Source organism: Mesorhizobium sp. B4-1-4 (assembly GCF_006439395.2).
Classification (GTDB): domain Bacteria; phylum Pseudomonadota; class Alphaproteobacteria; order Rhizobiales; family Rhizobiaceae; genus Mesorhizobium.
The window spans coordinates 6,073,312-6,273,176 of sequence record NZ_CP083950.1 but is presented as its reverse complement, the minus strand read 5'-3'; the positions used below and the strand labels follow the sequence as shown (position 1 = coordinate 6,273,176).

At 58.7% G+C, this 199,865-nt stretch carries 173 protein-coding genes, 15 pseudogenes and 1 riboswitch (1 of these 189 running past the window's edge); of the genes and pseudogenes, 81 read left to right on the top strand and 107 right to left on the bottom strand.

The genetic code is table 11. The annotated features are described in order from the left end of the window. Positions 1-176 precede the first annotated feature (176 nt). From FJW03_RS29980 to FJW03_RS29960, 5 genes are all read right to left on the bottom strand, one after another. Positions 177-1,343, bottom strand: a complete 1,167-nt coding sequence (locus FJW03_RS29980) for an acyl-CoA dehydrogenase family protein (protein ID WP_140767211.1) — start codon at positions 1,341-1,343, stop codon at positions 177-179. 5 nt (positions 1,344-1,348) lie between these two features. Next, positions 1,349-2,545 (bottom strand): acyl-CoA dehydrogenase family protein, encoded by a 1,197-nt coding sequence (locus FJW03_RS29975; RefSeq protein ID WP_140767212.1) that lies wholly within the window; start codon positions 2,543-2,545, stop codon positions 1,349-1,351. Positions 2,546-2,558: 13 nt separating this feature from the next. Continuing rightward, positions 2,559-4,241, bottom strand: coding sequence for an AMP-binding protein (locus tag FJW03_RS29970; RefSeq protein ID WP_140767213.1), 1,683 nt, complete (start codon positions 4,239-4,241; stop codon positions 2,559-2,561). Between the two features lie 55 nt (positions 4,242-4,296). Beyond that, positions 4,297-5,145 carry an enoyl-CoA hydratase gene (locus FJW03_RS29965; protein ID WP_226890526.1) on the bottom strand — a complete coding sequence of 283 codons (849 nt, stop codon included), beginning with the start codon at positions 5,143-5,145 and terminating at the stop codon, positions 4,297-4,299. A gap of 551 nt (positions 5,146-5,696) precedes the next feature. Continuing rightward, positions 5,697-6,632, bottom strand: coding sequence for a MurR/RpiR family transcriptional regulator (locus FJW03_RS29960; protein WP_140767096.1), 936 nt, complete (start codon positions 6,630-6,632; stop codon positions 5,697-5,699). Positions 6,633-6,862: 230 nt separating this feature from the next. Between FJW03_RS29960 and FJW03_RS29955 the strand changes: the two genes are divergently transcribed. Beyond that, positions 6,863-7,024: a hypothetical protein gene (locus tag FJW03_RS29955; protein WP_181173365.1), complete on the top strand. Its 162-nt coding sequence runs from the start codon at positions 6,863-6,865 to the stop codon at positions 7,022-7,024. Positions 7,025-7,229: 205 nt separating this feature from the next. On the opposite strand, the gene FJW03_RS29950 is transcribed toward FJW03_RS29955, so the two are convergent. After that, on the bottom strand, positions 7,230-7,559 hold the full coding sequence (locus FJW03_RS29950; RefSeq protein WP_140767097.1) for a hypothetical protein: 330 nt from the start codon (positions 7,557-7,559) through the stop codon (positions 7,230-7,232). Between the two features lie 322 nt (positions 7,560-7,881). Between FJW03_RS29950 and FJW03_RS29945 the strand changes: the two genes are divergently transcribed. The 4 genes from FJW03_RS29945 (at position 7,882) to FJW03_RS29930 (ending at position 12,579) form a co-directional block, all read left to right on the top strand. Then, positions 7,882-9,237 carry an aspartate aminotransferase family protein gene (locus FJW03_RS29945; protein WP_140767098.1) on the top strand — a complete coding sequence of 452 codons (1,356 nt, stop codon included), beginning with the start codon at positions 7,882-7,884 and terminating at the stop codon, positions 9,235-9,237. Then, entirely contained in the window at positions 9,228-10,277 is a 1,050-nt protein-coding gene (locus FJW03_RS29940; protein ID WP_140767099.1) for a transporter substrate-binding domain-containing protein, read from the top strand. The genes FJW03_RS29945 and FJW03_RS29940 overlap by 10 nt, the downstream gene beginning before the upstream one ends. Positions 10,278-10,366: 89 nt before the next feature. After that, a complete protein-coding gene (locus FJW03_RS29935) occupies positions 10,367-11,497 on the top strand; it encodes an amino acid ABC transporter permease (RefSeq protein WP_210240620.1) in 1,131 nt (376 codons plus the stop codon). Beyond that, on the top strand, positions 11,494-12,579 hold the full coding sequence (locus FJW03_RS29930) for an amino acid ABC transporter permease (RefSeq protein ID WP_140767101.1): 1,086 nt from the start codon (positions 11,494-11,496) through the stop codon (positions 12,577-12,579). The genes FJW03_RS29935 and FJW03_RS29930 overlap by 4 nt, the downstream gene beginning before the upstream one ends. A gap of 415 nt (positions 12,580-12,994) precedes the next feature. On the opposite strand, the gene FJW03_RS29925 is transcribed toward FJW03_RS29930, so the two are convergent. From FJW03_RS29925 to FJW03_RS29915, 3 genes are all read right to left on the bottom strand, one after another. Further along, positions 12,995-13,774: an SDR family NAD(P)-dependent oxidoreductase gene (locus FJW03_RS29925; protein ID WP_140767102.1), complete on the bottom strand. Its 780-nt coding sequence runs from the start codon at positions 13,772-13,774 to the stop codon at positions 12,995-12,997. A gap of 127 nt (positions 13,775-13,901) precedes the next feature. Further along, entirely contained in the window at positions 13,902-16,130 is a 2,229-nt protein-coding gene (locus FJW03_RS29920; protein WP_140767103.1) for a N,N-dimethylformamidase beta subunit family domain-containing protein, read from the bottom strand. Further along, entirely contained in the window at positions 16,127-16,453 is a 327-nt protein-coding gene (locus FJW03_RS29915; protein ID WP_140767104.1) for a hypothetical protein, read from the bottom strand. Before FJW03_RS29915 ends, FJW03_RS29920 begins: the two co-directional genes overlap by 4 nt. A 475-nt stretch (positions 16,454-16,928) precedes the next feature. Between FJW03_RS29915 and FJW03_RS29910 the strand changes: the two genes are divergently transcribed. After that, entirely contained in the window at positions 16,929-18,170 is a 1,242-nt protein-coding gene (locus FJW03_RS29910; RefSeq protein WP_226890525.1) for a M24 family metallopeptidase, read from the top strand. Between the two features lie 162 nt (positions 18,171-18,332). Here the strand turns inward: FJW03_RS29910 and FJW03_RS29905 are convergent, their stop codons facing one another. From FJW03_RS29905 to FJW03_RS29895, 3 genes are all read right to left on the bottom strand, one after another. Then, positions 18,333-19,523, bottom strand: a complete 1,191-nt coding sequence (locus FJW03_RS29905) for a glycine C-acetyltransferase (RefSeq protein ID WP_140767105.1) — start codon at positions 19,521-19,523, stop codon at positions 18,333-18,335. Positions 19,524-19,605: 82 nt separating this feature from the next. Then, positions 19,606-20,739 (bottom strand): M24 family metallopeptidase, encoded by a 1,134-nt coding sequence (locus tag FJW03_RS29900; RefSeq protein WP_140767106.1) that lies wholly within the window; start codon positions 20,737-20,739, stop codon positions 19,606-19,608. A 38-nt stretch (positions 20,740-20,777) separates the two neighbouring features. After that, the gene (locus tag FJW03_RS29895) at positions 20,778-21,725 is read right to left on the bottom strand and encodes an aminotransferase class IV (RefSeq protein ID WP_140767107.1); all 948 of its coding nucleotides are present in this window, start codon (positions 21,723-21,725) and stop codon (positions 20,778-20,780) included. Between the two features lie 416 nt (positions 21,726-22,141). On the opposite strand from FJW03_RS29895, the gene FJW03_RS29890 reads away from it, so the two are divergent. From FJW03_RS29890 to FJW03_RS29875, 4 genes are all read left to right on the top strand, one after another. Then, positions 22,142-23,329 carry a M20 aminoacylase family protein gene (locus FJW03_RS29890; protein ID WP_140767108.1) on the top strand — a complete coding sequence of 396 codons (1,188 nt, stop codon included), beginning with the start codon at positions 22,142-22,144 and terminating at the stop codon, positions 23,327-23,329. Between the two features lie 248 nt (positions 23,330-23,577). After that, the gene (locus FJW03_RS29885; RefSeq protein WP_140767109.1) at positions 23,578-24,675 is read left to right on the top strand and encodes an ABC transporter substrate-binding protein; all 1,098 of its coding nucleotides are present in this window, start codon (positions 23,578-23,580) and stop codon (positions 24,673-24,675) included. 169 nt (positions 24,676-24,844) lie between these two features. Next, positions 24,845-25,894 carry an ABC transporter ATP-binding protein gene (locus FJW03_RS29880; RefSeq protein ID WP_413466523.1) on the top strand — a complete coding sequence of 350 codons (1,050 nt, stop codon included), beginning with the start codon at positions 24,845-24,847 and terminating at the stop codon, positions 25,892-25,894. Positions 25,895-25,910: 16 nt separating this feature from the next. Continuing rightward, positions 25,911-27,662: an ABC transporter permease subunit gene (locus FJW03_RS29875; protein ID WP_140767111.1), complete on the top strand. Its 1,752-nt coding sequence runs from the start codon at positions 25,911-25,913 to the stop codon at positions 27,660-27,662. A 98-nt stretch (positions 27,663-27,760) separates the two neighbouring features. Here FJW03_RS29875 and FJW03_RS30170 read toward each other — a convergent pair whose 3' ends face one another. Both FJW03_RS30170 and FJW03_RS29870 read right to left on the bottom strand, forming a co-directional pair. Then, positions 27,761-27,895 (bottom strand): hypothetical protein, encoded by a 135-nt coding sequence (locus FJW03_RS30170; protein WP_264296506.1) that lies wholly within the window; start codon positions 27,893-27,895, stop codon positions 27,761-27,763. A gap of 235 nt (positions 27,896-28,130) precedes the next feature. Next, positions 28,131-29,073: pseudogene (locus tag FJW03_RS29870) on the bottom strand (IS630 family transposase). A gap of 89 nt (positions 29,074-29,162) precedes the next feature. Here FJW03_RS29870 and FJW03_RS29865 point away from each other — a divergent pair. From FJW03_RS29865 to FJW03_RS29855, 3 genes and pseudogenes are all read left to right on the top strand, one after another. Further along, positions 29,163-29,543, top strand: a pseudogene (locus FJW03_RS29865) (ATP-binding protein); the annotation flags it as partial. A gap of 204 nt (positions 29,544-29,747) precedes the next feature. After that, a riboswitch (glycine riboswitch) is annotated at positions 29,748-29,837 on the top strand. A gap of 139 nt (positions 29,838-29,976) precedes the next feature. Beyond that, positions 29,977-31,230 carry a D-amino acid dehydrogenase gene (locus FJW03_RS29860; RefSeq protein ID WP_140767112.1) on the top strand — a complete coding sequence of 418 codons (1,254 nt, stop codon included), beginning with the start codon at positions 29,977-29,979 and terminating at the stop codon, positions 31,228-31,230. A 19-nt stretch (positions 31,231-31,249) separates the two neighbouring features. Then, positions 31,250-31,426 (top strand): hypothetical protein, encoded by a 177-nt coding sequence (locus FJW03_RS29855; protein ID WP_181173368.1) that lies wholly within the window; start codon positions 31,250-31,252, stop codon positions 31,424-31,426. A gap of 348 nt (positions 31,427-31,774) precedes the next feature. Here the strand turns inward: FJW03_RS29855 and FJW03_RS29850 are convergent. After that, a pseudogene (locus tag FJW03_RS29850) lies at positions 31,775-31,867 on the bottom strand (IS5/IS1182 family transposase); the annotation flags it as partial. 24 nt (positions 31,868-31,891) lie between these two features. Between FJW03_RS29850 and tnpA (FJW03_RS29845) the strand changes: the two are divergent. The 3 genes and pseudogenes from tnpA (FJW03_RS29845) to tnpC (FJW03_RS29835) all read left to right on the top strand — a co-directional run bounded on the left by tnpA (FJW03_RS29845) (position 31,892) and on the right by tnpC (FJW03_RS29835) (position 34,351). Continuing rightward, positions 31,892-32,380 carry an IS66-like element accessory protein TnpA gene (gene tnpA, locus FJW03_RS29845; protein ID WP_319022896.1) on the top strand — a complete coding sequence of 163 codons (489 nt, stop codon included), beginning with the start codon at positions 31,892-31,894 and terminating at the stop codon, positions 32,378-32,380. Further along, positions 32,377-32,733: an IS66 family insertion sequence element accessory protein TnpB gene (gene tnpB / locus FJW03_RS29840; RefSeq protein WP_127242249.1), complete on the top strand. Its 357-nt coding sequence runs from the start codon at positions 32,377-32,379 to the stop codon at positions 32,731-32,733. The genes tnpA (FJW03_RS29845) and tnpB (FJW03_RS29840) overlap by 4 nt, the downstream gene beginning before the upstream one ends. A gap of 69 nt (positions 32,734-32,802) precedes the next feature. Beyond that, positions 32,803-34,351, top strand: a pseudogene (tnpC, locus tag FJW03_RS29835) (IS66 family transposase). Positions 34,352-34,408: 57 nt separating this feature from the next. Here the strand turns inward: tnpC (FJW03_RS29835) and FJW03_RS29830 are convergent. The 8 genes and pseudogenes from FJW03_RS29830 to FJW03_RS30165 form a co-directional block, all read right to left on the bottom strand. Then, a complete protein-coding gene (locus FJW03_RS29830) occupies positions 34,409-34,771 on the bottom strand; it encodes a hypothetical protein (RefSeq protein WP_140767521.1) in 363 nt (120 codons plus the stop codon). A 113-nt stretch (positions 34,772-34,884) separates the two neighbouring features. Then, positions 34,885-35,230 (bottom strand): annotated as a pseudogene (locus FJW03_RS29825) (IS5 family transposase); the annotation flags it as partial. Positions 35,231-35,533: 303 nt separating this feature from the next. Then, the gene (locus FJW03_RS29820; RefSeq protein ID WP_140767472.1) at positions 35,534-36,694 is read right to left on the bottom strand and encodes a M24 family metallopeptidase; all 1,161 of its coding nucleotides are present in this window, start codon (positions 36,692-36,694) and stop codon (positions 35,534-35,536) included. Positions 36,695-36,917: 223 nt separating this feature from the next. After that, positions 36,918-37,958 (bottom strand): GntG family PLP-dependent aldolase, encoded by a 1,041-nt coding sequence (locus tag FJW03_RS29815; RefSeq protein WP_140767471.1) that lies wholly within the window; start codon positions 37,956-37,958, stop codon positions 36,918-36,920. Positions 37,959-38,096: 138 nt separating this feature from the next. Further along, a complete protein-coding gene (locus FJW03_RS29810) occupies positions 38,097-38,804 on the bottom strand; it encodes a hypothetical protein (protein WP_181173407.1) in 708 nt (235 codons plus the stop codon). A gap of 1,050 nt (positions 38,805-39,854) precedes the next feature. Then, positions 39,855-40,946, bottom strand: a complete 1,092-nt coding sequence (locus FJW03_RS29800; protein WP_140767470.1) for an acyl-CoA dehydrogenase family protein — start codon at positions 40,944-40,946, stop codon at positions 39,855-39,857. A 6-nt stretch (positions 40,947-40,952) separates the two neighbouring features. Then, positions 40,953-42,137 (bottom strand): acyl-CoA dehydrogenase family protein, encoded by a 1,185-nt coding sequence (locus FJW03_RS29795; RefSeq protein ID WP_140767469.1) that lies wholly within the window; start codon positions 42,135-42,137, stop codon positions 40,953-40,955. 5 nt (positions 42,138-42,142) lie between these two features. After that, on the bottom strand, positions 42,143-42,274 hold the full coding sequence (locus FJW03_RS30165; protein WP_264296505.1) for a hypothetical protein: 132 nt from the start codon (positions 42,272-42,274) through the stop codon (positions 42,143-42,145). Between the two features lie 59 nt (positions 42,275-42,333). Between FJW03_RS30165 and FJW03_RS29790 the strand changes: the two are divergent. Then, positions 42,334-43,532: pseudogene (locus FJW03_RS29790) on the top strand (IS256 family transposase). Positions 43,533-43,753: 221 nt separating this feature from the next. Here FJW03_RS29790 and FJW03_RS29785 read toward each other — a convergent pair. The 7 genes from FJW03_RS29785 to FJW03_RS29755 all read right to left on the bottom strand — a co-directional run bounded on the left by FJW03_RS29785 (position 43,754) and on the right by FJW03_RS29755 (position 51,234). Next, positions 43,754-45,241, bottom strand: a complete 1,488-nt coding sequence (locus FJW03_RS29785) for a class I adenylate-forming enzyme family protein (RefSeq protein WP_140767514.1) — start codon at positions 45,239-45,241, stop codon at positions 43,754-43,756. A gap of 436 nt (positions 45,242-45,677) precedes the next feature. Further along, positions 45,678-46,823 carry an acetyl-CoA acetyltransferase gene (locus FJW03_RS29780; RefSeq protein WP_140767525.1) on the bottom strand — a complete coding sequence of 382 codons (1,146 nt, stop codon included), beginning with the start codon at positions 46,821-46,823 and terminating at the stop codon, positions 45,678-45,680. Next, the gene (locus FJW03_RS29775; RefSeq protein ID WP_226890524.1) at positions 46,823-47,218 is read right to left on the bottom strand and encodes a Zn-ribbon domain-containing OB-fold protein; all 396 of its coding nucleotides are present in this window, start codon (positions 47,216-47,218) and stop codon (positions 46,823-46,825) included. Before FJW03_RS29775 ends, FJW03_RS29780 begins: the two co-directional genes overlap by 1 nt. A gap of 105 nt (positions 47,219-47,323) precedes the next feature. Further along, positions 47,324-48,409, bottom strand: coding sequence for an ABC transporter ATP-binding protein (locus tag FJW03_RS29770; RefSeq protein WP_181173379.1), 1,086 nt, complete (start codon positions 48,407-48,409; stop codon positions 47,324-47,326). A gap of 4 nt (positions 48,410-48,413) precedes the next feature. Then, on the bottom strand, positions 48,414-49,241 hold the full coding sequence (locus tag FJW03_RS29765; RefSeq protein ID WP_140767221.1) for an ABC transporter permease: 828 nt from the start codon (positions 49,239-49,241) through the stop codon (positions 48,414-48,416). Between the two features lie 3 nt (positions 49,242-49,244). Continuing rightward, positions 49,245-50,072: an ABC transporter permease gene (locus FJW03_RS29760; protein ID WP_226890523.1), complete on the bottom strand. Its 828-nt coding sequence runs from the start codon at positions 50,070-50,072 to the stop codon at positions 49,245-49,247. Between the two features lie 76 nt (positions 50,073-50,148). After that, a complete protein-coding gene (locus FJW03_RS29755) occupies positions 50,149-51,234 on the bottom strand; it encodes an ABC transporter substrate-binding protein (RefSeq protein WP_226890522.1) in 1,086 nt (361 codons plus the stop codon). Between the two features lie 194 nt (positions 51,235-51,428). On the opposite strand from FJW03_RS29755, the gene FJW03_RS29750 reads away from it, so the two are divergent. Further along, positions 51,429-51,605 (top strand): hypothetical protein, encoded by a 177-nt coding sequence (locus FJW03_RS29750; protein WP_181173410.1) that lies wholly within the window; start codon positions 51,429-51,431, stop codon positions 51,603-51,605. 668 nt (positions 51,606-52,273) lie between these two features. Here the strand turns inward: FJW03_RS29750 and FJW03_RS29745 are convergent. The 4 genes from FJW03_RS29745 to FJW03_RS29730 all read right to left on the bottom strand — a co-directional run bounded on the left by FJW03_RS29745 (position 52,274) and on the right by FJW03_RS29730 (position 56,198). Beyond that, the gene (locus FJW03_RS29745) at positions 52,274-53,632 is read right to left on the bottom strand and encodes an aspartate aminotransferase family protein (RefSeq protein ID WP_140767494.1); all 1,359 of its coding nucleotides are present in this window, start codon (positions 53,630-53,632) and stop codon (positions 52,274-52,276) included. Between the two features lie 94 nt (positions 53,633-53,726). After that, positions 53,727-55,133 (bottom strand): amidase family protein, encoded by a 1,407-nt coding sequence (locus FJW03_RS29740; protein WP_140767493.1) that lies wholly within the window; start codon positions 55,131-55,133, stop codon positions 53,727-53,729. Between the two features lie 22 nt (positions 55,134-55,155). Further along, on the bottom strand, positions 55,156-55,338 hold the full coding sequence (locus FJW03_RS29735; RefSeq protein ID WP_226890521.1) for a hypothetical protein: 183 nt from the start codon (positions 55,336-55,338) through the stop codon (positions 55,156-55,158). Continuing rightward, positions 55,335-56,198, bottom strand: a complete 864-nt coding sequence (locus tag FJW03_RS29730) for an enoyl-CoA hydratase (protein ID WP_226890520.1) — start codon at positions 56,196-56,198, stop codon at positions 55,335-55,337. Before FJW03_RS29730 ends, FJW03_RS29735 begins: the two co-directional genes overlap by 4 nt. Positions 56,199-56,665: 467 nt before the next feature. On the opposite strand from FJW03_RS29730, the pseudogene FJW03_RS29725 reads away from it, so the two are divergent. Further along, a pseudogene (locus FJW03_RS29725) lies at positions 56,666-56,977 on the top strand (IS481 family transposase); the annotation flags it as partial. Between the two features lie 103 nt (positions 56,978-57,080). On the opposite strand, the gene FJW03_RS29720 reads toward FJW03_RS29725, so the two are convergent. Next, on the bottom strand, positions 57,081-57,533 hold the full coding sequence (locus FJW03_RS29720) for an Lrp/AsnC family transcriptional regulator (protein WP_140767343.1): 453 nt from the start codon (positions 57,531-57,533) through the stop codon (positions 57,081-57,083). Between the two features lie 621 nt (positions 57,534-58,154). Between FJW03_RS29720 and FJW03_RS30485 the strand changes: the two are divergent. Then, positions 58,155-58,553: pseudogene (locus FJW03_RS30485) on the top strand (IS3 family transposase); the annotation flags it as partial. A 204-nt stretch (positions 58,554-58,757) separates the two neighbouring features. Here the strand turns inward: FJW03_RS30485 and FJW03_RS30480 are convergent. Together FJW03_RS30480 and FJW03_RS30475 are read right to left on the bottom strand one after the other, a co-directional pair. Continuing rightward, positions 58,758-60,197: an amidase gene (locus FJW03_RS30480; RefSeq protein WP_140767341.1), complete on the bottom strand. Its 1,440-nt coding sequence runs from the start codon at positions 60,195-60,197 to the stop codon at positions 58,758-58,760. 579 nt (positions 60,198-60,776) lie between these two features. After that, positions 60,777-61,049 (bottom strand): hypothetical protein, encoded by a 273-nt coding sequence (locus tag FJW03_RS30475; RefSeq protein WP_413466448.1) that lies wholly within the window; start codon positions 61,047-61,049, stop codon positions 60,777-60,779. 79 nt (positions 61,050-61,128) lie between these two features. Here FJW03_RS30475 and FJW03_RS30470 point away from each other — a divergent pair, with 79 nt between their 5' ends. From FJW03_RS30470 to FJW03_RS30455, 4 genes and pseudogenes are all read left to right on the top strand, one after another. Further along, complete coding sequence (locus FJW03_RS30470; protein ID WP_413466522.1) at positions 61,129-61,251, top strand: hypothetical protein; 123 nt, start codon at positions 61,129-61,131, stop codon at positions 61,249-61,251. 13 nt (positions 61,252-61,264) lie between these two features. After that, positions 61,265-61,633, top strand: a pseudogene (locus tag FJW03_RS30465) (IS66 family transposase); the annotation flags it as partial. Positions 61,634-61,697: 64 nt separating this feature from the next. Then, positions 61,698-61,880 carry an IS66 family transposase gene (locus FJW03_RS30460; protein WP_413466521.1) on the top strand — a complete coding sequence of 61 codons (183 nt, stop codon included), beginning with the start codon at positions 61,698-61,700 and terminating at the stop codon, positions 61,878-61,880. Continuing rightward, entirely contained in the window at positions 61,859-61,987 is a 129-nt protein-coding gene (locus tag FJW03_RS30455; protein ID WP_413466520.1) for a transposase domain-containing protein, read from the top strand. Before FJW03_RS30460 ends, FJW03_RS30455 begins: the two co-directional genes overlap by 22 nt. Positions 61,988-62,324: 337 nt before the next feature. Here FJW03_RS30455 and FJW03_RS29695 read toward each other — a convergent pair whose 3' ends face one another. Then, positions 62,325-63,191: a MurR/RpiR family transcriptional regulator gene (locus FJW03_RS29695; RefSeq protein WP_181173396.1), complete on the bottom strand. Its 867-nt coding sequence runs from the start codon at positions 63,189-63,191 to the stop codon at positions 62,325-62,327. Between the two features lie 477 nt (positions 63,192-63,668). Here FJW03_RS29695 and FJW03_RS29690 point away from each other — a divergent pair, with 477 nt between their 5' ends. Next, entirely contained in the window at positions 63,669-64,424 is a 756-nt protein-coding gene (locus FJW03_RS29690; RefSeq protein ID WP_181173395.1) for an N-formylglutamate amidohydrolase, read from the top strand. Between the two features lie 203 nt (positions 64,425-64,627). Here the strand turns inward: FJW03_RS29690 and FJW03_RS29685 are convergent, their stop codons facing one another. The 5 genes from FJW03_RS29685 to FJW03_RS29665 form a co-directional block, all read right to left on the bottom strand. After that, positions 64,628-65,689 carry a GlxA family transcriptional regulator gene (locus FJW03_RS29685; protein ID WP_226890519.1) on the bottom strand — a complete coding sequence of 354 codons (1,062 nt, stop codon included), beginning with the start codon at positions 65,687-65,689 and terminating at the stop codon, positions 64,628-64,630. Positions 65,690-65,967: 278 nt separating this feature from the next. Then, on the bottom strand, positions 65,968-67,404 hold the full coding sequence (locus FJW03_RS29680) for an amidase (RefSeq protein WP_181173394.1): 1,437 nt from the start codon (positions 67,402-67,404) through the stop codon (positions 65,968-65,970). Between the two features lie 48 nt (positions 67,405-67,452). Further along, the gene (locus tag FJW03_RS29675; RefSeq protein WP_140767337.1) at positions 67,453-68,589 is read right to left on the bottom strand and encodes an amidohydrolase family protein; all 1,137 of its coding nucleotides are present in this window, start codon (positions 68,587-68,589) and stop codon (positions 67,453-67,455) included. 38 nt (positions 68,590-68,627) lie between these two features. Next, entirely contained in the window at positions 68,628-69,944 is a 1,317-nt protein-coding gene (locus tag FJW03_RS29670; RefSeq protein WP_140767336.1) for a glutamine synthetase family protein, read from the bottom strand. A gap of 32 nt (positions 69,945-69,976) precedes the next feature. Beyond that, positions 69,977-70,819: a MurR/RpiR family transcriptional regulator gene (locus FJW03_RS29665; protein ID WP_226890518.1), complete on the bottom strand. Its 843-nt coding sequence runs from the start codon at positions 70,817-70,819 to the stop codon at positions 69,977-69,979. A gap of 352 nt (positions 70,820-71,171) precedes the next feature. On the opposite strand from FJW03_RS29665, the gene FJW03_RS29660 reads away from it, so the two are divergent. The 6 genes from FJW03_RS29660 to FJW03_RS29635 all read left to right on the top strand — a co-directional run bounded on the left by FJW03_RS29660 (position 71,172) and on the right by FJW03_RS29635 (position 77,209). Beyond that, entirely contained in the window at positions 71,172-72,509 is a 1,338-nt protein-coding gene (locus FJW03_RS29660) for a M20 family metallopeptidase (protein WP_226890517.1), read from the top strand. 89 nt (positions 72,510-72,598) lie between these two features. Next, a complete protein-coding gene (locus tag FJW03_RS29655; RefSeq protein ID WP_226890516.1) occupies positions 72,599-73,771 on the top strand; it encodes an ABC transporter substrate-binding protein in 1,173 nt (390 codons plus the stop codon). Positions 73,772-73,846: 75 nt separating this feature from the next. Continuing rightward, complete coding sequence (locus tag FJW03_RS29650) at positions 73,847-74,602, top strand: ABC transporter ATP-binding protein (protein ID WP_140767490.1); 756 nt, start codon at positions 73,847-73,849, stop codon at positions 74,600-74,602. Beyond that, the gene (locus FJW03_RS29645) at positions 74,599-75,333 is read left to right on the top strand and encodes an ABC transporter ATP-binding protein (RefSeq protein WP_140767489.1); all 735 of its coding nucleotides are present in this window, start codon (positions 74,599-74,601) and stop codon (positions 75,331-75,333) included. Before FJW03_RS29650 ends, FJW03_RS29645 begins: the two co-directional genes overlap by 4 nt. After that, positions 75,330-76,211 carry a branched-chain amino acid ABC transporter permease gene (locus tag FJW03_RS29640; RefSeq protein ID WP_140767488.1) on the top strand — a complete coding sequence of 294 codons (882 nt, stop codon included), beginning with the start codon at positions 75,330-75,332 and terminating at the stop codon, positions 76,209-76,211. The genes FJW03_RS29645 and FJW03_RS29640 overlap by 4 nt, the downstream gene beginning before the upstream one ends. Before the next feature lie 44 nt (positions 76,212-76,255). Beyond that, positions 76,256-77,209 (top strand): branched-chain amino acid ABC transporter permease, encoded by a 954-nt coding sequence (locus tag FJW03_RS29635; protein ID WP_226890515.1) that lies wholly within the window; start codon positions 76,256-76,258, stop codon positions 77,207-77,209. Between the two features lie 78 nt (positions 77,210-77,287). On the opposite strand, the gene FJW03_RS29630 is transcribed toward FJW03_RS29635, so the two are convergent. Beyond that, positions 77,288-77,740: an Lrp/AsnC family transcriptional regulator gene (locus tag FJW03_RS29630; protein WP_140767090.1), complete on the bottom strand. Its 453-nt coding sequence runs from the start codon at positions 77,738-77,740 to the stop codon at positions 77,288-77,290. 154 nt (positions 77,741-77,894) lie between these two features. Between FJW03_RS29630 and FJW03_RS29625 the strand changes: the two genes are divergently transcribed. Further along, the gene (locus FJW03_RS29625) at positions 77,895-80,369 is read left to right on the top strand and encodes a GcvT family protein (RefSeq protein ID WP_140767089.1); all 2,475 of its coding nucleotides are present in this window, start codon (positions 77,895-77,897) and stop codon (positions 80,367-80,369) included. Positions 80,370-80,815: 446 nt separating this feature from the next. On the opposite strand, the gene FJW03_RS29620 is transcribed toward FJW03_RS29625, so the two are convergent. The 5 genes from FJW03_RS29620 to FJW03_RS29600 form a co-directional block, all read right to left on the bottom strand. Continuing rightward, positions 80,816-82,138: an aspartate aminotransferase family protein gene (locus tag FJW03_RS29620; RefSeq protein WP_181173364.1), complete on the bottom strand. Its 1,323-nt coding sequence runs from the start codon at positions 82,136-82,138 to the stop codon at positions 80,816-80,818. Positions 82,139-82,275: 137 nt separating this feature from the next. Further along, the gene (locus tag FJW03_RS29615) at positions 82,276-83,157 is read right to left on the bottom strand and encodes a branched-chain amino acid ABC transporter permease (RefSeq protein WP_140767088.1); all 882 of its coding nucleotides are present in this window, start codon (positions 83,155-83,157) and stop codon (positions 82,276-82,278) included. Between the two features lie 2 nt (positions 83,158-83,159). After that, complete coding sequence (locus FJW03_RS29610; protein WP_140767087.1) at positions 83,160-83,867, bottom strand: ABC transporter ATP-binding protein; 708 nt, start codon at positions 83,865-83,867, stop codon at positions 83,160-83,162. Between the two features lie 32 nt (positions 83,868-83,899). Further along, the gene (locus tag FJW03_RS29605; RefSeq protein ID WP_140767086.1) at positions 83,900-85,069 is read right to left on the bottom strand and encodes an ABC transporter substrate-binding protein; all 1,170 of its coding nucleotides are present in this window, start codon (positions 85,067-85,069) and stop codon (positions 83,900-83,902) included. Then, positions 85,057-86,868, bottom strand: a complete 1,812-nt coding sequence (locus tag FJW03_RS29600) for an ATP-binding cassette domain-containing protein (protein WP_226890514.1) — start codon at positions 86,866-86,868, stop codon at positions 85,057-85,059. Before FJW03_RS29600 ends, FJW03_RS29605 begins: the two co-directional genes overlap by 13 nt. Positions 86,869-88,755: 1,887 nt before the next feature. On the opposite strand from FJW03_RS29600, the gene FJW03_RS29595 reads away from it, so the two are divergent. The 10 genes from FJW03_RS29595 (at position 88,756) to FJW03_RS29550 (ending at position 98,711) form a co-directional block, all read left to right on the top strand. After that, positions 88,756-89,724 (top strand): NUDIX hydrolase, encoded by a 969-nt coding sequence (locus FJW03_RS29595; RefSeq protein WP_140767093.1) that lies wholly within the window; start codon positions 88,756-88,758, stop codon positions 89,722-89,724. Positions 89,725-89,788: 64 nt separating this feature from the next. Further along, a complete protein-coding gene (gene nadA, locus FJW03_RS29590; RefSeq protein WP_140767092.1) occupies positions 89,789-90,763 on the top strand; it encodes a quinolinate synthase NadA in 975 nt (324 codons plus the stop codon). Then, positions 90,760-92,301 carry an L-aspartate oxidase gene (locus FJW03_RS29585; protein WP_140767085.1) on the top strand — a complete coding sequence of 514 codons (1,542 nt, stop codon included), beginning with the start codon at positions 90,760-90,762 and terminating at the stop codon, positions 92,299-92,301. The genes nadA and FJW03_RS29585 overlap by 4 nt, the downstream gene beginning before the upstream one ends. A gap of 1 nt (position 92,302) precedes the next feature. Continuing rightward, positions 92,303-93,184, top strand: a complete 882-nt coding sequence (gene nadC / locus FJW03_RS29580) for a carboxylating nicotinate-nucleotide diphosphorylase (protein WP_140767084.1) — start codon at positions 92,303-92,305, stop codon at positions 93,182-93,184. 138 nt (positions 93,185-93,322) lie between these two features. Further along, entirely contained in the window at positions 93,323-93,529 is a 207-nt protein-coding gene (locus FJW03_RS29575) for a hypothetical protein (RefSeq protein WP_140767083.1), read from the top strand. A gap of 167 nt (positions 93,530-93,696) precedes the next feature. After that, positions 93,697-94,695 carry a biotin synthase BioB gene (gene bioB, locus FJW03_RS29570; RefSeq protein WP_140767091.1) on the top strand — a complete coding sequence of 333 codons (999 nt, stop codon included), beginning with the start codon at positions 93,697-93,699 and terminating at the stop codon, positions 94,693-94,695. Further along, entirely contained in the window at positions 94,692-95,852 is a 1,161-nt protein-coding gene (locus FJW03_RS29565) for an 8-amino-7-oxononanoate synthase (RefSeq protein ID WP_140767082.1), read from the top strand. The genes bioB and FJW03_RS29565 overlap by 4 nt, the downstream gene beginning before the upstream one ends. Next, the gene (gene bioD / locus FJW03_RS29560) at positions 95,831-96,469 is read left to right on the top strand and encodes a dethiobiotin synthase (protein ID WP_140767081.1); all 639 of its coding nucleotides are present in this window, start codon (positions 95,831-95,833) and stop codon (positions 96,467-96,469) included. The genes FJW03_RS29565 and bioD overlap by 22 nt, the downstream gene beginning before the upstream one ends. After that, positions 96,466-97,731 carry an adenosylmethionine--8-amino-7-oxononanoate transaminase gene (locus FJW03_RS29555; protein ID WP_140767080.1) on the top strand — a complete coding sequence of 422 codons (1,266 nt, stop codon included), beginning with the start codon at positions 96,466-96,468 and terminating at the stop codon, positions 97,729-97,731. The genes bioD and FJW03_RS29555 overlap by 4 nt, the downstream gene beginning before the upstream one ends. Beyond that, positions 97,728-98,711 carry a beta-ketoacyl-ACP synthase III gene (locus tag FJW03_RS29550; protein ID WP_140767079.1) on the top strand — a complete coding sequence of 328 codons (984 nt, stop codon included), beginning with the start codon at positions 97,728-97,730 and terminating at the stop codon, positions 98,709-98,711. The genes FJW03_RS29555 and FJW03_RS29550 overlap by 4 nt, the downstream gene beginning before the upstream one ends. 84 nt (positions 98,712-98,795) lie before the next feature. On the opposite strand, the gene FJW03_RS29545 is transcribed toward FJW03_RS29550, so the two are convergent. After that, complete coding sequence (locus tag FJW03_RS29545) at positions 98,796-99,068, bottom strand: DUF982 domain-containing protein (protein ID WP_140767078.1); 273 nt, start codon at positions 99,066-99,068, stop codon at positions 98,796-98,798. 555 nt (positions 99,069-99,623) lie between these two features. Here FJW03_RS29545 and FJW03_RS29540 point away from each other — a divergent pair. The 7 genes from FJW03_RS29540 to tnpC (FJW03_RS29510) all read left to right on the top strand — a co-directional run bounded on the left by FJW03_RS29540 (position 99,624) and on the right by tnpC (FJW03_RS29510) (position 107,864). Beyond that, complete coding sequence (locus FJW03_RS29540) at positions 99,624-101,255, top strand: MFS transporter (RefSeq protein ID WP_226890513.1); 1,632 nt, start codon at positions 99,624-99,626, stop codon at positions 101,253-101,255. Positions 101,256-101,794: 539 nt separating this feature from the next. Continuing rightward, positions 101,795-103,510 (top strand): acetolactate synthase catalytic subunit, encoded by a 1,716-nt coding sequence (locus FJW03_RS29535; protein ID WP_140767076.1) that lies wholly within the window; start codon positions 101,795-101,797, stop codon positions 103,508-103,510. A gap of 44 nt (positions 103,511-103,554) precedes the next feature. Further along, positions 103,555-104,313, top strand: a complete 759-nt coding sequence (locus FJW03_RS29530) for an SDR family oxidoreductase (protein WP_140767075.1) — start codon at positions 103,555-103,557, stop codon at positions 104,311-104,313. Positions 104,314-104,417: 104 nt separating this feature from the next. Next, positions 104,418-105,104, top strand: coding sequence for a GntR family transcriptional regulator (locus FJW03_RS29525; RefSeq protein ID WP_140767074.1), 687 nt, complete (start codon positions 104,418-104,420; stop codon positions 105,102-105,104). Between the two features lie 301 nt (positions 105,105-105,405). Then, positions 105,406-105,894, top strand: coding sequence for an IS66-like element accessory protein TnpA (gene tnpA / locus FJW03_RS29520; protein WP_319022896.1), 489 nt, complete (start codon positions 105,406-105,408; stop codon positions 105,892-105,894). Beyond that, complete coding sequence (gene tnpB / locus FJW03_RS29515; protein ID WP_127242249.1) at positions 105,891-106,247, top strand: IS66 family insertion sequence element accessory protein TnpB; 357 nt, start codon at positions 105,891-105,893, stop codon at positions 106,245-106,247. Before tnpA (FJW03_RS29520) ends, tnpB (FJW03_RS29515) begins: the two co-directional genes overlap by 4 nt. A gap of 69 nt (positions 106,248-106,316) precedes the next feature. Then, positions 106,317-107,864: an IS66 family transposase gene (gene tnpC / locus FJW03_RS29510; RefSeq protein ID WP_226890512.1), complete on the top strand. Its 1,548-nt coding sequence runs from the start codon at positions 106,317-106,319 to the stop codon at positions 107,862-107,864. Between the two features lie 57 nt (positions 107,865-107,921). Here tnpC (FJW03_RS29510) and FJW03_RS29505 read toward each other — a convergent pair whose 3' ends face one another. The 4 genes from FJW03_RS29505 to FJW03_RS29495 form a co-directional block, all read right to left on the bottom strand. Further along, positions 107,922-108,284 (bottom strand): hypothetical protein, encoded by a 363-nt coding sequence (locus FJW03_RS29505; protein WP_140767521.1) that lies wholly within the window; start codon positions 108,282-108,284, stop codon positions 107,922-107,924. A 251-nt stretch (positions 108,285-108,535) separates the two neighbouring features. After that, positions 108,536-108,589 carry a hypothetical protein gene (locus FJW03_RS29500; RefSeq protein WP_226890723.1) on the bottom strand — a complete coding sequence of 18 codons (54 nt, stop codon included), beginning with the start codon at positions 108,587-108,589 and terminating at the stop codon, positions 108,536-108,538. Between the two features lie 11 nt (positions 108,590-108,600). Continuing rightward, on the bottom strand, positions 108,601-108,735 hold the full coding sequence (locus FJW03_RS30155; RefSeq protein ID WP_264296503.1) for a hypothetical protein: 135 nt from the start codon (positions 108,733-108,735) through the stop codon (positions 108,601-108,603). 2 nt (positions 108,736-108,737) lie between these two features. Beyond that, complete coding sequence (locus FJW03_RS29495; protein WP_226890511.1) at positions 108,738-108,875, bottom strand: AsnC family transcriptional regulator; 138 nt, start codon at positions 108,873-108,875, stop codon at positions 108,738-108,740. A gap of 435 nt (positions 108,876-109,310) precedes the next feature. On the opposite strand from FJW03_RS29495, the gene FJW03_RS29490 reads away from it, so the two are divergent. The 3 genes from FJW03_RS29490 (at position 109,311) to FJW03_RS29480 (ending at position 112,386) form a co-directional block, all read left to right on the top strand. Beyond that, complete coding sequence (locus FJW03_RS29490) at positions 109,311-110,480, top strand: M24 family metallopeptidase (RefSeq protein ID WP_140767421.1); 1,170 nt, start codon at positions 109,311-109,313, stop codon at positions 110,478-110,480. A 280-nt stretch (positions 110,481-110,760) separates the two neighbouring features. Continuing rightward, the gene (locus FJW03_RS29485; RefSeq protein WP_140767420.1) at positions 110,761-111,570 is read left to right on the top strand and encodes an acetoacetate decarboxylase family protein; all 810 of its coding nucleotides are present in this window, start codon (positions 110,761-110,763) and stop codon (positions 111,568-111,570) included. Positions 111,571-111,591: 21 nt separating this feature from the next. Then, positions 111,592-112,386: a 3-hydroxybutyrate dehydrogenase gene (locus FJW03_RS29480; protein ID WP_140767419.1), complete on the top strand. Its 795-nt coding sequence runs from the start codon at positions 111,592-111,594 to the stop codon at positions 112,384-112,386. Between the two features lie 204 nt (positions 112,387-112,590). Here the strand turns inward: FJW03_RS29480 and FJW03_RS29475 are convergent, their stop codons facing one another. Both FJW03_RS29475 and FJW03_RS29470 read right to left on the bottom strand, forming a co-directional pair. Beyond that, positions 112,591-113,781 (bottom strand): LysR family transcriptional regulator, encoded by a 1,191-nt coding sequence (locus tag FJW03_RS29475; RefSeq protein WP_226890510.1) that lies wholly within the window; start codon positions 113,779-113,781, stop codon positions 112,591-112,593. 368 nt (positions 113,782-114,149) lie between these two features. Then, positions 114,150-115,172 (bottom strand): cyclase family protein, encoded by a 1,023-nt coding sequence (locus tag FJW03_RS29470; protein WP_140767418.1) that lies wholly within the window; start codon positions 115,170-115,172, stop codon positions 114,150-114,152. 189 nt (positions 115,173-115,361) lie between these two features. On the opposite strand from FJW03_RS29470, the gene FJW03_RS29465 reads away from it, so the two are divergent. Then, on the top strand, positions 115,362-116,093 hold the full coding sequence (locus FJW03_RS29465) for a GntR family transcriptional regulator (RefSeq protein ID WP_140767417.1): 732 nt from the start codon (positions 115,362-115,364) through the stop codon (positions 116,091-116,093). 60 nt (positions 116,094-116,153) lie between these two features. On the opposite strand, the gene FJW03_RS29460 is transcribed toward FJW03_RS29465, so the two are convergent. The 9 genes and pseudogenes from FJW03_RS29460 to FJW03_RS29420 all read right to left on the bottom strand — a co-directional run bounded on the left by FJW03_RS29460 (position 116,154) and on the right by FJW03_RS29420 (position 124,588). Next, a complete protein-coding gene (locus FJW03_RS29460) occupies positions 116,154-117,560 on the bottom strand; it encodes an aminotransferase (protein ID WP_140767416.1) in 1,407 nt (468 codons plus the stop codon). A 159-nt stretch (positions 117,561-117,719) separates the two neighbouring features. Continuing rightward, positions 117,720-118,217, bottom strand: a complete 498-nt coding sequence (locus tag FJW03_RS29455; protein WP_140767415.1) for an Lrp/AsnC family transcriptional regulator — start codon at positions 118,215-118,217, stop codon at positions 117,720-117,722. 328 nt (positions 118,218-118,545) lie between these two features. After that, positions 118,546-118,788: pseudogene (locus FJW03_RS29450) on the bottom strand (fumarate hydratase C-terminal domain-containing protein); the annotation flags it as partial. A 49-nt stretch (positions 118,789-118,837) separates the two neighbouring features. Next, positions 118,838-119,374, bottom strand: a complete 537-nt coding sequence (locus tag FJW03_RS29445; RefSeq protein ID WP_226890509.1) for a TOBE domain-containing protein — start codon at positions 119,372-119,374, stop codon at positions 118,838-118,840. Further along, entirely contained in the window at positions 119,350-119,931 is a 582-nt protein-coding gene (locus FJW03_RS29440; protein ID WP_226890508.1) for an ABC transporter ATP-binding protein, read from the bottom strand. Before FJW03_RS29440 ends, FJW03_RS29445 begins: the two co-directional genes overlap by 25 nt. Positions 119,932-119,960: 29 nt before the next feature. Further along, the gene (locus tag FJW03_RS29435) at positions 119,961-120,392 is read right to left on the bottom strand and encodes an ABC transporter permease (RefSeq protein ID WP_226890507.1); all 432 of its coding nucleotides are present in this window, start codon (positions 120,390-120,392) and stop codon (positions 119,961-119,963) included. A gap of 399 nt (positions 120,393-120,791) precedes the next feature. Further along, complete coding sequence (locus FJW03_RS29430) at positions 120,792-121,751, bottom strand: ABC transporter permease (protein WP_140767506.1); 960 nt, start codon at positions 121,749-121,751, stop codon at positions 120,792-120,794. 29 nt (positions 121,752-121,780) lie between these two features. After that, positions 121,781-122,887, bottom strand: a complete 1,107-nt coding sequence (locus tag FJW03_RS29425; protein WP_226890506.1) for an ABC transporter substrate-binding protein — start codon at positions 122,885-122,887, stop codon at positions 121,781-121,783. A gap of 309 nt (positions 122,888-123,196) precedes the next feature. Then, entirely contained in the window at positions 123,197-124,588 is a 1,392-nt protein-coding gene (locus FJW03_RS29420; RefSeq protein ID WP_140766168.1) for an aspartate aminotransferase family protein, read from the bottom strand. Between the two features lie 507 nt (positions 124,589-125,095). Here FJW03_RS29420 and FJW03_RS30450 point away from each other — a divergent pair. Further along, positions 125,096-125,391 (top strand): annotated as a pseudogene (locus FJW03_RS30450) (MFS transporter). Between the two features lie 751 nt (positions 125,392-126,142). Here FJW03_RS30450 and FJW03_RS29410 read toward each other — a convergent pair. The 3 genes from FJW03_RS29410 to FJW03_RS29400 form a co-directional block, all read right to left on the bottom strand. Continuing rightward, positions 126,143-126,589, bottom strand: a complete 447-nt coding sequence (locus FJW03_RS29410) for an enoyl-CoA hydratase-related protein (RefSeq protein WP_140766171.1) — start codon at positions 126,587-126,589, stop codon at positions 126,143-126,145. A 204-nt stretch (positions 126,590-126,793) separates the two neighbouring features. After that, complete coding sequence (locus FJW03_RS29405; protein ID WP_140766220.1) at positions 126,794-127,957, bottom strand: M20 aminoacylase family protein; 1,164 nt, start codon at positions 127,955-127,957, stop codon at positions 126,794-126,796. Between the two features lie 331 nt (positions 127,958-128,288). Continuing rightward, the gene (locus FJW03_RS29400; RefSeq protein ID WP_140766172.1) at positions 128,289-128,516 is read right to left on the bottom strand and encodes a hypothetical protein; all 228 of its coding nucleotides are present in this window, start codon (positions 128,514-128,516) and stop codon (positions 128,289-128,291) included. A gap of 290 nt (positions 128,517-128,806) precedes the next feature. Between FJW03_RS29400 and FJW03_RS29395 the strand changes: the two genes are divergently transcribed. The 4 genes from FJW03_RS29395 to FJW03_RS29380 are packed head-to-tail and all read left to right on the top strand — an operon-like array spanning position 128,807 to position 130,200. Continuing rightward, positions 128,807-128,989: a hypothetical protein gene (locus tag FJW03_RS29395; protein WP_140766173.1), complete on the top strand. Its 183-nt coding sequence runs from the start codon at positions 128,807-128,809 to the stop codon at positions 128,987-128,989. Continuing rightward, complete coding sequence (locus FJW03_RS29390) at positions 128,979-129,599, top strand: recombinase family protein (RefSeq protein ID WP_226890505.1); 621 nt, start codon at positions 128,979-128,981, stop codon at positions 129,597-129,599. The genes FJW03_RS29395 and FJW03_RS29390 overlap by 11 nt, the downstream gene beginning before the upstream one ends. Beyond that, entirely contained in the window at positions 129,554-129,817 is a 264-nt protein-coding gene (locus FJW03_RS29385; protein ID WP_264296502.1) for a recombinase family protein, read from the top strand. The genes FJW03_RS29390 and FJW03_RS29385 overlap by 46 nt, the downstream gene beginning before the upstream one ends. A gap of 56 nt (positions 129,818-129,873) precedes the next feature. Next, positions 129,874-130,200 (top strand): zinc ribbon domain-containing protein, encoded by a 327-nt coding sequence (locus tag FJW03_RS29380; RefSeq protein WP_226890503.1) that lies wholly within the window; start codon positions 129,874-129,876, stop codon positions 130,198-130,200. Here the strand turns inward: FJW03_RS29380 and FJW03_RS29375 are convergent. Continuing rightward, positions 130,197-130,565: a hypothetical protein gene (locus tag FJW03_RS29375; protein ID WP_226890502.1), complete on the bottom strand. Its 369-nt coding sequence runs from the start codon at positions 130,563-130,565 to the stop codon at positions 130,197-130,199. The genes FJW03_RS29380 and FJW03_RS29375 overlap by 4 nt on opposite strands. Positions 130,566-130,758: 193 nt before the next feature. Here FJW03_RS29375 and FJW03_RS29370 point away from each other — a divergent pair. Beyond that, a pseudogene (locus FJW03_RS29370) lies at positions 130,759-131,190 on the top strand (transposase); the annotation flags it as partial. Positions 131,191-131,253: 63 nt separating this feature from the next. On the opposite strand, the gene FJW03_RS29365 reads toward FJW03_RS29370, so the two are convergent. From FJW03_RS29365 to FJW03_RS29345, 5 genes and pseudogenes are all read right to left on the bottom strand, one after another. Then, positions 131,254-131,958 carry a hypothetical protein gene (locus FJW03_RS29365; RefSeq protein ID WP_226890501.1) on the bottom strand — a complete coding sequence of 235 codons (705 nt, stop codon included), beginning with the start codon at positions 131,956-131,958 and terminating at the stop codon, positions 131,254-131,256. Positions 131,959-132,094: 136 nt separating this feature from the next. Then, on the bottom strand, positions 132,095-133,255 hold the full coding sequence (locus FJW03_RS29360) for a M24 family metallopeptidase (RefSeq protein ID WP_140766174.1): 1,161 nt from the start codon (positions 133,253-133,255) through the stop codon (positions 132,095-132,097). A 243-nt stretch (positions 133,256-133,498) separates the two neighbouring features. Continuing rightward, positions 133,499-133,975, bottom strand: a pseudogene (locus FJW03_RS29355) (IS66 family transposase zinc-finger binding domain-containing protein); the annotation flags it as partial. 163 nt (positions 133,976-134,138) lie between these two features. Next, positions 134,139-134,649 (bottom strand): annotated as a pseudogene (locus FJW03_RS30445) (ISNCY family transposase); the annotation flags it as partial. Further along, positions 134,640-135,060, bottom strand: a pseudogene (locus FJW03_RS29345) (transposase); the annotation flags it as partial. The pseudogenes FJW03_RS30445 and FJW03_RS29345, both read right to left, overlap by 10 nt. A gap of 260 nt (positions 135,061-135,320) precedes the next feature. Between FJW03_RS29345 and FJW03_RS29340 the strand changes: the two are divergent. Further along, positions 135,321-136,406 (top strand): DUF2817 domain-containing protein, encoded by a 1,086-nt coding sequence (locus FJW03_RS29340; protein WP_140766176.1) that lies wholly within the window; start codon positions 135,321-135,323, stop codon positions 136,404-136,406. Positions 136,407-136,638: 232 nt separating this feature from the next. On the opposite strand, the gene FJW03_RS29335 is transcribed toward FJW03_RS29340, so the two are convergent. The 14 genes from FJW03_RS29335 to FJW03_RS29270 all read right to left on the bottom strand — a co-directional run bounded on the left by FJW03_RS29335 (position 136,639) and on the right by FJW03_RS29270 (position 152,984). Next, positions 136,639-138,189, bottom strand: coding sequence for a fumarate hydratase (locus FJW03_RS29335; RefSeq protein WP_140766177.1), 1,551 nt, complete (start codon positions 138,187-138,189; stop codon positions 136,639-136,641). Beyond that, positions 138,186-139,619: an NAD-dependent succinate-semialdehyde dehydrogenase gene (locus tag FJW03_RS29330; protein WP_140766178.1), complete on the bottom strand. Its 1,434-nt coding sequence runs from the start codon at positions 139,617-139,619 to the stop codon at positions 138,186-138,188. Before FJW03_RS29330 ends, FJW03_RS29335 begins: the two co-directional genes overlap by 4 nt. 175 nt (positions 139,620-139,794) lie before the next feature. Then, entirely contained in the window at positions 139,795-140,724 is a 930-nt protein-coding gene (locus FJW03_RS29325; RefSeq protein WP_140766222.1) for a LysR family transcriptional regulator, read from the bottom strand. Between the two features lie 105 nt (positions 140,725-140,829). Further along, positions 140,830-141,732: an HpcH/HpaI aldolase/citrate lyase family protein gene (locus FJW03_RS29320; RefSeq protein ID WP_140766179.1), complete on the bottom strand. Its 903-nt coding sequence runs from the start codon at positions 141,730-141,732 to the stop codon at positions 140,830-140,832. A gap of 131 nt (positions 141,733-141,863) precedes the next feature. Beyond that, positions 141,864-143,000 carry a CaiB/BaiF CoA transferase family protein gene (locus tag FJW03_RS29315; RefSeq protein ID WP_140766180.1) on the bottom strand — a complete coding sequence of 379 codons (1,137 nt, stop codon included), beginning with the start codon at positions 142,998-143,000 and terminating at the stop codon, positions 141,864-141,866. Positions 143,001-143,015: 15 nt separating this feature from the next. Further along, positions 143,016-144,269, bottom strand: coding sequence for a methylaspartate ammonia-lyase (locus tag FJW03_RS29310; RefSeq protein WP_140766181.1), 1,254 nt, complete (start codon positions 144,267-144,269; stop codon positions 143,016-143,018). Positions 144,270-144,470: 201 nt separating this feature from the next. Beyond that, positions 144,471-144,857: a PaaI family thioesterase gene (locus FJW03_RS29305; RefSeq protein WP_181173309.1), complete on the bottom strand. Its 387-nt coding sequence runs from the start codon at positions 144,855-144,857 to the stop codon at positions 144,471-144,473. 38 nt (positions 144,858-144,895) lie between these two features. Further along, positions 144,896-145,987, bottom strand: coding sequence for an acyl-CoA dehydrogenase family protein (locus FJW03_RS29300; RefSeq protein WP_140766183.1), 1,092 nt, complete (start codon positions 145,985-145,987; stop codon positions 144,896-144,898). Between the two features lie 5 nt (positions 145,988-145,992). Further along, positions 145,993-147,177 carry an acyl-CoA dehydrogenase family protein gene (locus tag FJW03_RS29295; RefSeq protein ID WP_140766184.1) on the bottom strand — a complete coding sequence of 395 codons (1,185 nt, stop codon included), beginning with the start codon at positions 147,175-147,177 and terminating at the stop codon, positions 145,993-145,995. Positions 147,178-147,180: 3 nt separating this feature from the next. Beyond that, the gene (locus FJW03_RS29290; protein ID WP_140766185.1) at positions 147,181-149,271 is read right to left on the bottom strand and encodes a 3-hydroxyacyl-CoA dehydrogenase NAD-binding domain-containing protein; all 2,091 of its coding nucleotides are present in this window, start codon (positions 149,269-149,271) and stop codon (positions 147,181-147,183) included. Between the two features lie 12 nt (positions 149,272-149,283). Then, complete coding sequence (locus FJW03_RS29285) at positions 149,284-150,474, bottom strand: acetyl-CoA C-acyltransferase (protein ID WP_140766186.1); 1,191 nt, start codon at positions 150,472-150,474, stop codon at positions 149,284-149,286. A 220-nt stretch (positions 150,475-150,694) separates the two neighbouring features. Next, positions 150,695-151,363, bottom strand: coding sequence for a 3-oxoacid CoA-transferase subunit B (locus tag FJW03_RS29280; RefSeq protein WP_140766187.1), 669 nt, complete (start codon positions 151,361-151,363; stop codon positions 150,695-150,697). Continuing rightward, a complete protein-coding gene (locus FJW03_RS29275) occupies positions 151,360-152,082 on the bottom strand; it encodes a 3-oxoacid CoA-transferase subunit A (RefSeq protein WP_140766188.1) in 723 nt (240 codons plus the stop codon). Before FJW03_RS29275 ends, FJW03_RS29280 begins: the two co-directional genes overlap by 4 nt. A 188-nt stretch (positions 152,083-152,270) precedes the next feature. Then, complete coding sequence (locus tag FJW03_RS29270) at positions 152,271-152,984, bottom strand: hypothetical protein (RefSeq protein ID WP_181173310.1); 714 nt, start codon at positions 152,982-152,984, stop codon at positions 152,271-152,273. A gap of 572 nt (positions 152,985-153,556) precedes the next feature. Here FJW03_RS29270 and FJW03_RS29265 point away from each other — a divergent pair. The 6 genes from FJW03_RS29265 (at position 153,557) to FJW03_RS29240 (ending at position 159,116) form a co-directional block, all read left to right on the top strand. Beyond that, the gene (locus tag FJW03_RS29265; RefSeq protein WP_140766189.1) at positions 153,557-154,720 is read left to right on the top strand and encodes a M20 aminoacylase family protein; all 1,164 of its coding nucleotides are present in this window, start codon (positions 153,557-153,559) and stop codon (positions 154,718-154,720) included. A gap of 318 nt (positions 154,721-155,038) precedes the next feature. Continuing rightward, complete coding sequence (locus FJW03_RS29260; protein ID WP_140766190.1) at positions 155,039-155,878, top strand: transporter substrate-binding domain-containing protein; 840 nt, start codon at positions 155,039-155,041, stop codon at positions 155,876-155,878. A 69-nt stretch (positions 155,879-155,947) separates the two neighbouring features. Then, on the top strand, positions 155,948-156,613 hold the full coding sequence (gene ehuC, locus FJW03_RS29255) for an ectoine/hydroxyectoine ABC transporter permease subunit EhuC (protein ID WP_140766191.1): 666 nt from the start codon (positions 155,948-155,950) through the stop codon (positions 156,611-156,613). A 1-nt stretch (position 156,614) separates the two neighbouring features. Then, positions 156,615-157,286 (top strand): ectoine/hydroxyectoine ABC transporter permease subunit EhuD, encoded by a 672-nt coding sequence (gene ehuD, locus FJW03_RS29250; RefSeq protein ID WP_140766192.1) that lies wholly within the window; start codon positions 156,615-156,617, stop codon positions 157,284-157,286. Beyond that, positions 157,286-158,101 (top strand): ectoine/hydroxyectoine ABC transporter ATP-binding protein EhuA, encoded by an 816-nt coding sequence (gene ehuA, locus FJW03_RS29245; RefSeq protein ID WP_140766193.1) that lies wholly within the window; start codon positions 157,286-157,288, stop codon positions 158,099-158,101. Before ehuD ends, ehuA begins: the two co-directional genes overlap by 1 nt. Before the next feature lie 223 nt (positions 158,102-158,324). Then, positions 158,325-159,116, top strand: coding sequence for an SDR family oxidoreductase (locus FJW03_RS29240; RefSeq protein ID WP_140766194.1), 792 nt, complete (start codon positions 158,325-158,327; stop codon positions 159,114-159,116). Positions 159,117-159,294: 178 nt separating this feature from the next. Here FJW03_RS29240 and FJW03_RS29235 read toward each other — a convergent pair whose 3' ends face one another. Together FJW03_RS29235 and FJW03_RS29230 are read right to left on the bottom strand one after the other, a co-directional pair. Continuing rightward, on the bottom strand, positions 159,295-160,008 hold the full coding sequence (locus tag FJW03_RS29235) for an SDR family oxidoreductase (RefSeq protein WP_140766195.1): 714 nt from the start codon (positions 160,006-160,008) through the stop codon (positions 159,295-159,297). Positions 160,009-160,211: 203 nt separating this feature from the next. Then, positions 160,212-160,982 (bottom strand): hypothetical protein, encoded by a 771-nt coding sequence (locus FJW03_RS29230; protein WP_140766196.1) that lies wholly within the window; start codon positions 160,980-160,982, stop codon positions 160,212-160,214. 498 nt (positions 160,983-161,480) lie between these two features. Between FJW03_RS29230 and FJW03_RS29225 the strand changes: the two genes are divergently transcribed. Further along, positions 161,481-161,690, top strand: a complete 210-nt coding sequence (locus tag FJW03_RS29225) for a cold-shock protein (protein ID WP_140766197.1) — start codon at positions 161,481-161,483, stop codon at positions 161,688-161,690. 393 nt (positions 161,691-162,083) lie between these two features. On the opposite strand, the gene panC is transcribed toward FJW03_RS29225, so the two are convergent. Together panC and panB are read right to left on the bottom strand one after the other, a co-directional pair. After that, a complete protein-coding gene (gene panC / locus FJW03_RS29215) occupies positions 162,084-162,983 on the bottom strand; it encodes a pantoate--beta-alanine ligase (RefSeq protein ID WP_140766198.1) in 900 nt (299 codons plus the stop codon). Then, positions 162,980-163,825 carry a 3-methyl-2-oxobutanoate hydroxymethyltransferase gene (gene panB / locus FJW03_RS29210; RefSeq protein WP_140766199.1) on the bottom strand — a complete coding sequence of 282 codons (846 nt, stop codon included), beginning with the start codon at positions 163,823-163,825 and terminating at the stop codon, positions 162,980-162,982. The genes panC and panB overlap by 4 nt, the downstream gene beginning before the upstream one ends. Positions 163,826-164,185: 360 nt before the next feature. On the opposite strand from panB, the gene FJW03_RS29205 reads away from it, so the two are divergent. Continuing rightward, complete coding sequence (locus FJW03_RS29205) at positions 164,186-165,643, top strand: NAD-dependent succinate-semialdehyde dehydrogenase (protein ID WP_413466519.1); 1,458 nt, start codon at positions 164,186-164,188, stop codon at positions 165,641-165,643. A 436-nt stretch (positions 165,644-166,079) separates the two neighbouring features. Here the strand turns inward: FJW03_RS29205 and FJW03_RS29200 are convergent, their stop codons facing one another. From FJW03_RS29200 to FJW03_RS29165, 8 genes are all read right to left on the bottom strand, one after another. Beyond that, the gene (locus tag FJW03_RS29200; protein WP_181173312.1) at positions 166,080-167,048 is read right to left on the bottom strand and encodes a dipeptidase; all 969 of its coding nucleotides are present in this window, start codon (positions 167,046-167,048) and stop codon (positions 166,080-166,082) included. Further along, entirely contained in the window at positions 167,035-168,090 is a 1,056-nt protein-coding gene (locus FJW03_RS29195; protein ID WP_140766202.1) for an ABC transporter ATP-binding protein, read from the bottom strand. The genes FJW03_RS29200 and FJW03_RS29195 overlap by 14 nt, the downstream gene beginning before the upstream one ends. A gap of 5 nt (positions 168,091-168,095) precedes the next feature. Continuing rightward, complete coding sequence (locus FJW03_RS29190; RefSeq protein WP_140766203.1) at positions 168,096-169,124, bottom strand: ABC transporter ATP-binding protein; 1,029 nt, start codon at positions 169,122-169,124, stop codon at positions 168,096-168,098. After that, positions 169,124-170,086 carry an ABC transporter permease gene (locus tag FJW03_RS29185; RefSeq protein ID WP_140766204.1) on the bottom strand — a complete coding sequence of 321 codons (963 nt, stop codon included), beginning with the start codon at positions 170,084-170,086 and terminating at the stop codon, positions 169,124-169,126. Before FJW03_RS29185 ends, FJW03_RS29190 begins: the two co-directional genes overlap by 1 nt. Continuing rightward, entirely contained in the window at positions 170,083-171,021 is a 939-nt protein-coding gene (locus FJW03_RS29180; RefSeq protein WP_140766205.1) for an ABC transporter permease, read from the bottom strand. The genes FJW03_RS29185 and FJW03_RS29180 overlap by 4 nt, the downstream gene beginning before the upstream one ends. A gap of 24 nt (positions 171,022-171,045) precedes the next feature. Next, positions 171,046-172,638, bottom strand: coding sequence for a peptide ABC transporter substrate-binding protein (locus FJW03_RS29175; protein ID WP_140766206.1), 1,593 nt, complete (start codon positions 172,636-172,638; stop codon positions 171,046-171,048). A 153-nt stretch (positions 172,639-172,791) separates the two neighbouring features. Continuing rightward, positions 172,792-173,679, bottom strand: a complete 888-nt coding sequence (locus FJW03_RS29170) for a LysR family transcriptional regulator (protein WP_140766207.1) — start codon at positions 173,677-173,679, stop codon at positions 172,792-172,794. Between the two features lie 332 nt (positions 173,680-174,011). Continuing rightward, complete coding sequence (locus FJW03_RS29165) at positions 174,012-176,897, bottom strand: peptidoglycan-binding domain-containing protein (protein ID WP_140766208.1); 2,886 nt, start codon at positions 176,895-176,897, stop codon at positions 174,012-174,014. 315 nt (positions 176,898-177,212) lie between these two features. Between FJW03_RS29165 and FJW03_RS29160 the strand changes: the two genes are divergently transcribed. Then, entirely contained in the window at positions 177,213-177,719 is a 507-nt protein-coding gene (locus FJW03_RS29160) for a MucR family transcriptional regulator (protein ID WP_140766209.1), read from the top strand. A 242-nt stretch (positions 177,720-177,961) separates the two neighbouring features. Here the strand turns inward: FJW03_RS29160 and phnF are convergent, their stop codons facing one another. Further along, positions 177,962-178,696, bottom strand: a complete 735-nt coding sequence (gene phnF / locus FJW03_RS29155) for a phosphonate metabolism transcriptional regulator PhnF (RefSeq protein ID WP_140766210.1) — start codon at positions 178,694-178,696, stop codon at positions 177,962-177,964. 213 nt (positions 178,697-178,909) lie between these two features. Beyond that, positions 178,910-179,071 (bottom strand): hypothetical protein, encoded by a 162-nt coding sequence (locus tag FJW03_RS29150; RefSeq protein ID WP_181173313.1) that lies wholly within the window; start codon positions 179,069-179,071, stop codon positions 178,910-178,912. A gap of 206 nt (positions 179,072-179,277) precedes the next feature. Between FJW03_RS29150 and FJW03_RS29145 the strand changes: the two genes are divergently transcribed. From FJW03_RS29145 to FJW03_RS29120, 6 genes are all read left to right on the top strand, one after another. Next, on the top strand, positions 179,278-180,444 hold the full coding sequence (locus FJW03_RS29145) for a PLP-dependent aminotransferase family protein (RefSeq protein WP_140766211.1): 1,167 nt from the start codon (positions 179,278-179,280) through the stop codon (positions 180,442-180,444). 74 nt (positions 180,445-180,518) lie between these two features. Continuing rightward, entirely contained in the window at positions 180,519-181,769 is a 1,251-nt protein-coding gene (locus tag FJW03_RS29140; protein ID WP_140766212.1) for an extracellular solute-binding protein, read from the top strand. A gap of 132 nt (positions 181,770-181,901) precedes the next feature. Beyond that, the gene (locus FJW03_RS29135; RefSeq protein WP_140766213.1) at positions 181,902-182,993 is read left to right on the top strand and encodes a hypothetical protein; all 1,092 of its coding nucleotides are present in this window, start codon (positions 181,902-181,904) and stop codon (positions 182,991-182,993) included. Positions 182,994-183,008: 15 nt separating this feature from the next. After that, positions 183,009-184,016, top strand: coding sequence for a succinylglutamate desuccinylase/aspartoacylase family protein (locus tag FJW03_RS29130; RefSeq protein ID WP_140766214.1), 1,008 nt, complete (start codon positions 183,009-183,011; stop codon positions 184,014-184,016). A gap of 385 nt (positions 184,017-184,401) precedes the next feature. Next, a complete protein-coding gene (locus FJW03_RS29125) occupies positions 184,402-185,160 on the top strand; it encodes a hypothetical protein (RefSeq protein WP_140766215.1) in 759 nt (252 codons plus the stop codon). Next, positions 185,157-185,786, top strand: a complete 630-nt coding sequence (locus FJW03_RS29120; protein ID WP_181173314.1) for an RES family NAD+ phosphorylase — start codon at positions 185,157-185,159, stop codon at positions 185,784-185,786. Before FJW03_RS29125 ends, FJW03_RS29120 begins: the two co-directional genes overlap by 4 nt. A gap of 995 nt (positions 185,787-186,781) precedes the next feature. On the opposite strand, the gene FJW03_RS29115 is transcribed toward FJW03_RS29120, so the two are convergent. From FJW03_RS29115 to FJW03_RS29100, 4 genes are all read right to left on the bottom strand, one after another. Further along, entirely contained in the window at positions 186,782-187,501 is a 720-nt protein-coding gene (locus FJW03_RS29115) for a hypothetical protein (protein ID WP_140766217.1), read from the bottom strand. Between the two features lie 903 nt (positions 187,502-188,404). Beyond that, complete coding sequence (locus FJW03_RS29110; protein ID WP_140766218.1) at positions 188,405-189,277, bottom strand: isocitrate lyase/phosphoenolpyruvate mutase family protein; 873 nt, start codon at positions 189,275-189,277, stop codon at positions 188,405-188,407. Then, a complete protein-coding gene (locus tag FJW03_RS29105) occupies positions 189,252-190,436 on the bottom strand; it encodes a pyridoxal phosphate-dependent aminotransferase (protein ID WP_140766225.1) in 1,185 nt (394 codons plus the stop codon). The genes FJW03_RS29110 and FJW03_RS29105 overlap by 26 nt, the downstream gene beginning before the upstream one ends. 181 nt (positions 190,437-190,617) lie before the next feature. Beyond that, the gene (locus FJW03_RS29100; protein WP_140766219.1) at positions 190,618-191,529 is read right to left on the bottom strand and encodes a LysR family transcriptional regulator; all 912 of its coding nucleotides are present in this window, start codon (positions 191,527-191,529) and stop codon (positions 190,618-190,620) included. 168 nt (positions 191,530-191,697) lie between these two features. Between FJW03_RS29100 and FJW03_RS29095 the strand changes: the two genes are divergently transcribed. The 6 genes from FJW03_RS29095 (at position 191,698) to FJW03_RS29070 (ending at position 199,218) form a co-directional block, all read left to right on the top strand. Continuing rightward, on the top strand, positions 191,698-192,873 hold the full coding sequence (locus tag FJW03_RS29095; protein WP_226890500.1) for an ABC transporter ATP-binding protein: 1,176 nt from the start codon (positions 191,698-191,700) through the stop codon (positions 192,871-192,873). After that, positions 192,870-193,838: a carbohydrate ABC transporter permease gene (locus FJW03_RS29090; protein ID WP_226890496.1), complete on the top strand. Its 969-nt coding sequence runs from the start codon at positions 192,870-192,872 to the stop codon at positions 193,836-193,838. The genes FJW03_RS29095 and FJW03_RS29090 overlap by 4 nt, the downstream gene beginning before the upstream one ends. Further along, a complete protein-coding gene (locus tag FJW03_RS29085) occupies positions 193,835-194,683 on the top strand; it encodes a carbohydrate ABC transporter permease (protein ID WP_226890497.1) in 849 nt (282 codons plus the stop codon). Before FJW03_RS29090 ends, FJW03_RS29085 begins: the two co-directional genes overlap by 4 nt. Positions 194,684-194,973: 290 nt before the next feature. Continuing rightward, on the top strand, positions 194,974-195,987 hold the full coding sequence (locus tag FJW03_RS29080; RefSeq protein WP_140767429.1) for a succinylglutamate desuccinylase/aspartoacylase family protein: 1,014 nt from the start codon (positions 194,974-194,976) through the stop codon (positions 195,985-195,987). A 130-nt stretch (positions 195,988-196,117) separates the two neighbouring features. After that, positions 196,118-197,374 (top strand): ABC transporter substrate-binding protein, encoded by a 1,257-nt coding sequence (locus FJW03_RS29075; RefSeq protein ID WP_140767430.1) that lies wholly within the window; start codon positions 196,118-196,120, stop codon positions 197,372-197,374. Positions 197,375-197,400: 26 nt separating this feature from the next. After that, the gene (locus FJW03_RS29070; RefSeq protein ID WP_140767431.1) at positions 197,401-199,218 is read left to right on the top strand and encodes a M28 family peptidase; all 1,818 of its coding nucleotides are present in this window, start codon (positions 197,401-197,403) and stop codon (positions 199,216-199,218) included. Positions 199,219-199,846: 628 nt separating this feature from the next. On the opposite strand, the gene FJW03_RS29065 is transcribed toward FJW03_RS29070, so the two are convergent. Further along, positions 199,847-199,865: the 3' end of an amidohydrolase family protein gene (locus FJW03_RS29065; RefSeq protein WP_226890499.1), read on the bottom strand. It continues 788 nt past the right edge of the window; 19 of the gene's 807 nt are visible here — the last part of the coding sequence; the start codon falls outside the window, past its right edge; the stop codon is at positions 199,847-199,849.

Below are 199,865 nucleotides of genomic sequence, written 5' to 3'. Positions count from 1 at the left end.
GTCAGTTCCTTCCAGGGGATAAGAACGTTGTGCGAGATAGATTGATCGAGCAGCGAAAGGTCCGAATTTACGACGCTGAACACACACGACTCTGCGTTAGGTTTTTGCAGGCATGGTACTGCTATCAAGAATGAAGTAAGCCATGGAAAACATTCCATCTGAGCTCAAGGAATGGCTTAGTCAAAGCGCGCCGTGGGCGAACGGAAAACGCTTCCCGCGCGAGCAAGCAGCCCCAGATGATAATCTGCATCGCCAAACATGGTTTCGATACTTGCGAGGCGGCGAAAGAAGTGGCTGCCGAGGTACTCCATCGTCATGCCGATTCCTCCGTGCAATTGCACCACTTCCTGACCGATCTTACGAGCGCTTCTTCCGACTTCGATCTTAACAGCGCTCATGATGCGTCTGCGTTCATCGACGTTCTGCTCATCGACGGTCATGGCAGCCAGCATCGCCATGGAACGCGCCTGTTCAAGCGAGATGATCATTTCCGCAGCCCGATGTTGTAACACCTGAAATGAGCCAATCATTCGGCCAAACTGCTTTCTGGTCTTGAGATATTCGACCGTCAGCTCGTTCGCCGCCTGCATGCAGCCGACTGCTTCGGCCGCCAAGGCGGCGATCGCCTCATCGACCACGCGCTCGACGAGTTCGATGCCGTTCTCCGGAGTTCCCAACAGGGCCTCGGGGTCGATTACAACGTTATCAAATACAATATCTGCAGCGCGGAGGCCATCCGACGAGGGATACGACCGACGGCTCACACCCGCTGCCGAAGTCGGAACGAGAAAGACGCCGATCCCGCTGCGTTCCTGCTGACCGCCTGAGATGCGTGCCGTGACGACCAGGTCGTCCGCGGTATCTCCATGCAGGACAACGCATTTACGACCATCGATGCGCCAGGCCTTCCCCTCTTTGCGCGCAGACGTCGCCACATCATCGAGCCGGTACCGCGATTGCGGTTCGGTAGAGGCGAAGGCTAAGATCTTATGTCCGCACGCTACCTTGGAAATATAGTCGGAGCGTATCGATGCCTCAGCGCCGTGACGCAGGACCCCCCCGCCGATCACCACGGTCGCGAGCCAGGGCTCAAGCGCAAGAACCCGGCCCAGTTGCTCGGCGACCAACATCGTTTCGACGGGCCCAGCACCGAAACCACCGTCGCTCTCGGCAAAAGGCAGTCCGAGAACCCCGATCTCTGCAAGCGCCGCCCAAACGTCACGCGACCAACCTTCCGATCCCTTGAGATAGGTTGTCCTCCGCTCGAAGCTGTAAGCACGACCTAACAGCTTGGCGAGGCTGTCCTGCAGCAAGGTCTGTTCTTCTGAAAGATCGAAATCCATTGCCTTCAGAGTCCCAGGAATGCTTTGGCCATGATGGTCTTTTGGATCTCGTTCGATCCACCGTAAATGCTGAGCTTCCGCATATTGAAAAAGGTGGGATAGGCAAGTGTCGCCCACTCTGGACCCATCGCCTCAGGGCCGTCTTCACCGATCGAACTGGCAAGACCGTATGGACCAGCAGCCATCACGTATAGCTCGGTGATGGCCTGATGAATCTCCGAGCCGCGAATCTTCAAGACGGAGGACGCAGGATTAGGCCTCTTTTGGCTTAGCACGCGGTTCTCCTCAGCGAGCACGCGAAGCGTTGTCATTTCCAGCGCCTTCAGTTGGACCTCGACATCGGTCAAGCGCGCAGCGAACAGCGGATCCTCAATCAATGGGGCTGCGCCATTGATCGGCTGGCACGCAATGGTCCTAAGACGGCGGATGCGCTCCTTGGACGGCCCCACTTTCGCGTGCCCTGTTCGTTCGTTGGAGAGCAGCAGTTTGGCGCAGTCCCATCCCCTGTTTTCTTCCCCGACCAGTTGGCCGGCCGGCACCGTGACATCATCGAAGAACACCTCGTTGACCTCATGCACGCCGTCGATGGTGATGGTGGGGTGAACCGTGATGCCGGGCGAATTCATCTCGACGAGCAGGAAGGAAATCCCTTCTTGAGGCTTGGCCGCCGATGGGTCGGTGCGCACGAGCATGAACATCCAGTTCGCGTATTGGGCATAGGTGGTCCAAGCTTTTTGCCCATTAACGACATAGAGTTCACCTTCGCGCCGTGCGGAGCATTTTAGGCTCGCAAGATCGGATCCAGCGCCAGGTTCCGAAAAACCCTGACACCACCAGTCGTCCAGATTTGCCATTCGCGGTAGAAATCGCCTCTTTTGCTCCTCGGTGCCAAAGGCAAGCAAGATCGGGCCGCACATGTCCACGTTGAACGCGAGTAGGCTCGGCGCCGGCGTCTGCTCCATCTCTTCCTTAAGGATATAGCGCTTGACCGCGGACCAGTCTCGACCGCCCCATTCCATGGGCCAGTGCGGTACGGCCCAGCCTTTGGTATTAAGCCTCCGCTGCCAGTCGATGATCATCTCCGGTGTCGGTCTGCGACCGGCAGCCATGTGCTCGCGCGTTGTGCTGGGCAAATTCGCCTCGATGAAGTCGCGGACTTCCCAACGAAATGCGCGTTCTTTTTCGGTGAAGCGAAGGTCCATAGTCTTCCAATCCTTATTCTTGAGGCTTGGTCGCCGCAGCATGCGCGCCCTCGCCTTCGAGAATCATCTTTTTCGAGAGCTTGCCGAGGTTGGTCTTTGGAAGTCGGTCGCGGATTTCGAGCGCAGCTGGCATTTCGTGTTTGCCAAGCCGTCCCGACAGGAATGCCCTGAGTTCGTCGAGTGTGAAGGGCTGAGCGCCGGACTTCAGCGACACGAAAGCCTTGGCAGATTGGCCGCGATAGGAATCCGGGACGCCGACGACGATGCACTCAGCCACGCCAGGATGGCTATAGACGGCCTCCTCGATCACACGTGGATAGACGTTAAACCCGCTCGATAGGATCATGTCCTTCTTGCGATCCGTCAGGAATACATAGCCGTCAATGTCTATGTACCCGACATCGCCAGTCAGAAAGAAGCCGTCGACGAAAGCGCGGCGGGTTTCATTGGCATTGTTCCAGTAGCCCTTAAACACGTTCGGTCCACGTATGCGGATCTCGCCCGTCTCGCCTGGTGGCAGGAGGCGGGTCGGATCTTCAAGATCAACGATCTCGACCTCAAAATTTGGCTGTGGCAAGCCAATCGATCCATCGCGAATTTCGCCGATTGGAGAATGTTGCGTTCCGATAGCGGCAGCCTCCGTCATACCCCATCCCGGAAAGATGCGTAGACCTGTAAGCCGCTCGAAAGTGCGGGCAACTTCAACTGGTAAGGGCGCCCCGCCAGAGGTCGGCAACGTCAGCGAGGAGAGGTCATAATCCTTTAGACGGGTATGATTGGACAGTGCGATCCACATCGTTGGCACGCCGTTGAAGCTTGTGACGCCGAGCCTGCTGACGTCTTCAAGCCACTGATCCGGATCGAACCGCTGACGGATGATCAGCATGTTCCCTTGTCCAATATGTCGAATCAGAACTGTGAGGGCGAAGGCGTGAAACAGGGGAAGGACGAGGAGCACGCGGTCGGGATTATCTTCAGGACGCCCGCGAACCGACTGCAGATACGCCGACATCTCGGCGGCAGCCGTGAGGTTGGCGTGCGTGAGCATGGCGCCTTTGGGCAGGCCAGTGGTCCCTCCAGTATACTGTAGCAGTGCAATTTCGCTCGCATCGACGGCGACGGGCGTGGCTAGAGGCACTGTGTCAAAAAGGGCAGTGAACGGCTCCGCGTCCACAGAGATGGCAGTCAACTCAGACGCAGTCCCCCAGTACGCGTCGTCAGCGACGAACAGCCGGTCGACCAGCCCTTCGGCCTTCAGCGCAAGGGCCTTTTCGATAAGCTCCGGCAGAGCGATTGTGACGAGCACACGTGCGCCGGAATCATGCAACTTGTGAGCAAGCTCTGTTGGCGCATCAAGCGGACTGAGCTGAACGATTCGTCGTCCAGCCGAGGCCGCGCCAAAAAACGCAATTGGATGAAAAGGGGTGTTCGGCAGATAAAGGGCGATGCCGGTCTCCGCCTCTGTCATCGCCGTGAAGGCGGCAGCGACCGACAGGACGTACACACCAAACTGGTTGTAGCTTATCTTGCTGTCGCGGTAGATGAAGGCGGTGCGGTCGCGATATCGCGCCACGCTGCGGGCCAGGTAATTGCCGAGTGAGAAGCATTGGATCGACGCGTCCCAACGAATGGCGGGCGGATAGGACTTCACCCACGGGTAAGAATGTTCGACTGCTCCAGATCCGACGGTGCTCATGCGCTGCTCGACTTTGTGAAGACTCTTCTGCTCTCACACGATGGTGCGAACGCGTTCAGCCCGCGGTTTGATTCCTGCCGCGCGAAATGGCAGCCGCAATGCCCTGCTCGCGCATGCGACGGTACTCGTCGCTTACGTGCGAGAGCTGGTGCGTATCGAAATGGCTCTGGAGCGCATTCCTGAAGCCCTGCATATCGGCCGTCCGGTTGAGTGAGCGCTTGGTCAGCATCGTGGCAAAAGGCGGGGCAACGGCTATCTTTTCGGCAAGCTCCGTCGTGGCAGCTTCGAGTTCAGCACGTTGCACGACGCGGTTTACCATGCCGACCCGTTGCGCCTCCTCCGCGCTCATGCGGCGGCCGGTAAAAAGGAACTCCTTTGCGGTCCGCAAACCCATGACCCAAGGATGACACAACACTTCGACGGCGGCGCTGGCCAGCGTGTTACAGACTGGATCGGCGAAGAAAGCATCGTCAGAGGCCACGATCATGTCGCACATGTTGGCAACCATGAAACCACCAGCGACACAAGCTCCCTGCACGCTGGCAATCGTAGGCTTGGGACAATCCCAGATTCGCATTGCGTAGCCGAGATAACGGCGCTCTTCGTACGCGAAGCGCTCTTCAACAGTAAATTCTGCACGCTTGGCCTGTGCCTCCTTGAGATCGTGGCCAGCTGAAAAGTGATCGCCTTTGCCACCGACCACGATCACGCGCACGTCCTCAGCATCGATCGCTGACTGCAAAGCATGATCAAGCTCGTCAAGAAGCTGCATGCTTTCGGCGTTGCGTGCACCGGGACGGTCGTGAAAGAGCCAGGCCACGTTACCGCGGCGTTCCACGGCGATCTGAGTGTATTCCATAGGTCCGTCACTTTTTGCGATGAGTGCGAGCTTGGCCTGGTTCAATTTTCCGATATTGAACCACGCGATGATTCATTATGCAAGTGGACCATATGGTTCATGTGGTCTCTTGTGAGGAGACCGTCATGCTCCGTCACCTTTTTGCGAACTGAAGACGCGCCATCTTAAACAGCCAAAGACACGGGGAAGCTGGGCGACTCTGGACCCACCGCTTCAACAGTCATTTTGCCGCTACAAGGCAAAAGCCAATCGACAGGAAGGAATTCAGTGCTCCATCGCTTCGATGCGACGCTCGCCATCCGACGTGGCCACGGAGCTTGCAACTTTTTTGGACACAGAATTGAAAGTGCCGGTCGCACGACCAGAAAACGGAATAGCATTGAAGGCTTCAAAGTCAGCACCGCAGAGGCAGCGTTCGGCTCATTCGAGGGTCAAGCCAATACGCACTCACGCCCCTCGCCTGCGTACGTGCGCAGTCCAACCTTTCGCTACGCGTGGGCTGGGTTTTCAGCGTATGAACAACCGGGCCGTCGAAGTACCGACGATCTGCCTATACCTGCGTTCATGCATCGCCACAGTTGTTCTGACAGCGGACGTTAACGGCCCCGGGTGCTAGTTTTTTGGCGAGTACGAACGCGAGCGCGAAGATATTCTCCGGACCCTACTAAGAACTCCTCATTGTTTCTAATGCGCTCGTGCGCTACCCCGCCGAGTTTAGCTACTGTCAGTGCCGCAAACAAATTCGCCAGAGCCGTCGCACCGGCTGCGGACTCAGGAAATGCACGGCTAATGGTGGGCGTGAGAAATAACAGTCCTTCCGTCAGATTTTGCAGAGGCGCCGCAGCGGAATCTGACACCGCAATCAAAATTGCCCCGCTTTTTACAGCCTTCCTTACCAGCATGTCAGTAACACGGCTGAAAGGAGCAAACGTGAATGCCAGCAAAACGTCGCCGGCAGCAACATCATCCAGTTGCGCTTCCGGCGCACCGGAGAAATCGTCCAAGAGGATGACGTTCGGACGGGCTTTACGAAGAGCGTAAGCCAAAGTTACAGCTGGCGGAAAGCATGTGCGGCGACCGACAACGAACGCTTTTGGGGCGTTGGCCAGAAGCTCGGCAACGCGCGATAGCTTTTCTGCGGAGAGATCCGCGCTCGCCCGTTGCAGCAGTACGCTCTCGGCCTTAAAGAAGGCAGCGGCGAAATCAGCCACGCCGTGCTCGCCTTTGGTTGAAGCGACAATTGCTCTTGCGCTTTCCACGTTCCTTCTCGCGGCGTGGCTCCCCTGACCGGTTTCTTCCAAGATGGCGTCAATGTAGCGCTGACGTAGCTCTCCATATCCCTGCAAGCCGAGTCGTTGCGCTAGCCTTACCAGCGTTACCGGCGGGACATCGGCATACTTTGCGATATCACGCATGGAATGCACCGCGACATCGTCCGGACGGGCTACGAGATAATTAGCTGCCACCGCCATGTGCCCGCCGACCTCAGAAGCCAATGATAACAGAGCGCTATGGATATCAGCCTTGTCCATTAAAGATAACACATGTTCTTGCAGCTCTTAACCTTGGAATCTTTCTAAGCGAACCGTATCGCACGGAAAATACAGTGCTTTCAAGCCCTTGTCGTTTGAGAGGGATATTGCGTCTGTTAGCGTCGCCTCAATTATTTAGTTGCTAGCCACCTGACTCTGTAGTTCGCCTCATTGTCCATGGGGAAAAGCGCTTGACTGACGCGAAGATTTAGTTAGCGGATTTGACCCGCTTGAATGCGGTGGCGTTCTTATTGTGGATTTTGATGAAAGCGCCGATGCCGGCTTTCAGTTTCTGCGGTGGTACGACATGCGCCTCGCTGGAACGCTTTCTCGTCAGCGCTCTGCAAACCACGGCTCGACCTGATTTGATCCAGGATGCCGAAGTGGCGTGAAGTGGAAGGTGAAACGGCGATGGCTGTCGAGCCAAGCGTGCTACTTATGGACGGCGTGGTTGTCGAAGACGTGGATGGCCTTGTTGGCCGGGTTGGATGAACTCCTGATGGCGGTGCCTCGCATGTTCTTACCAATAACGCTGCCGTCGAGCCCGCTGAGGGCTGCAAACAGGGTGGTCGTGCCATTACGCTTGCAGTCGTGGAATCATGTGCCGAGTCCTCCTTTTTTATGCGCTGGCGGGGCTGGGCGCGGTTGAGCGTCTGAATTTGGCTCTTCCGTGGGCCGAAACAGCACGATGGCGTGAGCAGGCGGATCGACGTAGAGGCCGACGACGTCGCGCAGTTTGGCAACGAACTTCAGATCGTTGGAGAGCTTGAACTGGCTCCAGCGACTGGGTTGCAGCCGTGCCCTTGTAGATGCGGCATACGGCGCTTGCGCTAAATCGGCAAGTCCAAGACCTGCGTGTGGTGATGGCAGGAGCGCTTCACCGCCCGAAAGCTTCGAAGGACTGCTGCGCGACAAGTCGCGGCGCATTCCGCCTCTCGGGCCTGCAGTCGCCGAGCGCGTGGTGGCGCTGACGTTGCAGGACCTGTCGGCGGAGACGACGCAGCGGAGGACCCGTCGAGATCATGTGGCACGCCAAACTAGCATGCTCACTCGCGAAAGAGAATTCTAAGCCGGGCTCCTTGTCAGGCGACAACCACTTGAGCAGCGGATGATTGCAATCTCTCCTACCGCTCCCGGCAAGCATGGTGACACGCAATCAAGATTCGGATCAAATGGTTCATCTTGACGTAACTAGAAACAGACGGTACTAGGCTCGGGTCAATAAGGCTTTCATCAGCGAGATCCCCGAATGCAATCGATCACCAATGCAGGACACAACAGCGGTGAGGTTCTCGGACCGAAATCCCGGGCAGAGTTTGAGCGTTCCGGGCGCATCACGCCGGGCGGCAGTATGCGGGCGGCGCCATTCTTTCCGCCGCACCCACCCTACGCCGCTTCCGGTAGCGGGTGCTGGATCACCGATGTGGATGGGCGACGGATCTTCGACTGCGCCAACAACTTCTTCTCGCTAGTGCACGGTCACGCTTTTCCTCCCGTGATCGAGGCGCTGCATAGGACACTGGATGCCGGAACCGCATTCAGCCTGCCGACGCCCTCAGAAACTGCGCTGGCGCAAGCGATCAGCAGGCGGTCGCCAAGGCTGGAACAGGTGCGTTTTGCCAACTCAGGCACTGAGGCGGTCATGTTTGCCGTCAAAGCGGCACGTGCCATCACAGGCCGTCCGATGATCGCCAAGTTCGAAGGCGCGTATCACGGCGCCTATGATTATGTGGAGGTGAGCCTCGACTCCTCCGCGCAGAACTGGGGCGACACGGTCCCCAACAGCGTGCTCTACGCCAAAGGCACGCCGACTTCGGTCGCAGCGGAAGTGCTGGTCTTGCCGTTCGACGATCCACAGACCTGCGTCGAATTGATCGGCCGACATCGCGATCGTCTGGCTGCAGTCTTGGTGGATCCTCTTTCCTCGCGTGTGGCCATGGTACCTATGCGTAAAGACGTCCGGGACGCCGTTCAGGATGCGTGCCGCGAATATGGAATCCTGCTCGTTCTCGACGAAGTCGTTTCCTACAGGCTTGGCTACCACGGCGCTCACGAACTCTACGGCTTCGAACCTGATCTGGTTGCCTTGGGCAAGATCATCGGAGGTGGACTGCCGGTAGGCGCGATCGCAGGACCGGCTAAGCATATGGCGGTCTTCGACCACACTAAGAGCAAGCCGGCGGTTTCACACGGCGGTACGTTCACCGCCAATCCTCTCACCATGGCGGCAGGGCTGGCCGCCCTCGACCACTATGACGAGGCTGCGGTGGCGCGGCTGAACAGGTTGGGCGAGCGCCTGCGCGGTCTTCTAGCCGACGGTCTCGCCGCGAAGGGGCTTCGCGCGCAGGTGAGCGGAACGGGCTCCTTCTTCAGATTTCACCTGAAAACCGACCCCATAAGCAACTTCCGGACGGCCTTGGCCACCTCTTCGCAGAAGGTCGCACTGGCCAAGATTCATCTCGCCTTGCTCAAGCAGGGCTTCCTCGTTGTACCGAATTGCTCAGGCGCCCTGTCGACCCCAATGAGCGATACCGACATCGAGGTTCTGGCCCACGCCTTCGTGGATGCCGTCCAGCATGTTTGGGAAAATTCGCCATGGGAGTGATGAAGACAACAATGAAAAGGACCTTCTTACCGATATTGGCCTCGGCCCTGCTAGTCGCAGGCTTCGCAACGACAGCGCATGCGGGCGCCACTCTCGACAAAGTGCGCTCACAGGGAACCCTTCGATGCGGCGTCGGTGGATCGATCCCCACCTTTTCTAAGCTCGATAGCCAAGGCCATTGGGGCGGGCTGGACGTCGATTATTGCAAGGCCGTTGCCGCGGCCGTTCTCGGCGATCCGGAAAAGGTCACCTTCGTGCAGCTTACTCTCCAGCAGCGCTTTGCAGCTCTTCAGGGCGGCGAGGTCGACATGTTGGCGCGCGATAGTGTCGTCAATCTGACGCGCGACGCATCGCTCGGCGTGATCTCCGTCGTTACCAATTTCTATACCGGCGCCGGTTTCATTGTGCGGCGGGATTCCGGCATCAAGTCCAGCGATGACATGAACAACGCCACGTTCTGTATAAGCCAAGGGAATTCCGCGCTGGGCAGCCTCGCCGATCTAATGAAAGCGAAGGGCTTCCAGTACAAGCTGGTGCAACTGGAGAAATTTCAAGACACGTTCCAAGCGTTCCTCGCCGGACGTTGCGACGCGGCCATTGCCGGCGCAGCCGATCTTGCCGGTGTGCAGGTGACGATGTCGCCGAACCCCGCCGATTATATCGTGCTCGACGAACTGATGTCAGCAGATCCTTATTCGGTCTACGTTGCTCGCAATGACTGGGAGTGGTTCACGATCGTGCGCTGGGTTCACTACGGGCTTGTGGAAGCAGAAAGGCGAGGTATTACACAGGCTAATGTGAAAGAACTCGCCGCCAGCAGTCAGGATCTGACGATCAGACGCATGCTCGGCGCCCAGGATGAACTCGGCAAGCTGCTCGGGCTGGACAAGGACTGGCTTGTCAAGGTCATCGCGGCGGTCGGCAACTATCGCGAGATATTCGATCGCCATTTCGGCAAGAACTCGCCTGTCAATATGGCGCGAGGCCAAAACGCGCTCGCCAGCGACGGCGGGTTAATGTACTCGGCGCCGTTCAACTGACGGCCAGCGGCGCGGAACCGAAAATTCTCCGCCGCTGCTCACCGCGTCATCTTTGATGCCCTATGGATTGTAATGGACGCGGCGTGCCGATGAACCGGTTTTCCTTACAGGATCCCCACAATCGCCGCATCGCCTGGCAGATGCTTGCGGTGGGCACCGTCGCCACTCTGGCCGGTTGGTTCTTTTGGAATGCGATCGGTAATTTCGATGCGCGCCGTGCCGGTTTCGGTCTAGACTTCCTGTTGCGTCCCGCCAACATTCCGATCGGAGAAACCCTGATCGATTATGCGCCCGGAGACGCCAACTACCGGGCGCTTCTGGTCGGGCTCCTCAACACGGTTCTGGTGGCGGCGTTCGGCATTCTTCTGGCCACGATCCTCGGCACCGTTCTCGGCGTTGCCCGGCTGTCCGGCAACTATGTCGCGTCCCGCCTCGCCGCCGCCTATGTCGAGTTCGTGCGCAACGTCCCTCTGCTTGCGCATCTGTTTGTGATCTATCTCGTCCTGCAACGCCTGCCCTCGCTGCGCACAGCGCTTTCAGTCGGCAACCTAGCGTTCCTCTCCAATCGAGGGCTTGTGATCCCAGCAATTAATCTCGGCTTCAGTTCAATGACGCTCTTCGCGGGTGCAGCCGCGCTCCTGGTGACCGGAATGACAATGCGCCCCTTCACATCCGGCCCCGTATCGCGTGCCGGCGTGAAGGGATGCCTCGCCGTGGCGTTTGTTTGCACGATGGTCGGCCTGGCTTCTATGACAATCACGCTGCCGGTATTGGAAGGACGCGCCTTCGTCGGTGGCCGCACCATCTCGCCGGAGCTGACGGCGCTTGTTCTCGGCTTGACCATCTACTATGCGTCATTCATCGCCGAGATCGTTCGGAGCGGCATTCTCTCCGTACCGAAAGGGCAATGGGAGGCCGCCGCAGCGCTCGGCCTACGGCGCAGCTGGACTTTACGCCTTGTGGTCCTCCCGCAGGCGCTGCGCTTGATGATTCCGCCCGTTACCAACCAGTATCTCGACCTCGCCAAGATGACGTCGCTTGCCATAGCCATCGGCTATCCAGATCTGGTCGCGGTCGCCAACAGCATCATCACCGACACCGGTCGCGCGATCGAATGCGTCGCGATCATTATGGGCGCGTTCCTACTGGTCAACCTTTCAATTTCGACCTTTATGAACTGGCTGAACCTACGCGTGGCGGTCGTGGGAGGGGCAAAATGACGCTGGTGCTGTACAAAAGCCGAGACCAAGGCAGGCTCGGCCGCATGTCGGGCTGGGTACGAGCGAATTTCTTCGCCGGGGTTGCAAGCGGCCTGACCACGATCTTACTTTCGCTGGTCGCTCTCGCCGTGCTCACCCGCTTCCTCGACTGGTCGGTACTCAATGCCGTGTGGACGGCTCCCCCGGGCGATTCGAGTCCCTGCCGTGCCGTTCATGACGGCGCCTGCTGGGCGCTGGTCGGCGAGAAGTACCGTTTCATGCTCTTCGCCACCTACCCTTACGAGGCGCAATGGCGACCAGCAACGGCATGTGTGCTCCTCATCGGCCTCTATGTCATCAGCGCCATCCCCGCATGCTGGAGGCGCGGTCTCCTGCTCGTCTGGGTAGCTGGACTCGTCGCCGTAGCGGTTCTGATGTGGGGCGGCGTCGCCGGCCTTTCCTTCGTGCCGCAGGACAAATGGGGCGGCCTTCCGGTTACGCTGCTTTTGTCGACTTTCGGTATTCTCGCAGCCTTTCCGGCCGGCATCCTTGTCGCCCTGGGCCGTCAGGCAACCGCCTTGCCGGCGATCCGGATCATGTGTATCGGCTATATTGAGCTCATCCGTGGAGTGCCCTTGGTCAGCCTTCTGTTCATGGCGAGCTTTGTGTTCCCCCTCTTCCTTCCCCAAGGCATCGACATCGACAAGCTGTTGCGTGCGCAACTGGCGCTGATTCTGTTTTCCGCCGCCTATATCGCGGAAGTGGTACGCGGCGGCCTGCAGAGCGTGCCGTCTGGCCAGGTTGAAGGGGCAATGGCACTCGGGCTGCGCTACTGGCGGATCCAGATGCTTATCATTCTTCCCCAGGCATTGCGAAACGCACTTCCGCCGCTGGTCAGTACTGCAATCTCCATCTTCAAGAGCACGTCGCTGGTCCTGGTCGTCGGCATCTTCGACCTCCTATCCTCCGGGAAAGCGTCGATCGTCGACCCCGCGTGGCAAGGTTTTGGCCTGGAGATGTTCATAACGATCTCGCTGATCTACTTTATATTTTGCTTCTCAATGTCGAGATACAGCAAGTACATAGAAAGAAGACTCGTGTAGCATTTTTCACGGGCGTAATGCCTCGGGTTTTCAATAATTTTGCACATCAGTTTAGACGCCGCCTTTTATCACGACGTTTGTCGCATTAACTCCTTTGGCATCGACGGCAACGCCAAAGCCAGTATCTCTGTCCGCCTCATTCTTCTGATCCCCATAACGGCGACGAGCGCCGATCCCGCGGGGAAGCATACCCCGAGAAAAACGTCACGCCCCGGCGAGGCGGAAAGCTTGACAAGCGCATGAGACTTCAACTGACGAATAGAGAGTCAGCCCTGGGAGCAGGGTGAGCCATTTCAGCCACGGAGGAGGACACACGGACTATTCCTGCCGACAACCCCGGCCCGGTGAAATGGCGTTGCAGAATGTCCGTTGGCCTGGCTCTGCAGTTAACGAGGCAATATGTCCCTCACCAGCCTCAGGGGCAGATATATTCGCCGCCGGTAACGTCTATGGTGGCGCCATTTATGAACTCTGCTTCGGGTGAGCAGAGCAAAGCTACTAGTCCAGATAGGTCATCGGGCAGCCCGATGCGTCCCGCTGGAATGGTAAGGGCAGCGGCGACGTTTTGTGGCGATCCTACGTCTCCAGTCATCCCTGTCGCGATGTTGCCTGGACACAGGGTGTTAGTCACAATGCCGAATGCCGCATATTCAGAAGTCAAGCCACGGGCAAGGCCAGCCAAGCCCGCTTTCGAGGCGACGTAGGCGGTTCCGGCGAAACGAGGCAGAGCTCTCGCGGCGATCGAACCCATCATCACAATACGCCCGTAGCGGGCCGCTATCATTGATGGTAATACCTTCTGTGTGCATGTTAACGAAGAAGTGAGGTTAACTTCAATCACATCGCGCCATTCTGACAGCAATGTTTCATGCAGCGGGATCTTCTTGCCGTCTCTTTTTGGGGAAATACCCGCGTTATTTACCAACGCACCAATAACACCAAAACGAGCGACAACCATATCGAAGAACTCGTCAATTTTCTCTTCGTGACGTAGGTCGACGGGGCATGCAACGAAATTCTCCTTGTCTATACCGGCTCCCAGCAGTTCCGATCGGGCGCTTTGCACCTTCTCGGCGGAAGATCCGAAAAAGCCAACCCTGAAACCTTCCTTCAGAAGTCGCCTGACCACGGCGAAACCGATACCTGACGTGCCACCGGAAACAACCGCGACTTTTTCCAATGCTTTATTAATCATCTACTATTCTCGGCCTATAATTGTCTTACTTTCTGGAGAGTTCTGGCATCAACGATTTGGGCCTTGCCTGGATGCCTGGGGCTATCCTGAATGAAATTATGATCTCTGAAGATTTGGATCCCGTTCATCAAGGTAGATCGAATTTTTCCGGCTTGAGGAAGCGTTTGAGAACATTGGTCGTGATGGTTGCGACGTCGTTGTCAAAGCCATTGATAGGAAGCGCGGACGGCCAGCAGATCGAGGATGTCGAGAACACCGCACCACCGAACCCCGTCTCGAAGAACACCATATCAGCCCGGACCTTGGCATTCATCGTCCCGCCTGCTGCTAATGTAGTGTTTACAAAGTCCTCCAACACACCGAGCATATTGTCGGAATGGCCTTTGGATGATGCCAAGACGAGCGCATGCTTTGGCGAGCCGAGATCTGGATCCCATCGATCGATCTCTTGACCAGCCGCGCCTCCAAATCCTATTCCGAAGTCGCCAATGACCTCCCCCTTCACGCCTTCGAAAATGAAGTTCGCCCTGCCATCGTAGGAGGCCGGATTGCGATAGAAGGGTGTAGCAAAATCAAAGCCCATCGCGGTTGTACCCACACCGAGCAGACGATAACACGCTGCCCCGTTGTTACGCCAAATCCCGCCCGTTTCGCCGGTAAAAGCCAAGCAATCTTCGCCAGGCTCGCTCTTCCAGGCCCCGGAACCGCCTTGGGATCGACGCACCTCTATTGCATTGGGCCATTCTTCGCTAAACGCGATGCGCCAATACATCCCATTTGCGCCTAGGTACATAAGACTGCCGCCTGATTCCTGAAAAGCCTGCAAGGCCGCAACCATGGGAGTCGACCAATATTCTGGATGGCAACCGGTGATCAGCACCTTGCATCCGTCAAGAGCGTGAGCACCTCGCTGATGCAAGTCGTGGTCGGTTACAACGTCGTGAGCCTGCCCGATTGCATCTAGCCAGGACAGCACAAAGCTATCTCCTGAAAAACTGGAGAGCCGAGTGTCAGGCCGCAGATTAAATATTGGGCGCCGCCATGAAGAGTATCTAATTCCAGACCGATCCTTATGGTAATCGTAGGCAGACTTCTGGAACCGCGGGTTGCAGTACAGTGCGACATCCTCGGGCCCAGCGCAGGTCAATCGTCCCCGTGCCGGCTCAAAGTATTCCAGCCGATCGAACAGCCCCCAGTTCGCGTAGGCAAGATAGTTGGCCGTCGACGCTAGGTAAACGACGTCTTGACATCTTTCACCTTCAGATGGCGACACGAAGAAAACGATATACTCAGGAACGCTCGCATTCTCGAGCTTTATGGCATAGACGGAACTTGGGCAGTCTTCCGGGATCTCTATTTCGAATGAGACATCCCAGCCGCAATCGAACTGATCGTCAGAATGAAATTTAATCGCTGCGTACTGTTCGGGGTGAAGTTCCCAAGAGTGGCAAGTTCCCGTCCACCGCGCCCCCGTGACCGCACGAGCGGGTAGCTGCATACACCGCCCTGGGTGTCCGTTACCCGATATATCCGTCACTATTGAAGTCTTCATTCCAATCGAGAAATCCCAGCATGCGGCGGCATCTGCGGGAGGTTGCCCCTGTTCCCACTTCAACCATTCAACAACGGTCAATCTGCGGTAGAAAATGGCGGGAGCTTCTAACTTTCCGTCGAAGCAGTTTGTTCCATCCTCTGAAGGTCCGGAGGCGCAATGGTCGGCGGCAATACGCAAATCAGTGCCGAAAAATTCAAACCGTTCTGCACCCATGTTGGTAACGCGCATATCCGCCGGCCGCGACCTTGTCGAGTTGACACCAGCGCGAGATGTGCGGAGCGTAATAGTATCCGCCGCCACGTCGATCTCGGCCGCGGCGAGTTGCCATTCTCCGACCTCCACGAACGGCCCTTGATGGTCGATAACGACGGCATCTGTAGCGATGCGGAGGCACAGATATCCGTCTTCATTGAGGTACAGGCTAAGACCAGTTCCATCATCGGCGCGCAGGGTGGACAGGAGCGCCTGGCGCCGGTTCATTGGCTTTGAAGGCTTCATAATCGCCCCAAGCGAATAAAACGAGACATCCGGCGAGGGCGTGAAGCTTGTCTGAATGAAGGAGCCGGTGAGCGTAGCTTGCTGCGTTGCCACCTTAGGCTGCAGCATTGCGAAGCTTGTTTCTCGCTCCTGCAAACCAGGACCTTTGATGTCAGAGCTGGCGCAGACAAGCTCAACGACCTTCGGTCGATATGCGACATCGCGACCCAAGGCACTGACGTAAACGGATATCTGATCTCCAGCGTGATAGTTAGGACGATCCGTATATCCCACCACTCTGAGTTCAGGCACATTGTCGCTCATTGATTCGCTCCGCGTTCAAACGAAAGAGGAAGCTCACGACCCGTGATCCTCTTCCATCGAAGACGAAAAATCTCCCACTCAGCCTCTTCTGGCGAATCGAAGAGTTTGTCCTCGTAGAAACTGAAGCCGGTCGCGCTATGGCTGTCAGTTCTTGCCAGCATCCACTTCCTTCCAGGGTCGACCAGAAGGAGAAAGTGGCGATTCGCCGGATCTTCGCGACGCAGCTCTCTCATCAATGCTGCGAGTGCTGGGCTGTGAATGGAGAAGGGGTTTTGCCAAAATTCTCTAGCAAGACCGAGGTCTCGCTCATGATCAATAGCCATAGCTTCTAGGTTCCATGGGTCGCGGGTTTCGTTGGTGATGAGGCTTAAGACCGGGCGCGGGCCATGTCAGCAAACTCAATTTGGTTCGGATACGACGTTTCCAATGGGCATTTCTGCAAGCTTCACCCATACATCAGAGATGCATGTGATACAATGTCATGTTGATGAATCATTTGCTCCCATGACACGCGACGATGTCAAGCGACGAGCCATTGGCCAGGGCACGCTGTTGGGCGCGGTGGGCATAAGTGGCAATACGTCTGACAGCGACGGGGCTCGGCAATGCTCGCGATCGAGAAGGCCGGTTTCTCGTCCCCCGGCTGGGAAGCAACACCGAGCCGGCGGGGCACCTATCGGTTAGGCGCTACGGTGGGGCGCGAGTTTGCAGCAATTGAGAGGGTTCAGCCGCTGGGTTGAAAGGTTTGCATCATTCCAGGAGCGGTTTTGACCTCAAACCTTGCCGAGCGCATATATCATGACGACCGCCGTCACGCGCAGTCGGCTAGCAATCAACACGCGGCAGTCGGTACGCACGCCGCAACAATGGTGTTCCATGATGTCATCCCGCAGTTTCGAGCATTCTGAGTTCCAAGCCAGGGTTACGCGCGCGCAGGCCCTCATGGCCAAGGACCGCCTGGACGGACTGCTGGTCACCTCAGTGGATAACTACCGTTACTTTGCCGGCATCGAATCCAACTTCGGCGAGAGCCTGACTCGGCCCTGGTTCCTCCTCATACCGGCATCCGGGGAGCCACTGGCCATCATACCAGCCATCGCGGAAGCCCTCATACGGGACACGTGGGTATCTTCCGTCCGATCCTGGCCATCGCCGCGGCCGGAAGACGAAGGGACGACTATCGTCGCCGAAGCTATAAGGGCTCTGCCGCGGCGCTACGGGCGTGTGGCGGCGGAGTTCGGTCATGAGACTCGCCTCGGGATCCCGGTGAATCAGCTCAATGACATCTCGCAAAAGGTGTCCGGCGTCGAGTTGGTGGACGGTGCGAGGCTCATATGGACGTTAAGGATGATCAAGAGTGATGCTGAGGTGGGCAAAATCCAACAGGCAATCGACATTGCAGGCGCGGTGTTCACTGCGGTCACAGATTTCGTCAGCATCGGGGACAGCGAGCGGATCATCCAACGGAAGTTCCGGGTGCGCCTGCTGGAGGAAGGAGCCGATCAGCTTCCAATTACGATCTGCCGGTCAGGGCGGGGCGGGCCAGATGGCATCACCGGCGCAGTACGCGATCGCCAGCTCACAGAAGGTGACCTGCTGTTCATCGACACCGGCACTGTTTTCGACAGCTACTTCTGTGATTATGACCGCAACTACCGGGTCGGCCGGGTCAGCGACGCGTTGCTGGCCGCCCACGAGCGTGTCTGGGAAGCCAACGAGGTCGGACTACGCGCAGCCGTGCCAGGCGCGACTGCCGGCTCGATCTTCGAACAAATGGCGAAGGCGCTGTCATCCGACGACCGCGAGCTTAATAGCAACGGCCGGATGGGCCACGGTCTCGGTTTGCGGGTCACGGAACCACCCTCAGTCAGGCTCGGGGATGACACAGTGCTCGCCCCGGGAATGGTGCTATGCATCGAGCCTGCGCTGGAGTACGAGCCCGGCAAGATTGTGCTACACGAGGAAACCGTACTGATTACAGCGGATGGCGCTAAATTGCTGACTGTGCGTGCCCCCAGGGAGCTCCCCACGATCCGCTGATCTGGGATTGCGCAGCTTTTAGCGCATCGAGCACAAGGCGACGTTGCCCGTAGCCCGCGAAGTTGGCGCATATGCGCCGCCTTTACCAACCGTTTGCGCATATGGTGGGCATCCATATGCCATGTACAGCCGATTTGGTTACATGATCTTAATCGCAGCTATTTAAGGCGCGACAACACCCACTTCCCTGCCAACTTCGGCAAAGGCCTCGACACACTGGTCGACGTCCCTCAAAGAATGCGCGGCGGACATTTGCGTGCGAATCCGCGCCTGGCCCTTCGGTACGACGGGAAACCCGAAGCCGACGACGTAGATGCCGCGCTTCAGCATGCGCGCCGCCATCTCCTGCGCCAATGTCGCGTCGCCCAGCATCACCGGGATGATCGGATGGTCGGCGCCGGCCAGCGTGAAGCCGAGCTTGCCCATCTCGGACCTGAAACGCGCCGCGTTGGAATAGAGGTGTTCGCGCAACGCGTGACCATTGCGGATCAAGTCGAACACCTTGATCGAGGCGCCGGCGATCGCCGGCATCAGCGTGTTGGAAAAGAGATAGGGCCGCGAGCGCTGGCGCAGCCAGTCGACCACCTGTTTCTTCCCCGATGTGTAGCCGCCGGAAGCGCCACCGAGCGCCTTGCCAAGCGTGCCGGTGATGATGTCCACTCTGCCCTCGACGCCGCAATGCTCGGCCGAGCCGCGGCCATTTTTGCCGACGAAGCCAACCGCATGGCTATCGTCGACCATCACCATCGCATCATATTTGTCGGCGAGATCGCAGACGCCTTTCAGGTTGGCGATGATGCCATCCATGGAAAACACGCCGTCCGTGGCGATCAGCCGGAAGCGGCAATCCTTCGCTTCCTTCAGCCGCGCTTCCAAGTCGGCCATGTCGTTGTTGGCGTAACGAAAGCGCTTGGCCTTGGATAGCCTGACGCCGTCGATGATCGAGGCGTGATTCAGCGCGTCGGAGATGATGGCGTCTTCCTCGCCGAGCAGCGCCTCGAACAAGCCGCCATTGGCGTCGAAGCACGAGCCGTAAAGGATCGTGTCCTCCATGCCGAGGAAAGACGAGATCGTCGCCTCGAGTTGCTTGTGCTCCTCCTGCGTGCCGCAGATGAACCGCACCGAGGCCATGCCGTAGCCATAGCGGTCGAGCGCCTGCTTCGCCGCCTCGCGCAGGTCAGGACTGTCGGCCAGGCCGAGATAGTTGTTGGCGCAAAAATTCAAGACCGTGGTTCCATTCTCGACCGTGACCTGTGACGACTGCAAGGAGGTGATGACGCGCTCGGACTTGTAGAGGCCGGCCGACTTGAGGTCGTTCAACTCCTCTGAAATGTGCGCGATGAAAGCGTTCATTGAAGGATCCATGGCGGGGGTTGGGAATGCCCCCTGAACTCCCAAATGGCGCGAGTATGGCCATGCAGTCGCTTGCAGTTGTTCAGAGCACGAACAGTTTCCGAGGGGTGTTGGTTAACTCCTCGACGCCACCTTCCGTAACGCGGATAGTCTCGCTGATCATGTAGCCGAAATCTTCGTCGAACCAGTTGCCCAGCATCAGGTGGAACGTCATGTTCGGCTTAAGCACAGTCATGTCGCCTTCTTGGAAGCTCGCGGTGGGCTCGAGCCACCCGATGCCCTGTTTCTCATAGGTGCGGTGGAAAGCGTTCGCCACATCGCCGCAGGTCGCGCCGGGGCGGATCGTGGCCAATGCCGCGTCCATGCCAGCCATGTGCGCGTCGTGGACCCTCAGAAGGCGCTCGCATGGAGCTCCGACTGAGAAGGTGCGCATCAGTGGGGCGGCATAAGCATGGCGCACACCGGCGAGTTCGAGGTTGACCTGGGAGCCCTGGCGGAAGACATCATCGCTCCACGGAATATGTGCAGTGCCGGTCCGCGGGGAGGAACAGAGGGCGATGTCGGGGATTCTGCCCCCGGGCTTGCCGTCAACGCCGCGAACCAACGTCCGGCAGATTTCCGCAACGGCATTCGCCTCATGCGCACCGGGCCGGATGACCTCAGAGGCGCACGTCATGGCTGCGTCAGTAATGGCAGCAGCTTCCCGCAGCACCTCGACCTCGAGATCAGACTTCACAATCCGGAGCCAAGTCACGACATCCGTGAAGTCCCTGACCCTGGCCTCGGAGAGCGCACTGCGAAATCTGTCCGCCGCCTGAGCTGAGAGGTTGCTAAGCTCGAGTCCAATGCCACCCGTCACAACTCCAAGGTCGCGAAGGGTCTGCACGACAACGTCGCAGCCGCTCCTGTCCGTTCTTCCGATCAAAGATTCCGGGTACGCGATTACCTTATCGCGGTCCATGAAACTCTGGTGTACCCCGGCCGGCGCGTCCATGGCTCGCAGGACAAGAGTGGGCTCCTCGTCGGCCATGGTAACTACAAGTCCCTGCGGGACATAGCCCGAAGGCGTGGTGTAGCCGGTCAGGTACGTGATGTTGGAAGGATCGGATATGAACAGAGCTATGAGGTCTCGGTGGGCCATTTCGACCTTAACCGCAGCGTGGCGGCGCAGGAATTCTGAACGTGGGAAGGCCTGCGGACCTCTAGGTATGGGCACAGAACGACTCCGTTGGTAAAGGCTGAAGCGCCACTGGATTAGGGGGAGACCACGGGGGTCGACCAGGCAGGGTCCGCATGTTTCTGCCAGTAGATATCCATGAGCTGGCGCGTGACCTTGCCCACCTTACCGTCGGCGATCTGCGTTTTATCAACACATGTCACGGGCATGATCCCGCCCGCAGTGGAGGTGATGAAGATCTCGTCGGCGTCCCTGAGTTCTTCGCGGCTGACGTCGGAAGCGCGAGCTTGAAGCCCAAGCTCGCCGCACAGGTCGAACACCGTTTGTCGCGTGATACCTGGGAGGACACCGTATTCCGGCGTATTGAGCCTTCCGCCCTTTACTATGAATACGTTGAAGCCCGGGCCCTCCGCCACATTGCCATTGGAATCGAGGACCAGCGCCGTTTCCGCGCCGGAGTCATATGCATCGAAGAGTCCCTTTACCAAGTCAAGCCAATGATAATTCTTGATCCGGGGATCGATCGACTTGGGGGGGATTCGTACGGTTTCACTTACGGCGACATGAAGACCGCGTTCAAGTTGTTCCTTATTCGCAACCGAACCAAAAGGCACAGCGAAAGCAATGAAACGATTCTCGGCTTGGCGCGGGTCCCTGCTAAACGTCGGGGAGGTTCCGCGGGTACAGATCATCTCGACGTAAGCCGACTTGTGGCCGGAGAGCGCCACACAGTTCTTGAGCACCTCCTCAATCTCCGCCCGGCTGAGAGTTAGCTTCATCCGAAGGCGCTCCATTCCTGAGAAGAAGCGGTCAAGGTGAAGATCCAGCCTGAAAAATCGCCCCTCCCACACATGCACGGTGTCATAGGTGGCATCGGAATGCAGCAACCCCCAATCAAGGACGGATACCTTGGCCTCCGACATCGGTAAGTATTGGTTGTCCATGTAGGCGACGCCATCCGGATAGCTCCGGCCGTCGCAGTAACGGACCCCAATGGTCGGCAGGACAGTTGAAGATTTATGCATTTCCTCGCTCCGGGCTACTGTCTTTGGCGTGACGCACCGACGGCATCTGCGATGCAACACCGCCCATTTAGATCGCACAGGAGACCGCTCGAGAAACTTCATTCCCTTACAGAATCTGCAACGGTCATTTCAAAATCCGCTTCGATTGATGGGCACGGCCCCGATCCGCCGATAATTACAACGCACGCACGAATTTAACTCGCGTCGGGCGTGATCATGCTCTGGAACTTGCGGCCTTTGTGTGCAGCTTCGTCTTCACAAAGCTAGGGGCTCGACGTCTTGACTGTGGCAATGAGCGATGATGTCGCCATTTTACCAAGAGTGCGCCATCTGTTTCAATCTCGCGCCCATTTTGCAACACAACTCGCGACCACTTGCCGCATTCTGCGAACATCCCGCCCCATCGGAGAACCCTGATGTCCGAAGTTGAGGAATACCGCTATCTCCAGGAGGAAGTGACAGAATGGCGGCGACACATCCATCGCTATCCTGAGCTGGGTTTCTCGGTGTACGACACCGCCGCCTTCGTGGCCGAAAAACTCGCCTCCTTCGGCATCAACCACATCGAGACCGGCATCGCCGAGACCGGTATTGTCGCGGTCATCCAAGGTGAAGGCGGCGAAGGACCTACGATAGGCCTGCGTGCCGACATGGACGCGCTCCCGATTGTCGAAGCCTCCGGAAAGCCATGGGCTTCGGACGTTCCCGGCAGGATGCATGCCTGCGGCCATGACGGTCATACCGCCATGCTGTTAGGGGCCGCCAAGCACCTCGCGCGCACCCGCACGTTCAAGGGATCGGTCGCGCTGATTTTCCAGCCCGCGGAAGAGGTCGAGCTTCCATCGGGCGGCTTCAAGATGGTACGGGAGGGTTTTCTCGACCGTTACGACATCTCCCAGGTCTTCGGTATGCACAACGCCCCGGGGCTAGCCATCGGCGAATTCGCGCTGCGCAATGGCTGCCTCCTGGCCTCCCAGGATGATTTCGACATCACCGTCATTGGCAAGGGCGGCCATGCCGCCGCGCCGCACCGGACGGTGGATCCGGTGGTGATTGCGGCGCAGATCATCCTGGGGTTACAGTCCCTCGTCTCGCGCAATACCGATCCCTTGAGTTCCCTAGTGATCTCCGTCACGAAGCTGAGCGCCTCCCAAGCGTACAATGTGATTGCCGATCGGGTCGAGCTGGCCGGAACCGTCAGGACCCTTGCGGCTGAGCTCCGCGATTTCGCCGAACGGCAAATACGCGAGTGCGCAGAGGGTATCGCGCGGGCGTTTGGTGCCGAAATCGCGTTCAGTTACCGTCGCTCGGTACCGGTCACTTTCAACCATACCAGCGGCTTCGAAGTCGCAGTGGAAGCAGCTGAGCGCCTGGTGAGCGCAAACGCTGTCAACCGGGAAGCCAAGGCATCGATGGGCGCCGAGGACTTTGCGTATATGCTAGAGGCACGGCCAGGCGCCCTCATCAACATAGGGAATGGCCCGAGCGCCCCTCTCCACAATGCCGCCTACGACTTCGAAGACGAGGCGATCCCATACGGAATCGGCTACTGGGTCAACGTCGTTGAGACCGTCTTGTCCAGCGATCGCAACCCGCTTTCCTGATGGCTCGCGGGCGGCGGAAGATGGCCTGCGCACCGCAGGCGTGCATTATTTTTCAGACGGCGTCGCTCGGTGTCGCTCGCGTTTCAAGGGGGCGCGGATTTTGACGCATAGTAGACGTTCTGATGCCTCATAGTCATTGAGTTACAGAAAGCTGCGCGCAGAGCGGGAGCGGACCCAGGACGAATATCCGGCCGCGTGCGCAAAACGAAAAGCGGCCCAAAAGACACCGGACAAGAGGGAGAAAAATCATGAGTATCACAATCAACCGCAGACGTCTGATCCAGGCCGGCACGTCGGTACTCGCCCTGGGCGCCATCGCCTCGGCCACCCGCGACGCGTATGCGCAAACCAAAGAACTGACCGTGCTCATCAACGGCGGCGACCTCGGCAAGGCGAATATCGAGACGCACGTCAAGCCCTTCGAAGCCGAAACGGGTATCAAGGTCAATGCGATCACCGACCAGATAGACTTTGCCAAGCTCGAACTGATGGAAACGACCAACAGCGTCTCGATCGACGTGGCGTGCGCAGGGCCTTCCACCATACTATCGGGTGTCAAGAAAGGATATCTTGAGAAGATCGACTATTCGCTCTTTAAGAGAGAGGATCATGATGCGATTGTCGGTTTTGCCAAGGAAGACTACGCAGTCGGGATGTACGTTTTCGCCTACAACATGGCCTACAGTTCGGAAAAATTTCCGGATAGTCCGCCAAAAACTTGGGCCGATTTCTGGAACGTCGAGAAGTTCCCGGGAGTCCGGGCGCTCCAGACGGGCCAGACCGGCGAGGAAGGACCATGGGAGGAAGCGCTCCTTGCGGATGGCGTGTCTCCTGATGCCATCTATCCGATGGATTTCGATCGGATCTTTAAAAGTTTGGACAAGATAAAACCTCACATCCGCAAGTGGTGGGGGACCGGCTCAGAGGTCCAGCAGCTGATGCAGGAAAAAGCGGTCGACCTCACCAATACTTATGACGGCCGAGCGACACTACTTATTGACAGGGGAGCTCCGATAATCCTCAACCGTAACCAGCAGAAGGTGAGCTGGGAAAGCTGGGTTATTCCTAAAGGCGCACCGAACCTAGCAAACGCCCATAAGTTTATCGCGTTTGCGACCCGCAGCGACCGACAGGCCGCGCTAGCCAAGCTAATCCCTTACGGCCCCACCAACCAAAACGCCTTCAAACTTCTACCAGCTGAATTCGGCAAAAAGCTTGCCAGCCATCCTGACTACGCATCCACTAGCATTCCAATTCAGTCGAAGTGGTACAGCGAGATAGGTTCTGATGGCTTGAGTAACATCGACAGACTCGCCCAGCGGTGGAATGAGTGGGTTCTGCAATAATCTGTCGCAAAGGGCCAGCCCGCCGGAAAAGCTCTTAGGTGTCTCTCCGTGTCCTATCGTTTGCCAGCGCGACGTTGCGCCTGTTGCGTTCCTGCCTAGCTGGATAATCTTTTTGGAGCCTGTTGTGAACGTCTATGCGAATCCGCTTCCAGCGACAGAGGACCGACGATTGGAAAGCAAGAATAGCCGGGCCCAGATTGAATTCCGCAGTGTGACGAAACTCTACGGGAGCCTCGCTGCCGTCCAGAACCTGTCTCTTACAGTCGAACGCGGCGAATTCCTGACGATCCTCGGGCCTAGCGGCTCGGGAAAGACCACCACACTCATGCTGCTGGCCGGGTTCGAGGCGCCCAACTCCGGCGACATGTTGATCGGCGGGAAGTCGGTGGCCGCAGTCCCGGCCTATCGTCGCGACCAAGGCATCGTGTTCCAAAGCTATGCATTGTTCCCTCACCTCAATGTACGACGGAATCTCGAATTTCCGCTGGAGATGCGCGGCGTCAAGGCAGCCGAACGGGCGGCCCGCGTCGACAGGATTCTCGAGCGCGTCCACCTGAATGAATACGGCGCCCGCATGCCTTCGCAGCTCAGCGGCGGCCAGCAGCAACGCGTCGCCCTGGCGCGCGCCCTGATTGCCGATCCGCCGATCCTGCTCCTTGATGAACCCTTGGGCGCGCTTGACCGAAACCTGCGCGAGCGGATGCAGAGCGAGATCAAGAGCCTTCACCGTGAATTCGGCATCACCACCGTTTGCGTGACCCATGACCAGGAAGAAGCGCTGACGCTGTCCGACCGCATCGTAGTGATGCGGGGCGGACAAATCGAGCAGACTGACACGCCTGAGGCACTTTACGACCGGCCGGCGACGCAGTTCGTCGCCAGCTTCCTCGGCGAGGCCAATATTCTGGACGATCCAGCCTGTTTCGGCGCGGCGGACGGCACGCCGCCCTTTGGCTGTGTGGGAATGATCCGCCCAGAACGCGTGACGATCGCAGCACCGGCGGCGCGGGCGCCGCCGGATGCCGACCGCAGACAGAACGTGACGGGAGTGGTGAGGGACATGATTTACGCTGGTCCACTCCGTAAGTACGAGGTCCAGGCAGGAACGCTCACGATTATCGTGCGACAGCATGTTGCAGCAGGCCAGCAAACCTTCGAGGCGGGCCAGAACGTCCGCCTCGACTGGTTGCGGTCCGATGTGCGCTTCGTAGCTGTTTGAGCTGCCGGAGAATGATATGCAGAAATTTCTCAGGTTGGGCCAGCGGCCGGTGTTGCTGTCGGCACCCAGCATAGCAATTTTGCTCGTGGTTTTCGGGGTACCGCTCGTGGTTCTATTCGTCACGAGCCTCAACGCGCCCGCCTATTCCGTCCAGAACTATCTCAACTTCTTCGCGCAGCCCGCCAACATCCGCGTGCTTATCCAGACCGTTGAGATGAGCGGTGTGACGACCGCGATCTGCATTCTGGTCGGTTACCCGACTGCCTACCTGATTGTGTCGGCATCACCCCAGGCGCGGACGGCAATGATCGTTCTGATTGTCATTCCATACCTGACCAGCCTACTCGCGCGGACCTATGCTTGGATCATGATCCTTGGGGACCGCGGATTGATCAACAATCTTCTGCTGCACTACGGACTCATCTCGTCGCCGCTTCCACTGATTTACAACCGGACCGCAGTGTATGTGGGCATGGTCCACATCATGCTGCCCACAATGATTCTGCCGCTCGTCAGTGTAATGTTGGGCATCAACAAATCCCTCGTCTCAGCCGCCCGAAGCATGGGAGCTCGCCCGCTCACGGCATTCTGGCGGGTGTTCTTCCCCCTGAGTCTACCCGGCTTGCGCAGTGGCGCGCTGCTGGTCTTCGTGCTGAGCCTCGGGTTTTATATCACGCCGGCAGCGCTTGGCGGGGTGCGCGACGTCATGCTTTCGACGTTCATTGCGGCACAGGTCGCGGGTTCGTTCAACATGGCAAGAGTGGCAACGGCAAGTTTCGTGCTGCTGGCGGTAACCCTACTGGTACTTTCTATCTTCGGGCTTGATTTTGCCGGTGGCGAGACCACCACATACCGCACCCGTCGTTGGGGCTTTAAGCCGCTAATTCTTGGCTGCCTGCGGTTTCTCAGGGAATTCGCAGTTCCCTACCGCGCCCACAACTGGGCCGCTCAGCTCCATCGCGCCGGCAGCGGCGCACGACTCGGGAAGGTCGCGGGGACCACGTTCCTGATCCTGATGATGGTGTTTCTCCTGTTCCCCGGCGCGGTCGTCGTCATCATGTCGTTCAGCCCGGGTGCGACTCTGGAGTTTCCACCGACGGGGCTGTCCCTGCAGTGGTACCGCTCGTTCTTCAATGACCCCTCGTGGAACGGTGCACTGATCACGAGCATCGAAATCGGCATTGCGGTGACGATACTGTCTACCGCGGCCGGCACCCTGGCCGCCTACGGGCTGAGCCGCACATCTGCACGGCTCCGGTCATGGTTTACGACGCTACTGCTCATGCCGATAACGGTTCCGGTGATCGTCGTGGCCATAGCCGCTTACCTTGGGCTGGTTAGGATCGGCCTGCTCGGAACAACCACTGGACTGGTGCTGGCCCACAGCCTTGGCGGTATCGCCTACGTCGTCGTGATCGTCTCGGCAACACTTGTGAATTTCGACCGGCGACTCGAACAGGCTGCGCAGAGCATGAAAGCCGGACCCCTCCGGACGTTTCGTCGCGTCACGCTCCCGCTGATCTTGCCGGGTGTTATCGGCGGGGCGGTATTCGCCTTCATCAGCTCGTTCGATGAGCTTGTGATCTCCTCTCTGGTCAGCGGCCTTTCGATCCGCACGCTTCCGCTGAAGATGTGGGAGAACATCCGCCATGAGATCGATCCCACGATCGCCGCGGTCGCGTCGCTGCTCATGCTCCTGCCAATTCTCTGGCTTGGCGCGATCTACCTCACCTGGTGGCGGTCGCGCACTCCAGCGAAGGTGGCTTGACTTCCCGCGTGAATACAAGGTCTGGAAAACAAAGTTATAGTAACTAGCGTGCGACAGGTGTGGCTCGAGTGTGCCGAAGTGCGCTCAAAGACAACACGTCAGCAATGGAACTCCACGATACTGTCGGCGTAGGTGTTGCACAAATACCACGCCGAAGCGACGCCTCGGCCGCTCAATTCTTCGAGCGTCAGCGCGTCGATCTCGGTGTTCTTGTCGCCGCGATCAAGTTGCAATGGTCTGCCACCACCCAGGACTGCGAACTCGGGTTAACGGACTTTCGGATTGCTGATTGGCTGATTCCATGGGTGCTTGCTTGATTCGGAGCACAGCCATGTCGCTCATCCTCGTCGAAGGTTAGGAGAAATTCCGCATGAGTCGCTTCTCGGCCCCTTTGGCGACGTTGATGACGCACGCGAGCCGTGGCGCGTAGCCCATCCGCTGCGTGAAGTGCTCTAGAGCACGTCCTGTTTAATCCGGTTCATATCCTGCGGCTTTGAAGTAGTTGGCACATTCGGCTGGGGTGAAAAGATCGACAACGGCGCCGACTGTGTTCCACAGGGCGGCGATGGTCCGCTCGGCCTTGGCGCGCAACAGCGCTTTGAACTTGGCAAAGGCGTTCTCGATGGGGTTGAAGTCGGGGCTGTAGGGCGGAAGGAACATCAGCCTCGCACCGGCGGTCTCAATTGCGTCCCGTACGCCAGCGGCTTTGTGGGCGGGCAAGTTGTCCATGATGACGACGTCGCCAGGCGACAATGTCGGGACCAGCACTTGCTCGACATAGGCAAGGAACCATTGCCGTTCATGGCGCCGTCGTAGACGAATGGCGCGGTCATGCCGGTCAGCCGCAGCGCGCCCGTGAAGGTCGTGGTTTTCCAATGACCATGCGGCACGCCGGCCCGGCAGCGTTCGCCGCACAGTGCTCTTCCACGCAGGCGGGCCATCTTTGTGGAGAGGCCGGTCTCATCGATGAACACGAGCTTCGCCGGATCGAGATCGAGTTGGCCGTCGAACCAGTCCCGGCGCCGCTTCAGGATGTCGGGGCGATCCTGCTCCAGTGCGTGCGCGGACTTTTTTTGAACGTCCAGCCGTGGCCGCGAAGCCAAGCGCTCAAGGCACTGCGGCTGATCCGCACCGACTGCTCGGCGACGAGCAGCTCCACCATCTCGTTCAGCGTGATGTCCTTGCGCTCCCCGATCAGCCCGACGATGAAGGCTTCATGCGCGTTGAGGCTGGAGGCACGGCGGCGGCCCTGCGGGCGTGGCGCCAGTTCGCCGATCTTGGCCCGCGCAATCCAGCGGATCGCGCTGGATACTCCCACGCCGAACCGCGCCGCCGCTTGCCGCGCCGACATGCCCTCGTCCGAACCCTTCAAGACCCGCGACCGAAGATCCACGCTCAATGCTCTTCCCATCGTCCACCTCCATCGAGGTGGATGTTGAATCAGCACAAAACGCAGCTGTCACATCACAATCGATTCATCGATCTCAGGACGTGCTCTAGCTGCAGCTGGTATCCGCCATCAACAAGCTCAACGGTTCGATCTGCTTATCCTCGACGATCTCGCCTACGTGGCAAAGGACCAGGCAGAGACCAGCGTTCTCTTCGAACGCATTTCAGCACGCTACAAACGGCGTTCAATCCTGCTGACCGCAAATAGCCTTTTTTGGAATGGAATCGAGTTTTTGCAGATCCCGCCATGCCATGCCGCTCGCAGCGGTAGACCGCCTCGTTCATCACGCCACAATCTTCGGAATGAAGGTCGAGAGCTATCGTCGCCGCTCCGCTATGGAAGCAAAACGACAGGGCGGACGGCCTCCGGTCTACGCGACAATTAACGAGGGGACCCAGATTAACGCGCCGCGTCGATTAGAAGAGCAATGACCGCTTGGCAGCGTGTCCCATCCAGATTGTCGCGCAAGTTCCTCCGAGATCGCCGCGTATAATAAGCGGCCGGTGCGCATCTGCTAAGTGCCGCCGTCGTAGGCTTCATTTCATCTGTCCCAACAATGTGTGACAGTTGTTTCAGAAATAGATTCCGTTTGCCGATGACTTACGCAGCGCGCCGCATTAGCATGGTGAGGTTCAGCAAGCGGAACGGGAGAGACTGGCGAATGCTGGCGCCGACGGAGCAACCCCCCAAGGAAACTCTCAGGCAAAAGTGACCGGACCGCCGAACGATCTGGAGAGAGGCACCCGAGTGCCCACCGAAGGGGAACGCCGGAGCCTTCCGGTCAAGCTCTCAGGTATAGAGACAGATTTGGGGACCAGCCGCGGGCGTGACCGTCTGTGCCCACTGTTCTGTATGGAGAGTGAAATGCCCAAGATTGTCGTGATCGGCGCCGGTATCACCGGTGTGTCGACGGCTTATGCCCTTTTGGACCACGGCTATGATGTCACCGTGGTGGAACGCCAGCGCTATGCGGCGATGGAGACCTCCTTTGCCAATGGCGGTCAGCTATCCGCGAGCAATGCGGAAGTTTGGAACCACTGGTCGACAATCTTCAAGGGCATCAAATGGATGCTCCTTCGGGATGCACCGCTCCTTATGAATCCATCCCCGAACTGGCACAAGTACAGCTGGCTCGCGGAGTTCGTATCCAATATCCCCGGCTACCGTGAGAATACTGTCGCCACCACGAAGCTGGCAATCGCCGCTCGCAAGCACATGTTCGAGATCGCCGAACGCGAAGGCATTGAGTTCGACCACGTCCGCCGCGGCATTCTCCATGTCCATTGGGACAAGGCCGGTTTCGAGCATGCCGCAAGAGTCAACAAGATGCTCGTCGAGGGCGGACTCGACCGCCATCCGGTCTCAGGGGAAGAGATTACATCCATAGAACCGGCGCTGCACGGGCGGTTCTACGGCGGGTTCTATACTCCGTCGGATTCGACCGGTGACATCCACAAATACACGACCGCTCTAGCCCGAGCCTGCGAAAGGCGCGGCGGTAAGTTCATCTATGACGCGACGGTCACGCGTATCGCTCGCGGCAGCCGCTTCCGGCTGAGCTACACGACGCGTAGGGTCGATGGCCAGACGCTCGGGCTAGACCTCGAAACCGACGCGGTCGTGGTATGCGCGGGCTCCAATAGCCGCGACTTCGCCGCGATGCTAGGCGACCGTCTTAACATTTATCCTGTCAAGGGCTACTCGGTCACCGTCCAATTGGACGACGAGACAGCCCAGAATGCCGCCCCGTGGGTCAGCATCCTGGACGACCGCGCGAAGATCGTCACTAGCCGGCTCGGCACCAGCCGCTTCCGCGTTGCGGGAACTGCGGAGTTCAACGGGTTGAACAGGGACATCCGGGATGATCGCGTACGGCCCTTAGTGGACTGGACGCGCACGCTATTCCCGGGAGTGAACACCAATAGCGTGGTGCCCTGGGCCGGCTTGCGCCCCATGATGCCCAACATGCTGCCGCGTGTCGGCGCGGGCCGTTCACCGGGCGTGTTCTATAACACGGGCCACGGCCACCTTGGCTGGACGCTGTCCTCTGCGACATCGGCCGCCTTAGTACAGACCGTGGCCGCAGAGTTCCCCGTTGAAGCCCGTTCGGCGGCGTAGGCGAGAAGGCCCAGACCACATGCCCAAAACAAGGTCGCCGCGCGTCGAAATCGCCAGACTGGAGATCGAGCGGGAACTCCACGACTTCATGCGCGACGAGGCGCAGCCGTATACGGGCATTGGCACTTCGGCCTCCTGGTCATCTTTCTCCGCGACAGTGGACGATCTCAGCCCTCGCAACCACGAATTCCATTAAGAACCGCCAGAATATCCAGGAGAAAATAGACGATTGGCAACCTGGACGTGGACCCCGGACGACATGCCTGACCGTGATCGGTTATCTCGTGCCGGAGGGTCTCGACTTCAGCATCGGGATGAAGACCGTCAATCCGGAGATCGAGATGATTGCAGGCCCGCAGCTCGTCGTGCCGGTGATGAATGCGCGGTATGCTCGCCAAGGCTGGACGACATCCTGTCGGTACTGGTCGTCTCGGAACAAAACTGGACGCCTGAGGACATCAAGAAGAAGCTCGATAACAATTGCCGGGCATCCCAGATTACCTCATCCGATGGGTCTACTAGGAAGTGTGAACAGTTATCTGAGTCATAGAATTGTAGCGGCGATGGTTATGACGGCGGGATAGTGCCTTGCGGTCTTTTCGAAACGCGTTGCGACGTGGCGGAACCAGGGTAAGCGGTGTTCTGACAGCACCTTTCGCACATGACCGGAAGGAACGATGTTCGAAGGCCTCGAGGGCTTCGACACATGACGATTTCAGAGCTTACGCTTAAGTCCAGGGATGAAGAGCCGGTTCGTCGGCTTGAGATCTTCACTGGCGCCGGTCGGCGGCGAGAATGGCTGCCGGATGAGAAGGCGCGGATCGTGGCGGAAAGCTACGAGGTTGGCGAGACCGTGAGCGCGGTGGCCAGGCGCTATGCCTTGTCTCCGCAGCAACTGTTCGCGTGGCGTCGGGCCGCTCGTCAGCCGTTGACGGCGTCGGCACCTGAACCGCTCTTTGTTCCGGCGGTGGTGACGGCGCCGGCTCCGGAACCCGCGCCGACGCGTCCAGCGCAGCCGCGGAAGCGGAAGGCGACCCGAGATGCTGGCGTGATCGAGCTTGAGATTGACGGCATCGCCATGCGGGTCGGCCGGGGAGCCGACGCCAAGACGGTTGCGGCGGTGATCCGTGCACTGAAGGCAACCTCGTGATCGGGCCGACGGGCGCCGTCAAGGTCATGGTGGCAACGAAGCCGGTAGACTTCCGCAAGGGTGCGGAGGGGCTGGCTGCGTTGGTGCGCGAGACGATGGGCGCCGATCCGTTCAGCGGTGCAGTCTACGTGTTCCGGGCGAAACGAACGGATCGGATCAAGCTGATCTTCTGGGACGGCACCGGCGTCTGCCTCTATGCGAAGCGGCTGGAGGATGGCGAGTTCCGTTGGCCGAAAGTGCAGGATGGCGTGATGCGGCTGACGGCCGCTCAGTTGTCGGCGCTGCTTGAAGGGCTTGATTGGCGGCGGGTTCATGAAGCCCGCCGGACGCGCGCTCCGGCGCAGGCGGGTTGATCCGCGACCAAGTGAATCAGCCTGGATTCCGCTGTCGCCCGGAACTGGCGAATATGGTCTGATCCGATCATGGCGATGACAGCGGACCAGCTTCCCGACGATCCGGATGTGCTGAAGGCGATGGTCCTGGCGCGCGATGTCGAGAATGCTCGCCTGACCCAGATCATCAAGGAATTGCAGCGTCACCGCTTCGGCCGCCGGGCCGAGAGCCTGCCCGAAGATCAACTGCTGCTTGGCCTTGAGGAGGCCGAACAGATCGAGGCGGCAGGCGAGGAAGAGGCCGAGCGTGCCGATCCTGCCACGCGCAGGGAGCGCACCGCAAAGCGGCGGGCGAACCGGGGTGCGCTGCCGGCGCATCTGCCTCGCATCGAGATGGTCGTCGACATCGAGGACCATGCCTGCCCATGCTGCCGCGACGGACTTCATCGGATCGGCGAAGACGTTAGCGAACGGCTCGACATCGTGCCGGCGCAACTGCGCGTGATCGTCGTACGGCGGCCCAAATATGCCTGTCGTGCCTGCGAGGACGTGGGTCGTGCAGGCTCCGGCGCCCGCCCGGCTGATCGAAGGCGGTCTGCCGACCGAGGCCACCGTCGCGCAGGTTCTGGTCTCCAAATATGCCGATCACCTGCCGCTCTATCGCCAGGCGCAGATCTACGCCCGGCAGGGCATCAATCTGGATCGCTCCACCCTCGGCGACTGGGTCGGCCGCGCCGCCTGGCATCTGCGTCCGGTCCACGAGCGGCTGCTGGAGAAGCTGAAAGCCTCGCCGAAGCTCTTTGCCGACGAGACCACGGCGCCGGTGCTGGATCCCGGCCGCGGCAAGACCAAGACCGGGCAGCTCTGGGCCTACGCTCGCGACGATCGGCCATGGCAGGGGAGCGACCCACCTGGCGTCGCTTATGTCTATGCGCCGGACCGCAAGGCCGAGCGACCGATCGCCCATCTGGCGGGCTTCACCGGAATCCTGCAGGTCGACGGCTATGGCGGCTATCGCGTGCTCGCCGACAAGAGCGGCGCAACGCTCGCCTTCTGCTGGGCACACGTGCGCCGGCGCTTCTACGAACTCGCCGCAGCCGGCCCAGCGCCGATCGCCAGCGAGGCGCTCCGGCGCATCGCAGAGCTCTATCGCGTGGAGGACGACATCCGCCGCCAGCCAGCAGACGCCCGTCGTGCTGTGCGCCAGGAAAGGAGCCGGCCGATCCTGGTCGAGTTCGAGCCGTGGCTGCGCGAGAAGCTCGGCCTGATCAGCCAGAAGACCAAGCTCGCCGAGGCAATCCGCTATACGCTGTCACGCTGGGAGGGACTCACCCGCTTCCTCGACGACGGACGCATCGAGATCGACTCTAATACCGTCGAGCGGTCGATCCGCCCGATCGCGCTCAACCGAAAGAACGCCCTCTTCGCCGGATCGGACGGTGGTGCCGAGCACTGGGCCGTCGTCGCCTCGCTCATCGAAACGTGCAAGCTCAATAGAGTCGAGCCACTTGCCTACCTCGCGGACGTGCTCGCCAGGATCGTCAGCGGACATCCCAACAGCCAGATCGACGAACTTCTGCCCTGGGCCTATTCCAACCGCGCCCTCGCACCGAGAGCTTTGCACAGCAAGGTTCAGTGAAAGTACGACGCGATCCTAAGTAAACGGCTATGCCCAAGCAATTTTGAAAGGGCGCAGTTAGTCATTGCTACCTGTGGCTTCGCGGACATCATCCCTGAGAGCGGACATGAACTCGTCTGCCTTCCGCACAGCAAGCCCCGCTGCCATTCGCTGCCCATCGGCCCAGATAGCTTGAAGCGCCGGATCCTTAAAGACATCGGCAGTGTCTGCCTGCTTCAGTATCTGGGCGCTCCGGCTATGGACGATTGCGACAGCGCGCTCAGCGTCCTCCATCCCAAAGTCATTGCCTCTTATCCGACCAAAGGGCTTCTGGTCCGCTTCCGGAAGCTCATGCCCGGTAACCAGGTTGAATGCCTCGTCCAGCCTGTCGGCTACGCACACGTCGCCTCGTTCAATTCTGAGTTTCGTTTCGACTTTCATAGAGCTCTCCTCGTTGTCTGGTCCCATTATACCCTTCGGCACTCATGATGTTGAACGACGCGTTGAGCTTTTTTAGACGCGGGTGCGTTCCAGACGACGCTTACGAACCAGGTGGCGCTGGGCGTGAAGCGGACCAGGCATCCCAGCCCACGCACGGCCATGTGGATCTTGGTGCTCAGGCCGCCACGAGAACGGCCAAGGGCCTGATCTTCAGCCCCCTTTTTGCGCCCGAGGCGTGCTGGTGGGCGCGGATGATGATGGAATTGACGATCAGGCATTCAAAGTCCGGATCATCCGCAATCGCGGCGAAGATGCGCCAGATGCCCTTGTGGCTCCAGCGACTGAACTGCGAAAGACACTGTTCCAATCGCCGAACACCTCAGGCAGGTTGCGCCAAGGCAAGCCCGTTCGCACGATCCACCAAACCGCTTCAACGAACATGCGGTTTCCGCTCCCTGATCATCCCGAAGGATCAGACAGTCCAGAACTCCCATGGCTGCCTCCAAAAGTCAGCCTTGAATTTGATTTCATCACTCTTGGTAATCCCAAGAGTCCACACTTCCTCGGGCGTCGGCTGCTCCAAGGTCCCGGATCTCAACATTGTCGGGCTGACGGAGGACCGCGCGACCTGCCGGATCTCCTCGCAGCGCACACCGGCTGCACCACGTCTGTTCGCGCGACCATGTATGGAGACGCTTCAGCGCAGTTGCTCGGCCGGAAATCCAGAAGATTCAACGCCGTGTTTATGCAACGGGCTCATGATCAGACGCGATAGAGCGTGCGTGGCGCGCCGCTAAGGCTTTCTGCGCCCCGTTCCGTTACCAATATGTGATCGCTGCACCCAATGATGTGTCCTTTCTCGCCGAATAGCATGATGGGCATGTGCAAGGTCATACCCGCCTTGAGAACGTCTTTTACGCCTGGCACCATGTCCATGTTGCCGCGCTCCGACCAGTTAATACCAGTTTGGTAGCCTGCCTTGTTGCGAAAGGCTCGTGGGCGCCCGGATCGCTCGATCACCTTCCGTACAGTTGCATCCACCTCTTCTGCGGTAACTCCTGGCTTGATCACGTCAATCGCTGTATCGAGGGCCTCATTTGACAGGGCGAGCAAAGTTTCGGCCTCAGGATGCCTACCAACCACCGCGGTACGAACAAGCCCAGCAGCATATCCGAACTTCACACCACCTATTTCCGTCACGGCGGGCTCGTTGCTGTTGATCGCGTGGTCCGACGGCAGACCGTGCGCCAGCTTCGTGCGCTCGCCGAACACCAAGGATACTAACCTAAGTTCTTCGCCGCCAGTCTTCTTGACTGCCCCTTGCATGGCGGCCCACGTTTCAGATTCGGTGACACCGTTCCGCAACGTTTCCTGGAACGAGCGCACGGCCACTTCGGTCATGGCCATCGCATTGCGCATCGCGTCGAGTTCCAGCTCGCTTTTTACCGCCGCAACAGATCCGACCAATTCCGTTGCATCGACGACTGTCATCTCAGGAAGTTCCGCCTCAAGTTTATATACATCGGATGGTGTGAGGTTCCAGCAGCGGAGTTCAAGTCCAATCCGCTTGTTTTCCAGCCCATATCGCCGAAGGACATCACCGCATACCTTCGCGAAGTCGCGTTCTTGGGTGTAGGAAACAATTTCGTTAATGCAGCTATACGCCCGGACCGACTCCACCTCATACTCTCGGACGATGTAAGTCGGAGCATGCCCCGGTGCCAAGATCAATGGGAAGGGCCCGAAGTAACTTCCGCCCCCGTAATACCCCGTCAAATATCGAGCGTGCCCTAGAGCGGTTACCAAGAGTGCATCGAGGCCGGCACCCGCCACCACGCCAAGCACCTCCTGCTGACGTCGCTCGTACTCTGCTCTCGGAAAGGGAACACCGGCTAGCGGAATCACTGAAAATGTTTGATCCATATGTCATCTCCATTGGATTTCGCGAGTTGATCTGCTCTCGCGTTCATCTCAAGTCACTACTGATCGTCGCCGGCTTGCCAATGGCACCAGCGCGATCGCACTAATGTGGCCAGCCAAGCGATTCCCCCATCTCGATTTTGCAAACTCCCCGCAATCCGAATTCGTCCACCCACCGCGGTCAAGACAGTCTGCGTAGATCTTGATGACGCCCTTGTACCTGTCATCATGGCGCAATCTGCAAGACGGACCGAACAGCCTTTGCGGTGGCATCGACATCTTCGTCACTAATAAGATAGTGGAGAACCGCGCGAATGACTCCTTCTCGGAGGGTACCCATCCGAACACCCCGCTGGGACAGAGCGTCCAAGAAATTTGGGGTCGACAGACTGACGCCTTCGAGACGGAAAAACACCATGTTAGTCTCGACGAGCGAGAATTCGAGGCGGATGCCGGGAATTGTGCGTATCCCCTCCGCCAGTAACTGGGCGCGTCGGTGATCGTCTTTCAGTCGGTCCACCATACTTTCAAGCGCCACGATACCTGCGCTTGCCATAATGCCCGCTTGGCGGAGGCCGCCTCCGAGAAGCTTCCTGTAACGCCTGACCCGATCAACGAAGGGTCGACTTCCGCACACTATAGAGCCGAATGGTGCGGCAAGTCCTTTGGTCAGGCTGAACATGATCGAGTCAAAGTCCCCGGCTATTTCCGCCGGTCTTTTCTCCGAAGCGATTGCCGCGTTGAAGATTCGGGCGCCGTCCAGATGCAGTGGCAGACTGTGCTCATCCGCAAACGCACGCACCTCCTTGATATAAGACGGAGGCAGTACGCGTCCGCCGCGTTGGCAATGCGGATTTTCCAGCACAATTACACCGGGCGGCGCGCATTGGTAATCGCCTTTGTCGCGGACAGCCAACCGCAGGTTATTAAGCGATAGGCGTCCGTCAAGCTCCGTCAGGACCGGATGCAGGACAAGACCACCGACTACAGAAACACTGCCGGCTTCAAAGTCGTAAAGATCCGAACGATCGCCAAGAATCACCTCTTGACCACGGGGACAATGTGCGAGCAAGGCAGCAAGATTTCCTTGGCATCCGCTCGACATGAATGCGGCATCTTCCTTGCCGAGCATTTCAGCCGCTAACGCTTCGAGGCGATTTAGTGTCGGATCTTCACCGTATCCGGCATCACCAACTTGCGCGTCGAACATCGCCTGCCGCATCTCCATGGTCGGAGGTGTTACGGTATCGCTAAGCAAATCAATCATTCTCCCCTCCAAAAGTAAGTTTGGGAATTTATAGGAGGTAAATACGTCTACTGGCGCTGCAAAATCCGCGCAAAGGATACCCGGATATTAATAGGGTCTACCTCTCTTGCCCTTGGGTCGCTAAATGGTTGGGCGCACTCACTTGACCGACGCTACTGTCGCCCCGCTTAACGTTGTGATGTCATACACAGGTAGGCCTACAGCGCGCCGGATCGCCGGCGCAATAAGGGGGAAGCCGGTGCATTCAAATAGGATCAACGCAATTTCCGGATGCGCAGAGCACAGTCGCTTGATACAGGCGGTGACATCTGCCTCGATGTCGGAAAGATCTGTCGGCGGCGGTGGACGCATCATTTCATTTTTCCAGAATGTCCCATTCTCGATCCCGCCAATCACAATTCTCTCCAGATCCGCCGGATTATCGACTGCAAACAGATCTTTGCTGCAATTCGTCGAGTCAATGGTCAGCACTGCAAGCTTCGCGAGTGGTGGCAGTTGGCGAAGCAACAATGGGATAAGCAGCAGGCTCGACAACGCCACAGGTACATTGACAGACCCCGCCACCGCTGCCTGATGTCGAATGAAGAAGCCGCAATTCGAGCTTATCGCGACAGCGCCTCGCTCGACTAAGCGTCGAGCGGCTACGATGCAGGCTGACTCGAGCGTCGGATCGCCGCGGACGACTCTATCCGCCCAAGCCCCCTCGACAGTTTCAACAATAACGGGGAAGTCGAAGGTAGCTGGATTCAACAAGGAACCCGGCCTTGGCTTTGGCGGCGTGGCGCCGGGCAGAACTCCCCGTTCGAGGTTCAGAATTCCAAGAGATCGTAAAGCCTGCGTTGCCATCCAATTCTCCGAGCAATTTCGTTGCGGTACGGGTGCGATCCCCAACGTCTTTTATTATTTCTGGAGAAATAGGGCTTCGCCGAGGGGGATTTACGCCAAAATGCGTCCCATACTGAAACGACCGCACCAAAAGACGCGTGATTTGATGCCAGCAAGCTAAGACTAAGGCCGCCCCGGTGCGGGCGGGAGCGTTACTTCCAAGCTCCACGCTCGGCAGTTCCGCCGGATGTGTCGCGAGGTCAAGAAACCGCGCACCTATCTCAGCCAGTTTCCCCGACAACGGCCGTAGGAATCGCTGGCAATGCCGAACCCAAGGTCCGCCCGACTGCTCGGCCTCGTCGAACGGCCGTTCGGACGGTTGCCGAAGGACAAGAATAAGCTCTATTCGCTGCACGTGCCGACGTGGTTTGCATCTCGAAAGGCAAAGCCTGCACCCCTTACCAATTCGGCTGCAGGGTCGGAATCGCGGCAACCAACGGGAAGTGCTGGTGCTGACCGCCAGCGCTGGTTCGGGATCGGTGATAATCGCCGGCCGTAAACCCGGGCTGACCGCCACCATGGCCGGGACTGAAACGACAATTGGCCAGCGGAAAACACCATCACATCAAGACGGGCGGCCGACGGGGCCGGAATTTTTCCTTCGGCCATTCTGGCAACGCGATCAACGCGCTGCTGGGGCCGGGGCCACAATCTGCGCCCGATCCTCACGGTTCTGGCCCTCCGGCTTGCTTGGTTCCTGCCCCCAACTCCAGCCGAAAACCGACACGTTCTGGTGGGACTTCAACGAGTAGCCGTTATCAGAACTTCAGAATCAATTGATTTTTGCCAATAAAGTCACGCACTGCTTCACCGCAGCCGTTATCCAGCAACATCGAGACGAAGTCGACCTGCAGGCCTGCAGGAACTCCAGCCGGTTGAGGTGCTGGGACCGGTCGAGCGAACACGATCGGTCCCCTCGTCGACCAGGCATGAACGCGACCCTACGAGATCGCGCGCCGGAGTAGCTGGCCGCAGGGTGCCACCTACCGTGATTGGAAAGGTGTTCAGTCGTTACACCACTTCTGCCTGCGAGGTCGCGCTGTTCAGGCCCATCAGGCGAAGCAGATGGTCGTTGCGGTCGCCGAGCTGATGATCGATCATCACCAGTCGTTTGGCATAGTGCGATCCGGGGTACTCCCAAGTCATGCCGATACCGCCATGCAGCTGAATCGCCTCCTCAGCGATTTTGGTGCCCATGCGTCCGATGAGGTTTTTGGCCATCGACGCGAGGCGAGCCTGATCTGGCGCGCCATAGGATGCAACCGCCGCTATCGTTATCGAACGGCATTGCTCCAGTTCGACGGTCATATCGACAACACGGTGCTGGAGCGCCTGGAAGCTGGAGAGCACACGCCCGAACTGCTTTCGCTGCTTGAGATAGTCGATGGTGAGGTCGATGAGACGTCCCGCCGCGCCGACAGCCTCGGCACAAAGCGCGATGCGGCCAAGATCCAGCGCGTCCCCGATCGCCGATGCACAATTGCAAGAGAGCAATTCCGCTGGCAGATCGTCCATGACGATATCCGCGATCCCGCCGCCATCGACCATCGCCGCAGCAATGAGTGCGGGCTTCTCGACCAGGAAGAGACCGATGCTTCGTTCAATCCGCGCAGCGACCAGCACGTGGTCGGCGCCGGGGGCTCCATAGACAGCCGATTTACGCCCGCGCAGATGCCATGTCTCGCCGACACGATTGGCACTCGCCTCTATACTGTTAAGATCGCAGACGACATGCGGCTCATAAACAGCGAGCGCGACGCGCGCATTACCGGCAATCACCGCCTCGCTCAGGTCGCTGCGCCCGCAGGCGGCGAGCAGCCGTAGACCCAATAAGGCCCCTAACACTGGCTCGGCACAAAGACCTCGCCCCAGTTCCTCGAAGATCACCGCCACGTCCTCGGCGCCGCCGCCAAACCCGCCCTGATCCTCCGGAAGAAAGGCGCCGATCAAGCCTATCTTCACCAGCCCAGACCAAGCCTCGGGCGAATGGTAGGGGACCTCGTAGGCGCAGCCGTTGCGTGTGTCGACATGATAATTGTCAGCCAGATAACGACGCAGCGAACTTGATAGCAACTGATGTTCTACGGAAAGATTGAAGTCCATAGTTTGTTACTCCCGAAACAAATCTTTAGCAACGATGTTACGCTGGATCTCGTTAGAGCCGCCAAAGATCGAGAGCTTACGGTGATTGAAGTAGACGGCTGCGGCGCGCGCGGATTCGGCCGGGATGGTCAACCCTTTTTCCGTTCGATTCTGGGCGAGCGGCGCCGCTTGCGGGCCAAGCGCCGAACGATAGAGGTCCTGCAACGCTTGGCGGATTTGCGTGCCCTTTAACTTCAAAAGCGAGCTTTCCACGCCGCCCGCCGCTCCGTCCCGAGCATCCGCAAGCATCCGCAAATTGGTGATACGCAGCGCTTCCAGATCTACCTCGATTTCGGCCGCCCGCGCGGCGTAGACAGGGTGATCGGCTAGCTTCAGGCCGTCGCGGGCAATCTGCCGCGACAGACTGCGAAAGCGCGCCAGATCCATCGTAGAGAAGCCCACCCCAGCGATATTCGTACGCTCGTGGGTCAACAGGTATTTCGCGATGGTCCAGCCCCGGTTTTCCTCGCCGACCAAGTTAGTGACGGGCACGCGCGCATTGGTGAAGAATACCTGGTTGACTTCATACCCGCCGTCGATGAGCCGGATCGGACGCATCTCGACACCCGGCGTATCGAGATCGACAAGCAGGAAGGTGATGCCTTCCTGCGGCTTGCCTTCGCTCGATGTACGCACAAGGCAAAAAATCCTGTTTGCATATTGACCAAGCGTCGTCCAAGTCTTCTGGCCATCGAGGACATAGTCGTCGCCGTCACGCGCGGCCCTTGTCCTAAGGCTGGCGAGATCCGAGCCGGCGCCTGGTTCGGAGAAGCCTTGGCACCACCAATCGCGACCGTCCAGGATCCGGGGTAGGATGTCTCGCTTTTGTTGCTCAGTCCCAAACTTCATGACCACCGGACCCAGCATATTCAGACCGAACCCTGCTACCCGCGGCGCGCCGTGCATAGCACATTCTTCGTCCATGATATGCCGTTCGACAACCGTCCACCCGGGTCCTCCGTAGGCCTTCGGCCAATTCGCGGCAAGCCAGCCTCTTTCGTTAAGTATTGCCTGCCATCGCTGGAAATCGTACTTCTCAAGTTCTTCGCCGGCCACCACCTTTCGGGAAATATCTGCCGGCAAGCGATCTTTCAAGAATTGGCGCACCTCCTCGCGGAAGGCGCGTTCCTCATCAGTGAATTCAAGATCCATGCTTTTCATCCTTGACGCGGGCCCGAACCGCTGTATTGGTCGTGTCCCTTGAGGTGGTGTAGCTCGGCGGCAGCGAAGCCGCTCGCGAGCGCGCCCTCAACAGCGTCGTAGCGAGCGAGCGGCACAGCGGTGGTCATCGATGTTCTTCCGTTAGGGTCGGGTTGCTGAACACCAACCTGATTCGAAGGAACGATCGATGACCGACGACATGATGAACCTGCGCGCGCTCGTGGAGAAGACCCCCGATGCCGATCTCCTGCGCGACATGATCGGCTTTGCCGCCGAGCGGCTGATGGAGATGGAGGTCGGCGCCGCCACTGGCGCCGGCTATGGCGAGAAGACCCCGCTGCGGACGGCGCAGCGCAACGGCTATCGCGACAGGGATTGGGAGACGCGGGCCGGCACGGTCGAGCTGCGCATCCCCAAGCTCAGGAAGGGCTCCTACTTCCCGAGCTTCCTGGAGCCGCGCCGCATGGCCGAGAAGGCACTCACCGCGGTCATCCAGGAGGCCTACGTGCAGGGCATCTCGACGCGCTCGGTCGACGACCTGGTCAAGGCCATGGGCATGAGCGGTATTTCCAAGAGCCAGGTCAGCCGGCTGTGCGAGGAGATCGACGGCAAGGTGAAGGCCTTCCTCGAGCGGCCGATTGAGGGCGATTGGCCCTACATCTGGATCGATGCCACTACCTGAAGGTGCGCCGCGGCGGCCGCATCGTCTCGGTCGCCGTCATCATCGCCGTCGGCGTCAACGCAGACGGCCGCCGCGAAGTTCTCGGCATGGAGGTCGGCACCTCGGAGGCCGAGCCGATCTGGACGGAGTTCCTGCGCAAGCTGACGCGCCGCGGGCTGCGCGGGGTCAAGCTGGTCGTCTCCGATGCCCATGAGGGTCTGAAGGCCGCCGTGACCAAGGTGCTCTCAGCCACATGGCAGCGCTGCCGGGTCCACTTCATGAGGAACGTGCTGGCGCACGCCGGCAAGAGCGGCCGCCGCGTCGTCTCGGCCTTCATCGCCACCGCCTTTGCCCAGGAGACGCCGGAGGCCGCAAGCACGCAATGGCGCGCCGTCGCCGATCAGATCCGGCCGAAGGTGCCCAAGCTCGCCACCATCATGGACGACGCCGAACCTGACGTGCTGGCCTACATGACCTTCCCCAAGGAGCATCGGGCCAAGCTTCACAGCACGAATCCGATCGAGCGTCTCAACGGCGAGATCAAGCGCCGAACCGACGTGGTCGGCATCTTCCCGAACGACAACGCCATCGTCCGCCTCGTCGGCGCGCTGCTGCTCGAGCAGAACGATGAATGGGCGGTGCAGCGGGCCCGATACATGACCCTTGAGACCATCAGCCAGATGAGCGATGATCCCCTCATCAGCCTGCCAGCCGTGGCGCGCTGATCAACCCGGCTTCCTGCCGGAGAGCGCGGCGACCAGCGCCGTCAGCTACACCACCTCCTGAGACGCGATCGCTGTATTTTCGGGATCCTTCATTGTGTTGACCCTTAACCCTTGCTTTTGCTATCGGCAGCATTGGCGTACGGTGTCGGCAGCCCTGGCGGGCGTTAGTTGCGAATTGTGAAGGCGTTTGCTAATTACTTTTCTTACCGATGAGTACGGTTTTACTGACCGACATCTAATTCCTCCCGAAAGATCTCAATGAGTTTGCTCTTCAAGATCTTTCCAGAAGCGGTCTGTGGGAACGCATCGGTTATGATCAAACGTTTCGGTATCTTGTAAGGCGCCAATCTTTCGCGCATCCAACTGAGCAATTCGGCCTCCGCCGCTTGGCCCTGCATCTTCACGAATGCGACTATCTCTTCGTCGCCATCTCGCTTCAAACCGACTACGGCGCTATATGCAACCAAGTGGTGCTTGTTTAGAACTGCTTCAATCTCCAACGGATACACGTTAAAGCCGGACTTTATGATCATTTCTTTCATCCTACCCACGATGTGGATCGCCCCATCGGCGTCTTGTCTGGCAAGATCGCCGGTGCGCAGGTATCCATCTTCTGTGAGGGCCGCCCTGGTTGCTTCGGGATTGCGATAGTAGCCCTTCATAACGTTCGGGCCTCGGGCCCAAAGCTCGCCCACGCCGTGTTCATTGGGCGCATGGATACATACCTCCACCCCGGGATAAGCTAGCCCCACTGAAGCGTCTCTCCTCGGGCTATCCATCCGTGTACCAGCAATGCCAGGAGAGGCCTCGGTTTGTCCGTAGCCGTTGTGTAATGGGAGCCCAAAAACTAGCTCCACTTGCCGCTTGAGCTCCAGGTCCAACGGTGCACCACCGGCACTCATCCACCGCAGACTATGGGTGACCCGATCGATTCCTAGCTCTTTGAGCCGGCTCAGCAGTGCCGAAAAGACCTGGGGGACCCCAGGAAGGAGCGTTACATCTTTGACAATGTGACGCAGCACTTTGTCGACATCGAAACGAGGCATGGCAATCACAGACGAGCCGCTGGCCAAAGCTGGCAGGAAGACTGAACCAAAACCGGCAATATGCGTTCCCGGGAAAAGCGCCAGTTGCGTATCCTCCGGTGTTATTCTGCGTAACCGAGCAGAATTTTGGCACATAAACAGTAAATTCTCATGAGTAAGCATAACACCTTTGGGCTCGCCGGCAGTTCCACTTGTATATATTAATACGGCGACCTGACCGGGGCCAGTTTCCATTGGTTCCGGGTTTGCCTGCCGCAAAGGGGAAAGCAATAGATCTCCGCAAGCCAACCGCCCCAATGACCGCGTCCCCATTCGACCGGCGTGATTGCGCGCGTCTAGGGACGCCTCCGGCGTGAAGACAACACACCGGATTTCCGCGGTTTCTGAGAGACGTTGAACCTCCGGCTCAGTCAGGCGGGCATTCACAAGTAATGCCCACGCATCTAGTCGGCTCAATGCTAACACCGCAACTAGAAATGTTACAGAATTCTCGCTGATGACCATTACACGATCACCCGCCCGAATACCGTAGTCAGCCAACTTAGCTGAAACTTCGGCGACAAGCGCTGTCAACTTCCCATAGGTGTATGGCGTGCCATCGTGGTCGTATATCGCTGCACGTTCTGACTTACCAATCGAAAGAAGTTCGTGGATTCTGTTCAAGGTACTTGCCTCATCTCAACGGTGCTGCGCGAATCTCAGCTTCGATAATTGGAACGCAAATCTTCCGTCATCGATCACGATAACCAACTTGAGCGTTGAGGAGGTGCTCGTGGCGCGATCACAACACCGGCCCGAACTGCTCGCAAGAAGATCGCCGCATATTCGATCGAGCTTAAGACCCCCACTGCAATAGGATAGGTGAGCCGCCGCTCCCCCGTGAACGAGAGCCACTTGGTCCGGCCGGGCCTGGGCTTGCATGCCGATCGGTGGCGGCATGATACTGAAGGGTTGGACAAAGAGGTCGGCTACCTCCCGACAAAGACTTAGCCAGTACCCAAGCGACTCCAAAGTGGCAAGTCGCCCTCACAAATCGGCCTGAGTGCCGATTAGCTAAGCCGCCCGGTTCTCGCGGTGAGTTGCACATTGGCGTTGTGGGTCAATCTTGTGTTAAAACAGTGATTGCCTGGCTGGAGAGCACACCGCCATTGCCCTGGGCAATCGCGGTGCGCGCGTCGGTTACCTGGCGGTCACCGCACTCGCCGCGCAATTGGCGCACCGCCTCGACGATGGTGAAGAGCCCGTACATGCCTGGATGCACACACGAAAGGCCGCCGCCATTGGTGTTCACCGGCAGGCTGCCCCCTGGAGCGATCGCTCCACCAGCCACGAAGCGCCCCCCTTCGCCCTTGGGGCAAAAGCCGAGATCCTCCAGGAACAGGATCGTGTTGATGGTGAAGGCGTCATAGAGTTCCACGACGTCAATCTCGCGTGGGCTCAAGCCAGCCTGCGCGAGGGCGCGTGGACCGCATTCGGCCAGCGCAGTCGTCAACAGGTCCGGCATCGCCGATATGTGCGAGTGTGTGGTCATGCTGGCGGCTCCCCGGACCCAGACAGGGACCTTGGGGCGATCGCGGGCGCGGTCGGCGCGTGTCATGACCACGGCCGCCGCGCCGTCGGTGACGAGACAGCAATCAAGCTTGGCGAAGGGGTCACTGATCATACGCGATCCGAGGTACTCGTCCATCGTCAAAGGATCACGCATGGCCGCAGCCGGATTGAGCTGCGCCCACGCCCGCGCCGCGATGGCGACCTCCCCCAGTTGTTCCTTTGTGGTGCCGAACTCGTGCATATGGCGAGCGGCGGCCATCGCATACGCCGAGATTGGCATGAGCGGACCGTAGGGCGCCTCATACGGGAAGGGCTGCGAAGTCTTGGCGAGCTTGCCAGTAGTCGAGCCCTGATTGCTGCCATAGGCGATCAGGGCGCAATCGATCAGCCCAGCATCAAGCAGCCAAGCCGCACGTTCGACGTAGCTCTCAAAGACATTTCCTCCAGTGCGGCTGTTGTCGGCGACTTTAGGCTGAATGCCGCAGTATTGAGCGAAGGTCGTGCCGCCGCCGAAGGTGTCAGTCGAGGTGGTGACGAAAACGCCATCCACGTCGGCAAAGCTCAGACCTGCCTCAGCCAGAGCATCGCGCGCCGCGATGGCCGCCATGTCATAGGGCGTGTAGCCTGGGCAGTGGCCCTCACCGAACGTCGCCGCGCCGACGATCGCGGTCCGTGCAGTAGGAAAGGCGCTCATCAGGCTTTCTCCTGCTGAGGGGCGAAAACCACCAGGTGCCCCTCTTCGTGCGGAACGATCCGGGCCTCGACGGCCATACCGATCCGAACGGAATGGGCATCGATGCCTTCGACGCGGCTCATCATGCGGACGCCTTCTTCCAAATCTATAAGCGCGACATTGACGTCGGATTCGGGCGGGCGCTTGCGAACCACAGTCGTGGAATAGACGACACCACGCCCGCTGGCCCCAACCCATTCCAACTCTTCGCCGGTGACCGGTGCGACGGCACGAGGGAAAAAGACCATCTTACCGGTGCTTACACCCCGCTGGATCATGAAGCGGCCGGCCGCAAGGTGGTTCTGGTACTCTATGTCCGGTCCAGCCATTACACCTGACTTCATGTCGTTCATCATTTGATTTGACGCTCCGCTGCTGAGACTGAAACCGGGTTACGGCCAATAGTGTTCCTGGAAGCCTTGCCGGCGCTCAGCTCGTGTGCACCTCATCAGCCTGTCATCCTAGAAGACGAGGACATCGGATGCTGCAAAGCGCAGTCTGACGGGTTGTCCGGGCATGACTGCCGGTGTCCTGCCGACGTTCTTGTGGATCACCAGCAAGCGATTTTCGTTCGGCAGTTCGACGACGACGTGCACATCCGAACCAAGGGGGGCAACGTCGAGTACGGTACCGGCCAGAACATTCTGGCTTGGATCCTCACGAACGTCGCTGGATCCATCATCCAGGAGCTCGATGTGCTCGGGTCTCACACAAAGATCGGCACCAGCACGCTTGTCCGACTGATCCTGGCTGGTGCGGATCTCAATGTCATCGCTTGCGACATAAGTGCTGAAGCCCCCTCGCGATTGGCCACGTCTTGTTCCATGGAACCAGTTGGATCTGCCCACGAACTCTGCCACGAACTTATCCGCTGGGGCCTTATAGATCTCGGTCGGCGAGCCGCGCTGGATCATCCTGCCGGCGTGCATGACAACGACTTCATCGCCCAGGCTGAGGGCTTCCTCCTGATCGTGGGTAACCACGATAGTGGTTGCGCCGACCGATCTGAGGATCTCCTTGAGCTCAATGCGCAACTCCAGCCGAAGCTTTGCGTCCAGTGCCGACAAGGGCTCGTCCAGCAGAACGATTTGGGGGTCAGTTGCAAGCGCCCGTGCCAGCGCGACACGCTGTTGTTGCCCACCGCTCAGCTGACCGGGATATCTGGCATCCATCCCCACCATGCGCACGAGCGACAGCATCTGTTGGACACGAGAAGGTATCGCCGAAGCCGGCGTGCCGCGGTAGCGCATGCCGTAGGCAACGTTCTGGGCGATCGTCATATGGGGGAAGAGCGCGTAGTCCTGAAACAGAAGTCCGACATTGCGTTCAAAGGGTTTCAAATGGCCAACGTCCTTGCCTGCGATCTCCACGGTTCCGCTGTTCGGCGAGGTAAAACCGGCAATGATGCGGAGCGTCGTTGTTTTGCCGCAGCCGCTCGGCCCCAGAAGAGAAAGCACCTTCCCTTTTTCTATCTCCAGACAGACGTCATCAACGGCGACGAATTCGCCATATTTCTTGGTAACGTTTTTCAGTTCGAGAACATTCATCCGGTCAAGCCCCATAGACGCCGTGGCCAATGGCCCGCTCGAGACCGAGCACGCGATCAAACACGAACAAAATAACGGCAGTCAGCCCCATCAGGAAGACGGCGGCGGCGGCGAGTGTGAGATCGAAATTCGACCTCATCAGACTCACGAGAGCGACGGGAAACGGATAGGTGTTGAAGTCACTCAAAAAGAGGCTGATTGTCAAATCATCCATCGAGAACGCAAAGGCAAAGATTGCGCCGGCCGCAATGCTGTTCCTGGCCAGTGGCAAGGAGACCGTGAAGAACGCTTGGCGCTCATTTGCGCCGAGGGTCAGCGCTGCCTCGCGCAGGGTAGCGCTTATGCCGGTCAGCCCGATCAATGTCATTCTGATCGTAAAGGGAATTGTGATGATGAGGTGCCCGGCGAGCAGCTTCAGAAAGGTCGGCACCATGTTCACTGTCGAAAACACCATCAGCAAGGCAAACCCAATGATAACTCCTGGCAGCACCAAGGGCGACAGGAACGCCGTTGTGACAGGATCCCGCCATTGCGCAGACATGCGACTGATCGCCAGCGCGGCCAAGGCACCAATCACGGTCGCGACAGCGGTCGTCGCAGTCGCGAGCAACAGGCTGGTATAAAATCCCGACCAAAGATAGCCGTTGTTGACAAACTGACTGAACCATTTTGTCGACAGGCCGGGAGGCGGGAACGGGCCCAGGTAGTCACGCGAATCAAACGACATTATTATGGTCATGATCACGGGAAGCGCTAGAAACACTGCGGTCAGCGCGATTAACAGTTTCAGCAGTTTCGCAAAACCGGCGTCGACATTTCGTTTGCTAAACATGCCTTACGTCCTGTCAAGTAGCGTCGTGAGCCTGGATAAGATGAAAATCATCAGTAAGGACAGCACTATCATGACAATTGAAATTGCTGCGCCGCTGGAATAGTTCGCGACCTCGCTGAAGCGGCTGTAAATTAGGTTTGAAATGAACAGCACACGCCCGCGCCCGAGGATCCAGGGTATGGCGAAGGCGCTTACGCCGAGCGTCATTGAAACCAGGAACGCAGAGACCAGCCCCTTTATGCACAAGGGGATCGTCACTGTAAGATGAGATGCCAATGCCGATGCGCCAAGAGACTGGGCCGCCTCGGTCAAGCGGGGGTTGAGATTCAGTATCGCGCCAATCACGATCAGGATCGACATGGGTATTTCGTAGTGAAGCAGTCCGATGATGATAACGAAGTTTATATACGGTCCGCCATTCATATTCACGCCGAAGAAGGCCATGATCGGGGCAAGTATCCCGACGGAGCCAAAGGTTAGCTGAATCGCATAGATTCGAACCAGAGAGCTTAAGAACATCAGCCCCACGAGAGCGGAAATCCAGATTTTTCGGATCCCCGCGGATGCATTCCTCGCGATGTAGTACGCGATCGGAAAGGCAATGATAATGGCGATAACGGATGCAATGAACGCCAGGACATAGGTTTGCAGGAAGTACCGGCCGTAGACCGGGACGAAGAGCTCCGTGTAGTTCTCGGTGGTAAGCGGAGCCCCCGCTACGGCCCCAATTCGACCTGGGGTGAATGTCCGAAAGCTCTCTTCAACCACAGTTAGCAGTGGAAGCACAAGGAAGAGGACAAATACCGCTGCCGCCGGGAGCAGCAGCAGCATCTGGGATCGTGTACGATTCATTCAATCTCTCCAGCCAACGACTTGGGGCCCGGCGCAAGATCGGAACGGTCCACGGCTAAAGGAGAGGCGCGATCTCCTGTTCCCAACGCTTCATCCAGGCATCGCTCTGCTTGGACAGATAAGGCCAGTCGGGAATATAGGCGTACTTGTCCATTTCTTCGTTATTGAACGCCAGGGGCTTGGCATCCTCGGATAGCTCCGCCTTCACATTGGCAGGGATGGCTCCGATGAGCCGATTGAATTCGCCGTCACTTTCCGGACTGATGGCAAAGTTCGCGAATTTGAATGCGGCGTCCGTGTTCCCGCCTTTCAGGACGCACCATCCCTCCTGATAGAAGAAGGTCACGAAGCCGGTCGCCTTTGGGTCCATCTTGTTGAGATACCGGGTATGGAAGTTCTTGACCAGATCGTGCCCCCCGCCATTGCCCTGGAAGCTGATGCTGGTTTCGCCGGAAGTAATGGAATTCCTGATCTCGACGTCGGAGTTGGCGACGCGACCGATATTTCCACTGCGCGCCAGCTTTTTCATGAAATCCCAGGCAGGCTCCATGTTCTTCTCGTCGCCGCCCTTGTACAGCGCCATCGAGACCATCTGGAGATTGGAGGTCAGTGTCGGAATCGGGAAACAAATCTTGCCCTTGAGCCTTGGGTCCAAAAAGTCGTCGATCTTCGTGATCGGGAAAGGGGTGGTGTCTTCACGATAAAACCATAAGGTCGACGACAAGGTGCGAGGGATGTTTATGACATTCCCGGCGCTGTCCTTGACCAGAAGCTTTTTCGGAATATCCGCAATATTAGGAACTTTTTCCGCCGTAACCGGCTCCGCCCAACCCTCACTGGCGATAACTTGCCACGTCACATCCCAGCCGGTCAGAAGATCTATGCCGGGGTGCGGCCACATCGCCTTGATCTTGGGCAGAATCGCCGCAGCGCCACCAGTGTGCAGCTGCCAGTTGATGTTCACAAAAGATTGCTTCGCCGCGATCTTCTTGATCGATTCAAAGTAATCCCCACCCCATTCAACCGCAGTGATCGTTTCAGCTGCACGCGCACTGGGAATTTGGAGGTTCCTGATTCCGGCGCCAAAGGCTGCAGCCGACGCTGCCGTTTTAAAAATGCCGCGACGTGAAAGCGTGATCATGGTCTATGTTCCCCTATTTATTGTTGTTGCAGAGCGCCGCAAAATCGCGGCCCCGCTCAAGTTCAAGCGGCGGCCGCAAACGCGAGCCGGCATAAAGTAGTGATGTCGTACACGGGGAGACCCGTCTCGCGTCGAATCGCGGGGGCAATCAGCGGGAATGCCGTGCATTCAAACACTAACGCGGCTATCTCCGGATGTTCGGCAAGAAGACGCGCAACACACGTGGAGACTTCCGCCTGGATATCGGCGATATCAGTGGGCGGCGGTGGGCGCTGCATTTCGTTTCTCCACAACGTTCCACCTTCGATCCCTCCTATGATTACGCGCCGCCGTTGCAAGGAATCATCAATCCCAAGCAAATCGTCTTGTAGACAGGTGGCGTCAGCCGCTATTACTGCGACTTTGGCAGAGCTTGGCAATTGGCGAAGCAGCGAGGGCAGCACAACAAGGCTCGATACCACTACGGGCACACGAACTGCCGCAGCCACGGCGGCTTGGTGCCTAATAGAGTAGCCGCAATTTGCCGTGATTGCTACAGCGCCGCGCTCAACTAGGCGCTGCGCAGCAGCCACATACGCTGACTCAAGGCTCGGGTCGCCACGTATCACGTTGTCGGCCCACGCGCCAGCTACGGTTTCTGCGATTAGGGGCAAGTCTAGGCAACGTCGGAAGGTGCCGATGGCCTCCTCTGCAGAAGAGTCCCCGGCTTTCGCACCTCTTTCGAGATTCAGTACACCGAGTGAGCGCGCCGTTTGCGATGACATTGAACATACTCTCGATTTTGGGCAAATGGAGACTTTCGTGTACTCCACTCACCAGTTATTTTACGACATTATGGACCACACGATGACAATGGCTGCGCCAAAACAGGGTCCCTTCTGAAACAGATCCGGCATTGGCTGACCACAAATGAAACGCCAGCCCGTTCTCACTGCCCCTACTGCAACCCTCGGGGCCGATTCACTTAGGGCGTGCCTTCGTCTCAAACCATCGCGCTTGCACGTACAATTGTTTAGCTGCGACTGCGGGTTTGCGGCATTCATCGTGGCAAGCGTTCGATGAGATCGCCACGTGTGGCAAGGAAATGTTCGAAAACCGTTGACACTAGGTCTGTGTCCGCGGTCGTCATCGGCGTCGACAGGCAAGCGCCCGCCCCATTCGGTATGATGATGCCGTGCTCGGCGAACGTTCGAGTGAGTTCTAGCATGGCGTGCGCCTCCGGCCCCATCAGAACGGCTTCGCGGGTTTCCCGCGGAAGGACTGCCTTCGGATGGATCCGGAAGAGAGACGCGGCCCCCGAGATGGAGAAGGGAGCTCCATGTCGTGCGACCGCAGCGTCCAATTGACTGCGAAGCCTGTCGCCGAGCGACTCCAGATGAGCGAACGCCGCATGGTCAAGAGCCTGCATCGATGCGAAGCCGGCAACCATTGACAGAGGATTGGCCGAGAAAGTTCCGCCCTGGGGAACGCCTGGCTTGCCCTCTGAGGCGTCGAAGACACGCATCACGTCGCGCCGACCGGCGATGGCGCCGATCGGCAGCCCCCCACCGATGATCTTGCCGAAGGTGAAGAGATCTGGCTTCAGGCCGTACCGGGCTGACGCTCCTTCGTAGCCCTGTCGAAAATTCAGCACCTCATCGCCGATGATCAGGATTCCATGCTTCCTGGCGACCTGCTGAACCGCCGCGACGAACTCCGGTGTCGGGGGGATGAGGCCAGCTCTGCCGGGCATCGGATCGATCACGATGGCTGCCAACCTGGAAGCATTAGCCTCAATTAGCTGCTCGGCCAGTACAGCATCGTTGAAGCGGAGCGTGATGACCTCGCTTAGTACCGAGTCGGGCATGCCGCGGTAGGATGGAACGGCGGCAGGAGCTTCGGGGGCACCCCAATTTGCGGGCCCGCTTGCCTGGCTCACTTCTACCCAGTCATAAGTTCCATGATAGGCGCCTTCGATCTTGGCGATCGCCGAGCGACCGGTGAAGGCGCGCGCCGCCTTCACCGCGAACATCACGGCTTCTGTCCCAGTATTGACGAAGCGGATTGTCTCAACGCCAGGAACGCGCTCACAGATCAACTCGGCCAAGTCGATTTCTGCCAAGGTTGGATTAGCGAAGCAGGTGCCCGACTGGAGCTGGCGTATCACCGCCTCCACGACCGGGGGGAATCCATGGCCATGGATGAGCACTGTGAAGTTGCCGTTTAAGTCGAGAAAGCGGCGCCCATCCAGATCGATGAGATAGGCCCCTTCGCCCCGCCCCATGTAGCGTGGAATCGGGTCCCGCTCGATCGTGACCCGCGTCGTACCGTCAGGGAACACCCCGCGCGCACGCGCGAATGCCTCTCGTGAGTGGTGACCTACAGAGTTGTGGCCTTCGGCAATTGGCGATGTTGGCATGCTGTTCGAAGTCCTTTGTTTGATCCTGGACATTATCCCGGTCTTTAATCCCGTCCGTAGTCGATGCGCTTTCGTTGGAGCAGCTATCTGGGTGTCAAAGGCGTGGGCGATTGCTCGCCCATGGCTGCAGACGTTCGAATGCGGCCGAGGCCTGCAGCACGCCAAGATCGTCGAAGCGTTTGCCGACAATCTGCAGACCGACCGGCAGCCCATCAGAGGTGAAGCCGCATGGCACGCTTGCGGCTGGGTTCCAAGACATGTTGAACGGGTGCGAGAACTCAGCCCACATTAGCCAATCCCAAGGATGTGTCGGCCAATGGTCGGGCATCAACTTTTCGGCCGGAAAAGCGGCGACCGATACGGACGGCGTCAACAAAAAGTCCCAATCTTGAAACCAGCGGTGGATGTTTGCGACGTAAGCCATCTTCCGCTCGCGCATTTCTAGGTAACGCGCAACGGAGATGTTCTGCCCTTGCTTGATGCAGGCGACGAGCCCGGGGTCCATCTCCGCCTCCCATTTCGGCAAGTGTCGTGCATGACGGCTCATATGGGCAGACCAGAAGAAGCGTATCAGCTCCGGTCCGTCCTTCGCCCAAGAAGTGGACACCTCCTCGACGACGGCGCCAAGTTCCGCAAAACGTGCTGCCGCGGTCCTCACCAGCTTTGCGACTTGCGGGTCAACGCGAGCAATGCCAAGATCTGGGCTGTACGCGATCCGCCTTCCTTTTACCCCGTAGTCCAGTCGGGCGAGATAGTTGGCGGGCCCCGCCTCAAGCGAGGTGTAGTCGAGGAAATGCGGCCCCGCCATGACGTCGAGCATTAACGCGCTGTCGGCAACAGTGCGTGTCATCGGCCCAATATGGGCCGTCAAGTCGCCCACGCCAACCGGATAGTACGGCACGCGCCCGAAGCTCGGCTTCAGTCCGAACACACCACAGAAATGCGCAGGCATACGAATCGATCCCGCCCCATCACCTCCCTGATGCAGCGGGCCATAGCCTGCGGCTGCCGCGGCGCCGGCGCCGGCCGAGGACGCACCAGCGTTATAGCCAAGCTTCCAAGGGTTGCTGGTGATGCCTGTGAGGGGGCTGCGTGAGATACCGCTCCAGCCGAACTCTGACACGGTCGTCTTGCCTAGGACAATCGCCCCCTCGTCCTGCAGGCGCGACACGAATGGGGAATCCTCGATCGAACGATCGCCGACAAAGATCTTGCTGCCGCGCTGTGCCGGCATGTCCTTAACCGCCACAAAGTCTTTGATGGTGACGGGCACGCCACACAACCGGCCAATTCGCCCGCCGCTCGCCAGCACCGCTTCCGCTTTTTTCGCCCTATCCATCGCCCGACCCGCATCGAGATAAGCGAAGGCGTTCACCTTTGGCTCCAGCTCCGCAATACGGGCGAGCAGGACACCCATGTACTCGACCGGCGAAACCTTTTTGGTGCGGATCAGCTCAGCCAGCTCGATGGCTGGCATAAAGCCTGCGGTGGCAGAGTCCATGCGGCAGGTCTTCCTCTCTGAATTATGCGGATTTCTGGCTGTCGCGGTAGATGAAGGCGGTGCGGCCGGGATATCGCGCCGCGCTGCGGGCCAGGTAATTGCCGAGTGAGAAGCATTGGATCGGCGCGTCCCAACGAATGGCGGGCGGATAGGACTTCATCCACGGGTAAGAACGTTCGACTGCTACAGATCCGACGGTGCTCATGCGCTGCTCGACTTTGTGAAGACTCTTCTGCTCTCGCACGATGGTGCGAACGCGTTCAGCCCGCAGTTTGATTCCTGCCGCGCGAAATGGCAGCCGCAATGCCCTGCTCGCGCATGCGACGGTACTCGTCGCTTACGTGCGAGAGCTGGTGCGTATCGAAATGGCTCTGGAGCGCATTCCTGAAGCCCCTGCATATCGGCCGTCCGGTTGAGTGAGCGCTTGGTCAGCATCGTGGCAAAAGGCGGGGCAGCGGCTATCTTTTCGGCAAGCTCCGTCGTGGCAGCTTCGAGTTCAGCACGTTGCACGACGCGGTTTACCATGCCGACCCGTTGCGCCTCCTCCGCGCTCATGCGGCGGCCGGTAAAAAGGAACTCCTTTGCGGTCCGCAAACCCATGACCCAAGGATGACACAACACTTCGACGGCGGCGCTGGCCAGCGTGTTACAGACTGGATCGGCGAAGAAAGCATCGTCAGAGGCCACGATCATGTCGCACATGTTGGCAACCATGAAACCACCAGCGACACAAGCTCCCTGCACGCTGGCAATCGTAGGCTTGGGACAATCCCAGATTCGCATTGCGTAGCCGAGATAACGGCGCTCTTCGTACGCGAAGCGCTCTTCAACAGTAAATTCTGCACGCTTGGCCTGTGCCTCCTTGAGATCGTGGCCAGCTGAAAAGTGATCGCCTTTGCCACCGACCACGATCACGCGCACGTCCTCAGCATCGATCGCTGACTGCAAAGCATGATCAAGCTCGTCAAGAAGCTGCATGCTTTCGGCGTTGCGTGCACCGGGACGGTCGTGAAAGAGCCAGGCCACGTTACCGCGGCGTTCCACGGCGATCTGAGTGTATTCCATAGGTCCGTCACTTTTTGCGATGAGTTGCGAGCTTGGCCTGGTTCAATTTTCCGATATTGAACCACGCGATGATTCATTATGCAAGTGGACCATATGGTTCATGTGGTCTCTTGTGAGGAGACCGTCATGCTCCGTCACCTTTTTGCGAACTGAAGACGCGCCATCTTAAACAGCCAAAGACACGGGGAAGCTGGGCGACTCTGGACCCACCGCTTCAACAGTCATTTTGCCGCTACAAGGCAAAAGCCAATCGACAGGAAGGAATTCAGTGCTCCATCGCTTCGATGCGACGCTCGCCATCCGACGTGGCCACGGAGCTTGCAACTTTTTTGGACACAGAATTGAAAGTGCCGGTCGCACGACCAGAAAACGGAATAGCATTGAAGGCTTCAAAGTCAGCACCGCAGAGGCAGCGTTCGGCTCATTCGAGGGTCAAGCCAATACGCACTCAAGCCCCTCGCCTGGGTATCTTCGATCGCGTCTGCATCGAGAACGGCATCATGCACAAGCTGACTGAACTATCATCCCTGGACAATGGCAGGCAGAGCGCATCAACAACACCATCATGGACGCGACGGTCATGGCCTTCCACTACCCCGACCGGGAAGGCCTCAAGGCCGCCCATGTCCTCACCTTCGTCGCCGCCTTCAATTTCGCTAAGCATCTGAGGCGCTGAGATGGAAATACCCTTCGAGGCAATCTGCCATCACTCGGCGGAAGACCCGTTAAGCTTTAAGATCGATCCGCGTTACCTCATACGGGACCAACACCTAGTCTAGAGCGTAGAGTTCCTGCGACGAAATAGACGATCCCCAATATTGTAAGTGGAATAGGCACCATGAAGTGCCGACGGACTTATTGCATGAGAGCAGCTTACGGAAACTACACAATGATCCGAGGCTCAAACTTGACCCGATCGAGCGCGATCATGCTTCGGAATTTTCGGACATTGGGGTTGGTATAGAGTTTTGTCTTGACGAAGATATCGAAGGCCTCGACGTCCTCGACGGCCACAATCAGGACGAAATCGGCGTCCCCCGTAACCATATAGCACTGGGTAACCTCCTTAGCCACGCGCATCGCACGCTTGAAATCGTCGACGAGGTCCAGTCGTTCTCGGTCGAGCTCTACCGTGACAACGACGGTAAGTGATTTGCCAACAGCATTCGGATCAACCAGTGAGATGTCCGCAATGATCACGCCATCCGAGCGCAGCTTGTTTACCCGACGCATGCACGACGCGGCTGATGAACCGGCGAGGTCTGCGAGCTCGGCAAAAGAGAGCCGATTGTTCTTTTGTAGTGCCGCGAGGATCCTTCGATCTAGGTCATCCATTGAACGATTCCAACCATGCTTGGAGTGTTCAGTATCACCTGGTTTTGAGAAACAATTATAGCAATTCGCTATCCTGATGAAATAAATAAAGCACTATTGGCATACAAATGATCAAAAGTGCATCGGCTATACGCGTGCGGTAGGCTCCGTCCGGCCGGTATGCGAAGCGGGAAAACTGAAAAGGATGCCATTCGGCTTTCGCGCTGACAGATCCGGCGTGCGGCTTTCCCGCCCGGCTCTTCTCAAGAGTAACCCGCAGCATATCCGTGCTTGTGCCCAAGTTCGAGCGATGCGCGGGGCTGGCGGGGGAAGCGCGCCGTCGGGTCTCGAACGCTGACCAGCCCATGCGCCGGCTCTTCTCTCTGCGCCGTCTCAGACACGCTAGCAATATCCGGCGCATTTGCCGATTGAATCCGGTGAGCGCCGGGTAGTTGTGCGGCCTGCCGCAGTAGCCGTAATGTCCACGCAGAATGGCGGCGTAGTCAGCGGTCGCCTGCCACTTTTGTCACCGAAAGACGTGTTGGGAGTACGTCATGCTAGGCTGATGATTGCTTGTGGAAGAAAGTTGTGAATCGGCGTGCAATATTGACCCCATAAGCCGGGGAGTGCGCCCCTCACGAGTTGCCAATCTTCCCGAACCTGGCGAAGAACGTGACACCCGACGGCCCGAACCAGCTCTGGGTGAGCGACATAACCTACGTGACGATTGCGGCGGGCTTCGTCTACGTCGCAGTCATTTTGGATGCCTGGTCACGCAAGGTCGTTGGTTACGCCATCGGCCGGTCGATCGACGCGCGCTTGACCGTTGCAGCATTGAAGGCGGCAATCGAACGACGAAAGCCACCGCCGGGCTGCGTCCATCACTCGGACCGAGGGTCGCAATATGCCGCACTTGTCTACCGCAATCTTCTCGCCAAGCACGATCTTGTTGGATCGATGGGCCGGCGCGGCAATCCCTACGATAATGCGAAAGCGGAAAACTTCATGAAAACGATGAAGGTCGAAGCCGTCTATCCGATGGCCTACGAAACTTCGCCGATGTCGCTGAGGACCTTCCCCGCTTCATCGATGAGGTTTACAACACCCGCCGATTGCACTCAGCGCTCGGCTATCTCAGCCCGCAACGTTCGAGGACCAACACGCCCGGCAGATGGTCAAAACTGCGGCCTGATCTGTCCGGCCCGAGGGGCGCACTCCACACTGGGTGCGGCGACCAGATTGCTCCTAAGCTGCGAACCAAAATTTCGGCTTTCGGGAAATCCAGGGCCGTTCAGCCTCTATAGCGGTTGCCAGCTTAAGAACCGTGGCGTCATCTCCCCATTTACCCACGATTTGAATGGCAACTGGCAACCCATTGTCATCAAAGCCTGCGGGGACCGAGCACGCTGGTTGTCCAGTGACATTGAAAAGTGACGCGAACCATGACACCTGTTTCCTATTCTCGATGCCATAAGCTCCCAGTTCAGTTCTCTCTTGCGTATTCTGACCGATCGCCGGCGGAGGCCGGACCGACATAGGAGTAATAATCACATCGTATGGTGCCATCATCAGCTCAACGCGGCGGGTCGTCTGTCGAAGACTCTCAACGGCATCCGCGTACTCTACACCCGTTATCGCGGCGCCTGCTCGTGCCGAGTCGAACATCACCCTCGTAAAATCCTGTCCGCATGGCTCTGCGCCCTTCATTGCGCGCGCATTGCGGAAAATGCGATAGTGGTCGACCCGGAAAATAGTACCCGTATTCGCCAGCGCTTTCACGTAATCATACTCGCCCAATGAAAGTTCCTCGACACAATGTCCCATAGACTCACACAACGTGGCAATTGATTGCACCGCCAGAACACCCGGAGCGTAGGTCGCCTCTTCAATGTGACTGTTCACCGTGAACCCGATCCTCAACGGCTCAGGTCGAAGCTCAATCGCCGACATGAAGGTTGCGCCCGGCGCAGGTGGTCGATCACGGTCACCTGGGATATTACCCTGCATGAGATCGAGATAGGCAGCCTGATCTCGGACGGTACGAGAAACACATCCCTCCGTAGCCAAACCCCCGACGACATCTAAAACGTCGGGTCCCCAAGGGATTCGGCCGCGGGAGGGCTTGTGCCCCACCAAACCGCAGTAAGCAGCCGGAATCCGGATGGACCCTCCAGCGTCGCTGGCGTTAGCGAGTGGCACAACGCCAGCTGCAACTGCGGCGGCACCTCCGCCGGTCGATCCACCCGGTGTGTGTTCCAGTGACCATGGGTTAAGTGTGGCCCCGTGGAGCGGGGTTTCCGTAGTAATTCCTGCGGCAAATTCCGGTGTCGTTGACTTGGCGTACATGACTAAGCCACCATCCCGAGCACGGCGGGAAGTTTCGGAATCTGAAGGAGACATGTAATTTCGGTATAGGTAAGATCCGTTTGTGGTGACAGTATCACGCCAGCTGGTAAAGCTATCTTTCAGGAGGTAGGGAACACCGCTCAGAGGACTGCCCGGCAGGGATTGCCGGGCAGTCTTTCGTCCCTCGCCATAGCAGCGCACAGCAACGAAATTCAACGCTTCATTAGCCTGTTCCGTAAGCGCGATTGCGGTTTCCAAAACCTCGGTGGCACTCACCTCTCTTTTATGGATTGCGTCCGCTAACCCGACGCCATCCAGATCGCTATATCCTGACAACATTCTTCAACCCCTTCCAAAGCGTCCTTACTCGGGACTGCGCTGACTATAGGTTCGAGGGGCGGAGTGAAGCCATCGCGCCCACCTGCCAATTCGTGAAGACTCCGCCACCCCTATCAAACCGGATCTGGGGCACAACACACTGCTGGATATTTGACGCACGTTTTGGATCGAACCCCAGCGGTAAACCTACGTCTGAGTATGTCAAAAAGATTGGGATGCGCATGCGCCATTGCCGGCGCCAATGCCAAAAAAGTTCTACAATTCTAAATTCCGCAACCCACTTTTTCCCACACGAAAACCCCTTTGTCGAACGGGTGTATACGTGACCATATTGATGGCCGACATAATTTTGAAGGTAACAGCTAATGAGTGCACTAATTCGGCGTTTTTGGTATGTATGTGCGGGAGGTTGCGTTGAACGGTGGCCTATAGGCGGTGGAAATATGCGACGCAGACAGAGCAGGGCCAGTTGGATCATTATCCGTGTGCCAGCAAGGCGGCTACCTGCGATCTGGCGCGAAAGCAGGAGGCTGAACTTGCTCTACCGCGTCTCCGGGCCACATGACGACGCCCGGCGCGCTAGACGAAAAGTTCAGGACGCCGTGCCGCCGACCCGAGGTTCACCGCCGGAGGCCCGATAAGGGCTGGTTTGGCGCTGCAGTGTTCGCTGTTTTTTGCAAGCTTCTGGTCGTCGGGCCGGGTCGCGTGCCACTCTTTGAGCGGGCTCATTTTGTGATCCTTCACGGCGCGCAGCGCCGCCGCCTCACCGCGAAGACTGCGCTTGCCGGCCACAACCCGCGGCTCATCCTCTACCGAGATGTTGATCGCGCCATCCTGCAACTGGACCTTCACGTGCGGGAATCTATGCCCGCGACAAGGTTGAGCTCGACCGCAAGCTGATGGCGCAACGGATGGGCAAGCTGGGTTCGAGCTGGAGATTCTCGCCGACTACCTCTTTGATGAGATCAAGAAAGGAGAGCGGATCATCGCCGACGAGACCACTTTGCCGACGCTGGCGCCGGGATCCGGATCGACAAAGATAGCCTGGCTCTGAGCTTACGCCAGGGATGATCATCCCTTTGGCAGCAGGTCCGCCGATGGTGGCCTATCGCTTCGAGGATAGCCGGGCTGATGAAGGTGTCGCGCGACACCTGAACGGCTACCGCGGTATCGCCCAGGTCGATGGCTATGCCGCCTATAACAAGCTGACCCGCTCCGATCACGGCAATGACGGCGTCACATTGGCGGGCTGCTGGTCACACAGTCGACGAAAGTTCTATGAACTGCATGTCGCGGAAAGCTCGAAAGTCGCAACGGAGACAGTCGAGCGGATGGTCTGGCATGTCGAGGAACCCGTGCGCGGGCAAAGCCTTGACGCCCGTGTCGCGGTGCGTCAGCAAACCTCCGCCATGATCGTCACCGAGCTCTTCGCCCCTCTGGCAGAAGACCCTGCCGCGGATCTCCGGCAAATCGAAACTTGCCGAGGCGATCCGCTACGCCATGTCGCGTCGCGCCATCTTCGAGCGCTTCCTGACCGACGGCCGCATCGAACTCGACTCCAACATTGTCGAGCGCGCCATCAGGCCCCAGGCAATCACGAGACAGAACTCGATCTTCGCCGGCAGCGACGGCGCGGAAGGAACTGGGCGACCGTTGCGACACTGCTGCAGACGGCAAAAATGAACAACGTCGATCCGCTCGCCTTGCTCACTCGGACGCTCGAGCGCATTTCCAATGGCTGGCCGAGCAGCAAAATCGACGCACTCATGCCGTGGAATTACGCCGCCTGAACGGCTTCAGCTTGTCGCTTACGCCAAGAATGTGGAGGACTATGGACAATTCACGCGGCGCTTCTTCTATGAGAACCATGACATCAAGGGCTTCAAAACGATGGTCGTCGTGTAAAGGTGGGCTTTGCCTTCCCCGGGAACAGCAGGCGATGGACTAGCGAAGGGTTCAGCCACAGTCATGGGATGGAGTCCGCGGTCAGAAGCTCACGCGCAATTGGCGTCGCATCGTAAGCTCGCCAACTATCTCGTTCTGTTCTATCGGGACAGTCTGGAGCCAGGTTCGATGTAAGCGCGTTCTCGCTTTGGCCGTTGGTTGACCAACCGGGCGTTTAGTGACCTAAGAAGTATGATCCGTGCCTTCCTCTCCCACCAAGCCACGAGGATACTTCTCGCAAAGGCGTATTCTTTTTCGCACTTCATCGAAATTAGAGTTCGCCAGCACGGCCTCCTGAAGAGTGTCTAGCAAGGCCATGCAGGGAGTTAGAAAATCATAGGGACCATCGGTCTCGGAATCAATGACCAGGACCTGACTGGCAAAATCTGCAATTGGCGAGAGCCACATATCTGTCATCAAAATCACAGTTGCATCCTGTTCGGCGGCAATCTGACAGAATTCGATGGTCGACTTTTGGTACCGGCGAAAATCGAACGCAAACAAGACGTCCCGGTTTCCAATGAAAGGAAGGAGATCCTCTCTGCAAAATCCCATCGAATGCGAACGAATTGACTGTACAGACGGTCGCACTTGGAAAAGCCTGGCAGCCAACAGGTCAGCGAAAAAGACGGTTGACTGTCCTCCAAGGGTATAAAGGTTGCGGCGCCTATCGCCGAGGATCCTCGCGATCTTGTCGAACTCCTCGATATCAATCATCTCAAGCGTAGACTTGGTACGACTTAGGACACTGCTTATTACGTCCCCGGTTGTTGGCCGAGCTGGGCTCTGAGTTACACGTTCATACAGCGTTGCCGGCGACTCGATGCTTTCATCGTGCTGGCGCGCTGCCGAATTTTGAAAATCCTTGTAGCTGGAATAGCCGAGCGTGGTTGTGAAACGGATGACGGTCGGACCGCTCACATTCGCGAGGGCAGCCAGATTGGCGACCGACATCAGACCAGCTTCAAAATTGCTTAGGAAAAGTGCCCGCGCGATTCGCCGCTCGGCCCGGGACATGACCTTAACATTGCGGCGCAACTCTTGCGCCAAGTTTCTCCCGCCTGAGCTCTCCGGCACTGTCAATGACGCCCCCATGAAAGAAACTTTGGACTGACAGCTATTCGAAATTGTCGAAGCGCTCAACGGAAAAGGTTCTGGCTGAGGCTACTGGCAGGCTGGCGCAACAGCGACGCGCTCAGGATTGCGCATCCATCCTGCGCACGTCAACTCCATTCCATACATTCGGCAAATATCCTATCTTTGGAATACTAAGCTCTCCGTTTGGAGATCGAGACATCGGTTTCGCTTGTTCAACTTGCGGCTATCTTTCGGGCGTTTTCCCAAGCATGCTGTCGCCCGGCTTATCATCTCGGCAACGCCCTATCGTTACAACCATGCGATATTGACATATGAAATGTAATGATTTTTACTCCGCTGCAAGGGCGGACCCGAGCAAAATTCGAAAGCAAGGAATGAGCCCCGCCGAAGGTGGATGCATTCCGTTAGCCGTTGAAAGGAAGAAGCAGAGTGGTGAGTCTTTTGGGGTCAGGCGACCCACAGGCCGTAGAAACGCTTGGCAATGTTGATGGTGCGCCATTGCTGGTGCTATGCGACCACGCGAGCAATCGCGTTCCAGAAGCTCTTGGGGACATGGGGCTCGAACAGAGACACTTGGAGGCGCATATCGCGTGGGATATCGGTGCCCGGCAAGTCACACAGCATCTGATAGACATGATAGGGGGCCATGCGATACTGGGATGCTATTCCCGACTGGTCATCGACTGCAATCGACCCTTGTCGAATTCGAGTTTGGTCCCGGAGATTAGCGATGGGGTTAGCATACCGGCAAACAAGGGACTTTCGAGCAGCGAAATCGGGCGGCGCGTCGAGGAAATCTATCTCCCCTATCACTACGCAGTGGTTCGTGCCCTCACCCAATTCAAAGCGCGCGGAGTGCGTCCATTCGTTCTGGGGCTTCATTCCTGCACGCCCGTCATGAAGGGGGTATGCAGGCCTTGGTCGATCGGCATCGCTCACTCCACCGTGCGCGACGTGTCGGACAAATTTGTACGACAAATGAAGGCGTATGGTGGATTCCAGGTTGGGGACAACGAGCCCTATGCCATCGATGACGACGACTATACTTTTCCCGCTCATATAGTGCGTGCAAACCTAAAACACGTCTTCATCGAACTGAGGCAAGACTTGATTGCCGACGATGCGGGGGCAGCTGAATGGGCAAATATCCTGCGTCGTGGGATCAAAGACCTTTCGTTGGTGTGAAACTGCCGGAAGAGTCTTTTTATCGTTCAGTTTGACTGCCCTCTCCCAAAGATACCTGTTGACGGTGTCCTTCCGTGGAGCAGCGAGGGGGTGTCTCGGAGATCCACTCGGTGCTGATGACTGCCTGGCCACAGCCTTCTTCACAGGCGGTGCCCATTCGATCGGCTTCGGCAAGTCGGCGGACAAGCAGAGCGTTCGTTGTTTCATGCTGCCGAACCACCGGGACGATCCCTTTTTAGGACATAGTTGCGACCTCTTCGTGCTTGCTGGGGCGACATACCGTTGGCGTCGCGATAGCATTTCGAGAAATGCGATGCCGATACGAATCCACAAGACATGGCTATATCAATGATCGGTATCGTTGATTGTGTGATTAGCAATTTGGCACGTTCGAGACGCAACTTGAGATAGTAACGAACAGGTGAGCAACCGAGATGACTGCGAAACAGCCGCTCCACCTGGCGACGAGATAACCTTACCTGCAATGCGAGATCATCTATCTGTAACGGCTCTGCCAGATTCATCTCCATCTGCTCGACCAAGGTTATGATCGTTTCGTTGACCTTGCCCGGCCTGCTGGCGAGTGGCACCCTCTGGCGTTCAGTTGACTCGCGCACGCGATCAACAAGGGCGTGGTCGCAAACGCGAGTGACGATGTCCTTGCCAAAGTCGGCACCCACGATCTGCAACATCATATGAAGGGCTGCCATTCCGCCGGGGCAGGTCCAAATATCGCCGTCCTCCTGGAAGATTGTATGGCTGGGGGAGGTTGTTGAGAACCGCTCGCTAAAGCCGGGGAGCTTCTCCCAATGAATGGCGCATCTTCTTTTCTCCAGCAAACCGGCCGTTGCCAGCATATAGCTGCCTGATCCGAGCGCTCCCACCGCCACTCTTCGTAGCCGGCACTCGCGCAGCCAAGCTTGCAACGCGCGATCGGAGGAGCCTTCCAGAGTTCGACCGGCGCATAAGATGACCATCTTTGGTCGCTCAGAACTGATGATATTCCTCCGCTCAGACGCTAGGTCGCTGACTACCGACACAGGGACGCCAGAACTCGATCGAACGGAAGTGCCGCCACGAGAAGCGAGACGCCATTCATACGCGCCATATCCCAGCACGGTGTTGGCAAGCCGAAGGACTTCGATCGCGGAGGAAAAGGCGATCAAAGGGAAGTCCTCTGTGAGATAGAAAACATAGGAGGTGGTTTTTGCGGTAGCTTCAACGTGGCCAGGACGGGGAGCCACGGATCCTCGTTTGTCATGCAACAGCCCGTCTCCAAGTCGAGGTGAAAGCGTCCGCCGATCGCCATCATGGGTCGCAGGAGACGCAGATAACATCGAGGGCATCGGCCAGGTTTCTCTTCTTAGACCACCACGAAACCGACAAGTGCTCTGCAGAGTGATGCTGTTGTCGAATCCCTTCGACGACAGCACACGGGCTCGGTCGGCCCGCGAAGTTGCTTGCTATGGTGACCATAGCGTCGTTGTTGAGACGACAGTGGAAACTTGGCGATCCACTCGGCTGGCCATGGTCCTCATCCGTATCAAGGCCGACGTTGATGCCATGGTAAGATGCGTTCAAAATCTGCCGCGAGCGAGATAAGCGTGGCCTCGTCACCCTCATTGGCAACGATTTGCACACCTATCGGCAGACCTACAGGGGTCTCGGATAACGGCAAGGTTATTGCGGGCTGGCCCGAGATGTTGAAGGGTCCCAGATACGCATTGTCTTCCCCTAGGGGACCGTCGTTATACGCGACGATGTCGAGGCTCATGTTGTAGGTGCCCAATGGCCGCGTACCCTGCGGAAGCACCGGCAGAATGATTGCGTCAAATGGGGCGGCCAATTTTGCAATTGCCTTTGCACCCAACTGCATGGTGTCGATGCAACTATGGTATTCCACGGCGGTTGTCGACCTTCCGCGCTCAATACCGGTCCAGGTCGCCGTCGCGAAATCCTCTGCCCTCAACGGCTTTGCAAGTTCCCGTTCCATAAAGCCGAAGAACGCCGCCGTCTGCACGGAAATCACTTGGGTGTAGGCCTTCCAGAACGTTGGGAAGTCGAAATCGAACTGGAACTCCTCGACATTGTGGCCGAGGTCTTCGGCAAGCCGTGCTGCGTGGAGGACCGATTGGTTGACGGGAGGCGCATTGACGTCTCCACGAGGGTTATGCGTGGAGAAGCCAACACGAAGTGGACGTCGCGCGCCGCGCAGGGCTTCCAGCGCGTAGGGGCGCTCGGGGATCGCCTTGGCATACGGCTCGCCAGGCAGCGCTCCTGCCAGGGCGTCCAACATTGCGGCGCTGTCGCGCACACTCCGCGACAGCGCAAAGAAGAGAGCTCCTCCGAACCAGAAGTCGGCAGCATCCGGCGCGAACGTAATGCGACCGCGAGAAGGTTTAAGCCCCACTAGGCCGTTGATAGCTGCCGGCGCGCGGATTGAGCCGGCGCCGTCCGACGCCTCGGCCATCGGAAGCATGCCTGAAGCCACGGCCACTGCAGCGCCTCCGCTGGATCCCCCGGGTACCTTGGTTGCGTCCCACGGGTTGATGGTCGGCCCCCACATGTCGGATTCCGTGCTGAGGCACCACCCATTCTCCGGAACGTTTGTCTTTCCAAGATTAATGAACCCCGCACGCTTTGTCCGGCGAACCAATTCGCTGTCGTGGTGTGACCGGACTTCGGACAGCCATCGGCAGCTGTTGGTCGACGGCACCCCTTCCCAGGAACTAGCAAGATCCTTGGCCAGATACGGAACGCCATCGAAGGGAGACCCCGACAGCGGACGCTGCGCAGCCTGTTTCGCAGTCTCATAGGTCTTGATCGTGACTGCGTTGAGGCGGGGGTTCAGAGCCTCGATCCGCTCAATGGCGGCGTCAATGAGTTCGAGCGGCGTGACCTCTCGTTTTCTGACAAGCTCTGCAAGTCCTACGGCATCGTATTTCTCATAGTCGGGAAAGGAATAGCAACTCGTGGGCACGCAATGGTCCTCCAGGACTTTTGGATGCGGTTCTGATAGGGCTAGGTTTCAAGCCTCAAGATTGTAGATTCTCCGGGCGTTCCCATAAGCGACAGACTGAATGATTTCATCGGCGTCTTGGAGCGTAATGAAGTCATCGGAAAGCCACTGATCCAGGGCGATCTTGAGGCCGCGCCGGAAAAGGACCGAGCCGAGGTAATATAACTCGCTCAAACCAATCGCATCAGTACTGAAAAGAAGCTTGGAGAATTTGGCGGTCTCCAGCGATTCCTGAATAATCCTTGCGGAGGATGGTCCAGTATAATTCTGGACGACGCCCGTATCCAAGTAGACATTCCGGTAGATCTCAGACAACCAGCCAGCCTCACGAATGAATGGATAGTTGTGGAGGAGAGTGATGGGAACCTCCCAATCCTGCATCGACTTGATGAAGTCAGTAAAGTGCGAGGGATCGCAGGCATGGATGTAGACATCGTCGCCCAGCCCAGAATGGACCTGAAGCGGGAATTTTCGTTGACGACAAATATCACCTGCCGTCCATAGGGCAGCGCGCACGAGCACAGGATGCGTAAGTCTCACCTTGCCGGTTGTCTCGATCTCCTTCATCCATTCGCCCGCCGCGGCCGCCAGATCGTTTTCGGCCGGCCTGGATTGATCAACCTTGAAAGTGGTGCGATACGCGACGATGGTCTTCAGACCGATGGCATCGCGGCTGCGACTGAGAAGCCTTTCCCGGAAACTGTCGGCAAACCCAGCTGCATCCACCCCCGATCGCACAACGTCCTCGGCGACGGCTTCAATGCGGACCACTTCATTTGCCGGGACCGCTGCAATTTCGGCCATCTGTTCCACATTGAGGATGGAGTCACTCTTGAAGCCCGTATCGATGATAAGACGCTCGAAACCTCCGGCCCGGAGGAATCGTCGATTGACCTCTGTCGCACCGAGTTCAAGCCGCCTTTCGACGTAACGCTCGCCACTGACATGCGGCTCGAGATCCAGGATCGGCGGACAAAATCGGCGAATGGCAAGCCCAAGCGGCTTTTGGAACTCCGTTGCACCGTCAGGTGGAGGGAGATAGCTTTCACTGAAAGCCTGCTGAAATTGCTTGTAATCCAAGTCCTTCGGAATCACGCCGTGCGTGTGGTGGTCAATCAGCGGCAAGTCTATTGTCGGGATAGTCATTTCGAATCCTCAGCAACGTTGCTTATAAGATCAGGAAATTAGTAAATCTTCGCATATTGCGTACAGATAGCGTCGGGATCTAAATCCTTGAATTGGCTAATCTCCCGGCGGCGCAACGCCATGACCATATCAACGAGTATCCGAGGAAGAGCGGCCTTGAGCGCGTCGTCGGCGTCGAGATCCTTCAGTGCCTCCTCCAGAGAGGAGGGGACCGGGACCAGTTGCAACGCGTCCAGCTCTGGTTGTGACAACTTCGATGGGTCGGCATCCATGGCGGGTGGAAGCGGCAGCTTGTTCTGGATGCCTTGCATCCCGGCAATCAGGATTGCAGCAAGCGCTAGATATGGGTTGCAAAGCCCATCGGCTGCGCGAAACTCGATGTTGAAGCTTTTTGCCTTGCGTTCCTGATCATCAGTTGGCAGCGAGCAGATGCGCAGCATCGCTTCGCGATTTGACGTGCCGTAGGCGACGTAGCCTGTGCTCCATTTTTTGGGGCCCAGGCGGTAGTATGATGCGACCCCAGGGGCCACGAAGGGAAGCAGCGCCCTCCCGTGGCGCAACACCCCTGAGACAAAGCCCTGACCGAGGGAACTGAGCCTGCTTTTGCCGTTCGCGTCATACAGGATTGGCCGACCGTTCTGGTCGGTGAAGCTGATGTGAATATGCAATCCCGAACCGCCCTTGTCGATGCTGGTCTTAGGAGCGAAGGTAGCGTGATAGCCGGCCCTGCGAGCGGCGTCACGGACAGTCTCGCGGATGATTACAGCTTCGTCAGCCGCCCGTACCGCGTCCTTCGGCGCAACTGATAATTCATATTGGGAAGGGACGAACTCTGGTTCAAAGGCTTCGATCTGGATTCCAGCGGCCTCAAGCCGGCGCACGATGACCGCATCAAGCGGCGCTATCTGTTGCCAGGCTTCGACAGTCATGGAGAGCGCCGGCTCTTTGTCGCCAAGCAGCTTGAACTCCTGCTCGAAAGTTGCGTGTACTTTGACGCCAAGCTCGTTTTCGTACTTGTTGACGATCCCCCGCAGCAGAGTGCGCGCGCAAAGGTCCCATGGCTTGCCGTCCGATCCCATCGCTTCCGACAGGACGAGGCCAAAGCCTTCGTCCCCGGGCCTCACCAAAGTTGACATGACCGGAATCTGACGCACGTCACCGACGCCACCCCACGGATTGTCGATGATATCCCCGAACATCGTCATGGCCTGTCCGCAGGACGGGAAGCTGAGGCCGTAGTCCGCTTTCGACCCGAGGTATTTTACCGGAACCCCTCGGACGCGCGCGATTCCACACAAATCTACCCAGACAAGCCCTACCAGCGAGACGTCCTCGCCGTTCGATGTCTTTTGCATTTCAACTCCCTCGTCGTTCAATTTTGAAATGATCAGTCCAGCATCCCGCGCTGATGTCCTTCTAAAACCCTCATTCGGGAGAAGGCATCGTCATCGCATTCGCTTAGAACGCGACCGAACAGAAGCTCGATCAGCATGGCCCCATTAGCAAAGCTGTCCTGTCCCCATGGGGCTTCAATGTGGACGGGCAAGACTACTGATGCGAAGTCCACCATCGGCGACATCCAGGTGTCGGTGATGACAATAAGAAGGGCACCTTGTTCCACCGCGGTGCGCGCAAACTCGATGACATCCGTTTGATACCTACGAAAATCGAACGCAACAAGAATCGTGGAGCGACCGATCTCTGGAAGCTCTTCTTCCTTTGTGAGAACGAGCGACGTCGCTCCGGCCGAACGCACATCAATTCTCAGTTGGTAGAGCCGCCACGTCAGGTATTCGGCGAACAATCGGCTAAATCGACCTCCGAGGATGTAGATGTTGCGTTTTGGATTACGCAAGAGCCCCGCGGCGCGATCGAAATCCTTGGCGCTTATCGCCTCGAATGTCGCGTCGATGCTCGCCACCACCTGGCGATGCGCTTCGGAAAGAAAAGCACTGGCGTCCATTCCAGTCATCGTTCGGCTGCTTAGCTGCATTGCCGGTGAGCTGATCCGCTGGGCGAATTCGTTTTCGACAGCCTGCTGAAACGCCGAGAACCCCTCGAAGCCCAGTCGAGAGATGAAGCGCAGCACCGAGGGGGCACTTACATCTGCTTCACCGGCGAGCGTGGCCAGAGTCCCACGAGCAGCTCGAAGGTTTGTCCGAAGCAGGGTTCGGGCGACCCTTCGCTCAGAACGTGTCATCCCCGCCGCATCTTGCCGCAGCCGCCACATTAGGGTGTCTTGAGGAGAGGCCATGTTGTTCCTTTTAGCGAGTTATATGGACTAAATATGTCTATCATTCAATAGCGAAATGTAACGACTGCGACGGTATGATCGCGTCGAATTTAGCGGAATTCAGCAGATTGAGGGATTTACAACGGCGTTTGCTCGATACATATAAGGGTGATATGAACAAAAAATGTAACGCGAAGAACGTGCCTTCAGCTTACCGGCCGCTCCTAAGCGAGCCGGAGTAGCCGCAGGCTTCGACCCGACAGAAACAGGTGGCTCAGCACCCGCTGCCTCATCGCCGACTTGTGCGGGTCTGACCGTCAACGAATTCAACGAAGAAGGGAGCACCGTCATGAAATCTTCAAGCGAAATGGCCAATGTTGAAGCTGCGGTGAAAGCTGCATGGAAGGCGATCGATGATGAGGGGGGATATGCAACCAACCTCACGCAAAGGCTCGTTCGCATTCCCTCGGTCAACCCGAAATTCATTACAGACCCGCTCCAGAACCGAGAGGATGCGCTGCAGGACCTAGTCGAAGCGGAGCTGACTTCGATCGGCATGACAGTCGACCGGTGGGATGTATTTCCTGACAGGCCGAACGTGGTCGGCCAGCTTGCGGGCTCGGAAGAGCGCAGTCTGTTGCTGTGCGGCCATATCGACACCGTGCCGATAGGCGAGCGGGAAGCCTGGACGGTCGATCCCTTCGGCGGCGAGATCAAGGACGGCAAGCTCTACGGGCGTGGCGCCGTGGACATGAAAAGCGGCGTGGCCGCGGCAATCGCTGCGGTTCGCGGCATCCGCAAAGCCGGAATAGAGCTTGACGGGCGCGTTGCCATTCATGCGGTGGTGGACGAGGAGACCGGCGGGTTCGGCGCGATCGATGCCCTCAAGCGCGGACATCTAGCCAAGGCCGCGATCATCACGGAGCCAAGCTGGGGTGATATCCAGCCCTGCGAGGGCGGCGTGGAGTGGATCCGGGTAACGATCACTGGCCGACAGGGCCATGCGGCCTGGCGCTACAACGAGATTTGGCCGCAGCGTGACGGGCCAGATCGGCTGCGGCCGGCGGTGAATGCGATCGACATCGCAGGTCGTTTTCTGGACGCTCTGAGGAATTTTGAAAGCTCGCGCTGCCGGCATCGCCAGCACCCGCTGCTGCCGCCCGGATGGAATACGATCAATGTCGGCGTCATACGCGGCGGCGCGGGGCTCGGCCCTGACGGGCTGCCGCTGGTCATGACCAATCCATGCATCATCCCGGACGTGGCTGTGCTCGACCTCGACTATAACTTCCTTCCCTTTCAGACGAAGGAGGAGATCCGCTCTGAATTCGAGGAGTTCGTGCATCATTTCTGCCAACAGGATCTTTGGCTGCAGGAGAATCCCATCAAGGTCGCGTGGGAGCTTGGCGGGCTGCATTTCCCGCCCATGGACACCTCGCCCGATCACCCGATCGTGCAGTCGCTCGTCAAACGTCGAGCTGAGCTCGGGGGCGAGCATAAGATAAGCGGCGTCATTTTTGTCAGCGACGCTGCCCATTACGCTGGCGCAGGGGTCGATGCGGTCGTCTGCGGAGCGTCTGGCGATGGCTTCCACGGCCTGGACGAGTACGTGGACGTCGCCTCGCTGGAAGAGACGACCAAAACGCTCGCGGCCTCGATCATCGATTGGTGTGGTGTGAAGCAATAACTCAAACAAAAAAGGGAACACGAACATGGGATACGTAAAATTCTGGACCACCGCTGCCTTCGCAGCCCTGATGATGGCGCTACCCGCGCGTGCCGAAAGACAAGGTCGCCAAGATAGGCGTCCTGGCACCTTTGACAGGAGGGACCGCGGCCGACGGCAACGAAATGGTCAACGGTGCCAAGCTAGCCGTCGAGGAGATCAACGCAGCAGGTGGGGTGGCCGGCTACAAGTTTGAGGTCGTGGTTGGCGACACGCAGAACCAGTCAGCCGACGCCGTGACGAGTGCCGTCGAGCGGCTGGTTGGCGATCCTGATCTGAATGCCGTCATCACCGGTTACGCCAGCGGCAGCAACTTCGAAATCCAGACCATGGCGGAGCAGGAGATGCCGTACCTGATTGCGGCGAGTTCCTCCCAGACGCGCGACATCATAGCGCCCGAGCCGGACAAGTTCCCGACTGTCTGGTCGCTCACCCCTTCCTATGATGCCTACAACACGGCCATGGTGCCCGTTCTGAAGGGCCTTCAGACCAGTGGGAAACTGAAGCTGTCGAATACGAAGGTGGCGCTCATTTCCTCCGACAATCCCTATTCGAAGAGCATCATGGAGGGTTTGCAGAAGAGCTTCCAGGATGCGGGCTGGACCGTCACGTCAGCCGACCTTCTGCCGTTCGGCGAAATCTCCGATTGGCGAACCTTCCTGGCCAAGGTCCGCCAGGAAAATCCGGCGCTCATCATCAACACCGATTACCAACCTGGCAATGCGGCGAAGTTCCTGACCCAGTTCCTCGAGCAGCCGACCGACAGCCTGGTCTTCATTCAATATGCGCCCTCGGTGCCGGAGTTTCTCAACCTGTCGGGAAAGAAGGCGACCGGAATTGTCTATGATCTGCTTGGCGGTTCGCTGATTACGCCCAAAAATCCTCGCGCCGCCGAGGTCATTGCCAAATACAAGGGCAAGTATGGCAACGAGCCAGGCACCTACGGACCGCTGCTGTACGAGGAAGTCTATGCCTATGCGGATGCACTGAAGAAGGTCGGCGATCCCACCAAGAGGCTCGAAATCGGCAAGGCGCTCGGCGAGACCAACAAGAAGATCGTCAGCGGCGTGCTGTCCTTCGATCCAAAGACGCATCTTGCCGTTCAGGGCGACGAGGCGCTGCCTATTCAATTCTTCCAGATCTGGGACGGACAACGGGTCTTGTTCTACCCGGGTCAGTATGCGGACGGTGAATTCCGCACGCCCCCTTGGATGAAGCAGTAGCACTCCCAAGCCTGGTGGCCATGCGTTTGACGGCGTGTGGCCACCCTTTTTCTCTCGATGTGCAGAGACAGCATTATGGCTGAACGAACTGAATACCCGCCGCTGCTCGAGGTCCGCGAGGTGACCCGACGCTTCGGTGCGCTGGTTGCCGTCGATAACGTATCGTTCGACGTTGGGAAGGGTGAGATCTTTGGGATCGCCGGCCCCAACGGCAGCGGCAAGAGCACACTCTTCAACATCATCACCGGCATTCCCTTTTCGCCGAGCGCGGGCGAGGTCCTCCTGGAAGGAAAACCCATCCACCGCCTAAAGCCACATCAAATCAGCCGTGCCGGCGTGGTTCGCACGTTCCAGAAGGACGCCGAGTTCGCCACGCTCAGCGCGCGCGACAATGTCTACGCCAGCGCCGTCTATTGCGCGCAGATGACGTCGAAGGAGGCGTCAGATGCCACCGAGCAAGCGCTTGACGATGTGTCGCTGGCGCCAGACCGGCGCGAGAGAGCGGCCTGCGACCTGTCGGTGTTCGAGCGCAAGCAGCTGATGATTGCTTCGGCAATTGCCGGCCGACCCAAGGTCCTGCTCTTGGATGAACCGGCCGCCGGCTTGACCAAGCCTGAGGTAACCGACCTTTCCGCTCTCATCCGCACAGTGCATGAGCGGGGCATCACCGTCGTTCTCATCGAACACGTCTTGCCTCTACTTCTCAAGGTTTCCGATCACCTGATGATCCTCAACCACGGCGCCATCATCGCTTCCGGCAAGCCGCAGGAGGTGGTGCGCAATCCGCAAGTCGTCGAAGCCTATCTTGGAAAACGGGAGGCGCGGCTATGAACGACGCTGCAAACGCCCTGGACATCGTCGATCTGCATGCCGGCTATGATGCGTCTGATGTGCTTGTCGGCATGAGTCTTCACGTCGGAGCGAAGGAACGCGTCGGGCTGTTCGGGCCGAACGGCCACGGCAAGACCACGCTGCTCAACGCTGCCTCACGCGTGATCCGTCCACGCTCAGGCAGCGTGCGTTTCATGGGTGAGGCGATTGAAGGTCTGGCACCCCACAGGATCGTGGAGCGCGGCCTCATCCACGTACCGCAGGCAAACTGGCTTTTCCCCGATATGCTGATCATGGAAACGCTTGAGCTTGCCGCCTTCACCGAGCGCGCCAGACATGAGCAGAAGACCAACCTCGACTACGTCCTCCACCTCTTCCCCAGGCTTGCCGAACGCCGGCAGCAGCAGTGCAAGACCCTTTCTGGCGGCGAGCGCCAGATGCTCGCGATCGGTGTTGGGCTGATGTGCGCACCGCGCATGTTGATGCTCGACGAACCAACGCTGGGGTTGTCGCCCAAGCTCAAGGACGAGCTCGCTGAAGCCATTGCGGAAATATCCGGGCGCGGCATACCGCTTCTGCTGGTCGAGCAGGACATCGCTTTCATCCTGTCGCTCGTGGATCGCATGTATCTCGTCGACCACGGTGAGATCAGCCGCGAGGTCAGTCGGGGTGCGGAAGTCGACCATCAGGAAATCATGGACATGTATTTCGGTTCGGAGGGCGTATCATGACCGCCGACACGCTGAGCGCCATCCTTGTAAGTGGGATCGTGCTGGGTTCGGGTTACGCATTGATGGCGAGTGGACTGTCACTCGTCTGGACAACACTCGGCATCTTCAATTTTGCGCATGGCGTGCTGATGACGCTGGGGGCCTATGTAGCATGGACGGTGTCGGACTCAGCCGGGCTGAATCTGGGCCTGGCTGCCGGTATTGCCGTCACCGTCGCTGCTCTGATCGGCGTCGGTATCCTGATCGAGCGCGTCATCGTTCGTCCCTTCTACAGCAACCGCGACATCCTGCTTATCACCGTGATGACCACGCTTGCAGCGATGATCTTCCTGCAAAAAGGGATTCAACTCCTTTGGGGGGCAAGGCTCAAGCAGCTTCAACCGCTCGTGGCAGGCAATGTGCGCATCCTGAACACCACGATCTCGGCTCAGGAAACGCTGGTTATCGTCGTGGCGCCGCTGTTGCTGGGTGCGCTATGGCTGTTTCTTAGCCGCACGCGCATTGGGCGCGGCATAAGGGCGGTCGGACAAAATCCTGACGCTGCTCGGCTCATCGGGATCAATGTCTCGCAGCTCTTCATCGTCACCTTCGCGCTGTCAGCCGTGCTTGCCGGATTGACAGGTGTGCTGCTTGGCTCGGTTCGCTTGCTGACACCAGAGTTCGGATCCGATCCTTTGGTGAAGGCTTTGATCATCGTCATCTTTGGCGGGCTCGGCTCATTGGCGGGAACGATCGCCGCGGCTTATCTGATGGGGCTGGTCGAGGCAGCGCTCACCTTCTTCATCGGCATCTACTGGACGCCCTCCATGATCTTCCTGATGTTGATCATCGTCCTTCTGGTGCGGCCGCAAGGCCTTCTTGGAAAGGTAGTTCGCTGATGCCGAACCTTCAAAACGGCAGGGCATGGTTTCTGGTTGCCCTGGTGATCGCCGCGCTTCTCGTGCCCATGGTCGTCCACGACACCTACATTCGGCATCTGTTCATCATCGCGTTCATCTATGGTGTCGTCGCGGCGAGCTGGGATGTCACTTTGGGGTATGGAGGCATCTTCAACTTCGCCCACGTGTCATTCTTCGGCATCGGCGTCTATGCAACCGGGCTGACGGCAAAGCTTCTTGGCCTCGATCCGTGGCTGGCCATGCTGTTCGGAGGAGTCGCCGCGTCCGCCGCCGCGGTCATAGTTGCTGTTCCGGTCGTCCGGCTCCAGGGCGTCTATGTGGTTCTGGTCACCTTCGCCTTCAGCCAGCTCGTGCTCCAGCTGGTGATCAGCCAGTCGCAAGTCACCGGGGGAACCCAAGGCATGGTCAGAGTTCCGACGCTCTGGCTTCCCGGCTATAACTTCCTGCGCGACTACAAGTTTGGCTACTACTACGTTGCCCTTGGCCTTCTGGTGATCACGACCATCTGTTTGCGTTGGCTGGTTCGCTCCAATTTCGGGCTTTCGATCAAGGCCCTGCGCGATAGCGAGGATTACGCCGTATCGCGTGGAATCCCAATCGCCTGGCAGAGACTGAAAGCCTTGGTCGCCAGCGCTTTCTTCCCTGGGGTGGCCGGGGGATTGTACGCAGTCTACCTGCGCGTGGCCTCGCCCGAAATCTTCGACTTCTCGACCTCATCGCTGATTTTGAGCATGGTGCTGGTCGGAGGCATCTCCAGCATCTATGGCCCCATAGTTGCGGCTTTCTTGCTGACCTTCCTTTCGGAAGGCCTCGCAAACATCAACAACTTCGCCGAGGGCCGTTTCATGGTGGTTGCGGCCGCCATGGTCATCGTTCTCCTGTTCTTTCCCAAAGGCCTGGCCTCGGCCTTGCCCACACATTTCGCCAAGAAGGCCGCACAAAGGGCGTCCACCCTCGCAAAGCCTAAAGGGGCTTGACGCCACGGCCTCTTGGCGCGGCACTGTGCGACCCAGCGGCGTGTGTCGCACGCAACTCTAACCCTGCCCTGGCCGGCCTCATTTCTGTCTGCCAATATCCGCCTTTCGATCCGCAAGAGCGATCAGAGAAGACGTCTTACCCATGCCGGGGATATTTGCGAGCTCGTCGTAGTTGAAGTTTTGATAGTCCTTAATATCGGCTACGGCCACTCTCAAAACAAAGTCATATTCGCCAGCGACGTGATAGATCTCTTTTATCATTGGCAATCTTGAGACCGCAGCTTCAAACGCTCGAACGCCATCCCTGCTGTGGCGTTCGAGCGAAACAAGAACGAACACGGTCAGACCCTCGCGAAGGTAAGCCGGGTCAATGACAGCCTTGTATCCTGATATGACACCGCTCTGCTCCAGAAGCTTGATCCGCCGCTGGCCTGCCGAGAGCGAGACGCCGACGCGATCGGAAATCTCTTGTTGCGTAAGCTTAGAGTTCTGCGCCAACAGATGAATAATTTCTTCGTCGATCCGATCCATGGCGGGTAAAATACGTACATTTCCGCTCGTCAGGAAGGTACTTCGGGAAATATTTTCGTCCTTTTCCGCCTAAGATGTCTCACAGACCCAGTGCCGAGACCCCCTGGGCCGACATTTGAATCTGTCGAGTTTTCTTTCTCACCGAGGCAATTCCATGATCATCAATGCGTCCACTCGCCCGCGCGAGATCCCAGTCCGGGCCCATGAAGTCGTCATCATCGGGGGCGGCATTGCCGGGGCAAGCCTTGCCTACCACCTGACAAAACTTGGCAAGCGAGATGTGGTTATTCTCGAACGCAATACGTTGACATCAGGCACGACGTGGCACGCCGCCGGCCTCATAATGCAGACCCGCGGTACCCATTCGCTGACCGAGCTAGCCAAGTACAACGCGGAACTCTACTCGTCCCTGGAGGCCGAAACTGGCCAGGCGACGGGCTTCAAGCGAAACGGCACGCTCGGTGTTGCCAGGACGAAGGATCGTCTTTTTGAGACCGCGCGAAACGCGTCGGTTGCCAAAACCTTTGGGCTGGAAGCGCATATGATCTCGCCGCGTGAGGCGAGGGAACTATATCCCGCCATCGACGCGTCCATCATTGAGGGTGCCGTCTTTATCCCGAAGGATGGCCAGACCAACCCCATCGACACCTGCATGGCATTGGCCGCCGGCGCCAAAAAGTATGGCGCAAAAATTCTTGAGAATATGGAGGTCACCGATCTTTGGCGAACTCCGAGCGGCGCGTATCAGCTCCGCACCAGGGATGGCGTTGTCGAAGCTGAAGTCCTGGTTCTCGCATGCGGTTTATGGACCAGAGACCTTGCCGCGAAGCTGGGCGCGCGCGTCCCACTGTATGCAGCTGAGCACTTCTATGTCGTCACGGAAAGTTTGGATTTCGTACGTCCGACCCTTCCGGTTCTGCGCGACACGGACGGCCATGTCTACATCAAGGAGGATGCCGGAAAGTTGCTCGTCGGAGCCTTCGAGCCTTGGGGCAAAGCGCTGCCGATGCAGCGCCTCCCCAGGGACGCGGCGTTCATCGAGCTCGAGGAGGATTGGGATCATTTTGCGTTGCCCATGACAAAGGCAATGGAGATCATCCCCGCGCTACAAAACGCCGGAATTGCCAAATTCTTTAATGGTCCGGAGAGCTTTACTCCCGACTTGCTTTTCATGATCGGCGAAGTTCCCGGCATGAGAAATCTTTTCGTTTCATCGGGCTACAACTCGGAAGGGATCGAATTTGGAGCGGGGGCTGGCCGCGCCTTGGCGGAGTGGATTGTCGCCGGCGCGCCACAGATGGATATCAGCTTTGTCGATGTTGCCCGCTTTCACCCGTTTCAGATAAACAAGAGGTATCTGCACGATCGGACGCCAGAAGTTCTGGGCCTGCACTACAAGATGCATTGGCCGTCGCATCAGCCAGAGACATCTCGTGGCGTGCGAAAGAGCCCTCTTCACGATCGATGGGCTAAACTGGGTGCCAGTTTCGGCGAAGGTATGGGTTGGGAACGGCCTATGTGGTTCGCTGGCGAGGGGCAGCCTACCCATAACGAGTACTCCTATAGCGAACCCAACTGGTTCAAACACACTGCCCAAGAATGCCAAGCTGCACGCACGGATGCCATTCTCCTCGACCAAAGTTCGTTCGGCAAACATCTGATTCAGGGCCGCGATGCTTGCCGGTTCCTTCAATGGCTCTGCGCGGGCAATGTGGACGTTCCAGTCGGCAAGCTTGTGTATACGCACATGCTCAACGAGAAAGGCGGGATCGAAACGGATATAACTGTAAACCGTTTGTCCGAAACGCAATTTCTGATTATCTCCTCGGCGACTGTCCACCCGCGCGACAAGGCGTGGATCACGAAACACATTACTGACAGCTGGAATGTCACCCTAACCGACGTGACGTCCGCCTACGCAGTTCTATCTTTGCAAGGACCAACGTCGCGCGACATCCTGGCGAAGGTCACGGACGCCGACCTATCGAACGAGGCTTTCCCCTTTGCAACCAGCCGAGAAATCGATGTCGGTTATGCCCGCGTCATTGCAAACCGGCTGACCTACATCGGCGAGCTTGGCTGGGAGCTTCATGTCCCGGCGGAAATGGCGCAACATGTGTTTGATGTCATCTGGGAGGCCGGTCGAGCGCACAATCTGGCGCCAGCCGGTTATCATGCGCTCGAACATTTGCGTTCCGAGCGCGCCTATAGGGAATATGAACTGGATTTGACCCCAGTTGACACGTTGCTCGAAGCGGGGTTGGGCTTTACCATCGATTGGGAGAAGCCGGACGGCTTCATTGGCAAGGGTGCAACAGCGGAGCAGAAGAGATCCGGACCTCTCAAGAAGCGATTGATTTCCTTCAAGCTACGCGATCCAAAGCCGGTCCTGTTTCGCGAGGAGCTCGTGAGGCGTGACGGAAGAATCGTAGGGTTCATTTCGTCAGGAGTAAAAAGCTTCACTCTCGGCAGTTCGATTGGACTCGGCTACGTGAACGACAACGTCGGCGTCACGAAGGAGTTTATCCAAAGTGGGCACTGGCAAATCGAGATTGCGGGCGAGCTGTACGATGCGGACGCCTCGCTTCAAGCCTTCTTCGATCCGTCAGGTGAACGCCTGCGGCGTTAATATCGGCGCTGCGGAATCGATCCTCGGGCCTCCGCGCCTCCGCTTGGATGGGGCCAAAGGAAGCAAAGCCGAACAAGTCGGCTCTAGCGGCGTCAGATCAGATCATCGACTGAGCGGGTTGAAATGCTGTGGATGCAGGCTTCCTGGATAGACCCAGCAAGGCGTTGCAACGCGCGTCACCCATATAGAACTTGCGGGGACCCCAACCTTGCACGAGAGTGTCCGGCCTGTCGCCGGCCTGTCCCATCGACCACGGCGCGGTACATGTAATGGATACCGAGGCCATTGATGCGCACCGAACGGTCTTGCCCGTGGTGCGCCAGTCGATGTCATTGAGCGCCTGGCGCCGAGGCTTGCAGGACGTTCGCCTCCAAGAACCCTCGTCATAAAAGATACGGACGATTGCGCCCGTATTTTGGAAAGGTACCTGGGCGCGTTCGAGGCGACTACCACATCATAAAGGGCAGAACGTCGGCATCGGAAACCTTCCCGGCAAACACGTCCTCTATTGACTGACCTATGATCGCGACACCCTCATCGACTTCGCTTTCTGTGAGAATAAGCGGAGGGACGAGCTCCAAAACGTTAGCTCGGAGCCCGACATAGTATAAAGCAGCACCGAGTTGATAGGCTCGATAGATAATCTTGGCGGTAGTCGTGACCGGGACCGCTTCACGGGTGCCTCTGTCCTTGACCAGGTCTATCCCGATAGAAAGACCGCGGCCGCGGACGTCACCGATGATCGCATGCTTGGCGGCGAGATCGCTCACTCTATCCAAAAGTCGTTTTCCCATTCGCTGAGAACGCTCAACGAGGTTGTCCTCTTCAATCACCTTCAGTACAGCCCCGCCGGCGGCGGTTGAGATCGGATTGCCCGCAGTGGTCTGGAGAACAAAAGCTGGCGCGTGATCCATGATTGATGCCGGCCCTACTACTGCGGACAAAGGCAGGCCACCGCCAAAACCCTTTCCGAATACGACAAGGTCAGGTTCCAGGCATTCATGCTGGAAACAATGCATGAGGCCGGTGCGTGCAAGGCCCACTTTGACCTCGTCAACCACGATCAGTATCCCGTGTTGCCGACAACGTTGCTGCAACTGAGCAAGAAAACCCGTAGGGGGGACGATCAATCCACCATCTGACAACAAGGGTTCAATAAATACTGCCGCGACCTGCTCGGGCGGACAGGTGGTCCGGAATTGGTAGTCCAAAAGCTCCAGAACGGAGTTCGCCGAGAACTCAGGTCGGAAAGGATCCGGATACGGCAACAGCAGTGTACCCGCTCGCGGGAGCGTGTGGGTCATCGCCGTGTGACCGCTGATCCCCATCGATCCGGTCAGATTGCCGTGATAGGAACCGATGAACGAAATTATGCGCTGACGTTCTGTTGCGGCGGTGACAACCCTCAATGCACAGTCATTTGCATCGGAACCGGAGTGGCCAAACCAAACACGACGCTGGCCGCTGCCCGGAATCGTACCAAGAAGACGTTCAGCCAGGGCCACCGCGGGCTCGTTTGGATAGAGCAGCAGGCTGGCCCCAGCAGCATCTCTGACAGACTTTTCTACCGCCTCGACTATCGCGGGATGACCATATCCCAGCGACGCCGCGCCGCCAGACGCCGAAAGGTCGAGAATTTGCCGTCCGCCTTCCTCTGTCAGGCGACTACCACGGCCGCCGATTAAGCTGAGTGGAGAGAACCTCAATCGCCCGATATCGGCGATAACCGAAGCGTCCCGATCCTTGAGTGATCCAGCGATTATTGTCATGGTCGGCCCTCTCAACTGCTACTCACAGACTGGGTTTATGAGAAGAAATGGGGCCGTGCCTTGCGGCGGTTACAACAAGGCACGGCCGTTGCGTCCGCGGGGGAGGATGCTGTGGAGCAGCGGACGCTGGAATGTTGTTAGCTTCTTTGGCCGCTGGCGGCGGGAATAAGCCCTTCCGGGCGGATCAGAAGAACAATGATAACGCCAGACAGCACGATCGCATCTCGATACGGAGCAAGGTCCGGGGGAAGCGCAGCCTGCAACAGTACTTCGATCGCGCCGAGCAAAAATCCGCCGGCGACCGCTCCTCTCAGACTACCCAATCCTCCGATGACTGTTGCAATGAACGCTTTCAGGACGGGCGTAAATCCCATGAGAGGATCAACCGACGCGCGCTGGGCAATCCAGAGCATCGACGCAAGGCCCGCCAAGAGTCCTGACAGCAAGAACGCCGTGGCTATGATCCTGCTTGCTGGAATCCCCATGAGCCGCACGACGTCAAAGTCTTTGGCCGCCGCGCGCATTGCCGTGCCCGTAACGGTCCGCGCCAGAAAAACCTCTAGGGAAACGAGCGCGAGCGCAGAAATAGTGATAGAGATAGTAGGGCCAACACCGATGGTCATGGTCCCTACGTTGAATGCCCCGCTCATCCAATCTGGCATTGCGACGGGTTGCGCGCGTGCCGAGACAGCGTCTTGCAGTATCACCTTCAAAAGGCTGGACACTGCAAAGCTGGTGAGCAGCAGACTTGTCACGCTGGCTCCTCTCATCGGGCGGAACGCCAAGCGTTCCATAACAAAAGCTGCAACAGCGCCGCACAAAATCGCACAGGCAACCGCAACTGGAAATGGAAGTCCCGCCACTATTGCGGCCAGAAGCGCGTAACCAGAGACAGTCATCAGTTCGCCGTGAGCGAAATTAATCAGGCCGACGATCGAAAAGACGATCGCCAGCCCTAAGGCGAGGAGTGCATAGATTCCGCCAAGACTAATTGCATTTATGATTTGCTGTAAGATCATCTTTAGTTCACTCCCAGATAAGCTTGGCGCACCAGGTCAGAATCGGCGAGTTCGGCCGCTGCACCCGCCAATACGACCTCGCCATTTGCCAGCACGGTTGCCTTGTCGGCAATCTCCAGGGCCAAGGCAACATTCTGCTCGATGAGCAGAACGGTCAGGCCTGCCGCTCTCAAGTTCAAGACCAGGTCAAAAACCGTGTCTATCATTTGAGGTGCCAAGCCCAATGAAGGCTCGTCCAGCATCAAGATTTCGGGTTTCGCCATCATGGCGCGGGCGATGGCCAACATCTGTTGCTCGCCCCCTGAAAGGTTGCCACCCCGAACGCGATAGTATTTTCGCAAGATCGGAAAAAGCTGCAGCATTTCCTCTTCACGCGCTCTGGCTTCCGAAGCCGACAAGTGCATCGCGCCGCCTAACCGAAGGTTGTCGGCTACCGTGAGACTCGAGAAGACCCTCCTGCCTTCCGGTACCAGTCCTATTCCCTTCATTGCGATCTGCTCTGGAGCGAGACCCTGAAGGACCTCGCCGTTGAAAGTCACGCTTCCCGACGTCGGTCGGACAAGGCCGGAGATTGCTGCGAGGGTGGAGCTTTTGCCGGCTCCGTTCGCCCCCACCAGGGCAATTATCTCGCCTTGGTCAACGGAGAGGTCAATCCGTTTAACAGCGGTAACCTCTCCATACTTGATTTGTAAGGCTTCTACATTCAGCATTCTGACAAGCCCGTTTTGCGGCGCGCAAACAGCTACGGCGCCGGTACTTCTTGCGGTGCAGGCGTGACTGTCGAGATGTAGTTCGCCTTTCCACCCTGATATTGCATGAGGACCACCGCCCTCACCGGCATTCCGGTTGTGCCGGCGTAGGTGATCTTCCCGGTGATGCCGTCGAAGTTCTTGAGACTGGCAATTGCGGCCCGAATTGCCTCTGGATCATCCGAAGCGGCATTTTTGACGGCCTGGTCGATGATCATGCCGATTTCGTAGCCGTTCACCTCGTAGGTCGTTTCCGGGTCGTGACCGACAGCCTTTTTGAATGCCGCGTTGAAGGCTTCAAGTTTGCTCCCAGGCAAAGGGAACCCGGCAGAGGTGAACACAAGACCGTCCACGAGAGACCCCAGCCCCCTGATGGTTGGCGTGTTCATTGCGTCGGCGCCGTAGATAGGAATTTCAACACCCGCCGCTCGAAGCTGCCGGATAAAGGCAGGGAAATCCGGTTCCATGGCCGATGTTACAATGATGTCCGGCTTTTCCTGCAGGTTCTTGATCTTTGTAACTTCGGCGGAAAAGTCGGGCTGGCCCATGGTGAACGAACCACGGCCCATGACCTTGCCGCCCTTGCCCTCGAAGACCTTGCCGAAATACTCCGGCAAGTTGGCTGTGTAGGTAGAGTCCGGCGAGACAAGGAGATAGGCGCTGCGTTTGCCCTGCGAGATCGCGAAATCTGCGATGGCAGTGGCCTGCAGATTATCGGCAGGGAAACTGCCAAACATCGCGTCGCCAACCGCTTGCGTCAGGATCGGCGCGGTGCCGCACAGTGTGATCGTCGGAATATGGCGCGGTTGCGTGAGTTGACCGATCGCGATGGAAGGATCCGCATCGCAGGGCGAAATCATGACCTTGGCGCCTTCGTCGACCAACTCCTGGCCAACCGTCGCGGTCTGTGCTGTATCCGAACGGGTATCCTTGATCGACAGGCGAACTTTATACTTCCCACCAAGTCCACCTTTGGCATTGATGTCGTCGATGGCAAGCTTGAACCCGGCCAAAGCGGGTTGATCGTACGGAGCCAGTTGACCGGTCTGCGCTGTCGCGACACCAATCAAGAAATCATCACTTCGCGCGGTTCCGGTTCCAAGAACGACAGCGGACGCAGTAAGGATAATATTCGCAGACGCTGATAGGTTCAATTTTGGCATGTCTGAATTCCCCTTGTTTGTTGTGAGGTAAGTTTGTTTTCAGCTGCTATATTCCTGGCGGTCCGGCTGCCGAGATAGGCAGCGATCACGGCGGGGTCCCGCTGGACCTCAATCGGCTGTCCGTCGGCGATCACCTTGCCTCGGTCGATCACAACGACGCGGTGACATAGGCTCATCACCAGACGCATGTCGTGTTCAATGAGGATAATTCCGATCCCCCGATCGGCCTGGGCCTGAACCAGTATTTCTGTCAGGGCCGCGGTCTCGACGGCGTTCATTCCCGCGGCCGGCTCGTCGAGCAACAAAAATCGCGGCTTGAGAACGAGGGCTCGGGCTATCTCAAGTCTTCGGCGCATGCCGTAAGCGAGCCCCTCAGCCAACCGATCTGCAAGATCAGACAACCCCAAGCGATCTAGTTCGCGCCACGCAGCCGCCTCGGCCAATGAAAGGCTCGGCTCAACCTGACGCGCAGCGACCACTACGTTTTCCAAAACCGTCATACGTCCGAATACGCGTATGTTCTGGAACGTCCTTGCCACCCCTGCCCGAGCAAACTCGAACGCTGAGTGCGCTCCAACGGGCACACCGACGGAGATCTCTCCGGCACTTGGTGTGACGTCGCCCGAAATCATGTTGATGAACGTCGTCTTGCCTGCGCCGTTTGGTCCAATGATGCCGGTGATCGAATCTGGCCGGAAGGTAAGGGATATGTCATCCACCGCGACAATTCCTGCATAGCGGCGGGACACGCCCTTGGCCTCGAGACAGCCTTCTTGCGAATGTCGCGGCGGACTAGACAATTCAACTGGCGCCTGCGCTTTGGCACCTCGAAGTCTGTTCAGGAGATTCAGTTCGCCTTTACCCAGCAATCCCTCTGGGCGCCTCCAAATAATACCGATCATGGCAACGGCCAACGTCGCCTGGGTCAGGCCGAACAGAGGGGGAATGGTGGTGCCGAGCACGGTGCCGCCACCTTCCGCCCGGCGAACAACTTCGATCAAAACCGTTGTGACAACCACGCCCCCAAGAGCGCCAATCGAAGAGTTCATCCCCCCGAGGATGAGCATGGCCAGCATCGTGAAGCCAAGTTCGAAATAGAAATCCTTTGGAGAGAAAGCTCCAAGAAACTGAGCCAGCATCGCCCCTGCGGCGAACGCTACGACAACACCGACGACCCACGACACAAGACGCGCCGCGCCACGATCGACGCCCACTGCGCTTGCACCTCGCTCGTCGTCCGCTGCGGCCCTCGCACCCAGGCCAAAGGACGTTTCACGAAACAACCTGGCAATTAGGATTGAAGCCGCCCCGACGGTCCCAGCGGTCCAGAGCCCCACATCCTGTGGTACGCCATAAAACGGTTGGCTGCCGCGCGTGATGCCACGACTGGCCGCAAGCAGCGTGTATATGATTATCAGCAGTGCTAGCGTCGCTATGGAGGCGCTTGAGCCCGATAGTCTCAACAGCGGCATCCCTGTCAGTATCCCAACGAGAACGCCCACCATTAGCGCTACGGCAAACGCCTCGAAGAAGGGCAGCTGGTAGCCGGCCAGAAAGTATGGGAGCTCCTTCAGACTGGTTGCCTGAAGCGCTGCTGGCATCGTCAATATTCCGACGATGTAAGCAGCCAAGCCCAGGAATCCCGCGTGTCCGAACGACACGATCCCCGTATTTCCAGAAAAAATCTGCAGACCCAGAACGGCTGTCAGAAGTATTGCGGAATGGACCACCACACGCTGCATCGACAATCCGCCGAAGAGAACGGCGGCCACGCAGACGATGGCGAGAATCGCAATCATGACCAATGCATCTACGACAGCTATGCGCAGAGATAGCGGAAGACCGGTGCGTTTTCGAATTGTAGCGTCAGACATCATGGCAACAACAGAAGTCAGTTGGCGGGATCATTGCGGTAAGTACACAGACAGCTGCACCCGAATATGCAAGCGCCCTGCGGAACGTACTCAGCTTGGCAACCTTGCTCGTGCCGATCCTGCGACCGGGCGAGACGCAATAGGCAAGGACTGACACCGACCCGTGGCGTGCCCGATGCCGATTTCGCAAAGCGAATTGGAGCGATCCGCTAGTTGATCGCACAGGATGAGAAAAACGCCGTCGCCGCGCGTTTTGCTCACTCTCTTTTTGGACCCGAAACTTTCCATGCCTGCTCCACATTTCGCCATTGTAGCGCATTACATTTTCAATCCGTTCAAATGGATCATGAAACGTCATTTCGTGCAACAGGAATTTTAAATTCCAGATAAAAGCCCAGAAATGCGGGGGTTCATGTCCTGTCTGGCCAAGGGTCTTCTGTGCTCTGTGATACATTTCATGTTCTTTATAGCCTAACGTGTAATGACGCTTGGACCGATCAACGACAATTTTTGCAGAATCGGTTGGGCTACGCCCGCTCGTCCAAGTTGCACGATCACAGGGCCCGAGTTGGTGGGGTGAAGGGTTGCGGACAGCGTGATCAAGTTGTTTCCGTGGCATGAGCTTTACGAATAAGGCGTTGGACTAGAAGGTGTAGGCTGCGCTTGATCGTAGCCATTCTCTACGGCGGAATACGGCCGGGCTGACACTTCCGTGCCTTGCGAAATGGCGAGCGACTGCATCGTGCGAAACGCCGCGACCGGTGATATCATTGCTAATGGTGATGCCGAGTGGGGAATGAACCGTAAATGGTGCGAAACGCCGCTGGATCGATGTTTCGAGACGGCGTGCCGGGGCAGTCGCCCCGGGAGTTCAAAAATGGTGATGCTGGGCGATTGCCGCCCCGCTGCACAGAAAGATCATATTTGATGCCCTTGCTGGCATTTCGCCAGCTACGCGAACGAATTGCAGGTTGGGCGAAGCCAACAGCAAGACGCTCGGATTGACCTGCCAGGATTAGGCTGCCCCCCCGCCATGTTCCTGGCGAGCCTGACCGATCGAAGGACAGCGTGCTTCGGATTCAATTCAAATCGCCCAGCTCTGATCGGACAGACACTGTTTGGGCGACCAAGGGACTGCCATACTGCGGAGTCGATGGCGGCGGTCATGGCATAACTTTTTCTCCGGCCAAGGCGACGCCTGCCCGAGTTGCACTTTGAAGATGACCGTCGCTGGTTCGCTCGGCAGATCTGAACCGCCGGACCACCATCTGCCGTCCAAGCTCGGCTGGCCCAGGATCGATTGAAGCGCGACCGAACTCTATCGGGCTCAGGCCGCTGTTGTTGGGCACATACATGCGGCCCAAGCACTATCGTGCCTTGGAGCACGGACAGACCGGCGGCCAGATCAACCGTCTCAAGACCCTCAAGCGCGCAATGTATGGCAGGGCAGGCCCCGAACTACTCAGGGCACGAATGCTGCCATCATGCCATATAAATTGAGGAAGACCCTTTGCTGTGAGAGACATCAGCCCATGACCGACCCATTGACGTCCAGGCCGTCATGCAGTGCGGCTTCCGCCTTCGCGTGAACGAATGTGAGGCGGTGTGATCAGCCTTGTGTCACCGACCGCACTCAATAAAGGCTCCTTCCCCTGCGTTACCACGTGCGGGCGTCGCGTTTGGCACAACCGGTGTAGCTGGGAAGAGTAAAAACGCCACGACGCGTGGTGTTCGACGCCCCGGCAGGCGTGATAAAGGTTATTAAATCGATTGAGCCGCTTCGTGCCGGAGCGGGTCAACATGTTTGGGAACATGAACGATCAGTCAAAAGACACCAGGAGAGGCCGAGCCGGACGCAAGATCGACGATCTCAAGGCCGACCTGATCGCGGTCGTGGTCGCCGTCAATGAGGGTGAACCTTGCGTTCTCACGATCGGCCAAGCGAAGGCGCTGCCGTCAGGTCCTTTCGAGTTCGACCACCGCTCTCTGCAATCAGGTCTTCGGGAATGGGTCGAACAGCAGACCGATCAGCCGCTAGGTTACATCGAGCAGCTCTATACCTTCGCCGACCGTGACAGGATCGTTGCCGAGCACCAGCAGCGCGTGATTTCAATCAGCTATCTCGCACTCACTCGGGAAGAATATGCCAGCGCCTCGGCCAAGCGGTGCTGGGGAAGCTGGTACGACTACTTTCCGTGGGAAGACCATCGCTCCGGTACGCCGCCGGTGTTGCTGGAAGTTCTGCGCACGCGCCTAATGGAATGGGCGGAAGGCGCGCCAGACGCCGAGACCTGTCGGGAGCGGCGGCGGCGGGCAGCAGTGGCTTTCGGCTTCGATGATCGGCCATGGAACGAGGAACTCGTACTCCACCGCTATGAGCTGCTCTATGAGGCAGCGCTGGTTCAAGAGGCGGCTCGCGCCGGGGATTCGGGCGTCCTCATCCCTGTGCCCGGCACGTCGATGGTCGCCGATCATCGCCGCATCTTGGCAACCGGTATTGCGCGATTGCGCTCCAAAATCAAATACCGTCCCGTGGTGTTCGAGCTGATGCCGCCAGTTTTCACGCTTCTACAGCTGCAGCGAACTGTGGAGGCGTTGGCCGGCAGGCTCGTTAACAAGCCGAACTTCCGTCGACTGATCGAGCAGCAAGAGCTGGTCGAAGAGACTGGCGAAACTACTGCAGAAACCGGCGGCCGGCCCGCGAAACTATATCGCTTCCGCCATGCCGTCCTTGACGAAACGGTCATGGCTGGAACAAAATTGCCTCTGGCACGGTCTTGACATCCTTATAGTCAGGATAGACATATACCCCTTATAGCCATATGGACTATAAGTGGAGGCGCCGATGACCGCGGCATTACCTACGGCTGCGGCCCTGTATGAGCGTGTCCAAGGCGTCATTCCGCCGATTGAATGGCCGGCATTCGCCGACGACATCGACGCCATTCTGACGCTAAAGCGCGAGCGCAACGCCGTGATCCTCGCGCACAACTATCAGACGCCCGAAATCTTCCATTGCGTGGCCGACATCGTCGGCGACAGCCTGGCGCTCGCCCGCAAGGCAATAACCGTCGATGCGGACGTGATCGTGCTCGCCGGCGTGCATTTCATGGCGGAGACGGCCAAGCTCCTCAATCCCGACAAGACCGTGCTCATTCCGGACCCCAAGGCCGGTTGTTCACTGGCCGACTCGATCACGCCCCAGGACGTGCGCCTGATGCGGCAGCGCTATCCTTCCGTTCCAATCGTCACCTACGTCAATACCTCCGCCGCCGTGAAGGCCGAGTCCGACATCTGCTGCACCTCGGGGAATGCGCTCGCAGTGGTGAAGTCGCTCGGGGTGCCGCGCGTGATCATGCTGCCCGACGAATACTTGGCGAGAAACATCGCGGCGCAGACCAAGGTCGAGATCATCGCCTGGAAGGGGCACTGCGAAGTGCATGAGCGCTTCAGCCCCGCCGACATACACGAGCTGCGCGAGGCGCATCCCGGGATCACCGTGCTTGCCCATCCCGAATGCCCGCCGGAGGTTGTCGCGGAAGCGGATTTCGCGGGCTCGACCGCCGCGATGTCGGACTATGTCCGGCAGCACAAGCCGGCGCGTGTGGTGCTGATGACGGAGTGCTCGATGAGCGACAACGTCGCGGTCGAACATCCGGAAATCGAGTTCGTGCGCCCGTGCAACCTCTGCCCGCACATGAAGCGCATTACGCTCGCCAACATCCGTAGCGCGCTCGAGGAGAACCGTCACGTCGTCACAATCGATCTACGTGTCGCTGAGCGGGCTCGTTGGGCAGTCGAGCGCATGCTCTTTGTATGACGCCAGACATCCAGGACATTGACGGGGCTCCGGTCATCATCGGCGCGGGCGTTGCCGGCCTGATGACGGCGCTTCATCTGGCGCCGCAACCAGTCGTCGTTCTCTCCAGTACCCCGCTTGGAACGGATGCCTCGAGCACGCTCGCTCAGGGTGGGCTCGCAGCGAGCCTCGGCGAAGACGATAGCCCCGAACTGCACCTCACCGACACGCTTGCCGCCGGCGACGGGCTTTGCGACGAAGCGATGGTTAAGCGGGTGGTCGAAGCCGTACCCTACGCAATCGACCATCTCATTCGTCTGGGTGCTCCTTTTGACCGCGCGTCGGATGGAAAACTGCGGCTCGGCCTGGAGGCGGCGCATTCGCGCCGCCGGATCGTGCACGCAGCCGGCGACGCCACCGGCCGCGAGTTGTTCCGCACGCTCGTCGCCGCGGTGCGGCGGACACGTTCGATCACGATCCTGGAAGGCGTGACAGCCCTTCGCCTCGTGGTAGCGGAGGGCGGCATTGTGGGTGTGTTGGCGGTCCGATATACCGGCGCCTTCGCATTGCCGACGCGCCGCGTGGTGCTTGCGAGCGGCGGCATCGGCGGCCTCTTTAGTGATACGACGAACCCGCTTGGCTCCTTCGGGCACGGGCTGGCGCTGGCCGCCTGCGCCGGCGCTGAGCTTGCCGATCTCGAATTCGTGCAGTTCCATCCAACCGCACTCGACAGCCCCCGCCGTCCAATGCCGCTCGTGAGCGAAGCCGTGCGCGGCGAAGGCGCAGTGCTCATCGACGAACACGGCCAGCGCTTCCTTGGCGATACGCCCGGTGCCGAGCTAGCATCGCGTGACGTGGTCGCGCGGGCGATCTCCTATCAGCTCACCGCGGGCCACCGTGTATTTCTCGACGCCCGGCAATGCCTCGGACCGAAATTCGCAAAACGCTTTCCGGCGATCGAGGCGGCTTGCCGGCAATCCGGAATCGACCCGGCCGTCGAACCCATACCGGTACGCCCGGCCGCGCACTATCACATGGGTGGCGTGGCCGTGGATGCCGAGGGCCGCAGTTCCGTTAGCGGCCTGTGGGCATGCGGCGAGGTTGCATGCACCGGCCTGCACGGCGCCAACCGGCTGGCCAGCAACTCGCTGGCTGAGGCGGTCGCAACAGCGGCCTGGGTGGCGGCAAGCATCGCTGGCACTTGCGCCGGCTGGCAGTGGCCCCGTCTTCCCGCAATCATTCCACTGCAACCGGACCCTTCATCTATTCGCAATGTAGTCTCCAATACGCTTGGCATTGTCCGCAACGGCAAGGGACTGCGGCAAGCCGTGGCGGCTCTGCTGCCGATCGCCATTGGCGAGACGACGGCGGCAGACCCTGGACTGGTGGCGCTGTTAATCGCGATTGCGGCGCTTAGACGTGAGGAGAGCCGCGGCTCGCACCACCGATCCGATTTCCCCGGGCGCGATCCTGCCCCCCTCCGCTCGCGACTGACGTTATGCTCGGCATTCGAGAGCGCCGTCGCACTTAGCTGGCAAACGTCCCAACGGAGCTGTTAAAATGCCTTCACTTGCACCGCTTCCCCAGGTCGTTATCGAGCCGATCGTGCGCAGCGCCCTTCTGGAAGATTTCGGTCGAGCCGGCGACATCACGAGCGATGCAATCATCCCCGCCGAGCGCAAGGCGACGCTTGCGCTGAACGCGCGGCAGACTGGCGTCATTGCCGGGCTTGATCTGGCGATGTTTGCCTTCCTGCTCGTCGATCCTGCCACCGACATGCAGTTGCGCTGTCGGGACGGCGGGAAGGTTTCGGCCGGGGAAACCATCGCGATCGTCAGCGGACCGGCGCGAAGCCTGCTGACGGCCGAGCGGACTGCGCTCAATTTCCTTTGCAAACTGAGCGGCATTGCCACCGCGACAGCTGCGCTCGTCGATGCGGTGCACGGTCATAGCGCGAAGATCGTGTGCACGCGAAAGACGACGCCCGGCCTGCGGGCCCTAGAAAAATACGCCGTGCGCGCCGGAGGCGGCGCCAACCACCGTTTTGCACTAGACGACGCCGTGCTCATCAAGGACAACCACATCGCCATTGCGGGTGACATCCGCACCGCAATCGAACGGGCGCGCAGCGCCATAGGCCACATGGTCAAGATCGAGGTCGAGGTCGACACGCTGGAACAGCTTGAGTTGGCGCTGCAAGTGGGCGTCGACGCCGTGCTCCTCGACAATATGTCAGTCGAGGAGCTTTCACAGGCTGTCGCGATGGTCGGCGGCCGCGCGATCACGGAAGCGTCAGGTCGGATAACCCGAGCGAGTGCTGCGGCAATCGCGGCGACCGGTGTCGACCTTATCTCAGTTGGCTGGCTGACCCACAGCGCGCCGATCCTCGACATCGGCCTGGATGTGCCGGTGGATGCCAACTGCAGCAGGCGTCTGAACTGATGGAACGGACATGAACCGGCCTTGCCGAGAATGCGCGAGTCGTATGCTCGCCGGCGCCATTCCTGCCACTCATAGAGGCGCCTGGAAGCAAGGCTGCGCCGTCAGGCGATACGGTTCAGATTGGCGAGGGGCGGAGAGATGACGGATGAATTAACAAAGGCCCGCTGCGAAGCACTCGGCTTTATCGTCTGCCGGCTCGACGAACTGCGCGAGATGGCTGCTTCTCACGGGCTGGAATCTCTCGGTTATCTGCTGGCCGTCGCCTTCACCGACTCCTGCGACGCGATCAGAAGGGAGTGTTACTGCGTTCAAGGCGAAACAATGGATGCCAGCGGTCTGCGCTGACGAGCTGAGCCATTGCCGGCGGCAGCTGGGGCTTTTTGCTTTGAAAACGGTAATCGCCTTCCATATGAGTACTTCTCGCTGGGCCATTGGGATAGGCTTGTCAATCAGCCGCCCCCGCAACGCTCCCTGCTCAAGAATAGATGATGGTTTTGGAGGTTAAGGTGGATATGAACCCCGAACTCAGCCCGGACCGGACCTCCGATCCAATCGGCTGGGCGCTTCCGCCCTGGACGCGAGAGGAAGCCCAGACAGTTTACGACCTGCCCTTCAACGATCTGCTCTTCCAGGCCCAGACCACCCACCGGGAGAATTTCGATCCCAACCGGGTGCAGCTGTCTCGGCTGCTTTCGATCAAGACCGGCGGCTGCCCCGAGGATTGCGGCTATTGCAGCCAGTCCTCGCATCACCAGTCGGGCCTCAAGGCCTCGAAGCTGATGGAGGTTCAGCGCGTCATCGCTGAGGCTACGAAGGCGCGCGACGCTGGCGCCACTCGCTATTGCATGGGGGCCGCCTGGCGCAGTCCCAAGGAGCGGGACATGGACGCGGTGATCGCCATGGTCGAGGGCGTGAAAGCGCTCGGCATGGAGACCTGCATGACGCTCGGCATGCTCGAGCTCGGCCAGGCGCAGCGGCTGAAGCAGGCCGGCCTCGACTATTACAACCACAACATCGACACGTCCGAGCGCTACTACAGCGAGGTCATCTCGACGCGAACCTTTGCCGACCGGCTGGACACGCTGGCGAATGTCCGCGACAGCGGTATCAAGGTGTGCTGCGGCGGCATCGTCGGCATGGGCGAGGAGAAGGCCGACCGCATCGACATGCTGGTGACGCTCGCCAACCTGCCGGAGCCGCCCGACAGCGTGCCGATCAACATGCTGATTCCGATCGAGGGCACGCCGCTCGCCGAAGCTGACCCCATCGAACCGATCGAATTCGTGCGCACCATCGCCCTTGCCCGCATCATGATGCCGAAGTCGCATGTGCGGCTCTCGGCCGGCCGCACGGCGATGAGCGACGAGATGCAGGCGCTTTGCTTCTTCGCCGGTGCCAACTCGGTCTTCGTCGGCGACACGTTGCTGACCGCCGAAAACCCCGGAGAGGACAAGGACAGCGCCCTGTTCCGCCGCCTGGGCATCAAGCCTTTTGCGCGCGAAGCCCAGTGAACGGCCGAGCCTTGCTCGAGCGCTACGAGACCAGCCTGCGCGGGTTGGCCCGCAAGAACCGGTTGCGCACCTTGAGCGGCCGCGCCGGCCTCGACTTCGCCTCCAACGACTATCTCGGTCTCGCGCGCTCGAAGCGGATGGCGGAGGCGGTCGCAGCGGCGCTCGCCGCAGGCACGCCCGTCGGGGCGACCGGCTCGCGCCTCTTGCGCGGCAACGCGCCTGAGCACGAGGCACTCGAAGCCAAAGCGGCCGGCTTCTTCGGCGCCGAGCGCGCGCTGTTCTTCGGCGGCGGCTATGTCGCCAATTTCGCGGTGCTCACGACCTTGCCTCAGAAAGGCGATCTGATCGTGCTGGACGAACTCATCCATGCCAGCGCGCATGAGGGAGCGCGAGCCGGCCGCGCCGAAGTGATGGAAGCGGCGCACAACGACACGGACACCGTGGACGATGCGATCCGGACCTGGCGCGCGAGAGGTGGCGCTGGCCACGCCTGGATCGTGGTTGAGAGCCTCTACAGCATGGACGGCGACCGGGCTCCGCTCTGTGAACTGATCGAGGTCGCGGACCGCTACGGTGCGTTCCTGTTCGTCGACGAGGCCCACGCCACCGGCGTTTACGGCCCGGATGGGCGCGGTTTGGCGCACGACCTCGAAGGCCGCGACAATGTCGTGGTGCTGCACACCTGTGGTAAGGCGCTGGGCGCATCCGGCGCGCTGGTCACCGCGCCTAAAGTGCTATGCGATTATCTGGTCAATCGCTGCCGGCCTTTTATTTACGCCACCGCGCCCTCGCCGCTGATGGCGGTCGCGGCGGCAACAGCCCTCGACATCGTCGCCCAGGAGCCGGAGCGCCGGGAGCGATTGACCAAGCTGGTCTCGCTTGCAGGCAGACGAGCCAAGGAGCTGGGCCTGGCCGCGAGCGGCTCGCAGATCCTGCCGATCGTCGTCGGCGACAATGCCCGCGCCATGGCGTTGGCGCAGGCCTTGCAGGCGCGTGGATTCGACGTGCGCGGCATCCGCCCGCCCACCGTGCCCGAGGGGACGGCAAGGCTGCGTATCTCGCTGACACTAAATGTTGGCGAGGCCGACGTTTCGGCTCTATTCGATGCTCTGGCCGAGGAATGGGGGCGCTCCCAATGTCCACACGCTTCGTCGTGACCGGCACCGATACCGGAATCGGCAAGACTGTGTTTGCGGCCGGTCTCGCGGGGCTGCTCGACGGCTTCTATTGGAAACCGGTGCAATCGGGCCTCGACGAGGAGACCGACAGCGAGATTGTTGCCCGCCTCTCGGCCCTGCCGGCAGGGCGCGTCCTGCCGGAAGTCTATCGTCTGAGCAAGCCACTGTCGCCGCATCGGTCGGCCGAAATCGACGGCGTCGCGATCGAGGCGGCAAAACTTTCGCTGCCAGAGCTGCCGGGCCCGCTCATCATTGAGGGTGCCGGCGGGCTGATGGTGCCGCTCAATCGGAAAACGAAGTTCATCGATATTTTTCGGGAATGGCAACTGCCGGTCATTCTCTGCGCGCGCACGGCGCTCGGCACGATCAACCACACCCTGCTCTCGATCGAGGCTTTGCGTGCCCGCTCAATACCTCTGCTCGGCATCGCCTTTATCGGCGAGGAGATGGCCGATACGCAAAGGACCATCGCCGAAATGGGCAAGGTGCGCATTCTCGGTCGCCTGCCGCTCCTCGACCCGCTGACGCCCGAGGCGCTTGCAGCGGCCATGCGCGCCCTGTTCAGCGCCGCCGACTTCATGGAGATCCCACATTGAGCCGCTCCGCCGTCTGGCATCCCTTTACCCAGCATGCCACCGAGCCGGTGCCGACGACGATTGTGCGCACCGAGGGCGCCTATGTCGATACGCGCGAAGGTAAGCGCGTACTCGACGCGATCTCCTCTTGGTGGGTCATCACGCACGGTCACCGCCAGCCGAAGATCATGGAGGCGATCCGGAACGCGACCGAGACGCTCGACCAGGTGATCTTTGCCGGCCTCAGCCACGAGCCGGCCGAGCGATTGGCAGTAGCGCTGGTCGAACTGGCGCCGACGGGTCTCGACTGGGTGTTCTATTCCGACAGCGGCTCGACCAGCGTCGAGGTGGCACTGAAGATGGCGCTGGGCTTTCATCGCAACAATGGGGCGCCGCGGTCACGCATCGTCGTCATGGAGCACAGCTATCACGGCGACACCATCGGCACGATGAGTGTGGGCGCGCGTGGCGTCTTCAACGCCGCATACGAGCCCCTGCTGTTTCAGGTCGACAAAATCCCCTTCCCTGCCGCGGGCCGGCAGCAGGAAACGCTCGATTCCTTCGAACGGCTCGCGCGTGGCCGCGAGGTTGCCGCATTGATCGTCGAGCCGCTAGTGCTCGGCGCAGGCGGCATGCTCATGTATCCGGCTTCAGTTCTCGCCGAACTCAAGCGCATTGCCGAACGCTCCGGAACGCTTTTCATCGCCGACGAAGTCATGACCGGCTGGGGCCGCACCGGCACAATGTTCGCCTGCGAGCAGGCAGCGATCACGCCAGACATATTGTGCACGTCCAAGGGGCTGACTGGCGGCTCGTTGCCGCTCGCGGCGACACTTGCCACCGATGCGATCTTCCGCGCCCACTATTCCAGCGATCGGACCAAGACCTTCTTCCATTCCAGCTCCTACACCGCGAACCCGATCGCCTGCGCGGCGGCGCTGGCGAATGTCGGTATCTGGAACGATGAGCCTGCGGCCGAGCGCGTAACTGCGTTGTCGCGGATGCAGGCGGAGAAGATTGCTCGGTTCAAGGGGGACGCGCGTTTCGAGAATGTTCGCACGACCGGCACCATCGCCGCGCTCGACCTCAGCGTCGGCAACGCCGGCTACCTCGCAGAGGTCGGCCCCAAACTGCGCACCTTCTTCCTCCAGCGCGGATTGCTGGTCCGCCCCCTCGGCAACGTCATTTACCTGCTGCCGCCCTATTGCGTGACATCGCTCGAACTCGACCGCCTCTATGCGGCAATAGACGAGGCGGCCGCGCTTGCGGGCACCGGCAGATGAACCGCACGGCGCGCATCATTGGCCTTGGCCATCACGTGCCGGCTCGCAAGGTCGGCAATGCCGAGATCGAGGAAAGTCTTGGGCTGGAAGCAGGCTGGATCGAAGGACGAACCGGCATCCGTTCACGTTTCTGGGCGGAGCCAGGCGACACGCTTTCCGGGCTGGCGGCCAAAGCAGGCGAGATGGCCCTTGAGGCCGCCGGCATCGATCGCAAGGTGGTCGGCCTGCTTTTGCTGGCGACTTCGACGCCGGATCATCTCCTTCCGCCGAGCGCGCCGCTGGTTGCGCACAGGCTCGGCCTCGAAAATGCCGGCGGGATTGACCTCGCGGGAGCCTGCGCGGGTTTCATCTATGCCTTGACCTTCGCCGACGGCTTCGTGCGCTTGCACAACAAGCCGGCCATCGTCATCGCCGCAAACATATTGAGCCGCCGCATTAACCCGGCCGAGCGCGCGAGCGCCGTGCTGTTCGCCGATGCTGCGGGCGCGGTGGTGCTTGCTCCTTCCGGCGATCCTTGCCACGGCATACTCGGCACCGCACTTGCCTCTGACGGGTCCGCCTATGGCCTGATCCAAATCCCCGCCGGCGGCAGCAACCGTCCCTTCAAGCAAGACATGGACATCGTCGACACCCGCATGACGATCGCGGATGGGCGCGAAGTCTTCGCCAAGGCGGTCGAGATGATGAGCCGCTGCTCGACTGAGGCGCTGGCAGCGGCCGGCCTGTCGGCGCCGGACGTCACCCGTTTCGTGCCCCACCAGGCAAACGCCCGCATCCTCAACGCGGTCGGCAAGTCGCTTGGCATCGAGGCTGAGCGCATCGTCAAAACCATTGCCGAGTATGGGAACTCGTCGGCGGCAACGATTTCCCTGTCGCTGTCTGTTGCCCACAGCGCCAATCCCTTTCGACCGGGCGAGAATTTGCTGCTTGCAGCGGCCGGTGCCGGCTTGACCGGCGGGGCATTGGTGGTTGGTTTCTGACCAGCAGGCCGTCTACAGGTCCGCAGGTGAAAGTAAAAAGATGATCGGTCGCCCGGTTTTCTCGAATGTGGTACCTGCGCGAATTTAATCACCACGAAGCATCTTTGCTTCGAGCGCGGCAGTTACGAAAGCACGTCGAGCCGAGGGTGGATGAGCCTCACCCCGCAGCACCCGCAGACAGGCGTTCATCGCGTTCTTTCGCTTCTCGGTCTGGTGCTGAATATCGCGGAGCAAGATATCTGCTGCGTCATTGACATCGAACACAATATGCTCTGCGCCATGGCGGCCCACCTGGACGACAACTGGCCTTTCAAACCTGCTCAGGGCGCCCCTCCCTCGCTTCTTCGGCACTGCCATACTGCAATAGACCTCAGGGCCGGGTTCACTTGCGCAGCCGTCCAGTATTCGTGGCCGCATTCTCTTCTTCGCAGAGTGTTGGTCTGGCCCAAACTCACGCAGAGTCAAGGCCCCCGGCTGCCTGGACCAGCGAATAGCCCCGAGTGGCAAGATTGCACATCGATCGTGATCAGGGTCAGGATCAAGCGAGGATGAGGCATTCGGCTGGCGAATTATGTCGCTGCGGCGTCTTCAAGAATGGAACCAGGCTGAAAGGGAGTGGGTGGTGGCTGCAAGTAGGCGCCGTTCGGCGCCGCGAAGGCTCTTGTCGGTGGCGTCCAGATCAGCAGTACCGTCGCCGCCCGCTGATTTTGGAATCCGGCCTTGTCCAATAAACGCGATCAGGTGGTTTACACATCACATCGAAGCCACCATCTGCCTCGTTGCTCGACAATTCATCGGCCCATTCGGCCCATACGATCAGCACTGGTCAAATACGAACTTCCCGAATGGCGGCCGTGCGGCTCCGCCCATGGGTCGGTAGCTCCTGAACAAAGCACTCAATAGATGACAAGCATGGCGATGGAACACAGCGGCCTATTGGCGCCTTTAGAGAACCGCACCTTTCGAACGATCTGGCTCGCCAGCCAGGTCTCGAGCCTCGGCTGGTTGATGCAAACCGTCGCGCTCAGCTGGCTAATGACCACGATCTCAACCTCCGACGTGATGGTCGCACTGGTTCAAGCATCATCCACGTTGCCGACTTTCTTCCTCGCTATCTTTGTTGGAGCCATCGCCGACAACTACAGCCGACGCACCGTCATGATCATCGGCCGCGGCCTGATGATGACGGCATCCGCGATGCTGACGGTGCTTATGATCCTTGGCGTCGTTGATCCATGGATCATCCTAGCCTTCAGTTTCCTGGACGGATGCGGCATCGCACTGGCCGATCCAGCCTGGCAAGCTTCCGTCGGTGATATTGTGGAGCGGCGCAAGCTACCGGCGGCCATCACCTTGATTTCCGTGGGTTTCAATACGGTCCGAAGTGTCGGCCCGGCGCTTGGAGGCATTGTGGTGGCCGCCTTCGGACCGCTCTTTACCTTCGCCCTGACGACCATTGGTTTCACTGCTCCACTCACCGCACTGTGGCGCAACAAATGGAAGGTGCATTCATCATCACTTCCCCGCGAAAGAATGACGACTGCCATCCATGACGGTCTGCGCTTCACCGCCATGTCCTCGGAAATCAAGACGATAATCATGCGCGGGATGTTGTTCGGACTTGCAGGCATAGCCACATTGGCTCTCCTGCCCTTGGTTGTGCGCGACCATCTGCATAGCGGTCCAGTCTCCTATGGAATCCTGATGGGCGGTTTTGGCGTCGGTGCGTTCCTGGGTGGGCTATCAAATACCATTCTTCGACGCCGGCTAACGCAGGAACGCTTGATCACGCTGGCGTGCGTCGCATGCGCGGCTTGCACCTTGTCCCTTGCCCTGACCGCTTCAGTCTTGATCGCAACAATCTCGCTTGCGGTAGGCGGCGCCGGCTGGGTAACCGCGTGGTCGGGACTGGGCGTGACCGTTCAACTTGCGAGCCCAAGATGGATCACAGGACGCACGATTTCGATCTATAACGCCTTCGCCTATGGCGGGATTGCGGGTGGCAGTTGGCTGTGGGGCGCTGTAACTGAGAATTACTCGCTGACCACCGCATTGGCCTGCTCCGCTATCGCTACATTCCTGGTTGCCTGCATTGGGCTTAAATTTCCGATCAGCAACCGATCAGAATCGGAACTCGAGCCCTTAGGGGAAGTCATTCATCCCGCGATAGCGCTTGATCTGAGGCCCAGAAGCGGTCCCATTCTGGTCACGATCGAATATTCCATACCGGATCAAAATCTCGATCCTTTTCTGGATCTGATGCGCGAACGGCGGCACGTCCAAAGCCGTGTGGGTGCGCGCAATTGGACGCTGACGCGCGATGTGCAGCACCCAGCGCGTTGGCTGGAAACGTATCGAACACCAACATGGACGGATTACCTTCGCCTGCAACACCGCCTTACCACAGCGGACAAGAGCCTGGACGGAGAGTTTTTGAAGCTGAATGCGCAGACAGGGCGGCCCCAGACATCCATCTTGATTGAGCGTCCGACAGGCGCGTTTAGAAAATCACCGCCGACGGTTCCGTATGTGTCACGAAAATAGACCAAGAACGCTGGGGACCATAGCCGAGGCGGGGTGGCCTCGAAGTAGGCGCGCGAGTAATCCACTACCGCATCATCCTGCCCACACGCGAAAACTGACGGTTCGCGGTAAGCGGCCAAAACACGATAACACCAAGTTTCGACAGATCGCTTATCCACGCACGTCAACAACACAGTCCGACCCCACAGCGCGATCGGCAACAAGCCGCCGATATCGCTCATGAAAGGCTCATCGGCGGCTTCCGCCACCTGAGCCGGACACCCCGGAAGTTCCGGCCCGGGGCGATCCAAAGACGGGAGCACGTCACCGGTGGCCCACATTTCGGATACCGCCACTAGGCGGTACATCCGGCATGACGGCGATCTCTACCACTCCGCTACTGTTCCGTGCGGCACTCCGTGAGAACGCTACTTGACTTTCGGGTTGCCGTGCCTGGTCCGGCGAGCCAAGCACTTGCAACTCGCCCCGGAGGGCGTGCCCATTGACGTCGGCGATAGTATATGCTGTTTGATATAGCAAATAGCAAATGGAGCTGCCGCATGCCCGCTTCCGCATCTAATTCGACAGTCGCTTTGCGCTTAGGCGAAGCACTGGTTCGGCACGGGGTCGTTACCACCTTTGGGCAGAGCTTACCCTCCGCCTTTCACTTGGCTGCACCGCATCTCGGCATTTCTCAAACCGTGTACCGCCAAGAGAACATGGGGGGCACCATGGCGGACGGTTACGCCCGGATTTCCCGAAAAGTCGGCATCGTGACAGCGCAGAATGGACCCGCCGCGACGCTCTTGGTTCCCCCGCTCGCCGAGGCACTTAAGGCTTCCGTACCTGTGGTCGCGCTTGTCCAAGAGGTTACGCGGGAAACGGTCGATAAGAATGCTTTTCAGGAACTCGATCATGTGAAACTGTTCGAAGGCGTTTCGAAGTTCGTCAGACGTATCGACCGGGCGGAGCGTTTGGACGACTACGTCGACATGGCGTTCACGGCAGCTACGTCAGGGCGCCCCGGGCCTGCCGTGTTGCTCTTGCCGGCAGATTTACTGATCGAGAAAGCTGAGGCGGGCTCCAAACGACGTATATCACTGGGAACTTTCCCGCTCGATCGCTGTCTGGCTGACCCGTCGCGAATTGAAGCTGCCGCCAGGCTTCTGGCTGATGCGGATCGACCGGTCGTGATCGCAGGCGGGGGGATTCACATTTCCGACGCCTCAGGGGAGCTGGCCCGACTGCAGGAGGACGCGCATTTGCCCGTCGCCACCACTTTCATGGGAAAGGGAAGCGTCGACGAAACACACCCGCTGTCGATCGGCGTCGTCGGCAACACAATGGGTATGGGTGCCCGGACTCGAGAACTCAAGTCAACGATCAATGAGGCTGATGTTGTCCTGCTGGTAGGCAACCGTACCAACCAGAACGGCACGGATTCGTGGACGCTGTACCCCAAATCCGCCCGGTTCATCCATATTGACGCCGACCCTACTGAGGTCGGGCGCAATTACGAAGCCTTGCGGCTTGTCGGGGACGCCAAGCTCACCCTCGCGGCATTGCGGACGGCAATTCTGAAGCTCGACCTTATGAAGCGGAGCGCCAGCCGCGCCGCCGTCGAAGGGCGGATCGCCGAGGCAGTAACCCGATGGACCGGGCTTATAAAAGCCGTCACCGAACGCGACGGCAAGAATGTGCGTCCCGAAAGAGTAGCTGCAGAAATCGACAGGCGCTTGGGCGCAAGCGACATCATTACCGCCGACGCGTCTTACTCATCGAACTGGATAAACACCTACATGACTGCAAAGGCGGCGGGCCAACGGTTCCTTGCGCCCCGAGGGCTCGCGGGCCTGGGCTGGGGAGTTCCGCTCGCCATCGGGGCTCAGGTTGCGGCGCCTCAGGCACGCGTCGTTGCGCTGGTCGGCGATGGCGGCTTTGGGCACTCCTGGGCCGAACTGGAGACGCTGCGAAGGCTCCAACTGCCGGTGATAATCGTGGTCTTGAACAACGGCATTCTCGGATTTCAGACGCATGCCGAAGATGTTAAGTTCGGCGAGCACACGATCGCCTGTGACTTCGCAGACGTCGATCATGCGGCCATAGCGAGGGCTTGCGGAATTGACGCCGAGCGGGTCGAGGTCGGTGAGGCGGTCGGCCCAGCCCTTGACCGGGCCTTTGCTTCGGGAAAGCCATATCTGCTTGAAATCAAGACCGACCCCACAGCCAAACCCCCGCTGACCCTGTTTTCAGGGCATTTTCCCGAACCGTTCTAGTCTCGCCGGCTCAACTTTGCGTCTCACGGAAGGAGGGCATTTGGATGGATAATCGTGACAGGGTTGCGCTGGTTACCGGAGCCGCGCGAGGGATCGGGGCCTCGATCGCACGGAAATTGGCATCCGTGGGCCACCCGGTGGTGCTTGCGGACGTGCTTGCCAGCGTCGAGGACACCGCGGCTGCCATTAGGGCAGAGGGTTATCAAGCCCAAGCAGTGCAACTGGATGTTTCGGACGAAGCATCCGTTGCAGATCTGCCACAAAGGCTTGGCGGGTGGTGGTCGGATCTTGGCGTGATCGTCAACAACGCCGGAATATCGCCAAAGGTCGAGGGTCGGAAGCGGCTTGTCGAGGATATCCCTTTGGACGAGTGGCAACGGGTTATCAGCGTTAACTTGACCGGGCCATTTCTCCTATCACGCCGGGCCATCCCGGCGCTCAAGCGCCGCCGCTGGGGACGTATTGTCATGATGACAAGCCAAGCCGCGCATACGCCCAGCAGCATCACTGGCGCCTACTATGGCGCGTCCAAAAGCGGACTGATGGGTTTTGCACGCACGTTGGCGCTTGAGCTTGGGCCGTTTGGCGTCACGGTGAACAGTGTGGCGCCCGGCCGCATAAAGAGCGAAATGGTAGCCGGTTCAACCCAAGCTGCAAACGAAGCTTTCGTCGCCAGCATTCCTGTGGGGCGGATGGGTGAGCCTAACGAGGTCGCCGAAGTCGTTAGTTTTCTTGCCAGCGACGCTGCGGCCTACCTGACAGGCGCAACCTTAGACGTCACAGGCGGTAGCTACATGCCGTAAGCAGCATCGACAGGCCTGTCTGCCTGTGCTGCGACGAACAACGATAACGGGCGGACAACAGTGCTATAGGCTCATTGCGATGAATCTCTCTAATCGGTCCAGCCATGGAACTTCGTGAACCACTCGGTCCGGTCGAAAAGGAAGAGACGCTTACCGAGAAGGTTTACCGTCGTGTTCGCACAGCACTGGTTTCGGGCCAGTTGGTGCCAGGTCAGAAGCTCGTCCATCGAAACCTGTCTGTTGAATTGGAGGTCAGTCCAACGCCTGTGCGGGAAGCCTTGCTGCGGCTTGTTTCAGAAGGCGCGCTTGACCTAGATGCCCGCGGCGTGGCCTGGGTCCCCCACTTGCCTCTCGCCACCTATGAGGAAATCATAGAGCTTAGGGTCGACCTCGAGGGCCGAGCGGCGGCACGAGCCGCCCAGCTTGCCACTGCACAAGACGTGGCATCGCTAAAGGCTATCCACGATCGACTGGCAGAGGCCCGCCGCAGAAATGATACCTCCAAGGCCCTTGAGGAAAATGAACGCTTTCATTTTGGTGTCATCGAGATCGCTCGCATGCCGGTGCTGCGCAGGATTGTCGAAAACCTCTGGACACAGGTGGGCCCCACCATCCGCCTCTTCATAGCCGCACCGCGTCCTATCTCACGCGGCTTGCATCCTCATGAAGAACTCTTGCGAGCGCTCGCTCGGCATGACCAGGAAGCGGCCCGAGCTGCTGTGGAGCGCGACCTTCGAGACGGCGCCAAAGTCCTTGCACCTTTGCTGTCCAGCGTTTCGGAAACGCGCTAGCGGTCCGATCTGCTAGCAAGGGTAAGAAGCCTGGCGATTGATGTGGAAAATCGCCTTGTCTCAAATAATCAGCCGCACGAGCGGTGATCTACGCGCTCCTCCCCCCGGGGGTCAGCGTGGTCGTCGGTAGCTGGTCCAACTGATTGCCGGCGTATTGCGAGTACCTAGCGGAATTGGCCTCGCCCGCGCGTCTTTGCCGCGAGAAGCCTTCGATCGGCGGCCAACGAACCTTACGTCTCCATCTGGAGCGCTTTCACGTTCACCTTTAGCGTAAGCGGTGTTCTGACAGCACCTTTCGCACATGACCGGAAGGAACGATGTTCGAAGGCCTCGAGGGCTTCGACACATGACGATTTCAGAGCTTACGCTTAAGTCCAGGGATGAAGAGCCGGTTCGTCGGCTTGAGATCTTCACTGGCGCCGGTCGGCGGCGAGAATGGCTGCCGGATGAGAAGGCGCGGATCGTGGCGGAAAGCTACGAGGTTGGCGAGACCGTGAGCGCGGTGGCCAGGCGCTATGCCTTGTCTCCGCAGCAACTGTTCGCGTGGCGTCGGGCCGCTCGTCAGCCGTTGACGGCGTCGGCACCTGAACCGCTCTTTGTTCCGGCGGTGGTGACGGCGCCGGCTCCGGAACCCGCGCCGACGCGTCCAGCGCAGCCGCGGAAGCGGAAGGCGACCCGAGATGCTGGCGTGATCGAGCTTGAGATTGACGGCATCGCCATGCGGGTCGGCCGGGGAGCCGACGCCAAGACGGTTGCGGCGGTGATCCGTGCACTGAAGGCAACCTCGTGATCGGGCCGACGGGCGCCGTCAAGGTCATGGTGGCAACGAAGCCGGTAGACTTCCGCAAGGGTGCGGAGGGGCTGGCTGCGTTGGTGCGCGAGACGATGGGCGCCGATCCGTTCAGCGGTGCAGTCTACGTGTTCCGGGCGAAACGAACGGATCGGATCAAGCTGATCTTCTGGGACGGCACCGGCGTCTGCCTCTATGCGAAGCGGCTGGAGGATGGCGAGTTCCGTTGGCCGAAAGTGCAGGATGGCGTGATGCGGCTGACGGCCGCTCAGTTGTCGGCGCTGCTTGAAGGGCTTGATTGGCGGCGGGTTCATGAAGCCCGCCGGACGCGCGCTCCGGCGCAGGCGGGTTGATCCGCGACCAAGTGAATCAGCCTGGATTCCGCTGTCGCCCGGAACTGGCGAATATGGTCTGATCCGATCATGGCGATGACAGCGGACCAGCTTCCCGACGATCCGGATGTGCTGAAGGCGATGGTCCTGGCGCGCGATGTCGAGAATGCTCGCCTGACCCAGATCATCAAGGAATTGCAGCGTCACCGCTTCGGCCGCCGGGCCGAGAGCCTGCCCGAAGATCAACTGCTGCTTGGCCTTGAGGAGGCCGAACAGATCGAGGCGGCAGGCGAGGAAGAGGCCGAGCGTGCCGATCCTGCCACGCGCAGGGAGCGCACCGCAAAGCGGCGGGCGAACCGGGGTGCGCTGCCGGCGCATCTGCCTCGCATCGAGATGGTCGTCGACATCGAGGACCATGCCTGCCCATGCTGCCGCGACGGACTTCATCGGATCGGCGAAGACGTTAGCGAACGGCTCGACATCGTGCCGGCGCAACTGCGCGTGATCGTCGTACGGCGGCCCAAATATGCCTGTCGTGCCTGCGAGGACGTGGTCGTGCAGGCTCCGGCGCCCGCCCGGCTGATCGAAGGCGGTCTGCCGACCGAGGCCACCGTCGCGCAGGTTCTGGTCTCCAAATATGCCGATCACCTGCCGCTCTATCGCCAGGCGCAGATCTACGCCCGGCAGGGCATCAATCTGGATCGCTCCACCCTCGGCGACTGGGTCGGCCGCGCCGCCTGGCATCTGCGTCCGGTCCACGAGCGGCTGCTGGAGAAGCTGAAAGCCTCGCCGAAGCTCTTTGCCGACGAGACCACGGCGCCGGTGCTGGATCCCGGCCGCGGCAAGACCAAGACCGGGCAGCTCTGGGCCTACGCTCGCGACGATCGGCCATGGCAGGGGAGCGACCCACCTGGCGTCGCTTATGTCTATGCGCCGGACCGCAAGGCCGAGCGACCGATCGCCCATCTGGCGGGCTTCACCGGAATCCTGCAGGTCGACGGCTATGGCGGCTATCGCGTGCTCGCCGACAAGAGCGGCGCAACGCTCGCCTTCTGCTGGGCACACGTGCGCCGGCGCTTCTACGAACTCGCCGCAGCCGGCCCAGCGCCGATCGCCAGCGAGGCGCTCCGGCGCATCGCAGAGCTCTATCGCGTGGAGGACGACATCCGCCGCCAGCCAGCAGACGCCCGTCGTGCTGTGCGCCAGGAAAGGAGCCGGCCGATCCTGGTCGAGTTCGAGCCGTGGCTGCGCGAGAAGCTCGGCCTGATCAGCCAGAAGACCAAGCTCGCCGAGGCAATCCGCTATACGCTGTCACGCTGGGAGGGACTCACCCGCTTCCTCGACGACGGACGCATCGAGATCGACTCTAATACCGTCGAGCGGTCGATCCGCCCGATCGCGCTCAACCGAAAGAACGCCCTCTTCGCCGGATCGGACGGTGGTGCCGAGCACTGGGCCGTCGTCGCCTCGCTCATCGAAACGTGCAAGCTCAATAGAGTCGAGCCACTTGCCTACCTCGCGGACGTGCTCGCCAGGATCGTCAGCGGACATCCCAACAGCCAGATCGACGAACTTCTGCCCTGGGCCTATTCCAACCGCGCCCTCGCACCGAGAGCTTTGCACAGCAAGGTTCAGTGAAAGTACGACGCGATCCTAAGTAAACGGCTATGCCCAAGCAATTTTGAAAGGGCGCAGTTAGTCATTGCTACCTGTGGCTTCGCGGACATCATCCCTGAGAGCGGACATGAACTCGTCTGCCTTCCGCACAGCAAGCCCCGCTGCCATTCGCTGCCCATCGGCCCAGATAGCTTGAAGCGCCGGATCCTTAAAGACATCGGCAGTGTCTGCCTGCTTCAGTATCTGGGCGCTCCGGCTATGGACGATTGCGACAGCGCGCTCAGCGTCCTCCATCCCAAAGTCATTGCCTCTTATCCGACCAAAGGGCTTCTGGTCCGCTTCCGGAAGCTCATGCCCGGTAACCAGGTTGAATGCCTCGTCCAGCCTGTCGGCTACGCACACGTCGCCTCGTTCAATTCTGAGTTTCGTTTCGACTTTCATAGAGCTCTCCTCGTTGTCTGGTCCCATTATACCCTTCGGCACTCATGATGTTGAACGACGCGTTGAGCTTTTTTAGACGCGGGTGCGTTCCAGACGACGCTTACCCTTTAGCTGTGCGCCTCTTTCGCATTGGACGCCGCTATACCAAAACGCGCGGTTCGAACTTGATCCGATCGAGCGTGATCATGCTCTTGAATTTGCGAAAATTGGCGTTGGTATACAGTTTCGTTTTGACGAAAACGTCGAATGCCTCAACGTCTTCCAACCGCGACAATTAGCACGAAGTCCGCATCCCCTGTGACCATATAGCATTGCGTTACTTCCTTTCCGCCCGCATCGCACGTTTGAACTCATTGATCAGATCCAGCCGCTCGCGATCGAGCTCCACGTTAACAACCACAGTCAGAGATTTGCCAAGCGCTTTCGGGTTTACCAGCGAGATGTCAGCCACGATCACATTGTCCGAACGCAGCTTGTTGATGCGTCCATGCAGGAGGCTCCCGAGGACCCCACGACCTCTGCCAGCTCTGCGAATGAAAGTCGATTGTTGTTCTTTAGTGCCGAGAGGATACGTCGGTCGAGATCGTCCATCGGAGGTGCCGGTGAATATTTGCAGGGAACCAAGCTGCATTACCCGCTGGCCTCTTCGATGCAACGACGCTGTGGTTCCATCTGCAGATCCCAAACTCTGGCACCTGGTCGTCGAGCCCGCGGATGCGCAAAGGACTTCCTTGTGCGGCGGAGGCGAAAATTCCAACATCGCGAAAGCTGAAGCATCGACCACCTGACCATATCGCCTTGTGCTGGGTATCTCGCTGCTAGATGGCGTTGATATACAAACTGCATTTGACCTGCACCAGCCAACGTTCGATCCTCCCGCCAATGGGAACGGCTGTTTCTGAACAGCGGACTCGGCGCCCTTTGACGCGGCCCGAGTGCTGATCGAGCGCAGGATCACCCGAGCGTGCAATGACGCTCTGGCATTCTTGGCCATTGTCTCAGAATTGCAAAATGGAGTTGAAATCAATGACGATCACCAAAGGGCCACAGGCGTTTCCTCGCGCGGAATTCTTGCGCAGGCTTGGCACTGTCAAAGAAGAGATGGGCCGCCGCAATGTCGATGCCCTCGTCGTTTCCGATCCGAACAACATTACCTACCTTACTGGATACACGGCAGTCTCTGGTTATGTGCCGCAAGGCCTCGTTGTTTTGATCGACGAAGAGGAGCCATCGTTTATTCTGCGCCAGTGTGATGCGCCGGCGGCGCTCCACCAGGCGTTCATGGATCGGAACAAGGTGATTGCGTATCCGGAATACCTGATCGGGAATCCAGAAAAGGATGGGTATGACACACTGATTGATTTCCTGAATGACGCCGGCGTCGCAAACCGCACCATTGGACTCGAGCAGAACAGCCTACCGGTAACGGCGACGGAGAAATTCAAGAGACGTTTGCCCAAGGCGAAGGTCGTGGATTGTACACTAGCCGTAACCTGGATCCGCCTGGTCAAGTCGGATCTGGAAATCGAGGTCATGCGGGAATGTGCTGCCATCTCCGATGCAGCGGTCCTGCGTGCCGCCGAGGTGATCCGCCCTGGTGTGCGCGAGGCCGATGCTGTTGCGGAAATCGTGGGAACGTTGGTCCGCGGCGTGAACGGCAAGCCGGGGACGCTCATCAAGCTGGTGGGCCTGTGTTCATCGCCTCGCACGGGAACCTGCCACATTCCCTGGAGCGAGGATGTCTTCCGCGACGGATCGCAAATCAATCTGGAGCTTGGTGGTTCGCGCCACGGCTACGCCGCCGGCCTTATGCGCACTTACTCGATTGGTGCGCCGAACGATCGCTTGCAGCGCATTCACGACGCCGAAGTCGAAGGCCTGGAGGCAGCGCTTGGAGCCGTTCGCCCAGGAGCGACCTGCAGCGATGTCGCCGAGGCTTTCAACCGGACCATCGCCAAGCGTGGCTTCAAAAAAGATACGCGTTGCGGCTACGCCCACGGAATCGGCTGGCTTGAGCCCACTGCAAGCCTGAAGGAAGGCGACATGACCGTGCTCAAACCGAATATGACGTTTCATCTAATGTTGGGCAATTGGGTCGACGAAGATTTCGGTTATGTAATCAGTGAGACGTTCCGGGTGACGGAAAAGGGCGCCGACGTGCTCACATCCGCCCCGCGGAAAATCTTCCAGATTTAAACTTGGTCAACTGCGCCCATCAAAGCCAGGGCTGGTAGGCAGTCTGTCAGACCTGGCTCAGCACCCGCAAACGCATGATGTCTCGTCGTCGTGCGGATGCAGAGGCTGATCCGGCCGATAACCGAGCAATATCGTCTTGCGGCCGGTCAGCCGCAGCCAACCCGAAGCGAGATGTCGCAAGTTTCCGGCCGGGTACTAGAATGGTCTCGTACCGGATCGCAGCCTCCGCATTAGCCGTACATAAGGATTGATCGTGCCTCACGCGCATAAGGAAGGGTCGATGTACCGAATGCCATACGGCTTCGGACCGACCGCAGGGCCTCGGCAGGGGCCGGACAATGGACCTTTCGATTGGTCGAACACCCCGCGCCGTTGGTCCGCGGCGGTGAGTTTTCTTACGGACCCTAAATCTCTTGATCATTTGCTGCCGCCGCAGTTTGAGCTCGCCGGCGAGCCCGTCGTTACGGTGGAATTCTTCGTGCTGAGCGAACTCGCCTGGTTGGCCGGCCGCGGCTATTCTATGCTTCAAGTGCGCTTTCCTGCCGCCTTCGGTGGCAACCGGGACCGTGCTGTCGGCACCTTCCTTTCAGTCCTGTGGGAGAATCTTGCCGATCCGATTCTCAGCGGCCGTGAGGAGTTGGGGTTTGCGAAACTGTGGTGCGACCTTCCTCCGCCTAGGATCATGGGAGATCGGGTCACCTGTGCAGCATCATGGCTTGGGCATGAATTCGCGGTCCTTGAACTTAGCAACCTTGTCGAGGCCGAGCCCCGCACGCCGACCTACCCAGGTCTTGGAGGCAGTCAGAACGACGGAACCCTTCACTACAAATACATCCCGAAAACAGGCGAATGGGGAAAAGCTGCTGTCGCTCACGCCTGCTTGACCCCGCCGGCGGGCAATCCGACCACGCAAAGGCTGCGTATCGGAACCGGGCAGGTCACATTCAAACCCACCACTTGGGAACAGATGCCAACGCAGTATCACATCGTCCAGACACTTGCTGCCCTGCCCGTCCTGGAGCAACGGGAGGCTTGGTGTGTGGAAACGCGGGGGGCGTCTGACCTGTCCCAACAACGGGCTTTGGCCTGAGCGATGCCGGGAGATACAGCTATGGCTGCCACGCACCTAGAAGGTCGCGTCGCGCTTATAACCGGCTCAACGAGCGGTATTGGCCTTGCTATCGCGCGAAGACTTGCAAGGCAGGGCGCAACCGTATGCCTCCACGGGCTGGGGGATGCTAAGCAGGTCGAGTCGGCGATTTGTGCCGTGGCGTCGGAAGCTGGCGTGCGGCCGCGACATTTCGGTGGAGATCTCGGTAGCGCGGCGGTGGCCACGACTCTCATCGAGGAAGTCGAGAAGAGCGTGGGCAGCGTGGATGTCCTGGTCAACAACGCGGGCATTCAGCATGTTTCCCCCGTTGCCGATTTTCCGCTTGAACGGTGGAATGCTGTCTTGGCAATCAATCTGACCGCGCCGTTTTTGACTATTCAGCGCGTGCTTCCAGGGATGTTGCAACGCAACTGGGGACGCATAATCAACATCTCCTCGGCTAGCGGTTATCGTGGTGTCCCGCATAAGGCGGCGTACGCGGCTAGCAAGCATGGCCTGCTCGGCCTTACCAAGGTGGTTTCCTCCGAAACTGCCCAAACCGGCGTCACCTGCAACGCGGTGTGTCCCGGGTGGGTCATGACGCCGCTTGTGGAGCGGCAGATCGAGGCTCGAGCGGCAAAGGACGGAGTCGACTTTGAACGCGCCGCCTTCGAGATGGTATCGGCCAGCCATCCCTCCGGCCAGTTCGTGAAGCCAGAGCAAATCGCAGGACTTGTCGCGTACCTGTGCTCGGAGGACGCCGACGAAGTACGTGGTGTGGGTTGGAACGTGGACGGCGGACGGCTTGCGCGATAGCTGCGGGCTTGGACACGCGCACCGATTGGGTTTTTGCTCGCATTTGCGACAACTCTGACCGCCGGTGCGCCCTGCCTCTCAAAGTCGAGCCAAGCTTAGCTGAGCTGCCACGTGCAACTAGGAGCGCTTGGCTGGAGCGAGCAGGTGTCTGTTGTCGTTTCAACGGCTCAGGCGGATCCAAACCCCTGAGCGACGATTTCGACCTCAAACTCGGTCTTGTTGGTACATCAATACATTATGCTCGCGTCGGGCCGGAGGCCTATGCGGCGCGATGGTGGCTATCTGTGCTTCCACATCTTCAGGAGTTGCTTTGGCTTCGGTCGCTTCTAGTGCCAAGTCTTTCACAACCTGCGAAACCAGCGCCCGCGCCGCTCCCAGTAACGCACTTCGTTCCTCTCTTGGATTTGCTGCAAGAACGACAGTCCGCGAGATAGCGGGATCGACAATCTTCACGCAACGCAGCTGGCCGAGCGATGCTTCGCGCTGGATCGCCGATGGGGTCAGTATCGAACAGACCTTCCCATCCGTCACCATATCGATGATGGTGGAGAGCGAATCTATTTCAAACCGTACGTCCAGTGCACAGCCATGGCGCGCGATGAGGTTGGTGACTGAATGTCCAATGCTGTTCGCCCTTACCGGGATAGCTAACGGAAATTTCTGCAGATCGGACAACCGCACCGTATTTTCGAACGGTGGTTTGTTCGGAGGCACAACGAGGCAAAATTCCTCGCGGGCCAGGATCGCAGCATCTTGGTTTTCGACGGTGCTTTCGAGGATTGCGAGGCTGAAACGACCTTGAGCCAGCCATTCTTCGATGGGGCCGCTCATCCCTTCAACAATCTTGATCGAGACCATTGGCAGCTGTTCTCTCGCCAGCGCGAGAATCCTGCTCACCATCATCCGTGCGACCCCACACGATATGCCGATCGTGATTTCGCCCGAAGGTGACTTCGCTGCGTTGGTCAATTCTTCTTCGGCGAGGGTTACCCTTTGCAAAATTGCGCGCGCGTGATGTGCCAGCTTATAGCCAGCGATGGTAGGCGTGACACCTGTTCTGTCGCGAACCAGGAGCGATGTGCCGAAGCCTTCCTCCATCTGCCTGATATGAAGACTAAGCGCACTTTGCGCGACGTGTAGCCGCTCCGCGGCTTTGGTAAAGCTGCGCGCTTCCACCACACCGAGGAAATATCTCAGGCGCCTGAAATCGACAATGCCCGCCCCTCTTATGGTCGGCGCAGCGAGCGAGGCTGCGAAATCATCGGAGCGCTCGAGGCGTTCGTTCAGTACACCGGCTTTTTGAGCGGTTTGTGTGTGCGAGATACCTAGGCGCATCACGTTAGGGGTGATGTTTCGGCGGGGGTCGAATGCTTCCGCTTCGCGCGATTGCTTCATCGGGTTCCAACCTCCTGCTTGGGATGAAGTCGGTGTTAGGGAACACCGGCTTCGACGGGCGCGGACGCGCTGACATGCCCAATCCTTTCGGGCCTTCGTCAGGCGATGGCAGCTGACCCTGCCGCTGCCATCGCCTGGCAAACAGAATTGCCTGTGAGGTTGACCTCACCGGGCATCCCGCCGTGTGCCGCGAGCCCGATCCGAATTCCGAGGGCGGAATCGAAGTGAACATGATGCCGACACATCGCCCGATGTCGAAAGTGTCCGCCGCGCGGATTCGCTTCCGAGCCTGCCACGCAACAATTCACTACGTGCCCGACGGCCAAGCGATACAACGTTCCCGACATTGTTTTTCATCGCGCAAGACCTCATACCGTCGCTACCGGCGTCAGCGGCGAGCCGAAAGAGCCAGGCAGACGCAGTGGCGGCGCGGTCAAAAAGAAGCGGTTGCGACCGTTTTTTTCGAGCCAGCCAGCAAGTTCAGTTAGGTACCAGAGTTCTCCAAGTGGGATGCCCGATTTGAAGAGACACTGCTGATGGAGCGGGAGTGCTGCGCAATGCTGACAGCCGGCGGGCACCGGGCTGGGGTAACCTTCAACAGCAAAATTGTCGGCGATCAGCGCAGCAATGCCGCTCACTTCCAGCCAACCAAGCAGCCTTTCGTCCCGACCATCAAGCACCGCACAGGCATTGTGCAGAACCTTGGGGTCGGGCGTCCCTTTCATGTCTATGAGCAACTGAGCAAATCCCGTATGCAAACAAAGCATATCGCCCGGTTCGACCTCCACGGTCTGATCTTGCAGCGCACGCATCAAGTCGTCGTAGCCCACCCACTTTCTTGCTGTTCCATAAATCTTGGCCAGGTCCACTAGAATGCCGCGCCCTTGCATACCGGTTTCGGCGAGCTTTTCGATTCCCAATCGCCGAGCTCTAGCTCCGTCCTTGTCGTCCGGTCCCAGTATATCTGTGCCGCCCCTGAACCCATTATAGTAGACGACCTCGGGAACTCCGTCGCCATCGGCATCGAAATACTGACCAATATGACTGAGGGCGTCCCACTGGGTCGAGTACTGCGTGTAAAGCGTGATGCTGTCATCACAGGACGTATCTATATAGTGCTCGTTTTCCAGTCGAAGTGGATAGTTAACGCTTGGCTTTCCGCCTTTGCGCAGCGCAAGATGGCGCTCAGGTGGTTTCCTGTTCGGATTAAGAGCGGTGCCGCCGGGCAAATCCAGGGGCAGACTGAGGCAGAACGTCTTCCCAGTCTTTATCTCCGTCGCGGCTCTTAGTCGGCGCTCGTCGGTGAGGAGGTTGACGCGACCTAACTCGTCATCATCTCCGAACACCCCCCAGTTCGCTCCCTCCGGCTTGTTCTTCCAGCGCTCACTCACCTGCCAGCTCCACTGTCCTGCACTAAGCCCGCGGGAGTTCCGTGGGCTTAGAAAAGCACTGGCGGAAAACCCAATCTTTGATATTTTATAAAAAATAATCTTTGCGATGACAAGGGGCTTCCCCTATGCCTATCCCAAAGAAATCTGCATATTGATGTCGAGGTCTGTCCTGAGAAAGTTGCCGAAGCGATGCGCGAACTGTCCCGTGCCAATTTAGCATCACGCGCCTATGCTGAGATTCGAAAGGAACTCATCGCCGGCCAATTTGAGCCCGGGGAGGCTCTCAAACTCCGTGAGCTGTCGGAACGACTGGGAACAAGCCAAACTCCCGTACGGGAGGCGCTCATGAAGCTTGCCGCGGAGCGGGCATTGATCGTGGAGCCGGGTCGATCGCCGCGCGTACCAAACCTTACCCTCGCGCGCTTTGTAGAACTGCGCGATATGCGCGTCGCACTCGAAACGCTTGCCGGCAAAGGCGCTGCTGAAAACGCGACGCCTTCACTCACCCAAGAGTTGCGAAGCCTTCATGAACGCCTGCTGCGCGCCAAGAACGAGGCTCGTTTCAAAGAAACGCTCGCACTTAACCGCAGCTTCCATTTTGTCCTGTACAAGGCGGCCGGCCGGGACATCCTGGTCGCCATGATCGAGTCACTTTGGGTTCAGACTGGTCCCTATCTGAATTTTCTGTATCCGGGCACAGTTGCCGTTTCCGACACATCCCATCCGCATGCTCGTATTCTGGCGGGCCTGGAAGCAAAGGATGCTTCCATCGTGGCTACAGCAATCGAGGAAGACATTGTCTATGGAGGGCGGCCCGTCGTCGATCACCTCATTGGACTTAAGCAAGATGACGTGCCGCATCCAGTCTCGGCCCTCCCCATTGGCAAGAGCCGAGAAAAGAGCCTACCTAGGATTGAATAGAGGCCCTGCGGGCTGCTGAACAGCGCTCAATTTGATTTAGGGCGGCTGAGCATGGTGGGCTCATATAGCCCCTTCGCCCTTCAGCGCTCGATACGTTGCGTCAACCGACCGCGCAGTCGCCTCGACAATCATGTCGATTTCGCTCCGGCGGATGATCAAGGGGGGAGCATACCCGAGGATGTCGCCATGCGGCATGGCTCGGCCGATAACACCATTCTCGAGCAGAGCGGCGGCAGCGCGCGCACCGACCTGAAGTTCAGGTTCGAACGGGACCCGTCTTTTTGGATCTCGCATCAGCTCTACGCCGGATAGAATTCCAACGCCTCGAACTTCTCCAACGATGGGATGCCCCTCCAGCTCGGCTTTCATGCGACCGTGCCAATAGGGTCCGACGTCCTGGACGTGCTCCAATATCTTTCGTTCCTTGAGCAGTTCGATATTGGCAAGTGCGGCAGCCGCACAGAGCGTGTGGCCGGAATATGTCCAGCCATGCCCAAGAGCGCCATGTTTCTCGGTTCCTTGCTCCAGAACGGACCAGACGCGATCCCCGATGATCGACCCAGAAATCGGGAGGTAGGCGGAACTCAATCCCTTGGCGACAGTCACGAAATCCGGTCGGATGCCGTAGAGGTGAGAGCCGAATTTTTCGCCGGTTCTGCCGAACCCGCAAACCACTTCGTCAGCGATTAGAAGAACATCGTACTTGGCGAGAACGGCTTGTATGGAAGCCCAGTATCCCTTTGGCGGGGGAATGATGCCGCCTGTCCCAAGTACTGGTTCACCAATGAAGGCCCCAACCGTCTCCGGTCCCTCGGCCAGAATAAGTGCTTCGAGTTCAGCCGCACAACGGCTCGAGAAGGCCTCCTCACTCTCGCCATCATGCGCCTGACGATAATGGTGCGGTGTCGTTGTATGCCGCACCATGTCCAAAGGCAGGTCGAAGAATTTGTGAAAGAAACCGAGACCGGTCAGGCTCCCGGTGACGAGCCCCGACCCATGATAGCCGCGATTTCGAGAAATGATCTTTTTCTTCTCGGGTCGCCCGAGGATATTGTTGTAGTACCATACCAGTTTGATGTTGGTCTCATTGGCGTCTGAACCGGAAAGACCGAAAAAGACCCTTCGCATGTCCTGACCGAAATACTCCACCACAGCTTCCGCCAATCGTGCGACCGGCTCGCTGCCCTGGCCGGCATACACATGCGCGAACGGCAGGCCTTTGGCTTGCTGTGCGATGGCGTCGGCGATTTCTGTGCATCCATACCCCATGTTCACGCAGTAGAGCCCACCGAAACCGTCCAGGCTTTTTCGGCCATCGGTGTCCCAGATATACACCCCTTCCGCGCCGGCCATGATGCGGTTGGGCGTCTCGCCACGGCTGTGCTTTGCCAGATGTGTCGAGGGATGGAACACGAAGGTCCGATCCTTCTCTTGAAGCTGTGCTGTTCCCAAATTGGTCAAACCCATAGCCGTACTCCTCTCGATCGCTTGGCGAAGAACGCTTCGTCAGCCGCTATTTCAGTGACGAGACTAGCGAGGAACACACCTTGGATTTCGCGGATTGCGAAGCTCTAACCAAACAATTCGCGGATTTCATATCGAAACCCGTGGAAAGCGCTGCTCCAGTTATCGTTGCCGCAAAGAAGAGACCGGGATCGGTGAATTCGACTTCACAGGCTTGGTAACGACCAGGCTATAATACTGATCGATCCCAAGGCCCGTCTGCAGCAATCGCTCCATGAACTCTTGATACGCGGCCATGGATGGGGCAGCGACGCGCATCAGATAATCCACTCGGCCTCCAATGCCCCAGCAGTCCAGAATCTCGGGAATATCTCTAACGGCGTTTTCGAAATGGCGCTGGTCCTCGAGGCGATGACGATCCAGCACGACTTCGACCATGACGAAGACCATGCCACCGATGAGGGCAGGACTTAGTCTTGCGTAGAACCCTTCGATGATGCCCGCGGCTTCGAGAATGCGAAGCCGCTCCGAACAGGCAGATGCCGAAAGGTGCACGCGTTTTGCGAGCTCGGCTTTGGAAATCCGACCATCGGATTGGACCTCGGAAAGAATGCGCAGGTCCCAAGCATCCAGACGCAGCGTGTCGGTTTTCGGCTTCATGGTCCTCTATTGCAAAAGCCGCCTTCGGCGGTGATTTCCCCCACTAGGCCATTATTACTGAAACGAGTCGATGCGATAACAACATTTGGCGCCGCTCAGCCATGGCGAGCCTAGGCATGCCCACGGGCCAGCGTGGCTGAAACGCTGAAGATATCGGCAGTATGCGCCAAGAGATCTCGGAGCTGCGGTTGCGCACGGGAAATACTTCGAAAGCTCGTTCCTGCTGAGTTGGCCAGCAGGACCGGCCGCAGGCATGACGGAAACACGGGCTCGGAGTTGAAAAGATGTATCATTGCGAGCCTGGACTAGGAGCGAAGGCGCGACGGACTCAAACACCGATGTCGCGTGGTCTTCTATCGGCCGCCATGCGGTTGCGCCACTCAAGCGGACCGGAAGCGTGGATGGAGTTGCCCTCAACATCGACAGCCACGATCACCGGCATGTCCTGCACCTCGAATTCATATACGGCTTCCATCCCCAAATCCTCGAACGCGACGAGCCGTGCCGACTTGATCGCTTTTGATATCAAATAGGCAGCGCCTCCAACCGCAATGAGATATGGCGTTTTATGCTATCAGAAGCCCGGCAAACCGGCGCATCAAATGCCGCTTCTTCGGTGATCAATTCGCCGGAACGACGACGCCGTGCTCCGTCCGCCACTCCACCCCTACGTCTTCGCCTGGAGTCGCCTGGAAGCTCGAGGCATCCGACTTCGACCGAGCATAGATGGCTTGATTCAGCGCTTCCACTTCGTATTTCAGCGTGCCGCCCAGGTACACGACCTGCCGCACACGGCCAATGATTCGTTGCGTGCCGGATGCAATCGGCGAATTGACTGGAACCAGGACCAGCTTATCGGGCCGGATCACCAAGGCAGCTCGGGATTCGGGCGCGAGAGCCTCTTTGCAGTGCGCCGGTCCAAGCAGATGCCAACCGTCCCCTTTGACGGAGATCGTCTCGCCGTCGCGGCCCACGACCCCGCGGAAGATATTCGCCTCGCCAATGAAGTCGGCAACGAACTCCGTTTTGGGATGATCGTAGATGCCCTTGGGATTGTCCAGTTGCTCTATACGCCCACGATTGAATATTGCGATCCGATCAGACAGGACCAGCGCTTCCTCTTGATCGTGGGTCACGTGCAATACGGTGATGCCCAATTCCTGATGCAGACGCCGCGCCTCCAGTTGCAGCGCGCCTCCCGAAGCTTCTTGTCGAGTGCGCCGAATGGTTCGTCCATGAGCAGGAGACGCGGCCGGTAAACGACGGCCCGCGCGAAAGCCACGCGTTGTTGCTGCCCCCCTGAAAGCTGCCGCGGGAAACGTTCCTCCAGTCCCTCCAGTCCCACAAGGCGCAGCGCCTCGCGCACCATTCCGGCACGCGCGGCCTTTGGGGTGCGCGTCAACGGGAACGCGATGTTCTGTCCAATCGTCAGATGCGGGAACAGCGCATAGTTCTGAAATACCATGCCGATACCGCGCTTGTGGGGAGGTATGTGCGTTGCGTCCTGCCCGTCGATCAAAACTCGTCCTGCGGTCGGGTGAACAAACCCCGCCACCATATTCAGTGTGGTGGTCTTGCCGGAGCCGGAAGGGCCGAGCAAAGTCATGAACTCGCCCCTGCGCAATTCGAGGTTGATTGCGTCGACAGCGACATGATTGCCGTATTTCTTGGTAACCCCTTGCATCACCAGGGCCTGCGACGTCGTTTCGTGCATTACCTCGTCCCGTCGTGTTTGGATGTTCATCATTGCACGCTATCGCCGAGAAGTTGGCGCTTCCCTCGAAAAAGCATGAACCCGAGAATGAGCGAAGTGACTGCCAGAAGAAGCGTCGAGATCGCGGCCGCCGTAGGGTCGATGGAAAGTTTCACTTCGTTGAAGAGACCGACGGGAATGGTGATGACAGCCGGGCTCGTCAGGAACGACGCCACGATAAATTCGTCCCAGGATCCAAGAAACGCGAAGACAAACCCGAATAAAATCCCCACCCGGATCAACGGAGCGGTGACGCGCAAGAAAACCATGGGCGGGTTGGCGCCCATAATCGCGGCGGCACGCTCGAGATTGCGATCCACCGTGACCAGGGAAGCCGTTATCATGATAATGGGGAACGGCAGGTTCAGAACGGCGTGTGCCAGGATCAGCCCGAGCACGGTCCCCACCAGATTGCCGCCCACCGTGATCGGTCCGATCTGCCATCCAAAGGTCCACACAAAAGAACATGCCGATGGCAATCACGACGGTAGGAACGATCAACGGCGACAGAAGCAACGCCGACACCAGGCGCTTTCCAACAAACCTGCCGCGCACGAGCCCAAGCGCCGCAAACAGACCAAGCACGGTGGCTAGCGTTGCCGAACCGATACCGACCTCGAGCGAGGAGACGACTTCGCTTTGCCAGACAGAACTGGACAGCACCACATCGTACCAGTGGAAGTCGAAGCCCACAGGCGGCCATATCATTTCCCGAGCTTCGGTGAAGCTCAACGGCACAACGATCAGCAGCGGTGCCGCCAAGAAAAGGCACACCATGACACCAAAGACGCCAAACAGGAGCCGAGAGAAGAACTTGGGCCTCATTCGGAAACCCCCACGCCGAAGACGTCGCGGAACCGGACGAAAGCGCTGGCAACGATTAGCACCGTAAACGTCACGCAAAGCAGGGCCACGCTGATTGCACTCCCGTATCCCCATTCCACATGCTGGACAGCGATGACGACCTGCTGGGCCACGTACAGATCCCGACCGCTGCCCAAAAGCGCGGGCGTGATATAGAAACCTAGCCCGATGACAAACACGAGGACGCACCCGGCAAGGACGCCAGGCATGCTGAGCGGAAGAATTATGCGAACGAACGTCCGCACGGGTCCCGCCCCCAAAATCGCCGCGGCCCGTGAATAGTCGTGGCTGATCCGGCGCATTACCGCGAAGATCGGAAAGACCATGAAGGGCAACAGAACAGCCAGTATGCCGAACATCACTGAGAAATTATTGCGGATCAATGGCAATGGCGTGCTGATAACCCCCAAGTCGATCAGCGTGGTGTTTACGACCCCGGTATCACGCAGGAGCACGGTTAAGGCATATGTCCGCACAATGAAGCTGACCCATGAGGGGATCAGTACAGCCAGTTGCAGGATCGTGGCCACCCTCGCCGACGAAATGTACATGAGATATGAGTAGGGATAGCCAATGAGCAACGCCCCGAACGTCGCTACAAGGGCCGTCTCGATAGTCGTGAGAAAGGTCTCCCCCACGATTGGGGAAGACACGAGACGAATGTAATTTGCGAAGCCGGGACTGGGATCCACAAAACTTTGGACCACTACAAACGCCAACGGCCAGATGAAAAACAACACCAAAAAGATCAAGGCCGGCAGCACCAGCCATCCCCATCGGTTGGCTGGTGCTGCCTGCGCCTCGTCTTGCCTGGAAACCGGATTTGACGATGTTCCGCGAACGGCTCGGAACCACCGGCGGAAGAGGCCTCGATACCCGGACGCCAGGTTATTGGACGGGCTAAGCGACACAGACATTCAAAAGCTCCAGCATGGTTTGTATCGTTCTAGGACGCCTTCCATTGCTGAAATTGATTGTTGATCTCATCATAGTGGCTGCCCAGCCATGACGCGAGCGTCGGACTATCGAGCAGCACGTGCGGCTTGTCCAAATGACCGGAGGGATACGCGTCGCCCCATTTCGGGTTGGTCTCCGCATGGATGTTCGCGGGGCCGAGGGCGATGCAGCTTGTCTGCGTCCCGTTGATTTTTTTGCTCAGGACAAAGGCCAGATATTTCATTGCCAGGTCCTTGTTCGGATTCCCCTTGGCTACGGCCCGCATATCGGAGGCAACCAGGAAACCGTTCCAGACCTGCCCCACCGGCTTACCGTCGGCATGTGCCGAGGCAACACGATTGGCATACATCATGGTGAGCGGCGTTTCGCCCGATATGAGCAGGTCTTGGACCTGGGCGCCCGTCTCCCAAAACACCAAATCCTTCCTAATGGTGTTCAGCTTCTTGAATGCACGGTCAAAATCCAGCGGCACGATGTCCTTGGGTGCCACACCGTCGGCAAGCAAGGCCATAATAAGGATCGTATTCGGGCTATCTCCAACGCCGCGCTTGCCGGGGAACTTCTCCAGGTCAAAGAAATCATCCCAGCCCGTCGGAATCTTTCCGCCTGTCTTCTCGGAATTATATCCGAGAGTGTAGGCAAAATCGTCAAGCGCGACAGCATAGGTTTGCGCCAGGTCCGGGATCAAGTCCGCTTTGTTGATGACCGAATAATCGATGGGCTCAAGATATTTCTCACCGTTCGGAGGTTGAGCAAATGCCGAACTGACATCCATTACATCAGAGGTATAGTGACGGGTGGTCACCGCGAGCTTGAATTTCGAGTTATCGGCGTTTTCGGGACTGGTCAGGATCTTGATCCCTGCTTCCTTTTCAAATGGTTCGAAAAAGGAAGTGCGCAAGCAATCCGCGTACATGCCTGTCCCGGTTTCAAGCGTCAGGGTTTTGCTCTCCGCCCTCGCCGGACTGAGCAATGCCTCCGGCCCAAGAATCGCGCCCAGCGCCGCACCGCCGCCAATGGCAAGGCCGCCCTTCAGCACGCGTCGCCGAGTGGGGCCCTTCGTGAATCGATTGAATTTCGACATCTCAGATACCATGGTTTCCTCCCTTACTTTAGGATATGCTTCTTTGATTTTCCCGAGGTCTTGTCGTAAGCTGAATTTAGCTCATTTGGTCGTGCTACTAGGTCCCAGCTGAGCTGCCGCATTGACCATGCATTTTCCCCGAAAATGCGTATGTGGTGGAGTATTGGATCGCCGCCACTCACCTGTTTCGCCGAAGATTAGCGATGCTGCAGCTAGCGTCAAATGCAGTTTGCATATGTTCTCATCTCGCATTGAGATAGACGAGAACCGCTGCGCCCCCCCCGCACCAGCGACAGCCATCGCGCGCCAACGAGCCAGCAGCTAGTAAACACCTTCCCTGGAAACGAAATCGGCGACGTCGTCCAAAGTCTTGCTGGTCCTCGCCACAACCTCGAGTGCCTGCTCTTCGGTAATGATGAGCGGAGGACAAAATATGAGTTGATCGCCTACAACCCGGACGATCAGATTATGCTGGAGCGCTGAAGCAAAGGCCTTTGCGCCCGCCTTTCCTAACTGGTTGAACCCCTTTCGGGAAGATTTGTCGGGCACCATTTCCACAGCTGCCATCAGACCGACACCCCGGACATCCCCGACCAGGGGGTGATCCGAGAGCTTGTGGAGGCTCTCTATGAAGACCTTGCCGACACGTGCCGAGTTGCCGACCAAATCCCGTTCCTCAATGATCTTAAGGTTTTCAAGTGCAACCGCAGTGGCAACAGGGTGGCCGGTCGTCGTGTAACCATGTCCCCAAGTGCCGATCTTGGCCGTGTTGTCTGCTAGGATATTGTAGATTTCTTCAGTGAAGAGAATTGCTGCCAGTGGCATGTAGGATGACGTGAGCTGTTTCGACGTCACCATGATGTCGGGTTTAAACCCGAAGTACACCGACCCAAACATTGTACCAAGACGGCCAAACCCGTTCACGACCTCGTCAGCTACCAAGAAAATATCGTATTTGCGGCACAGGGACTCTATTCCCTGCCAATAGCCTGCCGGCGGCACCAGAACGCCAGCAGCAGCCATCAGTGGTTCACCGATGAATGCCGCGATCGTTTCGGGTCCTTCTGCAATTATCGTGTCTTCGACTTCCTTGAGCAAGCGGGAAGTGAAGGCAGCTTCGGTCTCTGCATCATGGCCTGCAGTGCGTAGGTGGGGCGTCGTGAGATGGATTACCGGGATGATCGGTAGGTCGAAATCGCGGTGGTTGTTCGGCAACCCAGTGAGGCTGCCAGACGCCATCGTAATGCCGTGATAGCCTTTAGTCCGGGCAAGAAACTTTTTCTTTTCCGGTTTCCCCCGTGCGTTGTTCACGTACCAAATCATCTTTACAACGGTGTCGTTTGCCTCCGAGCCCGAGTTTGTAAAGGACACCCGAGTGAATTGCTCAGGGGACATCTCGACCAACTTCTCCGCCAGCCGGATGTTAGGCTCGTGGCTCATATGATTGAACGTATGATAAAAGGGAAGCTTCTGCATCTGCTTGGTCGCGGCTTTGACGAGCCGCGACTCGCTAAATCCGACTGCTACGGACCACAGGCCTGCGAAGCTTTCGATGTATTGCTTGCCGTTGATGTCATAGACGTAAATCCCTTCACCGCGATCCATGATAAGCGGCCCCTTGGTCTCGTGCAGGCGAGCGTTCGTGAAAGGATGCAGGCCGGTCGCTATGTCCGCTGCGGCCAACGAATTCGAGAATTGGGCTCCAGTGCTCATTTTCACTGCTCCGGTGTTCTAGGGATGGAAAGCTTCCGGCGAAGCAGCGCTTTCGATCTGAAAGCCTTCGCACCGTAGACCCACGTGACAACATGAACGTAGGCAGCAAGTACAATCCATCAGCGGTGTGCCCTCGTCAAATGTGCTTTTTAGATCGACCCATCTAACAACGCGATGGTGTTCACCCGCTTAGGGCGGCTTACATGTGCGGCACGTCATTTCTGGTCGGCGTTTCATTTCCAATCGCTGCCCCGTTCACTGATCGCAGTGGCATCACTTACACTGACAGTTCTCATAGCGATTGGGCTTGCCGACCCGTGGCAATCATCCTCGGTGTCAGCCCCCGTGGCAGGCGGCTATCGGCGATATCGTGGAAAGGGCGATCTTCCAGCTGCCGTCATCCTTATCAACTTCGGCTTCAATACTGTTCGGAGCGTGGGTCGGCGCGCGGCGGCATCGTTGCCCCCTTCAGGCCCTTGATCGCTCTCGTCCTGAGCACACTCAGCTATGTGGTGCTGTGGTGTCATTTGGCGGTCTAAATGGACCGTTCCATCCTCAGCCTTGCCGCGCGAACAGATGACCACGGCGATCTATGACGGCGTGCGCTTGAGGGCGATGTCTGCCGAAATCAAGGCAGCGATTGCACGCAGAGCCCTTCTCGGTCTAGCAGGCATCGCATTCTCGCGCTGCTGCCTTTGGTCGTTCGTGATCACCCGAATGGTGGTCTGTTGGCCCATGGTGTTCTGATGGCCGGTTTTGGGATAGGTGCGTTTTTCCCAGGCGTCGCGGCCGGTCGCTTGTGACAGTAATGTCTCAGGAACGGTTAATCAAACTTGCATGCCTTGCGTGCGCGACCTGCTCGATTGCCCTTGCCCTGGGGAGCATGAGGAATTGTGTGGCAGCTATGCCGCCGCCCGGTTACCGGACATCCAAATTGTATATGAGTAACATCTAACGAAAAGAACAAAGCATAAACGAGGCAGCATGCCCTTGCAAAGGATCTTCATGAACGCGGCGCTCCGGCAGAGGTGGGACGATTATTGATGCAACCCCCATGCGCCTTGTCACCCTGGCCCAATGATCTAACGCAGCATGCGCGTCGATTTCGGTCCGCTACTAACCGGCTCTTGAGCGGCGGGCACCGCGTAGGTGGCACCGGAGCTGGGCGATGGGCGCCGGCGAGCAGCGCATTCGCCGCCCGCCGGTGCAGTCCGCCTTGGGAGGAGCGGCGGTGTTTGAGTAGATCCTGCGATGCAACGGGTGAGCTTCAGGACCGTTTGCATTCAGCATAAAAAGGTCTCATCCGCAACGACGTGACCAACGCTTTGTCGACCCTTGCCGGCTCGCCAAATGTCTGTGAGACTGCGCGTAGTTGGTTTTCCTGCGGGTTTCCAATATATTGTCCGGCTCGCGACCATCGCGTTTTGAGATGGCCGGCCCTGCCACAGCCGGGTCGTCGACCGAACAAACTCAGTTTCGAAATCAGCTTCGCTATTGCGTCCGGCCTACACACCCAGAATCTCTCGACATCGAGCTGGTCACCGACACTCAGCCTCACATGTTTGCTCGCAGCACGGCCTCTATAATGCCGGTCTGGGGTGGCTTTCCGGTTCCGCTGCTCCGTCGACGCTTCCCATAGATTACGGCGCGCGCCCACCACCGCTGGCACGAAGAAGCGCCCACACGATCGGCGCCAGCGACTAGGTCCCAGATGCGCATCCCATAACCGAGATAGCGGCGCTCCTCATAGGCGAAGCGTTCTTCAACACTGAATGCAGCACGCTTGTCCTGCGCTCCCTTGAGGTCATGGCCAGCTGAAAAATGATCGCCCTTGCCGCCTATTACGATCACGCGCACGCCGTCATCATGCACGGCCTCGTCTAACGCATGATTGAGCTCGTCCAAAAGTTGCATACTCTCGGCATTGCGGGCCTCAGGACGGTTGCGAAAGAGCCAAGCAACGCTACCGCGGCGCTCCACGGCTACCTGAGAATAGTTCATTTTGCGCAGTCTCTTCAGTATTCGGACAGCGGTCGATCGCCCCAAGCCAGACGACCGCACGTGAAAATTGATCCAAGCATAAGAATCCCATCGCAGTCCGCACAGCTATCGAGAATGACTTACCTAACGGATATCAGCGACTGAGCAATCCCTTGCATCCCGCTGAAGAACTCAACACGTGACACTCCCCTACGATCGTTTAAATTACGCAGCCAAAACCGTCTCAACCAAGTTCACCCAATAACCGATGCCATAAGGCAAAGCGTCGTCGTTGAAATCGTACGCGGGGTGGTGCAGGCCAGCGGTCGGCCCATTACCAAGGAAAATGAAAGCACCGGGCCGCGCCTCAAGCATGTAAGCGAAATCCTCTGAGCCCATCCGCGGCTTGATCTTGTCGTTCACCGACTCGGGCCCTACGAGATTGCGCGCCGCCGTAATCGCCAAATTGGTTCCCTCCGTATGGTTGAAGGTAACGGGATCATGTCGACGATATTTCAACTCTATATCCGCACCAAATCCGGTCGCAATTCCCTTGGCGGATGCCAGAATCTGCCGTTCCGCGAAGTCCCTTAAACCGGGCACGAGGGTCCTGACCGTGCCGGCCATTTCAACCTGCTGTGGAATGATGTTGTAGGCCTGAGCGGCAGTTAACTTAGTCACGGAAATCACCAGCGACTCGAGCGGATCAGTGTTGCGCGAGACCAACGTTTGCAGGCCTAAAATAATCTGAGCTGCAATGACAACCGGGTCGACAGTTCGATGCGGCGCGGCCGCATGGCCGCCCCTGCCCTTCACAATGATGTCAAACTCGTCAAGCGCGGCCATGATTGGTCCATCGCAGATTCCGAACTTCCCGATCTCCATGCCCGGCGCATTGTGCATGCCAAAGACCTGCGCGATGCCGAAGCGCTCCATAATTCCTTCCTGGACCATCCTCTGACCGCCCAGCGCTCCTTCTTCCGCAGGCTGAAAGATCAATGCAACCGAGCCCTTGAAGTTACGTGTACTGGCAAGGTGTTTCGCAGCACCCAGCAGCATAGCCGTATGGCCGTCATGGCCGCATGCATGCATATTTCCGGGTGTTGTCGAGGACCATGGTTTATTTGACGCCTCAACTATCGGTAGGGCATCCATGTCAGCCCTCAGTCCAATCGTCGGCCCGTCTCCACCCTCTCCCTGAATTGTAGCGACGATACCGGTTTCAGCGATGCCTGTTTCGATATGATTGATCCCGAACGACGCCAGCTTCTCCGTCACGAATCTCGCTGTGTTGTGAAGGCGATAGTCGAGTTCAGGATGCTGGTGCAGGTAGCGGCGCCACTCAGTTGCCTCGCCGTGCAAGTTCCGAAAAGTCTCAACGCTGTGCATTTGTGCAATTCCAAATTCAGTTTCGTCGCCTTCAGGCATCTTTAGTCGAGTGATGATTGGCCGCCGGGCAGCGTACGTCAAATACATTATGCGCATCATTGCCATCTAGTCGCGAGATGTATCCAAGTTAGCGAGCCCCTGCAACGCACGTGGCGCTAAATGCCCGAGTCATAGTCGACGAGGCGTTGCAAGATTTTCGATGAAATCCGGCTTTTCGCCGCGGTAAAAGTGGCCCATCTAATCCAGACCAAGATCCTCGACGTCGCCTCGATTGCCGACACTGCTAAGGCCGTGCTGATCTTTAGCCCAGCGCCTGACGTTGCCCCAGTTTCTATCCAGTTTTGAGTTCGTTTCCGGCGTGGGTTGTGCCTTGCTGGGCGGGTGAAGCGACGGTCGCTGGCGCGGAGCCTTTGGCATAGCGCAGCGCGAGCGACCGTCGCGGATTGAAGGTGGTGACGAACTCGGCCGGTGTCTGCCAGGCGATTTGGGAGTGCGGCCGCGCGGTACAACTCGACGACGGAACGCCCACGGGACTGGTGTTGAGCGCGAAGTTCTTCATCCGTGGCATCCTTGGACCGCGCGGCAGGTCCATATCCATGAAGTAATCGAGAAGGGTGATGCAGCGGTTTTCCGCTGTAGCCTTTCCGGCCGGGTGTCGGACCGATGGTTGGAGGTTCCGGCGTGGATGTTCGATCGGGTGGTCAGCGCGAGCTGGCGCATCACGACCTGCCCCAAGGATTGATCTCGCCGTGCTTGGCGCCTTGGCGACGCTTCTGCAAGATACCCGCACTTCCTCGCAATAGCAGGGAATGAGCGCAGCATTGAACTCTCACGACACGAATCGGGGGGATGTCCATGCTGCGCAAGTCAACGACACACCAGTTCGATCTGTTCTCCAATCCGCCAGTTGCAAAGACGGCTCGTGTGCCGGCGTGGCAAGCACTGCCGGAAGAGACACGCCGGCGGCTGATCCTCGACCACGTCGGCGGCGATCATGCCGGGCAACGGGACGGCGCGGATCATGATGCATGAGAAGATCAGGCCGCATCATCTGGAGCGCAAAGCGATCCTGTATGTGCGGCAGTCGTCAGCCCATCAGGTCCTGCACAATCGTGAGAGCAGCATGCTTCAATATGCGATGTGCGACCGCCTGACGGCCCTTGGCTGGTCTCGCGTAGAGACGATCGATGACGATCCCGGCCGTTCCGCCGCCGGCGGCGTCGTACGCGCCGGCTTCGATCGGATGGTCGCTGAGGTCTGTCTCGGCAGGGTCGGGGCGGTTGCGGCACGGGAGGTGTCGCGGTTTGCCCGCAACAGCCGCGACTGGCAGCAGCTTATCGAGATGTGTCGTGTCGTCGATACCGTGCTGATCGACCAGGAGACGGTCTATGCGCAGCGTCAGGGCAATGATCGGCTGCTGCTGGGATTGAAGGGCAGTCTCAACGAGTATGAACTCGATCTTCTGCGCCAGCGTTCGCTGTCGGCCCGCTACGAGAAGGCCCGCCGCGGCGAACTCGTCGTCGCAGCCCCTGTCGGCTTCGTGAAGGTCGGCTTGAGAAGGAACCTGATCGGCGTGTGCAGGAATCCATTACCCTGGTGTTCGACAAGGTTGCTGAGCTCGGCAGCGCCCATCAGGCCTTGATGTGGTTTCTCGAGTATGGGCTGGATTTGCCCGCCAAGCGCAACAATGGCGAAGTGGTCTGGCGCAGGCCGAGCTATGCGACCATCCACCGGATGATCGAGAACCCGATCTACGGCGGCACCTACGCCTATGGTAAGACTCGTGTCGCGCCGGGATTGGGCGATCCGCCGTTCGAGCAGGTATCCGACGCAGGACGCGCGAGGAATGGCTGGCGCTGATCCCGGACAGCCATGAGGGCTATGTCAGCTGGGAAAGGGCAGAGGCGATCCGCAAGATGGTGAGCGACAACGTGCCCACGAGCCGACATCACGGGGCGCCCAAGCATGGCGAGGCTCTGCTCGCCGGGCTTGTCCGCTGCCGGCGCTGCGGCCGCAAGCTCACGGTGCGGTACACTGGCATCAAGCACAACATTCCGCGCTATTCCTACTGGCGGGGTCTGCTCGACAATGGCGAGCCGCGATGCATCGCTTTTGGCGGACTGCGCGCCGATGATGCGATGAGGAAGCGCTCCTGCGAGTCGGTGAGCCGGGAGCGATTGCTGCCGCTGCCGAAGCTGAGGCGCAAGCTGCCAATCGTCGTGACCAGGTCCGGGACGCCCTAAGTCGGGATCTTGAGGCTGCCCGCTACGCTGCCGACCGGGTCTTCCGGCAATACGACGCGGCCGATCCCGAGAACCGGCTGGTCGCGGCGGACCTGGAAGCGCGTTGGAACCAGGCACTCATCCGTGTCGGTGAGATCGAGAGCAAGATCGCAGCGCATGATGCCGCGACGCCGAGGCCATCCCCTGTGTTGGCAACGGGCATCACGGCGTTGGCCACAGACCTTCAGGCTATCTGGTCGGCGCCAACGACGGACGCCAGGCTCAAGAAGCGCATCGTTTGCACCGTCATTCAGGAAGAGGTCGCCGATGTCGACGATAAAGCCTCCGAGATCGAGCTGCTGATCCACTGGATTGGCGGCGGCCATACCGAGCTGCGCCTGCCGAAGCGCCGGCGTGGACAGCGCAACAGTACCTCTGGTGATATCATCGCAGCCATCCGGCAACTGGCCGGCGATGATCTGATCGCCGGCATTCTCAACCGCAACGGCCTAGTGACCGGGCATGGACACGGGAGCGGGTCACCGCACACCGATCGCATCACAAGATCCCGGTCTTCCGATCGCCACCACGCTGCAGCGCTCGAAGGGTGGCCAGTTCGCCCTGCATGCCAAATCTCTGCCCGGCAACCGCAGACATGGAAAAGACCATCGGCAACGAGATCAGCCGCATTCTCGCTGATGCCGGATATCGCGGTCACAACGCCCCAGACAGCCACAAGTTCAGGGTCTTCACCGCTGGCCAGAAGCGCCGCGTCACACGTGCCATCAAACCCCAGATGCGCCGCAGATCGGCGGTCGAACCCGTCATCGGCCATATCAAGAACGAGCATCGCATGGCCGAAACTACCTCGCGGGCCAGCACGGCGACGCCATCAATGCCATCCTGGCCGCCGCTGGCTACAACTTCTCGCTTCTGCTCAACTGGTTCAGGTTTCTTTTGGCCTTTCTCCTCGCCACCTTCCAGTGCCGCCCAAAACAACGCCGGGTTTGAGCCGTCTCATTGTTCACGGTCGACTCGATAGCGTGCCTTCCTCTCTGGCGAGCGACTCTGCTCTCAGCCCACCGACGCCATTATCATCCGACGGACCCCAATGATGTCATAAACTGGCAACTTAGTGCGGCGACGGATCGCTGGCGCAACCAATGGGAATCCCGCGCATTCGAACAGGATCGCGGCAATCGCTGGATGCGCGGTTCTCAGTCGCGCGATGCAAGCGCCGACATCCATTTCCATCGCGTCGACATCAGTCGGCGGCGCCGGATGCTTCAATTCATCATGCCAATACTTACTGCCTTCAATGCCACCAACTACAACTCTTTCCCTCTCTGCCGGGTCATCAATCCCGAGTAGATCGTCGCCGCAATGCGTGGAGTCGTAGGTCAGGACCGCGATCTTGGCCGACGGCGGCAACTGGCGGATCAGCGCGGGGAGGAGGAGCAGGCTCGACAACGCCACAGGCACGTCTACCGATGCGGCCACAGCCGCTTGATGACGGATGGTGAAGCCGCAGTTCGAACTTACTGCAACAGCTCCTCGCTCGACCAGGCGCCGAGCAGCGGCAATGTAGGCAGGCTCAAGTGCTGGATCTCCACGGACAACTCTTTCGGCCCAAGCTCCTGCTACAGTTTCCGTGATGATTTGAAAATCAACGCTGGCCGGATTCTGGTCCGGGTCCGGCGCCTCAGGCCGCCCGGGACTGGGCGGCCGCCCTTGATCGAGGGCTAGAACACCGAGAGATCGTGGGGTTTGGGATGACATGGACGGCGTCCTCGATATTTACTCGGATGGTCAGCAGATGCCCAAATGTGCGAATTCGCCACGAAAGCACCTATTATCCTATTATAATGCGTGGCGAATTCATCATCTTTTTGGGAAGTCTAATGCTTGTAGGCCATCATGCCCGGTAAAGCGTATGTGGTGTCTGGCTCAGTATTTCCGCACCACGCTCAGTCACAAGGACATTTTCGCTGGACCCAAACAAGTAACCGCTTTCACTGAACAGAATGAACGGCATGTGCAACGTCATACCAGCCTCAAGAACGTCAGTCGCGTCAGGCTCCAAGCTCAGGTTACCACGTTCTCCCCAATTGATGCCGATTTGATATCCGGCCCGATGGCGAAAGACCTGCGGGCGCCCGGAGCGCTCGATGACCTTACGCCCTGCGGCATCCACCATACCAGCGGTCACGCCCGGTTTGATCGCAGCGATCGCCGCTTCTAGAGCCTCCTCCGACAGAGCGTGTAGAGATTCGGTCTCAGCATGCCGACCAAGCACAGCGCACCGCACCAGTCCAGCGGCGTAGGCCAGCTTCGTACCGCCGACTTCTATCATGGCAGGCTCGTTGTTCTTGATCGGATGGCGCAGAGGTTTGCCGTGTGGCAGTTTGTTTCGATCGCCGAACCCCAAAGAAACCATTCTGACATCGTCGCCACCAGCTTTTCTAACCTCACCGTAGATAGCCGCGGCCGCCTCCGCTTCGGTGACGCCACCCCGAATAGACGCCTGAAACGTGCGTACAGCGAGGTCGGTCATGGTCATCGCATCGCGCATAGCCTTGATCTCCAGTTCGTTTTTCACGGCCGCTACCGACGCGACCAAACGACTGGCATCGGCAACCTTCATATTTGGAAGTTGAGCCTGAAGCGCACTAACATCGGCGGGCGCGAGATTCCAGCAGCCAAGTTCGAAGCCAACCTTCCGGCTTTCCAGTCCATACTGCCGAAGAACATCTGAGCATACTTTGGCAAAGTCCTGCTGCTGGGTATAGCCAACAATCTCTTCGACGCAGCTTTCCGCGCGAACGCCATTCACCTCGTATTCCCTGACAACGTATGTCGGCGCGCGACCCGGTGCGAGGATCAACGGGAATGGCATGAAATATCCACCCATTCCATCGTATCCGGTGAGATACCGGAGATGCCCATGGGCAGTGACTAAAAGCGCGTCTAGACCGGCGCGTTCCATCGCGTCAAACACCTTTTTGTGCCTGCGCTCATATTCCGATTTTGGGAATGGTGCGCCGGTCAGCGGAATCGGCGAGAAAGTCATGGCCATGAATCACCTAAGTTAGTTAGCATGTGGCATCGACGGTTCAAAAGTTTTCAGAGAACGGTACGCGCCTCGGTTTAAGTCTCACAGACACCGATGCACCACTTTAGGATCAGCTGACCTGTGATTTACGTCAAATGCAGTTTGCATATTGTTGTCATCTGGTAACGAGATCGCTCGGGGACCCCACAGCTTCGACGGCCTGGCGATAGAGCGGCAGGTGTCGGCATATTTGGACACCAGTGCCTAGGCGACCGTGGCCTCGGTTGGCAGACCGCCCTCGATCAGCCGCGCGGGCCCCGGAGCAACCGGGCCGCGTCACGTGATTGGGCTCAGACCTTGGATGCCGAAACTGCGAAGAAGGAGGATCACACTGACGAGGTAATCCCCATGTGAGGCATATTTGGGCCGGCGCACCACGATCACCCGCAGTTGCGCCGGCGGGATATCGAGCCGCTCGCTGACGTCTTCGCCGATCCGGTGCAGGTCGTTGCGGCAGCAGGGACAGGCGTGGTCGTCGATGTCGACGATCGTCTCGATGCGTGGCAGATGCACGGGCAGCGAGTCCCGGTTGGCTCGGCGCTTTGCGGTGCGCTCGCTGCGTTCGCGCGGGTCGGCACGTTCGGCCGCTTCCTCGCTGTCGGCTTCGATCTGCTCGGCTTCTTCCAAGACCATCGCCTTCAGTGCAGCCGGATCGTCGGGCAGCTGGTCCACCGTCGTCACCATCAGCGAATCAGATCATATTCGCCGGCAGCCGCGACAGCGGCACCCGGCCTGATTCACTTGGTCACGGGTCAGCCCGCCCGGGCTGGAACGCGGGTCCGGCGCGCCTCGTGGACTCGCCGCCAGTCAAGCCCTTCGAGCAGCGCCGAGAGCTGCACGGCCGTTAAGGGCGGCAGCGCGTAAAGACGATGCCGGCTGTGTCGCAGTAGGCCTTCAGCGTCTCGTTCATGAAGACGGTGTCGTTGTCCGTATCCAGGCCGAGAACCGCGAAGGGCAGTTGCTTGCGCAATTCTGTGAGCACCCGTGCTCAACAGCGTCTGTTCGCGAACCAGTAGCGACGCACATTCGGTCCAGCCGGTCGCGATGTCGGTGAGCACAAGGGTCTGGATGAAGCTGCCGCGAGCCAAAGGGCCGCTATGGGCGACGAGGTCGGCCTCAACGAAGCCTGGCGCTGGATCGTCCCAATCCGCCGACGTTCCAATGGGAATGCTGCGCAGAGCGTGCGCCGCCGGCCGTCGTCGACGGCGTCCCAAGCCTTTTCGGATCGGTCCCAGCGTCCTGTCGATCGTGGCCGCGCTCATGGCCAGCAATTTGCCCCGGATTTCGGGCGCTAGGTCAAAATGACCGTGCCGTTCCGTCGCCTCGAGAAGGACGGGCAGCAACGCCCTCAGCCTCTTGCGCAGGTCGAGGTCATCCGGCCAGCTAGAACGATAACGATAACCCGCGGCTCCATGCCGACGAGCCCGCAGGCCCGACGCTGCGAATAGCCCTTGTTCACGATCGCCCAGGTCACGGCGGTTCTCGTCGACCCGGGCGTCAGAAGTTTTTTCCGAGCATCTCGCGCAAGGTCGAAACGTCGATCATGGCGTCGGCCAGCAGACGCTTCAGCTTGCCGTTCTCCTGCTCGAGGCTCTTCAGCCGCTTCACCTCCGATACATCCAATCCATGCCGCCATACTTCGAGCGCCACTTGTAGAACGTCGCATCGCTCACACCGTATTTGCGGTAAAGCTCCGTCGCCGAAAGCCCCGCCTGGTGCTCCTTCAAAATGCCGATGATGTCGTCGTCGGAAAATCTCGATCGCTTCATGGCCTGTCTCCTCATCCGGACAACAGGCTAACCTCAAAGCGAGGACATTTCAGGGACGTCAGCAGCTCCGTCTACATTCGAGATGACTACGATATAGATTCTATGCTTGCAACGGCACGCTACCTCATTACGAATTATACACAATCCCCTCCGTTGATGAGATCGCGACCTTGGTCGTGGGATGCGGGTTCGAGGCTAAAAAGCGAGATGCCTGCGCAGCCAAACCCATCTCGCCAAGTGTGAATAAAGGAACGAGAAAGATGGATCTTGATAGCGCGAAGCAGATCGCTCCTATCGTCTTTTCAGACAGCTATTTGGAGGCTAGGCAGAAATTCTTGACAGCCGCCCAGACATCGCGCGCGTACCGGTCCAGCGCAGACGGACCGTCTGGCGAAGCACTCTTCACGGACGTAACCTACTTCGGGCATTCAAAAGCGAAGAACTTACTGGTCCTGATTTCCGCCACGCATGGCGTGGAGGGCTACTGTGGGTCCGCTGGACAGCTTGTGTTTTTGCGATCTAGGCTCCACGAGGGGCTCCCGCCGTCTACCGCCGTGCTCATTATCCATGCGCTCAATAGTTATGGGTTCGCTTGGGATCGGCGAGTGACTGTGGAGGGGTGCGATCTCAATCGGAATTTTGTAGACTTTTCAAAACCACTTCCTCCAAACCCTGGATACGAGGAGTTGGCTGAACATATTGTTCCCGCAGATATTTCAGAACACGGAATTGAGCGAGCTGAAGCTGCGATCGCAGCCTATAAATCCATCCACGGAGAGCTCAGCTTCCAACAAGCCTTAGTAGGCGGACAATACACCCGGCCGGGCGGCATGTTCTACGGGGGGACCGAGCCCACAAAAACCAGACGGACCCTTGAGCAGATTTCGGCGGATTTTGACGTAGCGGCGCGCGAACAGGTGATCATTGTCGACTACCACACCGGCCTGGGCCGTTATGGCTACGGAGAGCTACAATGTGAGCAGCCGTCGGGCGTAGATGGCTACGACCGCGCCGTAAAGATTTTTGGCCCTTCCGTGACCTCGCCGGAGGTGGGGAATTCGAGTTCGGTCGTCATTCCTGGTTCAATTGATGCGTTTTGGGAACGTGCTTTGGGCGATCGGCACACCTACATCGCCCTCGAGTTTGGGACCTACACGGGGAAGTCAGTGCTCCGCAAGGACCACTGGTTGTTTGCGTATCGGCCAGAGGAGGCTGATTCCGAGCATGGCCGCGAGATACGGCGTGCGTCCAAATCGAATTTCTACCCGCAGATGCCCGATTGGAACGAGATGATTGTTTGGCGTTCGCACCAGGTGCATCGCCAAGCCCTTGAGGCGCTTACGTAGTTCTTGCCGAGAGTGGTCCCTGCCCCGAGCGCTCTCACTGGCATTTCCTTACGGTGTATTGGCAAATTTGAGCGCCTCGTCGGGTTAGACATAGTTCAGAGCTCGTGAGGAGTATAGTCCATGATCCGGCGCCTACGCTTCCAGAGACTTCGGTGATACCGGCCGGGTTTTAATCGGAATGCTGGCCGGCTTCAATCGGAATGGCGGCCGGCTTCGCGTCGGAATCCGCAGTTCAAACACCGATGTCGCGTCGTATTCTATCGGCCGCCATGCGGTTGCGCCACTCAAGCGGACCGGAAGCGTGGATGGAGTTGCCCTCAACATCGACAGCCACGATCACCGGCATGTCCTGCACCTCGAATTCGTATACGGCTTCCATCCCCAAATCCTCGAACGCGACGAGCCGTGCCGACTTGATCGCTTTTGATATCAAATAGGCAGCGCCTCCAACCGCAATGAGATATGGCGTTTTATGCTCCACGATGGCGCTGACGGCCGCCGGTCCCCTTTCCGCCTTTCCAATCATCGCGAACAGGCCGCTTTGAGCGAGAATTTTTTCGACAAAGCCGTCCATGCGGCTGGATGTTGTGGGGCCTGCCGGTCCCACGACCTCGTCTCGCACGGCGCGAACTGGTCCGACGTAGTAGATCACGCGACCCCGCAGATCGACCGGAAGTGGCTTACCGGCATCGATCAGATCGACCATTCGCTTGTGAGCGGCGTCGCGACCGGTTAGCAATTTTCCAGACAGGAGCAGTGTCTCGCCGGAGCGCCAGTTCGCCATCTCTTGTTTGGTGAGCATGTCGAGGTTGACGCGACGGAAACTACCAATCTCCAAGTCCTCTCGCCCGATTTGAGGCCATTGAGAAAGATCGGGCGGCTGAAGCTGGACCGGCCCGGAGCCATCCAATGTGAATGTCAGATGCCGGTTCGCAGCACATTGCGGAATAAGAGCCACGGGCTTGGAGGCCGCGTGGGTGGGAAAGCTGGCGACCTTGACGTCGACGACAGTCGTCAGACCGCCAAGACCTTGGGCGCCGATGCCAAGCGCGTTTATGCGCTCGTAAAGCTCGATCCGGAGGCTCTCTTCCGCAGTGGATGGCCCTCTGGCAATCAGATCGGAAATGTCGATCGGCTCGTTCATGGCCTCCTTGGCCAGCAGCATTGCCTTTTCAGCACTGCCGCCAACGCCGACGGAAATCAGGCCGGGCGGGCACCATCCGCTGCCAAGCGTGGCTACAGTCTCGACGACCCAGTCGGCCACTGACGCGCTGGGATTGAGGGTGGAGAAACGCGCCTTGTTTTCCGACCCGCCGCCCTTTGCAGCAATGGTGATCTCAACCTCGTGGCCTGGCACAAGCTCGACGTGAATGACCGCCGGCGTGTTGTCGCGCGTGTTGATCCGTTTGGTAATGGGATCCTTGACGATCGATGCCCGCAACGGGTTATCCGGGTCGAGATAGGCTTTTCGGACACCCTCATTGACCAAGTCGGCGAAACCAGTCGTTGATTTGATACGAGCTTGCATGCCGACCTTGGCAAAGACAACCACAAGGCCGGTATCCTGGCAGATCGGACGCCGACCGAACGCTGCCATCCGGGAGTTCAGTAGGATTTGGCCGATCGCATTTTTTGCCGGCGGGCTTTCTTCGCGCGCGTATGCTTGCGCCAGGTGCCGGATGAAATCTGGAGGATGGTAATAGGAGATATATTGAAGGGCGTCGGCGACACTCGTTATGATGTCCGCCCCGTCAATCGCCCGTCTCTTTTTGCTCAACATCATCCGAGCGGCCCAAGGCTGTTGACGAGTTTCAGGTTCTGAAAAGCCTGTACCCCTTGCTCACCGCCTTCATATCCATAGCCACTTTGCCTTATACCGCCATAAGGAGTGTCTGCCGATACCCCTTTCAGGTAGTTGACGCTTATTGCCCCTGCCGAAAGGCCGCCGATCAGAGCCCGTTTCGCATCGTCGTCGTTAGTGAAGAAATAAGCGGCCAAGCCATAGTCGGTCGCGTTCGCCTCTTCGATCGCCTGCTCGATCGTGTCGAACGGAGCAACAGTGAGGATGGGGCCGAAAGGTTCATCATGGAGCACTCGCGCACCTTTGGGAACCTGCGTCAGGATCGTAGGCGGCCAGTAAAAACCTGACCGATCGAGGCGGCTCCCGCCGGTCTCGATGCTGGCTCCGCGATCGACCGCGTCCTCGATTAGCTGTTGCATTGCCTCTATGCGTCGCGCGTTTGCCATTGGACCCATTTCGGTCGCAGGGTCGTCGGGCGCTCCGATCTTGATCGCGCGCACGGCCTCAATTATGCGGGATAGAAACGCCTCATACAAAGGCCGCGCGACGAGAACCCTGCTGGGTGCATTGCAGCTCTGGCCGGCACATTCGAATTTGTAAGCCGTGATTGCCGTTATGGCCTTGTCGAGATCGGCATCTTCGCAAACGACGACGGGAGAATGCCCGCCGAGCTCAAGAACACATCGCTGAAGATTATTCGCGGCGAGTTTAGCCAGCTGTTTTCCGACTGCCGTCGAGCCCGTGAAGGTCAAAACCCTCACCAACGGCGACTTGAGCAGATGGCTTGATATCTGAGAGGGGTTGCCGAATACGAGGTTGACCACGCCGGCCGGAATGCCCGCCTCCTGCAACGCTTCGACGATGTGGGCAGCCGCGCTTGGCGTTTCTTCCGCCCCTTTGAGAATGACTGGACACCCAGCAACCAAGGCAGGGGCAAGCTTGCGAGCGATGAGGACGGCGGGATAGTTCCACGGGGTAAAGGCTGCAACGACACCAGCAGGCTCGCGCACAATCATCCGGTTCGAGCCCAATCGTGCTGGGGCTGTCAATTCCTCGGCGCGCGTGCCATTCCACTCCAGTGTTTCGATGGCGCGCGCATATTCGCCTGCGGCCTCAGCAATCGTCTTGCCTTGCTCTGTCGACAAGTCTCTGGCCGCGCCTTCCACCTTCGCAGCCAGAATCCTGGCCGCTTTAACCAGGATTTCGCCGCGCTCCTTTGCCGGCTTGGAGGACCACATCGCACGGCTTCGCTCTGCCGACGCTAGAGCCTCATCCAGATCCAAAGCCGATGCCGAGGCCACCGAAGCAAAAAACGTTTCTGTCGCCGGATTGATAACCGGCCGAGTAGTTCCGTCTGTTGCGGCTTGCCACGCGCCATTGATGAATAACTGGTATCTCGCGACCTCGGACATTGGGTGCTCCACGCGGTGAATTGCTTTCGTAGCGCCGGTCGAACAGACCGCGCTCGCTCATTTCATCGGGACAGTTGTGGCGGGTCAAATATGGATTGTTGGGACGAACTATCTGGTATCCAGATGAGTCTCGCTGCAGTCGCGGAGTGCTGGCGGCAAATGCCGCTCCAAGCGTCTATAGAGCGCCATCCGGAGCCATAGCGGGCCACGCGTGACTCTCAATCAATCTCTTGACGACATTGGAGATGATCGTGCGAACCGCTGACACCGCCGGAGAACGCTCGTCTTTCGGGTTTACCGCAAGCACTACGGAACGGATAATCACAGGATCGACGATCTTTACCGTGCGGACCTGTCCGCTCGCGGTTTCTTTCTGAATGGCCGAGGGGGTAAGAATGGAGTACGCCTTTCCTTCCGCGACCATATTGATGATCGTTGAAAGTGAATCGACTTCAAACCTGACGTCCAGCACGCATCCGTGATTTGCGACGACATCAGCGACCGAACGGCGGACATTGTTGTTGCGCATGGGCACAGCAAGCGGAAACGCATGCAGGTCAGACAGAGCGATCGAGTCTTCAAAGGGCGGCTCACCTGGAGGCACCACCAGGCAAAACTCTTCGCGCGCCAAAATCGTCATTCGTCCGACCGTATCGGCTGTGCGGTAGAGAATCGCCAGGTTGAGTCGCCCCGCACCCATCCACTCTTCCAGCGGTCCCGTCATTCCTTCTATCATTTTGAGCGAGACGCGCGGCAATTCGCTTCTAACTGCTTCAATCAATGGCCCGCTAAGAACGCGAGCAGCGCCGGACGGAATTCCGATCGTCACCTCCCCGGAAGGGGAGGCCGCAGTGTTGGTCAATTCCGCCTCAGTGAGCTGGATTTCCTTCAGAATTTTGCGCGCCCGTTCCAGCAGTCTTGCTCCGGACGCTGTGACACTGACCCCGGTCCTGTCACGGATCAGCAGTTGCGTGCCGAAGCCTTCCTCCAGTTGGCGCACATGCAGGCTCAACGCGCTTTGCGCGACATTGAGCAGTGCGGCCGCCTTGGTGAAGCTGCCTGCTTCGACCACGCCGACGAAATATCTTAACTGCCTGATGTCCAGCATCTGGTTGGCCCGGCCGAGGCGCGTTCCCACTCGGTCACTTCATGACTATCTGGAAACGAGATGGGAAACAAGCCGCCTGTGTCTGCAAAGCCCTCGATCCGGTCAAGAGCTCCGCTCGAACGACAGTATTTCAAGGGCGCGTCGTATCACGGGCGGGTCGACCATCTTGCCGTCCACTGCGAACGCGGACAGCCCCTGCCCTGTGGCATTCTTTTGCGCCGCCACGACCCGCCGGGCCCATTCGAACTCCTCTGTGGCGGGCGAGAAAGCTTGGTTGAGGATAGCAACTTGTGCGGGATGAATTGCCAAGGCACCGGCAAAGCCGAGCCGTCGCGAATGCATTGCGATCTCAAGGAGTTTAGGACTGTCTGAAAATTCGCCGATGCTTCCGACAAAGCCCAGAGGAAGCAATCCAGCTGCGCGGGCAGCAAACAGTACGGCCAAGTTGGGCGCAAGCAGGAGATCAAAATTCGGGACACCGCCGACGGCAGCGCTGAAGTCCTCCGGGCCTAGCGCTAGAGCGATCAAGCGAGGATTGGCTGAAGCGATGGCCGCAAGTCTGCTCAAGGCACCTGGCGTTTCGATCTGGCAAAGGAACCGGATCTGTCCGACGGGCAGGTCTCTTTCGCCTTCAAGCTCCGTCACGGCATTCGCGACTTCCAACACCCAATCCGGCGACTCCACCTTTGGAAGAACCAGAGCGTCGACACCCGCTGCCACCGCGACATCGAGATCACAGGCCAGAGCGCGCAATCCTCGGTTCACACGCACCAACACCGATGCGCCACGCCGACCGACTTTCGACACGGACTCACTAAGTTGCCGCCGTGCTTCTTGCTTACGATCCTGGGGCACGGCGTCCTCAAGGTCGAGGATGATCCCATCTGCACCGCGATCGTGAGCGGTCTCGACAAACCGTGGGATGTGGGCAGGAACAAACAGCAGCGACCGCCAGCGTCGGACGGGCATCGGACCTGGAGTTGCCGGGATGGTATCCGCGCTCATGGCGAGCCCCTTCCATCAAAGTTGAGAGGCGAGAGTGACGATCGGCTCGCGTGGCGGCAAATCGGCTGCCAATCGATAGCGGTCTCGGTGCTCAACCCGAAGTCACCGCCCGCCATCGGCAGTCACGCGGATTAAGCCCTCTTGCGCAAGCTAATCTCGTGGCGGACAGTCGCCGTATGTGCGCCAAGCGCAGGCACCGGACGAAGCGACGGCTTCTCGGAGTTGAAAATGGCCGCGGGAGCAATCATCTCGACAGCCCCGCCTGGAGTAGTAATCTGCACCTTGCGAAGGTGAGGATGCTCTGACACAGCCGGGATCTCGTTGAGCCGGCCATAGGCGAGCCCGGCTGCCTCAAGCTCCCGCATCGCCTCTTCGCTGGTCAATTCCAAAAACCGTGTTTGGATGATTTCATCCAGGGGAGCACGATTGCCGAGCCGCTCCATATTGTCGGCAAAGCCTTGCGTGCGTGTGAGTTCGGGCTCCTTGAGAAACTTCTCGCAAAAGTTTACCCACTCCCGGTCATTTTGAACCGAAAAGATGACATCCTTGCCGTCGGCGCAACGGTAAGCACCGTAGGGAGCAAGCGAGGGATGGCTAACGCCGGCCCGAACCGTCTGATAAGCGCTGTAGTCGTGCTGCAGAACCGGTACGTTCATCCAGTCGGCGATGGCATCGAACAGTGAAACTTGAATGCTGGCACCTTCGCTCGTCCGCTGGCGATTGAACAATGCCTGGAGGATGGCAGAATGAGCCGTCATTCCAGCCGCAATGTCACAAACCGACACCCCGACCCGTGCAGGGCCTTGGCGCGTGCCGGTGATTTCGCACAAGCCGGTTTCGGCCTGGACGATCAGGTCGTAAGCTTTCAGATGGGAAAATGGCCCCCCTTGCCCGAAGCCAGAGATATCGCAGGTGATCAATTGAGGATATCGACGGCGCAGATCGGTCGACCCGAAACCCAATTTCTCGATGCTGCCCGGTTTGAGATTCTGGATAAAAACATCAGCGGTAGCAATGAGCGTTTCCAGAACAACGCGATCTGCTTCCACCCTCAGGTCCAGGCATATCGATTCCTTACCTCGGTTAAGCCAAACGAAATAGGCGCTCTGTCCTCGCACCAACTTGTCGTAATTTCGTGCGAAGTCGCCCTCCGGCCTCTCCACCTTGATCACTCGGGCGCCGGCGTCGGCAAGACGAGATGATGCGTACGGTGCGGCCACGGCCTGCTCGACGGCAACGACAGTGATCCCTTCTAGGCAATTGTGCATGGCGGTACCGCGACTTCATCCAGCTTTTTCGTTGCGGAGGCGAGCACGGTTCAGCAGCGCCAAAATCCGGTTCTGTTCGTTCCCGACGATGGAGAAGCCTTCGTCGACGCCCATCCCTGGCTTTGCAAGCATCATGTCCGCCTGGGTCGCGACCGCTATATGGACGGAAGCTTGAGCGGAAAGGTCCGTTTCTGTGCAGCTTCCCCCGACATATGCCCCTACTCTGTTTTGCTTGCACAGAAGAACCGCACGGGCAGTGTCGGCGATTGAACCGACGTCCGGTGTTTTGATTTGCACGAGATGGGCGGCGTTCGCTTCGGCAAACAGGCGAACATCCTCCAACGTGTTGCACCTCTCGTCGACAACAATGCGGGCCTTGGAGCCGCGTTCGTTCAAGATCGACACGATCCGGGCATAGCTTTCGATTTGGGCCTGAGTTGAACCAAAATCCGCTGGTGACTCGATATTGACCGTGAAAGCTGGAATGGAGTCAGCAACCCGACAGACAAAGTCGGCGATCCGTTGTGGTTCAAGGCCGATTTCCATACCGATCCAACCGTACACATCGAAATGCAGAACCGGATGGTATCCGGAAGGACCAATCTCGCGCGTACGTGCAGCAACCCACTGGACGAATTCCATGAAAGTCTGACCGTTTGGCCCGAACTTCTGCCGGGAATTAATCAGGCCGTGCGGAAGAACATCCACTGCCTTCAGGATCATTTTGTCGACGTTGATTTCACGGGCATCGCCGCTTTGGCAATAGATCGGGACCCTGCGCGTCGGCAGGGCCAGATCAAATTCAGCACAAATAACTTCCGCCATCGTGCATCGGCGGATGTGAGCCGCCGCTCGAAGCAAAGCCTGGCTGACCCCATATTCGAGCGCGAGAGGCAGACGCTTCTCTTCAAAGGGCTCCAAGACTTTCGCGCAGGCGGCAAGATACCGAGACACATCCACATCGAAGGCCCGCGGCGCCACGACCCGTGAGGTCAAATCTGCCATTCGATCTGTTTCAAACAGCGGATCGCGTCCGCCTGCACCGGAGTACTGGACACTCATCATATCGCCCCAAACGACGGTGCCGTCCTCAAGCACGAGGCCGACGCTCAGCGACGATGCCGGCACGCGAATGGACGCGAACCCGGCCGTCTTGGGTTCGCCAAGATAGATAAAGCCATTCTGGGACGCGCCTGCCCTGATGGCAGTCTGGTCGTCATAGAAAAATCCGCCATTGCCAGGCGCGAGAAGGACATCTTTGATCTGCAATTGAGTTGTCTCGATGGTTCGGCTGGCTGCGTTGAGGGCGAATTTAACCTGCCACCCACTATGCGCCAGTTTGCATCGGACCCGCCAATATAATGTCCTTGACGGTCCCATCGCATTTTCAGATGCCCCAAAGTCAGCTGGACGCCGGTGAGACGACTTGGCAGCGGCCGTGCTGCTCTCAAAATGCGCGAATGTCGTGCTTCACCGCTGGTCCAGTACACGAAAGGCCGCGCTGCATGTTGCGAGCAGTTCACCTGCCTCGTGCCGCAACTCGGCTTCGGCGAATTTCAGGCTGCGCCCGCCACCGATGACGCGCCCCGTGGCGGTGACGCGACCGGATCGCACGCTTGCAATGAAATTGACCGACAGCGTTACGGTCACCACCGCCGCATCGACGTTGCCGATCATGTTACGCACGGCAACACCGCAGCCGTTGTCCAGCAACATCGAGATGAATCCGCCGTGCAGCAGCCCGACGCGGTTGAGGTGCTGCGGGCCGACATCGAGGGAGCAGGCGCCCCTATCGCAGTCGGGCAATGAGGAACGATAACCGACCAACTCGCGTGCTCCGGAACGGTCGATCGCCACCAGGTCGATGTCAGCGCTGTTGGAGTCGCAAGCAATCCTCATACCGCAGTGGCTTGCGCCCCTCCCTTGTTCAGTTTGATCAGGCGAAGCAGATGGTCGTTCTGGTCCCCGAGCTGGTGGTCAATCATCACCAGCCGTTTGGCGTAATGCGAACCTGGGTATTCCCATGTCATGCCGATGCCGCCGTGCAGTTGGATCGACTCTTCAGCAATCTTGGTCGCCATGCGCCCCACAAGATTTTTGGCCATGGCGACCAGGCGGGACTGCTCCGAAGTGCCGTAGCTGGCGACGGCAGCGATCGTGATGGAGCGGCACTGCTCCAACTCCACCATCATGTCCACGACACGGTGCTGGAGCGCCTGGAAGCTTGCCAGCGCGCGACCGAACTGCTCGCGCTGCTTGAGGTAATCGACAGTCAGATCGATCAGGCGTGTCATTGCACCAACCGCCTCAGCGCATAACGCTACGCGGCCAATGTCCAAGGCGTCTTCGATTTCTCTCGCACAGTCTGCTGCTATCAATTTGACGGCCAAGTCGTCCATGACAAGCTCTGCAATTCCGCCTCCGTCGATCATGGCCGCTTCGATAATTTGAGGGCTTTCGAGCAGGAAGAGACCCAGTCCCTGATCGGCGCGCGCCACGACAAGCAAGTGATCGGCACCGGGGGCGCCATAGATCGCCGACTTGCGCCCATTCAGGAACCAGCTTCTTCCCACCTGACGGGCAGTGGTCTCGATGCAGGTCAAATCGCAAGAGACCTGCGGTTCGCAAACCGCCAGAGCCATTCGCGTCTCCCCTGCAATCACCGCCTCAAGCAAATCACTGCTGGGGAAGACGGCCAGCAGCCGTAGGCACAGCAGATTTGCCAAAACCGGCTCGGCGCACAAAGCGCGGCCAAGTTCCTCGAAAATGACCAAAACATCCTGAGCGGTGCCGCCAAAGCCGCCTTGCTGTTCTCCCACAAAGGCCCCGAGGATGCCCATTTTTGCCAACCCTGCCCAAATCTCGCGCGAATGGTAGGGCGCCCGATAAGCCAGCTGCCCACGGTCGTCGATGCTGTAAGTGTCCGCCAGATAGCGGCGCAGGGAGCTTGCCAGGATCTGGTGGTGCTCGGAATAATTGAAGTCCATGGCACTCAGTTCCCAAACAGCGCTTTAGCAACGATGTTGCGCTGTATCTCATTGGAACCGCCAAAGATCGACAGCTTGCGATGGTTGAAATAGATTGGCGCGGCCCGCGCTGCTTCGGCGGGAACGCTTAATTCATCTTCAGACAAATCATGGGCGATTGGCGCAGCGTGTGGTCCAAGGGCTGAACGATAAAGATCCTGCAACGCCTGCCTGATTTGTGTGCCTTTGAGCTTAAGCAGCGAACTTTCGGTAATTCCTGCTGCCCCGTCGCGGGTGTTGATCAGCATCCGAAGATTGGTGACCCGCAGCGCTTCAAGCTCGGCGTCAAGTTCTGCTGCACGCGCGGCATAGACGGGGTTGTCGGCCAACTTGCGTCCGTCACGGACGATCTGGTCTGCGAGTTTGTGGTAGCGCCTTAGGTCTCGTATGGAAAACCCGATTCCGGCAATGTTCGTGCGCTCGTGCGTGAGCAGGTATTTTGCGATTGTCCAACCTTGATTTTCTTCGCCGACCAGGTTGCCGACCGGGACACGGACATCGGTGAAAAAGACTTCGTTCACCTCACAGCTTCCATCGATCAACCGGATCGGCCGCATCTCAACGCCTGGCGTGTTGAGATAGATCAGCACAAAGCTGATACCTTCCTGAGGCTTGCCTTCAGTCGAGGTCCGCACCAGGCAAAAGATTTTGTTGGCGTGCTGCCCAAGCGTCGTCCAGGCCTTCTGCCCATTCACGATATAGTCATTGCCGTCGCGCACTGCGCGCGTCTTGAGACTGGCAAGGTCCGACCCCGCGCCGGGTTCGGAATAGCCTTGGCACCACCAGTCACGACCATCCAAGATGCGGGGGAGCATTTCACGTTTTTGCTGTTCGGTGCCAAATTTGATCAGTACCGGGCCAAGCATGTTTAGCCCAAACGCAGGGATGCGCGGTGCTCCGTTGAGCGCGCATCCCTCGGCAAAGATATGCCGCTCGACCGGCGTCCAGTCCGTCCCGCCATATTCTTTGGGCCAAGTCGCAGCCAGCCATCCCTTTTCGTTCAGGATCGCCTGCCATCGCAGGAAATCGCACTTGCTGAGCTCCTTGCCAGCCTTGACCTTCTCAGCGATGTCGCTCGGCAACCGTTCTGCGATAAAATTCCGCACCTCATGCTGGAAGGAGCGTTCGCTGCTGCTAAGTTCCAGGTTCATCGCTCACCTTTGGTTCAAATCGGCGAAGCCGCGTTTGGTTTTGGCCAGTTGGCGCAGCAGGTCCGGCACTTGCCAGTAATAGCGATCTTCCTTGGCGAAAGCCTCAATCCGTTCAACCAATGCGGCGGCGCCGATCCGATCCGCGTAGTTGAGCGGACCGCCTAAATGACGCGGAAAGCCGTAGCCGAACAGAAAAACGGCATCGACATCGATGGGGCGCATGGCAACGCCTTCGGCGACGACACGAGCGGCCTCCGAAATCATTGCGGTCATGTAGCGAGCGACGATGTCCTGATCGGTGAAGCGGCGTAGGGTTACGCCGGCGGCAGCACGTTCGGCCTTCACAATCGCCAATGCATCGGGATTGGGCCTTCTGATTTTCGGATCGTCATAGAGATAGTAGCCGCGTCCGCTCTTGCGGCCGAACCAGCCATGCTCACAAATTCGATCGGCGATCGCGACGTAGCGTTCTTCGGCTGGACGAGTCGGTGCTTTGCGTTTGCGCGTGGCCCAGCCGATGTCGAGACCCGCCAGGTCCGCCACTGCAAACGGACCCATGGCAAATCCGAAATCCTCCAGCGCATGGTCGATCTGCTCGAAGGCGGCGCCATCCAGCAGCATGTAGTCGGCCATCTTGCGGTAGTGGGCGAGAATCCGGTTACCTATGAAGCCGTCACAGACACCGGAGCGAACAGCGACCTTCTTCATGCGGCCGCTTAGCGCCAGCGCTGTCGCAACCACCTCTGGGGCGGTCCGGTCGGCGACGACCACCTCAAGCAAGCGCATTAAATGCGCCGGCGAGAAGAAATGCAGCCCGATCACGTCCTGCGGGCGAGAAGTCGCCGCGGCAATCAAATTGACATCAAGGTAGGAGGTGTTCGTGCCAAGCACAGCACCGGACTTGCAGATGTTATCCAACTTGCTGAAGAGCTCGGTTTTGGTGGCGATATCTTCGAATACTGCCTCGATAACAAGATCGAGTGTCGCCACGTCCCGGAGGTCGGTCGTGACAGCAAGGCCCAAAAGCAGTTTATCTCGGGCCTCGGCGGTGGACTTTCCCCGTTTGATGGCCTCGTCAAAGTTCTTGGCCACGGCCACCTTGGCCATCTCAGCTCGCTCGGCTGCCATTTCAATCAGGGTGACGCGAAGCCCCGCCTGAAGCAGAGCCGTGGCAATTCCCACGCCCATGGTGCCGCCGCCAATCACTGCTGCCGTTTTCATCTCACGCGGCGTCGCGGCCGCTTCGGGAATGCGTCTGACAACGCGCTCGGCGTTGAAAGCGTGAATGAGCCCTTGCCTGTCGGGGTTGTCCATCAACTCGCCAAACAGCCGGCGTTCCGTCTTGATTCCCTCGACAATCGGTTCGCCGGAGTGGCTGATCGCCTGGATCGCCTTGATCGGTGCCGCCAACAGCGGTCGCTTGGAAGAAAGCCGTTCGATTGCGGCGGCAATCGTCGCCGAATCCGGTTTGATCGCGATGTCGCCGGTGCGGCGGAGCATCAGCGAACCGTTCAGTGCCGCTTTCGCAGCCGAAAGCGCCGCCTGGTGCGGAGGGCCTTCTCCGATGGTGTCCAAAAGGCCCAAATCGAGCGCTTCCTCAACCGCGACCTGGCGACCCGAGCTGATCATGTCGATGGCTTTGTCAAATGCAATCAACCGCGGTAGGCGTTGCGTACCGCCGGCACCCGGCAGCAAACCCAAGGTCACTTCGGGTAGACCGACATGCGCACCAGGGAGTCCGACCCTTGCATGGCAAGCCAATGCCAGTTCCAATCCGCCGCCGAGCGTCGTGCCATGGAGCACAATCACGACCGGCTTTAGGCTTGCTTCGATCTGATCCAGCACATCGGACAATCGAGGCGCAACCAGCGGCTTGCCGAATTCTCGAATATCAGCTCCCGCGGAGAGGGCCTTTCCTTCGCCATAGATGGCAATCACCTGGACTTCCGAAGCGGCGTTGAGGGCTGCTACTGCGTCTGCCAGCCCCTGGCGAGCGACAGCGCCTAGCGCGTTGACTGGGGGATTGTTCAACGCGATTAGGCCGATCGCGTTCGCAACCGTTGTGCGGATCAATGCACTTTCTGTGTCCACCATGCCGTCGTCTCCTCAGCCCAGCCGCTCGATAACCATTGCAATGCCCTGGCCGACACCCACGCACATCGAAAGGCAGGCATAGCGGCCGCCGGTGCGCTCCAGCTGCCGCATTGCCGTTAGAATGATACGGGTACCGGAAGCACCCAGAGGGTGCCCGATGGCGATGGCACCGCCGTTGGGATTAAGCCGGCTATCGGCGGGATCGAGATCTAGCTGCTTGCAGCAGGCGAGAACCTGACTGGCGAATGCTTCGTTGATTTCGATGACATCCATGTCGTCCAAGGTCAGACCCGCACGCTCCAAGGCCTTTGGGACAGCGAAGCCGGGCCCAATTCCCATGATGCGCGGCGGGACGCCGGCAACCGCCCCGGAGACGATGCGTGCCCTCGGTTTGGGCCCAAGGTCCTTGGACCCGACCAGCAATGCCGCCGCGCCATCATTGATGCCCGATGCATTTGCGGCCGTCACCACGCCACCCGCAAACAGCGGCTTGAGCGCGGCCATCTTCTCTAACGAAGCCTCCGGGCGCGGATGTTCATCGGCATCGACGACCGTTGCGGCCCCACTTTTGCCGGGAATTTTGATGGGGAGGATTTCGTCCCTGAAGAAGCCCTGCGCGCGGGCAGCCTCATATTTTTGCTGGCTAGCGTAGGCAAACGCGTCGCACTGTACGCGCGTGACGTCGTATTCCGCAGCCAGATTGTCTGCCGTTTGCGGCATTGTGTAGTCCCCGAATTTCTCGGCGAACCCCGCGTTCGAAAAACGCGTCCCAATGGTCGAATCGTAGATCTCCGGCTGACGGTTCCAGGCGCTCGGCGATTTTCCCAGAACGAACGGAGCGCGGGTCATGCTTTCCACGCCGCCCGCGACATAGAGTTCGCCCTCGCCAACGGTGGTGGAGCGGGCCGCATCCAAAACCGCCGCCATCCCCGAGCCGCAGAGCCGATTGACGCTCAGCCCGCCAGCTTGCATGCGCACGCCACTCAGCAGACCGACAAAGCGCGCCACGTTACGGCTGTCCTCACCGGACTGGCATACATTGCCAAGGATCACGTCTTCGATTTTCTCAACCGGGAGATCGGATTTCGCGACCAGCGCATTGACAACCGCTGCCGCCAGATCGTCGGGACGGATCCCCGCAAGAGCCCCACCATGGCGTCCAAAAGGACTGCGCAGCCCATCGTAAACATATCCGTGAAGCATTGAACCGTACCTTTTTCTCTGGGCTGCCTCGCCAGCGGGCGGCAGCCGTTTTCAACATGTCGTGGCGTGACCAGGGCTGCCGTTTTTGTCAGCAACCTAAGGAGGTCGAGATCACGGACCGTGAATTGAGCGCCGCGGCCATGAGAGTTTGGCCAGGGCGCTGCGAAGAAGCGCGCACTCCGGGCGCGCGGCACAATGAAATATCAAGGCTTCGACCACGTCAGAGGTCCGGGGCTACGAGATCAGCGACGGAAGTGTCGACGTGCAGCTTGGCGCCAGTTACCTTCTGAAGAGCATCGAGGGAGAGACCAGATAGCTTTTCTCGCAATACGAAACGCTGGCCTTCTATGTCCACGACCGCCAGTGAAGTGTAGACGCGCGTTACACAAGCGACCCCAGTCAGCGGGTAAGTACAAGACTCAACGAGCTTTGGTGCGCCATCCTTCGTGACATGGTCGGTGACGACGGCCACGCGCTTTGCGCCGTGGACAAGATCCATCGCGCCGCCTACTGCCGGCACTCCAGCAGATCCAACGCGCCAGTTGGCGAGATCGCCGTTTTGTGCGACCTGAAAGGCACCAAGGATGGCAACGTCCAGATGGCCGCCGCGTACCATGGCGAAACTGTCTGTATGGTTGAAAATGGAAGCGCCCGGCTTCAACGTTACGGCCTTCTTGCCGGCGCTGATGAGGTCCCAATCCTCATCCCCGGCTTCTGGTGGCTCGCCGAAATTCAAGATGCCATTTTCGGAATGAAAGATCGCTTCGCGGCCTGGCGGCTGGAACCTAGCCGCCATTTCAGGAAAGCCAATCCCGAGGTTTACGTAAGCGCCATCAGGGATGTCTTGCGCCGCACGCCATGCGATCTGCGCGTTGGTAAGTTTTCTCATTGGTGCGCGTGTCCTTGATGGACCAGCAGTTCTTCCTGCTGCGGATTCGGCACTTCGACGACAACGTCGACGAAGATGCCGGGAGTGACCACCGACTCCGGGTCGATTCCGCCGGCGGATACGACGCGCCGGGCCTGAGCGATCGTCCGAGCTGCCGCCATGCACATGACAGGGTTAAAATTGCGAGCGGCCAGCCGGTAGGTAAGATTGCCGTGGATGTCCGCCGTGTCGGCCTTGATCAGCGCAAAGTCTGCCTTGAGCCATCGCTCCTGGACGTACATGGAACCATCAAACTCGGCGACCGGTTTTCCCACTGCGAGTTCAGTCCCGTAGGCAGTCGGCGTGTAGAAGGCCGGAATGCCGGAGCCACCGGCGCGAATACGTTCGGACAAGGTGCCTTGCGGCACCAGTTCGAGTTCTATCTCGCCAGCCAGATATTTCTCATTGAAGATCCGGGAGTCTGAGGATCGTGGGAACGAGCAGATCATCTTGGTTATCATGCCCGCACCGATCATCGCGGCGAGACCGACGCGGCCGTTACCGGCATTGTTGTTGATGACAGTCAGCCCGCCGGGGGCGCCGGTGGCACGATAGCGATCGATCAGCGTATGGATCAACTCGATCGGTGAGCCGGAACCACCAAAGCCACCGATCATCAGGGTAGCGCCGTCGGTTATCTCAGCGACCGCGCCACCTACTGTGCCGCAACGTTTGTCCATAACGTCTCCCCGGTGACAATGCCGGTTCTACCGGAAAGCGTTCCGGATGAAGCGCAGCTGTGCCCCTATTGATGGCTTTCTAATCGGTCGCTGCGCAGGCGGCGCCGCAAAGACCACTTCGAGCTTATGCAGCGACCATGGAAGAACCCGAACGGATGCCAATCCAGGGAAATCAACACGAGCGAGCATCAGACCGAAGCGAGGGACGCCAATGTCAACCGGCACAAGTCCGTGATGTCATAAATGGGCAGTCCCGTGCTGCGACGGATCGTTGGCGTGACCAATGGGAAGGCTGTACACTCGAAAAGAATGGCGGCAATTTTCGGGTGCGCCTCCTGTAGACGCGCAACGCAGGCGACAACATCTTTCTCAATGTCGGCGACGTCCGTCGGCGGCGGCGGTCGCATCATCTCATTTTGCAACAGCTTGCCGCCTTCGATGCCGCCAACGACAATTCTGGATCGATCTTTTGCTTTGTCGATCCCAAGCAGCTCGTCGCTTACCTTCGTCGAGTCGGCTGTCACCACCGCAAGTTTACCCGTTGCCGGAATTTGGCGCAGCAAGGCAGGCAATATGATCAGGCTCGACAGTACTACCGGCACGTTCACGGCAGCAGCCACGGCTGCTTGATGACGCATGAAGAAGCCGCAGTTCGAGCTTATCGCCACCGCGCCTCGCTCTACCAAACGCTTGGCGGCGGCGATGCACGCTGGCTCGAGTGCCGGATCGCCCTTGATGACGACATCCGCCCAAGCGCCGGCTACGGTTTCCGAAATCACGGCAAAGTCATAAGTGGCGGGATTCATAAGGCTGCCCGGCCTGGGCTCCGAAGGTTTCTCGCCGGGTGGCAGACCTCTCTCAAGATTCAAAATTCCGAGGGATTTCAAGGCTTGCGAGCCCATTTTCACACTCCAAAGTGTAAGCTTCAAAACAGAAGGCGTTGAACACGAAGGCGCTGTGGAACCGACTATTCAGCCCCAGGTCGATATGCTGCCGCAGGCTACTTCACCACGTGCCGCTAGCTATAACGTCTCGCCTGAGAATTCATCAGCAGCATTACTCCCGTCAAATTTCGATTTTAGATTTCGGCTATCTAAAAGCGTGATGGCTCGGCGATTGAACCTCGGCGCTGATCGGAAGGATTGCTTTTCCAATCGCCGAAAGCTCCTCGGACAATCGGCAGACCCGCTCGGAGTGGTTCGCGCAACCGGGGCGGCAGCCTCGACTTGGGAGGCGTCTCGGTGGTTGACGCAGCAGCGACCAGTCCGAGCGCTGCGATCTTAGCTGGATCCGCGCGCCGCACTGCTTCCGCCAGCCATATTGGCTTCGAAACGCTTGTATTTCAATAGCTTCGGGTCGATCTCGCTCCGAGATGACCGCGATATACAAACTGCATTTGACGGGCCCCGTTGGGCAATTGATGCTCGCCTGATAAAACAATCTGGAAGACCATAAACCTATTCGGGAACGAGATATGCTCAACGTTGAACCTTTTCGGGAACTAGAGGCCGAGGTGACCGAGTGGCGTCGTCACCTCCATCAACACCCAGAGCTTGACTACCGGGTGCACAACACGGCGAAATTCGTCGCTGAGAAATTGGCCTCATTCGGAATCAATCACATCGAAACCGGAATTGCCGAGACAGGCATCGTCGCATTGATTCAAGGCGAAGGCGGTGACGGACCGACGATTGGGCTAAGGGCAGACATGGACGCCCTGCCAATCGTTGAAGCGTCCAACAAACCTTGGTCGTCCCAAGTGCCTGGTAAGATGCACGCGTGCGGTCACGATGGCCACACAGCCATGCTGCTGGGGGCCGCAAAACATCTCGCAAAGACGCGCAATTTCAAGGGAGCGGTCGCGTTGATCTTCCAGCCGGCCGAAGAGGACGGCCGGGGCGGACAAAAGATGGTGCAAGAGGGCATCATGGAACGTTTCGGCATCTCTCAGGTTTTCGGCATGCACAACTCGCCCGGCATTGAGATCGGCAAATTTGGTATCGCCGATGGACCGATATTGGCCGCGCTCGACGAGTTCGATATTGTCGTAAAGGGCCGAGGCGGCCATGCAGCTCAACCGCATCGGACGATCGACCCGGTCGTCATCGGCGCGCAGATCATAATGGGCCTGCAAACCCTGGTTTCTCGCTACACCGATCCTACCGAATCGCTCGTCATTTCCGTCACCAAGCTGAGCGCAGCGCAGGCCTACAACATCATTCCTGAGCAGGTGGAATTATCCGGCACTGTTCGCACGCTGCTCCCGAGCGTGCGCGACTTCGCCGAGCAGCACATTCTTTTGTCCGCCAAGGGCATTGCGCAGGGCTTTGGCGCAGACGTGGAGTTGAAATACCGGCGCCTCGAACCGATGACCATCAATCACACCGAAGGAACTGACCTGGCAGTCAAGGCTGCCCGCAAGCTCGTCGGTGCGAATTCCGTGGATGACAAGGTCAAACCCCGAATGGGCTCGGAGGATTTCGCCTACATGCTTCAGGCGCGCCCAGGGGCGATGATTTGGCTCGGCAATGGATCGACCGCGGGTTTGCACAACCCGGCCTACGATTTCAGCGATGAGGCGCTCCGCTACGGTATCGGCTACTGGGTCAGCCTGGTCGAGACAGCATTACCGGCATGATTTTGGACAGCCAGCAGGTGCAGTCCGCTGGTCAACCATGACTGCGAGGCAAGGCCCATCTGGGTGCCATCCCAACAGAGTTCGCGATGAAGGAAACAATACCATAGGAGGTTATGCGCTGACCTGGGAGGTAGCAAAAACGCAACACCTGTAACACACGTCAGTGATGTTAGGGTTCGGCGCATGCGCTAGCTTGTTCTCCAAGCTGTGGCGAAGGTAGCCGCCGGATGTTCGACGGATGCGGCCAAAGAACGCTATCTCGATAGGTAAATCGAACACCAAATCAATCTCGACAAAACCAAAGAGAGGAACTCAATAATGAAAACTAGGCTCTTCGCGCTGCTTGCCGCAGCTGCTCTTTCAATGGGTACTTCAACGTCGGTCACGCTGGCAGGCTCACTCACCGATCACATCAAAGATGGCAAACCAATTCGGCTCGGATTCTTCGTGTCGAAGCCGGGCTCCTATCTCACTGACGACGGCAAACCAGCCGGCAATATGAACACGATCACACTGGGTGTTCTCGAGAAGATGGGCTATACGAAGATCGAGCCGAGTGCGATGGACTGGGGCGGCCAGATTCCAGCACTTGATGCCGACCGCATCGATATCGTCACTGGGGGGTTGTACATCACAAAGAAGCGTTGCGAGAGCGTCGCGTTTTCCAATCCTGTGATTGTCGTTCCTAATTCCCTTGTTGTTCAGAAAGGCAACCCGAAAGGGCTCGAAAATTATCAGGACATTCTGAACAAGGGCTCAATGCTGGCAGTCGTCTCCGGGTTCGCCACCATCGAGCAGGCCAAACATGCCGGCATCACCGAAGCCCATATGATGGCTTTTCCGGGTAACACCCAAGCCCTTGCCGCAATCAAGGCAGGGCGCGCCGACGCCTTCGCCACTTCGTCCACGGAAGCCGAGGATATGGCGAAGAGTTCCAACGGTGAACTCGAGGCCACCAATCCTGACAAGATGCCAGACAAGAACTATGTGGCTGTCGGTTTTCGCAAGAGCGACGCAGACTTCGTGAAGGCATTCAATGATGCAGCCTCCTCGTATGTGGGTTCGGCCGAAATGATGAAGGCGACCGCCGCCGACGGCTATAATTCAAAGATGCTTCCTGGCAAGGTGACGGCAGACGAAATCTGCAAGAACCTTTAAGATATCACCATCCTCGCGGAGCGGGTCCGTAGACCCGCTCCGGCTTCGCTATTAGTGATAGGATGGCCTATGTCGCTTTGGAAATTTGTAGAACAGTATTGGCCCAAACTTCTTAACGGCACGATCGTGACCCTGGAGCAGTTTTTGGCCGCAGCAATCCTTACCGTTTCGGTGTCGACTCTCTTCGGCCTGATGAAGCTTTCTGGCAATTCTGTATTCAGATCTATTGCCGTCGTCTACATAGAATTTTTCCGTGGAACCTCCCTTCTTGTCCAGTTGTACTGGATGTACTTCGTCCTTCCGGTATTCGGTTTTCCCTTGGAGAAATTTACCGCAGGTTTTGTCGCGCTCGGACTGAACGCTGGCGCCTATGGCGCGGAACTGGTGCGTGGTGGCATCCAGGCAGTCCCCGCCGGCCAGTGGGAGGCCGCATACGCGCTTTCCTTGTCGCCTTCAAAGCGCATGTGGCGCATCATCCTCCCTCAGGCTCTGCTGATCATGCTTCCGCCGTGGGGAAATCTTCTGATTGACGTGCTCAAAGGCACCGCTCTGGTCTCGCTGATCGCGGTTGCGGATCTTATGTTCCAGGTGAATGAAATCAACCAGATGACCTATTTGTCCGCGCAGGCATTCGGAACTGCTCTATTGATTTACTACGTATTGGCCCGGGTTCTTCTGACCCCTTCCCTGCGCTGGCTTGAGGCAAGGCTGCGCCGAAAACTCTCGAGGGATTGATATGGACCTCACCTGGCGCTGGGATTACGTATGGACAATCCTTCCGAGGCTGCTTGATGCAACGCTCTACACGTTAGCGGCAGCTGCCACCGGCTACGGAATCGCCCTCGTTCTCGGGCTTGTCTTGGCTCTGCTGCAGAGAACTGAAGTGAGGCCACTCACCGCAATAGTGCGCGAGTTCATCGAGTTCATTCGTTCGACTCCGCTGCTCCTCCAAATTTTCTTCATCTTCTTCGTGGGTCCGCAAATAGGCATTCAACTTTCACCCTGGGTATCGGGCATGATAGCCCTCGGCCTCTACTACTCCGCATATATGTCCGAGGTGTATCGTGGCGGCTTGGAAGCAGTTCCGGGAGGTCAGTGGGAGGCCTGCAAGGCGCTGAATCTTTCTCATCGTCAGACATATGTCCGCATTATCATCCCTCAGGCCATACCACCGGCTTTGGCTGGCATGGGGAACCTATTCGTTGGGATCTTCAAGGACACGCCGATGCTCTCGGTGATCGGTGTCGCGGAACTGATGCATAATGCCAACGCGATAGGGGCAGAAGACTATCGCTTTCTGGAACCTTACACGATCGTGGGTCTCATCTTTTTGGCCATCTCGCTGCCGGCGGCCGGTCTGATCCGGATGCTTGAAGGTTGGGTCCGCCGCAAACTGGGAATGCAGTAATGGACATCTACGCCAACTACCCTTTGGAGCTGAAGGAAGCCCATGCGCCTATGGTGCGCTTCATGGGCGTCACCAAGCGCTATGGCGCCCTCACCGTCCTGGACCAGCTCAATTTGGACGTGGCCGAGGGTGAGGTGGTCTCGATCATTGGTCCCTCCGGATCCGGCAAGACGACCGTTCTGCGAATGCTGATGACCCTGGAAACGATCAACGGCGGGGTCATCTATGTCGATGGCAAGCCGCTCACCCACATGCCCAAGCGTGGTGTGCTTGTTCCTGGCGATTCACGCTACCTGCGGAAGATGCGCACAAACATCGGAATGTGCTTTCAGCACTTCAACCTTTTTCCTCATATGACTGCCCTGCAAAACTGCATGGAAGGGCCGGTCCAGGTCCTCGGACTCTCCAAGCCGGAAGCGCGGGAAAGGGCTGAGGAGCTGCTTGATATGGTGGGGATGATAGAAAAGAAGGACCAACATCCCGCTCGCCTTTCTGGTGGCCAGCAGCAGCGCATTGCAATAGCTCGCGCTCTTGCCATGCGGCCGAAGGTCATGCTGTTCGACGAAGTGACCTCCGCACTTGATCCTGAAGTCATCGGAGAAGTCACCAACGTTATCCGCAAGATCGTGTCAGACTTTCGCTTGACCATGCTCATGGTGACGCATCAGATGGGCTTCGCCCGCGATATTTCGGATCGCGTTTGCTTCTTTTTTGGGGGGAAAATCGAGGAGCAAGGTCCACCTGAGGAGTTCTTCGGGAATCCAAGGCGGGAACGCACGCAGAAGTTCTTGTCCGCCGTCAAGGAAGCCGATTGAACATGCGGCAATCGCCGTTATGGCCAAAGACTTGCATCTGTCGTGGGGAGGTCGTCGACAGCCCCCGTTGCAACGATGATGTATCTGACGGCTCCCTAGCTTGCCGCTTCGAAGCCAGGCAAAGCTTGGCCACATCTGAGACGTGCGTTCCACAAGCATCATTCTCGACAATGACCGCCACCGCGGTTCGGCATGAACGCAGTTAGCTTGGAGCGGATTGATCATGAATGAATTGGGTCGAAGAGTGCTGGTTACCGCAGGTAGCAATGGGCTTGGTTTTGCAATCGCCAAGCGACTTGCTGCCGACGGTGCGCAAGTTGTCATTTGCGGTCGCAATCAGTCGGCATTGAACCAAGCGGTGGTCGAGCTGCAAAATAGCACGGCATGCAAAGGTGCTCATGGAATTGTGGCTGACCTTGGCAGCCGATCCGAAGTCGACATGTTGTTTGACCGAGCTATTGAGCTCATGGACGGTGTTGATTGCCTCGTCGTGAATTCCGGCCACATGCCTTACGGGACGATCGAAACGCTGAGCGACGCTGATTGGGACGATTCGTATGAGATGCTGCTCATGAGCGCGGTGCGGCTGTCGCGGGCAGCGGCTAAGCAGATGAAGGCGTCAAGTCAAGGCGGGGATATTGTGTTCGTCACCTCCGCGGGAGTTCACGAAGCCACGAGCCATTTGCTCTTGTCGAATGTCATGCGCGCAGGAATAGCGGTGGTAGCGAAACATCTCGCTGATGTCCTTTCAAACAGCGGAGTTCGTGTAAATGTTGTGGCGCCTGGATATTTCGACACAGGGCGGGTTCGCAATAGAATCGATGCGTTGATGCGTGAACAACGTCTGGACCGGCAAGGCGCCACTGAGCAGATAGCCTCGGCCAATCCGTCCGGACGGATAGGGACGGCCGATGAGCTTTCAGAGTTGGTTGCTTTTGTGGTGGGCAGCCGAGCGAGATACCTCAACGGCACGACGATCGTGATCGATGGTGGAAGTGGGCGACTTGTAACATGAGATCCCTGCGCAACACGCTGCCGACCAGTCAGAAGGATTCGCCCAGCAGCAGCTTGATCTCGGTGCACAAAGCGCAGGCAGACCGGCCAGAGGCAAAACCGCAGGCCATCGGCCGTTGAGGATTCAAAAGAAATTTCCTGCAAGCAGCGATGACGTCCCAGATGACCGTCAATATTGCTTAACTCGCGAGCCCGACGGTCATTCCCCCACACACATACAACGTCTGACCGGTGACGAAGCCGGCACGATGATCGAGTAGCATGGCGACTGCATGCGCGACATCTTCGGGGACGCCCATTCGTCGCACGGGAATGGCCTCGACGATCGCCTTGGTGCGAGGATCTTCCGGTGGGTTGGCGGCCTCGAAAAGAGCGGTACGGATCGGACCGGGAGCTACAGCATTGGCAGTTATGCCGTAGCGCCCCAACTCCAATGCCCAAGTCTTGGTCATGCCGTGCAAACCGGATTTTGTTGCCGCATAAACGGAGCGCAGCTCTTTGCCCAGCGCCACCCGGCTGGTTATGTTTACGACGCGTCCGAGGCACTGTTCCTTCATGCCGGGAAGCACAGACTGCAGACATTGAAGCGCGCATCGCAGATTCATCGACACCACGGCTTCGAGGTCAGCGATTGTGGCATCCTCCACCGCAGCTGGCCGCACGATGCCAACGTTGTTGACGAGCCGAGTAATGGGTCCACCCGCGAGCGCCTGCGACAAGGCCTTGCCAGTGGTCTCCGGCGTCGACAGATCAGCCTTGACCCATAGACCTTGGCATTGAGGCGGGGGGGACAGATCGAGGTTTATGCAGTCAAAGCCATCCTGTGCAAGCCTTGTGATTATGGCATGGCCTATCCCGGACGATCCGCCTGTGACGAGTACGCGCTTGTTCATCCCTGACCTCTTGGAGCTAGCCTGTTGTCTTGCAGAAAAAAATGATCGTTGGACCGATCAGCATCGGCACTCCCACTAGGCGTCACGTTGGCCGTGCGGCGCAGCTTGAAATCCTCGAAATCCCGCGCTGCGAGCATGAAGCGCTGGTCAGGTGGGCATTCAGCTGGCTCAACGAAGCGGCGCTCGGCGCCTCGGCCAATTTCTCAAATCGTCAGGAGCTTGCCGTGGCCGCCGATCGGATGCCTGTACCCTGCCAGCCTGAGCGCATCCCACAGCATGGCCTGATGAGCCGTGATAACGGGCTTTCCGAGACGCACCTCAAGTTGGCCAATGATGCCGGCGGTCCGCAGACCAGTGCATGGAATAAACAGAGCCTCGGCCTGGGTGGTATCTATCAAGCAGGCAGCCTCGAATATACTTTCCGGAGAGATGTTCGCGATCTCGTAGTCGTTCTCGATGTGGAATGATCCGCAATTGGACACAACGATACCCGAGTTATTGAGGCACTCGATCATCAGCGCGTTGACATCGTCAGGGTACGGGGTGAGCATTGAAACCCGTCCGACGCCAAGTTTGCCAAACGCTCGAAAAGCTCCGGTCATTGGAGAGGTCAATTGTGACCCCGGCACTGTGCTGTGCAATTCTTCTTCGAGCTTGGCCTGCGAAATGATGGCCGAACCTGACGTGCATCCATATGCGAAGACTCTAACGGCCCCCGGAGGGTCGAACAATTCTCCGGCATCGGCAATTTCGGTAGCGTGGGCGCGAAGATTTTCGACGGTTACCGGGTTGTGATTCTTGATCCTTGTGGCCGAGAAGCTGACGCTGTCGTCAGGAAGCATTCGGCGCAATTCCAACTCGGTTAGCGTGTCGGTTGAGAGCGTGATTAGGCCGATTATGACCTGCTTCTGCATCGCCTCGTCAAAGGACGGCTCTACATGGGTGACTGAGATGCCTGTATGAATGTGCGTCATAACCAACGTGTTCCCCGCGATCCTGTTGGACCAATCGTGCTGAGTGATAAGCGCTCCTATCAGGAAGTCTCCCGGTCTCCTTTGTCCGGATGGCCAGGTAGCAAATTGCATTGCCAGCCTGGACACGCACCTGATCAATCAAACGCTGAATTTTCAAATACATTTTCTGTCAGCGTCTATCTGGTTTCAAGATGGAGAACCCGGACAAAACGCTGGGGTGTCAGTATCAACAGTTCGATGCTTTCCGACGCTGAGCAATTGAAATCCGGTATTGGGACTCTGGCGCCGTGCTGTCTGTAAAACTCAGGCAACATCATTAGGTTCGGGCGAAGAAAGCCGCTTCGTGGTGCGCCGAACGAAAAGTCATTCACCGACGCCGCTTCGCGTTCGATATGAAGGCAGTGAGGAGAACAATCGTTATTGACCTGCTCAGAGCGATGGCTAGATTGCAGCCTCGCCGGTCAAGATTGACCGGCTTGCCAAGAAAGGAATAGTGGCGTGGCTACAGGCACTGTGAAATGGTTTAACGCAACAAAGGGCTTTGGGTTCATCCAGCCCGACGCTGGCGGAGCGGACGTTTTCGTACATATTTCTGCCGTTGAGCGTGCCGGGTTGAGGAGCCTCGCCGATGGCCAAAAGGTCAGCTACGAGATCGAGCAGGACAGGCGCACGGGAAAATCGTCTGCTGGCGATCTAAGGGCGATCTAAGTTGCTCAATGGCTAGCACTCATTTTGGAGCCGGCCTTTTGCAAAATCGACCTCCGCGCCGATAGGTGGCAGCCCGGCGCGTGAGCCCAATTTTTCGCGGAGAGATCTCTTATAGCGATCCGTCGTTGCCGCCGAGTGCCAAAGAAGCACCCTGTGCCCGAGGTGATGTCGGATCGTCTCTGGGGGTGACGCGCCAGACCGATTTCCCCGTCGCGTGCTGTCCAGCGCCATCGTCACCTCACTTGGCCAGGGCGCGTCACTGAAAGCAAGCGTGCAAAGCGCCGAGCAATACGTCTTCGACGCCCTATCCGATCGACTTGATGGAGGCCTCCAGTCTCGCCATTTCAATCTGCTGGTTTCTCTCTGTTGAGGAACTCGCGTGTGTTCCCTTGATCAGAGCGCAGGTTCAGGCTCGGCTTGCTTCAGAACTTGACCGAATGGTTGCGGCGATCCCACCTCGACATTGTCAATCAGGCGCGTCTGGCCGAGCCAGGCGGCAACGAGCAGCCGCGCTGGCCGGTCCAATGTTGCGATCGAGGCAAGGTCATCGTCGGCACGCAATTCGAGATACTCGACCTGCGAGAACTCGGCAGCAAGGATCGCCTGTCGAGCCTCCCGCAAGATCCGCTCGACTGGGTCTCCTGAAGTCAGCCGCCGGGCAGTTTTGAACAGGATTTCGGGCAGCTTCGGTGCCGCCCGACGCTGCGCCGAAGTCAGTCGCATGTTGCGTGACGACATCGCCAGGCCGTCGCTCTCGCGAACCGTCGGGCTGCCGATAATTTCGATCGGGATATCGAGATCACGGACAAGCTGGCGCACCACATGGAGCTGTTGAAAGTCTTTCTCGCCGAAAAACGCCAGGTCCGCGCCGGTCTGGAAAAAGAGCTTCGTCACCACGGTCGCAACGCCGTCAAAGTGACCGGGCCGGAACGCGCCGCACAGACCGTTGCTCGGGCCGCTGACCGAAACCTTGGTAGCAAAGCCTTGCGGATACATGTCGGCTGCATCGGGAGCGTAAAGGATATGAGCGCCGACCGACGCGAGCTTGGCGGCGTCATCGTGCTCCGTGCGTGGATAGGCGGCTAGGTCCTGGGCATTGTTGAACTGCTTGGGATTGACAAAGAGCGTCACGATCACCCGATCGGCCTTCGCTAACGCGGCACTCACAAGGCTCAAATGTCCCTCATGCAGGGCCCCCATGGTTGGTACAACGGCGATCTTCAGGCCCTCCCGGCGCCACGCGGCAACGATGCTGCGCAACTCGGCGACGATCCGGACTATTGCGACGCTCATGCGGCCTCACCCCCACTGACATTGCGCGGCTCATCGCCGAAGACATGCGCGCTCGCGGGAAAGCGACGCTCGCGCACCTCATCTGCGTATGTCGCGATCGCTGCCTCGGCTGCCTCGCCGAGCTCTGCGTAACGTTTGACGAATCTCGGCCGGAAGGTGCCAAACAAGCCTAGCATGTCATCGACAACCAGGATCTGCCCATCACAGGCTGCCGAAGCGCCAATCCCGATCGTGGGGATTGAGGCTTCCTTGGTGATCCGCCGAGCAAGCGCCTCCGGTATTTTTTCGAGCACAACCGCGAAGGCGCCCGCCTCGGCCACCGCGATGGCATCGCGCAGAATGCGCTCGGCATCTTCGCCTCGCCCCTGCACAGGGTAGCCGCCGAAGGCATTGACAGCCTGCGGAGTCAGGCCGACATGGCCCATCACCGGCACACCGCGTGCGGTCAGAAATCGGATTGTCTGCGCGATGCTTTCGCCGCCTTCGAGCTTGACCGCCGCACAACCGGTTTCAGTCATCACACGGGCCGCGCTCCGGAAGGCTTGCTCGGGACCTTCCTCGTAGGAGCCGAAAGGCATGTCCACGATCATCAGCGCCCGCTCGAGCCCACGCCGCACCGCCTTGCCGTGGAGGATCATCATCTCAAGGGTTACGCCGAGCGTCGAAGGCAAGCCGTGCAACACCATGCCAACACTGTCGCCAACCAGCGCCACATCGCAATGATCATCGATCAGCTTGGCGATTGGTGTCGTATAGGCCGTCAGGCATACAAGCGGCGACTTTCCCTTGCGCGCCGCAATGTCGGGCGGGGTCAATGCCCTGTTTCCTCCGGTTGCGCTCATCCGTTCTCATTCCCCAGCGTCAACTGGACAGAACGTTTGCCACATTTTTGTGCAGATGCGAAGAAGAAATTTGCGGCGCACAACAGTTCGCCAGCTAGGCTTGCACCCTGGCGGTTTTCTACGCTGCTGATTGCTGAACTGGGAATGGGCGCCAACGATTAGCTGCTCGACACCGACGGCCGATCAGGACGCTTAGGAGAGACGATCTGATGTAAATTCCGGTACTTCCTTCCGTTGAGGAGGTCCAACCGCCATCCGTACGAGGTCCTATGCGACGGCCGAACGTGAGGATACGTATCGACCCGCCAACGGACACATCCATTGCGTTGAGGAGATTCCTTATTGCCCATCTGCCAGCCGATGATCCGTCACCTGAAGTTTCCCGCCCTGTTCGCTGGGATCGACCGCATGCCGGCATTGGGCACGCCGGTTAGCAGGCGGACGTTCGAAGTCTCCAATCCATCGACCGGGGAATTGCTGGCCGAACTCCCCGACATGGGTGTCGAAGAGACGCGCGCTGCCATCGACAAGGCCTTTGATGCACAGCCCGGGTGGGCAGCGCTGACGGCCCGGGAGCGCAGCGATATACTCTGGCGCTGGCACCAACTGATCGTGGATCATACCGACGACCTCGCTGCCATTCTCACCGCGGAGATGGGCAAGCCACTCGCTGAAGCGAAGTCGGAGGTAACCCATGCGGCTGCGTATCTGCAATGGTACGCCGAAGAAGCCAATCGCATCTATGGCGAAACGATCTCGGCGCCATCGACAGACCGTCGCATGCTGGTCATCAAGCAACCGATCGGCGTCGTTGGTACGATCACGCCCTGGAATTTTCCCGCCTCGATGGTCGCGCGCAAGATTTCGCCGGCTCTTGCTGCCGGCTGCACCATCGTGCTGAAACCCGCCGAGCAGACGCCACTCGTGGCGGGCGCGATGTTCGCCCTGGCGCATCTGGCTGGCTTTCCCGAAGGCGTGGTCAACCTCATCTACGCTTCCGAAGGCGATGCTGTCGGCCGCGAACTCTGCACCAACGCCAAGATCCGCAAGATCAGCTTTACGGGCTCAACCGAGGTTGGCCGGCTGCTGATGCGTCAATGCTCAGAACAGATCAAGAAAGTCAGCCTTGAGCTCGGCGGCAATGCGCCTTTCATTGTCTTCGACGATGCCGATATCGATGCTGCCGTTGACGGCGCGATCCAGGCGAAATTCCGCAATGCCGGCCAGACTTGCGTTTCAGCAAATCGCCTTTACGTCCAATCCGGCGTCCACGATGAGTTCGTCGAAAAGCTCGCCGAAAAGGTTCGCCAGCTTTCAGTCGGCGACGGCTTCGATCCTGGGGTATCCATCGGGCCGTTGATCGACAAGCGCGCTCTGGCAAAGATCGAATCCCATATCGCCGATGCCGTTGCAAAAGGCGGCGTCATTCGATGCGGGGGCGATCGCGTCGGTATGAAAGGCACGCTTTTCCAACCGACTGTCCTCACCGAGGTTTCTCGCGAGATGACTGTGGCGCAAGAGGAGACTTTTGGACCGCTGGCACCTATCATTCGCTTCGAAGACGCGGATCAGATTGTCCGTGAGGCCAACGACACAATCTACGGGCTCGCCGCCTACTTCTATGCCTCTAACCTGAAGCGCGTGTGGCGCGTGGCCGAAGCTTTGGAATATGGCATGGTGGGCATCAACACAGGACGAATGTCGTCGGAAGCTGCTCCTTTTGGGGGGATCAAGCAGTCCGGTATCGGGCGTGAGGGGTCCCGTCATGGGCTCGAGGACTACCTCGAAATGAAATATCTTTGCATGGGCGGGATTTGAGCGATACTGGGGCGCGTCGGCCAATCTCAAGTCAGAGCCGAGCGACCGTTTGCTTTGGCGAATGGACGCTCGTTAAACCGATCATTCGAGGTCGTCTTTGGGACGGTTCCGGAATGTCCGATTCGGCAAGCGCAAGTGGTGAAGCTGCTGTTGCCACCGGTTGACCGCTGCCGGCGACCATGCTGCGCGCGCAAGTCGCGCCTATTCCAATCGTTACAGGCACCCCGATACAGCGGAGCAGCGCTTGCAGTTCGGCCTGACACCTGCCGCCCGCAGAACGCCAAAGAGGATCCTGGCGCAAGGCGGTGTCGACGCCATGCTCCAGGACCTCGGCCGTGAGACCAGGGGTCTCCCACCGGCTGAAGTACGGAATCTGCCTCATCGCACCGCAGATGTGTCTCGATGACTTCGAAAAGGCTCGCCAGCCAATCAGACGTCAATGACCCCAAATCTCTTCAAAGACCCGCAGGAAGTTTTCCCCCAGGACACCCCGAATCTCAGTTTCACCAAAGCCTCGCGCCCTCAGCGAAGATTCCAGATTGCCGGCCTCGGCGTGACTCGCAATGCGCGTGGGAAAGGTCCACGGCGGCATTGGTATATAGCGCTCGTCGTAGCCGTAGTAGATGTAGTCTTCTTCGTTCTCTTCAGCAAAGTCGAAGCCTAACCCGACATGCTGTGGCCCCACGAGGTCAGCAATATAGGCAGCATGGTCGATCAGCATGTCGAGCGTCGCAGGCCCGTCTCTGGTCAGGAAAAATGGCGCTGCGCAGACACCAACCACCCCACCCGTGGCTGCGACAGCGCGGATCAGATCGTCTCCGACATTGCGCGGCGTCTCCATAAGCGCCCGCGCATTTGCATGCGATATGATCAGCGGACGAGAGGCCACCTCGGTTGCCTCCAGGGCGGTACGCGGTCCTGCGTGGGCGAGATCCACCGCCATCGAAAGCGCTTCCATGCGGGGAATAACCTTACGGCCGAATTTGCTCAGACCTCCGTCGGTGATCTCGAAACAGCCATCGCCGACCCGATTACGCGCATTGTAGGTCAGCTGCATCACTCGAAGCCCGCAGGCATGAAAAACGTTGATGAAGTCGAGCTCGTCCTCGATCGCGTCAGATCCTTGGAAGTGCAAAACTATCGCTATCTTGCCGCACGCCTTCGCTGCCCGGATGTCAGCGACTGATCTGGCGATCTTGATTTTGCGAGCGCCGCAGCGCTCGATCTCAAGCCATTTGGCCACATCTTCCATCGTGGTGCGAAAATCCTCGATCGCTCCTGCTGTCGCGAGTACGGCATCAAGGCCGCCGGCAATCATATCGGGCAGACGCTTGTCGACATCTCGCGGGTTGATCATCGGCGCCGCAGCATCGAGCAGTATCGGCGAGAAATCATTCAGCGTCATCGCGGGTTCTTTCTTTGGTGAGGTCTTCAATTCCGTCAGCCGCCTTGCCGCCCGCGGCGAGCCAGCAGCGGCTCGCATGTCGGGGGGCGACGGCAAATTTGGGCGGGACAGCATTTGCGCACGGATCGACCCGCGCCCGGCACCGGGGATGAAATGCGCAACCGCTTGGTTTGCGGGCAAGGTCGGGCGGTCGACCCTCGATCGTTTCCAGCCCGTTTTCCAGACGTCTGTCTACGCGGGGCACGGCCTTCAGAAGCGCTGCCGTGTAGGGATGGCTGGGATTTCCGAAAACTTCGCGCGTCGGTCCTTCCTCGACGATACGCCCGGCATACATGACGAGCACTCGGGAGCAGAACTGGGACACCAACGCGATGTTGTGGGAGATGAAGATTATCGCCGTTCCATTGTCGCGATTCATGGCCGCCAGAAGACCGATGATCTGCGCCTGCACGGTGACGTCGAGCGCGGTCGTGGGCTCGTCGGCGATGACAAGCTCTGGGTGATTGGCGGTGCCGATGGCAATTCCGACGCGCTGGCGCATTCCGCCGGAATATTGATGCGGGTAGCTTCGCGCACGGGCGGCCGCTTCAGGAATGCGGACCGCATGCAGCATGTCGACCGCTTGTCTTCCCGCTTCACGGCGCGTCACTTTGTTGTGCGCCTCGATCGCCTCGCCGATCTGCCGGCCCACGGTCATAACCGGGTTCAGCGAGGCCGACGGATCCTGAAAGATCATGCCGATCTGCCCACCGCGGACCTTGCGCATCTCCCGCTCGGGCAGCGTCAGCAGATCGCGACCAGCGAACAGAATCTTGCCGTTTACGATCCTACCGGGATGTCTCACGAGCCGTATGAGCGAAAGTGCGAGCATCGTTTTTCCGCAGCCGCTTTCGCCAACGATGCCGACAACCTCACCACGATCGATACCGAATGACACCCCATCGACGGCCTCCACGACACCGCGCGCGCTTGGAATGTGGACACTTAGGTCCGTGACATCGAGCAGTCTGCCCGAGTTTTGGGGGCGTACGAGCATCACCATCGTTCCTAGAAGGCTTCTGCCGCGACTGGGAGCGGCGCTGCGGCATGAGATGCGGTATCGTCTGCGAAATGGCACGCTGCCTGGTGGGTGTCTGTCGCGACCAGGCGGGGTTCATGGCTCGTACAGATCGCGGGATTGCCGAGTTTGCTGCGCAGCCAGCATCGTGGATGGAAGCGACAGCCGTCAGGCATGTTGAGCGGCGAAGGAGGATCGCCCGACGTCAACAGGGGCTCCATAGCGGAGTGCTCCGGACCCTCGAGCGTGGGGACGGCGGACAAAAGTGCCATGGTATAGGGATGACGCGGTGCAGCAAACAGCCGCTCCGCATCAGCAAGTTCCACGACGGTGCCGAGATACATGACGGCAATTCGGGTCGCCATTTGCCGCACGACCGCCAAATCGTGCGAAATGAAGATGTAGGTGAGGCCGAACCGGCGCTGCAATTCGAGCAGCAGGTTCACGATCTGCGCCTGGATAGACACATCAAGCGCGCTTAGTGGCTCGTCGCAGATAATCAACTTGGGCGAGGCGGCCAATGCGCGAGCGATACCGATGCGCTGACGTTGGCCGCCGCTGAAGGCGCGCGGCAGACGCATGCCGGCTTCTGCGCCCAAACCGACCAGATCGAGAAGCTCCGCTGCGCGTTGTTTGCGCAAGGCAGTGCTCACACCGGCGATCAGTAGGGGCTCCGTTACGATCGCCTCAACGCACTGGCGAGGATCAAGGCTGGCATTGGGATCTTGGAAAATCATCTGCATGCTTCGGCGGGCATTCCGCAATGCTTTGGACTTCAGCCGTTCGAGCCGCACACCCATGAATTCAACCGAGCCGGAACTCGGCCGCTGCAACATCGCGATTGTGCGGCCGAGAGTGGTCTTGCCGCAGCCGCTCTCGCCGACGATGGCCAGTGTCTCGCCGGACGTAACGTCGAGGTCAATGCCGTCCACGGCGCGGACGTTTCTGCCTCTGCCAAAGAGTTTGGTTCCGATGGAGAACGAGACACGCAGGTCGTGGATTTTGAGAAGGGTTGCCATCAGACACTCCCATGGCCGCGGAGAGCGGGATCGAACCTGTCGCGCAAAGCGTCGCCGCCAACATTCATGGCGAGCAGCGTGGATCCGATGGCCAATGCCGGCATCAACAGCAGATGAGGATAGGCCTGGATCGACTTCACGCCTGTCGCGATCATAGTGCCCCAACTCGGCGTCGGTGGGTCGACGCCGACACCAAGGAAGCTCAGACCTGCCTCCAAAAGAATTGCATTTGGCACGACGAAGCTCGCCGACACCAGAATCACGGGCAGACAGTTTGGCAGGATATGCGTCCGGATGATCCGCCAGTGGCTTGCTCCGGACAGCCGGGCAGACAGCACGTATTCACTATGCTTCAGACCCATGACTTGCGAGCGTACCAGGCGCGCCGTCGTAAGCCAGGAAGTAAGACTGAGCGTCAGGAGAACCCCAAGCAATCCACCTGACAGCCGATAGAGGGCGGCCAGCGGTTCCAGCACGCCGGTTACCTGGCCACTGAGTTGCCCCTTCACCAGCGAGGCGATCAGGATAGCAAAGAGCATGTCGGGAAAGGCGTACATGCTGTCAACGAATCGCATGACCAACGTGTCGGTTCGGCCGCCCGCATAGGCTGAAATCGTTCCGACCATTACTCCAAGGGAGACGGCGATCAGCGTTGAGACGACCGCGACAACCAATGACACCCGAGCGCCGACAGCCAGCCGCGAAACCATGTCGCGGCCAAGCTCGTCCGTGCCCTGCCAGTGAGCCAAGGACGGCAAAGCATTGCGATGCAGCACGTCTTGCTTGTAGGCATCATGGGGCAAGAGTGGCGCGGCCAAGGCCAAAAGGGCAACAAGCGCCAGGAATGTCAGACCAAGCGCCAAAGCGGGGCTTTGCCGGCACTCGCCCGCTAATGATTGCCATAGAAGCACGCGCGTCGACCGCGGCCGCTGTGCATCAGAAGAGTCCGCCACAATTGTCATCCTGCTTGATCCACACGCACCCGCGGATCGAGCAAGAAATAGCTCACGTCCACGATAAGGTTGAAGACGATGACGAAGACCGCGTAGACGAGAGTCGTGCCGATGATCACTGGATAGTCTCGCGCCGACACTGCGAGGACAAAGTAGCGCCCGAAACCTGGGATGCCGGCGATCGATTCCACGAAAAACGATCCGACCAGCACGTAGGAGGCATAAGCTCCAACGACTGTCACGATCGGGATCAGCGCGTTACGCCCCATGTGACGGACGATCACGTGAATGGGTCTAATGCCTTTGGCGCGCGCTGTCTGGACGAAGTCCATGTGCATAACTTCGCGCATACTGGTGCGAAAATAGCGGATGATTGCGGCCATTGGAGCCAGCGCTAGCGAAAGCACAGGGATAATGGCCGAAGCGCTGAAGATGCCTTTGAAACCGAAAGTCGGTAGCCAGCCCAGCCCCACGCTGAAGGTGACGATCAGGACCGACGTGACGACGTAAGTCGGCATCGATGTTCCTAGCGTACTTAACATCCGGATCGCCATATCGATGTATCTGTGCGTCGTCAGCGCAGCGAGAGTGCCAAGGGGCAATCCTATGATGATCGCAAGCAGCAATGCAGCGGCGCCGAGCTTTAGCGAGACTGGCAGGAACGTCGTGATTATATCGGCGACTGATCGCGACTGATCGCGGTAGGACGGGCCAAAATCGCCTTGGAGCGCGCCGGAGAGATAGTCCACATACTGAACGTAGAGCGGCTGATCGAGCTGGAACTTTGCGTCAAGCGCCTCCTTGACCGACGGCTCCATCGGCCTGTTGGAGCCCACGTCCCAAGGCGACCCCGGGGTCACGTGCGCGATGAGAAATACCATCGTATAGACGAGAAGCAGCGTTGGCACCGCCGCCAATATACGCTTTGCAATATAGGCCAGCATTTATCCACCCCACTCCGCACGGTTCTAATCGATGTTGGCTTCACCAATATGGTATAAATCCAGAACGCCCTCGTGCTGGAGGTTCTTGACGTTTGGCATGATCAGCCACAGGTCGGTCGGATTGTAGAGAGGGATCATAGGTGCCGCGTCTTCCAGGATTTTGTTGGCGGCGTGGAATATCTCGACCCGCTTGGTTGGATCGGTCTCGACATTTCCTTTCGCGACCAGATCGGCGAATTCGGGCGATGTGAAATGGTTGTTGCGATAGTCGCCGACGATGAGCTCCCCGAACCAATTCGCCGGATCGGAATAGTCCGAGTACCACTGGTTGATCATGACGTCATAGGGTTCGGTTTTTCGTGACTTGACCCAGGAGCGGTAAGCGTTCTCCTCAAGGACATTGATCGTGGCGGTCACCCCGAGATTGTCCTGCCACATCTGCTGAAGGAGTTGGGCGATCAGCGGCTGGCCACGATTGGCCGAAGCAGTGATGGTGAATTGAGGGAAGCCCTTGCCGTCCGGGAACCCGGCCTCGGCAAGCAGCTTCTTCGCGTCATCCACTGATCCTTTCAACGCATCCGCGGCGTTACTGCCGGCGATCGAGGCAGGCAGGAGTGTGGCGGTTGGATTGGCGGTATCGTCGCTGACCGCAGCAACGATCGCCTTGCGGTCGACGGCCAAACTTAGTGCTTGCCGAACTCTCTTGTCATTCCAGGGGGCGCGGGTGAGGTCGTACTGTGCCCAGATGGTGCCTGGGATGGCGTACGGCACCAATTGCTTGGAAAGCTCAGCGTCGGCCTTAACGCGCGGTATGTCTTGGGAAGGAATGCAAGAAGCAAAGTCGATTTCGCTGGTTTCGAATGCTCGCAACTGCGCCGTGCACAGATCGTCCGAAGCGACCGTTATCTCGATCTTTTCGATCTGCGGCTTCTGACCTGCGTAGTATGGATTGGCTTCCATCGTGATCGACTGATCGTTGATGCGGCTCACCAGCTTATATGGGCCGTTGGAGAGCATGTTCTCAGGCGCAATCCACTTGTCGCCCGCCTTCTCAACAACAGCTTTCGGGACCGGGGTCAGATACGGTAACGCAAGCTTGGCGCGAAAATAGGGGGCCACAACTGCTGTCGTGACTTGGAAAGTAAATTCGCCAGTCGCCTTGATGCCGACGGCGTCGGGATCAGCGATTTTACCTTTATTGTAGGCTTCAGCATTTTCGACATCGCTGAGGAAGGGAGCGACTTCGCTAGCCATCTTGGGATCGAGAATACGCTTCCAGGAGTAAACCCAATCCTGAGCGGTGACTACGTCGCCATTCGACCATTTGTAGGCGGGATTGAGAGTAATGGTCCAAGTCCTGCCATCACGGCCAAGTTCGATGCTCTTGGCTTGACGAAGCACCAGATTTCCCTTGTCGTCTAAGCGTGCCAATGGCTCGAAGAGTTGCGCATTGACGAAAATGGAGAAGTCAGTCGCCAGATTGGGATCCATGAAGCGCGGCTCGCCGGACATCATGCGGAATGTTTTTGTATTTCCCGCGTGGGCGACACCCACCGCCAAGCCGAGCCCAAGCACAAAGGCACTGGCCGAAACTCTGAATGCACGTGGCAATATCATCGAAATCTCCCATTTCACTCGAAGCTGCTTCCGGTGTTCTCGGCACCGGTTAGATCGACGTTAGTGGAAGAATAAGGAAGTTTCTAATACCGATTGTTCGATGATTGATGCCGCCAAGGCCTCAATCCGGCGAAGCAGGCGGATCTTGTGCATTCACGACAATGTCTCGCGTGCGACAGCAATGAAGTTCTGAAGTGCTTTAGATTTAAGATCGGGATGCCATGCAGCGACGCTGGCGACTGGTGGAGGTTCTTGGCGAAACGGCCGTACGACCACATCTTCCCGAACCTTGAGCCAAGCCGCGTCCACATATATCGAAATCCCCATGCCGGCGGCCACCAGATTGACGATGCCGTCGGAATTCGCCGCTTCCTGAACGACGCGCGGGCGAAAACCGCCCGACATGCAGAAGGCATCGACCACGTCTATAAATGTGTCCCACGACCCGGTCGCTCCGAGCACGAACGGTTCGGCGGCCAAGGCGGTAAGATCGATGGTCCTCGATCCAGCAAGCGCGTGGCCGCTCGGCAAAAGACAGATCAGCCGCTCCCGGCGCAACACTTCATATTGCAGACCTGCGAGCAGATGCTCGCCAGACAGGAAGCCAATATCCAAACGACGCTTGCGCAGAGCATCGGCCATATCGGGCGAACTCATCGAACGAAGCTCGATTTCGACGCCTGGGTGGCGCGAGCGAAAGTCGCGGATTATCTTTGGCAAGGAGTCATTTATGGCGAAATCGTTGAAGCCGACTGACAAATTGCCGAGATCGCCTTCTTCAACCCGACGCGCGACGCGAATGGCAGCTGTGACATGTTCTAGCAAGTCGCTCACCTCGGGGAGGAAAGCCCGCCCGGCAGCTGTCAATGTCACAGAGCGTGTCGTGCGTTCGAAAAGCTGAACCTCCAGCAGTTGCTCGAGATCCCGGATTGTTCGGCTGAGCGCCGGTTGGGCGATATGAAGTCGCTCTGAGGCGCGCCGGAAATTTCCTTCTGTCGCGACTGCAATAAAGGCCCGAAGATGACGCAGTTCAACTGACACTTTTCTTTCCCGGCGACCGATGCGTGCGGAAACGCGTACTGCGCCAGCCAATTGCTCCCGCGTAGGCTCACGATGTCGATCGCGCGTTGCTGGGTGCAGCGTTGTATCGGCAGGTTGGGGGAAACGCTACCCACAACGAGCAAGTTTGGCAAATGGCTGCTCCCGATGCAGATAGCTGAGCAATCTATGGCTGCCTTGACGGCATAGCAGCTTTATCGCGAGTTGATGACAGCAGGCTCGTACTCGCGACTATCTGCGCCGTGGAAATTTGGATGCAAGCCGCGAGCTATATATAGCGCACCACGAATTTCCAAGGACAGGCCACCCAGAGTTTAATCGGCGAGCCAAAGACTTTTGAGTTCGTGGCCGAGTGCCCAGTGAGCAGACATGTCGTTGTCGCACTTTGACTCATATGGATCGCGTAGCATCTGGAATTCATTGTCGACGACGGCGCCAAACAAGAAGCACTCATCTTTGTATTGCCCACGTTCCGCACTTGCCATTTTCACCGTTGTCCTAACGATGATTCCGTCCAACTTTCGCGCTTTCCAAGTGACGGTGCCGTAGTCCTGGACCTCCGAGTTCAGGTTCGTGGCTTTCCAGTCCTCGCGCGAGAGACCTTCATTCCACTTGGCGAACTCGGGGAACAGGCTTTCCACGTTGATCCCAGATGACGTGTTAGCCTTATCTGCCGTGCCCAAAACGGTTCGCTTTAGTCCGTCCGAGAAGATATTCAGAAGGGCGGTCGCGGCTGGCCCGTTCTTCTGACGCAGATCTGCCTGGCGGGCTGTCTTCGAGTTCCTCTCGTCCTCATCGCGCTGAGCCGCAATTTTCTTCTCCTCGTCGGCGGCCACACGCTTGGCCTCCGCTGCTTTGATCTCATCCTGCTTGACGGCATCCAATTTGGCAGCCGCGCTGGCGGCGTCACCCTTGTCGAACCACACCGGAGCGAAAGCGAACTGTACGCCATCGCGTGCCAGCGCTTCTGACGCAGCCTTCAGGTTGGTGGCCGACGCGTAGAGCACTCGGCATTGCTCGTGCCGCACGTCCTCGTAAGCCTTGTCAATGGAAGGATACGACACGTTTCTTCCCGATACGGCGGCGAAATCGGCTATCTTGTTGATGGTCGTCACATGAACTTCAGCATCATCGCCAACGACGCTGCAGATCTGGTTCGATGTGTTCGCCAACAGGATGCCGCCATATCCCTCGCGCGTTCCAGATGAGATCTCTTGAGCGATCTTCAACGTCAAAGCCTGGTCGGAATCCATGCGGGCCTTGATGTCTTCGAAGCTGATAGGATCGAATACGCGGATGGTTTTGGCCTGCATAGCCTCGAGATAGGCTGCCTGGAGCGTTGGCGCGGCCTCAAGAAACGTCTTCCGCTGGACGAAGAAGAGATCGGCACGGTCGAGGTCGCCGGCCCCGCATTCCGAACTGATATCTATGGCCTTGCCTCCCAGAGGGGCGATGGCCCTGAGCAGCGCACTGTCCAAGGCAGGTGTCCGGTCCAGCCCAAGTAGACAGAACCATGCCTGATTCTTCGTCAGCGAGAACTGGCCAGATATTGTGCGGAGAATTGACGGCGCCCGGGGGCCAGCGTTGTAGAGAACGATCACGTCGTCCAATGCACCCCGAAGGAGTGCCTTGTTCAATTCGGTGACCGCATAAGGCGCGCTGGCGCTCTCCTGGCTGGTGCTGCCTCCAGCCTGACTGTCGGCAGCCTTGCTGGCGGCCAGTTCGTCGGCCAAGGCCTGCCGGGCAATCATCGCTCGCACGCCCTCTTTGGCCTCCGTCAACGAGTCCAGGTCATTCGTATCGGAAATTCCGTCGAGCGATTTCACCTCCTGAACAACCTCAGGAAGTTTGGCCGACGTCAGATGGCTGCTCATCCAGCGTTTGAGCGCCAGTCTATCGGCTTGCAACTCGGCAAAGATCTCAACCTTCTTTTTTTCGACCTCCTGCTCCCGCTCCTTGGTCCTCGATGCTGAAAAATCGGCGTAGCCAGGCACGGCCATGAGCAGGTTGGTCAGCCTGAGCGCCGAACTGTTCAGGGCATCGGTGGAATCGGCCTGGACCTGAGCGTTCAGCGCAGCGGCCTGGCCTGCGATTTCGACGAGGTTCGGGGTCTGAGGGTTCAACTTCAAGAACGTCCCGGCATCCGAGAGCAGCATTGCCGCAGCAACTCTCGCAGTCTTCAGGTTTCGGGCCTCCGATTTGTCATAAGAAGCCTTGTCAGCGAAGCCCTTCTGCTTCGCTGCTCGGAATTCGCTGGGATCGGAGAACCCTGACGCGCGATAAGAGACAAATTCCGTTTTGGTTTGAATGCCCAGCTCGACCGCTACCTGATATTCCTTGGCTGTGGTGAAACCGCCCGATTGCGCACGTTGATATTCGTCGCGGCTGCGAAAGCCGCCGGTCGCGGCGGCCTCGTAGTCGCGTTGCGTCGTGAAGCCCATCTGTTTCGCCTCGGCGAAGGCTCTTGCTGACGTGAACCCGCCGGAGGTTGCATCGTTGAAGCTCTGGGCATCTGCGTAGCCGAGAGCTTGGGCAGCGTTTCGTTCCTGGTCGTTTCGGAAGCCGTCGCCGGCGTTACGTTCGATCTCGGCGAGGGTGTAGTCCGTGAGGAGATCGCCAGGCGGCAGGTCGAAACGCGCGAGATAGGATCTGAAGGATTTCACCGTCGTTGGACCAATCAGGCCATCGACGGGGCCGGCATAGAGGCCAAGCCTGGTCATCGCCGCCTGCAGTCTCTGGACAGCTCTCAGATAATTGGGTTGGGTGGCGAAGTCGAACGAGGCTCCCCTGTCATAGGACATCCAGACCAATCCATCCAAGCCCTCCCCGCGGGAGAGAAACGAGTCCTGAGGGATGATGTGTAGTGCTTTAAGCGCCGCTAAGTTCGCTTTCGCCTTGTCCCGAAAAAGGGTTCCAGCGACGACAGCAAACACGCCGTTTCGACTATGAGCGACGAGAGTCGGTCCCAGGGTTGGGGCGTAGGATTGTGCAAGAGCGATTGCCTCTCCTTCTGTCGGCCTGCTCGAGACAACGAGCCAAAGTGCATTGGGCTGCGGCGGCGTTAAAGCCGTCGACCGCGCCATTTGCTGGCCGTTTTGGATGATTTGGATAAACTCGGAAAGCGACGATGCCGGGCTCACAGCCGGCAAACAAACAGCTGCCAACAACGCAGCAACGCCCACACTGCACATGCGATGCATGGTAATCCCCTACGCAACCCCAGCAGCCATATTCACGAATCCTATGGCCTAAGCAAGCAGGCGCGATTGCTTAGAGTGTTTATGCTTACCGACCAGCACTCATGCAGCAAGTGGCTGCTTCAGAGTATCCCATTCCGGGCCAGAAGCGGTCGCTTCACGCCCTGTCGGGCTGGCACGGCAAGCTGGTCTCTAGGGCGAAGGTGAGATGCGAAGCGGGCGTTTGGTCCTTCGGCATCGCGGTCCATTGCAAAAACCCTCTCGACAATATAGCTGCACAAACTGCACGAATGGGACGTAATGGAAAAGGAAAGAAACATGACCCCATCCAATGAACAGCACGACAAGGCCGACCTAGTCTCACTCGCCGCTGACATAGTTTCTGCATATGTGTCAAACAACCCGGTGCCCGTTCCAGAATTGCCAAAGCTGATCGGCGATATCCATGCTGCCCTGCAACGGACTGGCACGCCAGTGGCGGAACTTGTGGCCAAGCAAGAGCCTGCGGTTTCGATCAAAAAATCGGTCACGCCGGACTACATCATCTGCCTTGAGGACGGCAAGAAGTTCAAGTCCTTGAAGCGTCATCTCAATGTCCACTATAACCTCCGCCCGGATGAGTATCGGCAGAAGTGGAATCTACCTGCCGATTATCCAATGGTAGCGCCGAACTACGCTGCTGCCCGCTCTGCCTTGGCGAAAGCAGCTGGATTGGGACGGAAGCCGGCGGAGCCAGCCGTGGAAGCGAAACCGAAACGGGCGCCACGTGCGTCGTTGGCAGCCGCCAGGGCGTCGGTTGCTAAATCGCCAGTTAAGAAGAAATAGGAGAAACGCGAAACGGCGGGGTTGAAACGAGTACGACGCCGTCCGATCTGGTGACCGGGGTCTTTCTTTGGCCACGTCCACTCTGCCGGGCGTAGCGCCAAGCGATCCCAGGTCGCCTAGTCCTGCTTACCGCTGGGGCCCACCCAATTCACTTGATGCTCTTGGCACGGTTCTCCGCCTCCGAAGGTCCCATACGCCTCGCCCTTGAAAGAGATTTCTAATCCGGTCCTATCGGCTCCTGATCAGAACCCGATTTTCAGTTCGACGCGACTGCTTGCGAAGCTCGTTTCCGCGTAGGTCAAGGGAACCTCCCCGGGGCCAACGCCGACAACGAGGGTGGTCAGAACATATTCGACCACAGGAATATTGAGGTAGCGGGCCTCGTCGTTGGAAGGCATGCGAGAGCGGATGCGAACGTCCTTTCGGCGGTATTCACTGACGCCGCATTGCTCAAAGAGCGATAGGAACGAGAACTGCTGACTTGCTTTGCCCTTCAGGGCGCCAAACAGGCCTTCGATCCCCGGGAGGCGAGAGCTTGCGATATAGTGATTGCCGTAGTTGAGAGGCGCACCGCTGCCCTGTCCAAGGATGGTGACCAAAAGCACTTGCTGGCCTTTCGGTAGCTGAAGTGCATCTGCGACTTCGCCAGGAGCGTAACATTCCACCGCTGACAGGACCGTGCGCGACGGCACGAGGTTGTGCCCGATAAGGTTCTGCTCGAACAGCTGGTGAGGTCCGACGTTGTATTGAAGCGGATTGACCACGGCATAAGCGCCGCGGCCTCGTTCGATCCGCACCTTGCCTTCCGCCTGAAGATGCCCAATCGCCTTGAGCACGGTATGTCGATTGACGCCGAAGCGTGCCCCTAGCACTTCACTGGACGGCAATCGCTGATCGGCGAGCAGATCTCCGCGTTCAATCTCTTTTGCCAGTGTCTCGCCGATCTGGCGCCACAGCGCCATTCCCGTCCCCGCCATCCAAGTCTCCTTCGCGACCAACGCAGTTCTCTGTCACATCCCGTTCATAGTTGACTGGTACCAACGCCACGATTGTGTATAGCAGTCTAGAACGAATGGCGAAAGATGTTTTTCATGCGCGAGGTAGAATTCTCTCACGTTTCCAATAGCTTTGGCTCCACGCAAAGACGCGAAGACCTGTCGCTAAACGAGTTCGTCACCCCCTCTGGGCCGTCAAGATGCGGCCAAACCGCTCTGCTGAAGAGCCCCGACGGCCTTGAAGCCGCCGATGACGGAAACGTTCTGACCGGCGGCGAGCAGGCGGACAGCACGCTGTCGAAGGCGCGCGATGGCGCCATGGTACGGAGCCGCGGTTGCGATGGTCTTGCCGGTCATTGTTCTTGCCCCGGCGCTGATGCAGTCGCGGGTCTTCGGCAAACGCTTGCATTACGCACGACCAAGTTCCTGTCGTTGGTCGGTGCTGGGGCGCTTCATGCGATCCTACTCGCGACCAACGGCGACACGCGTCGTTGCGCCTCTGCAGTTGCCTTTCAGGCCGCCCGGCGATGGCTCATCGAGGGTCTCACTCACGGGGTAGTTAGATGAACTTCGCTGCCCATCCAACATCGCAATCCGGAACAGCATTGATGCCCGAACAAGCAGCCCAGAAGGCACACACTACCATTGTTGCCGATTTTACGCGCTCGATACCTCCAATGCCTCCCATTTTCCGGGCGAGACTGTGCTCCAGCTTATCGGATCTGGCCAGTGATCCGAACCTTGACATGCATGTGCGAACGTCTGTTTCGGGCGGCCGGCAATTTGATCGCGAGGCCGGGCTCAAATGGTTGGCCCCAAGGCTTGGCGACAAGGTCTTGGCCGACAGGATGACCATTACGAATGGCACGCAAAGTGCCATGCTGCTCCTACTGGAGGCGCTCGTCGGCCAAAATGGCCTGTTGCTCACCGAAGCCCTCTCGTGGGGAGCGGTTCGAGAAGTTGCCAGGCGCGCGCATGTCAAGATAAGGGGGCTTCCGATCGACGATGACGGCATCATCCCTGATGCGTTCGAGACCGCGTGCCGCGATCTTCGTCCGAAGGCTCTTTATTGCAATCCCACCGATCAAAATCCGACCACGGCGGTCATGCCCGAGATGCGTCGCCGCCAGATCGCCGCGATCGCTCGGCATTATGGCCTAGCAATTATCGAGGACGATGCGCTGGGACGGCACCATCCAGACGCACCGGCGCCCATCGCTTCGATAGCCCCGGACATCACTTGGTATGTGATGGGTCTCACCAAGTGCATCGCACAAGGTTTGCGCCTCGCCTACATCGTCGGCCCTTCGTTAGCGGACACACAACAGGTCATGGGACCTGCCAGCAGGCTCTCCTTCTGGGCGCCCAATCCACTCACGACTGCCATCGCGACACGCTGGATCATCGACGGCACCGCCGAGGAGATCTGCACGGCAATCCGCCACGAAAGTTCGAAACGGGAAGAGCTCGCCTCCTCGGTCTTGTCGGAAGCGGACCTCGTGTCCAAGCCAGGCGCGATGCACGTGTGGCTGCGCCTTTCTCCAGCCAAGGACCGCCATCAGCTCACGGCGTCACTCAAGCATAAGGGCGTGGCGGTTCGCCCGGCGGAGCTGTTTGCGGTGGATGACACGCCCGTGCCGAACGCAGTGCGACTGTCTCTGAGCTCGCCGCTCGAACGGAGTCAAGTCGAGCACGGGCTGCAAATCATCGCCACCGCCCTGCAGATCTAACTCTCTCAAGCGCCGGCAGTAAGCCGGCGCATAAGCAACAGGCTGTCACATGCAGCCACTACTGGAGAAATGAAATGCCTCTCAAGTCGTTTGGAACGACGCTCATCGCCTGCGCCGTGCTCGTCATGCCAGCTCACGCGGAAGACATCACACTGAAAGTGGACGCGACGCCGTCTATCTTCCCGGAAATGTTTAACCAACTGAAGTCAACCTTCGAGGCAGAACACCCGACAATTCACATCGACCTCGATACGTCGCAGCGGGACCAGAGCGACATGATCCAGCGCACCATGCGCCAGGCGGTCATCGGCGCCCTGCCGGACGTCTCGTTTCAAGGCTTCAATTATCTGAAGCTGTTGGCGGACGCGGGCCATATCCAGCCGGTTGATCAACTCATTGCCGCCGACAAGCAATGGACTGGACAGCGCTACTCTGCGTCCGTCACGAGCGCCACCACGATCCACGGCAAGGTGTACGGCCTCAGCATCGCCTATTCCTTCCCGATCATTTTCTACAACGCGAATCTGGTGGCGGAGGTCCAGCACGGAAACAAGGACCTGCCCGCCGATTGGAACGGGATCTTGGCCGTCGCCGACAAGATCCAAAAATCCCATCCGGATGTGCTCGGCGCCTATACGCGCTACAACTCCTTCATGTCGCAGGGCCACATCATGAGCCGCGGTGGCTCGCTTGGAAATGTGGAAGGTACGGCTGTGACCCTCACCGACCCAAGAGACATGGAAGCTTTCAAGCTGTATCGCCGCTTCGGCGAACTCGGCCAAGCAAAGATTGATATGACCGACGCTCAGGTTCGCCAGGCTTTTGCCAGCGGCAACGTCGGCATATTGGCCGATTCGAGCAGTAGTCTAGAGAGTTTTGCAAAACAGGTGGCGGGCAAATTCGAAATCGGCACCACGCACCTGCCATTTGCCGCCAACGCAAAGCTACCGACTGCGGGTATAGCTGTTGTGCTGCATACCAAAGACCCTGCGCGACGGCAGGCTGCCTGGCAGTTCATGAGCTTCGTGGCCGGGCCCGAGGCTCAGAACATCGTAGGCCGAAAGACGGGTTATGTGCCCGCCAACGAAGTGGCGGTTGACCGCGCCGACTTGCTGGGCGACTACTACAAGGCCAATCCCGCCATCAAGGGAACGCTGGCTTCAATCCCATACGCTGGCGCATGGTATGTCTTCAATGGTCCCAATGCCGGGCGCATCGACAAGCTCTTTGCTGACCGTCTGCAGCAAGTCGTGACGCTGAAGCAATCGCCCGATGACGCAGCCCGGGCGCTCAGCGAGGAAATTAATGGCCTAATAGAGAAATAAGGCTGGGAACCCGGTGACCGAACGCTCCTTTTCGGTCGCCGCTGAACTTCCGCTGCCGGGCTGGCACCTTCCGAAGGGCTTGTCCTCAGTACGGACAGAACGCGAAGCGCAAAAGTTGACGTCATGGAACCCATGAAACCCGGTTCGCTGCTTTTGCGCGGCGAGCGGATTCTCGAAGCTGCGGGATACCCGGCGTTGACCTATTTTCGTCGGGGATCGCCTGACAAGCCGCTGGTGGTGTTTCTGCCGGGGGGCGGACATCTCGCCCGCATTGCTTACGGCCATCCCGACCTTTGCCGCGACGATTTTCTCGACCACTGGCTGGCGCTGGAGGGCTTTAGCCTTCTTGCGATTTCCTATCCGTCCGATCATCCGGTTTACGATCGTCTTTATCCGGCTATGAACCTGACTGAATGGGGGCGCGTCGCGGCGGGAGTAACCAGAAATGTGATCGATGATAACGGCTTGGGCAGAGATGTCGTTGTCCTGGGTTGGAGCATGGCGGGATATGCCGCGCCTCCCTTTAACATGGCCGCTAATTATATCGGCCTGAATATTGAGGCCTTTGTGTCGCTCGCCGCGACGCCACCATTGTTTCTCAACAGCGATACAGATCCGAAAATCTGGCTCAATCAAGCAGGACTAAGGGAGATGCGTTATCCCAAGCCAGGCTGTGAAGGCGAAAGCACTGATTGGTGGGATGTAGCGATCGAGGAGCAGGCTCGGCTCAACGGACGGCCTGTCTTTGATCCAGAACGCTACTTCGAAATGTTTCGCTGCAATCACCCGCTCAATCTTAACGGATCCCGGCTGCGCTGGCGTGACGGTTCGGTGATTGCCGATATCGCCGCGGCGATCGACGATACGGGTAGCTTCGACTACGGCAATTACCCGCTTACAGCCTGTCTGGTTCCTCAATCGACCAGCGATTTGCGCCATGCGGCCTCGGATGCTGCCAGCTGGGGTTTTCTGAATTCCCAGAAAATCTTCCGTACCTGGTTGCAGCCTTTAGCCGCACGTTCGCCGGAACAGATGGCCGATGCTTGGAGCGAGCTATCATCTGTTCTGATAAAGCAGGTTCATGAACTGACTGCCACGATTCCCGGCGGACACCTGTTTTTTACCGGCGCGCTGGGTGCCCAATCAACCGCCTCGGCAATCCCCCCTCTTCTAATCAAGATACGCAAGCTTCGCGCCCGTTTGGATGCGATTGGCCAGCGTTGAAACTGGAGTCAAAAGATGATTATCGATTTCGACCTGCACCAGGAAGGGAAGCACTCCGGCTACATCCGTGTGCCCCATTCAACTGACGAATCTGCCTATGGATCGATCCTCATTCCGGTCATTTCGATCCGCAATGGCGAGGGACCGCGCGTCCTGTGCCTTGGCGCGGTCCACGGCGATGAGTTTGAAGGTCAAATCGCCTGGACCAAGCTTGCTCAACGGTTTGAGGTTGAGGACGTAAGGGGCCATGTCCTGATCATTCCCGCGCTCAACGTGCCAGCAGCACTTGTCGGATCGCGGGTATCTCCTGTTGACCAGGTCAACCTCAATCGCTGCTTCCCGGGGAACCCGCGAGGGACATTGACCGAGCGCATCGCTCATATCGTGGAGAGCGACCTTCTCCCCCTGTTCGAGTTGGTCATCGACATCCACTCGGGCGGCAATTCACTGCTTTATCTTCCGGGCCCAACGATTACACTCGATCCAGATCCTGTCGCTCAATCGCAAATGGTCGAAATCTTGAAAGCGTTTGGAGCGAAAACTGCTTACGTGTTTGACGAGTCGGGTGGCGGCGACGCGGCATTGATCGGTGCGTGCCGTCGCATCGGTATCAGACGCCTCGGAAGCGAAATCGGCGGCGGCGGCATCACTTCCCGAGACAACATTGCCATGACGCAAGCTGGCATTCTCCGCGTCCTCGTCCACCTTGGTGCCATCTCATCCAGATGGATCGACGGGCTTCCCGAACCTCAGATGCCGGCATTGATCCGTCGTGCCAGTCCTCGCAGTACGCATTACGTCCACGCAGATGCCAGCGGTGTGTTCGAGCCTTTCGTCGAATTGGGGGAGGAGGTGCGCACTGACCAAAAATTAGGACAAATTCTCTTCCCCGAAACGCCTTGGCGGGATCCAGTCGCATGCATGAGCCGGGCGTCCGGCATTGTCATCTGCCGACGAGCCAAAGGCCGTACGACTCGTGGCGATGGCATCATTGTACTTGGTGAGAGGATACTGGCGGGCTAGTCCGAATTGTGCTTGCCCGACGGTCTCAACGTCTGACCCGCTGGGCAACGTATCGTATCGAAGGCCCCTCGTGGTAGGCAAACAGCACGGTCGGAAGTCCTCGTGTTCATCGCATTGCGCTTGACGGGCACGGCAAGCTCGATTTTGTCGCGCTTGCACTAGGTAAGCCATATGGTCTTCGACACATGGTGGACGCAGACCGCGCTGACGTTGCGAATTGGCTGATGCCTCAGGTTGCTTCACAGTTCCGCGACGAAAGCCCGCTGGAACGGGTCGAGGACAGCCAAGGTTCGCGCGCATGGCCACCGGTATCCCAGCTTGAAAATTGCTTTCACGTGATATAAGTAATGCCGGAAGATCATCACCGATCTCACTGGAGGCTGCAATGCCGAATGCGCCATCGAACAATTTCACCGAGACCGAAATCGAGCGGCTTATGGCGGACACGCTGGTGGAAAGGCTTCGCGCTATAGACAAGCCGGAAAAGAGCAGCGCGGCCAAGAAGGAAGGACCTCGAAGCCGTAAGTTTAGGATCGCGGAGTCCACGCGTCTTAGGGCGACCGTGAAGAAGGCTGTGAGGGATGTCTTCCAAGAAGTCGCGCCTTTTCGGACCTTGGATCCAGCCACCGCGCGGCTTCTCGAGCCGCTTAGTGCGGTAGTGGCCGAGAAACGAGTAGAACTGTCGGAGCGTAACATGGAGCTCTTGGTGGAGGCCATGCTTCCCGCCAATGACCCGATGTCGGAAGTTAGATCGAAGATCGAGGCCGACAATGCCCGGGCGCGTGTAGGGTTCGTGGAGAGTGTCCCGTGCCTGACGAGCGCGGACCTGGCTGGATTGGCAGGCCACAACGCTCGCAATAAGAGTGCAACGGGATCGAGATGGAAGGCCGAGAAGAAGGTATTCTCGGTGCAACTGCGTGGCCGCGAATTGTTTCCAGCCTTCCAGTTCAGGGACGGCAAGCCCGATCCCGCGGTCGCGCAGGTGCTACAGGCGTTGCCGCCAAAAATGAGCCAATGGCAAGTTGCCTTCTGGTTCGTCTCGTCGAACCCGTGGCTGGACGGAAAAGTTCCTTCGGAGAATCTCGAGCGGATGGCCTTGGTTGTCGAGGCTGCGCGTAAATTGGGGGAGGCAACGACAGATTGATCGTCGTTCCCTCCCCGCCTCTATCCCTAAGCTGCAATGTTCTGGTCCTTCCGGCCGGGACGGAGTTGCATCGCGTACATTCGCGGAACCGACGGGCGCGCGAGTTCAACCCAGGCTTTGGCTCTTCCAGATTCGCTCCCTTCACGAGCGCCGGCAAACAAGTTCCCACGATATACGCGGGAACTTCATTTGGGTGCGCCGCTTACGAGTCGGTGTTCCACGATATCGATCCGTCCGCCGCCTTCAAGACACTCCCAATGAGCAAGGTTGAGGAACTCGCCGGCTCACTTATCAGGGTCGACCGTGACCTGCGGCTCGCACGCCTATTCGAACCCGATCTCAACAAGTGGAGCATCACGCGTCAGTCGCTGATCGACACCCCGCCCTCGTCATACCCCTCCACCAGAGCTTGGGCACAAGCGATTCATGATGCCAATCCGACGCTCGATGGCATGATCTGGACATCACGGCGTTTCGACGAGGAGAAATGCCTAGTCCTGTTTGGAACGCGCGTCGACGAATCCTCGCTTGATGTTATCAGTTCCGAGGAGTTTGCCAGTTCGCCACCTCTGCTTGACCGCCTGGTCGAGCTTGGGCGGCTTTCCGGCATCGTGCTGACCCTGTAAATGGAGCCGATCGGACACCAGACCACCGGCGGGGATAGTAGAGCTGGGATTGGAAACGACCCACCTCGTCGCGAGTAAAGGCGAGTCTCGCACTGGCTGCGAAACGCCTGTGGCACCCCCCGGTACCGCCTCCCAACGGCTGATGGCTGCCGCTAAAAACCGAAGGCGAACGCCCTGCGAGGGGATGCGATCATCACCGCCGCGGAGAATGGCCATAGCGCCCGCCCCTCGGCTATTGCGGACGAAACGGTCACTTGACCAACCGGAGATATCTTGGACGCCTGAACTGTTGACAGAACGTGTCGAGGGCAAGCGCCGCGGCTTCGCCGCGCTTTGGCGGAGCCTGTGATTACGCAAACAACCCACGCCCGTGATCACCTCCAGGAATGACAAGATCGTGCGGCCGGTCTCCTCCCGATATCGAACGCATCCTGTCCTCGAGCTCGTCCTCAGCCACGACCCCTGTTTGGAACCACTGAAGCAGTGCCGCTGCTCTTTGTTGCCGAACACGCTCGGAGCAGTTTGTCGGCACGGTCCGGTTTAAGACCCGGAACAGCATCTGCAGGTCTTCAGGCGCCAAGTACGTATTGTCAGGAAATGACATTCCATCCTCCTGTGAAGCAGGGCGGGAACGCACAAGTTCTCAACGGCTTTGCGGACCAAAGCGCAGATGTACGTTACGACGGAATGCAAGCGCCCTCAACCAACGTCTGGTTTAGTATTCAACCCAGTAGCGACAACCGATAAAGCTCCGTCTCGCTTTCGCCGTTGACGACAACTTCGTTGACCGCCCAGGCACGCAAGAGGCAGCGTCCTTGTCGTTCGAATGCCAGACGTCGGGACCAACTGCGTTTTCAGACGCTCCTCGTCGGCATTGATGAAATTGGCGTCGCCATCCACAAACGTCCGGACGTGATTTCAAGTGGGATCCGGAGGCCTCATTGAGAGCCTTGGCGATTTCATTTCTTGTTTGGCAGATCACAACGACTGCTGAACTAGGCGCCTGACTTAACGTGAAGCGCGGCTGCATCCGCCACCTGCAAAATCCTGTTCTGTTTGAGCAGATCCAACGGGATCTTGTCGTCGAGCAGATCGGACTGACGAACAAGCCACAACCAGGCCGAGCGCGGATTTTCTATCTCCGCCAATACGTGACTGATCCCGTCGACGGGACGTCCATCGACGAATTGCGCCAAGGGAAATACGTGAGTTCGCCTGCTCTTAGGCAGAGCGATGACTTCGTTGCGGCGTTTCCAGAGGTGCAGCGTCGATCGCGGGATCCGGAGCTCATTCTCCAGGTACGTTTGGCCGACCACCTTACCAGCCCAGCTCTGGATCAAGGTATACCGGTCCTGAGGTCCAGAGGCTTCACTGGTCTGTGCGATGGCCTGATTTGCGAATGCCTTTCCGGACACCTGCGGCTGCTTTTGGAGCTCCTCTAGTTCCATCGCCAGCGAAAGCACGAGCCTTGAGACCGCATCGGTGAGTATTTCGCTACGGCAATCGAAGGCTATGCGCTGTTCTGAAGGAAGACACATAACTGCCGCAAGCACCTGGCCAGCCAGCCTCCCGACGAAGTCCAATGTCTCTCGTGCCATAGGCACATTGTGGCGGCGAAGGACAGGCTCAACCTCGACGGCGATCAGCCGCGCGGCTTCGTTGCGCCAATGTCGACTTTGACGGCTTGCCGCCGTTGGCACCTTCACGGCTTCCATTAAAGCCAATTCCGGCTGGCAAGCACTGATACGACGTGGAGTTCGAACGGGAGGATCGAAGTCGGATGTTCAACCGAATGGTCATCAACGCCTCCCGTTCTTGCCCCGATTTGCCGATTGTCGCGTTCGCGCGGCAGAACGTACAGGAAGCTTGAAGCTGTTGGATTGGGCCCAATTCTTCGCAGCCCGATTGCGGTCCAGTCGATCAAAGTCAAATCCTCGCGACAATGCCGTTGATGTCTCAGCTCGTTGAAGAAGGGTTCGGCTCGCAATATCAGGGGACGCCAGCACATGCTGGCGACAGAGGGAGGCGGTCATGCAGGACGGAGGCGGAGCCGAAGGGACCCTATTTTCTCGATGGTGATGGCTGCATGACCCCTGTCTCCATTTGTTCGGCTGTCCCCGCTTGTTCGGCGGCCAACAACGCCACCGCCCTCCAAACTTGAATTATCCAGCCACCAATTTGTCCCCGTATGTTACACGGCTGTGACAAGCATCGAATTTTGCGATCATGTGATGCCCATTCGGGATGAATCGCTGGACGGCTTCGCAGCTGGACGGCTTCGCAGGAGACGGATTGAACGGGCAAGGAGATCGATCGCTCGTGCCTGCCTTCGCGCAAGGGAACATGGGACAACAGTACAAAGATCAGGCGCGCCTTGACGGCGGCCGACTGTTCGTTAGACGGCTCTGTTATCGGGCCTTGCCGGCGTTGACGACCAGACAGGTCTTCTGACAACGCCGAATCTTGCAGAGCTCTTTAAACAGAGTCTTGTGGGGGGGTGGTTCCCGGATCACGGGGCACAGCGGGTCTACAATAACGTTCTGTGCCGTCCTGTTCCGATGCAGCCGCGAAATATCGCTGACGTCATTGCCGCGACAACCCCGTCCCGGTCCCGGCGATCATCGCAAGAAGCGTTTCTCATCCTGCTTGGTCTTCTCCATCCCCTGCAGTCTGAAGACTTCTTCGACCGGGACAATATCTTTGTAAACATTCTGCACACCGCCGTCAGCTACGATACGGCTGAAGGTTTCTTGCATGGCGGTTGCGGCTGCGCGAATTCCATAATTGCCGTAGATAACCATGCGTATATTGCCAAGCGCTTTTATGCGGGCCGCCTCGAGCTCGGGATATGCATTGGGAACGATAACCAGAGGTACCGAGCCTTTCCAGGCGCGAGAGAAGCTTTCGATCTCCGAAGGGTCCTTTTTCTTGGAATGGATGAGGACCATGTCTGCTCCGACCTCGGCATAAGCCATGCCGCGCCTCAGGGCCTCGTCTTCGCTTAAGCCCGCGATCAGGGCCTCGGTCCGGGCGATGACCAGGAAATCCGGGTCATGCCGGGTGGCGACCGCCGCCTCGATCTTGCCCTGGAATTCCTCGACGCGCAGCAGCTCCTGGCGCCCGCCAGCGGCAAGGCTGGTCACCTTCGGAAAGGTTTTGTCCTCAATCACGACAGCGCTGCTGCCGGCATGCTCGTACTCGCGGATGGCATGGACCACGTTGATCGCATTGCCGTAGCCAGAGTCGATATCGGCGATGATCGGAAGGGACGAGCGGCCGGCGACCGCGCGCAGCATGTCGAGATGCTGGGTCATCGAGATCAGACTCATGTCGGGCAGGCCAAAAAGCGCCGAGAGTTCAAATCCTGAAGCCCAGAGACCGTCGAAGCCAGCCTCTTCGGCGAGAATGGCAGACAGCGGGCTGTGGGCCGCCATGATGTGAACGAGGCCGCGTTCGGCCATGCGCTCACGCAGTTGCTTTGCTTTGCTCATAGATATTCTCACTTTCCGAAAGCGCTTCGCAGGCGGCCAGAATTCGGCCGCAAGCGTGTTCCAAATCCTCGATCGAGGCTGCGTAGGAAATGCGGATGTAAGGCGAGGCCATGAAGCCGCTGCCCGGTACAACCGCAACCCCGAACTGCTCCAGCAGATAAAGGGCAAAATCCGTATCTGTCTGGATCATTGTCCCCTGAGGCGTGATTTTGCCGATTACCCCGGCGCAATCCACGAACACATAAAAGGCACCGTCCGGCGTGCGACACTTGAGGCCTTGGGTCTCATTGATTTTTTCCACGACAAGGTCACGGCGCTTGCGGAAGCCGGAGACGAATTCGCCAATATAGTCCTGAGTGCCGCCGATCGCCTCAATCGCCGCATATTGCGAGATCGAGCTGGTGTGCGACGAGGTCTGCCCCTGGATAGTGTTCATCGCCTTGATTAGATCCATTGGCCCGGCGCCATAACCGAGGCGCCATCCGGTCATGGCGCTGGACTTCGAAACACCATTAACGGTGAGAGTGCGGTGGATGAGGTCTGGCGCCGCTTCGGCCATCGTGACGAACGGCACGTCGTAGACAAGCTTCTCGTAGATATCGTCGGCAAGTATATGCACGTGATCATGACGACGCAGAACAGCGGCGAGCGCGGCGAGATCGGCCTTGGAATACACCGCACCGGTCGGGTTGTTGGGTGAGTTCAGCATCAGCCACTTGGTGCGCGGCGTAATCGCCGACTCCAGATCGGTGGGCTTTAGCCTGAAGCCGAAATGCTCGTGGCAGGCCACGAGAACTGGGGCGCCGCCGGCAAGCTGCACCATGTCCGGATAAGACACCCAGCAGGGTGTGGGAATGATGACTTCATCGCCGGGATCCAGACTTGCAAACAGAGCGTTGAAGACCACCTGCTTGGCACCGCAGCCGACGGTGATCTGATCAATGTCGTACTCCAGGCCATTATCGCGCAGGAACTTCTCTTTGATCGCGTTGCGCAGCGGCTTGATACCGGCAACCGGCGTATACCGTGTCTTGCCGTTACGAATTGCAGCAATGCCGGCATTGCAAATCGCTTCAGGCGTATCGAAATCAGGTTCGCCCTGGCTGAGCGCAAAGACGTCGACGCCCTTTTCACGCAGGGCAGCGGCCGCGGCCGTCATGGCCTTGGTTTGCGAGGGTCGGACGGCTTGTAGTCTCTTGGCGATGAGTGGCAAGTAAACTCTCCTCGTGGCACCGAGTTGCGGCCGAGACCTAGCCAAGCCACCTACCGGCCGCCAGCTTCGGCATCGCGTAAAGCAGGCTAAATGATCGCTTATTGCGATGCTTCCTGAGCCCTGCGCCTCATTTGGGGCCTGCATCTTCCTCTGTCATCTTCCGGCAAAGTCGGGTGAGCCAGCGGCAAAAGGCGTGGGCGACATCCAGATTGCTGCTGCGGTCGATGGCATAGGCCCGATATTGCATACCGCTTGGCGCGCGTGATCCGGGGAGCACTTCCAGAAGACCCTGTTTGATCAGTTCTGCAACAATGATATTCGGCGTTACCAAGAGACTTTGTCCCGTCGTCACCGCCGGCAAGGCCAGATAATGGTGATCGTAGCGGGCGCCAGAGGTGATATCTGAGGTCTTCAAATCAAGGCCGCGCAGCCATGTCGGCAGAATATCGGGGCGGGAGGTGACCGCGATTACGGGCGTGGTTCGCAAAGCCTTGAGTCCCCTTCCGGCGACGCAGTCGGGCGCGCCGACACAAACGAGTTGCTCGTCATAGATGTCCCAGCGGTCGGCGGGTTCGGTCAACATTAGGTCGCGCGTTAGGAGCACGTCGAAGCTGTCGGTCGACGCGGGGGCAGACAAGGTGCTGATGACGTCGACCGTGACACCACCCATTTCCCTCGAGAACTCACGCAAATTGGGAATAAGAACCGTATATGCGAAGGTAGCAAGCGAGGTTCGCACAACGAGACGGTTGGCATCCTTGCTACCGTTGCGGCGCATCCGCTTGGCGGTAAACAGGATCGTGTCGAGCGGTTCGGCAACGGAATCGGCGAACAGGCGGCCGAAGTCCGTCAACTGGCTTCGGCGGCCGCGCCGATCGAGGAGTTTCGCTCCAAAATATTCCTCCAGCACCGCGATATGGCGGCTCACCGAACTCTGGGTAATCCCGAGCGTCTTGGAGGCGCGCGTAACACTATTGTCGCGAGCCACCTGCAAGAAGGCGCGCACCGCGTTGAGTGAAAGGTCTCTTTGCTCGTTCAAATTCGCCTCCTGAGCCCGTCCGGCGGTCCATCCTGAATCGCGGTCATACCATCGCAATATTCGATGCTTGTCACAGCCGTGTAACAAAACCGGACAATTGGTCGCCATCTATAATCGAGTTTCGAAGGCGGCTGCTCTGCGGTCGTCGAACAAACGAGGACATGCCCCATGGCTGCCATCACCATCGAGAAAATATCAAAATCCTTCGGTTCAACGTCGGTGCTTCGCGATGTATCGCTTGCGATTGCCGATGGCGAGTTTCTGACGCTGCTGGGTCCGTCGGGCTGTGGTAAGTCGACGTTGCTGAGGATATTGGCGGGCCTCGAGGTGCAGACGGGTGGGTCGATCGCGATCGGCGAGCGGGTGGTCGACGGGGTGCGGCCGAAGCGGCGCGACGTGGCCATGGTGTTCCAGTCCTATGCGCTTTATCCGCACATGACGGTGGCGCAGAACATGGGCCTGCCGCTCAGGATGCGGCGGCTGTCGGCCTGGCAGCGGCTGCCACTGGTCGGCCGGTTGCTGCCGAGCACGAAAGCGGTTGGCGCGGAGATCGAGCGGGAGGTTACCCGCACCGCCAAGGCGCTCGGTATCGGGCACCTGCTTGGCCGCAAGCCGGGGCAATTGTCGGGCGGCCAGCGCCAGCGCGTCGCCGTGGGACGGGCGATGGTGCGCCAGCCGGCGGTGTTCCTGATGGACGAGCCGCTGTCGAACCTGGATGCCAAGCTCAGGGTGCAGATGCGCGCCGAGATCAAGGAGCTGCACAAGCGCCTCGGCGTCACCTTCGTCTATGTCACCCATGACCAGGCGGAAGCCATGACCATGTCGGACCGGGTGGCGGTGATGCTCGACGGCGAGCTGTTGCAGGTGGCGCCGCCGCAGCAGATCTATGCCGACCCGGACGACCGGCGTGTGGCCGAGTTCATCGGCTCGCCGAAGATCAATCTCCTGGAGGCGAAGCTGAAGGACGGCGCGCTGGCGGATACGGCCGGCACGAGCTTCTCGGTGACTTCCGGTCTTGCACAAGGCGCAACCCTGACACTCGGCATCCGGCCGGAAGCCTTCCACCTCGTCGAGGCCGCCGGGCAGAACGTGCTGACCGGTTCGGTGCGTCTGGTCGAGCACATGGGCTCCGACCTTTTCGTCCATCTCGATGTTCCGGGCGCCGATCATCCCATCATCGCGCGTCTGCTTGCCGAACGCGCCCCGCACATCACCTCGGGCCAGACCCTGCATCTCGGCGTCAAGCCGGAGCGGCTGTTGATGTTCGGCGCCGATGGCGGGCGCCTGCGGTCGCATGACCCTGCAAGCGCGACCGTGCTGCGCATGAAGGAGCGTCAGCAATGAGCGTTTCCACATCGGCGGCATCGGATCGGGCTGTTTCCCCAAGCCCCAATGCCGCCATCAGCCCTTCGGCCCGCAAGGCGCTGCGCAACCGGCGCATTGCCGAAGCCCTTGCCGCCTGGTCGCTGGCCGGGCCCGCGCTCGTCCTGCTCGTCACGCTGTTCTTCCTGCCGGTCTTCGCCGTCTTCCTGATTGCGCTCACCGACTGGCAGTTCGGCGCCAGCTCGCTCGCCTTCGTCGGGCTTGGCAACTTCCGCGAGGTGCTTTCCGACGAGGGTTTTCGCGCTTCCTTCGTCAACACCATCCTTTACGTCGTCATCGTCGTGCCCGGCACGATCGTGCTCGGCCTGGCGATCGCGCTGCTGATCGAAAGCGGCAAGTCATGCCGAGCCTTCTATCGCGCCGTCCACTTCCTGCCGTTCATGGCGACGCTGACGGCCATGGCGATCGCCTGGGAGGCGCTGCTTCATCCCACCATCGGCCTCGTCAACCAGACGCTCGTCGCCATCGGATTGCCGACCGCCAACTGGCTGCGGGACGAGAACACGGTCTTGCCGGTGCTCGCCGTCATCGGCATCTGGCAGAACCTCGGCTATGCCATGGTGCTGTTCCTGGCCGGGCTGAAGTCGATCCCGCAGGACCTCTACGACGCCGCCGACATCGACGGCGCCGACCTGTGGCTCGACCGGCTCAGAACCGTGACGCTACCGATGCTCGGACCGGTCACCATGTTCGTCTTCATCGTCGTGGCGCTGAAAGCCTTCGAGACCTTCGACACCGTGCAGATCCTCACCCAGGGCGGGCCGGGGCATGCCTCCGAGATGCTGCTCTACACGCTCTACCGCGAGAGCTTCGAATATCTGCGCACCGGCTACGGCGCCTCGGTCGCCGTCGTCTTTCTCTGCATCGTGGTGGCGCTGACGCTGATCCAGGCCCGCGTGATGGACAAGAGGGTTCACTATCAATGAGCACGCACCACGCCACCCCTGGGCTCTCCGCCCCGTCCGCCATCCTGCGTCATGCCGCCCTGCTGACCACCGGCGCGCTGATCCTGGTCCCCTTCGTGTGGATGGTGTCGCTGTCGATCAAACCGCCGGGCGAGATCTTCCGCGCCTCCTTCTCCTTCTGGCCGCAGCAGTTCTACGGCATCGAGAACTACACCAGGGCGCTGACCGCGGCCCCGCTGCCGCAATACATGCTGAACGGGCTCTTCGTCTGCGCCATGATCGTCATCGCCCAGATCCTCGTCTGCGCGCCGGCGGCCTATGCGCTGGCCAAGCTCGACTTCCCCGGCAAGAAGCTGCTGTTCGCGCTGGTGCTGATCGCGCTGATCCTGCCGCACGAGGTGCTGTCGCTGCCGCTGTTCATCCTCGGCTACCAGCTCGGCATCCTCAACACCTATGCCGCCCTGATCTTCCCCTACATCGTCTCGCCCTTCGGCATCTTCCTGTTCAGGCAGTTCTTCAAGACCATCCCCGACGACGTCGTCCAGGCCGCCCGCCTCGATGGGCTCTCGGAGCTTGCCATCGTCTGGAGGATCATGGTGCCGATGGCGCTGCCGGCCATCATCGCCTTCGCCATCTTCTCGGTCGTCGGCCACTGGAACAGCCTGTTCTGGCCGCTGATCGCGGTCAGAGACCAGAACCTGATGCCGCCGCCGCTCGGCATCATGGCCTTCAAGAACGAGGAGGCCGGCAACGACTACGGGCCGCTCATGGCCGCCTCCACCATCGTCGTCGCCCCCCTCATCATCGCATTCCTCTGCGCTCAACGATGGTTCGTCGAGGGCCTCACAGGTGGAGCCGTGAAGTGAGCCTCAGCACGCCGCAATTCTTGAGTCCTTTAGATCGGCATCGGATCGACCCAAATCCTGGGTGTGTCGAATCCCGTCCATAGCGACGAGCCGGGCTCGGCCACGGCTGGGGCACACCCGTCAACGGCCAGAACACGTTCGCGCGCAGTTGCGGGCGTGCGGTGCAGATCTGGATCGGAGGTCCGAATCCACGCCAGCAACCGGTACCGGCAACCAGTGCCTTGGTCGGCCTGATCACTGAAATACTTCTGCAAGCGTCTGAAAGCACCCCGCCAAACTATGGAAAAAAGATGACGAACACAGCAACCCGAGTGTGGACCGACGTGAATCTTGAAAAGGAGGGCGTTCAGCATGGCTATCTGCGCGTTCCCCATTCTACCAACGATTCCGGTTATGGCTGGATCCCTGTTCCAATTTCAGTTGTCCGCAACGGTGATGGGCCGAGCGTCCTCCTGATGGCGGGCAACCATGGGGACGAATATGAGGGCCAGGTTCTTCTGATGAAGTTCCTGCGCAATGCACCGATCGAAAAGATAAGGGGCAGAATCATCATCTTGCCGGGCGTAAATGCACCCGCGGTTGCCGCGGGACATCGCGTATCACCGATTGACGGGGGGAACCTTAACCGGTTGTTCCCCGGAGACCCGAATGGCACCCCGACCCAGATGATCGCGCATTTCATTGACAGTATCCTTTTGCCCGAGGTTCGCTACTGTTTTGACTTTCATTCTGGGGGATATTCTTCCGAGTATATCCCGGCGGCGCACCTAGTAGCGCCGGACGAGCCTGCGCTGCGCGAAGAAGCAATCGGATTCCTGAAAGCCTTCGCCATGCCGAATTCGATCCTGATCGAAGGTCTGATGGGAGGGGATCTGCGGCTTCTGGGATCATGCCGGCGCTTGGGGGTTGGACACATGTCGACCGAGTTGGGCGGTGCTGGAGCGTTTTCAGTGGATGCATTTCGCTCGGCCGAAAGTGGATTGCCACGCCTGTTAAGGCATGTGGGTGTGCTCGCAGGTGATGGGCACGAAGACGTTCCACCTGTTTCGCAATTCTATCGGCGCCATCCCGCCCGAGACTTTGTCTACGCGTTAGCGACGGGTGTGTTTGAGCCTTACGTCAAACTCGGTCAGACGGTTGCGGACGGCGATGTTGCAGGGGCGATCCATTTTACCGAAACACCTTGGCGGGAGCCCGAAATCGTCAGGTTTAAGATGGGCGGAACCGTCCTCAAGCGTCGTGCGCCAGCACGTACCAAGATCGGTGATTGTCTGTTCACTACGGGCACGCGCCTGGACAATTGATGCGCCGTTCCCTTCCGCAGTACGCGAACCCGATATCGCAAACCGCGGATGACCATTTTCGCGGCGAAAAGGATCGCGGCTTTGCCTCACGCCTAAGCAACCTATCTCAATTCATCACGGGACAAAACTCATGCACACCTTAAAAGCCCTCCTCTCTGCGTCGCTCCTCGCCTTGGTCGGCGCGGCTGCCACCCAAGCCGCCGAGAACGTGACTATTTCCCTTGCCCATGCCAATCATCCGGAAGTCTACCAGGCCGTTGCCAACGAATTCATGAAGCAAAACCCTGACATTCAGATCAAACTCCAGCCCGCCGCCAACGATTATGACCAATTGCTTCAGACACTTCTGCGCGGCAACATCACTCACGAGCTTCCGGATGTAGCGTTCCAGAGCGTGAATCGTATCGACGTTCTGACAGACAATAAGATGGCACAGCCGATTGACAAATTCCTCCCAGGCGAAGCCGACCTCGAAGGCCAAGGCTATTCGTCGTCACTTGTCGATACCTGTCGCTTCAATGGCCTGACCTATTGCTTGCCCTTCGCCATTTCAATTCCGATCATCTACTACAACCCAGAGCTGGTAAAGCAGGCTGGGGGAGATCCAGAGCACTTCCCCACGAATTGGGAAGGGATCATTGACCTTGCCAAGAAAATCGACGCGCTCTCCGACAAGACACTCGGAATCTATTTCAGCTACTATAACCACAGTTCGAACTGGACAACGACAGCCCTGATCACAAGCCTAGGTGGCAAGCTGCTGAGCGCAGACGGCAAGTCGATCACGTTTGATAGTCCCGCAGGGATGGAAATGCTGCAGCTTATGCACAGATTCGGCGAGGCCGGCCAGTTGGATATTTCCCTCGATCAGGCCCGTCAGGCATTTGCAGCTGGCACTCTCGGGATCCTTTCGACCTCCAGCAGCCATCTGGCCAAACTTGAGCAGCAGGCAGCCAGTCAATTCAAGCTCGAGACGGCACCTTGGCCGATGTCCGAAAACGGCCGTCTTCCCGCAGGTGGCAATGGCATTTTCATGTTTACCAAGGACCCCGTCAAGCAAGTAGCCGCTTGGAAGTTCATCAAGTTCGCAACCGGTCCCGTAGGGCAGACAATCATGGTCAAGGACACCGGCTATACTCCCGTAAATACCATCGCTCTTAATGAGCCAGAGCTGCTCGGGGACTATTACAAGCAGAACCCGAACCAGCGCACTGCAGCAAGCGAAGTCCGTTTCATTACTCGTTGGGATGCTTTCGCGGGCGCGAATGGTCTCAAGGCCTCTAACGTCTTCCGGGATTACGTGCAGTCTGTTGTTTCACTGAAGCGCACGCCCGAGGAAGTCATGCCCAAGATGGTGCGCGACATCGCCAAGCTTATGCCGAACTGAGCGAATAGAAGAACCACCGGACTTTGGTGGACGGTCTTCCCGCTAAAAAAACGAGCCACGTAATGAATACCGAAACTGAACTCGACAAGTGGCTGTCTCTGGTCGATATCGCCAATGCTTGGGATCTGGTGTTGGCGTTCTCCAACCAACCCAGATGCCTGCCCGACGATGTAAGAGATGGCGCTCAGCAAATTATCCGTCGGCTCTCGGCATGGGGAATCCCTGTCGACGTCCATGACGCCGAGATATTTCTCTCGATACCTATGAGCGCCTCCGTTTGTCTCAAAGAGGGGGCAAGGCTCACCGCGAAGGCCGCAGTGTTCTCCCACCATATTCCGGAGGGGATAACGGCGCCGACCGTCTACGTTCCGGCACCGGTGGCCGAAACACGCGCCGCACGCATGCACCGCAATTACGCCGATATTTCCGCTGGGCATATCCATGGAAAGATCGTCGTTTCAGAAGGTTTCGCATCGCCCGGCAAGGTCATGGAATTCGAACGCAAGGGGGCTGCGGGCTTCGTCGCCGTCAACCCAGGTGCGCGGTCGCATTGGGGAAGTTGTACTTCAATTTGGGGAAGCCCTGGGGTTTTTGAAATGCCCGACAGGCCCGGTATCCCTGTCGGAGCGGTGAACAGTGTCGATGGGCTGCCACTCATTGCGCGCGCGGCGGCTGGCGAGCCAATCATGCTCAAAACGGAAATGGCCGAAGGATGGCATAGGCAGCCAGTTCCAGTAGTCGAAATCCTCGGCGAGACCGAGCCGGAGAAATTTGTACTCCTGCATGGGCATTACGATTCCTGGGAAGTTGGGGTGGGCGACAATGCTACGGGTGCCGCAGCCCTCCTAGAAATCGCCCGTGTCCTGCACCAGGCACCAAGAAGACCGAGGCGATCGGTACGAATCGCATGGTGGCCCGGACATTCGACAGGCAAATTCGCGGGCAGCACCTGGTATGCAGACAATTTCGCGCTTGAACTTGACGAGGGATGCGTCGCCCAAATCAATTGTGACAGCCCGGGGTGCCGCTGGGCAAGCGAATACAGCGAACTTGCATGGACGGCGGAGGCCGAAGCCTACGTTAAGACATCGATAAAGCGTACGACCGGATTGGAAGCAAGTGGAGGGCGCCCACATCGCGGTGCGGATTATTCCTTCTCAAGCATAGGAATCACCGGGCTCCTTCAGCAGAGTTCGATCATCCCCGCGGATATTCGGCGGGCGAAAGGCCTTTATGCGGTAGGCGGGTGCGGAGGCAACATCGAGTGGCACACCGAAGCTGATCTTCTCGATGTGGCGGACAGATCGAACCTCGAACGTGATACGAAAATGTACCTGGCTACTGTCCTGGGCATCGCCGATGCGCAGGTCTTGCCATTTGATTGGCGCGCCGCAGTCGCTAGCTGCCTTGCCGCGCTCGAGCGGTACGAAGAGGCCGCCAAAGGGTGGTGCGACCTCTCTGCGATCCGCACTGCGCTCGAAACTCTCAGCGCTCAACTTGAGCGCTTCTATCTTGCGGTGGTCGATGGCACGATTCCTGTCAAACCGGCGAATTCACTCATCAACAGCCTGGCGCGCCTTCTCATACCGGTAGACTACAGTTCGGTCGCGCAATTTCAGCAGGATCGGGCGCTTCCCGTGCCATCCCTGCCAGGTCTGGCCCCCGTCACTGCTTGCGCCAATGCCGACGACATGACCAAAGCGGCGGCGCGGGTGACGATTATCCGCCAGCAGAACCGGATTTGCGCCAACCTCAGGGACGCAATCGCTCTGGCAGACGATGTTTTGCGAATGCACCAAGTCGTCGAAACTAGGCCTCGGTCCAATACAAGTGCGAGAGGATGACATCGAGTTCACAGCATAACGACCTAACGCCACCGCTGCTGTGGATGCCAACACGGCGCCTTCCGCCTCGACATCCACGCCCGCCCAGACGCAGCGGTATTCTTCCTTGTCGTTATTGGAAAATTCCTGTTGGAAATCGTTGCTTCACCAGGAAGAGCGGCGCCCGCAGCCACCGCTCTAAGGTCGGGCGGAATCGTCGAGACCGACGGTCAGCCGCGGATTTTCAGCGTTAATTCTTCGACATGAAGGCATCGAGATCGCGCAAGACGATCGGCACAGCTTCGGAATACGTTTCAGCAAGCCGATCGTCCGCACATGGTCGCGGAAGACGTCGGAGCCTTTCAGACAGCTCCCGTCTGGGAAGGGATCCCAGCGGGTGATGAACGGGCGGCTTCGGCGGCTGTATGTTGGTTCGGGTCATCATTGAAATAGCGGCCAAGAGTGCCGGAGCGGACAGCGGCAAGGTATTCGATGGCGAGTAACCCGATCCGTTCACCATGATGGTTTGGCCGATCGGCCCGGTGGCGAACTTGACGAACTCCCAGGCCACCTCCTCGGCTTTGTAGTCTAGACATCTTATAATGCATGACAGTGGACTCGTTGTGACGGCGAAGATGCAGGCCACTTCCTATTGATCGTCGAAACCG

Excerpts from the sequence above, each read along its gene's own strand:
- FJW03_RS29295 (WP_140766184.1), bottom strand. The coding sequence starts at position 147,177 with ATGAACCTGGAACTTAGCAGCAGCGAACGCTCCTTCCAGCATGAGGTG.
- FJW03_RS29440 (WP_226890508.1), bottom strand. The coding sequence starts at position 119,931 with ATGCACGAAACGACGTCGCAGGCCCTGGTGATGCAAGGGGTTACCAAG.
- FJW03_RS29820 (WP_140767472.1), bottom strand. The coding sequence starts at position 36,694 with ATGGATCAAACATTTTCAGTGATTCCGCTAGCCGGTGTTCCCTTTCCG.
- tnpA (WP_319022896.1), top strand. The coding sequence starts at position 31,892 with ATGACCGGAAGGAACGATGTTCGAAGGCCTCGAGGGCTTCGACACATG.
- FJW03_RS29670 (WP_140767336.1), bottom strand. The coding sequence starts at position 69,944 with ATGCAAAAGACATCGAACGGCGAGGACGTCTCGCTGGTAGGGCTTGTC.
- FJW03_RS29970 (WP_140767213.1), bottom strand. The coding sequence starts at position 4,241 with ATGAGCACCGTCGGATCTGGAGCAGTCGAACATTCTTACCCGTGGGTG.
- FJW03_RS29300 (WP_140766183.1), bottom strand. The coding sequence starts at position 145,987 with ATGGACTTCAATTATTCCGAGCACCACCAGATCCTGGCAAGCTCCCTG.
- FJW03_RS29780 (WP_140767525.1), bottom strand. The coding sequence starts at position 46,823 with ATGAGCGCCTTTCCTACTGCACGGACCGCGATCGTCGGCGCGGCGACG.
- FJW03_RS29525 (WP_140767074.1), top strand. The coding sequence starts at position 104,418 with ATGGAACTTCGTGAACCACTCGGTCCGGTCGAAAAGGAAGAGACGCTT.
- bioB (WP_140767091.1), top strand. The coding sequence starts at position 93,697 with ATGAACCCCGAACTCAGCCCGGACCGGACCTCCGATCCAATCGGCTGG.
- FJW03_RS29265 (WP_140766189.1), top strand. The coding sequence starts at position 153,557 with ATGCTCAACGTTGAACCTTTTCGGGAACTAGAGGCCGAGGTGACCGAG.
- FJW03_RS29540 (WP_226890513.1), top strand. The coding sequence starts at position 99,624 with ATGGCGATGGAACACAGCGGCCTATTGGCGCCTTTAGAGAACCGCACC.
- ehuC (WP_140766191.1), top strand. The coding sequence starts at position 155,948 with ATGTCGCTTTGGAAATTTGTAGAACAGTATTGGCCCAAACTTCTTAAC.
- FJW03_RS29460 (WP_140767416.1), bottom strand. The coding sequence starts at position 117,560 with ATGGGTTTGACCAATTTGGGAACAGCACAGCTTCAAGAGAAGGATCGG.
- FJW03_RS29380 (WP_226890503.1), top strand. The coding sequence starts at position 129,874 with ATGGTGAGCGACAACGTGCCCACGAGCCGACATCACGGGGCGCCCAAG.
- nadC (WP_140767084.1), top strand. The coding sequence starts at position 92,303 with ATGCCTTCACTTGCACCGCTTCCCCAGGTCGTTATCGAGCCGATCGTG.
- FJW03_RS29205 (WP_413466519.1), top strand. The coding sequence starts at position 164,186 with ATGATCCGTCACCTGAAGTTTCCCGCCCTGTTCGCTGGGATCGACCGC.
- FJW03_RS29085 (WP_226890497.1), top strand. The coding sequence starts at position 193,835 with ATGAGCACGCACCACGCCACCCCTGGGCTCTCCGCCCCGTCCGCCATC.
- FJW03_RS29600 (WP_226890514.1), bottom strand. The coding sequence starts at position 86,868 with ATGATTGCGATTCTCGCCATCGTCTGCGTGGCCGCCGTTCTCTTCGGC.
- FJW03_RS29940 (WP_140767099.1), top strand. The coding sequence starts at position 9,228 with ATGGGAGTGATGAAGACAACAATGAAAAGGACCTTCTTACCGATATTG.
- FJW03_RS29660 (WP_226890517.1), top strand. The coding sequence starts at position 71,172 with ATGAAATCTTCAAGCGAAATGGCCAATGTTGAAGCTGCGGTGAAAGCT.
- FJW03_RS29575 (WP_140767083.1), top strand. The coding sequence starts at position 93,323 with ATGACGGATGAATTAACAAAGGCCCGCTGCGAAGCACTCGGCTTTATC.
- FJW03_RS29915 (WP_140767104.1), bottom strand. The coding sequence starts at position 16,453 with ATGGCTATTGATCATGAGCGAGACCTCGGTCTTGCTAGAGAATTTTGG.
- FJW03_RS29665 (WP_226890518.1), bottom strand. The coding sequence starts at position 70,819 with ATGTGGCGGCTGCGGCAAGATGCGGCGGGGATGACACGTTCTGAGCGA.
- FJW03_RS29115 (WP_140766217.1), bottom strand. The coding sequence starts at position 187,501 with ATGGAAGCCGTGAAGGTGCCAACGGCGGCAAGCCGTCAAAGTCGACAT.
- FJW03_RS29930 (WP_140767101.1), top strand. The coding sequence starts at position 11,494 with ATGACGCTGGTGCTGTACAAAAGCCGAGACCAAGGCAGGCTCGGCCGC.
- FJW03_RS29330 (WP_140766178.1), bottom strand. The coding sequence starts at position 139,619 with ATGTCCGAGGTCGCGAGATACCAGTTATTCATCAATGGCGCGTGGCAA.
- FJW03_RS29550 (WP_140767079.1), top strand. The coding sequence starts at position 97,728 with ATGAACCGCACGGCGCGCATCATTGGCCTTGGCCATCACGTGCCGGCT.
- bioD (WP_140767081.1), top strand. The coding sequence starts at position 95,831 with ATGTCCACACGCTTCGTCGTGACCGGCACCGATACCGGAATCGGCAAG.
- FJW03_RS29280 (WP_140766187.1), bottom strand. The coding sequence starts at position 151,363 with ATGAGAAAACTTACCAACGCGCAGATCGCATGGCGTGCGGCGCAAGAC.
- FJW03_RS29810 (WP_181173407.1), bottom strand. The coding sequence starts at position 38,804 with ATGGCAACGCAGGCTTTACGATCTCTTGGAATTCTGAACCTCGAACGG.
- FJW03_RS29855 (WP_181173368.1), top strand. The coding sequence starts at position 31,250 with ATGCCCAAAACAAGGTCGCCGCGCGTCGAAATCGCCAGACTGGAGATC.
- FJW03_RS29410 (WP_140766171.1), bottom strand. The coding sequence starts at position 126,589 with ATGAACTATTCTCAGGTAGCCGTGGAGCGCCGCGGTAGCGTTGCTTGG.
- FJW03_RS29545 (WP_140767078.1), bottom strand. The coding sequence starts at position 99,068 with ATGGCAGTGCCGAAGAAGCGAGGGAGGGGCGCCCTGAGCAGGTTTGAA.
- FJW03_RS29270 (WP_181173310.1), bottom strand. The coding sequence starts at position 152,984 with ATGGGCTCGCAAGCCTTGAAATCCCTCGGAATTTTGAATCTTGAGAGA.
- FJW03_RS29140 (WP_140766212.1), top strand. The coding sequence starts at position 180,519 with ATGCCTCTCAAGTCGTTTGGAACGACGCTCATCGCCTGCGCCGTGCTC.
- FJW03_RS29920 (WP_140767103.1), bottom strand. The coding sequence starts at position 16,130 with ATGAGCGACAATGTGCCTGAACTCAGAGTGGTGGGATATACGGATCGT.
- FJW03_RS29190 (WP_140766203.1), bottom strand. The coding sequence starts at position 169,124 with ATGGCAACCCTTCTCAAAATCCACGACCTGCGTGTCTCGTTCTCCATC.
- FJW03_RS29240 (WP_140766194.1), top strand. The coding sequence starts at position 158,325 with ATGAATGAATTGGGTCGAAGAGTGCTGGTTACCGCAGGTAGCAATGGG.
- nadA (WP_140767092.1), top strand. The coding sequence starts at position 89,789 with ATGACCGCGGCATTACCTACGGCTGCGGCCCTGTATGAGCGTGTCCAA.
- FJW03_RS29625 (WP_140767089.1), top strand. The coding sequence starts at position 77,895 with ATGATCATCAATGCGTCCACTCGCCCGCGCGAGATCCCAGTCCGGGCC.
- FJW03_RS29395 (WP_140766173.1), top strand. The coding sequence starts at position 128,807 with ATGTCCATGCTGCGCAAGTCAACGACACACCAGTTCGATCTGTTCTCC.
- FJW03_RS29935 (WP_210240620.1), top strand. The coding sequence starts at position 10,367 with ATGAACCGGTTTTCCTTACAGGATCCCCACAATCGCCGCATCGCCTGG.
- FJW03_RS29795 (WP_140767469.1), bottom strand. The coding sequence starts at position 42,137 with ATGGATCTTGAATTCACTGATGAGGAACGCGCCTTCCGCGAGGAGGTG.
- FJW03_RS29360 (WP_140766174.1), bottom strand. The coding sequence starts at position 133,255 with ATGGCCATGACTTTCTCGCCGATTCCGCTGACCGGCGCACCATTCCCA.
- FJW03_RS29425 (WP_226890506.1), bottom strand. The coding sequence starts at position 122,887 with ATGGTATCTGAGATGTCGAAATTCAATCGATTCACGAAGGGCCCCACT.
- FJW03_RS29800 (WP_140767470.1), bottom strand. The coding sequence starts at position 40,946 with ATGGACTTCAATCTTTCCGTAGAACATCAGTTGCTATCAAGTTCGCTG.
- FJW03_RS29890 (WP_140767108.1), top strand. The coding sequence starts at position 22,142 with ATGTCCGAAGTTGAGGAATACCGCTATCTCCAGGAGGAAGTGACAGAA.
- FJW03_RS29815 (WP_140767471.1), bottom strand. The coding sequence starts at position 37,958 with ATGATTGATTTGCTTAGCGATACCGTAACACCTCCGACCATGGAGATG.
- FJW03_RS29160 (WP_140766209.1), top strand. The coding sequence starts at position 177,213 with ATGACCCCATCCAATGAACAGCACGACAAGGCCGACCTAGTCTCACTC.
- FJW03_RS30480 (WP_140767341.1), bottom strand. The coding sequence starts at position 60,197 with ATGTTGTCAGGATATAGCGATCTGGATGGCGTCGGGTTAGCGGACGCA.
- FJW03_RS29375 (WP_226890502.1), bottom strand. The coding sequence starts at position 130,565 with ATGGCCGCCGCCAATCCAGTGGATCAGCAGCTCGATCTCGGAGGCTTT.
- FJW03_RS29740 (WP_140767493.1), bottom strand. The coding sequence starts at position 55,133 with ATGGACTCTGCCACCGCAGGCTTTATGCCAGCCATCGAGCTGGCTGAG.
- FJW03_RS29585 (WP_140767085.1), top strand. The coding sequence starts at position 90,760 with ATGACGCCAGACATCCAGGACATTGACGGGGCTCCGGTCATCATCGGC.
- FJW03_RS29485 (WP_140767420.1), top strand. The coding sequence starts at position 110,761 with ATGTACCGAATGCCATACGGCTTCGGACCGACCGCAGGGCCTCGGCAG.
- FJW03_RS29675 (WP_140767337.1), bottom strand. The coding sequence starts at position 68,589 with ATGACTATCCCGACAATAGACTTGCCGCTGATTGACCACCACACGCAC.
- FJW03_RS29535 (WP_140767076.1), top strand. The coding sequence starts at position 101,795 with ATGCCCGCTTCCGCATCTAATTCGACAGTCGCTTTGCGCTTAGGCGAA.
- FJW03_RS29960 (WP_140767096.1), bottom strand. The coding sequence starts at position 6,632 with ATGGACAAGGCTGATATCCATAGCGCTCTGTTATCATTGGCTTCTGAG.
- FJW03_RS29145 (WP_140766211.1), top strand. The coding sequence starts at position 179,278 with ATGAACTTCGCTGCCCATCCAACATCGCAATCCGGAACAGCATTGATG.
- FJW03_RS29480 (WP_140767419.1), top strand. The coding sequence starts at position 111,592 with ATGGCTGCCACGCACCTAGAAGGTCGCGTCGCGCTTATAACCGGCTCA.
- FJW03_RS29530 (WP_140767075.1), top strand. The coding sequence starts at position 103,555 with ATGGATAATCGTGACAGGGTTGCGCTGGTTACCGGAGCCGCGCGAGGG.
- FJW03_RS29770 (WP_181173379.1), bottom strand. The coding sequence starts at position 48,409 with ATGAATGTTCTCGAACTGAAAAACGTTACCAAGAAATATGGCGAATTC.
- FJW03_RS29150 (WP_181173313.1), bottom strand. The coding sequence starts at position 179,071 with ATGACCGGCAAGACCATCGCAACCGCGGCTCCGTACCATGGCGCCATC.
- FJW03_RS29755 (WP_226890522.1), bottom strand. The coding sequence starts at position 51,234 with ATGATCACGCTTTCACGTCGCGGCATTTTTAAAACGGCAGCGTCGGCT.
- FJW03_RS29185 (WP_140766204.1), bottom strand. The coding sequence starts at position 170,086 with ATGACAATTGTGGCGGACTCTTCTGATGCACAGCGGCCGCGGTCGACG.
- FJW03_RS29490 (WP_140767421.1), top strand. The coding sequence starts at position 109,311 with ATGACGATCACCAAAGGGCCACAGGCGTTTCCTCGCGCGGAATTCTTG.
- FJW03_RS29125 (WP_140766215.1), top strand. The coding sequence starts at position 184,402 with ATGCCGAATGCGCCATCGAACAATTTCACCGAGACCGAAATCGAGCGG.
- FJW03_RS29180 (WP_140766205.1), bottom strand. The coding sequence starts at position 171,021 with ATGCTGGCCTATATTGCAAAGCGTATATTGGCGGCGGTGCCAACGCTG.
- FJW03_RS30165 (WP_264296505.1), bottom strand. The coding sequence starts at position 42,274 with ATGACCACCGCTGTGCCGCTCGCTCGCTACGACGCTGTTGAGGGCGCG.
- FJW03_RS29860 (WP_140767112.1), top strand. The coding sequence starts at position 29,977 with ATGCCCAAGATTGTCGTGATCGGCGCCGGTATCACCGGTGTGTCGACG.
- FJW03_RS29365 (WP_226890501.1), bottom strand. The coding sequence starts at position 131,958 with ATGTCATCCCAAACCCCACGATCTCTCGGTGTTCTAGCCCTCGATCAA.
- FJW03_RS29315 (WP_140766180.1), bottom strand. The coding sequence starts at position 143,000 with ATGCACAATTGCCTAGAAGGGATCACTGTCGTTGCCGTCGAGCAGGCC.
- FJW03_RS29105 (WP_140766225.1), bottom strand. The coding sequence starts at position 190,436 with ATGACGGCCGCGGCCGCTGCCCTGCGTGAAAAGGGCGTCGACGTCTTT.
- FJW03_RS29340 (WP_140766176.1), top strand. The coding sequence starts at position 135,321 with ATGGATCTTGATAGCGCGAAGCAGATCGCTCCTATCGTCTTTTCAGAC.
- FJW03_RS29420 (WP_140766168.1), bottom strand. The coding sequence starts at position 124,588 with ATGAGCACTGGAGCCCAATTCTCGAATTCGTTGGCCGCAGCGGACATA.
- FJW03_RS29495 (WP_226890511.1), bottom strand. The coding sequence starts at position 108,875 with ATGGACGATCTCGACCGACGTATCCTCTCGGCACTAAAGAACAACAAT.
- FJW03_RS29095 (WP_226890500.1), top strand. The coding sequence starts at position 191,698 with ATGGCTGCCATCACCATCGAGAAAATATCAAAATCCTTCGGTTCAACG.
- ehuD (WP_140766192.1), top strand. The coding sequence starts at position 156,615 with ATGGACCTCACCTGGCGCTGGGATTACGTATGGACAATCCTTCCGAGG.
- FJW03_RS29475 (WP_226890510.1), bottom strand. The coding sequence starts at position 113,781 with ATGAAGCAATCGCGCGAAGCGGAAGCATTCGACCCCCGCCGAAACATC.
- FJW03_RS29730 (WP_226890520.1), bottom strand. The coding sequence starts at position 56,198 with ATGGAATACACTCAGATCGCCGTGGAACGCCGCGGTAACGTGGCCTGG.
- FJW03_RS29950 (WP_140767097.1), bottom strand. The coding sequence starts at position 7,559 with ATGCGCCGCGACTTGTCGCGCAGCAGTCCTTCGAAGCTTTCGGGCGGT.
- FJW03_RS29775 (WP_226890524.1), bottom strand. The coding sequence starts at position 47,218 with ATGATGAACGACATGAAGTCAGGTGTAATGGCTGGACCGGACATAGAG.
- FJW03_RS29430 (WP_140767506.1), bottom strand. The coding sequence starts at position 121,751 with ATGTCTGTGTCGCTTAGCCCGTCCAATAACCTGGCGTCCGGGTATCGA.
- FJW03_RS29630 (WP_140767090.1), bottom strand. The coding sequence starts at position 77,740 with ATGGATCGGATCGACGAAGAAATTATTCATCTGTTGGCGCAGAACTCT.
- FJW03_RS29830 (WP_140767521.1), bottom strand. The coding sequence starts at position 34,771 with ATGAAAGTCGAAACGAAACTCAGAATTGAACGAGGCGACGTGTGCGTA.
- FJW03_RS29750 (WP_181173410.1), top strand. The coding sequence starts at position 51,429 with ATGTTCGGCAAGAAGACGCGCAACACACGTGGAGACTTCCGCCTGGAT.
- FJW03_RS29275 (WP_140766188.1), bottom strand. The coding sequence starts at position 152,082 with ATGGACAAACGTTGCGGCACAGTAGGTGGCGCGGTCGCTGAGATAACC.
- FJW03_RS30460 (WP_413466521.1), top strand. The coding sequence starts at position 61,698 with ATGTCGCGTCGCGCCATCTTCGAGCGCTTCCTGACCGACGGCCGCATC.
- FJW03_RS29390 (WP_226890505.1), top strand. The coding sequence starts at position 128,979 with ATGATGCATGAGAAGATCAGGCCGCATCATCTGGAGCGCAAAGCGATC.
- FJW03_RS29905 (WP_140767105.1), bottom strand. The coding sequence starts at position 19,523 with ATGAACGCTTTCATCGCGCACATTTCAGAGGAGTTGAACGACCTCAAG.
- FJW03_RS29595 (WP_140767093.1), top strand. The coding sequence starts at position 88,756 with ATGAACGATCAGTCAAAAGACACCAGGAGAGGCCGAGCCGGACGCAAG.
- FJW03_RS29640 (WP_140767488.1), top strand. The coding sequence starts at position 75,330 with ATGACCGCCGACACGCTGAGCGCCATCCTTGTAAGTGGGATCGTGCTG.
- FJW03_RS29910 (WP_226890525.1), top strand. The coding sequence starts at position 16,929 with ATGACGACCGCCGTCACGCGCAGTCGGCTAGCAATCAACACGCGGCAG.
- FJW03_RS29735 (WP_226890521.1), bottom strand. The coding sequence starts at position 55,338 with ATGAGCACCGTCGGATCTGTAGCAGTCGAACGTTCTTACCCGTGGATG.
- FJW03_RS29090 (WP_226890496.1), top strand. The coding sequence starts at position 192,870 with ATGAGCGTTTCCACATCGGCGGCATCGGATCGGGCTGTTTCCCCAAGC.
- FJW03_RS29925 (WP_140767102.1), bottom strand. The coding sequence starts at position 13,774 with ATGATTAATAAAGCATTGGAAAAAGTCGCGGTTGTTTCCGGTGGCACG.
- FJW03_RS29130 (WP_140766214.1), top strand. The coding sequence starts at position 183,009 with ATGATTATCGATTTCGACCTGCACCAGGAAGGGAAGCACTCCGGCTAC.
- FJW03_RS29765 (WP_140767221.1), bottom strand. The coding sequence starts at position 49,241 with ATGTTTAGCAAACGAAATGTCGACGCCGGTTTTGCGAAACTGCTGAAA.
- FJW03_RS29895 (WP_140767107.1), bottom strand. The coding sequence starts at position 21,725 with ATGCATAAATCTTCAACTGTCCTGCCGACCATTGGGGTCCGTTACTGC.
- panB (WP_140766199.1), bottom strand. The coding sequence starts at position 163,825 with ATGAGCGCAACCGGAGGAAACAGGGCATTGACCCCGCCCGACATTGCG.
- tnpA (WP_319022896.1), top strand. The coding sequence starts at position 105,406 with ATGACCGGAAGGAACGATGTTCGAAGGCCTCGAGGGCTTCGACACATG.
- FJW03_RS29290 (WP_140766185.1), bottom strand. The coding sequence starts at position 149,271 with ATGGTGGACACAGAAAGTGCATTGATCCGCACAACGGTTGCGAACGCG.
- FJW03_RS29165 (WP_140766208.1), bottom strand. The coding sequence starts at position 176,897 with ATGCATCGCATGTGCAGTGTGGGCGTTGCTGCGTTGTTGGCAGCTGTT.
- FJW03_RS29605 (WP_140767086.1), bottom strand. The coding sequence starts at position 85,069 with ATGCCAAAATTGAACCTATCAGCGTCTGCGAATATTATCCTTACTGCG.
- FJW03_RS29195 (WP_140766202.1), bottom strand. The coding sequence starts at position 168,090 with ATGGTGATGCTCGTACGCCCCCAAAACTCGGGCAGACTGCTCGATGTC.
- FJW03_RS29885 (WP_140767109.1), top strand. The coding sequence starts at position 23,578 with ATGAGTATCACAATCAACCGCAGACGTCTGATCCAGGCCGGCACGTCG.
- FJW03_RS29455 (WP_140767415.1), bottom strand. The coding sequence starts at position 118,217 with ATGAAGCCGAAAACCGACACGCTGCGTCTGGATGCTTGGGACCTGCGC.
- panC (WP_140766198.1), bottom strand. The coding sequence starts at position 162,983 with ATGAGCGTCGCAATAGTCCGGATCGTCGCCGAGTTGCGCAGCATCGTT.
- FJW03_RS29405 (WP_140766220.1), bottom strand. The coding sequence starts at position 127,957 with ATGCACAGCGTTGAGACTTTTCGGAACTTGCACGGCGAGGCAACTGAG.
- FJW03_RS29260 (WP_140766190.1), top strand. The coding sequence starts at position 155,039 with ATGAAAACTAGGCTCTTCGCGCTGCTTGCCGCAGCTGCTCTTTCAATG.
- FJW03_RS29230 (WP_140766196.1), bottom strand. The coding sequence starts at position 160,982 with ATGACGCACATTCATACAGGCATCTCAGTCACCCATGTAGAGCCGTCC.
- FJW03_RS29285 (WP_140766186.1), bottom strand. The coding sequence starts at position 150,474 with ATGCTTCACGGATATGTTTACGATGGGCTGCGCAGTCCTTTTGGACGC.
- FJW03_RS29945 (WP_140767098.1), top strand. The coding sequence starts at position 7,882 with ATGCAATCGATCACCAATGCAGGACACAACAGCGGTGAGGTTCTCGGA.
- FJW03_RS29980 (WP_140767211.1), bottom strand. The coding sequence starts at position 1,343 with ATGGATTTCGATCTTTCAGAAGAACAGACCTTGCTGCAGGACAGCCTC.
- FJW03_RS29610 (WP_140767087.1), bottom strand. The coding sequence starts at position 83,867 with ATGCTGAATGTAGAAGCCTTACAAATCAAGTATGGAGAGGTTACCGCT.
- FJW03_RS29080 (WP_140767429.1), top strand. The coding sequence starts at position 194,974 with ATGACGAACACAGCAACCCGAGTGTGGACCGACGTGAATCTTGAAAAG.
- FJW03_RS29200 (WP_181173312.1), bottom strand. The coding sequence starts at position 167,048 with ATGACGCTGAATGATTTCTCGCCGATACTGCTCGATGCTGCGGCGCCG.
- FJW03_RS29075 (WP_140767430.1), top strand. The coding sequence starts at position 196,118 with ATGCACACCTTAAAAGCCCTCCTCTCTGCGTCGCTCCTCGCCTTGGTC.
- FJW03_RS29235 (WP_140766195.1), bottom strand. The coding sequence starts at position 160,008 with ATGAACAAGCGCGTACTCGTCACAGGCGGATCGTCCGGGATAGGCCAT.
- FJW03_RS29650 (WP_140767490.1), top strand. The coding sequence starts at position 73,847 with ATGGCTGAACGAACTGAATACCCGCCGCTGCTCGAGGTCCGCGAGGTG.
- FJW03_RS29110 (WP_140766218.1), bottom strand. The coding sequence starts at position 189,277 with ATGAGCAAAGCAAAGCAACTGCGTGAGCGCATGGCCGAACGCGGCCTC.
- FJW03_RS29400 (WP_140766172.1), bottom strand. The coding sequence starts at position 128,516 with ATGAAGAACTTCGCGCTCAACACCAGTCCCGTGGGCGTTCCGTCGTCG.
- FJW03_RS29465 (WP_140767417.1), top strand. The coding sequence starts at position 115,362 with ATGCGCGAACTGTCCCGTGCCAATTTAGCATCACGCGCCTATGCTGAG.
- FJW03_RS29760 (WP_226890523.1), bottom strand. The coding sequence starts at position 50,072 with ATGCTGCTGCTGCTCCCGGCGGCAGCGGTATTTGTCCTCTTCCTTGTG.
- FJW03_RS29335 (WP_140766177.1), bottom strand. The coding sequence starts at position 138,189 with ATGATGTTGAGCAAAAAGAGACGGGCGATTGACGGGGCGGACATCATA.
- FJW03_RS29975 (WP_140767212.1), bottom strand. The coding sequence starts at position 2,545 with ATGGACCTTCGCTTCACCGAAAAAGAACGCGCATTTCGTTGGGAAGTC.
- FJW03_RS29745 (WP_140767494.1), bottom strand. The coding sequence starts at position 53,632 with ATGCCAACATCGCCAATTGCCGAAGGCCACAACTCTGTAGGTCACCAC.
- phnF (WP_140766210.1), bottom strand. The coding sequence starts at position 178,696 with ATGGCGGGGACGGGAATGGCGCTGTGGCGCCAGATCGGCGAGACACTG.
- FJW03_RS29505 (WP_140767521.1), bottom strand. The coding sequence starts at position 108,284 with ATGAAAGTCGAAACGAAACTCAGAATTGAACGAGGCGACGTGTGCGTA.
- FJW03_RS29720 (WP_140767343.1), bottom strand. The coding sequence starts at position 57,533 with ATGGATGACCTAGATCGAAGGATCCTCGCGGCACTACAAAAGAACAAT.
- ehuA (WP_140766193.1), top strand. The coding sequence starts at position 157,286 with ATGGACATCTACGCCAACTACCCTTTGGAGCTGAAGGAAGCCCATGCG.
- tnpC (WP_226890512.1), top strand. The coding sequence starts at position 106,317 with ATGGCGATGACAGCGGACCAGCTTCCCGACGATCCGGATGTGCTGAAG.
- FJW03_RS29135 (WP_140766213.1), top strand. The coding sequence starts at position 181,902 with ATGAAACCCGGTTCGCTGCTTTTGCGCGGCGAGCGGATTCTCGAAGCT.
- FJW03_RS29645 (WP_140767489.1), top strand. The coding sequence starts at position 74,599 with ATGAACGACGCTGCAAACGCCCTGGACATCGTCGATCTGCATGCCGGC.
- FJW03_RS29175 (WP_140766206.1), bottom strand. The coding sequence starts at position 172,638 with ATGATATTGCCACGTGCATTCAGAGTTTCGGCCAGTGCCTTTGTGCTT.
- FJW03_RS29620 (WP_181173364.1), bottom strand. The coding sequence starts at position 82,138 with ATGACAATAATCGCTGGATCACTCAAGGATCGGGACGCTTCGGTTATC.
- FJW03_RS29875 (WP_140767111.1), top strand. The coding sequence starts at position 25,911 with ATGCAGAAATTTCTCAGGTTGGGCCAGCGGCCGGTGTTGCTGTCGGCA.
- FJW03_RS29320 (WP_140766179.1), bottom strand. The coding sequence starts at position 141,732 with ATGAGCGCGGATACCATCCCGGCAACTCCAGGTCCGATGCCCGTCCGA.
- FJW03_RS29615 (WP_140767088.1), bottom strand. The coding sequence starts at position 83,157 with ATGATCTTACAGCAAATCATAAATGCAATTAGTCTTGGCGGAATCTAT.